Below are 226,875 nucleotides of genomic sequence, written 5' to 3'. Positions count from 1 at the left end.
GCCGCTCGGAGATGGTCCGCACCGGAAGGTCCTGCCCGTAGGCCATCCGGAGGATCTCATCCTGCGGCGGTCCCAATTCACTGATCGCCTGATGAACCGTCACCTGGTCCACCACGGTCTCGATCGGCTGGTCGGGTGCCGCGTGGAGAAAAGCGGCGCCGCTTACTTCGGCTGATCGCTGGTTCCGCTGGCGGGCGTGGAACGTGTCGGTGATGACTCGTCGGGCAATCCCTGTCAGCCACGCTCCCGGCGGCTTGGCCGGATCATAGGACTCCCGGAATCGCCAGGCGCGCACGAAGACCTGCTGCGCGGCGTCCTCTGCGTCCTGACGGTGACGCAGGGCGCTCAGGCACAGGGAGAAGATCAGCGACCCGTGCGCAGCAAAGAGCTCACGCATGGCGTCCTCGTCGCTTACTGCGAACCTGGCTCCCAGGCTTTCCCTGTCCAGAGTGCCTCCTCAGTCGCCCGTCGGCAGCTGTGCGGCGATGCGGTGCGCGCGGACCTCGATGCGCATCACCGCTGCACAGGCTCGGCGATCACTATGACGTTGTCAGCATAACTGCTCTCCTCCGCGATCCATTGGCCTCCGCAGGTGATCATCACCAATCGGTGATCGCCGGTGCGCTCGAAGAAGGGAGCGAAGTCCAGGCCGTCCTTGCCGAGCTGCTCGACCTCCGACACCTCATAGCGGTGCTCCTCGCCGTCCTCGTCGGTGACCGTGACCTCGTCACCGGGCCGTGCCTCCGTCAGTGCGTAGAGCGGACCGATCGGGGTCTCCTCGGAGCCTGCGTGGGCGGCGATCACGGTGGTGCCCACACCGTCGGTAGGCGTCTTGCCGAACTGGTACCAGGCGGCAACCGCCGCATCGTCGGGGACGTCCATCTGACCGTCTGCGGAGACGCCGTAGGGGCGCACCGGGATATCGGCATCGATGTCCGGGTAGTCCAGCAGAACAGGTGCGGCAGCAGCGGTCGTCGTGCCGTCGAGGGAAGCCGACTGCACGGGCACCTCTGCCGAAGGGTCCTCTCGCCCCTGCCCCGAAGAGCTCATGGGCTGCACCGAGCTCTCCGGGGCAGGGAGGAGGGGAGGCGCTCACCGTCGGCTTCGGCCGCACCGGCGGAGCAGCCCGCGAGCAGGCTGCCCCCAGCAGCGCAGCGGTGAGCGCTGCGGCTGCCCGCGGAGCCTCGGCGAATCGGCGAGCGCCCATATCAGGCGCGGGCTCGCCGGATGCCCAGCACGGCGGCGCTTACTCCCATGAGTCCGAGCAGGCCCACACCTGCGATCAGTGCGAGCTGCGACTGCTGGCCGGGCACCTGCACGTTGCCGGTCGGCACGCCGTCCGGAGCCGAGTGCATGCCGTCGACGACCTGGGTGGCCAGATCGAGGGTTCCGTCCTCGGCTGAGCCCCAGGCGTAGACGATGGTGTTGGAGCCCTCCGCCACGTCCAGGGCCTGCGGACCGAGGACCGGGTCGCTCTCACCGGCGAGTGAGACGGCTGCCTCAAGGCTTCCTGCGGGAAGGTCGAGGGTCGCCTCATCGGGGTTGGCGAGGGCCTCGACGGCGACCTCTCCGTCGGCCCAGATGTCCACTTCGGGGCGGCGGCGGTGTGGCGGACCGTCAGGCGGCCCTCGCCCGCTGCGATGTCGGAGGTGTCGTTGACGAAGGGAGTCACGGTCGGCTCGCCGTCAGCGTCCAGGTGTGCGGCGGCGGTGTAGTTCATGCCCTCATCCAAGGAGACGCTCACCGGGCCCAGGACGGGGTCGGAATCGTCCTCGGCGTCGGCCGCAGTGATGGCGACTTCATAGTCGCCTACCGGAAGCTCCAGAGGTCCGGCGAGGTCCCCGGGCATGAAGTCGTCGAGGGTCAGGTCACCGTCCACATAGACGTCGACCGGGAGGTCGGGGACGGCGTGCAGAACGGAGAGGTGTGCGGCAGAGTCTTCATGCTCGTCTGCGTGGGCAGGTGCGGCAGTTCCGACAATTGCCAGACCGAGAGCGGCAGTGGCGGCGAGGGGCAATGATTTACGCATGACCGTGTCCTTTGCTAGTGCCTGGTGGCAGTGATTGTGGTCACATTGTTGTGCTCACATCAGGACTACCGTCGCGGGACGAGAAAGGTTGCACGTCGTCCGAAAAAACTTCTGCAGGGTCATATCCGCATGATCCTTGAGTACCCTGTCGCTATGGCTCCGAGTCCCCGCAAGCCGCGACGATCTGCTCGATGACCCGCTGCGCCTGGGCCGAGCAGTCCCCTGAGCTGCGGGAGTACCACGACGCCGAATGGGGTTTCCCGTCGCAGACGACCGGAGACTCTTCGAGAAGCTCTGCCTGGAGAGCTTCCAGTCGGGCCTGAGCTGGCGAACCATCCTCAGCAAGCGCGAGAATTTTCGAGCAGCCTTCGCAGGTTTTCACGCCGAGACGGTCGCGCGGTTCGGGGAGGACGACGTCGGGCGCCTCCTCGCTGACGCGGGCATCGTCCGGAACAGGTCCAAGATCGAGGCGATCATCAACAATGCACGCCGCTGCGAGGAGCTCGTCGAAGACGAAGGGAGCCTCGCGGCCTTCATCTGGTCGTATGAACCCCGCTCGGACGAGCTGGGCGAGGCGCAGGCCATGACGACCTCGCCCGCGTCAGTCGCCATGGCCAAGGAGCTCAAAGCCCGGGGATGGACGTTCCTCGGCCCCACCACGATCTTCGCGTTCATGCAGTCCATGGGTCTGCTCAACGATCATCTCCGCGCCTGCGCGACCTGGCCCGCCGTGGACCGGGCCAGGGCAGAGTTCGCTCGGCCCTGAGCCGGGACGCCGCCGAGCCACTGGCGTCCGAGCGTGCCGCCTAGTAGTAGTGCGGGAAGGCAGACCAGTCGGCATCACGCTTCTGCAGGAACGAGTCACGGCCTTCCACTGCCTCATCGGTCATGTACGCCATGCGGGTCGCCTCACCGGCGAAGACCTGCTGGTAAGCCAGCCCGTCGTCGGCGGCGTTGAATGCGAACTTCAGCATCCGGACAGCCTGCGGAGACTGTTTGGCTATGTCACGCGCATAGGACAGGGCCGTCTCCTCAAGACGGTCATGATCCACCGCCTCATTCACAGCACCGGCTTCGACCATCTCCTGCGCAGAATGCTCCCGAGCGAGGAAGAAGATCTCGCGGGCCTTCTTCTGCCCCACCTGCCGGGCCAGGAGCATGGACCCGTAGCTAAGCGTCGAAGGAGCCCACGGTCGCGTCGGTCTGCTTGAACTTCCCATGCTCCCGGGAGGCAATGGTCAGGTCAGCCACCACATGCAGCGAGTGGCCCCTCCGGCCGCCCAGCCGTTGACCACCGCGATCACCACCTTCGGCATGGTGCGGATGAGCCGCTGAACCTCCAGGATGTGAAGGCGGTTACGCGCGCCGGATCCACGGTCTCCGCAGTGTCGCCCTCCGCGTACCGGTAGCCGTCGCGCCCGCGGATCCGCTGGTCGCCGCCGGAGCAGAACGAGTGCCCGCCGTCCTTCGCCGACGGGCCGTTGCCGGTCAGCAGCACCGCACCCACATCCGAGGTCATGCGCGCGTGGTCCAGCGCCCGGAACAGCTCGTCCACCGTGTGCGGCCGAAAGGCGTTGCGGACCTCAGGGCGGTCGAAGGCGATCCGCACCGCCGGGAGATCTCGGACCACGGCCCTCAGCATCCCGCCTCGACCTGCCGGTGGTAGGTGATGTCGGTGAACTCGATGCCTTCCACAGTCCGCCACCGGTGCGGATCGAAGACGTCGGAGACCTGGGCTGGAAGCTGAGAGTCTGTCACAGCAGACGAGTCTACTGACCGCGCAGTACTGTGGGTCCATGAGGACAACGCCGGACGTCGGGCAGCAGCCGGACATCACCCAGGACGAGGCCGCAGACCTGCTCATCAACTGGGACATCGCCGAGAAGACGGCCGCACGGCTCATCCCGGCTTAGCCCCAGAATGAAGCCCGCCCGCGCACGGGCAGAGGTGCAGGCCCTCCGGCAGGCCGCGTCCGATGCTGTGCCGCATGTGCACCGCATCACCGGCATCGCCGCAGCCGAAGGCCTCGGCGAAGACCTCAGCGACGTCCTGATCGTAGACAGGGCCGGGTGGGCCCGCGCGAACGCCGAAACCTTCCGTCAGCTGCTGGGACCCGCGCTGCACGCCGCGGTGAGGAACAAGCCGGAGCTGCTGAACGGGCAGGCGTCCACCGGCCAGATCCTCGGAGCCTCCGCCGCAGGCGCTGAGCTCGGCGCCATTCTGGGCTACCTCTCCGCGCAGGTGCTGGGACAGTTCGAGCCGTTCGAGCAGTCGCGCCTGCTGCTCACCGCTCCCAACGTGGCGGCCATCGCCCACGAGCTCAACGTGGACAGGGACGACTTCCGCCTATGGGTCTGTCTGCATGAGCAGACCCACCGCGTGCAGTTCGCGGCAGCCCCATGGATGGCCGACTACCTCCGCGGGCAGATCACCGAACTCTCCGTGTCCACCATGGAGGACGCCGACTCCCTGCCCCAGCGCTTCGCCGAGACGGTCAAGCAGCTGCGCTCCGAGCTGCGCAGAGGGGGCCGTCCGGGCCGCAATGAGCTGATCAGCGCCATCCAGACGCCCGAGCAGCAGCAGATTCTCAGCCGGCTGACCGCGGTGATGAGCCTCCTGGAAGGCCATGCCAATGTCGTCATGGACGCCGTCGACGCCGAGATCGTGCCCTCCGTGAAGACCATCCGGCGGCGGTTCAACGACCGCAGCAAGCACCGCAGTGCCCTGCAGAAGCTCATCCGACGGCTTCTGCAGCTGGACAAGAAGGCAGCCCAGTACAAGGACGGCCAGTCCTTCGTCTCCCGGGTCGTGGAGCTGGTCGGTATGGACCAGTTCAACACCGTGTGGCAGAGACCCGAGCATCTGCCCACCGAGGAGGAGATCCACCGGCCCGAGGAATGGGTCGAACGCCTTCGGCTGCCCAGGCTCTCCGACACCGGCACCATCACGTTCGGAGGCTGAGCGGTGGCAGCTCCCGCTGCGCTCCATGCCGCTCGCCGGGCCGTCGCCGAGTCCCTGGCCGAAGGGGAGCTGAACCTCGTCGGGTGCTCCGGAGGCGCTGACTCTCTGGCTCTGGCGGCCGCCGCAGCATGGCACCATCGCAAGGACGCCACCCGCACCGGAATACCCGAGTGGGCGCAGTCGTCGTCGACCACCACCTGCACCCCCGCAGTGTGGAGATCTCCGGCCAGGCGGTGCGTCAGCTCAAGGCCCTCGGTCTGGAGCCGGTGCGCATTGTGCCTGCAGCGGTTGACCAGCAGTCCCCAGGGGCCCGAAGCCGCTGCCCGGACCGGCCGATACGCTGCGTTCAGGTCAGCGATGAAGGAGCTCGGCGCAGTCCGGCTGCTCACCGCCCACACCAAGGATGACCAGGCGGAGCAGGTTCTTCTCGGGCTGGCACGAGGATCCGGCACCCGATCCCTGGCTTAAGCATTCCGGCAGTCCGCGGGCCCTACCGCCTACCTCTTCTGGGCCTTTCGCGGGCAGAGACGGAAGCCATATGCCTCCACCACGGTCTGAGCTGGTGGACCGATCCTGCGAACAGCGACCCGCGTTACCTGCGCTCCCGGCTGCGGACCGAGATCATGCCCCACCTGCAGGAGCGTCTGAGCCCTACGATCAAGGACGCCTTGGCCCGGACCGCGTCCATCGCCGCGGAGGATGCCGCCTATCTGGAGGAGCAGGCGAAGGAGATCTTTCCCACACTCCTGGAGGATCCCGACCCTCCGGTGCGCTTCGGCTGCGCCTCACCGGCCTGCGTGCCCAGCCCCCGGCGATCCGACGCAGAATCGTGGCACTTGCGGCTGTCGCTGCGGGTGCGCCGGCGCCCAGCTTCGAGCGGATCCAGGCCGTGGACCGGCTGGTCGACGGCGGGCGGTCCCGGGGACCCGTCCAGCTGGAGGGTGAGCTTGCGGTGTACCGGGGTGCGCGGGAACCTCGGAGTATGGAAAACTGATCCTCATTCCGCCGTCGCCCGGATGAGGCAGTCAGAAGGTGCACGCCTACCACCCGTTCCGCTGAGAAGGAGCATGCAACGCATGGACAGCCATGACGTGTCAGCTGATCTTGAAGAGGTTCTGCTCACCAAGGAGCAGATCGACGAACGCATCAGAGAGCTGGCGGCGGCGGTCGACGCCGACTATGCTTAAGCAAAGACGTGCTTCTGGTGGGAGTCCTCAAGGGCGCAGTGATGGTGGTGGCCGATCTGGCACGTGCCCTGACCTGCCACCTCTCCATGGACTGGATGGCCGTGAGCTCCTACGGCTCCGGCACCAAGTCCTCCGGGGTGGTCCGCATCCTCAAGGACCTCGACACGGACCTGACGGACAAGCATGTGCTCATCGTCGAGGACATCATCGACTCCGGCCTCACCCTGTCGTGGCTGAAGGCCAACCTGGAGTCGCGCGGACCCGCCAGCGTGGAGATCTGCACGCTGCTTCGCAAGCCTGAGGCGGTCAAGGTCGACATCGATGTGAAGTATGTGGGCGTCGACATCCCCAATAAGTTCGTCGTCGGCTACGGCCTCGACTTTGCGGAGAAGTATCGCAACCTCAGCTGCATCGGCATCCTTGCCCCCACGTGTATGAGTGATCTGCCTCACTAGGCCTGCTGTAGGCTCGAACGTGCCTACGACCCCTGGAGGCCCTGGTGGCAGAGTCCCCCTACCGCTGAGCAAGGCGGCTGCAGCGTACGCCTCACTTCGGAGGAAGATTCAGGCGGGCGAGCTCGCTCCCGGAGAGCGCGTCACCCTCAATAAGCTTGCCCAGATGGAGGGCATGAGCCTGACGCCCATCCGCGAGGCGCTGAAGCGCCTGGTGTCCGAGGGCTATGCGGTCCACGACGAGCATGTCGGCACCCGCATTGCAGACCTCACCCCTGCACGGGTTGAGCAGATCTACCGTCTGCGCCGCGTGCTCGAGCCGATGGCAGTGCGCCTGGCGGCTCAGCGGGCCGATGACGAGACGGAGCATATCCTCGAGGACCTGATCCGGCATGCTGAGGCGGCAGCCACTCCCAGCAGCGGGCTGAGACGAATGAGCAGTTTCACTTCGGGCTCTACCGGCTCAGCGGCGACGAGCTGCTGGTCGGATTCATCGAGCAGCTGTGGGCGGGCATGCCCTATCCGTCCCAGCTGATCTTCCGGGACCCTGACGGCGGGCGGGCCTCGCTGGGGAGCACCGGAGAATCGCGGATGCAGTGTCCGCTTACGATGCCGAGACGGCCTCCGCGGAGCTCGAGCGGCACATCGGCCACGGTTTCGCCTCTGCCATGTCCAGCTTTGATACTTTATAAAATCCAAGCTAATGTAGCGCCGGTCACACCACGTGACGTGGGTAACACTCCTGCATTAGACCTTGAAGGAGCGACGGTGAGCGTCGAATCGCATGACCGGGCAACGGTGCCCGGCAACCACACTTCCGACAGCCCCCAGGGGACGAGCGCCGACGTCAACGGCGCCGCGGCCGCAGCCTCAGCTGAGTTCGACAAGCCCGAGTCGTGGACCCGCATCATGGGCCTGCCGCTCCACTGGTTTGCGATCTTCTTCGTCGTGATCGCCGCGTGCGCGGTGCTGGATGTGCTCCCGAACACCATGCTGGTAAGCTTCGCCGTCGTCATCCTGGTGGGCGGGCTGCTGAACTGGATCGGCGGACGGGTTCCGGTGCTTCGCAACTACGGGCTTCCCACCGTCCTTGCGATCCTGACGCCTACCGTCCTGCTGCACTTCGGGCTGTTCCCGGAGTCATTTGCGGAGAACATGGAGATCTTCACCGACGGCAGTGAGATCGGCTTCATCGACTTCTATGTGGCCAGCCTCATCGCAGGCTCCATCCTCGGCATGCCCCGTGCCCTGCTGCTGAAGGTTTGCGCCCGCATCGCCGTGCCGCTGCTGGGAACCATCGCAGTGGTCTTCGTGCTCATCGGAACTCTGGGCGCTGTGCTGGGCTTCGGCATGCGCGAAGCGGTGCTGTTCGTCGCCGCCCCCGTCATGGGCGGAGGCGTCGGTGCGGGCATCGTGCCCATGTCCGGCATCTACGCCGACCAGCTGGGCGGCGACGCTTACTCGTTCGTCGCGCAGCTGATCCCGGCGGTGATCATCGCCAACATTCTGACCATCTTCTGCGCGGGCGTCTTCAACGGCATGACCTACAAGGGGCAGCAGTTCTTCCTCGGGTTCAACGGCAACGGCCAGATTGTCCGCGTGGAGGGCAGCGCTGACCAGTTCAAGGCGAAGCCCAAGCCCACCGGCGGAACGTTCAACGTCCTGGCCATCGGCCTCACCACCGCTGCGACCCTCTTCCTGGCGGGCACCCTCATCGCAGAATTCGTCCCCGGCCTGCACGCCTACGCGTGGACGATCCTGCTGGCCGCCACCATCAAGATCTTCGGCCTCATGCCCGCCGCGTTCGAGGATGCCGTGTCCACCTGGTTCGGATTCGTCTCAGGAACCCTGACCCCGGCGCTGCTGGTGGGCATCTCGATCACCTACTTCGAGTTCGACGAGCTCGGCGCGCTGCTGTCCGACTGGCGCTACCCCGTGCTGGTCCTGGCGGCAGTGCTGACCGCAGTGATCGTCTCCGGCGCCCTGGGCTGGCTGGTGAAGATGTACTACGCGGAAACCTCCATCGCCATCGGCATGGGCATGACGGATATGGGAGGCACCGGCGACGTCGCCGTGGTCTCCGCAGCGAACCGCCTCGAACTGATGCCGTTCCTGCAGGTGTCCTCCCGCATCGGCGGCGCCATCGTCCTGCTGGTCGTCAGCCTGCTCCTTCCCGTGATCGGCTGAGCCTCTCGCCCCGATCCGGTCGGCCGCGGGACGAGGGAGCTGATAGAACTGCGTGGTGAGTCGAGAAAAGTCTGGGCTGCCGCAGGTTCTGCTGGTGGCCACCGTGCTGGTGGTCGCCGCCAACCTTCGCCCCGCCATCAGCGCGGTCGGGCCCCTGCTGGAGCAGATACGGACGGACACCGGCCTCAGCCCCTCGCTGCTGGGCCTGCTCGGCGCCATCCCGGTGCTGAGCTTCGGCGTCATCTCCCCTTCGTTGCGGGCCTCGCCGCTCGGTGGGGACTCGAACGAAGCATCTTCGCCTCCCTGCTTCTCCTCGCCGCCATGGCACTGTCCTCAGGTCCCTGCCGCCAGGGGCGCTGCCCGGCGATGAGAGCACCAGCGCACAGCTCTCGCTGCTCAGCGGCACCGTCATCCTCTCGGCGGCCATAGGCGTCGGAAACGTCCTGGTGCCTAGCCGTCGTCAAACGCGACTTCCCCACCCGGGTGCCATTCATGACCGGCCTCTACACTGCCACGATGGCAGGCTTCGCCGCGCTCGCCTCCGGCACAGCGGTGCCCATCTCCAGGCTCGCCGGCTGGGAGCTCGCCCTCGGCGCCGGTGCGCTCATCGCGCTCATCGCCGCCGGCGTGTGGGCCGTCCGTCTTCGTGAGCCGGACCTCGCCACCGGGGCGCTGCCCTCTCGGCCGTCAGCGGCTCATCCCGTTCGTCCACGGTGTGGACCTCCGCCGTCGCGTGGCAGGTCACCGCCTACTTCGCGCTCCAGTCCACTCTGTTCTACCTGCTGCTGACCTGGTATCCCTCCATGCTCGCCTACCAGGGGATCGGGGAGGCCTACGCCGGATGGATGCTCTCGCTCTGGCAGGGCATCGGCATCGTGGCCAGCCTGACGGTGGGACCGGTCCTGCAGCGCTCCCGAGACCAGCGGCTCGTCGCCGCCCTCGTCTGCACGAGCCTGGCAGCCTCGCTCATCGGACTGGTTGCTGCGCCCGCGCTGGTTCCGCTGTGGTCCCTGCTGGGCGGATTCTCCACCGGCACCATGCTGCTGCTCGCGCTCACGATGATCACCCTGCGCGCCAGCACCACCCATGAGGCGGGGCAGCTCTCCGGGATGGCTCAGGGCGTGGGCTACCTGTGCGCGGGATCCGGACCCCTGCTGGCAGGGGCCGCCTTCGACCTCACCGGATCATGGATGCCGGTGATCGTCGGCATGCTCGTCGCCACGGCGCTGCTGGCAGGGGTGGGCATGCTGGTAACCGCGCCGTGACTCTTCGCTGACGGCCGCTACGCTCTCGGCGAGGACAGCGCCCTCCATTCCGCGGCAGGGGCGGACGCTAGTACCGTAGAGTCAATCTGAACCTGGCCCGACGACGGAGTGCAATTGAACTTCAAGAAGATCTTCACCGGACCGCTGTTCTGGATCGTGACTGCGGTGGTCCTTCTGCTCCTCGTCGTGCCTCTGCTCTTCGGGTCCTCCGGCTCCGGGAGCAGGTGGACACCAACGTCGGCATGGAGCTCCTCCAGGAGGACGAGGTCGAAGAGGCCCGGATCGACGACGGGGACTCCCGGGTCGACCTGACGCTGTCGGAGTCCTTCGAGCTCGACGGTGAGGACCTCGGCGACGCCGTCCACTTCCACTTCTCCCAGGCGCGCGCCGAGACAGTGGCTGAGACCGTCGCGGATGCTTACCTGGAGGGCTACACCGATGAGCCTGAGCAGTCGAACTGGCTGCTGAGCATGCTCGGGTTCATGATCCCGTTCCTTCTGATCGCCCTGCTGTTCATCTGGCTCATCACCCGGATGTCCGCGGGCGGCGGGCGCATGATGCAGTTCGGCAAGTCCAAGGCCAAGATGTTCGACAAGGACATGCCCCAGGTGACCTTCGCCGACGTGGTTAGCTCCGAAGAGGCCGTCGAGGAGCTCCACGAGATCAAGGAGTTCCTCTCCGAGCCGGAGAAGTTCCAGCGCCTCGGAGCCAAGATTCCCAAGGGCGTGCTGCTCTACGGCCCGCCCGGCACCGGCAAGACCCTGCTCGCCAAGGCCGTCGCCGGGGAAGCGCATGGCTCCTTCTACTCGATCTCCGGCTCCGACTTCGTGGAGATGTTCGTCGGCGTCGGCGCCTCCCGCGTCCGCGACCTCTTCAAGCAGGCCAAGGAGAATTCGCCCGCCATCATCTTCGTCGACGAGATCGACGCCGTGGGACGCCAGCGCGGCGCCGGCGTGGGCGGCGGCAACGATGAGCGCGAACAGACCCTGAACCAGCTGCTGGTGGAGATGGACGGGTTCGACGCCAGCACCAACATCATCGTCATCGCAGCCACCAACAGGCCCGACGTACTGGATCCCGCGCTGCTGAGGCCCGGACGCTTCGACCGGCAGATCCCCGTCGAGGCCCCAGACTTCTCCGGCCGCAGAGCCATCCTCGAAGTCCACTCCAAGGGCAAGCCCATGGTGGAGGGCCTGGACCTGGCCTCCGTGGCCCGCAAGACCCCGGGATTCACCGGTGCGGACCTCGCCAACGTCCTGAACGAGGCCGCTCTCCTCACCGCCCGCTCCAACGCGGACCTCATCGACGACCGCGCCGTGGACGAGGCCATCGACCGTGTGATGGCCGGTCCGCAGAAGCGCACCCGCCTCATGAAGGATCACGAGCGGCGAGTCACCGCCTACCACGAAGGCGGACACGCCCTCGTGGCCGCGGCGCTGAACTACTCAGCTCCCGTCACCAAGATCACCATCCTGCCGCGCGGCCGCGCCTCGGCTACACGATGGTCATCCCGGAGGACGACAAGTACTCCACCACCCGCAACGAGCTGCTGGACCAGATCGCCTACGCCATGGGCGGCCGCGTGGCCGAGGAGATCGTCTTCCATGACCCTCCACGGGCGCCGCCAATGACATCGAGAAGGCCACCGACACCGCCCGCAAGATGGTCACAGACTTCGGAATGTCCGCGAAGGTCGGCTCGGTCAAGCTGGGCTCGGGCGACAGCAGCCCCTTCCTGGGCAAAGAGATGACGACCGGCAAGGAGTACTCCGAGAATCTCGCCGCCACGGTCGACTCTGAGGTGCGCGGCATCATCGACGAAGCCCATGACGAGGCCTACTGGGCGCTGACCGAGAACCGGCACGTCCTCGACCGTCTGGCCGAAGAGCTCCTGCGCGTCGAAACGCTGGGAGCCAAGGAGGTCGCGGCGATCTTCCACGATGTGAAGAAGCGCCCCAGGCGCAGAATATGGGAGTCCAGCCCCGACCGGCCCATCGTGGTCGCCGGGGAGACCGTCAACGGCACCCCTCAGAGCACCGAGTCGGATGCCCGTCCCACGGAGAGCCGAGATGTCTGAAAGCACAGCCGAGATGTCCGAAGGCATCGACCTGCCTCGCATTGAGCGAGCCATCCGAGAGGTCCTGCTGGCCGTGGGGAGGACCCGGACCGTGAAGGCCTCCGGGAGACCCCGCGCCGCGTCGCCGCGGCCTACGCCGAGACCTTCAAGGGCCTCACGCAGGATCCGGCCGAGCTGCTGACCACCAGCTTCGACATCGGCCACGAGGAGCTCGTCCTCGTCAAGGACATCACCTTCTACTCCATGTGCGAGCACCACCTGCTTCCCTTCTACGGCGTGGTGCACATCGGCTACATCCCCTCCGAGCACGGCAAGGTCACCGGCCTGTCCAAACTGGGTAAGCTGGTGGAGATCTTCGCCAAGCGCCCCCAGCTGCAGGAGCAGCTCTCCGCGCAGATCGTCGACGCCCTGATGACCCATGTGGAGCCCTCCGGCGCGATCGTCGTCGTCGAAGGCGAGCACCTGTGCATGTCCATGCGGGGGTGGCGAAGCCCGGCTCGAAGACCATCACCTCAGCAGTCCGCGGCCAGCTGCGCGACGCCGCAACCCGAAGCGAAGCGATGAGTCTGATCGTCTCAGGCCGGTGAGCATGCGCACCCAGGTGATGGGGATCCTCAACCTCACCCCGACAGCTTCTCCGACGGCGGTAGGCACGACACGCTCGGCGAGGCGCTGGCCCAGGCGGAGCGGATGACCCGCCAGGGCGCGGACATCCTCGACCTCGGCGGGGAGTCGACCCGGCCCGGAGCTGCGCCCGTGGACCCGGCCGAGGAGCAGAGCCGCATCCTTCCCGTGCTCGAGCGGCTGCTGGAGCGCTTCCCTCGACAGCTGTCCGTGGACACCCGTCATCCGGAGACCGCCCGGGCCGTCCTCGAGTGCGCCGGATCACAGGCATCCGGCCTGATCATCAACGACGTCTCGGGCCTGCTCACACACCCCGAGATGCCCGCAGCCGTCGCCGAGAGCGGATGCGAGATCGTCATCACCCACAACCGGGGCGACTCCGTCACGATGCAGGACCGCACCCAGTACGACGATGTGGTCGCAGACGTGATCGACGAGCTGCATCAGGTGCGCAAGCGCTACCTCGATGCGGGGACACTGCCAGAGCGCATCATCCTGGACCCGGGAATCGGTTTCGCCAAGACCCATGAGCAGAACTGGCGCCTCACCAGGGACCTCAGCCGCCTGACCGGGCTGGGGCACCGGGTGCTCTACGGCGCCTCCCGCAAGGGGTTCCTCGGACAGCTGCTGAAGGACGAGGACGGCGAGCCTCGGCCCGCCTCCGAGCGCGACCATGCCACAGCTGCCCTCACGGCCCTGGCGGCCGCCGCCGGGGTCTGGGCGGTGAGGGTCCACGCTGTCGGCCCCAGCGCCGACGCGGTCAGAGCTGCCGAAGCCGTCACCGCACTTGAGGGTTGAGGTAGCGCAACCCTCAGCCCTGGGGAGAGTAGTGGCATGGGCGCAGACATCATTCGGCTGACGGGCCTGAGGGTCCGGGGCGGCACGGCGTCTTCCAGGCGGAGCGGGAGACGGCGCAGCTCTTCGTCATCGACGCCGAGGTGCAGATTCCGCTGGCCCGCCCCGGGCGCACCGACGACATGCGCGACAGCCTCTCCTACGCCGACGTCGCCGCAGATCTGGAGCGAGTCGTGACCGGCCAGTCCTACCAGCTCATCGAGCGGCTCGCTGCGGTCTGCGCCGAGCGTGTGCTGCTGCTGGACCCTCGCGCCGCCGCCGTCACGCTCACAGTGCACAAGCCTGAGGCCCCATGTCTCAGGACTTCGACGATGTCTCCGTCACCATCTCTCGGAACCGAGCAGACCTTCCTCTGGCACAGGGCGCTGAGTCCATGCGCTCCCCGGCGGAGGGGCCGAGGGCTGAGTCCCCGTACGAGCGCACATCACTGGCCGACCTCGCGGAGGAGGCCAGCACGCGGCACCTCCGCGACCCCGACCTGCCTGCCGCCTTCCCGGTGCGCAGCGTGATCGCCCTGGGCTCCAACGTCGGAGACTCGCCGCTGACGCTCGCCTCCGCCGTCGCCTCCCTGGAGAGGAGCGACGACGTGATGGTCCTCAGCCGCTCTCCGGTGGCCCAGACCAAGCCCGTCGGCGGGCCCGCCCGGCAGCGCGACTACCTGAACCAGGTGGTGGAGATCGAGACGCGTCTCTCACCGCATGCCCTGCTGGACCTGGCCCAGACCATCGAGGATGAGCACAACCGAATTCGTGAGCAGCGGTGGGGCCCTCGGACCCTGGACGTGGACATCGTCACCTATGCCGGGGCGGTGATCGACTCGCCGCGGCTGCAGGTGCCGCACCCGTCCGCCGCGGAGCGGGCGTTCGTTCTGCTGCCCTGGTCCTGGATGGACCCGGTTGCGCTGCTCGAAGGGCGGCCGGTGCGTGAGCTCGCCGCCGAGGCGCACGACCACGACGATGTGATCCGCCTGTCTGACGCCTCGGAGTCCGAGCCGGTGCCGGGTGCAGACATGGATCCCGCGCACCCATGAGGCCGATGCGCGCCCTGTGGCTGCTGGCGGCCCTCGGAGGCTCCGCGGTCGCCGGGTTCCTCGCTCTGCACCTCACCGCAGCGTGGGGCCTGCCCTCGCCGGTGCTTCCGATCATCTCCGTGGTCACCTTTGTGGGCCTCGGGCTGCTCCTCATCAGCCTTGGTCTGGTCGTGCGCGCTGATCAGCGTCGCATCGAGCGCGCGGCGGAGCAGGCCCGGCTGAAGAACGAGGCGCCCCGGCATCCCGAACGCTGGCTGCATCCGCTGCAGGCCATGCGGGTGGCGGTGGTAACCAGGCTGCCGCCTACGCCGGTGCGCTGGTCGTAAGCTGGCACGGCGGCGTGCTCCTTGACCTGGGTCCCGCAGCCGGGCTCGGGACCCCAACGTCAACGCCGCGGTGGTCATCGGGCTGGCGGGCGTAGGCTGGGTCCTCGTCGGATTCGTGGTGGAGCGGCTCTGCCGGATCCCCTGACGCAGGCGGGGGCCGGAGCGGTACGCTCGCAGACGAGAGGAACACCGAGGAGGGAAACGAGGGATATGCACTCTGAAGCCATCGACCCGGCAGGGGTCGAATGGACGCGGGTGGACGAGAAGCTCATCACGGTCCGCCTCATCACCGGGGTGGCCGGGTGGCTGATCTGGCTGGTGGTTCCGGCGGTCGCCCTGACGCTGACCCTTCTGGGCATCTGGGACATCTGGGCGTGGCTTCTCGGGCTCGTGCTCGCCGTGCTGCTGATCTGGGCGGTGATCGACCTTGCTCTGGTGCCCCGTCGAGTGCGAGCCATCGGATACTGCGAGCGGCAGGACGACCTGCTGATCCGCACCGGCATCCTCTGGCAGCGCGTCGTGGCGGTCCCATACGGTTACTCCAGTACGTCGACATTGAGGCCGGGCCGATCATGCGCAGATTCGCCATCTGCACGGTGCAGCTGAAGACAGCATCCGCCGACACCGATGCGTCCATACCGGGGCCACCCGAGCAGAGGGAGCACGTCTGCGCGATGAGCTCTCAGCCCGCGGGCAGGCCCGGCTGGCAGGGCTCTGATGACAGAGCAGCCCGAACCCGCCGCCGCAGAGGGCAGGGAGGCCTGGTTCGACGAGACCTGGACCAGGGTCCACCCGCTCAGCCCGGTGGTCCAGGGGTGGGCGATCTTCATCGGTCTGCCCGTGCTGGTTCTGGGCTATAACTGGCAGGCCTGGCAGGGACTCTGGGAGGCGATCCGCTCAGGCGAGCTCCAGGAGACGGTTCAGGAGAACCCCACCGCGACGCTGATCGGGGCAGCAGCTCTCGTCGGACTCTTCCTTCTCATCTTCGGGGTGCGTTCCTGGGCTGGTGGTTCACCCGATACAAGGTCACCGATGAGCATGTGATGGTGAAGTCCGGGGTCTTCGTCAGGCAGCACCGGCAGGCGCGGATCGACCGGGTTCAGTCCGTGGACCTGCGTCAGCCGCTGCTGGCCCGCTTCACCCGGCTCGCTGAGCTGAAGTTCGAGGTGGCTGAGGGGACGGCACAGCTGTGACGCTCTCGTTCCTGCGACGGGCGGAGGCGGAGCAGCTGCGCGGCGAGATCATGGACCGTGCCTCCGGACGCGAGGCGGAGCCCGCACATCAGCCTGACCCGGATGCCTATGGGGCCGAGCCTGAGGATCACGCCGTGCACGCCGACGGTCCCTACGCGCCGCAGCCGCAGCCGCAGCCGAGCAGGGCAGCCGAGGAACGGTTCATCACCAAGGTGCCCACCCGACGCCTCATCGGTTCGGTCCTGCTGGGGCCGGTGGTCGGGATCGTCGTCTTCATCACCGTGTTCGCGTCCCTTGCTGCCGCGTTCATCACCCTCATCCCGACCCTGTTCGGCGACACCGGGACCCCGGGCGGGCTCTGGGCGGTGATCGCCGGGGGCATCGGCGCGTTCCCGTTCCTGATCCCGATCGTCATCGGCTTCGCGTTCACCATCTGGAGCCAGGTCAACAGCGCCTACGGCTTCACCGCCACCATGACTGATGCCTACCTGAGGCTGCGCTACGGACTGACCACCACCAACACTCAGACGGTGCCCCCAGGACGCGTCCAGGGTCTGAGCATCCGCCAGCCGCTGCTGTGGCGCATGCCCGGCTGGTTCCAGATGAATGTGACCGTGGCCGGGTACGGCCTCGATGCGCGCAATCAGGTGCTGCCCGTCGGCACCAAGGACGATGTGATGGCGGTGGCGGCCGAGATCTTCCCGGATCTGCGGGTCGACAATCCCGAGGAGCTGTTCATGCACGGGATCACCGGCTCCGGGGAGGAGCTGGGCTTCACCGCCGTGCCCCGCCGCGCCCGTGTCTTCGACCCCTGGTCCATCGGCGCCGAGGCTTTGTGACGACCCCAGCGTGCTCATGCTCCGTGACGGCTGGGCCGCCCGCGTGCTGCGCATGATCCCCACGAGCGGGTCCAGTCGCTGGAGCTGAGCCAGGGTCCCTGGCCCGGCGACGACGCGTCGCCGACGTCAGGGTTCACCTTCCCTCGGGTCCGGTGCTCGGCCTGGCGAAGAATCAGGACCTGGCCGCCGCGCAGGACCTCTACGAGTTCGAAGCTTCGCAGGCAGCGGTGGCGCGCCGCATATCGGACCGCAACCAGTGGATGCAGTCCGAGGAGCTCGCGGAGTTCGAGCGGATGGTGGAGAAGATCGAGACGGAGAAGGAGGAGTCCCGTGTCGATTGATCCCTACGCCGCAGATCTGCCTGGTCCCTCCCGGCAGGGCCGCCTGGGCATCGGTGTGATCTCAGCGGGCAGGGTAGGGGCTGTGGCCGGGGCCGCGCTGCAGGCTGCGGGGCACCACGTCGTCGGAGTCCATGCCGTCTCGGCGGCGTCGCGAGAGCGGGCGGAGCGGATGCTCCCCGATGCTCCCATTCTGGATGTTCCGGAGATTCTGCGCCGCGCCGAGCTGATCCTCCTCGCTGTGCCCGACGATGCGCTCCCGTCAGTCGTCTCCGGCGCTGCCGAGGCCGGGCATTTCCAGCCCGGGCATCTGGTGGTCCACACCTCGGGACGCTTCGGCACAGGGGTGCTGATGCCTGCCCAGGAGGCGGGGGCGATCGGCTTGGCCATCCACCCCGCCATGACCTTCACGGGAACGCCTATGGACCTGCAGCGCCTGAGCGCTGCGGCGTGCGCCGTGACTGCGCCTGAGGATGTGCTTCCGGTCGCCCAGGCGCTCGTGGTGGAGATGGGTGCCGAGCCGGTCGTCGTCGCCGACGAGCACCGGGCGACGTATCACGCGGCTCTGGCCCATGCGTCGAATCATCTGAACACCATCACCGCGCAGGCCGCGCAGCTCCTCGAGGGCGTCGGCGTGGAGAGGCCCTCGAGGCTTCTGGGCCCGCTGATGCAGGCCTCGCTGGACAACGCGCTGGCCTCCGGGGAATCAGCCCTGACGGGCCCCGTGGCCCGCGGCGACGTCGGGACCGTCCGGCTCCACGTCGCACGGCTCAGCGCCGAGGGCATGCCCCGGACATCCTCGCCGCCTACACCCAGCTGGCCACGTCCACAGCCCAGCGAGCACTCGCGAGCGGGAGGATCACACACACGCAGGCCGCCGAGATTCTCGACGCCCTCAAGCACCCCTGAGCGGCCCCGCCGCCTGAGGGAACGTGCCCGGCGAGCTTGCGGAACGAGGCTGCCGCCCCGCCCTAGACTGGGATGCCGTGACCCAGATTCTCCGGACCATCCCCGAGCTCCAGGATGCGCTCGCCGCCGCCGTCGAGCACGCCGAAGCCTCGACGCCCACCGTCGGCTTCGTGCCCACGATGGGTGCCCTGCACTCCGGCCACGGAGAGCTGCTGAGGGCCGCACGCGAAAGCGCGGACATTGCCGTGGCCAGCGTCTTCGTCAACCCCTTGCAGTTCGACGATGCCTCGGACTACCTGCACTACCCCCGGCAGCTGGAAGCCGACGCCGTCCTGCTCGAGGAGCACGGCGTGGACCTCGTCTTCGCTCCCTCGCTCGACGAGATGTACCCGGGCGAGGTTGAGGGTCGGACGCCCCGGACCCGCAGGTGCGCGTCAGCGTCGGAGACATGGGACGCATGTGGGAGGGGGCCTCACGCCCCGGGCACTTCGACGGTGTCGCCACCGCAGTGGCCAAGCTCCTGAGCATCGTGGCCGCCCCTCTCGGCCGCCGGACCGTGCTGCAGGCCTGGTTCGGGGAGAAGGACGCCGAGCAGCTCGCCATCATCCGGCGGCTGGCCGCAGACCTCAACCTTCCCGCAGAGATCCGTGCTGTGCCGATCGTCCGCGACGAGAACAGGCTCGCCCTCTCCTCACGGAACCAACGGCTCACACCGGAGCACTACCAGTCTGCTCTGAGCCTGAGCGGAGCGCTGAGGGCCCTCGCCGAGGATGCTCGCCGAGGGCGGCCGCTGGACATCCCTCTCCAGAGCGCCCATGTGAGGTCCGCGGGAGCAGACCTGGACTACCTCGTCGTCGTCGACCCCGCCACGCTCAAGGAGCTGGATCTCAGCGAGACCGCCCCCTGCGGCACGAGGCTCTGGCCCTCATCGCCGCACGGGTGGGACCAGTCCGTCTCATCGACACCATGAGAATAGGACCCACGGTTTAGGCTGGCGGCATGACCTCCGCGCTGTTTCCGCACACTGATGAGTCCGTACGGCCGCAGGATGACCTGAACCGCCACGTCAATGGCGCGTGGCTGGCCACCGCGCAGATCCCCGAGGACCAGGACGCCTACGGCGCCTTCCATCACCTGCGGGACAAAGCCGAGGAGGACGTGCGAGCCATCCTGGAGGAATCGGCGCAGGCGGTGAACTCCCCCGACACCGCTCAGTCGCTGGACCCCGAGTTCAGCCGCATCCAGCACCGCATCGGAACGTTCTACGCCGCCTTCATGGACGCCGAGCGGGCGGAGGAGCTGAAGCTCGCTCCCATCGCCGAGAAGCTCATCGCCGTCGACGCAGCCGACAGCCCCGGGGAGCTGCTCCGCCTGTCCTGCGCCTGGCAGCGCGAGGGAGTCAGCGGGCTGATCGGTGCAGGCGCCGTCCGCGACGCCGGTGACCCGCAGCGCGTGCTCTGGCATGTCATGCAGGACGGACTGGGTCTGCCCGACGAGGCCTACTACCGCGAGGAGACTCACGCAGAGACCCTCGGCCAGTACGAGGAGCACCTGGTGCGGCTGCTCGCGCTGGGCGGCTATGGGCAGGAGGAGGCAGCATCCGCGGCTGCCGATGTCGTCTCCCTGGAGAAGCGGCTCGCCGGGCACCACTGGGACCGGGTGACCCTCCGCGACGCGCAGAAGAGGTACAACCTGAAGACCCGGGCCGAGGCCGAGGCGCTGATGCCGCTGCTCGCCGAGGCCATCGACGGCTGGCAGCTCACCGACGCGCAGGCGGCAGAGATCGTCGTCGGACAGCCGGACGTGCTCGAAGGGTTCCAGGCCGCGCTGACGCAGGAGCCGCTGGAGACGTGGAAGCACTGGCTGCGCGTCAATCTCCTGCGCAGCGCAGCACCCCTGCTGCACCAGGCCATGGTCGATGAGCACTTCGACTTCTACGGCCGCACGCTCAACGGCACTCCTCAGCTGAAGGAGAGGTGGAAGCGCGGAGTGGCCCTGACCAACGCACACCTGGGTGAGGATGTCGGCCAGATCTACGTGGACCGCCACTACCCGCCCGAAGCCCGCGCCGCGATGGACGAGCTCATCGACTCCCTGCTGCAGGCATACCGGCAGTCCATCTCGGAGCTTGACTGGATGGGCGAGGACACCCGCGTCCACGCCCTCGAGAAGCTCGGCTCCTTCACCCCCAAGATCGGCTTCCCCAACCGCTGGATCGACTACTCGGACGTCCCCGTCGGCCCCGACGCCGTAGAGAACTCGTCCCGGGCATCGATCGCCGCCTGGAACCGTGACGTCGCAAAGATCGACGAGGGCCCGGACGACGAGGAATGGCACATGACCCCCAGACGGTCAACGCTTACTACCACCCGCTGGAGAACGTCATCTGCTTTCCGGCAGCGATCCTTCAGCCGCCCTTCTTCTCCGCCGATCGGGACATGGCGCAGAACTTCGGAGGCATCGGAGCGGTCATCGGGCATGAGATCGGTCACGGCTTCGACGATCAGGGCTCCCGGTATGCGGCGGACGGCTCCTGACTGACTGGTGGACCGAAGCAGACCGGGAAGCGTTCGAGCAGCGCACCGGGAAGCTGGTGCACCAGTTCGGCGAGCTCTCCCCATCCGTGCTCGACGATCAGCACACCGTCAACGGCGAGCTGACCCTGGGGAGAACATCGGCGACCTGGGCGGCATCGGGATCGCTCACAAGGCCTACACGCTCTGGCTCGACGGCCGCGAGGACGAGGAGATCGACGGACTCACCGGTGACCAGCGGTTCTTCAGCGCATGGGCGTCGGGCTGGCGGCAGGTGATCAGGCCCGAGCGCGCCCTGACGCTGCTGAGCATCGATCCGCACAGTCCGGCCGAGTTCCGCGCCACTCAGCCGGTCAAGAACGTCGACGCGTTCCACGAGGCCTTCGGCACGGTCGAAGGCGACGGAATGTGGCTCGCGCCGCAGGAGCGCGTCACCATCTGGTGACTACTACACTATGCGCGTGACACCTGACGCCCCCGCCGCCGAGAACGCCGTGGACACCACTGACCAGCGCGCTGTCCGCATGGACAAGCGCACCCGCCTGATGGAGAAGGGCGTGGCCCCCTATCCCGTGACGGTCCCGCGCACCGCCTCTCTGGCAGCTGTGCGCGAGCAGTTCGACGGTCAGGTCGAAGCAGGGGACTCCACCGGCGAGAGGGTCTCGATCACCGGCCGGGTCATGTTCATCCGCAACACCGGCAAACTCTGCTTCGCGACCCTGCAGGAGAGCGGCCCCGGGGTGAGGCAGTGCGGCTGCAGGCCATGATCTCCATGGCCGAAGTGGGCGAGGACGCCCTCGCGGACTGGAAGGCTCTGGTGGACCTCGGAGACTACATCCAGGTCAGCGGCGAAGTGATTGCGTCCCGACGAGGCGAACTCTCCGTGATGGCTTCCTCATTCGCGGTCGCATCGAAGGCGCTGCGTCCCCTTCCCGTCCTCCACGCAGACCTGAACGAGGAGACCCGCGTCAGGCAGCGCTATGCCGACCTCATCGTCCGCGACGAGGCCCGCCAGATGGTGCACACCCGGTCAGCAGTGACCCGCGCGATCCGCGACACCCTCCACCAGCGCGACTACGTCGAGGTGGAGACGCCCATCCTGCAGCTGCTCCACGGAGGAGCTCAGGCGCGCCCCTTCCAGACGCACCTGCATGCCTTCGACCAGCCGATGACCCTGCGGATCGCCACTGAGCTCTACCTGAAGCGGGCCGTGGTCGGCGGCATCGACCGCGTCTTTGAGATCGGCAGGGTCTTCCGCAACGAAGGTGTGGACTCCACCCACTCGCCGGAGTTCACCACCTTGGAGTCCTACGAGTCCTGGGCGGACATGTACACCATGGCCGAGCGCATGCGGGAGATGATCCTGGCGGCAGCCGATGCGGCAGAGATCGGCCGTCAGATTCCCACCGAGGCCGGAACCGTGGATCTGGACGGCGAATGGGCATGGATGTCGGTCTACCCGGGCCTCTCGGAGGCGCTCGGCCAGGAGATCACGCCTGAGACCGACGAGCAGACTCTGCGGGCCGTCGCCGAGGAGCGCGGCGTGTCCGTCGCCGCCGATTGGGATGCCCAGAAGCTGGTGATGGAGCTCTTCGGCGAGATCGTCGAACCGACCCTGCTCCAGCCCACCTTCGTCTGCGACTACCCGCCCGCTGCTCAGCCGCTGGCACGTGAGCACCGCGACAAGCCCGGCGTCATTGAGGCGTGGGACCTCATCATCGCGGCAGCGAGCTCGGCACCGCGTTCTCGGAGCTCATCGATCCCGTCGTCCAGCGTGAGCGCTTCGTGGAGCAGTCCCGCAAGGCGGCTGCCGGTGACGAGGAAGCGATGCAGCTCGACGAGGACTTCCTCCGCGCACTGGAGTACGGGGCACCGCCGATGGGCGGGCTCGGCCTGGGCATCGACAGGCTGGTGATGCTTTTCACCGGAACAGGAATCCGTGAGACTATCCTGTTTCCGCTGCTCAAGCCTGAGGCTAAGGACTCCTAGGAGATCACCATGGGCGAAGATTTCTGGGACTATTTCTCAGCACTTGCACCTTCAGTGGGCGTCGGTCTGCTGTTCTGGTTGGCCATTCGGGCAATTTTCCGTGCAGATCGCAAGGAGCGCGCGGCTGAGGCTGAGGTTCGTGAGGATCATCCGGACCAGAATGACGCCGGTCACAGTTGATCAACTAAACGTCAACCTGAATTTTTGCCGAAAAAATACTAGGTTTCTGGTCGGGTTGACTGGCGCGTAATTTTCCTGAAACACTTATTAGACAGTCGCACTGCAACTTCGTAGTTCGACACCCATAATTCGTATGCCTGAATGAAGCACCCAGGGGTGGGTACCAGGCTTTCATTTCGCTGACCAGTAAGGAATTCAGCCCATGGCTAAGAAGGTTGAAGAAGTTCTCATCGATGATCTGGATGGAACTCCCGCCAAGGAAACCGTCAACTTCGGCGTCGACTCGCAGTTCTATGAGATCGACCTGAACGAGGAGCACGCCAAGGAGCTCCGCGACCTGCTGCGCAAGTACAAGCGCAAGGCTCGCACCATAGGGCCGCCCTCGCCGCAGAACGAGGCGAAGCAGATCCGGGAGTGGGCCGTGGAGAACGGCTACACCGTGGCCAAGCGCGGCCGCCTCCACCGCGACATCGTCGAGGCCTACCGCGCTGCGAAGAAGAAGTAGTCGCCGCACGGCAGGCGCTGAGGGCCCGGAGGCAGCCGCTTCCGGGCCCTCAGCTTTTCCCTGTGGCGAACAGGGGCGCATCCGCCCTCGCACTCCCTTACTGTTGAGTGCAGGAACGACAATGCAAGGAGTGTCTGTTGGCCATGTTTGAGAGATTTACTGACCGCGCCCGCCGCGTCGTCGTCCTGGCCCAAGAAGAGGCCCGGATGCTCAACCACAATTACATCGGCACCGAGCACATCCTGCTCGGGCTGATCCACGAGGGCGAGGGCGTGGCCGCGAAGGCGCTGGAGTCCTCGACATCTCCTCCAGGGGTGCGCGAGAAGGTCCAGGAGAAGATCGGCCCGGGCCAGAGCGCGCCATCGGGGCACATACCCTTCACCCCCGCGCCAAGAAGGTCCTGGAGCTGTCCCTGCGCGAGGCGCTGCAGCTGGGCCACAACTACATCGGCACGGAGCACATCCTGCTGGGCCTCATCCGAGAGGGCGAGGGCGTTGCGGCGCAGGTGCTCGTGGAGCTCAACGCCGACCTCAACAAGGTTCGCCAGCAGGTGATTCAGCTCCTCTCCGGGTACTCCGGGGTGAGCAGGGCGGCAAGGAGAAGGTAAGCGCAGGAGTGGGCAGCGGCAGCGAAGGCCAGCCCGCAGGCTCTGTCGTGCTCGATCAGTTCGGCCGCAACCTGACCACAGCAGCCCGTGAGGCCCAGCTGGACCCGGTCGTCGGACGCGACTATGAGCGCGAGCGCGTGATGCAGGTCCTCGCCCGCCGCACCAAGAACAACCCTGTCCTCATCGGTGAGCCGGGCGTCGGCAAGACCGCTGTGGTCGAAGGCCTTGCTCAGGACATCGTCAACGGCGACGTCCCAGAGATCCTCCAGAACAAGCAGCTGTACACCCTTGATCTCGGCTCTCTGGTGGCGGGCTCCGCTACCGCGGTGACTTCGAAGAGCGGCTGAAGAAGGTGCTCAAGGAGATCAAGACCCGCGGCGACATCATCCTCTTCATCGACGAGATCCACACCCTCGTCGGTGCAGGCGCTGCCGAAGGCGCGATCGATGCGGCCAACATCCTCAAGCCGATGCTGGCCCGCGGCGAGCTGCAGACCATCGGCGCCACCACCCTGGACGAGTACCGCAAGCACATCGAGAAGGACGCGGCCCTCGAGCGCCGCTTCCAGCCGATTCAGGTGGACGAGCCCACCGTCGAGGTCACCGTTCAGGTGCTTCGCGGTCTGCGCGACCGCTACGAGGCCCACCACAAGGTGTCCATCACCGAAGAGGCCCTGGAAGCCGCCGCGAACCTGGCTCACCGCTACATCAACGACCGGTTCCTCCCGGACAAGGCGATCGACCTCATCGATGAGGCGGGCGCTCGGCTGCGCATCCAGAAGATGACTCCGCCTCCCGAGCTCAAGGAGTTCGAGACCAAGATCGAGGATGTGCGGCGTGAGAAGGAAGCCGCCATCGACGCGCAGGACTTCGAGGGCGCCGCAAAGCTCCGTGATGATGAGCAGAAGCTCATCGAGGAGAAGGATGCCAAGGAGCAGGCCTGGAAGTCACGCTCCATGGACGAGATTGCCGAAGTCGACGGCGACCTGATCGCCGAGGTCCTCGCCTTCTCCACCGGAATCCCGGTCTTCAAGCTCACCGAGCAGGAGTCCGACCGCCTGAAGCGGATGGAGGAGGAGCTGCACAAGCGGGTCATCGGTCAGGACGAGGCCGTGAAGTCGCTCTCGCGTGCTATCCGCCGTACCCGTGCTTACCTCAAAGACCCGAACCGGCCCTCGGGCTCGTTCATCTTCGCCGGGCCCACGGGCGTCGGCAAGACGGAGCTGGCCAAGGCTCTGGCTGAGTTCCTCTTCGGCGACGAGGACTCGCTGATCACGTTGGACATGTCGGAGTTCAGCGAGAAGCACACCGTCTCCCGCCTGTTCGGTGCCCCTCCGGGCTACGTCGGCTACGAGGAGGGCGGTCAGCTGACCGAGAAGGTCCGGCGCAAGCCGTTCTCCGTGGTGCTCTTCGACGAGGTGGAGAAGGCTCACGCCGACCTGTTCAACTCGTTGCTGCAGATCCTTGAGGATGGCCGTCTGACGGACTCGCAGGGACGCGTGGTGGACTTCAAGAACACGGTGATCATCATGACCACCAACCTCGGCACCGGGGACATCTCCAAGGGCGTGATGACCGGCTTCACCTCGAACGCCGATACTTCCACGAACTATGAGCGGATGAAGGGCAAGGTCAACCAGGAGCTTCGCCAGCACTTCCGTCCCGAATTCCTGAACCGTGTGGATGACACCATCGTGTTCCCGCAGCTCGAGCAGTCCGAAATCGTGAAGATCGTGGACCTGTTCGTGAACCGCCTCCGCTCCCGGCTCGCCGAGCAGGCGATGACCCTCGAGGTCGCTCAGCCTACTCGGGAGTTCCTGGCGGAGAAGGGCTACGACCCCACGATGGGTGCCCGGCCGCTGCGTCGATCGATCCAGTCCATGGTCGAGGACCAGCTGTCCGAGAGGATCCTCTACGGAGAGATTCCCCACGGCGCACAGATCCTCGTCGGCCTGTCGGGAGAGGGCGCCAGCCGCGAGCTGACCTTCGACTGGCGGATGCCGTCGGAGGAGCTCGAAGCAGGACAGGAGCCCGCAGCGATCGAAAGCTGATCACCGCATGGGTCAGAAAGTGCCGGGAAGAGCGATCTTCCCGGCACTTTCTGTGCCAGTCCGTCCTGCAGCAGGGACTGCAGGCACCTTCGCCGCTGCTCAGAGGATGTCTCCGGGAGGGGAGCGCCTCGAGGAGTGCGTCCTCGCTCAGATGCTCCCCGAGGCCGATGCGTCGCGGAGAAGGGTCATCAGCGCTCCGCGGACTTGCCGGTCGGTGCCGTGCCAGGCCTGGCCGCGCGTCTTCTGCTCCTCTGTGGGTGCGGGCGACCCAGCAGCACGCCAGGCGCACATGTCCCGAACCGGGCAGATGCCGCACTTCGGGGACTTCGAGGTGCACACCAGCGATCCCAGCTCCATGGAGGCGATGTTCCAGGCGCAGGCCACCCCACCGTCGTCGAGATTGGGGTCAGGGAAAGCGTCATGGGCGAGCCGTCGCTGAGCCGCCGTGTATGTCTTGCCCGCCAGCGGCCGAGCATCGAAGACCCGCACGAGCACTCGGCGAATGTTCGTGTCCACCACCACTTCGGGCTGTTCGAAGGCGAAGCATGCCACGGCCGCGGCCGTGTACTCGCCCACCCCGGCAGGGCGCGCAGCTGATCCCGTGTCCCGGGACCTCGCCCCCGTGCTTCTCCACCATTGCGGCCGCAGCCTGCTGAAGACGCAGGGCCCGGCGTGGATAGCCCAGCCGGTCCCAGACCGTCAGGATCGCCGAGGTGGGAGCCTCGGCGCAGGCGGCGGGGTCGGCCATCGCCGCATCCACTCCTCCCAGCGGGGAGCAACTCTGTTCACAGGGGTCTGCTGGAGCATCACCTCAGAGACGAAGACTCCCCACGGCGTGCACTCCGGGCGACGCCACGGCAGGTCGCGCTTCTGGTCATGGAACCAGTCGATCACCGGGCCGTGCACCTGCTCCGGCTCAGGGGCGGAGGGAAGAGTGGGCACGGCGTCGGGCTCTCGGCCCGCAGGCACAGTCGGGACGCTGCTCATCAGGCACATCCTAGTCAGGGCGGTGTCGGTCACCTCCATCGATGTCTGCCTTCGCCGATACTGTGGGGAGCTATGGCCAAGAAGAAGTCCTCCGCTCCCACGTTTGAGTGCGCTGAGTGCGGCTGGCAGACCGTGAAATGGGTGGGCCGCTGCCCGGAGTGCCAGGCCTGGGGCAGCGTCCATGAGAAGGACGGGGCCGCGGCGGTCCGCACCGCGGCGGCGACCACTGTGGCCAGACCCGCGACGACGATCGGTGAGGTCGACTCCTCGCTCGCCGAGTTCCGTCCCACCGGGGTGGGGAGCTGGATCGGGTCCTCGGAGGCGGGCTGGTGCCCGGTGCGGTGATCCTCATGGCGGGTGAGCCCGGCGTCGGCAAATCCACCCTGCTGCTGCAGGCCGCCGCCGCCGTCGCGGAGCGCCACGGCCGCTCGCAGCCGGTGCTCTACCTCACCGGCGAGGAGTCCGCCGCGCAGGTGAAGAAGCGGGCCGAGCGCATCAACGGGCTCTCGGAGCACCTGTACCTTGCCGCCGAATCCGACCTCGGCCAGGCGCTCGGGCAGATCGAGAAGGCCGACCCGCAGCTGACCATCATGGACTCGGTCCAGACCCTCTCCTCCGCGGAGGTCGAAGGTTCGCCCGGCGGCGTCACCCAGATCCGCGAAGTCACCGCCGCGATGATCGAGGCGGCCAAACGTCGCGGCATGACCACCATCCTCGTCGGCCACGTCACCAAGGACGGGAACATCGCCCCCGGATGCTCGAGCATCTGGTGGACGTCGTCTGCCAGTTCGAGGGCGACCGGCACTCCAGGCTGCGTCTTCTGCGTGCGGTGAAGAACCGGTACGGCCCCACCGACGACGTCGGCTGCTTCGACCTCGGCGAGAACGGCCTCGAATCTCTCGCCGACCCGTCCGGGCTCTTCGTCTCCGCCATGGCGGAGCGTGTGCCCGGAACCTGCATCACCATCTCGCTGGAAGGGCGGCGGCCCTCACCGCAGAAGTCCAGGCGCTCGTCGCCGAATCCCAAGCCGCCCAGCCTCGCCGGGCCGTGTCGGACTCGACTCACCGCGAGTGTCCATGCTGCTGGCGGTGCTGCAGCGCCGCGCCAAGCTCGCCGCTCTCATGAAGTCCGAGACGTACGTGGCCACAGTGGGGGAGCAAAGATCACGGAGTAAGCTGCGGACCTGGCCGTCGCCCTGGCCGTGGCGTCGGCGGCCCTGGAGAGGTCGCTGCCCAACAGGTTCCTGGCACTGGGCGAAGTGGGACTGGTAAGCGAAGTCCGTCCCGTGACGGGGCTGCAGCGCTTACTCCAGGAGGCGGCCCGCCTCGGCTTCACCCACGCACTGGTTCCGCGCGGAGGCGGCGAGAACGCGCCCGAGAGCCTCACCGTCCGTGAGGTGGGATCCCTGCCGGAAGCGATGAATCTGCTCTTCGACTCCTCGTCATAGACTCGTCCCTGTGAGCAGCGCCGCCGATTCCTTCAAGCACGCGGGCCGCGGAGGCGGCCGCTTCCTCCTGACCCGAAGCCGGGCGGGCTTCACCCGGGCGAAGAACTCGCTGATCCCGGCGGCTCAGATGACGGCAGCAGGCGTCGGCGCCTACCTGATCGCCGAGCAGCTGCTCGGACACCACCAGCCGATCTTCGCCGCCGTGGCCGCCCTGGTCGCCATGGGGTTCACCAAGGAGCCCAGAGGCCGGAAGGTCCTGGAGGTCGCCATCGGCTGCACCCTGGGCGTGCTCATCGCAGACATCGTCGTCCACTTCTTCGGCCAAGGGTGGATGGTGGCCGTCGTGGTCGTCTTCCTGGCCGTCATGGTGGCCAGGTTCCTGGACTCAGGCGCCACCTTCGCCATGCAGATGGGCCTGCAGGCGCTGCTGGTCGTCATGCTTCCCGCACCGGAGGACACTGCCCTCGGCGTATTCAGCCGCAGCGCGGACGCCATGGTCGGCGGCATCACCGCCATGACCATCGCACTGCTGACCCCGCGCGACCCCGCTCCGAGCCCGTGCGTGAGCTCAAGGGCGTCACCGGTGACCTCACCCTGTCGCTGCGGGAGACCGCGGCGGCTGTCCGGGACGGCGATTCGCGCGAAGGCTGGCACGCCCTGATCCGTGCCCGCGGCACCCAGCCGAAGATCGATGAGTGCGTCAAATCCATCACGACCGCCGAAGAGCTCACCCGCTACTCGCCCCGCACCGCCGTCACCGGCACTACATACAGCGCATCAGCCGCGCCACCGACAAGCTGGACCTCGCCGTGCGGTCCCTGCGCGTGGTCATACGCCGATCCATCAGCAGCATCGACCACGCCGCTCTGGACACCGACGGGGCTGAGAACTTGGCGCGCGTCCTCGACGAGCTGGCTGACAGCTCAGCCCTCCTCACGCGTGCGGTCGCCGAGGCCCCGGGTTCGACCGCGGCATGCAGGCCGCCGAGAAGTCGCTCACAGCCGTAGCTGCGCAGCTTCACCCCAAGCGCATGGGTATCCATGACCTCGAGGGCGACACGATCGTCCTGCTGATCCGCACCATGGTCGTAGACCTCCTGGAGGCCACCGGCATGGAGCACGACGAGGCCGACGCCCACCTTCCCGTCCTCGGGTGAGCGCTAAGCCTCAGCAGGTCGAAGAGTCAGCTCCTGGTGAGGAGAGCTCGAACTCCAGGGTGATGCGGTCGCTGACCAGGACGCCTCCGGAGTCAGGGAGTGTTCCACCGGACGTCCCAGTCGCGGCGGTCGATCCTGCGCGACCCCTCAAAACCGGCCCGGAGCGTCCCTGCGGGGTCCCTGGTGATGCCGAGCAGCTCCAGCGGGATCGCCACGCTCTTCGTGGTGCCGCGGATGGTCAGGTCGCCGGTGATGATGAAGCTGCTCTCGCCCACCTCGTCCACCCCGGTGGAGACGAACGTGATCTCGGGGTAGCTCACCACGTCGAAGAAGTCCTCGGAGAGCAGATGCTGGTCACGGTCCGCGCTGCGGGTGTCGACGCTGGAGACCTGCACGGCGACGTTCACTGTGGAGGCGCTCCAGTCCTCCGGGTCGAAGACCGCCTCACCGGCGACGTCGGTGAACGCACCTGTCACGCGGGTCACCATTGCGTGCCGGGTGGAGAACCCGACCCGTGAGTGAGAGGGGTCGATGGTCCATGTGCCTGCAAGCTGATGATCATCAGACATGAGGGCTCCTCCGTTCCTGTTGAATGTTCCGTTCGGGAGCATCGTAGGCCACGGGCAGGAGCGCCTCGAGGCGCCTCAGACTCGGTAGAGGTGCGCGAAGTTCTCCGGGATCGGGTAGCGGATCGGTTCGGCCTGGGTGCTGGGGGCAGCGATGCCTCGCTGGCGGCGTCCTGCTTCTGCGGCGAAGAGACTGATCCCCGCGCCGCCGATCATGAACGCAGGCCCCGGAGAGCAGCGCCCCCGCCAGCCAGTGCCACAGGCTCGGGTCCTCCGCGCTGGCGAAGAGTCCCGACCAGCCGCCCCGAAGAGGAAGCAGAGCCCGGCGGCGACGACGGACACGATCCCGATGATCCAGCAGAGGACGGCTGCGGGAGCCGCGCTCGGAGGGTTGTCGAACAGCACCGTATTGTGCTGAGGCTCCGCCCGCATGATGGCCCATCCTGCGATCAGCCCCAGACGGCGACGACGAGGTAGGCCGCGATCATGTCCGAGGCTCTGTGCCAGTCCTCGATGAAGATGTAGGTGCCCCAGCCTCCTGCCCAGAGCGCGGCCACGAATCCCATGAAGGGACGCTGGCGCGGACCCGCGGCCAGGAACACGGCGACGGCGGCGGACGCGGCCAGGGTGGTGTGCCCGCTGGGCAGCGAGTTGGGAAGGTCGGCCTGGGTGAGGAAGAGGCCCACGCTGCGGTCGTCCTCGACCACCTCACGCTCGAGCCAGCTGTACTTCATGATCTGGGTGGTGACATTGGCGCCGACGACGCCCGCCAGAACGATGAGGCCCGTGACGAGCTTCTGACGCATCAGCACCAGCAGTCCGAACACGACTGCAGGCGGGATGACCATCCACAGCGCCGTCCAGAAGCTCTCGCCGTCCTCGCGCGGCAGGTAGGGCAGCGGGTGCTCGAAGTGCACCGCCGCGAGCCGCGGCACCGTATCGATGACCTGCCCGAGCGTGGTCCGCACGAAAATCTCATAGCTGCCGATGAGCAGTGCGCAGCAGACCAGTACTCCGGCGATCCACAGGCCTGTTCGGCGGGCAGGCGGGCGCAGCGTGCTTGACATGCACAGAAGTATCCCAGCTTCCGGACCCCACGGAGCAACATAGGGTGAGGACCATGCAGGACCGTGTCGCCGAGCTGCCCCCGTCTCCGATCTTCTGCGCGACGCCGTCGCCGTCGGACTGCCTATGCGCACCCGCTTCAGGGGTCAGACGGTCCGGGAAGCGCTGCTGATCCGGGGTCCGAAGGGATGGGCAGAGTTCGCGCCCTTCGCCGAGTACCAGCCGGAGGAGTCTGCGGCCTGGCTCGGGGCGGCCGTGGAGGCAGGCTGGCGCGGACTGGGGCGCCGCTGAGGAGTCCGTGCCGGTCAACGCCACGCTTCCGGCCGTGGAGCCTGAGGATGTCCCCGCGGTGCTCGCCCGCTACGGCGACGGGATCACTGCGGTCAAGATCAAAGTCGCCGAGCAGGGCCAGAGCCTCCAGGACGATGTGGCGCGGGTCTCGGCTGTGGTCAGGCAGCTTCCCGTGCGGCCGTCAGGGTCGACGCCAACGCGGGCTGGACGCTGGCGGAGGCGGCGGCGGCTCTGCCGCGGATCGCGGAGGCCGCCCAGGGCAGGCTCGAATACGCCGAGCAGCCCGTCCCGGGTGTGGAGGGGCTCGCTCGTCTGCGGGAGCTGCTCAGCGCAGACGGCGTCGCCGTGCGGCTCGCCGCTGACGAGGCTGTGCGCAAGGAGGAGGACCCGCTGCGGGTGGCACGCCTCGGCGCAGCTGACCTTCTGGTGCTGAAGGTCCCCGCTGGGCGGAGTCAGCCGGGTTCTCGACCTGGTGGAGCAGGCGGGCCTGGACGCTGTGGTCTCCTCCGCCCTGGACACCAGCGTCGGCCTGGCCGCCGGGCTGGCGCTTGCGGCGCGCCTGCCGCGGCTTCCTACGCGTGCGGCCTCGGGACCGCTGCTCTCTTCGCCCGCGATGCGGTCAGCGCGCCCCTGCTGCCGTCCGCGGGCCGACTGGCCGTTCCCGTACGCGACGGAGTCATCACCGCCCCGCCCCTGCCCCGGAGCTCATCGCTCAGGTGAGGCTCAGCCCTGCACGCCAGGCGTGGTGGTTCGACCGCGTCCACGCCGCGCACGCGGAACTCGCCAGTAGGATTGTGGGGTGACTTCACCCCGGCGTCCGTTCCGCGAGTTCGACGACTCCCACGACGCCGAGTCGATCCGACTGGCTCGCCGCGTCATCCGCGGACTGACCCCTGGCCTGCGTCACGTCGTCCTCGCCCCAGGCTCCCGCTCAGCGCCCCTGGCATACGCGCTGGCAGAGGCGGAGCAGCTCGGGGCCATCACCATTCATGTTCGCATCGACGAGCGCTCCGCAGCGTTCACGGCCCTGGGCCTGGCCATGGCCGCGGGGAGCCGGCGGCTGTCGTCACCACCTCCGGGACCGCGGCGGGAAACCTCACGCCGCGGTGATGGAAGCCGACCTCGCGGCGTCCCGCTCGTGGCGATCACCGCTGACCGCCCCGATGAGCTTCACGGCACGGGAGCCAACCAGACCACATGGCAGCAGGAGATGTTCGCTTACCGCGTCCGTGACGAGCTGCACCTCGAGCAGGGCCTCATCCGCCAGGGGCAGCTGCGTCTGGAGCCGGAGTCGCGCGACGACATCCTCTCTGCGGAGGCTCAGGTGGCGCTCCTGCTGCGTCAGGCCGGTGCCCGCAGCCGCCAGGAGGTGCCCGGTCCGGTGCACCTGAACATCGGGTTCGCGGATCCGCTGGTGCCCGTCGAGCCTCCCTCAGCGCGGGGACCCGGGCGCTGGGCACGTCGTGGCGTGATCCCGCCCAAGGAGCGGCAGCGACTCTATGATCAGGCGGATCAGCTCAGCCCTGCCGAGCACCTCCGCGTCCGGCGCAACGTGGACGACGCCTGGCTCCACGAGGGCGGGGAGGCGTCCGACAGCCCGTCACAGGCCATTCCGCGAGTCTCCGCTGCTCAGCGGACCGTCTTCGTCCTCGGCCACGATGCCCCCGCCGAAGCAGTCCGCGCGGCCCGCAGGCTGGGACAGCCCATTCTCGCCGAGCCGACCTCCGGCGCCCGGTGGGCCGAGCTGGGACCCGTCCAGGGCTACCGGCTCGTGCTGCAGGCGCCCTCCGGAACCGCCGCGGCCGACCTGGTGGATTCGGTCCAGCGCGTCGTCGTCGCGGGACGCCCCACCCTGTCCCGACCGGTCCAGCAGCTCATCAGCCGCACCGACGTGCGTGCCGCCCAGTACGCACCTGTCGCCGAGCCCTGGTTCAGCGACGGGCTTCCGAGGCCGGTGATCGGAGAGATCGGGGATCTCGCCGACTTCGCAGGAGGGGCGCCTGCAGGCTGGGCCGAGGCCTGGGAGGAGGCTGGGCTGAATGTGCAGCGCGCCGTCGACGCGGTCCTCAGCGAAGAGTCTGGGGCCTGTCCTCGGTGCGCGCAGCCCAGTTCGTCGCCGAGTCGGCGCCGGGCCCCATGCTGCTGGGGTCCTCATCAGTCATCCGGGATGTGGACCTCGGTGCTGTGCTGACCCGCAGAGATCGGGTCCGCCGGGTCCACGCGCTGCGGGGCCTGTCCGGCATCGACGGGAACGTATCGACGGCGGTAGGCATCGCCCTCGCCGCGGGGACACGAGTGACCGCAGTCGTCGGGGACCTCACGTTCCTCCACGACACCAACGCGCTGCTCTACCCCACGACTGAGCGCATCCCGACCATGGATGTCGTGGTGATCAACGACGGCGGCGGCGCCATCTTCGATCAGCTGGAGCACGGGACGGTGGGGCGCCGTCCGGGAAGGCCGATGCCGTCGAACGGCTCTTCGGCACGCCCCAGAGTGTCGATGTGGAGGCGCTCGCCGACGCCCATCATCACGAGTATCGCTTCGTCGAATCACTCGGCGAGCTTGAGGACGCGCTGGCTCACCCCGACGACAGGGTCGGCATCCGCATTGTGGAGATCGCCTCCGACAGGACGCTGCTGCGCGATCTTCACGCCCGGATCAGGGCGCTCGCCTACCCGGATGCCGTCTGACGAGCGCCTAGCGCGCTGAGCATCGGACGCAGCTTGGACTCGGTCTCGGCGAGCTCCGCCTCCGGGTCTGAGCTTACCACGATCCCCGCGCCGGCGTAGAGGCGCACCCGCTAAACCGTCCGACTCCAGCACTCCGCCGCGCAGAGCGATCCCGAATTCCGCGTTGCCGGCGGCGTCCAACCAGCCGACGGGCCCGGAGAACGGCCCGCGGTCCAGACCCTCCAGCTGTTCGATCAGCTGCCCCGCGGCCGCCGTAGGCGTGCCGCAGACCGCCGCAGTGGGGTGGGCCGCCTCTGCGACCTCCAGCGGGCTGGGGAGCGCCCCGTCGTCCTGGTGCGCCAGCACCCCGTCACGTCGCTGGCCAGGTGGTAGACGTTCGGGAGCTCAAGGAGCCGCGGATCCGCGGCGCCTGCAGCGACTCCGTCAGGGAGCGAGCTGATCCATCAGGGAGGCGACGGCGAGGTCATGCTCGCGGTGCTGCTTGTGGTCGGTCAGGAGCGACTCCGCAGGCGCATCGTGGTCCACGGTGCCTGCCAGCACGCGTGAGAAGAGCCGTTCGCCGCGCAGCTGCATGAGCATCTCCGGGGTGGCCCTGATCATCTGCCCCACCCGGTAGGTCCAGGTCTGCGGATAGTCGGCAGCCAGACGTGCCAGCAGCGGCCCGGCAGGCAGGGCCGCATCGGCCGAGACGACCACATCGCGAGCCAGGACGAGCTTCTCCACCGTTCCGGAGTCGATCGCGCTGAGCCCCGCGGCGACGGCGCTGAGGTACTGGGCAGGGGTCTGTGTGCCCGGTCCCAGGGCGGCGGGCGGCACCTGAGGGAGCTCCGGTGCGGCGAGACGGAGGGCCCCGTCCTCCAGCACCAGACCATGCTCTGCGAGCATGGTGCGCAGGTCCTTGCCGGTCTCCTCGACGACCTGGAGACGGGCGCCGCTCTCGTCGCTTCGGAGGAGGACGGCGGGCACCGTGAGCAGCGACTCGTACTCGGAGGCTGCGGAGAAGCTGACGGATACAAAGCCGGTGAGGTCGCTCTGCTCGGCGGTGATCTGCCGCCACGCTGCGTCCAGCTGCTGAAAGCGCCGAGGCCCCGATGCGCTGACCCTGAGCGCCTCGCCGAGCCCCAGAAGTCCGTGGCCCTGCCTGATCCAGGCGGCGGAAGGTCGAAGCCCGCCAGCGAGCCCTGCAAGCCCCGACGGCGGAAGATTCACGTCCGCCGTGCGCAGGGTCAGGGGCGGGGCGCGAAGGTCATGGCCCATCAATCCTACTCGTCGCTTTATCTGCAAGAATGCTGGGGTGAATCCTGCCTTCCGAGGACCCCGAGCCAGTCTGGACAAGAAGCCGCACGACGTGGTAAGCATGTTCGACCACGTGGCCGAGCGCTACGACATCACCAACGATGTCCTGTCACTGGGGCAGACCAAGGTGTGGCGTCGTCGCCTCGTCGAGGCCCTGGGCGTGGAGCCGGGGAGGACGTGCTGGACCTCGCAGCGGGCACAGGCTCATCCGCTGAGCCCTTCCACGACGCGGGCGCCCACGCCATCGCCTGCGACTTCTCCGAAGGCATGCTGGCCGTGGGCCGCAGGCGACGTCCGGACATGACCTTCATCCAGGGCGACGCCATGGATCTGCCGTTCGGCGACGGGCAGTTCGACGCGGTGACGATCAGCTTCGGCCTGCGCAACGTCGCCGACCCTCCAAGGCGCTGGCCGAGATGCTGCGTGTGACCAGGCCCGGAGGCAGGCTGGCCATCATGGAGTTCTCCGACCCCACCAACCGGCTCCTGCGCACCGTCTACCAGGAGTACCTGATGCGCGCTCTTCCCCTGCCGCTCGCGCCGTCTCCTCGAACCCGGATGCCTATGTCTATCTCGCGGAGTCCATCCGCGCATGGCCGGACCAGGACGCCCTGGGACGCATGGTCGAGGCGTCCGGATGGTCCGAGGTGCGCTACCGAAGCCTCACCGGCGGGATCGTTGCCATTCATCGCGCAGTGAAGTCCGCTGACGCCCGATAGAGTTGTGTGCGATGACTGATCCCTCTGTGCAGCCCGTGTCCCCGGAGGATGCACCCACCATCAAGCTTCCCGCAGGCTTCGACGTGCTCGCCTCCGACGAGACGCTGGCCGCCGACATCACCGAGGCCCTCGACGACGTGGAGCAGAGGCTCCTCGACGCGCTCACGGTAAGCGACGACCTCACCGACCCCTCGGCGCGGTACCTGGCAGACGCCAGCGGCAAGAGGGTGCGTCCGCTGCTGACAGTGCTCACGGCCGAGCTCTTCGGAGGCCTGAACGCCGACGTGCGGCAGGCGGCCGCGCTCATCGAGATGATCCACCTGGCCACCCTTTACCACGACGACGTGATGGACTCGGCGCCCCTGCGGCGGGGAACGCCGTCTGCTCATGAGGTGTGGGGAACTCGGTGGCTATCCTCACGGGAGACCTCATCCTGGCGCGAGCGTCGCTGCTCATGGCGGAGCTGTCCCAGGAGGGCTCACGCATTCAGTCCCGCACGTTCGAGCGCCTCGTCCTCGGGCAGCTGCACGAGACTCTGGGCCCGCAGGGCGACCAGGACGCCTATGACCACTATCTGAGCGTCATCGTGGACAAGACCGGCTCCCTCGTCGCCGCTGCCGCACGTCTGGGAGCGCACTTCGGCGGCGCCGACGACGCGCAGGCTCAGCTCCTCGAGGAGTACGGCGAAGCGGTCGGCATCGCCTTCCAGCTCGCCGACGACATCATCGACCTCACAGCTGACGGCGAAGCCTCAGGCAAGACCCCGGAACAGATCTTCGCGAAGGCGTTCCGACGCTTCCCGTCCTGCTGCTGCGTGAGGCGGCCGCGCAGGGCGACGCCGAGGCATCCCAGGCGGTGAGCCTGGTCGATGCCGACCTCAGCTCCGACGAGGCCCTGGCCGAGGCGGTCGCCTCAGTGGTGGCTCACCCTGTGACAGAGCAGGCGTGGGAGGTCGCCCGGTCCTGGTCGGCCCGCGCCAAGGAGGCCATCTCCGACCTGCCGGATTCGATCGTGAAGCAGGCGCTGGACAGCTTCGCCGACGCCGTCGTGGATCGCGAAGGCTGACACCCTCAGCGGGGCTCCTGCGTGCCGCAGTGCGGTCCTAAGTAAGCTTCTCCGCCAGCACCTGCTGCAGCGCGGGACGAAGCTCCGCGGCCTTCTGAGCCCGGAACTCAGGGCTGAGGGGCTCGCGCAGCTGCCGGTAGAGCCTGTCGTCGGCCCATCTGGGGAACACATGCAGATGGTAGTGCCAGACGTGCTGGTTTCCCGCCTACTCGTTGTGCTGCCGGGTGCTGGTTCCCTCCGGGTTCCAGGCCAGCTTCATCGCCAGCGCCACATCGCGCGACATGGAGCTGATCTTCGCCAGGATCGAGTCGTCGAGGTCATAGAGCGCCTCCAGGTGCTGCGCGGGAGACACCATGGCGTGCCCCGGGTAGGGACCGAAACCGTCGCACCCGATGAACACGATCACATCCTCGTCCTGGTGGACGAGATCCCCCAGTTCGCACCTGTTCGACGGATCGGACACATCCCCTCCACCAGTCCGCAGAAGGGGCAGGAGTAGTTCGGGGGCGCGTGCGAGGCCCATGCGACCGCCACGCTATGCCTCGCTGTCCTCGAAGGAGAACTCCAGCAGATCGAAGATGAACTCGCTGACGGTGGCGCCCTCGGAGGACCATTCGTGCGTCGCGTTCTTCCGCCGCCGGATCAGGGGATCGGGAACCCGCAGGTCTGCGACGTCCACGCCCCAGGCGAAGCGCTCCTCCTCGTCCTCGAGGAAGAGAAGATGACCCTCCTCGGTGACCAGCTCGTCCGGGTCGAAGAAGAAGTGGTAGGCCTCCATGAGCTCCTCGCACCGGCCCAGCGCACGGTAGAACTCCTCGAGAACCAGAGGAAGGCCTGAGGCGTCCGGGAGCTCAGAATCGGAGAGCATGCCCGCGAGATCCTCGGCGGACAGCCCCTCATCGGGAGTCCACGCGTCGTCGAGGTATCGGGGAACCAGCGCCTGGAACTTCTCGTAGAACATCTCTGCCACAGAGACAGCCTACTGCCCGGCCATGCTCTTCAGACGCTCGATGCGGTCGTCCATCGGAGGGTGTGTGGAGAACATCTGCTTGGCCCGCGCTCCGAAGGGGTTGGCGATCATCATGTGGGCGTGGGCGTCGTGCTTGGGGTCCTCGTTCAGGGGCACCTGGCGGATCCCGCCGTCCAGCTTGTTCAGGGCCGAGGCCAGGGCGAGCGGGTCCCCGAGAGCTCCGCGCCGTCCGCATCTGCGTCGTACTCTCTGGTCCGGCTGATGGCTGAGCGGATCATGCTCGCTGCGATGGGCATCAGGATGGCCGCCAGCAGCGCACCCACAATGGCGAGCGGGTTCTGGCCGCGGCCGCCGCGCCCGAAGAGGATGAAGAACTGCGTGATCGTGGTGAGGAACCCGGCAACGGCTGCGGCCACCGAAGAGATGAGGATGTCGCGGTTGTAGATGTGCATCAGCTCGTGGCCCGTCACGCCGCGCAGCTCCCGCTCGCTGAGCAGGTTGAGGATGCCCTCGGTGAAGCAGACCACGCCCTTCTCCGGGTTCCGTCCCGTGGCGAAGGCATTGGGAGTGGGCTGGGGCGAGATGTAGATCCTGGGCGCTTACTGCTGGGCCCGGGAGGCGAGCTCCTCGACCATGGCGTAGAGGGCAGGAGCCTGCTCCCTGGTGACCGGATAGGCCTGCATGGCCCGCAGTGCGATCTTGTCCGAGTTCCAGTACGAGTACGCCACAGAGATCAGGCCCAGAGCGCCGAAGACGAAGATGAATGCAGGAGTCTCCGTGGCAGCGGCCACGATGGCCCCCACCACCAGCACCATGGCAAAGAGGAATGCGAGCAGGCTTAGGCGGTTCTGAGGCGTCCGTGATGATGATGCATGCGGTCCCTTTCGCGCAGTGAATGATCCCCGTGATCAACATCATGGTATCCGGGGAGATTCCGCCCGATCCTTTGGACGGCGTTCGCACCGAGTTAACCTTTCGTTCACCTTCGGTTGGAACTGTTCACCCTATGGCCGTTACCCCCGCCGAGCGACAGGTCATCGCTCGCGCTCCAGGCATCCGTTCCTCCACCGCATCATCAGCCGAGACGGCGCTGCGCACGCAGCTGCAGGAGCCGCTGAGCCGCCGCCGCGCCGTGCTGAACTGGCTGACCGTCGCAGTAAGCGTCTACCTCCTCATCACAGCCGTGGGAGTCATCGGCTCAGGCTTCTCCCTCGCAGCCGGAGATCAGGCCGAAGCGCTGTTCGGCTTCGCTGCGAACCCTGTCATCGGTCTGATGATCGGCATCGCAGCCACTGCTCTGACGCAGTCCTCCTCCACCACCACCTCGGTCACCGTCGGCCTGGTCGCGGGCGGGCTCCCGCTGAGCATCGCCATCCCCATCATCCTCGGCGCCAACATCGGCACCACTCTGACCAACACGCTGGTCTCGCTGGCCATGGTCCGGGACAAGGAGCAGTTCCGCCGCGGCTTCTCCGCCGCCACCGTGCACGACTTCTTCAACCTGCTCGCCGTGGCCATCTTCCTGCCCCTCGAGATGGCCTTCGGCCTCCTTGAGCGTGCGGCCACCGCAGCTGCCGGGCTCATCGACGGCTCAGAGGCCGCTGACACGGGCCTCATCGAGACCATGCTGGGCGGAGTCGGCGCGCTCATCAAGGGCGCCACCGCTCCGGCCGGGGAGCTGATCGGCCTCGTGTTCTCCCCGCTGCCCGACGTGTGGGCAGGCATCGCCATGATCGTCTTCGCGATCGCCCTGATCCTGCTCGTCATCAACATGATCAGCCGCAAGCTGAAGGCAGTGCTGGTCGGCAGGGCTGAGCGCATTCTGCATGCATCCGTCGGCCGGAATCCTCTGGTCGCCATCGGCTCCGGCGCCGCTGTGACCGTCATGGTCCAGTCATCCTCAACGACCACCGCACTGATGGTTCCTCTGGCAGGCTCCGGGAAGCTCTCGCTCCGGCAGATCTACCCATTCACCCTCGGCGCCAACATCGGCACCACCATCACCGCGCTGATCGCCGCTATGGCCTTCGACGGTCAGCTCGGAACCATCGCCCTGACCGCCGCCCTGGTGCACCTGTTCTTCAACGTGTTCGCCACGCTGCTCATCTTCGGGATTCCGGGCCTGCGTGAGCTGCCTCTGATCGGAGCGCGCTGGCTCTCCGACCTGGCCGTCCGCCGTGCGCCCGCCGCCTTCGCATGGGTCGCCGTCGTGTTCATCGCGGTTCCCCTCGGGCTCATCGTCCTGCTCTGAGCGCCTCCGGCGGCGGGCGGACGGCCAGCATCACCGCATGTTGATGAACTGCAGCGCGGCGTCGTCGAAGTCCTTCAGCAGGGTGATGACATCCTGCAGGTCGTCGCGCGACTTCGAGGTCACACGCAGCTCATCTCCCTGGATCTGAGCCTTGACCGACTTCGGTCCTTCGTCCCGGATGATCTTTGAGATCTTCTTCGCCGTCGCCTGGTCGATGCCCTCCTTGATCTGACCCTCGATGCGGTACTCCTTGCCCGAGGCCTTGGGCTCCGAGGCCTCGAAGGACTTCAGGCTGATGCCGCGTTTGATCAGCTTGGATTCGAACACATCCTGCGCCGCCTTCGCGCGCTCCTCAGAGTTGGCGCGAATCAGGATCGCATCGCCGGAGAAGTCGATCTCCGTGCCGGTTCCTTTGAAGTCGTACCGCTGAGCAATCTCCTTCTGAGCTTGGTTCAGTGCATTGGAGACCTCCTGGCTGTCCACCTGGGAGACCACGTCGAAGCTTGACTCTTTAGCCACTGCCATACCTTTCGTCGTCGGATGCTGTGTGTAAGATAACGCCCATAACTTAATGATGAACATTTCTCGCAGCGAGAATGCGAAGCCTCGCGACTGTAGTGGTCACCGCTGCGAACCCTTCCCTCCACGCACCTGACATGAGTGCCTGGCCAGAAGAGGTTCGCACCGGTCGGGTCCTTGCCCGGCGCAGCGTCCTCCCGGCCGGGCAAGCCGATACGAAAGGACGCGGGCCCGCATGCCGCTCTCCCCAGATCCTAGCCAGCAGATACTGGTCTCCACCGCAGGCTCTCTGCCGCGCACCCCGGAGCTCATCGAAGCCAACGCCGCGCGCGAGATCGCCGAGGACGGCTTCACCCTCACCAAGACGCCCGAGTTCGACGGGCTGCTCACCGATGCTGTGGTCAACCTCGTCAAGCGTCAGGCTGAGCTGGGCGTCACCCTCCCCGGCGACGGCGAGTACGGCAAAGCCATGAGCTCAGCCGTGGACTACGGAGCGTGGTGGTCATACGTCTTCCAGCGCGTCGGCGGCCTCGAGGTGACCGGAGAGAACCTCTTCAACTGGCCCCACCAGGAATCGGCCCCCGGAGACCTCAGGCTGACCAACATGATGAACCGCCGCGACTGGGTGAAGTTCGTCGACTTCTACACCAACGGTGCGCCCACCGGCAGTCACGCTGTCCCCTTCCCGGCCACCACGGGCGAGCTGACCTGGCGCGGCCAGGAGGCCATCGAGGCCGACATCGCCAACCTGAAGAAGGGCCTCGAGGCGGCAGGGCTGGAGCAGGGGTTCCTCACCTCCATCGCACCGGGCTCCGGAGCGCGCGTTCCCAATTCGCACTACGCCAGCGAGGAGGAGCACCTCTACGCCTGGGCAGACGTGATGCGGCACGAGTACAGGGCCATCACCGACGCCTAGCCTCATCCTCCAGCTCGATGACCCCTGCCTCGCCGAGAACTGGGACCAGATCACCCCAGCGCCCTCCGTTGAGGACTACCGGGCGTTCACCCAGCTGCGCATCGACGCCCTGAACTACGCGCTGCGGGGCATCGACCCTGAGCTGGTCCGGCTGCACATCTGCTGGGGCTCCTGGCACGGGCCGCACACCACGGACATCGAGTTCAAGCACATCGCGGACCTGTGCCTGGGCGCCGATGCCAAGTACTTCACCTTCGAGGCAGGGAACGTCCGCCACGAGCACGAGTACACCGTGTGGGACGATCTCACGCTCCCGGAGGGCAAAGTCATCGTCCCCGGCGTCGTATCGCACGCCACCAATGTGGTGGAGCACCCCGAGCTGGTCGCTCAGCGCCTCGGCCGCTTCATCGAACGGGTGGGCCGTGAGAACGTCCAGGCTAAGCACCGACTGCGGGCTGGGCGGCCGCCTGCATCCGGACATCGCATTCGCCAAGCTGGAGTCTCTCGCCCAGGGGCGGCCATCGCGACGTCAAGGAGCTTCTGACCCGCCCTGAGACGACGGCGGCCCGCCACCAGCAGTGATGCGAGGTGGCGGGCCGCCGTCGTGGTCTGTGAGAGAGGCTCAGCTCTGCGGGGCCTCGCCCTCGCTCTGCTGCTCCTCCACCTGCTTGTGGATCTCGGCCATGTCGAGGTCCTTGACGGCCTTGACGACTCCGCCGAGCTGCTCGGCGTTCAGAGCGCCCGGCTGGGAGAACACGAGCACCTTCTCGCGGAAGACCATCAGCGTGGGAATGGAGGTGATGTTGGCTGCTGCAGCCAGCTCCTGCTCCGTCTCCGTGTCCACCTTGCCGAAGGCGGCATCCGGGTGCTCCTCGGAGACCTGCTCGTAGATGGGAGCGAACTGCTTGCAGGGACCGCACCAGTCTGCCCAGAAGTCGATCAGCAGAATGTCGTTGTCCTCGAGCGCCTGCTGGAAGGTGTCAGCGGTCAGGTCTGTAGTAGCCATACCCCCACGGTACGCAAGGTATCTCCGGATTCGAGAATTTTTCCGCTCTTGGGTAAAGTTGTGGGGTGCCTCGTTGGGGCGCAAGCAGTCGCGCGGCAGGTTACCCGAGCGGCCAAAGGGAGCTGACTGTAAATCAGCTTAAGCATTGCCTACGGGGTTCGAATCCCTCACCTGCCACCGCACGCGAGCAAGGGGACTCTGGATGATCCAGGGTCCCCTTCTCAATGTCTGCCCGGGCATGGAGCGTTACCCTGTGAGGCGAAGCTTCTCCTACTATCCGAACACTTCCGGAGGCCCTGATGGCAGAGATCGATGCCGCCGAGCTGGCGCGGCGGCTCGAATCCCGAACTCCTGCAGGGATCGCCTCCCAGGTCCAGGAGCTCATCGACGACGGGACGCTGGCTCCGGGCGCGCGGCTGCCCACTGTGCGCGACCTCGCCCAGGAGCTGGGCGTCTCCGTGGGCACCATCGCCCAGGCGTGGGGGCTGCTGCGTGAGGAGAACGCCGTCGAGACCCGCCGCAGAGGGGGCACCCGTGTGGTGGACGGTCAGAGCGATCCCGCGGCTTACTTCCGCGGCTTCGGCTCGGTGGATCTCCACGCCTGCAGCCCTGACCCGGCGCTGCTGCCCCCGCTCGAGGAGGCCGCTGCCGCTGCGCTGAAGCACCCCAGCATCAACGCGTGGTCCCGCGAATACCTCACCGAGGACCTGCGACGAGCCTCCGCCCAGGACCTGCCCTACATCCCTGACCGTGCGATAGCAGTCGCAGGCGGCGCGCGGGGCCTCTGGCTCGCAGCATCCGTCGCGGCGAGCCCGGGAGACGTCCTCGCCGTCGAAACGCCGTTCGACCCCGGCTTCCTGGAGACTGCGCGCAAGATGGACCTCACCCTGGTGGGCGTTGCCACCGATGCGCAGGGCCCTCTGCCGGACGCGCTGCAGGCGGCCCTCGACGCCGGAGCCTCGGCCTTCGTGCTCGCCCCGTCCGGACCGTTCGGATCCCAGCATGCGCTGAGTGAGGAGAGGGCGGACGCGCTGCAGGCCGTGGTGGAGCAGGCCGACGCGCTGATCATCGAGGACGACCCCTGGGCCCGCTGGTGGAGTCCCCGACGGCAAGCCTCGCCGCCCGCTGCCCGGACCGCAGCCTCCGTGTTCTCGACTACGCACGAGCTTTCGGCGCGGACATCCGAACGGCCATTCTCGCTGGCCCTGACCCGCTGATCGCCCGAGCGGTCCGGCTGCGCGCGGAGGGCCTGTCCTCGCACAGCCGCATACTCCAGCAGATGGTCGCAGAGCTGGCAGGATCGGCAGGCCAGCGGCGGCGGCTCAAGAGCGTCCGGCAGCACTACGCGCGGCGCCGGGACGTGGCACTCGGCGCCTTCGCCGATGCAGGCTTCGCAGCCTCGAGCGGTCCGAACAGCTGGAGCGTGTGGGTCGATGTGGCTGACGCGCACCGCACCGCCCTGGCCCTGTCGGCTCAGGGCGTCGTGGTCGACGTGGGCGCTTCAGCGTCGCTGGAGGAGCACCCGCCCTCTCGTCTGAGGATCAGCATCGCCCAGCTCCCGAGTCGCCCGAGCGGGCGGCGGAGCTGACGCAGATGATCAGCCATGCGGCGTCCGGCGACCTCCGCCCCACCTTCCTCTGAGCTGCTACCGGCTCCGGTGGTCCTCGGGCACGAGCTTGGGCCCCATCCGCTGATGGGCGAACCCTGAGAGCTTCAGCAGCCGAACCACCCTCTGCCGGTGGGGCCTGTACGGCTCCAGCAGCCTGAGCATCCCAGGGTCGTCGGTCCGGGCACCCGTCATGGCCTCGCCCACAAAGTGAGCCAAGTGATAGTCGCCCACTGCTTAAGCAGGTCGGCTGCGCCGTGGGAGCGCTGAAGCGCTTCTGCCGCACTCCATACTCCGACGCCCGGAATCGCAGCCAGGCTCTCGGCCAGCGCATTGACCGCGTCGGTGCTGGGCGGCGTCTGGGCGCCCAGGCGGTGCAGGGCGGCGGAGCGCTGGGCGATCCTCTGAATGGTCTTCGACAGCGGCGGCTGGACCCACAGCCGGTGCCACTCCCACGAGGGGACGCCCCGCAGCTGCTCCGCGGTCAGGGGCATGCGAAGCCATTCGGGCACAGGCATAGGCGCACGGCGGGCCCAGTCGAAGGCCGGGGCCGAGCCGTGGCGCCGCAGAAGGTTCCGCCACCCGTGGCGCGCCTGGCCGTGGGTGACCTTCTGCTCCAGGGCCACCGTCACCAGCTGGTCGAACAGGGCGCCCGTGGCAGGCAGCCGCACCCGGGGTGTCGACGCCGGACCGCCGCCATGGCCTGGTCGATGTGCTCGTCGGAGTCGGCCAGCAGATCGTCCAGCTCCGCCCATTCGTCGGCAGCGCCCAGGAGTGCGGGGGCTCGCTCGGCGGCGGCCTCTGCCGCAGCCTCCGAGGCGGCGACGATCCGGACTCGCACCTGGGAGGCGTCGAGCTGATCCAGCCGGAGAATCGCCTGATCGACGTCCTCCGTGGGGGCAGCGGCGTACCTGCGCCGCACGGAGGGCGACCCAGGCTCCAGCACCGGCGGTGCCGCGCGAGCCCCGTCGAACCCTCCGGGATCCACCCGAACGGCCGGGTCTGCGTGTCCCCGCTGCAGCGGACGCAGAGTCCGGGGAGGTCGAAGGGCGCCCCAGGTCCACCGTGCGCTCAGCCGAGAAAGTCACCCCACACTGTGCCACCCGAACGAGTCCTCAGCACTGTTTCCCTTTGAGTCCAGACCTTATTGAGGAGGGGAGCGCCCCGGTAGTCTGGGGGCAGGAAGGAGCGGCACGCTTACTCAGCACCCAAGCGACGGAAGCGAACCACCGTGAAATATGCCCAGTCCGTTGTGGAGCTCATCGGCTCCACGCCCTTGGTGAGGCTCAACAGTGTTGTCCAAGGCCTCTCCTGCACTGTGCTGGTCAAGCTCGAATATCTGAACCCGGGCGGATCCATCAAGGACCGAATCGCGCTGAAGATGATCGAGGCCGCCGAGGCCGAGGGCACGCTTGCCCCGGGGAGTGGTGGTCGAGCCGACCTCGGGCAACACCGGCGTGGGACTCGCGCTGGTGGCCCAGCAGAAGGGCTACCGGGCCGTCTTCGTCACGGTGCCGAAGGTGGCCCAGGAGAAGCGGGACGTGCTGCGGGCCTACGGCGCTGACGTCGTGGTCGGCCCCGCCGGTGTCGATGCTGAGTCCCCGCTGAGCTACTACGGCATCTCCGATCAGCTGGCGCGGGAGATCGAAGGCGGGCACAAGCCTGATCAGTTCTCCAACCCGAATGCGCCCCACTCGCACTATGAGACCACCGGTCCGGAGATCTGGGAGGACACCGAGGGAAGGTCACCCACCTGGTCGTCGGCGCCGGAACCGGCGGCACCGTCACCGGCACAGGGCGCTACCTCAAAGAGGTCTCAGCGGACAGAGACTCGGGGCCGGTGCGCGTGGTCGTCGCAGACCCGGACGGCTCCATCTACTCCGGCGGCGAGGGACGCCCCTACTTCGTCGAAGGCGTCGGTGAGGATGTCTGGGTCAAGAACTACGACCCGAGCGTCCCCGACGAGCACCACGCCATCACGGATGCGGAGTCGTTCGCGATGTGCCGCCGCCTCGCCACCGAGGAGGGTCTGCTGGTGGGCGGCTCCTCGGGCACCGCAGTCACCGCGGCGCTGAAGGTCGCCGAAGGCCTCGGGCCCGACGACGTGATCGTCGCAGTGCTGCCGGACTCCGGGCGCGGATACCTCGGCAAGATCTTCAACGACCAGTGGATGATCGACCACGGCTTCGGCGAAGTGGTCTCCACCTCCACCGGCACCGAGATTGCGGTCAGAACCTCCGAGGAGCTCTCCCAGGCAGTCCGCGACGGAGTGATCGGCACCGATACTCATCACCAGGCCCCCGGCACAGGGAGCAGGACCCTGCGACCACAACGGCCGGAGCCCTCCTGCAGGCCAAGCGGGGCATGTTCTCCGAGGCGCTGCCGGAGGTCATCTCCATCAGCCGGGAGACGACCCTGCGTGAGGCGGTCAGCGTGATGAACCGCTACGGCGTGGACATCGTCCCGGTCATCGACCATCCGGGCCCGGTGGCCCGCATCGGCGAGGTGTACGGGGTGGTTGACGTCGAGCACCTCTCCGAGGATGTCATCGAAGGCCAGGCCAGCCCGGACGAGCCGGTCGCCGACCACCTGCGCGACCATCTGCCTCTGCTGGGCATCACAGAGACCCTCCCGCAGATCCTGTCCAAGCTGCGCAGCCACCCCACCCTCCTGGTCGCCGACCGCGGAGACATCGTGGGCGTGCTGACCCGCAATGATCTGCTTGCCCACCTCTCCGGAGCCAAACGACAGGAGATCGACCTCAATGAGTGAGAACCAGCGCACCCCGGATTCTCCACCCACGCCATCCACACCGGCCAGGACATCGACGAGGTGTACGGGGCTGTCGTCCCGCCCCTGCACCTGTCCACCACATTCGCCCCCGACGGCATCGGCAATCTCCGCAACGGCTACGACTACGGACGCGTAAAGCAGCCCCACCCGCACCGCCCTGCAGCAGCAGCTGGCGGCATTGGAGGGCGGGCGGCACGCGTTCAGCTTCGGCTCCGGGCTGGCGGCCGAGGACGCGATCATCCGGGGCCTGATGAGGCCCGGCCAGCGCCTGGTGATGGGCAACGACGCCTACGGCGGAACGTACCGGCTCTTCGCCCGGGTCCATGGCGACTGGGAATCACCAACACCCCCATCGACCTGTCGGATCATGAGCGCGTCGCCGCGGAGCTTCAGCACAGCGACGCGACCCTGCTGTGGGTGGAGACGCCCTCCAACCCTGATGGGCGTCACAGACATTCGCGCCCTGGCTGACATCGCGCACGCCCACGACGCCCTGCTGGTGGTGGACAACACCTTCGCCACCCCGTACCTGCAGCAGCCGCTGAGCCTCGGTGCGGACGTCGTCGTGCACTCGACCACCAAGTACATCGGTGGCCACTCCGACGTGGTCGGAGGTGCTGTGGTGCTCGGTGAGGGGACGCCGCCGATGACCTGGCCCAGAAGGTCGCGTTCCAGCAGTTCGCTGTGGGTGCGGTCTCCGGGCCCCTGGACGCCTACCTGACCACTCGGGGCCTGAAGACCCTCGGCGTGCGTATGGATCGCCACTCGTCGAACGCGCTCGCGCTGGCCGAGCACTTCGAGGGCCACCCCGCTGTGGAGCGGGTCCTCTACCCCGGCCTGGAGTCGCACCCACAGCACCAGCTGGCGGCATCCCAGATGAGGGACTTCGGCGGCATGGTGTCCCTGCAGCTGGCGGGAGGCGAGCCACCGCACGCAAGGTGGCGGAGGGCACCAAGTGGTTCATTCTCGCCGAGTCGCTCGGGGAGTGGAGTCGCTGATGAACTATCCCCACGAGATGACCCACGCCTCGGTCCGGGGAACGGAGCTGGCCGTGCCGGAGAACCTCCTGCGCCTGTCGGTGGGCATCGAGGACGTCGAGGACCTCATCGACGACGTCGAGAAGGCCCTGGCCGGGCTGTGACGGGACGACGGGGTCTGCAGGGCACGGTGGACGCGGTATGCGTCGTCCATCAGCTGACCCCGGATCCTGGATCGGTCGGAACCACCGCGATCGACAAGCGGCCCGTGGAGGGTCCTGTGCGGGTGCGCGCCCTCGGCCTGCACGGGGACGTCCAGACTGACCGCGCGCATCACGGCGGCCCCGAGAAGGCCGTGTACGCGTACGCAGCCGCGGACGCCGCATGGTGGGCCGAGGCGCTCGGGCGCGATCTTCCGGCGGAAGCCTGGGCGAGAACCTGAGGGTCTCCGGCCTCGACGTGGATGCCGCGCAGAGCGGCGAACGGTGGCAGGTGGGCGACCGGGCCGTCCTGGAGGTCACCGGGCCCCGGATACCGTGCGCTACGTTCGGACGCTGGATGGGCGAGGCTCGGTGGGTGAAGCGGTTTCTGCAGGCCGGACGTCCGGGGACGTACCTGAGGGTTCTCACACCGGGAGAGATCCGGTCAGGCGACGCGGTCACGGTGCTTGAGGAGGGCGAGGGTCCCACCATGCGTGAGACGGCTCTGGCCCAAGGCCCGGCGAGCGCACGCCCCGACGACTGAGCGCGGTAAGCACGACGGCACGAAGAAAGCCCCAGGCCATGGCCTGGGGCTTTCTTCGGTCCTGCTCGCGTAGCGGTGGGGGGCTCGATCCCCGACCTCACGATTATGAGTCGTGCGCTCTAACCAGCTGAGCTACACCGCCCTGAGTGAGCAGATGACTGGAGTGGAGAAGCCCCACGCCGCGCAGTTCTGATGATGCGCTGCGCGGGGCCTTCACTCGAGCCCCAACCGGGAATCGATCCCGGGACCTCAGTCTTACCAAGACTGCGCTCTACCACTGAGCTATTGGGGCAACGACAGAACATCCTAGCATCGGATATTCATGCCGCCCAAATCCCCGTCAGCACGGGGATCCGGCTCAGTGGCGGGGCTTCTTGCGGCCGCCGAATCCGCCCTTGCGCGGCCCCTTCTTGAAGCCGCCCTGATCGCCGTCCCGGTCGTTGCCGCGACCGCCGCCGGTGCGCGGCGCGGGTCCCCGGCGTCCTTCTCGATGCGGATCAGCTCGCCGCCGATCCGCGTCTTGGTGAGGGCAGCCCACTGGTCGCCGGAGAGGTGCTCCGGAAGCTCGACGAGGGTGTGGGTGGGGCGGATGTCGATGCTGCCGATCTGTGCCCCGGTCAGCCCCGCCTCGCCGGTGATGGCTCCGACCACGTGGCCCGGGGTCACCCGGTTGTTGCGTCCGACAGCCAGCCGGTAGAGGGCGTTGCCCGGCGCTGCGCTGGGCGCTCCCTTGGGGCCGCGGTCTGTGCGGGGGCCGCGGTCCTCGTAGCGTCCGCCCCGGTCGTTGTCCTCGCGGAACTCCGGAAGGGCGCCGCGCATGCCGGAGTCGTCCTTCTCGTCCAGCAGGAGGGATCGGCCCTCGTGGACCATGGAGACCAGTGCGGCGGCCACATCTTCAGCGGGAGTGTTGTGGTTCTCCACGTAGCTGCTGACCAGCCCGCGGTACTCCTCCAGGTCCTCGCCTACCAGGGTGGCGGTGATCCGCTCGGAGAATCGGTCCAGACGCGACGCGTTCACGTCCTCGACGGAGGGCAGGCTCATCTGCTCGACCGTCTGGCGGGTCGCCTTCTCGATCGAGCGCAGCATGCGCTTCTCACGAGGAGTGACGAACAGGACGGCCTCACCGGAGCGTCCGGCGCGCCCGGTGCGTCCGATGCGGTGGACGTAGGACTCGGTGTCGAGTGGGATGTCGTAGTTGAAGACGTGGCTGATGCGCTCCACGTCCAGGCCTCGGGCGGCCACGTCGGTGGCGACCAGGACGTCGATGCGGCTCGACTTCAGCTGCTCAACGGTCTTCTCCCGCAGGTTCTGAGGAATGTCGCCGTTGATGGCGGAGGCGCGGAAGCCGCGGGCGTTGAGCATCCCGGCGACCTCTTCGGTGGCGGACCGGGTGCGAACGAAGACGATGGCGGCGTCGTGCGCCTCCGTCTCCATAATGCGGGTCAGCGCCTCGCCCTTGGCGTGGTGCTTGATGAACAGGAAGCGCTGCCGGGTGTTGGAGCTGGTCTGAGTCTTGGACTTGACCTTCACCTCGACCGGGTCGTTGAGGTACTGCTCGGAGATGCGACGGATGGCGGTCGGCATCGTCGCCGAGAAGAGCGCGACCTGCTTGTCGGTAAGCGTCTGCGCGAGGATCTTGTCCACCTCTTCGGCGAAGCCATGCGCAGCATCTCGTCAGCCTCGTCGAGGATCAGGTGCTCGACCTCGGAGAGGTCCAGGGACCCCTTCTCCATGTGGTCGATGACGCGGCCCGGGGTGCCGACCACGACGTTGGCGCCGCGCCGAAGACCCTGCAGCTGGGGGCCGTAGGGAGCGCCGCCGTAGATGGGCAGCACGGAGATGCCGTCGACCTTGGCCGCGTAGGTGGTGAAGGCTTCGGCCACCTGGATGGCCAGCTCACGCGTGGGGCCAGCACCAGAGTGTTGGGCCGGTTGCCGAGGGTGCCTTCGTCGTGGGCTGCTGCCATGTGAGTCAGCGCGGGCAGGGCGAAGGCGGCGGTCTTTCCGGTGCCGGTCTGGGCCAGGCCGACCACGTCGCGGCCAGCGATGAGCTGGGGATGGTCTCCGCCTGGATGGGGAGGGTCTCGTAGCCCATGGACTCGATGGCAGCCATGACGCGCGAGTCGAGGCCGAGGTCGCTGAAGGGGGAATAGTGGGGGCGTCTGTCTCAGACATGCGGGTGACTCCTTGTCACGTAGGCGGCCTGGACCGCCGCGGCCGCGCTCCAGCGCTCCGACAGTGTCTACCGCTCGTGCTCGAACGGCTTACTCCATCAGGAGCAGGCCGTGCATGGGCACGGCAGGACTTATCGGACGGTTTTCGCTGGAACGAGGATCACGGGGACTCAGGCCGGGGAAAGGCTCCGGAGTCGACCCGCACACAGAACAACAGAACTCCACCGGGCCTACCAGCTGATCGAAATGCAGCTGTGCCGGGAGTCAGCAACAGATAAACGGGATTATCCGGAGAATGCCCAGCAAGCATACGTGCCCGATCGCCAAAACCCCAAACGGAGGCCTCACAGGCTTCCCCTCTGCGCGTGAGACCCGTTTTTCACATCGGTAACACTGAGCCGCAGGCCTGAAACATGCCGCTGGGACGATCGAAGGCATGAGCGTCATCAACGAAACTCAGCACGCACCCCCACTGAGCGGATTGTGGAGGAGCGAGGCCGCTGGATCACCAACTGGCAGCCGGAGAACCAGGACTTCTGGGAAGGTCCGGGGCGCCCGGTGGCCCGTCGCAACCTCATCTGGTCGGTCTTCTGCGAGTTCCTCGGGTTCGCGGTGTGGCAGCTCTGGTCCGTCACCGTGGTGTTCCTGCCCGCCGCCGGCTTCGACCTCACCAGCGCGCAGCAGTTCCTGCTGGTCTCGCTCCCGCCCCTGGTGGGCGCCGCCATGCGGATCCCATACAGCTTCATGGTGGCCATGATCGGGGCCGCAACTGGACGGTGATCTCCGCGCTCCTGCTGCTCATCCCCACCGTCGCCATGGCCGTCGCGCTCGCCAACCCCGATACGCCGATCTGGGCCCTGTACCTGATCGCGGCCACAGCCGGCTTCGGCGGCGGAAACTTCGCCAGCTCCATGGCCAACATCACGTTCTTCTACCCGGCCAAGGAGAAGGGCGCAGCGCTGGCGTCAACGCCGCAAGCGGCAACCTCGGAGTGGCGGCCGCGCAGCTCGCGGTTCCGATCGTCGTCTCGCTCTTCGCCTTCGGCCACTTCGGCCCCAGCCTCCCCGTGGCAGGGCTCATGTGGATCCCGCTGATCCTGCTGGCCGCCTGGGGTGCGTGGAAGTACATGCACAACCTCACGAACGCCTCCAACGACGTCAAGGGCACCCTGGCGGCGCTGCGTGAGCGGCACCTGTGGATCATCGCGGTGATCTACATCGGAACCTTCGGCTCATTCATGGGCTTCGGCTCCGTCTTCCCCACGCTGATCAGCATCCAGTTCCCTGAGTTCTCCAGCTTCCAGGTGCTCGGCGCTGCCCTCTCCCTGGCGTTCCTCGGCCCGCTGGTCGGCTCCCTGGCGCGGCCCTACGGCGGACAGCTGGCGGACCGGGTCGGCGGGGCGCGCATCACCGCTGTGAGCTTCCTGGCGATGGCCGCCGTCACCGCGGTGGTCGTGGTCACCCTGGACTGGGGAGCTTCTGGCTCTACCTGGGACTGTTCCTGGCGCTGTTCACCCTGACCGGCGTGGCCAACGGCTCCAGCTACCGCATGATCCCGCTCGTCTTCCGCCTCTCAGTCCCTGAGGGGGACCGCGTAGGGCATGAGCGCAAGGCATCCGCCGCATTGGGCTTCATCGGTGCGATCGGGCCTTCGGCGGCTTCGCCATCCCACAGATCCTCAACGCGTCCAACGAAGCCACCGGCAGCTTCGACACAGCGTTCTGGTGCTTCGCCGGAGCCTACGTCGGCTTCGCCCTCCTGACCTGGGCGGTCTACATGCGGCCCGGCACCGTCTTCGCCTCCGCACGGGTATGAGGCTCCTCTGATGGTCGAGGCCCTGCCGACGCCCGGGACCGGGTCCGCCCGCAGCCGTACGGTGCAGACGCACTGTCCCTACTGCGCACTGCAGTGCGCGATGCGGCTGACAGTGTCCGAGCGTCCGGACGCCCCCGACAGCTTCGACGTGGAGGGGCCTCGTTCCCCACCAACAGGGGGCGCCTCTGCCGCAAGGGCAGCACCGCGCATGAGCTGCTCGGCCGTCGTGACGACCGCATCACCGCCCCGCTCATCCGCGAGGAGGACGGTCTCCGTGAGGCCACCTGGGACGAGGCCCTGAGCCTGATCGCAGGCAGGGTCCGCAGCCTTCAGTTAGCGCACGGGAAGGACGCTCTCGGCGTCTTCGGCTCCGGAGCGCTCACCAACGAGAAGACCTACGCGCTCGGCAAATTCGCTCGGATCGCGCTCGGCACCTCCCAGATCGACTACAACGGCCGTTGGTGCATGTCTTCGGCCTCCAAAGCCTCCACCATGGTCTTTGGGCTGGACCGCGGACTGCCCTTTCCCTGACTGACCTCAACGACGCGTGCGCCGTGCTGATGCTCGGCTCCAACGTGGCCGACACCATGCCGCCCTTCGTCCAGCACCTCGACGGCGTCCGCAGCAAAGGCGGGCTGATCGTGGTGGACCCGCGACGAACCGCCACCGCAGAGCTCACCGCAGACGGAGCAGGGGCTCACATCCAGCCCGCCCCGGGCGGCGACCTCGTCCTGCTGCTCTCAGTCGCCCAGGTGGTGCTCGAGGAGGGGTTCGCCGACTGGGACTACCTGGCGGCGCGCACGGCGGGGCTCGAGGAGCTCCGCCGCTCAGCTTCGCACTGGTGGCCCGAGCGGGCCCAGGCGGCCACCGGGGTCGGCGCCGACCAGATCCGGCTGCTGGCCCGGAAGCTCGGCCATGCGGCGCAGGGCGCCCGCGTAAGCGGCGACCCCGTGTTCATCCTCACCGGACGCGGAGTCGAGCAGCACCGTGACGGCACTGACACAGCCCGAGCCGCCATCAGCCTCGCGCTGCTGCTGGGACTGCCCGGGGCAGGTTCCGACGGCGGGCGGCGCGGCGGCTACGGCACCTGACCGGCCAGGGCAATGGGCAGGGCGGCCGTGAGATGGGCCAGAAGTCCGATCAGCTCCCCGGCATGCGCAGCATCGCCGACGACGGGGACCGTGAGCATATGGCCCAGGTCTGGGGAGTGGAGGCTCAGCAGATCCCCGGGCCGGGCACCCCAGCGACCCAGATGCTGCATCGGATCGGCACTGCCGACGGCGTGCGAGGACTCTTCGTGCATGCGTCGAACATCGCCGTCTCGGCACCGGACGCCGGGCGTGTGGCGGAGAGCCTCCGCAGCCTCGACCTGCTGGTCGTCGCCGACTTCTTCATGTCCGAGACCGCTCAGGAGGCGGACGTCGTGCTGCCGTCCTCCAGTGGGCTGAGGAGGAGGGCACGATGACCAGCCTCGAGGGCCGCGTGCTGAGGCGGCGCCGCGCCGTGGCGTCCCCTGCCTCCCAGGACTCCGACTCGGGCCCCGCTCCGAGCTGCGCATCTTCGCCGACCTGGCGGAGCGCCTCAGTGCGCCCTCCGTGTGGCCCACTGAGCCGTGCGAGGTCTTTGAAGAGATCCGTCGTGCCACGGCCGGAGCCGCCGCCGACTACTCAGGCCTGAACTACGCCGCGCTCGACGACGGGAACGCCGCCTACTGGCCCGTGCCCGCCGCGCAGCACTCAGCAGAGGCCTCCGCCACAGGCGAGCCGATGGTCGGCACCCCACGCATGTTCCAGGAGCGCTTCGCCCACCCGGACGGGCGCGCGAGGCTCTCGGCGATACGCCCCGCCGGCAGAATCAGCCGCGGGGCGCGGGAGAGATCACCTTCACCACCGGACGCGTCATGGAGCACTACCAGTCGGGAACCCAGACGCGGCGAGTGCCGGCACTGGCCGCTGCTCACCCCGAGGCCTTCGTCGAGGTCCATCCAGCCACCGCCCGCCAGTTCGGGCTCACCGAGGATGAGTGCGCGGTCGTCACCTCAGCGCACGGGCAGATGAGGGCCCGGGTCCGGATCACCGACGGCATTCGGGCCGACACCGTCTTCGCCCCTTCCACTTCCCAGGGGCGGGCACCGCCAACCTGCTCACCCGAAGCCTGACCGACCCGCTCAGCTCTATGCCGGAGTTCAAATCCACGCCGCCACGATCAGGCTAAGCAGAGGAGGCAGCCCCATGAGCCGGTCGCAGCGCATCGTCATCGTCGGGTTCGGGCCCGTCGCCTCCCGCCTCGCCGAGGAGCTCCTGCCGGAGATTCGCGAGGCCGCGCAGCCCTGACCATCATCGGAGCGGAGCAGCATGCGGCGTACAACCGCATCCGCATCGGGGACGTCAGCGTGGGACGCATTCTGCCCGAGGAGATCATGGTCGACTCCCCGAGGCGCTCGCGGCACAGGGCGTGGAGCTGATCCTGGGGGCCGAGGCCGCTCACCTGGACCGCGAAGCCCAGGAGCTGACACTCTCCGACGGGCGCAGAGTGAGCTACGACAGGCTGGTTCTGGCCACCGGGGCGGAGCCGCGCATGCCTCCCTGCACCGTGGAGGTCCGCCGCGGAGGAAAGCTCGACGGGGAGCGCTCTGGTGCGCAGATGCCCCGAGGCGTCGTGCCGCTGCGCACCATCGAAGATGCGCTCGCCGTCCGCGAAAGGTCGCGCACAGGCAGACCGGTGACGGTGCTCGGCGGCGGCGTGCTCGGCGTGGAGGCCGCTCTGGCACTGGCGGAGACAGGCGCTGAGGTGACGCTGCTGCATCGCGGCGGCACACCGATGAGCCGCGAGGCGGACCCCGACGCCGGCATGCTGCTGCGCCGTGAGCTGACGAGCATGGGCGTCGATGTCCGAGCGGCGACGGATGTGCGCGAGGCGGTGTCCGACGATGGGGAGCTCGTCGCCGTGCGGACCTCCTCGGGGAGCGGATCCCTGCCGCGCTGCTGGTGGTGTGCATCAGGGTCATCGCCCGCGACTCCCTCGCGAAGGACGCGGGGCTGCCGTGCTCCTGGGGCGTGACGGTGGGAGCCGATGGCCGCAGCCTGGGAGATCCTCATATCTTCGCCGCCGGGGACTGTGCTTCTGTGGAGGGCCGAGGCTCCTCCGGCCTCATCGCACCGGGGTGGATGCAGGCGGAGATGGTCGCTTCAGGTCTGCGTGATGACCTGGGACTCGCGTCCTCCCCGGACCGTGATGCGGCCGGTGAGCTGGTCGACTTTGCCCAGTGGCGCCGTCTGCTTAACCTGGACGTGATCCTGGTGAAGTCAAGAGTCTGAACATGGCCTGCGCCGGTGAGACGGACATCGACCCGTGGGATCCGCATGCTCCTGATGTCTCCACATGGGCGGATCCGCGGCGCGGCCAGTACCTGCGGATCGTCACCGAGGGCGAGCGGCTGACCGGCTTCGTCGTCATCGGCATGCCTCGGACCGCAGCGGAGCTGTCCATGCACGCGGCTCGAGGCACGCTGCCGACGGCGGACCGCACCGCACTGCTGGCTGCCGAGCATGCCACCAAGGAAGCGGAGCTGGGGCCTGAGGATGTTCTATGCCGCTGCGCCGGGACCACGGTCGGCATGGTTCAGGACGCTGCCCCCTGCTGCCGGAGCGTCGAGGACGTCGCCTCGCGGACCCGGGCAGGCACCGGATGCGGCACCTGCCATCGCACCATCGAGAAGATTCTCGAGGAGTCGGCGGCCCAGCCGGTCTGATCAGCCGTGGGCGAGCAGGTCTGCGGAGGCCTGGTCCAGGACCAGGTCAGTGACCAGCCCTGCGGCGAGTGCCCCGCAGGGCCGGAACCTTGTGCGCACCGTTGACCACGCAGACCCGACGAGGAACCCGGGAGAGCTCGTCGGGCCTGATGCCGGAGCAGCGGCTGTTGAGCTCGATGTTCCTCCAGGACCCGTCCCCCGGAGGAACACGGTGCAGATGTCGCCGACGACCTGCTCATCGGTGAGCTGGTTCAGGTCCTCACGGCTCAGATATCCCTCGGCGTAGACCTGCGAGGGACGGTAGGCGGCGAACGTGCCCACTCCGAAGACGGCCAGGGTGGCGCGGCGCTGCAGGTTGAGCACGCGCGAGGTGGAGCGCTCCCGCCAGAGCATCTGCTTGGTCTGCTCATAGTCGAAGATGGCGGGCACTGCGAAGAGATGCGGCCGTCCGCCGTAGACCTTGGCGAAGCGCTCGACGACCCCATGCCGATTCCGGTGCCGTCCGACTCCGCGCCCGCGGGCTGGGAGTTCACCGCTCCGTTGAGCTGGACGATCTGCAGCCCGGGGACGGCCCGCTCCGGGAGCCGGTCCACCACCGAGGTCATCGTGGCGCCCCAGGCGGCCCCGACGACCATGTCCGGCTCGATGAGGAGTCCACCACTGATGCCGCGAGCGCTGCGACCGCTTCGTGGCGGGCGTAGGCGTCCTCGCGGGCGAGGGTGTGGGCCACGTGCACGGTCACGCCGTAGATCTCGGCGATGCGATGCTCCAAGGCGTTGGGGCGGTCGGTGGGCGGGTGGAGGCTGATGCGCACAATGCCCTGCTCACGCGCCTCTGTCAGGAGTCGGGAGACGGTGGATCGTGACACGCCCAGCTCATGCGCGATGTGCTGCATCGTCCAGTTCTCGGCGTAGTACATCCGTGCAGCGACGTACTCGACCTTCTCCTGTATGAGGGCTTCATTTCCCCATTGTGGACCCTCTGTGCACGTATGTGCATAAGTATTGAGAAAAAGACCGCACCTCGGATGTTATGAGCATCACAGTCAACGTCGATCTACAGGATGTGCCATGAAGCCACGGCCCATGAATCCCTCGTCCCGCACGGACGCTCTCGAGGCATTCGACGGCACCACGCCCGAGCAGCCCCTGGATGTCCTGGTGGTCGGGAGGCGTTGTAGGAGCTGCGGCGGCCTTCGACGCGGCGTCCCGAGGCCTGAGCACCGGGCTCGTCGAGGCCCAGGACCTGGCCCAGGAACCTCGTCGCGCTCATCGAAGCTCATCCACGGCGGGCTGCGCTACCTGCAGATGCTGGACTTCAAGCTTGTCTCAGAGGCTCTCCGTGAGCGGAACCTGCTGATGACCCGCACCGCGCCGCACCTGGTCCGGGACTGCCCTTCGTGTTCCCGTTCCAGAAGCGAGGGCTCGACCGGGCGTTCATCGGCTCGGGCGTCATGCTGTACGACAGCCTGTCATTCGCCGCATCAGCGCGCGGAAACGGCCTGAAGTCCGTGCTCAGCGCCAAAGGCCGCGCACCGCTGCACCGCCACATGACGCGCCGGGGCCTCCGGAAGCGCTTCGACGGGCTGAACCACAGCAAGTTCATCGGCGCGCTCGAATACTTCGACGCCCAGGTGGACGACGCGCGCCTGGTGCTCACCCTCGCACGCTCCGCGGCGAGCCTCGGGGCCCACGTCGCAGTGCGGACCGAAGTGGTCGAGTACCTGCGCGAGACCCGCGCAGGGGAGGAGCAGGTCGTAGGCGTCGTCCTGCGGGACAGGAGACAGGCCGCACCATGAGCGTCTATGCGCGTGAGACCATCATGGCCGCAGGCGTGTGGACCGGTGAGCAGGAGCAGATGGCCCACGCCGAGGCCGAGGACGGATCCGGTCCAGCCCTGAAGGTGCTGGCCTCCAAGGGCATCCACATCACGGTCCCCAAAGATCGAATCCCGGCCCAGGAGCACGTGGGCGTCATCACGCAGACCGAGAAGTCGGTCCTGTTCATCATCCCCATGGACGACTACTGGTCCATCGGCACCACAGACACCTCATGGCGCGAGCCCGTGGACGTCCCGGCCCCCACCGCCGCTGACATCCGATACGTCCTCGACCACGCCAACGACGTCCTCGAGACGGACCTCAGCCCGGAGGACGTCATCGGCACCTGGGCCGGTCTTCGGCCGCTGCTGCAGCCGGTCGCCAGCGACGAGGAGTCCAGCTCCAAAGTGTCCCGCGAGCACACGGTGATGCGCATGGCCCCGGACTGACAGCCGTGGCGGGCGGGAAGCTCACCACCTACCGCTCGATGGCCGAGGACGCCGTGAACTTCGCGGTCGCTGAGCAGTTCGCCGACCGAGAGTCCCTCACCGACCGGCTGCCGCTGCTGGGAGGTCAGGGCTACGGCGAGTGGGCTAGCCGCACCGACGAGGTCGCCGCAGAGCACAACCTCCCGCCCAAGACGGTGAAGCGTCTCCTGGGACGCTACGGCTCCCTGATGGGAGAGCTTCTCTCCTGATCCGCGAGGAGCCCGCGCTCGCCGAGGAGGTGCCCGGCGGGGCCGGATACCTTGCGGCGGAGTACGTCTACGCCGCCCGGTACGAAGGCGCCGTCCACTTGGAGGACCTCCTGGAGCGCAGGACGCGGCTCTTCCACGAGGTCGCCGACCGAGGCCTCGAAGCGGCCGACCACGTCATCGCCCTGGTCGCGGACGATCTCGGCTGGGACGCGGAGCGCGCCGCCTACGAGAAGCGCGCCTATGCCAGCTACGTCGACGCGCAGCTGACCGCCGAGCGCTCATCCAGCGATGCCGAAGCCGCCCAGGCGATGAAGAGCGTGCTTCCCGTCCACCAGAGCCTCGACGCAGCATGACCCTCTGACCACCCGACCGAATCCGCTCCGACGAGCATCGTGACAAAGGAGTCATCCGGTGGAAACCATCTTCCTCTTCGAGATCATGGGCACAGCGACCCTGATCCTTCTCGGCACCGGCGTCGTCGCCAACGCCCTGCTCCCCGGCACCAAGGGGTACGGCGGCGGCCCGCTGATGATCCACTTCGGCTGGGGCTGGCGGTCTTCTCCGGCGTCTACGTGGCGTGGGCCTCCGGGGCGCACATCAACCCGGCGGTCACTCTGGGCATCTTCGTCTCCGGGAGAGCGAGTTCGCCGACGGCATCGCCGCGAATGTGCCCCACATGCTCGCCTACTTCGCCGCGCAGCTGATCGGCGCGTTCATAGGCGCCGTACTCGCCTGGATCGCCTACAAGAAGCACTACGACAAGGCTGAGGACGCAAGCGTCATCAAGGAGACCTTCTGCACCGCTCCGGCTGAGCGGCACTTCGGCTGGAACGTCGTGACCGAGGTCATCGCCACATACGTGCTGGTGCTCGTCGTCCTGCTCTTCGGGGCGACCCCTCGGAGCTGGGCCCGCTGGAGGTCGGCCTGCTGGTGGTGGTCATCGGCGCCGGGCTCGGCGGACCCACCGGCTACGCCATCAACCCCGCCCGTGACCTCGGCCCCCGCCTGGCGCACGCGCTCCTGCCGATCCGCAATAAGGGAGGCAACGATTGGGCGTACTCGTGGGTCCCCATCGTCGGCCCGCTCGCCGGCGCCGTGCTGGCCGGGCTGACCGCCCCCATCCTGCTGGTCGGCTGACCGCCGCCCCTCTCCGCTGAACGTCCCCGCTCCGAAAGGACAGCATCATGACTGAGACCGCTCCCACCACCAAGCGGCCCACCGAGGCCCAATACGTACTGGCCATCGACCAGGAACGACCTCCACCCGGGCCGTGGTCTTCGACCACTCCGGCAGCATCGTCTCCTCAGGCCAGCGCGAGCATGAGCAGATCTTCCCCAAGGTAGGCTGGGTCGAGCACAGCGGCACTGAGATCTGGCGCAACACCAGGGAGGTCATAGGACTCGCGCTCGCCGACGCCGACGTGAACCGGCACTCGCTGGCAGCCGTCGGGATCACGAACCAGCGGGAGACCACCCTGGTCTGGGACAGGAGCACCGGAGAGCCCGTCCACAACGCCATCGTCTGGCAGGACACCCGCACCCAGAAGATCTGCGACGAGCTCGAGGCCGCACACGGCAGCGAGAGGTTTCGGGAGCGCACCGGGCTGCCTCTGGCCACCTACTTCGCCGGTCCCAAGATCCGCTGGATCCTCGACAACGTGGAGGGTGCCCGGGACAGGGCGGAGGCCGGCGAGCTGCTGTTCGGCACCATGGATACGTGGCTGATCTGGAACCTGACCGGCGGGGTCAATGGGGGCGTCCACATCACCGACGTCACCAACGCTTCCCGGACGCTGATGATGAACATCGACACCCTCGATTGGAACGAGGAGCTGGCCGAAGCGATCGGCGTGCCTCTGAGCATGCTCCCCGAGATCCGCTCCTCCTCCGAGGTCTACGGCTACGGACGCAAGGAGTCCCTGCTGATCGACACCCCGATCACCGGCATCCTGGGTGACCAGCAGGCCGCCACGTTCGGGCAGGCATGCTTCACACCCGGTCAGGGGAAGAACACCTACGGCACCGGCAACTTCATGCTCATGAACACCGGCGAGGAGATGGTCCGCTCCGACCATGGGCTCCTGACCACGGTGGCCTACCGCCTCGGAGAGGAGAGGCCGGTGTATGCCCTCGAGGGCTCCATCGCCGTGACCGGATCACTCGTGCAGTGGCTGCGCGACAGCCTCGGCATGATCTCCTCCGCGCCTGAGGTCGAGACCAAGGCGAAGAGGGTCGAGGACAACGGCGGCGCCTACATCGTGCCTAAGCATTCTCCGGCCTCTTCGCTCCGCACTGGAAGCCCGATGCCCGGGGCGTCATCGTCGGACTGACTCGTTTCGTCAACCAGAACCACCTCTGCCGGGCTGCCCTGGAGTCCGTGGCCTATCAGTCAGCCGAGGTGGTCGACGCCATGGCCCATGACGCCTCGGACCCGCTGAAAGAGCTCAAGGTGGACGGCGGCATGGTCGTCAACGAGACCCTGATGCAGTTCCAGGCGGATGTTCTCGGAGTCGACGTGGTCCGCCCCGCCGTGATCGAGACGACCGCACTGGGCGCCGCCTATGCAGCCAACTTGGCAGTCGGGTTCTGGAACTCGATCGACGATGTGATCGCCAACTGGTCCGAGGACTCGCGCTGGAGCCCGCAGATCGAAGATGAGGAGCGGCAGCGCCTCATGCGCAACTGGTCCAAGGCCGTCACCCGCAGCTTCGACTGGGTGGACGAGGACAGCGAGCAGGGCTGAGAAGGACTCTCAGGTCTTGATGCGGTAGCCGCGCTTGACCACGGTCTGCACCAGCTCGGAGGAGGGCAGGGCTTTGCGGAGCCGGGAGACCCACATCTCCAGGGCATGCTCGGAGTCGCACCACTTCACCTGCTCGAGCAGGTGCTCCCTGGAGAGGGTGGCGCCTTCGGCCTCCATCAGCGTGCGGACCAGGCTCAGGGGCCCGGGCGCCAGGCGGACCGGATCGTCGGTCAGCTCGGGCGCCGGAACTCGGCCCCGGAGCTCTACGGGGCCCAGCTGGGTGTCCAGTCGGATGGTGTGATGGGTCTCGAGATGATCGATGACCTTCTTGATCATCGCACCGAGGCGCCAGCGATGGGGCGTGACCGCCTCCACTCCCGCCTCCTCCAGAGGCTGCGCGGTCACCCCGCCGACGGCCGCGGCGATCACGTCGGTCTGCAGGGCCTCGATGAGGCTCTCCCGTTTGCCGTACTGCTGAGCGACGCCCAGCATCGCATCCACCGCAGGGGCCGCGGTGAATGTCACGAGGTCCAGCTGCCGCTCGATGACGGCGTCGATCATCCTCAGCAGATCCGAATCCTCCGGCGGCTTCGTCCACGTGTAGGGCATCACGGTGATGACCCGCGCGCTAAACCGCCTCGAGTCGTGAGACCTGATCGTGGTTGAGGAGCCCGTGCAGCTGGAAGGCGACCGTCTTCCCGGAGATGTCGTTCTCCAGGAGCATGTCGAGCATGGTTTCGGTGCGCTCATCCTCGGCGGCGCCGTCGTCGTCGAGTCCCACGGCGCGGACGGCCCCTCGTGCCTTCGGACCGCGGACCAGGATCGAGGCCCTCTCAGGGCGTCGAAGAGCTGCGGCCACACACCGTACGCTTCGGCGGCCTCGGCCCAGCGGCGCATTCCGTAGGCCGTGGTGATGACGGCGTAGTCCGGCGCGGAGTCCACCACCTTGTTCGTATCGTGCTGCAGGCTGATGGACTCGGTGAGTGAGGCGATCCGCAGGGCGGGAGCGTGCATCACGTCCGCGCCGCGGCGCTCGAAGGCGCTGATCAGCTCATCGGAACGTCTGTCCGAGGTGACGCCGATGCGGAACCCGGACAGGGTCTGGGGCAGTGACCCAGCGGCGGGCGCCTCTGCGGGGCCGCCCGGAGCTGCGGACCGTTCCTGGGGCCGGGTTCAGGTTCCACAGCGTCAAGCCTAGTGCCCGTCTCGCTCACAGTCGCCCGTCTGCGGGCGCGCCCACCAGTTCCAGCTCAGGCTCCGCGAGCGGCTCCTCCTCAGCCTCCGGCTCGGCGGACCCATTCGAGCGGACGGGGATCTCCGGTCCCAGCAGGACCGGGCCTGTCCCGAGTCGGCTGCCTGCTTCTCCTCCTGCGTGGCAGGGCGGACCTGCTCCCTCTCGATGACGTACTTGAGGTCGGTGTCCGGCGCGTCCGGCGCGTTGATGAAGCTGCGGAACCGGCGGAGCTTCTCGGGTCGTTGAGGGTGGCGGTCCATTCGTCCTCGTACCGGTCCACGTGCCGCTGAATGGCCTCCTCGAGGTCCGACGCGATGCCTAAGGAATCGTCCACGACGACGTCGTAGATGTGGTCCACGCCGCCGGGGAGCTCTTCGATCCAGCGTGCGGTGCGCTGCATCCGGTCGGCCGTCCGGATGTAGTACATGATGTAGCGGTCCATGTACTTCAGCAGCGTCTCGTCGTCGAGGTCCTTGGCCAGCAGCTGCGCATGCACCGGTGTAGCGCCGCCGTTGCCTCCTACGTAGAGGTTCCATCCGTCGGGGTCGCGATGACGCCTGCGTCCTTGGCCCGCGCCTCCGCGCACTCCCGGGCGCATCCGGAGACCCCGAACTTCATCTTGTGCGGGGACCGGATGCCCTTGTACCGGTTCTCCAGGCGGATGCCCATCGCCACCGAGTCCTGCAGCCCGTACCGGCACCACGTGGTCCCCACGCAGGACTTCACGTTGCGCAGGGCCTTGCCGTAGGCCTGGCCGGATTCGAAGTAAGCGTCGACCAGCCGCATCCAGATCTTCGGAAGCTGCTCGAGGCGAGCGCCGAAGAGGTCGATGCGCTGGGCGGCCGAGATCTTCGTGTACAGCCCGAACTCCTTGGCCACCTGGGCGATGGCGGCCAGCTTGTCCGGGGTGATCTCACCGGCCGGGATCCGCGGCATCACCGAGTAGGTGCCGTTCTTCTGCATATTGGCCAGCGCGCGGTCGTTGGTGTCCTGCAGGGCCCCGCGTCCCTCGCCCAGAATGTACTCGTCGTGCAGCGCGGCGATCATGGATGCCATCGCGGGCTTGCAGATGTCGCAGCCGAGGTTGATGGTGCTGTCGGCGGGGAGCCGAAATGGTCGACCACTTCGGTGAAGCTGCGCAGCCCCGCGTCCTTGACCTTGGCGAAGAGGGCCTGGCGGGAGTCGTCGAAGTGCTCGCACATGGCTGCGGAGACCTCCATGCCCTGCACCGCCATCTCCTTCTCCATGATCTTCTTCGCCATGGGGATGCAGGAGCCGCACTGAGTGCCCACCTTGTTGCACTTCTTCATCCCGCCCATGTCGCTGACGGGCTCACCGGTGGTCTCGCCCCGAACAGCGCATCGCAGATGCCCGCTTCGACTCCTTGCAGGAGCAGACCTCGGCGTCGTCAGGCAGATCCATGTCCACCCCGCCCCGGTGGAGGAGAGGAAGGCGCCCGGCTCAGCAGGCAGCTCCCGACCCAGCAGCGGGCGAAGCGCGGTGTAGGGCGAGGCGTCGCCGACGAACACGCCGCCCAGAAGAGTCTTGGCGTCATCGGTGACCACCAGCTTCTGATAGATGCTTAGCGAACGCATCGGCGAAGGTGACCTCCAGTGCGTGGGGCGAGGTGCCGAGGGTGTCGCCGAAGCTCGCCACATCCATGCCCGCAAGCTTCAGCTTGGCGGCCGTGTCGAAGCCCTCGAAGCTGGCCTCGCCGCCGCACAGCCGGTCCGCGACGACCTCTGCCATCGCGTTGGCGGGAGCCACCAGGCCCATGCAGATGCCGTCGAAGCTGGCGACCTCGCCGATGGCCCACACGTTCTCGGCGGAGGCGGCGCAGGTCTCATCGATGACCACACCTCCGGCCGAGCTGCGCTCGAGCCCGGCGGCGACGGCCAGCTCGTCACGCGCGGTGATCCCGACCGCCGCGACCACCAGGTCAGAGGCGATCGCCTCCTTCTGCGGAAAGTTCAGCCAGAACCGCGTCTCCTGAGGGTCCTCGTAAGCAGCGACGGACGCCGGGCGCTCACCCAGACTGAGGGTGTACCCTCCTGGGAGAGCAAACGGTTCAGGGTCCGCCCCCGCCCTCATCCAGCTGCGCGTTCATGAGGTACTCACGGGAGTGCACGATCGTCACGTCCGCCCCGTGGCCCTTGAGCCCTCCGGCGGCCTCCAACCCCAGGAGCCCGCCGCCGATCACCGTGCAGCGAGGGGTCCGGCCGAGCTCCTCAGCCAGCCGCCTCACCTCGTCGACCAGCCAGTCGACGTCATCGAGGGTCCGGTAGACCGCAATGTGCTGGTCCCCGTCGATGGGCGGGCGGGTCGCTGAGGAGCCGGTGGCGAGAACGACGTCGTCGTAGTGGTGGACCGCGCCCGAGGAGTCCGTGATCGTCTTGGCCTCAGCGTCCATCGCGGCGATCGCAGTGGAGGTGTGCAGCTGCACCTGCGGGTTCTGCCACAGACTCTCATCGCCCAGCAGAAGATTGTTCTCGCGGTCCTCGAACCGCTTGGACAGCGCCACCCGGTCATAGGGCGCCAGCGCCTCCTCGGTGAAGAGGCTGATGCGCAGGCTGGCCTCATTCCTGTCAGTCAGGGCCTCCACCAGGCGGTGGGCGGCAGGGCCGCCGCCGACCACAGCGACATGGCGACGCCGGTCGGTGCTGGGTGCGGAGCGTGAGCAGACATGATGGCTATCACCTTCGTCGGGGCAGTCTGATTGCTCACCCACCGTGACAGGTGCGCATTAAAGGGCCGTGACCGCGGTGTGAGACCGATGTGACGCTCTCCTCACGAACGCAGGGGCCCCGTGTGAGATCTGTTTTACGCCCGACCTGTTCATCCGAAACGAACGCTGGCTACGATGAGTTCCGATGGCTGACACCGAAGAGATGACCTCCTGGCAGACGATCTGTCGCCTGGACGACTTGGACCCGATGTGGGGCGAAGCCGCCCTCGTGGGCTCCAAGCAGATCGCACTGGTCCGACTGCCCGATGACAGGGTCTTCGCCGTCGACCACTGGGACCCCGTGGCCGAAGCGAACGTGATCGCCCGAGGCATCGTGGGCTCCAAGGTAGGCACCCCGACGATCGCCTCGCCGATCCACAAGCAGGTCTACGCCCTCGAAACCGGCGAATGCCTCTCCGATCCCGAGGCAGCGTCCATCAGCACCTACGAAGTCCGCGTCGCCCAGGGGCAGATCGAGGTCAGAGCGTGAGCGTCTCCGCCTCCGGAGCAGACCTGCACAGCACTGCTCCGGAGGATTCAGGCCCGCACCGGGCTGCGGCGCTGGCCGCCATCTCGCACGGCACCTCGTCGGAGAAGGGCCGAGCTGCGGTGAAGGCTCTCGCCGAGCGGGTCGCGGCGCTCGTCGGCGGGGCCGCGTCGGTCAGCGAGACGAGGCTGGGCCACGTGGATGTGGAGCAGCCGGACATTGCGGCCACCCTGGAGTCTCTTCCCCGGGGCGCCTGCGGTGCTGGTTCCGCTTCTGCTGTCGGCGGGCTTCCATGTGAACGTCGACATGCAGGAGGCCCTCGAGGAGGCGAATCAGCCGGTGGCTGTGGCGCTAACCATGGGCCCCGACGAGCGGCTCGTCCGCGCGATGGCGCAGCGGCTCCGCGAAGCGGCGCCGACCTCAGCCGGGACACCATCATTCTGGGCGGGGCGGGCTCCTCCGACACCTCGGCCCAGCAGGATGTCCGCACCACGGCCGAGATGCTGGCAGATCATCTCGGCGTCCCTGTGACCGCCTCCTACCTCTCGTTTGCGGAGCCGACGGTCCACCAGGCTGTCGAGCAGGCGCGTGCGGACTCGCCTGGAGGGCGAGTCGCGATCGCCAGCTATCTGCTCGCCCCCGGCTACTTCCAGGGCCTGCTGCGCAGACAGGGCGCAGACGTCGTGGCGAAGCCTCTTCTGCTGGAGGGCAGCGTCCCCGACGGCATCCCAGAGTTGGTTCTGGACCGATTCCGCGTTTAGCCTCAGGGCGCTGCTTAAGCATGAGCGGCGGCTCCCCACGACGGTAGGATGAGGGGATGTCCCAGCAGCTCTCCAACGCCCAGATGGACCCGTGGTCAACCGGCACCACTGCCTATCGCGCCGCTCTGATCATCGGCATGGCTAAGAGCCTGATCGGGATCATCCTGATCGTCGCCTCCGGAATGACGGACACCCCGGCCCTGCAGAGCGTGGGGCTCGTGACGCTCGGCATCGGCATGGTCTCCCACCTGGTGGGCATCGGGCTGCGCAAAAGGCAGGCTGCCCACATGATTCGCGCCCGCGGCGCAGAGGAAGACGCTGAGAGGAACAGTGCATGAGCATCAGCACGGAACGAGAAGGGCACACCTACGAGGCGGCCCAGCCGTACCAGGTCTCCCGGGAGGCGATACGCGAGTTCGCGGCCTCTGTGAAGGCTCGGAGCTCGGCGCACACGGACCCCGAAGCGGCCGTCGCGCTCGGCCACGCCGACCTCGTGGCGCCGCCGACCTTTGCGGTGCTCGTGGCGCAGCGGGCTGAGGCCGCCGTCGTCAGCGACCCGGCCGCAGGCATCGACTTCTCGCGGGTGGTGCACGCCGAGGAGAGGTTCACCCATCATGCCCCGATCGCAGCGGGCGAGACCCTCACCGGCCAGACCACGCTGGAGCGCATCCGTGTGATGGGCGGAGGGGCGATGGTCACCACCGTCACCGAGATCACCAACCAGGACGGTGAGGCCAAGTCCACGGTGACGTCCTCGCTCCTGGTCCGCGCCGACGACGAGGAGGCTGCCTGATGGCCGCACCGCAGATCACCGAGCTGGAGAAGGGCCAGAGCATCGGCACCCGCCGCATCAGCCTCTCCCGTGCTGACCTCGTCGCCTACGCCGCAGCCTCCGGCGACCACAACCCGATCCATTGGAACGAACGCTTCGCCCAGGAGGTCGGCCTCGACGGGGTCATCGCCCACGGCATGCTGACCATGGGCGCTGCTTCGGACATCGTCAGCGAATGGGCGGGCGACCCGGGTGCGATCCTGGACTATCAGACACGCTTCACCAAGCCCGTCCCCGTGGCCGACGCAGACTCCGGCTCTCCCTCGGAGCCGACCGCCGAGCTGGAGGTCTCCGGCAAGGTCGGCAAGCTCGACGAAGAGGCAGGAACCGTTCGCATCGATCTGACGGTCGAACTGGTCGAGGGGAGTCCCGCACCAAGGTGCTGGCCAAGACGCAGGCTCTCGTCCGCCTCTGACGTTCGACGGGGCGGCGTTCACCCGCCGCCGGGACCAGCTGTGCCTATAATCGCCTGATATCACTGAGCACCATCGCACCTGTGAGGACCCCATGACTTTTGCTGAGACGCCCTGGATGAAGGCTGCGGCCTTCGCCGGAATCGCCGCCCTGACCCTGACCGCCTGCGGAGACGACGGCGGGGACGACGCTGAGGAGGCAGAGGCCGAGTCGGACGTCGACTTCGACATCCAAGTGGATGCAGAGGTCACCACGCTCGAGGAGGGCACCCTTCAGGTGTGCTCGGACGTGCCCTACCCGCCGTTCGAGTACTACGACGAGGACGGCGAAGTCGTCGGCTTCGACATCGACATCGCTCAGGCCATCGCCGACGCCATGGACAAGGACCTCGAGATCATCGAGTCCAGCTTCGACGGCATTCAGTCCGGCGTCTCCCTGAACGCCGAGCAGTGCGACCTCGCCATCTCCGGAATGACCATCACGGAGGAGCGCGAGGGCAACATGGCCTTCTCCGACCCCTACCTGGACGACAACCTGGGCCTGCTGGCCGCAGCGGACTCCGGCATTGCGTCCCTCGAGGACGCGGAAGACGTGCAGGTCGGTGTGCAGCAGGCCACCACCGGCGCCGATGAGGCCCAGGAGATGGGTCTCGACACCATCGAGTTCGAGGACTCCGGCCTGCTGATCCAGGGCCTGGAGGCCGGGCAGGTCGAAGCCGCAGTCGGCAACATCTCCATCCTGGGCTACCAGGTAGGCGACTCCGACGAGTTCGAGTTCGTCGAGGAGATCGACACGGGCGAGCAGCTCGGCATTGCCGCGCAGCTCGAGAACGAAGAGCTCATCGAAGCCGTCAACGACGTCCTTTCTCAGCTCGAGGAGAACGGCTACATGGACGAGCTCGAGCAGCGCTGGTTCGAGTCCGACGAGACCCCTGAAGAGGGCGACGTCGAGGACGCCGACGAGGAGTCTGACGACTGATCCGTATGGACCTCTCCAACCGGACCAGGCAGCGCATCAGCCTGGGCATCCAGGCTGGGCTCTTCGCCCTGGTCGTCGTCGTTCTGGCCCTCGTCGTCAACTGGACGGCGATCGGGCAGAGCTTCTTCAACGTCGAGCCTGTGCTCCCGATGTTCCCGGAGATCTTCACGGTCGGACTGGTCAACACCCTGCAGTACACGTTCTTCGGGTTCGTCTTCGGACTGCTCGGCGGAACCGTGCTGGCACTCATGCGGCTGGCCACATTCCCCGTGTACCGCTGGCTGGCCACCGCCTACATCGAGTTCTTCCGCGGAATCCCCGCCATCCTGGTGTTCATCGCCTTGGGCTTCGGCGCCTCCCTGGCATTCGGCTGGAACCTCTCGACCCTCCAGGTCGCCTCGTCAGCACTGGCCATCGTGGGGTCCGCGTATATCGCTGAGACGCTGCGCGCCGGGCTGCAGGCGGTGCCCAAGGGCCAGGTGGAGGCGGCCCGAGCTCTGGGCATGCCCGCATGGCGCGCCATGGTGACCATCCAGATTCCGCAGGCGTTCCGGATCGTCCTCCCGCCGCTGACCAACGAGGCCATCCTGCTCACCAAGGACTCCTCGCTCATCTTCGTGGTCGGTATGGCGGGCAGCGCGGCGGAGCTGACCAAGATGGGCCGCGACGGCATCAACATGTACCAGGCAGGTCTGACGCCCCTCGTCGTGGTAAGCTTCTGCTATCTGCTCATCACTATTCCGCTGAGCCTGCTGGCCCGACGTATGGAGACCCGCGGCTCCAGGCCGACACGGCGAAAGAAGGTCAAGGCATGAGCGCGAGCGCGAATCTCACGCCGGAGACGCCACTTACGTGACCATCGAGGATCTTCACAAGTCATTCGGCGACAACGAGGTGCTCAAGGGCATCAGCATGCGGGTGGAGCCGGGCGAGGTGGTGTGCCTCATCGGCGCCTCCGGATCCGGCAAGTCCACGCTCCTGCGCTGTGTGAACCGCCTCGAGGAGCCGAACGCCGGGCAGATCACGGTGGGGCAGCACACCGCCACGCACCCTGACGTCAACCTCGACGCGATGCGTCGCGAGATCGGCATGGTCTTCCAGCAGTTCAACCTCTTTCCTCATCTGAGCGTGCTGGACAACTGCACCATCACTCCGCGGAAGGTGCTCAGGGCCTCGAAGGCCCAGGCTGAGTCCGACGCGATGGAGCAGCTGGAGAAGGTCGGTCTGAAGCACCTGTCGGAGCGACGCCCTGATCAGCTCTCCGGCGGTCAGCAGCAGCGCGTAGCCATCGCTAGGGCGCTGACGATGAAACCCTCCCTGATGCTCTTCGATGAGCCCACCTCAGCTCTTGACCCAGAGACGGTGGGTGACGTGCTGGCCATCATGCGTCAGCTGGCGCAGGCCGGGATGACCATGATTGTGGTCACCCACGAGATGGGCTTCGCGCGCGAAGTGGCCGATCGCGTCGTCTTCATGGACCAGGGCGTCGTGGTGGAGGAGGGCTCGGCGGCCCAGGTCATCGGAGCGCCGGAGCAGCCTCGCACACAGGACTTCCTCCGACGGGTTCTGAACCCTCTCTCCGAGCAGTAGCCTCCGGTAGGGTCAGTGCCGATGAAGACATTCGCCCACCACACGACTGCCCGGGTCGGAGGCAGCGCGGGGAGTGGGTCACCGCGTACTCCGACCAGCTGGCGCTTGCCGTGCTCCGAGAGCACCACCTGCCCAGTGACGCTGATCGCGCCGCAGGACGTGACACCCTCCTGGTCCTCGGAGGCGGCTCCAACCTCCTCGTCTCCGATGAGGGATTCGACGGAACCGTGCTCCAGCTGGCGTTCTCGGGCATCAGCGCAGCCCCGGACAGCTCCGCCGAGGACGACGCCGTCATCGTCACAGTCGCCGCAGGGCACTCCTGGGAGGCGCTGGTGGCATGGACCGTGGACCGGGGTCTCCGCGGGCTTGAGGCGCTCTCGGGCATCCTGGGAACCGTCGGCGCATCGCCGGTTCAGAACGTGGGCGCATACGGCACCGACGTCTCGCAGACCATCCTCGACGTCACAGCCTGGGACCGTGTGGAGGATGAGCGCATCACCCTGACCAACGAGGACCTGAAGTTCGGCTACCGGGACTCGCTGCTCAAGAGGGAGACGATCCTCGGGTCGCCGCGCTATGTGGTGGTCGAAGTCCGCTTCCGCCTTCACCACGCGCCGGGACGCCCGCTGTCCGCCCCGTGCGCTATGCCGAGCTTGCCCGCCAGCTGGGCATGGACCCCAACCTTCCCCGAGGAGCGCCGCACCGGCCTGCGCGAGGTCCGGGAGAAGGTGCTGGAGCTGAGAGGCTCCAAGGGAATGGTCCTGGATCCGCAGGACCACGACACGTGGTCCACCGGCTCCTTCTTCACCAACCCCATTCTCCGTGCGTCGGACGCCGCCGGTGTGCCGGAGGAGGCCCCGAGGTTTCCGGCCGGGCACGACGAAGCCGACGAGCCGATGGTCAAACTGTCGGCGGCGTGGCTCATCGAGCATGCCGGCGCCGGTCGCGGATTCGGTGCGGAGCTGACGGACGGACGCGCCTCACTCTCCACGAAGCACACACTCGCGGTGACCAACCGGGGATCGGCCACCGCCGCAGATATGCTCACCGTCGCTCAGGCTGCCCGGGACCGGGTGCGGGACGCCTTCGGCATCGATCTGCACCCGGAGCCGGTGCTGGTCGGCTGCGACCTCTGACGCGGCCGCTCAGAGCTTCCCGACGCTGATCAGCAGCATACGGCGCAGCGGCTCAGCCGCGCCCCAGAGAAGCTGATCGCCCACCGTGAAGGCGCTGATGTACTCGGGCCCCATCTCCAGCTTGCGGATGCGCCCGACCGGGATCGTCAGCTCACCGGTGGCCGCCACGGGTGTCAGCCCGGCCACCGTGGCCTCCTTCTCATTCGGGATGACCCGGGAGTATTCTGTGCCCTTGTCGATGATCGACTCGATCTCCTCCACGGAGAGGTCCTCCCGGAGCTTGAGGGTCAGCGCCTGGGAGTGGGAGCGCAGGGCGCCGACGCGGACGCAGAGCGAGTCGAAGGGAACGGCGTCCCCGCGGCGCTCGACGCCCGGAGCGAGGCTGTCGCCGCGGCCGAGGATCTTGTTGGTCTCGACCCCGCCCTTCCACTCCTCCTTGGCGACGCCGTTGCCGAGGTCGGCGTCGATCCAGGGGATCAGCGACCCGGCCAGCGGGACGCCGAACTGGGATGCGTCCACGCCGGTGCGCTGGGCCTCCAGCACCTTGCGGTCGATGTCCAGGATGGCGGAGGCAGGGTCGTCGAGCTCCGCCCCCACGACGCTGCTCAGGGCGCCGAACTGGGTCAGCAGCTCCCGCATATGCTGGGCGCCGCCGCCGGAGGCCGCCTGGTAGGTCATCGCGGTGCCCCACTCCACGAGGTCCTCCTTGAACAGCCCGCCCAGTCCCATGAGCATGCAGGACACGGTGCAGTTGCCGCCGATGAACTCTTTGACCCCCGCGTCGAGGCTGGCGTCGATGACGTCACGGTTGATGGGGTCCAGCGTGATGATGCTGGAGTCCTCCATGCGGAGGGTGGAGGCGGCATCGATCCAGATGCCGTCCCAGCCCGCCTCACGCAGCTTGGGGTACACGGCTTTGGTGTAGTCCCCGCCCTGCGCGGTGACGATGATGGGAAGCTTCCGCAGGGTGTCGACGTCGTAGGCGTCCTGGAGCGTCGGCGTCTGCGGCTCGAGGTTTTCGAAGGCGGGTGCGGGCCCGCCCGCGTTGGACGTGGAGAAGAAGACCGGGTCGAAGTGCGCGAAGTCTCCCTCGTCCACGAACCGCTGGAGGAGCACGGAGCCGACCATTCCGCGCCAGCCGATCAGCCCCACGGAGGGGTCTCGGCGGCGACGGACGAGGTGGCTGCGGACGCAGCAGGCGCAGAAGTCATGCCACCCACCTTAGCGAATTCCCGAATGCCCGCGCAGGGCATCGGTCACACTCTGCGGTAGGTCTCGAATCGGTAGCGTACGCCGGACTCTGAGGTGTCCCAATTTCCCTCACCTTGGGCGCTGCTTACCATGACCCACTGGGAGGGTGCAGCTCCGGGGCGTAGGTATCACCGGGTGCGTCAGTGTCGATGATCGTCACACTGGCCATATCCGCCAGATCCCTCTCCACAGCTTCGGCGTAGACGCCGCCGCCGCCCATGATCCAGATGAGGCTGGAGGCATCATTGATGTGCTCGCGCGCCTCATCCAGGGCCTCCTCCAGCGAGTCCGCCGGGACCGCGCCCTCCCCGGCGAGGCGGCCTCGCTGCTCCGGGCTGCGAGTGACCACGATGTTGACCTGCCCCGGCAGAGGCCGGAAGCGCTCCGGCAGGGAATCCCAGGTCCGTCGGCCCATCACGACGGGACAGTAACGGTGATGCTCTTGAAGTAGGCCAGATCCTCGGGCACGTGCCACGGCATGGCGCCGTCGGCGCCGATGACCCTCTCCGGGGTCTGAGCCCAGATCATTCCCACGACGCCGCGCCTCATACGGCGACCTGTGCCCTGATGGCCGGGTGGGGTCGTAGCCGAGGACCTCGAAGTCCTCGTAGGCATAGTCGAAGATGGAGTCCGGCCTGCGGGCCAGTCTCACCTGCGGGTAGGGCCGCGGGCTGCGCTCCAGCTGCTCTTGGACCTGCTCGACGTGGTTCGAATAGATGTGGCAGTCCCCGCCGGACCAGATGAATTCGCCCGGCTTCAGCCCTGTCTGCTGGGCCACCATGAGCGTCAGGAGCGAATAGCTGGCGATGTTGAACGGCACACCCAGGAACATGTCCGCACTGCGCTGGTACAGCTGGCAGGAGAGCCGTCCGTCAGCCACGTAGAACTGGAACAGGATGTGGCAGGGGGCAGCGCCATCTCATCGATCTGCCCCGGATTCCATGCGCTCACCACGTGCCGACGCGAGTCGGACTGCTGCGGATCTGCTCGACGACCTGCGCGATCTGATCGATGCTGGTGCCGTCGGGAGCTTACCACGAGCGCCACTGGACACCGTAGATGGGGCCGAGCTCGCCGTCGTCGTCCGCCCATTCGTTCCAGATCCGGACGCCGCGCTCCTGCAGCCAGGTGCTGCTGGAGTCGCCGCGCAGGAACCACAGGAGCTCGAGGGCGACGCCCTTGAAGTAGACCCGCTTAGTGGTGATCAGCGGGAAAGACTCCGAGAGGTCGAACCGGATCTGCCGCCCGAACACGCTGCGGGTCCCCGTGCCGGTTCGGTCCTCTTTGAGGGCTCCGTGGTGGAGCACGTCGGCGAGCAGGTCCTCATAGGGCGTGGGTATGGCGTTCACGCAGACGAGTCTAGTCCTCGTAGGGCTCGTAGATCTCAAGGGAGACGATTCGTCCGCCGCAGTCGACCGCCTGCTGGGCGATGAGAACCGCGCCCGGCTGCAGGTAGGGGTCTGCCTTCGGGATCGCTTCCGCCAACGAGGGCGAATCCAGCCAGGATTCCAGGGCGTTCAGCACCAGAGGCAGCACAGGCCGGTGCGTGCACACCAGGCTGGGCACGACCAGCTCGAGCGAGCGGCGCACCCGGCGCGCCGTCTTGGCCGGATCCTGAGCGGCCCGCTTCTCGGTGAGCGACTTGCGGTACTTGATGCGGTGGCGGTGCTTCTTGACGTAGGGGCGACCGTCTCCGCGCAGCGCTTCCAGGGAGAGCAGTGCAGGGTACGAGGGCGCCACGCAGACAGCAGCTGCTCCACGGTCTTGGCCTGGCGCTTGCCCGTGGCGGCCAGCGGGCGCTCCGACTCCGGCTTGGACCAGGATGAGCGCGGCTTTGCCTTCGCATGCCGCAGCACCACGAACGGCACCGTGTGGAGCCGGGTCTCGTCGCAGAGGCGCTGCAGCTCGTCCAGGGGCTCGTGGTCCCCGGGCTGGCTGAGCATTCCGCGGGCCTGCTCGGGAGTGACCCAGCGGATCTCATCGGCCTCCTGGCCGTCCGGCGTGGGCCTGCCGTCGATGATCTGCGCGGCCCAATACCACACCTCCTTGGTGCGGGGGCCGCTCTGTCCCTGGATCTCATACCGCGTCACCGGCAGGGGAACGCCCAGTCGGATCTTGACGGATGCTTCCTCAGCACATTCCCGCACTGCGCATTCGGGCAGCGTCTCACCCTCGTCGAGCTTGCCCTTGGGGAACGACCAGTCGTCGTAGCGGGGGCGATGGATGAGCAGCACCTGGAGCTGTCCCTGATGCAGGCGCCAGATGAGCGCACCTGCCGCGAGGACCTCCGCCTGAGTGCCGTCGTCGGAGAGCGACGCACTGCGGCGTCGGGGAACGTATTGCATGAGCAGCGGCGATGGATCCAGGGCCTCCGGACGGTTCACCCTCAAAAGTACCAGCCGGGGCATACTGTGTGTCGGTTTTGAACACCTCGAAGCCCAGCCTGCGGTAGAGGCCGACGGCCGGAGCATTGGCCGCGTCCACGTAGAGGATGATCTCCGTCCGGCCCTGCGACGCCATGTGCTGCACACCTGCCAGCGTCAGCTGCTTGCCGAGCCCGCGTCCCTGGGCATCCGGTGATACGCCGACCACGTAGACCTCTCCGACCGGGCCGGGAGCGCCGTCGCGCAGGGGCACTTTGGTCCAGTGGAACCCCAGCAGCTCACCGTCCTCCCAGGCCATCAGCAGGCCCGCAGGGTCGAACCACTCCTCTGCCATCCGTGCGCGCAGATCGTTAAGGTCCAAGCGTCCCTGCTCCGGGTGATCGGCGAAGGCGGCCGCGTTGACGCGCAGCAGGGCGTCCTCGTCGTGGCCGGGCATGAAGCGTCTGATGCGCACGCCGTCGGGGAGCGCGGCGTCGGGGAGACTGCCGGGGTCGGTATGACGCATGACCCACAGCTCTCGGACAGGCTCCCAGTCCCACCGAGCGGCGAGCCGCGCAGCAGCGGGTGACCTCCATGGGCCCAGGCTCTCCGGGCGCGGCCTTCCGCCGGGGCGAGCGTGTCCGAGGAGAGACGCTCCATCAGCGCAGTCCCGAGTCCGCGGCCGCGCTGCTCCGGATGGACCACCAGTTCAAGCACGGACTCCGTGCCGACCTCCGCGCGGGAGTGGAGGACGACGCTACCCCGGTGAGCTCCATTCCTCCGGCGCCGTCTGCGGACCAGGCGCCGATCACTGTGGCCGAAGGGTGCTCGCCCTGTGCTCCGGCCCGGATCTGCGCCTTCGTCTCATCGTTGAACGGCTCTGCGCCGTCCGCCGCGTGCGCGGCGTCAGCGAGCGTCAGAAGCTGGTCGGCGAGTTCCGCATTGAGAAGAGCTGGGAGTATCTGCGGCGCATGTGAGCTCATGTCCCCAGGGTAGTGGGATTACCCGGCGTCGGCGTCACTGTCGACCAGCAGCCGGTATCCGACATTGCGCACAGTGCCGATCAGCGATTCGTGCTCAGGCCCCAGCTTGGAGCGCAGCCTACGAATATGGACGTCCACTGTGCGCGTGCCGCCGAAGTAGTCATAGCCCCAGACCTCATGGAGCAGGCGGTCACGGGTGAAGACCTGCCCCGGGTGCAGAGCCAGGTGCTTCAGCAGCTCGAACTCCTTGTACGTGAGGTTCAGGAGCTTGCCGTGGATGGTGGCCATGTAGGTCGTCTCATCGATGACGATGGCTCCGGCCCGAATCTCGCTTGCGGGCGCCTCCTCCTGCGTGACCACGGCGGCCATGCGGATGCGGGCATCGACTTCGCCGGGGCTGGCGCCGGTGAGGATGAAGTCGTCGGCCTGCCACGATTCGTTCAGCGTCGGCAGGGCGGCCTCATTGACGATCACGATGACCGGAGACAGCATCGAGGACCTGAGCAGCTGGCACAGCGACCGCGCGTGGCTGAGGTTGCTGCGTGCGTCCACCAGTGTGATGTCGACCGTGGGAGCACGGACGATGGAGGAGGCTTCAGCGGGAAACGGTCGAGCCCGGTGGTTCAGCAGTTCCAGCGACGGCAGTGCATCCTCAGGGGAGTCAGAGAGCAGAAGCACCTGCGCCATCGGCATTCCCTCCACTCATCGGAACAACTCACTCTGGCCAGCGACACTACACCGCAGCCACGGGTCCGGGCACAGCGATGTCCGCCATACGAAAAAGGCCCGGTCTGGTCCGAGCTTGAGTATAACCATGGCGTGACCTGAGTCTCTGGCAGGATGGAGCCGTGATGAAGACCCCTGCTTGTGGCCGCCTCCGCCGCGGTGCTTGCTGTCGCGGCCGCTGTGCTTCTCGGTGTTCAGCCTACCATGGCGACTGCAGGTGTCCTGGCGGTGGGCTTCATGGCTGCGGTCACTGCCCAGGTGCTGTGGGGAGCGGGGCCGCGCAGGCTGGAGCGGACCTTCACCATGGTGGGCGGCCTGGCCGCAGGTGCGCTGGGCGCCGGGGCTGCGGCCTACGTCATCGAGCGACTCTGGCTGGGCTAGTGCCGCGTGTGAGCCGGTACACTGACCGCTATGACTGACGCACAGATCATTGCACTTGAGGTGTTCTTCATCGGCCTGATCGCTCTGGCAGGCCTGGTGATCGGATACGTCGCCTACTTGGTGCTCTCACGCCTCTACAAGGGTCAGCGCTGATTCAGCAGTGGCTTCACCCTCACCCCTGCTGAACCGTCCCGGCGCGGTGGCCGCCTCCGGGCCCGACGAAGGCGTCGCGGCCCATTACGGCAGTCCAGTCGCCGAGCAGCGCGCACTGGCGGACGGACGGGCCGCTGTGGACATGTCTCACTGTGCGGTGGTGACAGTGTCTGGGCCGGACCGTCTGTCGTGGCTGACCACGCTGAGCTCTCAGCAGGTCGCCTACCTGAAGCCGGGGATTCCTCCGAGCTGCTGCTTCTGGACATCTCCGGCCGCATCGAACAGGCGCCCGCCATCACCGACGATGGTGAGACTGCCTGGCTCATCACTGAGGGCTCCCACGGTGCGGAGCTGGCCGAATGGCTGGACTCGATGAAGTTCATGCTTCGGGTCGAGATCACGGACCGCAGCGCTGATTTCGCCGTGCTGGGCTCCACCGCTCGTCTGCCCGAAAGCCTGGGTGCGCTTACTGTGTGGGCCGACCCGTGGCCGAACTTGGCCCCGGGCGCGGAGCCCTATACGGCCGTGGCCGAGGAGGAGCACCCCGGCCGAGACTGGTCCTGGCTGCTGACCGTCGTGCCCCGCGAGCAGCTTGAGCGCAGCGCAGATCTTCTCTCTGAGCACGGAACAGGCCTCGCGGGCGTGTGGGCGTATGAGGCGCTCCGCGTCGCTGCGTGGCGTCCGCGGCTTGCCTGGGACGTGGACGCGAAGGCGATTCCCCACGAGCTGGACCTCATCCGACGTCGGTGCACCTGACCAAGGGGTGCTACAAGGGTCAGGAGACCATCGCGCGGGTGCACAACCTGGGCCACCCCCACGGCGCCTGGTGTTCCTGCACCTTGACGGCTCCGAGCACACGATGCCGGCACCAGGAGCTGACGTCCTCGCGCCGAAGGATGCAGGCAGTCGCGAAAGCATGGCTCAGGAGCGTCCGGTCGGGCGAGTGACCTCGGTGGCCCGCCACCACGAGGCAGGTCCTATCGCCTTGGCCCTGGTCAAGCGGAAGGTCGACCCTGAGGCGCAGCTTGTGGTGCGCGATCAGCCTCCCGCCGAGGAGGGATCAGAAGAGGTGCCGGAGCCGGTGTTCTACGCCGCAGGGCAGGAGCTGATCGTTCGTCCGGACGCTGGGCAGGCGGTCGGACGTCCGCAGGAGACTTCCTGCGCGGCCGCCCCCGCTGACTCGGCCGCCGAGTCAGCGGCCGAAGAGGATCTTGGCCTCTTCGTATCGCGAGAGCGGCACCTCTTTGAGCCCGTCGAGCGCCTCCTCCAAGTTCACCTTCAGGATCTCTGTGCCTCGCAGTGAGGCCATGTGGCCCCAGGCGCCCTCGTGGACCAGATCCATGGCGCGCATGCCGAAGCGGGTCGCCAGCACCCGGTCGTAGCCCGTCGGGTTTCCGCCGCGCTGAATATGTCCGAGCGTGGTGTTGCGCGTCTCGATCCCGGTGCGCTCCTCGAGCTGAGCTGTCACCCACTCTCCGATTCCTCCGAGTCGGGGGCGGCCGGAGTCCTCGACGCCCTTGCTTACCAGAGCCTCTTCGGCGCCCTCCGGGATGAATCCTCGGCGACGACGATCAGCGGCGAGCGGCCGCGCGAGTGGACCTGCTCAGTCCACTCGCAGATCTGGTCCATGCTCACTCGCTGCTCGGGTATGAGGATGGCGTGAGCGCCTGCGGCCATGCCCGAGTGGAGGGCGATCCATCCGACGTGGCGCCCCATCACCTCCGCGACCATGGCGCGGTGGTGGGACTCTCCGGTGGTGCGCAGCCGGTCCATCGCGTCCGTCGCAATGCTGATCGCCGTGTCGAAGCCGAAGGTGTAGTCGGTGGCCTTGAGGTCGTTGTCGATGGTCTTGGGCACGCCCACCACGGGAACACCGTCGTCCGCCAGCCGCTTCGCACCGGCGAGGGTGCCTTCGCCTCCGATAGCGATGACCGCGTCGACGTCGTGTGCCTTCATGGTGGCGATGATGTTCTCAGGCCCGCCCTGGGGATGGTTGTAGGGGTGGGTCCGGGAGGTGCCGAGAATCGTGCCGCCGTTGCGCGAGATGCCTCGGACGTCGTGGCGGCTGAGGGGAAGTAGTCGGCCTCGATGAGACCGCGCCAGCCCCGGAAGCCCACGAACTCATCGGCGAAGCTCTTCTCTCCGTGCAGCACCGCTGCTCGGATCACGGCGTTCAGCCCGGGGCAGTCGCCCCCGGAGGTCAGCAGTCCTATGCGCATATGGTCAGGCCCCTCGATGAAGCGGTGGATGCGGTCGATGCCGTTCTTCAGGTCTTCGTCGCCGAGAGCGTAGGAGAGGCGGAAGTAGCCGCCGGGCCCGAAGGCTTCACCGGGCACCACAGCCACTTTCGCCCGCTCCAGGATGAGCTCGGCCAGTTCGGCGGATGTCTGCGGCACTGATCCGCCGAAGCTTCGGCCGAGGGCGCCGCGCACGTCGACATAGGCGTAGAACGCTCCCTTGGGTGTGGGGCACTCGAAGCCGGGGATGGCGCTGAGCGCCTCCACCATCGTCCGGCGGCGGCGGTCGAAGGCGGTGCGCATCTCCTCGACGGCGTCCATGGGCCCGGTGACGGCGGCCAGCGCGGCCGCCTGTGAGACGTTGGCGACGTTCGAGGTGGAGTGGGACTGAAGGTTCGTCGCGCCCTTGATGATGTCCTGGGGCCCACCATCCAACCCACGCGCCAGCCGGTCATGGCGTAGGTCTTGGCCACTCCGTTGACGATGACGGTCTGATCGGCAAGCTCGGGCAGTGAGGCGATCGACGTGAACGGGACGTCGTCGTAGGTCAGGTGCTCGTAGATCTCGTCGGTGATGACCCACAGGCCCTTCTCGGCGGCCCACCGTCCGATCTCAAGCGTCTCCTCGGGCGAGTACACGGCGCCCGTGGGGTTCGAGGGGGAGACGAAGATCAGGGCCTTGGTCCGCGGGGTCAGAGCGGACTCGAGCTGGTCGACAGTGACCTTGAAGCCTTGGTCCGGTCCGGCGAAGACGTCCACGGCACGGCCGCTTACGAGCTGGATCGCCTCCGGGTATGTCGTCCAGAAGGGCGCGGGGAGCAGAACCTCGTCGCCCGGGTTCACCAGTGAGGCGAGTGCCGCATAGACGGCCTGCTTGCCGCCGTTGGTGATGAGGACCTGGGACGATTCCGCCTCGTACGACGAATCGCGGGTCGTCTTCTCGGCCACAGCCTGCCGCAGGTCTGGCAGGCCTGCGGCAGGGGTGTAGCGGTGGAATCTCGGGTCCTTGGCCGCGGCGACTGCGGCGTCCACGATGTAGTCGGGGGTCGGGAAGTCGGGCTCTCCGGCACCGTAGCCGATGACGTCCTCTCCCGCGGCCTTCATGGCCTTGGCCTTCGCGTCGACCGCCATAGTGGCGGAGGGGGTGATCGAGCTGATGCGGTCCGACAGTCGTGAGGCTGGAGCAGGCATAGCAACAGCCTAACCCGCACTGTCCCAGTCGTCATGGGCTTCCACGTGTTGATGCCGACCGTATGTCGGATTGGCTTCCTGACCCAATAGCATGCACAATAGTGAACATGACAGTGGCGTATTTGGGGCTCACCGCTCCGATCTCAGGGGCCTTCCTGAGGTGCGGCGCACGGCGGTCCCCGCCCTGCCGTCGCGGTGGCGAACCGAACAGTGGCCCCTCGTCCAGGACGATGACGGGGATGACGGCTGCGTCACGGTCACGTTCCTGCGCCACGCTCCCGCGGCTCACACCGTGCTGCTCATCCTGGACGGCCTGACGGAGGTCGAGGATGCGCAGCGCTCTGAGATGGAGTTCCTCGGCGACGGGCTCTTCGCCATCGCCTGGCGCATGCCGCGCGGCACGGAGCTGGGCTACAGCTTCTACGACTGCTCCGGAGCGTGCGTGCCATGGCGTGACCAGGCCGACTGTCCGTTGGGCCGCCTCGTCGACCGCTCATCCTCGGACCAGCGCAATCCCCACCGGCGCACTGTCGACGGACGCGAGCTCTCGCTGCTCTCTGTGCCCCTGCGGACCAGCTCCGCGCTGGCAGCCTGAGCAGGCATCCTCGCTTACCAGTTGGCCTCAGCCCTCTCTGGTGCGTAGACTGGATCCCCGGTGTCTCAGATGCCCCTGTTCAGTGCGCCTTCCACCCGGCGGAGCAGGAGTCGGATGAGGCTCTTGAAGGGCAGTGGCGCAATTGGTAGCGCAACGGTCTCCAAAACCGTAGGTTGCAGGTTCGAGTCCTGTCTGCCCTGCACAGTGCTGGCGAGTCCGCCGCCCTCCCGGGCAGCGGGCCTCAGCCTGAAGAGTGGTCACCCAGTGATCCGCTTGATGAACTGACCACGGCAACGCACAGAAGATGGAGCCTGCGTGTCCCACACCCCGGTGACAGAAGTCGACGGTGCCTCCGGCGACGGCTCCAAGAACCCCTTCGTCAAAGTATGGCGGTTCCTCAAGCAGGTCATCGATGAGCTTCGCAAAGTCATTGTTCCGACCCGCTCGGAGCTGCTGAACTACACCCTGGTGGTGCTGGTCTTCGTGCTGATCGTCATCGGGATCGTCACCGGGCTGGATTGGATCTTCAGCCGCGGAGCGGACTTCATCTTCGGCGGCTGAGGCGACGCCGCAGTACGTACACATACCAAGGAGAATCGTGTCTGACCAGGAGCTTGAGCAGGAAGAGACGGCAGAAGCCGTCCCGGCCGACCAGGAGCAGCCCGACGCTGCCCAGGAGGAGGTCGCCCCTGCTGAGGAGGAGAAGACCTACGAGGAGCGGGCCGAAGAGCTCCGGGCCGAGCTCCGCCGAGGCCTCGGCGACTGGTACGTGGTGCACACCTACGCTTACTACGAGAAGCGCGTGAAGTCCAACCTGGAGACTCGCATCCAGACCCAGGACATGGAGGAGCACATCTTCGAGATCGATGTCCCCATGGAAGAGGTCGTCGAGATCAAGAACACCCAGCGCAAGATCGTCAACCGCGTGCGCATTCCCGGCTACGTCGTGGTCCGCATGGACCTTACCGATGAGTCATGGGGCGTCGTCCGTCACACGCCGGGCGTCACCGGATTCGTGGGCAACGCGCACGACCCGCAGCCGCTGTCCACGGACGAGGTGTTCCAGATGCTCAGGACCACCGCCTCGGCAAGCCCGGCGAGCAGAAGAAGGGCGAGGCCGGAGAAGGCCAGGGCGGCTCTGCTCAGGCGTCCTCCAGTGACGTCAAGGTGGACTTCGAGGTCGGCGAGTCTGTCACGGTCACGGACGGGCCGTTCGCGACCCTGCCTGCAACGATCAACGAGATTCATGCCGATTCGCGCCAGCTGGTGGTCCTCGTCTCCATCTTCGAGCGGGAGACTCCGGTCACGCTGAACTTCAACCAGGTCGAGAAGATCTACTGACCCCAGAATTCGTCGTCGCGCTTCAAGCTTTGGAAGCCCGGCGACGGTACGGGCGGCCCGGCCAGGTCCGCTCACCCCTGCTGCCTCGCTCCTGAGCAAGCAGGACGCACGAACAGTAAGGACAGATTATGGCTCCCAAGAAAAAGGTCGCCGGTCTGATCAAGCTGCAGATCGAAGCGGGCGCCGCCAACCCGGCGCCCCCATCGGTCCTGCTCGGTCAGCACGGCGTGAACATCATGGAGTTCTGCAAGGCGTACAACGCGGCGACTGAGACCCAGCGCGGCAATGTGATCCCTGTGGAGATTACGGTCTACGAGGACCGCTCCTTCACCTTCATCACCAAGACTCCGCCCGCTGCAGAGCTCATCAAGAAGGCCGCAGGCGTGAAGAAGGGCTCCGGCGTTCCGCACACCGAGAAGGTCGGCAAGCTCACGCAGGCCCAGGTTGCGGAGATCGCACAGACGAAGATGGAGGACCTCAACGCCAACGACATGGAGGCTGCCTCCAAGATCGTTGCAGGCACCGCCCGATCCATGGGCATCACCGTCGACAGCTGACTGTCGGCTTCAGAATCGAAGAACCGGCCCGGCAGGACTGCCGGGCGGCGTGGGAAGGGCCGAGCGCGGCCCGCGTACCACAACTGCTAAGGAGAGAACGCAGATGGCACAGCGCAGCAAAGCATTCCGGGCCGCGGCCGCCAAGATCGACGAGGACGCTCTGTACTCGCCGACTCAGGCTGTCGCCCTGGCCAAGGACACCAACCCGTCCAAGACGGACGCCACCGTGGAGGTCGCTATGCGGCTCTCGGTGGACCCCGCAAGGCGGACCAGATGGTCCGCGGCACGGTGAACCTGCCTCACGGCACGGGCAAGACGGCACGAGTGGTCGTTCACCCAGGGCGACAACGTCGCCAAGGCAGAGGAGGCCGGTGCTGACCACGTCGGCGGCGATGAGCTCATCGCCAAGGTGGCAGACGGCTGGACGGACTTCGACGCGGCCGTGGCCTCGCCGGACATGATGGGCAAGGTGGGGCGTCTCGGCAAGATCCTGGGCCCCGCAACCTGATGCCCAACCCGAAGACGGGCACCGTCACCCCTGATGTGGCCAAGGCCGTCAGCGAGATCAAGGGAGGCAAGATCGACTTCCGCGTCGACAAGCACTCCAACCTCCACTTCATCATCGGCAAGACGAGCTTCGACGCAAAGGCTCTCGCTGAGAACTACGCGGCCGCTCTTGAGGAGATTCTTCGTCTCAAGCCGTCGGCCTCCAAGGGCGCTACATCCAGCGCGCCACACTGGCGACGACATTCGGCCCCGGCATTCCGGTGGACCCGAACGTCACCAAGGTGATCGCCGACTCCTGATCCGCATGCCATAGGAGAGGCCCGCATCCCATTGAGGGTGCGGGCCTCCTATGCGCTTGGACTATGCGGAACCTGTGCCGTATAGTTGACCACTGACCAAAGACCGCCGGTCGTTCATGCTGTGAAGCACCAGTTGGCTCTGGAGCTTCGGTCACCGGGAATCACTTCTCGGAGTGCAGCAGAACTGTAAAGACCCATACGGGCGACCTGCGCAGGACACTTGAGCCGAACCAGATGGACAGCGGGCGTATGCCCCTGAACCTCTTTGGAAGCCCCGTGCACCTGTGCAGCGGGGCTTTTTAATGCCCCATTCGCCTGGGACTGTCTGACCGGCCCTGCAATTGGAAGGAGTGCCATGGCGAATCCTGAGAAGGCCGCCGCGGTTGAGGAGCTGAAGAACCTGCTCAGCAGCTCAGACGCGGCCGTCCTGACGGAGTACCGCGGGCTCAGCGTGGAGAAGCTTCAGAAGCTGCGCAACTCCGTGCGGGCCAACGCGAACTACGCCGTGGTGAAGAACACGCTGACCGAGATTGCGGCCAAGGAGCTCGGCATCGAAGCCTTTGAGGGCAAGATGCAGGGCCCATCCGCGATCGCCTTTGTGCACGGCGACGCTGTCGACGTGGCTAAGGCACTGCGTGACTTTGCCAAGGAGAACCCTCAGCTCATCCTCAAGGGCGGCTACATGGATGGCGCCGTCCTCGACGAGAGCGAGATCAAGAAGCTCGCGGATCTTGAATCCCGTGAGGTTCTGCTCGGCAAGCTGGCTGGCGCCCTCATCGGTGCCCAGTCCAAGGCTGCCGCCGTATTCCAGGCACCGCTGTCCAAGACCGTTCGCACGGTCGAGGCGCTGCGCGTGAAGGAAGAAGAGGCTGCCTGACGCTTGTCAGAGCGCCCACTGCACGTCAAGATCCGCAATCAGCAACAGAAGTTAAGGAGCCGCTGAAATGGCTAAGATGAGCAATGAAGAGCTGCTGGAGCAGTTCAAGGAAATGTCCCTGATCGAGCTCTCCGAGTTCGTGAAGCTGTTCGAAGAGACCTTCGACGTCACTGCTGCCGCACCTGCCGCAGCCGCTGCCGCGCCTGCCGCCATGCGGCGACGCTGGCGAGGCCGAAGAGGAGCAGACCGAGTTCGACGTCGTGCTCGAGAGCGCCGGCGACAAGAAGATCGGCGTCATCAAGGAGGTGCGCGGTCTCACCTCCCTCGGTCTGAAGGAGGCCAAGGAGCTCGTCGACGGCGCGCCCAAGGCAGTCCTGGAGGGCGTCGACAAGGACGCCGCCGAGAAGGCCAAGGAGACTCTTGAGGGCGCAGGCGCCACTGTCACTCTCAAGTGATTCCTGCCGCTGAGAAGCGGCAGCTGAATCGCAGAAAAGCCCCGGAGGTCCCCTCCGGGGCTTTTCTGCATCTCGACGGCTTATAGCCTGGCACCCGGCTTGGGCCTGAGGCCCGCTGCGACCAGCACCAGGCCAGCGACTGTGCACACCACCAGCCCCACCACGAGCGGGTCGATGGAGAGCCCGAACGCGGTGCTCGCCATGACCCACAGCGCCAGCATCAGGCAGGCTGTGCCCAGGATGACCGAGCCCAGTCGGATGCCCTCGTGGGAGCTTGGGCGAGCGCAGTCGTCTCGGACCGGCTCTGAGGCTGCTCAACGTCCTGCCGCTGCCACCAGCGCGGCCTGCGCTCCGGCTCCTTCCATGTGAAGTCATCGCCCGGCTGCGCGCGAAGCGACTCAGCCAGAATCGCATCCACATCGTCCGCGGCAGGGTGGGCCTGCTCCTTGGGAGCGGCGGGTCGGGTCCGATCGGCGTCTCTGCCCATGCTCAGTTCTCCTCGGCGAAGGTCGTGGCGTCAAAGATGGTCACGTTTCCGAATGCTTGATTGATGTGAACGTCGATCTCCCCAGCGGCCTCAGCGTCATCACCTTCATCGGCGGGGCCGAAGCGCTGCTCGTCGCTGCCGATCCCGGCTTGTGACTGGGTGAGCGTCTGGGTGCGGAAGTCCAAGTTGGAGAAGGCGTGGGCGGCCGTGACGGTGACCCGAGCGTCGTCGGGCACGACGACGTCGACGTTGCCGAACCTGCCGTTGATCTCCACCTCATGGGCGTAGCCCTGATCGGTTCCGGCGAAGGACTGGGGTCTGTGAGGTCGACTGTGGTGTTCGCGAAGGCTGTGTTGACCTCCTCCGAGGACGTCGCATAGCTGCCGAACACATGCGTCGCACTGCCCGCAGACTGCATCAGGGCCAGTACCAGCATGGCGCCCGTGAGGACAGTGAGGAGAGCTGTCGGTCCGCGTCGGCCCCTGAGCCCGGCGCCGATGTGCAGCAGTGCCGTGAGGGAGACGAAGGCGGCGAGCACAGTCAGCGCCGCGGCCGCGGCGGAGAGCCCGATCACGGAGGCGAACAGCATGGCCGCACCCACAGCTGGTGCCGTCAGCAGAAGCAGGCCGAATGTGACGAGACGACGGCGCCGCTTCTCCTCATATGGGATGCCTGACCCGGAGGCCGAGCGGGGCTCGCCATAGGAGGGGCGCGTCAGGGGCACCGTCTGCGACTGCGGCCCAGCTTTCGCCGAGGTCTGGTCCGCACGGTGTGCCTGCCCAGCGGCGGGAGTCGGCTCAGGCCCGTCCTTGGGGTACCACGCCTACTGTCGCTCTGGGGTGCCCAGCGGGCACGGGAGGAGGCCTGAGCTTCGCGCGGCCCTGCGGACCCGCCTCGGTCTGGATGATCCGCCTCCGGACCCTGCCGGTGTGAGATGCGTCGAACGGCTGCCAGTGCGATCCAGGCGACCGCACCCAGCACCGCGACGTTCAGCAGGAACTGGAGGGGCCTGCTGCGGCGGGGGTGAAGAGGTTCAGCAGTCCGACGACGGCCAGCAGCCCGCCTGCTGCAGCGCCGCTGGTGAAGTCTCCGCGCAGTGCACGCTCAGCATGTATCTGCCCCTTCCTGTCGGGGAGGAGGATCCATGCGAGCCCGTAGAGCAGGGCAGTGGGCGCCGTGGCGACGATGAAGGCGAGGACGCCGAGCCCGCGGACCAGTGCGGCGTCCCATCCGAGCCGGTCGCCGACCGCAGCGAGAACTCCGCCGACCCAGCTGCTGTGCGGCCTGTGCCAGCCGGTGGACCGCACCCATTCGAAGATTCCGCTTCCGACCGGGCGTGCATCGCGGTGTTCTTTGTCGCTCATGCACCCATCTTCGACAATGAGGACTGCTCGCCGATATGAGGTGCGACCCTGATTCGCACCCTGATTGCGCCTCCACGGCCCCGGATTCTATGGGGAAGCCCGGGTGCAGGCGCCCTGACGCGTGGCAGGATGGCTGTATGACAGCGCAGCTCAGCCACCCCCAGCGCTCGGCGCCGCGTCCTGCGCTGCGACGGGCATTGGGGGCTCCGGTCGCGGGCGTGGCTCTGGGCACAGCACGGCACTTGGGCGTCTCAGTGCTCACCGTGCGCTGCGGCTTCATCCTTCTTGCACTCCTGGGCGGCGCTGGGATCCTCCTCTACCTGTGGCTGTGGATCTTTGTGCCCGCAGAGAATGAGCCTGCCCCCACGGCTTACTTCTCGCGGCCTGTCAGGTCCAGCTGCTGAGTAAGCGCCCGCACCGGGCCGCGCCGCGGCGGATGCCAGGTCCGGGCGCGGGGTTCGCAGAGCGCTCGAATCGATGACCGGCTCACCGGAGGTGCTCGCCGGAGGAGTTCTGCTCGTCACAGCAGGCTTCCTGGCCGCGCAGCTGCTCGGCCTGGGACTCGATTGGCGCATCGTGCTCCCGCCTGCGGGGCTCCTTCTCGGCGTGCTGCTCGTGTGGCACCAGCTGGACAGAACCGGGGCTCACTCGACGTCGGACGACCAGGGCGCGGGGCTTCTCTGGCAGGCGGGCGGGGAGCGGTGCTGGTCCTGGCCGCCGTCCTCGTCATCGCATCCGGACTCGTTCCGGCGGCGGAGCTGCTGGTGGGGGTCATCGTGGCGGCGATGCTGCTGGCAGGCATGGGGCTGGTGGTCGCACCGTGGGTCATCCGCCTCTACCGAACCTCTCAGGCGGAGCGCGCCAGAGCCGCGGCGGAGGCGGAGCGCGCCGATATCGCCGCCCACCTTCATGATTCGGTCCTGCAGACGCTGGCGATGATCCAGAAGCAGAAGGCTGACCCGTCAGCGGTCGAGGGCCTCGCCAGGGGCCAGGAGAGGCAGCTGCGCTCGTGGCTCTATCGTCAGAATGCGCGGGCGACGGGAACCCTCAGAGATCAGATCCTCGCTGTGGCGGCCGAGCTCGAGGAGGCGCATGCCGTTCCTGTCGAGGTGGTGAGCGTCGGAGAGTCCTCGGCACCGACCATGCGGCGCTCGTTGCCGCGGCGCGGGAGGCGATCCTCAACGCCCTCACCCATGCCGGACCGGCCAGCGTCTACATCGAGTCCTCGCCCGAGAGCGATGCGGTGTTTGTGCGCGACCGCGGCACGGGCTTCGACCTCGACGCCCTGGCCCACGATCCGGCGAAGTCTGATCGGCTGGGCATTCGCGGCTCCATCATCGGCCGCATGAGCCGAGCCGGGGGCGGGCGGCGGTCCGTTCGAGCGAACGCGGAACCGAGATTCAGCTGTACATGCCCGTCGCGGCGCAGCGCGCCGACCTGCCGCCGCATGGGTCCTCCGATGAGGCGCAGAAAGGCTCTTCCGAATGACTCGCAGAGTAGTGATAGTCGATGATCACGGCATTTTTCGCTCCGGCCTGAGGGCGGAGCTGGGCGACGCCGTCGACGTCGTGGGCGAGGCGTCGGATGTGGACTCAGCTGTGCGTCTGATCACCGCCCATCGGCCGGAGGTCGTGCTCCTCGATGTGCACCTGCCGGGCGGCACGGGAGGCGGCGGGGCGGAGGTCGTGCGCCTGTGCCGTCCTGTGCACAGTGAAACGCGCTTCCTCGCCATCAGCGTCTCCGATGATGCCTCCGACGTAGTCTCCGTCATCCGAGCGGGCGCACGCGGCTACGTCACCAAGACCATCAGCACGCCTGATCTGATCGACGCCCTCGAGCAGGTGGCGCTGGGCGACGCCGTGTTCTCGCCGAGACTGGCCTACTTCGTCCTCGACGCGTTCGGGACGGCGGGGGTGCGGCGCATGGGGTCCGCGACGAGGAGCTGGACCGCCTTTCGGCGCGGGAGGTTGAGGTGATGCGCCTGATTGCACGCGGGTACACCTACCGGGAGCTTGCCGCTGAGCTGTTCATCTCCATCAAGACCGTTGAGACGCACGTCTCCGGTGCTCCGCAAGCTCCAGCTGAGCTCTCGGCATGAGCTGACGCGGTGGGCGGAGCAGCGCCGCATCGTCTGATGCGGACGGCAAACACGCCGCGGATGGGCGCCGCTATCGCGGGCTGGCGCGGTCTACTGCTAATGTGTGACCCAGCTCGTGATGTTGGCCGGGCTTCTTTCTGCGCGCACTTGCTCGCATGCCCAATCGGGTGTATTCTCAAAGTTCGCGTCGTCTCCATTTGTCATGCCTTCATATTGCGGTGGGCAGCTTAGATGGCGCCGCCCGGAGCGGCGGCGCGGACCTATAGACCATTGGACGCTGACATTCGGAAGCTACGAAGGTCTTCGGAAGGATCCTCTTGGTCGCCTCGAGCACCTCAATCAATACCGCTGCATCGGCCCGTACAGCTGAGTACGCTTACCGCATTTCATTCGCAAAGATCCACGAGCCCCTGGACGTTCCGGAGCTCCTCGCTCTTCAGATCGAGTCCTTCGACCGCCTCGTCGGCAACGACTCATGGGCAGCTCGCGTGGAGGAAGCTCGCGAGAAGGGCATCAAGGGCGTCTCAGACACGTCCGGCCTGGCAGACATCTTCGAGGAGATGTCCCCATCGAGGACTTCCAAGAGACGATGTCGCTCTCCTTCTCGGACCCGGAGTTCGCTGACCCCAAGATGACGGTGGAGGAGTGCAAGGACCACGACACCACCTACTCGGCCCCGCTGTACGTCAAGGCCGAGTTCATGAACCACAACACCGGTGAGATCAAGCAGCAGACGGTCTTCATGGGCGACTTCCCTGATGACCGACCGCGGCACCTTCATCATCAACGGCACCGAGCGTGTTGTCGTCTCGCAGCTGGTCCGCTCACCCGGCGCCTACTTCGAGCGCTCCGCCGACAAGACCAGCGACAAGGACATCTACACCGCCAAGGTGATTCCCTCCCGCGGTGCGTGGTTCGAGCTGGAGATCGACAAGCGCGATCAGGTCGGAGTCCGCCTCGACCGCAAGCGCAAGCAGCCGGTCACTGCTCTGCTCAAGGCCCTCGGCTGGACCGAGTCCCGCATCCTGGAGGAGTTCGGCGACTACGACTCCATCCGCGCCACTCTCGAGAAGGACACCTTCGCGGACCAGGACGAGGCGCTCCTCGACATCTACCGCAAGCTTCGGCCGGGCGAGCCCCCGACGGTGGAGGCTTACCGCTCCCTGCTGGAGTCGCTGTACTTCACCCGCAAGCGCTACGACCTGGCCAAGGTCGGCCGGTACAAGCTGAACCGCAAGCTCGGAGTGGACAAGAACTTCTCCGACGCGGACGCCGCTGTGCTGACGGAAGAGGACATCACTGCGATGGTCCACTACCTGTGCGCTCTGCACGCAGGCTTAAGCAGTCGGTCAAGGGCATCCGGGACGGCGAGCAGATCGACCTCCCCGTCACCGTCGACGACATCGACCACTTCGGCAACCGCCGCATCCGTGCGGTGGGCGAGCTCATCGAGAACCAGGTCCGCACCGGGCTGTCCCGGATGGAGCGCGTCGTCCGTGAGCGTATGACGACTCAGGACGTCGAGGCGATCACGCCGCAGACGCTGATCAACATTCGCCCCGTGGTGGCCAGCATCAAGGAGTTCTTCGGAACCTCCCAGCTGTCCCAGTTCATGGACCAGAACAACCCGCTCGCGGGTCTGACGCACAAGCGTCGCCTCTCGGCACTGGGCCCAGGCGGCCTCTCCCGTGACCGAGCTTAAGATGGAGGTCCGCGATGTCCACCCGTCGCACTACGGCCGCATGTGCCCCATCGAGACCCCTGAGGGTCCGAACATCGGTCTGATCGGCTCCCTGGCCACCTACGGCCGGATCAACAACTTCGGATTCATCGAGACTCCCTACCGCAAGGTCGTCGACGGGATGGTGACCGACAAGGTCGAGTACCTCACCGCCGACGACGAGCTGCTGGCGCAGATCGCCCAGGCGAACGCGCCCCTGGAGGAGGACGGCTCCTTCACTGAGGGCAAGGTTCTCTGCCGCGGCCGCGCTGACGCCGCAGCGGGGGAGCAGGGCGAGCCGATTCTCGTCGAGCCCTCAGACATCGACTACATGGATGTCTCCCGCGCCAGATGGTCTCTGTGGCGACGGCTCTGATCCCGTTCCTCGAGCACGACGACGCGAACCGTGCGCTCATGGGAGCAAACATGCAGCGTCAGGCGGTGCCGCTGCTCGAGGCGGAGTCGCCCTACGTCGGCACGGGTATGGAGAAGTACGCCGCAGTGGACGCCGACGACTCCGTCACGGCCCAGCGGGCTTGGCTGTGGTCACCAAGGTCGCCGCGGACCTGGTCACCGTCCTCAACGACGACGGTACCCAGACCCACTACCCGATCATGAAGTTCCAGCGCTCCAACCAGGGCAACGCCTACAACCAGCGCGTGCGGGTCTCTGAGGGCGACCGGGTGGAGCGCAGCTCCATCATCGCCGACGGCCCCTCCACTGAGTCCGGCGAGCTGGCCCTGGGCAAGAACCTGCTGGTGGCCTTCATGTCATGGGAGGGCCACAACTTCGAGGACGCGATCATCCTCTCCCAGCGGCTCGTGCAGGACGACGTGCTCACCTCAATCCACATCGAGGAGCACGAAGTCGACGCCCGAGACACCAAGCTCGGTGCCGAGGAGATCACCCGGGACATTCCCAACGTCTCCGAGGAGATGCTCTCCCAGCTCGATGAGCGGGGAATCATCCACGTGGGCGCTGAGGTCGAGTCCGGAGACATCCTCGTCGGCCGCGTGACGCCCAAGGGCGAAACGGAGCTGACCCCGAGGAGCGCCTGCTGCGCGCCATCTTCGGCGAGAAGTCCCGCGAAGTGCGCGACACCTCTCTGAAGGTGCCCCACGGCGAATCCGGAACTGTCATCGGGGTGCGCATCCTCGACGCCGAGGAGGGTCACGAGCTTCCTCCCGGAGTGAACCAGGTCGTCCGTGTGTACGTGGCGCAGAAGCGCAAGATCACCGACGGCGACAAGCTCGTTTACTTACATGGCAACAAGGGCGTCATCTCCAGGATCCTTCCTGTGGAGGACATGCCCTTCATGCCCGACGGCACCCCCGTCGACGTTGTGCTCAACCCCATGGGCGTGCCCGGCCGTATGAACATCGGCCAGGTCATGGAGCTCCACCTCGGATGGGCCGCCTCCCAGGGCTGGACCATCGAGGGAGACGCCGAATGGCTCAAGGATCTTCCTGGCCTGCCGCGTGAGACCGGCCCCACGAAGGTTGCGACTCCGGTGTTCGACGGTGCCAACCCCGAGGAGCTCACCGGAATCCTCGAGTCCATCAACCCCAACCGTGATGGGGAGAAGATGGTGGCGGCCTCGGGCAAGGCGCAGCTCTTCGACGGCCGTTCGGGCGAACCGTTCCCGAGCCGGTCGCAGTCGGCTACATGTACATCCTGAAGCTGCACCACCTCGTGGACGACAAGATTCACGCCCGCTCCACCGGACCGTACTCGATGATCACCCAGCAGCCGCTGGGCGGTAAGGCCCAGTTCGGCGGCCAGCGATTCGGCGAGATGGAGGTGTGGGCTCTCGAGGCATACGGCTCGGCGTACACGCTGCAGGAGCTGCTGACCATCAAGTCCGACGACATCCACGGCCGCGTCAAGGTCTACGAGGCCATCGTCAAGGGCGAAGACATCCCCGAGCCCGGGGTTCCGGAATCGTTCAAGGTCCTCATCAAGGAGATGCAGTCCCTGTGCCTGAACGTCGAAGTCCTCAACACCGAAGGCAAGGCCTTCGAGATGCGAGACGCGGACTCCGACGACTCCGGCTTCAGCGCAGCTGAAGAGCTCGGCATTGACCTCTCGCGCGCCGAGCCCAGCTCGGTCGAAGAGGTCTGAGGCCCCCTTCAGCATCGCCAGCACGTCTTACGAAGCTTTCAGACAGAAAAGAGAGATACGGACTATGTCCACTGAATCCTCATTCGGCACCATGCGCATCGGCCTTGCCACCACTGATGAGATCCTGAATTGGTCCCACGGCGAGGTGAAGAAGCCGGAGACCATCAACTACCGCACCCTGAAGCCTGAGAAGGACGGGCTCTTCTGCGAGAAGATCTTCGGCCCCTCGAGGGACTGGGAGTGCTACTGCGGCAAGTACAAGCGCGTTCGCTTCAAGGGCATCACGTGCGAACGCTGCGGCGTCGAGGTCACCCGCTCGAAGGTTCGCCGCGAACGCATGGGCCACATCGAGCTCGCCGCACCTGTGACGCACATCTGGTACTTCAAGGGAGTGCCGTCGCGGCTGGGCTACCTGCTCGACCTGGCGCCGAAGGACCTCGAGAAGGTCATCTACTTCGCCGCCTACATGATCACCACGGTCGACGAGGACAAGCGCCACAACGATCTGCCGAACCTTGAGGCAGAGGTGACGCAGGAGGTCAACCACCTGGCCTCCCAGCGCGACGCCGACCTGGCTGCGATCGCCAAGGAGCTCGAGGACGGCCTGGCCGAGCTCGAGGCCGAGGGTGCCAAGGCGCCCGAGAAGAAGAAGCTGCGCGAGGGCAGAGAGAAGCAGATGGCCCAGCTGCGCAAGCGCGCAGATGCTGAGATCGATCAGATCCAGAACACCTGGGACCGCTTCAAGGCCATCAAGGTCGGCGACCTGGAGGGCGACGAGACCCTGTTCCGCGAGATGCGCGCCAAGTACGGCGAGTACTTCGAAGGATTCATGGGCGCCGAAGCCATCAGGCGTCGCCTCGAGACCTTCGACATGGAGGCCGAGGCGGAGTCCCTGCGGGAGACCATCGCCACCGGCAAGGGCCAGCGCAAGACCCGCGCCCTCAAGCGCCTCAAGGTCCTGAACGCCTTCCTCGTCAACGGCAATGCGCCCACCGGAATGGTGCTCGAGGCCGTGCCGGTGATTCCGCCGGAGATCCGGCCCATGGTTCAGCTCGACGGCGGCCGCTTTGCGACCTCCGACCTCAACGACCTGTACCGGCGAGTGATCAACCGCAACAACCGCCTGAAGCGGCTGCTGGACCTCGGGGCCCCTGAGATCATCATCAACAACGAGAAGCGCATGCTCCAGGAGTCAGTGGACTCCTGTTCGACAACGGTCGCCGCGGCCGCCCGGTCACCGGGCCGGGCAACCGCCCGCTCAAGTCGCTCTCCGACATGCTCAAGGGCAAGCAGGGCCGGTTCCGCCAGAACCTGCTGGGCAAGCGCGTCGACTATTCAGGCCGTTCGGTCATCGTGGTCGGCCCGCAGCTGAAGCTGCACGAGTGCGGTCTGCCGAAGCAGATGGCGCTCGAGCTGTTCAAGCCGTTCGTCATGAAGCGTCTGGTGGATCTCAACCACGCTCAGAACATCAAGTCTGCCAAGCGGATGGTGGAGCGCCAGCGGTCCCAGGTCTGGGATGTTCTCGAAGAGGTCATCACCGAGCACCCGGTCCTTCTGAACCGTGCGCCCACTCTGCACCGCCTCGGCATTCAGGCATTCGAGCCGCAGCTCGTGGAGGGCAAGGCTCTGCAGCTGCACCCGCTGGCCTGCACCGCCTTCAACGCGGACTTCGACGGCGACCAGATGGCAGTGCACCTGCCGCTGGGCCCCGAGGCCCAGGCAGAGGCGCGCATCCTGATGCTCTCCTCCAACAACATCCTGAAGCCCTCGGACGGACGGCCCGTGGCCCTGCCTACGCAGGACATGATCATCGGCCTCCATCACCTCACGACTGTCCGTGAGGACGAGGCCGGAGCCGGTCGCGTCTTCTCCAGCGTCGGCGAGGCGTGGATGGCCTATGACCTCCACGACCTGCACCTGAACGCATCGGTGAGGATCGCGGTGGACGGCTTCGTTCCTCTGACGAGGTTCCGGCACCCGAAGGATGGACCGAGGGCTCACCTGCCCTGATCGAGACGACTCTCGGTCAGGTCATCTTCAACGAGCTCCTCCCGGCGGACTACCCCTACCAGGGCAAGGTCGCCGACAAGAAGCAGCTCGGCAACGTGGTCAACGACCTCTCCGAGCGCTACTCCACCGTTCAGGTCGCTCAGACCCTGGACAACCTCAAGGACGCTTAGCTTCTACTGGGCCACGCGCTCGGGAGTGACTGTGGCCATCTCTGACATCACCTCGGACTTCGACAAGGCCGCGATGATGGAGGAGTACGAGGCGCAGGTGGCGAAGGTCGAAGAGGACTTCGGCCTGGGTCTGATGGACCGGGATGAGCGCACCACTGAGCTTCAGGAGATCTGGAACAAGGCAACAGCCGAGATCCAGGACGCCATGATGGCCGGTATGGACAAGCTCAACAACATCAACCGGACCGTGACCTCCGGAGCCCGAGGAAACTGGCACCAGATTCGTCAGATCGCCGGCATCCGTGGCCTGGTGACGAACCCTAAGGGTGAGATCATCGCCCGGCCGATCAAGTCGTCCTACCGCGAAGGGCTAACCGTCCTCGAGTACTTCGTCGCGACCCACGGCGCTCGTAAGGGCCTGGCGGACACCGCTCTGAAGACCGCGAACTCGGGCTACCTGACGCGTCGTCTCGTCGACGTTTCGCAGGATGTCATCGTTCGCGACGAGGACTGCGGAACCTCGCGCGGCGTCACCGTTCCCATCGCTCAGCCGACGGGCCACCGCCACGATCGGCATGGCGCCCACGATGTGCTGGTCAAGTCCGGCCGCACCTACGTCACGGACACTGAGGGTGTGGAGTTCGAGCTGCACGACATGGTGGAGACCTCCGCCTATGCCCGCACGCTGGCCGAGACTGTGGCGGATGAGAACGGTGAGGTGCTGGCTGAGGCTTAGCGCCGAGCTCGGAGATGTGCTCATCGACAAGCTGTTCAAGGCAGGCACGAAGACGATCAAGGTGCGCTCCGTGCTCACCTGCGAGGCTCCCGTGGGAACCTGCGCAGCGTGCTACGGCCGGTCCATGGCGTCGGGCTCACGCGTCGACGTCGGCGAGGCGGTCGGCATCATCGCCGCCCAGTCCATCGGCGAGCCGGGAACGCAGCTCACCATGAGGACCTTCCACTCAGGCGGTGTCGCCTCCGCGGACGACATCACCCAGGGTCTGCCCCGTATCCAGGAGCTCTTCGAAGCACGCTCGCCGAAGGGTGTCGCTCCCATCGCGGAGTCTTCGGGTCGGGTGCGCTTCGAAGAGGATGAGAAGCAGGCTCGCCTGGTTCTCACCCCGGACGACGGCGGGGAGGAGCAGGTCTACCCGATCCTCCGCCGTGCCACCATGCTGATTGACTTGGGCGACAACATGGACCAGTCGGTCCACGTGGACGTGGGCACGCAGCTCACCCGCGGCTCCGTCGACCCCAAGCAGGTCCTTCGGGTGCTCGGCCCACGGGCGGCGCAGAAGTTCCTGGTCGCAGAGGTGCAGGAGGTGTACCAGTCGCAGGGCGTCGACATTCACGACAAGCACGTGGAAGTCATCGTGCGGCAGATGCTGCGTCGCATCACCGTCATCGAGTCCGGTGAGACGGACCTGCTCCCCGGTGAGCTGGCCGACCGGTTCCGCTTCCAGGCCGCCAACAAGGCTGCCTTCGAGGCGAGCAGGAAGCCGGCGTCCGGCCGTGACGAGCTCATGGGCATCACGAAGGCCTCGCTGGCCACCGATTCGTGGCTGTCGGCCGCGTCCTTCCAGGAGACCACCCGGGTCCTGACCCAGGCGGCGATGGAGGGCAAGTCTGACCCGCTGCTCGGGCTCAAGGAGAACGTCATCATCGGTAAGCTCATCCCGGTAAGCACTGGTCTGGACCGGTACGTGCACACCGAGGTGGAGCCCACAGAGGAGGCCAAGGAGAACCTGTTCACAGGCCCGTCCATGTACGGCTCCAGCTTCGACTACGCCGGCGCTGAGGGTGACGCGGAGTTCCACGCGATTCCGCTTGAGGAGTACAACACGGACGTCGACTTCCGCTGACGAGGCAGTCGTTCGATCCCCGCATCGGCGGGGCCGCTCACGCACCGAGTGCCGCGACGCTCAGGCTCCGAAGGAGCTGGGCGCCGCGGCCTCGGCGGGTAAACTTCGCCGTTCGCGTCTACCGACACGAACCTGCTATCGTTGACTCGATTGTTTCTGTGTGGCAAAGGACCCGGTCCGGGTTGCGGGAAAGTGCGCAACGAATGCCACATGTTTTTGTGTCTGCACGCAGACAGGGCAACAGCCCCACGCTGTTCCCCGCAGAGACCTGACCCGGTAAGCACGGCCACAAACCTCTGAACCAATGGAGATCACCTAGTGCCTACTATTCAGCAGCTGGTGCGCAAGGGCCGCGAGCCCAAGCCCACCAAGAACCCAACCCCTGCCCTGAAGGGCAGCCCGATGCGCCGCGGCGTGTGCACACGTGTGTACACGACCACGCCGAAGAAGCCGAACTCGGCACTCCGGAAGGTTGCCCGTGTGCGTCTCGGCGGCGGCGTCGAGGTCACCGCATACATCCCCGGCGAAGGCCACAATCTGCAGGAGCACTCCATCGTGCTCGTTCGCGGCGGCCGTGTGAAGGACCTTCCCGGTGTGCGCTACAAGATCGTCCGCGGCGCCCTCGACACCCAGGGTGTCAAGGGCCGCGGCCAGGCCCGCAGCCGCTACGGCGCGAAGAAGGAGAAGAAGTAATGCCTCGTAAGGGACCCGCGCCGAAGCGCCCTCGTCCAGGATCCTGTTCACGGATCCCCGCTGGTCACCCAGCTGATCAACAAGGTTCTCGTCGACGGCAAGAAGTCCACCGCCGAGCGGATCGTCTACGGAGCCCTCGACGGCGTCGCCTCCAAGAACGGCGAGAACGCTGTGGAGACCCTCAAGACCGCGATGGACAACATCCGCCCGGCGCTCGAGGTTCGCTCCCGCCGCGTCGGCGGCGCCACCTACCAGGTGCCCGTCGAGGTCAAGCCCGGACGCGCCACGGCTCTGGCCCTGCGCTGGCTGGTCGGCTACGCCAAGGACCGCCGCGAGAAGACGATGACCGACCGTCTCATGAACGAGATTCTTGACGCGTCCAATGGGCTCGGGGCAGCAGTCAAGCGCCGCGAGGACACCCATAAGATGGCAGAGGCCAACAAGGCCTTCGCCCACTACCGCTGGTAAGCACTACTTCCAGAAGCAACCACCAAAAGGGGAAAACCGTGGCACAACAAGAGGTGCTCACTGACCTGAAGAAGGTCCGCAACATCGGCATCATGGCACACATCGATGCGGGTAAGACCACCACCACCGAGCGCGTCCTGTTCTACACCGGTCTGAACCACAAGATCGGTGAGACTCACGATGGTGCGTCCACCACGGACTGGATGGATCAGGAGAAGGAGCGCGGCATCACCATCACCTCCGCCGCGGTCACCTGCTTCTGGGAGGACAACCAGATCAACATCATCGACACCCCCGGGCACGTCGACTTCACCGTCGAGGTGGAGCGCGCGCTCCGAGTGCTCGATGGTGCCGTCGCAGTGTTCGACGGCAAAGAGGGTGTGGAGCCGCAGTCTGAGACCGTCTGGCGCCAGGCCGACAAGTACAACGTTCCCCGCATCTGCTTCGTCAACAAGATGGACAAGCTGGGCGCGGACTTCTACTTCACGGTTGACACCATCAAGCAGCGCCTCGGCGCCAAGCCGCTGGTGATGCAGCTGCCGATCGGCTCGGAGTCCGACTTCGTCGGCGTCATCGATGTGCTCCACCAGAAGGCCCTGGTGTGGCCCGGCGACGCCAAGGGCGACGTCACCATGGGTGCCGAGTACGAGACTCGCGAGATCCCTGAGGACCTCAAGGAGCAGGCCGAGGACTACCGCAATGAGCTCATCGAAAGCGTCGCTGAGGCAGACGACGAGCTCATGGACAAGTACCTCAACGGTGAGGAGCTCACCATCGATGAGCTCAAGACCGGAATCCGCAAGCTGACCATCGCAGGCGACGCCTACCCGGTGTTCTGCGGGTCCGCGTTCAAGAACCGTGGGGTCCAGCCGATGCTCGATGCAGTCGTCGACTACCTGCCCTCACCAGCGGACGTCGACTCTATGGAGGGCCACAAGCCTGGCGACGAGGAAGTCGTCCTGACCCGTAAGCCGGGCAAGGACGAGCCGTTCTCGGCGCTGGCGTTCAAGATCGCTGCCCACCCGTTCTTCGGCCAGCTGACCTTCATCCGCGTGTACTCCGGCAAGCTCTCCTCCGGTGCCCAGATCGTCAATTCGACGAAGGGCAAGAAGGAGCGCATCGGCAAGCTCTTCCAGATGCACGCCAACAAGGAGAACCCGGTCGAGGAGATCCAGGCGGGTCACATCTACGCCGTGATCGGGCTCAAGGACACCACCACGGGCGACACTCTGTGCGACCCCAACGAGCAGATCGTTCTGGAGTCCATGAGCTTCCCGGAGCCGGTCATCTCGGTGGCCATCGAGCCGAAGTCCAAGGGTGACCAGGAGAAGCTCTCCACGGCCATCCAGAAGCTCGCGGCCGAGGACCCCACGTTCACCGTGAACCAGAACGAGGAGACCGGCCAGACTGAGATCGGAGGCATGGGCGAGCTGCACCTCGACATCCTCGTCGACCGCATGAAGCGGGAGTTCAAGGTTGAGGCGAACGTCGGCAAGCCGCAGGTCGCCTACCGCGAGACCATCAAGAAGGCTGTTCAGAAGGTCGAGTACACGCACAAGAAGCAGACCGGCGGCTCCGGTCAGTTCGCCAAGGTGATCGTGGACTTCGAGCCGCTCGACACCTCGGGCGAGGAGCTCTACGAGTTCGAGAACGCCGTCACAGGCGGTCGCATCCCTCGCGAATACATCCCTTCGGTCGACTCGGGCATCCACGATGCGATGCAGCTCGGCGTGCTTGCCGGGTACCCGATGGTCGGCGTCAAGGCGCGCCTCACCGACGGCCAGTACCACGACGTCGACTCCTCGGAGATGGCGTTCAAGCTGGCTTAGCTCACAGGTCTTCAAGGAGGGTGCGAAGCGCGCGAACCCCGTGCTCCTCGAGCCCATGATGGCCGTCGAAGTCCGTACCCCGAGGAGTACATGGGGACGTCATCGGCGACCTGAACTCCCGCCGAGGCCAGATCCAGTCCATGGACGACGCTGCTTAAGCGTCAAGGTCATCAAGGCCGGCGTCCCGCTGTCCGAGATGTTCGGCTACATCGGCGAGCTGCGCTCCCGCACCCAGGGCCGCGCGGTCTTCACGATGACCTTCGAGTCCTACGCCGAGGTTCCCAAGGCTGTGGCGGAGGAGATCATCGAAAAGTCACGCGGCGAGTGATAGCTCACTGGTCGGTTTACGTCAATTTCAAGAAACACACCTTCATTTAGTAGACTTTCTGGAGTTTCAGCATGGGACAACCCTGTGCCTGAAAGAAGTCTTCTTCACCAACACGTTCTATAGGAGGAACCTGTGGCCAAGGCAAAGTTCGAGCGGAGCAAGCCGCACCTCAACATCGGCACCATCGGTCACGTCGACCATGGCAAGACCACCCTGACCGCTGCGATCTCGAAGGTTCTGGGCGACAAGTACCCGGACCTGAACGACCAGCGCGACTTCGCCTCGATCGACAACGCTCCTGAGGAGCGCGAGCGCGGCATCACGATCAACGTCTCCCACGTGGAGTACCAGACCGAGAAGCGTCACTACGCACACGTCGACGCTCCCGGCCACGCGGACTACGTGAAGAACATGATCACTGGTGCGGCTCAGATGGACGGCGCGATCCTCGTGGTCGCCGCCACTGACGGCCCGATGGCGCAGACCCGCGAGCACGTGCTGCTCGCCAAGCAGGTCGGCGTCCCCGCTCTGCTGGTCGCCCTGAACAAGGCCGACATGGTGGAGGACGAGGAGCTGCTTGACCTGGTCGAGATGGAGGTCCGTGAGCTGCTCTCGGACCAGGACTACGACGGCGACAACGCACCCGTGATCCGCACCTCAGGGCTGAAGGCTCTTGAGGGCGACGCTGAGTGGGTCAAGACCGTCGAGGACCTGATGGACCAGGTCGACGAGTTCATTCCGGAGCCGGAGCGGGACAAGGACAAGCCGTTCCTCATGCCTATCGAGGACGTCTTCACCATTACCGGCCGCGGCACCGTGGTGACGGGTCGCGCCGAGCGCGGCACGCTGAAGATCAACTCCGAGATCGAGATCCTCGGCATCCGTGACAAGCAGAAGACCACCGTCACCGGCATCGAGATGTTCCACAAGCAGCTCGACGAGGCATGGGCCGGCGAGAACTGCGGTCTGCTGCTTCGCGGTCTGAAGCGCGACGATGTGGAGCGCGGTCAGGTGGTGGCAGCCCCGGCTCCATCACCCCGCACACCAAGTTCGAGGCCAACGTCTACATCCTGTCCAAGGACGAGGGTGGACGCCACAACCCGTTCTACACGAACTACCGTCCGCAGTTCTACTTCCGGACCACTGACGTCACCGGCGTCATCCACCTTCCTGAGGGCACCGAAATGGTGATGCCCGGTGACAACACCGAGATGTCGGTTGAGCTCATCCAGCCCATCGCCATGGAAGAGGGCCTCGGCTTCGCCATCCGTGAGGGCGGCCGCACCGTCGGCTCCGGCAAGGTCACCAAGATCACTCAGTGATTGTGCCTTCCGGGCTGCTCAGGCTGGCCCCGGTGCGGTGAGCATCGGATAACGACCTGAGAGCTGCAAGAGGCCCCGAGCGCCATCAGGTGCTCGGGGCCTCTTGCGTGCCCGGGCTGCGGACGAGGTGCGGCGCACCGAGAGACCCTGACGCGTTCGGAGTTGCGGCGCACCCTCCGGGCGTGGCACTATAGACAAGTTGCTCACCGCCGGGTGCTTGTGTGCCCAGCAGTGCAGCAGAACAGTTCGACAATCCACCCGGCCGCTACCGCGGGTGTTGCTGTGCACTGAGAAGTGCATCGTAAGCGACACGCCCGACCGCGGGGGCCGGAAGCCTTCAGGGAGAGCATCCCGCTGAATCAGCGGATTCGCCCTGTCAGGCCAGGCAAAAACTGCAGAAGGTGTTCACAGCTCTTTGACGGTCGCTCTGCGACCGCCTCTCTGGCGCTGGAGTCCGCATCGTATCTGCAGCCGCGCCCGGCCGCATCGAGGACGTATTGCAAGGACCACAGAGAGGCTCAACGCCATGGCGGGACAGAAAATCCGCATCCGGCTGAAGTCGTACGACCACGAGGTGATCGACACCTCCGCTCGCAAGATCGTCGACACAGTCACGCGCGCAGGCGCCACGGTCGTCGGCCCCGTGCCGCTGCCGACTGAGAAGAACGTCTACGCCGTTATTCGTTCACCTCACAAGTACAAGGACTCACGCGAGCACTTCGAGATGCGCACTCACAAGCGACTCATCGACATCGTCGACCCCACGCCCAAGGCCGTGGACTCGCTGATGCGTCTCGACCTGCCCGCCGATGTCAACATCGAGATCAAGCTCTAAGAGGGAGGTGCCTGAACAATGAGCAACATTTCTCGCGTTGAGCTGCCCGTCAAAGGTCTGCTGGGCACCAAGCTCGGCATGACCCAGGTCTGGGACGAGAACAACAACCTCGTACCCGTGACTGTCATCAAGGCTGACTCCAACGTCATCACACAGGTCCGAACCGCTGAGACGGACGGCTACAGCGCCGTACAGATCGGCTTCGGAGCCATCGACCCCGTCAGGTGACGAAGCCCTTGCGGGCCACTTCGCCAAGGCCGGGGTGACGCCGCGGCGTCACGTCGTCGAGATCCGCACCGCCGACGCATCCGACTACGAGCTCGGCCAGGACCTGAGCGTCGAAGCCTTTGAGGTAAGCCAGAAGGTCGACGTCATCGGCAAGACCAAGGGCAAAGGCTTCGCCGGCGTTATGAAGCGTCACGGCTTCGCTAAACGTCGGGGCATCGCACGGTCAGCACAAGAACCACCGCAAGCCGGGCGCCATCGGTATGGCCGCAACCCCCGGCCGCGTGTTCAAGGGTCTGCGGATGGCCGGAAAAATGGGCAACGCCCGCCACACCACCCACAACCTCACCGTCCACGCCGTGGACGCCGAGAAGGGCCTGCTGTTGCTCAAAGGCGCCGTGCCCGGCGCTCGCGGCGGCACCATCCTCGTCCGCACGGCCGTGAAGGGAGCCTGATCCACATGGCTAAGAAAGTTGCTGTCGATCTCCCCGGCGAGATCTTCGACACTGAGACCAAGCCCGCGCTGATCCACCAGGTTGTGGTGGCCCAGCAGGCGGCGGCCCGCCAGGGCACGAGCAAGGTCAAGACACGTTCAGAGGTCTCTGCGACCACCGCCAAGCCCTTCCGCCAGAAGGGGACCGGCCGTGCCCGTCAGGGCTCAATGATCGCCCCGCACATGATCGGAGGCGGCGTCGCTCACGGACCGACCCCTCGCTCCTATGCACAGCGGACTCCTAAGAAGATGAAGGCAGCGGCCCTGCGCGGTGCGCTGTCTGACCGGGCGCGCAACGGCCGCGTCCACGTCATCGACGCCATCGCTGCTGACGGGCCTTCGACGAAGGTAAGCAAAGATGCGCTTCAGGCAGTCGGAAGTGCCCGGAACTGGCTCGTGGTCATCGGCCGCGGGGAGGACAACGCCGCACTCAGCCTGCGCAATCTGCCCGAGGTGCACACCCTCTACGCGGACCAGCTGAACACCTACGACGTCGTCGTCTCCGACGAGGTCGTGTTCACTCAGGCTTAGCTACGACGCCTTCCTCTCCCACGCTGAAGGCGGACAGAAGGACAAGGAGGAGGCCAAGTGAGCGCCACCATCAATAAGGATCCCCGCGATGTCATCCTCGCGCCGGTGATCTCCGAGAAGTCCTACAACAACATCGACGAGGGCAAGTACACCTTCCTGGTGGCTCCCGGATCGAACAAGACCGAGATCAAATACGCCGTTGAGAAGATCTTCAGCGTCAAGGTCGACAGGGTCAACACGATCAATCGCGAGGGCAAGCGCCGCCGCACCCGCTTCGGCTGGGGCAAGCGCAACGACACCAAGCGCGCGATCATCACCCTCAAAGAGGGATATGCAATCGACATCTTCGGAGGAGCCGCAGCCTGACGGCTGCCGGCACCACTTGATCGAAGGAAGAGCACATGGCAATTCGTAACCTCAAGCCGACCACACCGGGCCAGCGCGGCGCGTCAGTGGCCGACTTCGCAGAGATCACCCGGGACACCCCGGAGAAGTCCCTGCTTCGGCCGCTGACCAAGACGGGCGGCCGCAATGGTCAGGGCAAGATCACCACGCGTCACAAGGGCGGTGGACACAAGCGCCAGTACCGCGTGATCGACTTCCGTCGGTCCGACAAGGACGGCGTTCCCGCCAAGGTCGCTCACATCGAGTACGACCCCAACCGGACCGCACGCATCGCGCTGCTGCACTTCGCAGACGGCACCAAGCGGTACATCCTCGCCCCGGCCAAGCTGAACCAGGGCGACGCTATTGAGTCCGGCCCCAACGCTGACATCAAGCCCGGCAACAACCTGCCCCTGCGGAACATCCCACTGGGCACCGTGATCCACTCGGTGGAGCTCCGTCCCGGAGGCGGAGCAAAGCTGGGACGGTCAGCAGGTGTGGCCATTCAGCTCGTCGCTCGTGAGGGCAAGTACGCGCAGCTGCGCCTGCCCTCGGGCGAAGTGCGGAACGTGGATGTTCGCTGCCGCGCCACTGTCGGCCAGGTCGGCAACGCCGAGCAGTCGAACATCAACTGGGGCAAGGCTTACCGCAACCGCTGGAAGGGCATTCGCCCGACCGTCCGCGGTGTGGTCATGAACCCCGTCGACCACCCGCACGGCGGTGGCGAGGGCAAGACCTCCGGCGGTCGTCACCCTGTCAACCCCAACGGCAAGCCCGAGGGCCGCACTCGTCGTCCCAACAAGGAAAGCGACAAGCTCATCGTGCGTCGCCGTCGTACTAAGAACAAGCGATAGGAGCCTGGAAACATGCCACGCAGCTTGAAGAAGGGCCCTTCGTTGATCAGCACCTGTTCCTCAAGGTTCAGGCTGAGAACGAAAAGGGCACCAAGAATGTCATCAAGACCTGGTCCCGCCGTTCCATGATCATCCCGGACATGCTCGGCCACACCATTGCCGTGCACGATGGGCGTAAGCACATTCCGGTGTTCATCACGGAGTCGATGGTCGGGCACAAGCTCGGCGAGTTCGCTCTGACCCGCACGTTCCGCGGACATGTGAAAGACGACAAGAAGGGCAAGCGCCGCTGAGCGGGGCTGCACTTCAGGAAAGAAGGAGAGCAATGGAAGCCAAGGCAATTGCGCGCTACCTGCGTGTGACGCCTATGAAGGCCCGGCGCGTCGTCGACCTTGTCCGCGGCAAGCAGGCCAACGAGGCGCTGGCTATTCTTCAGTTCGCCCCAGGGGCTTCTGAGCCGGTGTACAAGGTGGTTGCGTCAGCGCTGGCCAACGCACGTCAGCACGCTGACCGTGCGGGCACGGCGTTCAACGAAGACGACTACGTCATCACTGAGGCGCGCGTGGACGAGGGGCCGACCATGAAGCGGTTCCGCCCCCGTGCCCAGGGACGCGCCTTCCGCATCAACAAGCGCACCAGCCACGTGACCATCGTGGTCGGCACAGAAGAGAAAGGTGGGGATCAGTAGTGGGACAGAAGATCAACCCCAATGGTTTCCGTCTGGGCATCACCACTGACCACGTCACTCGCTGGTACGCCGACTCCAACAAAGCGGGTCAGCGGTACAAGGACTACGTCAAGGAAGATGCTCAGATTCGGGAGCTGCTCGAGAAGAGCGTCGAACGAGCAGGCATCTCCCGCGTGGAGATTGAGCGCACTCGCGACCGGGTTCGTGTGGACATCCACACCGCTCGGCCGGGCATCGTCATCGGTCGCCGCGGCGCCGAGGCGGACCGCATCCGCGGTCAGCTCGAGAAGCTCACGAACAAGCAGATCCAGCTGAACATCCTCGAGGTGAAGAACCCCGAAACAGATGCTCAGCTCGTCGCCCAGGGCGTCGCCGAGCAGCTTGCTGCCCGTGTCGCCTTCCGCCGCGCTATGAAGAAGGCGATTCAGTCCGCCATGCGCTCCGGCGCAAAGGGCATCCGGATCCAGTGTGCCGGACGGCTCGGCGGTGCTGAGATGTCCCGCTCCGAGTTCTACCGCGAGGGCCGCGTTCCTCTGCACACACTCCGGGCGAACATCGACTTCGGCAAGCACGAGGCGAAGACGACCTTCGGCCGCATCGGTGTGAAGGTCTGGGTCTACAAGGGTGACCTCACCGCCAAGGAACTCGCTGCGCAGCAGGCCTCGCAGCCGTCCGGCCGCGGCGGTGCCCGCGGCGGCCGCAACGAGCGCGGCGGTGAGCGCCGTCGTCGTGGCGGCGGACGTCGCGACGAGGCCTCCGCAGCACCTGCCGCAGAAGGAGGGCAGAACTGATGCTGATGCCAAAGCGCGTCAAGTTCCGCAAGCCGCACAAGCCTAAGCGCAGCGGCATGGCCAAGGGCGGCACTGAGCTGGCCTTCGGCGAGTACGGCATCCAGGCGATGGCCCCGGCCTACGTGACGAACCGTCAGATCGAGTCGGCCCGTATCGCTATGACCCGTTACATCAAGCGTGGCGGAAAGGTCTGGATCAACATCTATCCGGACCACCCCTCACCAAGAAGCCTGCCGAAGTCCGCATGGGCTCCGGCAAGGGTTCGCCCGAGTGGTGGGTCGCCAACGTCAAGCCCGGACGCGTCATGTTCGAGCTTTCCGGTGTCAGCGAAGAGGTGGCCAAGGAGGCCCTCCGTCTGGCAATCCACAAGCTGCCTATGAAGGCACGCGTCATCAGCCGAGAGAGTGGTGAGTGAAATGGCAGTCGGATCTAAGGACCTGACCGTGGAGAAGCTTGCCAACATGGAGGCTTCAGAGCTTGCCGAGCACCTTCGTGGTGCTAAGGAGGAGCTGTTCAACCTCCGTTTCCAGCACGCCACCGGGCAGCTGGAGAACTCGGCTCGCCTCAAGGCCGTCAAGCGAGACATTGCGCGCATCTACACGGTGCTGCGCGAGCGTGAGCTTGGTATCCGTGAAGGTGCAGCTGAGGCCGAGAAGGAGACTGAGGACTGAGCATGAGCAAGCAGAACACTACGGCCGCAGCGCCCGCCAACAAGGCGCAGAGCGATGCAGCCTCCGAGCGCAACTACCGCAAGAACCTTCGCGGTGTCGTCGTCTCCGACAAGATGGAGAAGACGATCGTCGTTGAGGTCGAGGACCGCAAGAAGCACTCCCTCTACGGGAAAGTGATGAAGCGGCACACCAAGTTCAAGGCCCACGACGAGAACGGCGAGGCTGGGATCGGGGACACTGTCCAGATCTCCGAGACTCGCCCCCTCTCCGCCACCAAGCGGTGGCGCCTGGTGAAGGTCGTCGAAAAGGCGAAGTAGCAGCATCCAAGAAAAAGGGACCAGCCCCGCGTTTTGGGGTTTGGTCCCTTTTTCTGTATGATAATGAAGTTGTGCGCCCGTGTGCGTTGGTTTCGATTCGATTCCGCCGCGGACAGCGCACGTCTCCCAGCGCCGCCTCGGCCAGTGACAGGACCTGGAGCTCACTCTCCAGATCCAAAGATCGACTCACGTCGTTCTGGCTCACTGGGAAAGCGGCGGGAGAGAACGCCCGTATTTCTATATGTTCCACCAGGCTCGCGCTCGCGTGAGGACCAGTAGGACGGCAGGAGAAACCACGTGATTCAGCAGGAATCGCGGCTCAAGATCGCTGACAACACCGGTGCCAAGGAAATCCTTGTCATTCGCGTGCTCGGCGGTTCAGGACGCCGCTATGCAGGTATTGGCGACACATTCGTCGCCACCGTAAAAGACGCCATTCCAGGCGGAAATGTCAAGAAGGGCGACGTCATCAAAGCGGTCGTCGTCCGTTCGAAGAAGAAGACCCGTCGCAATGACGGCTCGTACATCTCCTTCGACGAGAACGCCGCCGTCATTCTCAAGGGTGACAGTCAGGACCCACGCGGAACCCGTATCTTCGGTCCCGTCGGTCGTGAGCTTCGCGACAACAAGTTCATGAAGATCGTCTCCCTGGCTCCGGAGGTGCTGTAGACCATGGCAGCAAAGATCAAGAAGGACGACCTCGTCCAGGTGCTCGCTAAGCAAGGACAAGGGCAAGCAGGGCAAGGTGCTCGAGGTTCTTCCCAAGCGCGACCGCGTGGTCGTCGAAGGGGTCAACCGCATGAAGCGGCACCTCCGCGCCTACCAGTTCGGCAGCACTGAGGGGGCATCGTCGAGTCCGAGGCGGCCATCCACGTCTCGAACGTGGCTGTGGTCGACCCTGAGACCGGCAAGCCGACCCGCGTCGGGTTCCGCATGGAAGACGCGGACGGCGAGACCACGAAGGTCCGCTACGCCAAGGCCTCCGGGAAGGAGCTGTCATGACTGAGACCGTCAACGAGTCCGCCATCGTCCCTCGCCTGAAGGGCAAATACCGCGATGAGATTCGCGGATCCCTCCAGGAGGAGTTCAAGTACTCCAACGTGATGCAGGTTCCCGGCCTGGTCAAGGTGGTCGTGAACATGGGTGTCGGCGAGGCTGCTCGCGACTCCAAGCTCATCGACGGCGCCGTGACCGACCTGACCAGCATCACCGGTCAGAAGCCCAAGGTCACGCGGGCACGCAAGTCCATCGCGCAGTTCAAGCTGCGCGAGGGCCAGCCCATCGGGACTCACACGACTCTCCGCGGAGACCGCATGTGGGAGTTCGTAGACCGTCTGGTGACATTCGCGCTGCCGCGCATCCGCGACTTCCGCGGCCTGAGCCCCAAGCAGTTCGACGGCAACGGCAACTACACCTTCGGTCTGAACGACCAGTCGGTCTTCCACGAGATCGACCAGGACAAGATCGACCGTCCGCGCGGTATGGACATCACACTGGTGACCACTGCAGCGACTGACGAGGAAGGCCGCGCACTGCTTCGCGCACTCGGCTTCCCTTCAAGCAGGACTGACTACCTTACGAAGAACGACGTCGTAGGTCCCTCACTAGAGCTCGACTCCGGAGAGGGAGAAACCGCGGCGAGGAAGGGCACAAGCCCAATATGACGATGACCGATCCTGTCGCAGACATGCTGACGCGTCTGCGCAACGCCAACTCGGCCTTCCACGATCAGGTGTCCATGCCCAGCTCCAAGCTGAAGGTGCGGATCGCCGACATTCTGAAGGCTGAGGGCTACATCACCGACTGGCGCGAGGACGAGGCCGAAGTCGGCAAGACCCTCGTAATCGACCTGAAGTTCGGTCCGAACCGTGAGCGTTCGATTGCTTACCTGCGCCGGATCTCGAAGCCCGGCCTCCGGGTCTACGCGAAGTCCACCAACCTCCCGCACGTGCTGGGCGGCCTGGGCATCGCGATCCTGTCCACATCCTCCGGTCTTCTGACTGACCGGCAGGCTTACAAGAAGGGCGTGGGCGGAGAAGTCCTCGCCTACGTCTGGTAACCGGAAGGAGCGCACCAGAAATGTCACGTATTGGTCGACTTCCGATCACCATTCCATCAGGCGTCGAGGTCACGATGAACGGCCGCGAGGTCGCAGTCAAAGGACCCAAGGGAGAGCTCTCCCGTACGCTCGCTCAGGGCATCATCGTGGAGATCGAGGACAGCACCGTCACGGTGAGCCGTCCCGACGACTCCCGCGAGGCCCGCTCGCTGCACGGCCTCACCCGCACCCTGATCAACAACATGATCATCGGTGTGACCGACAGCTTCACCAAGAAGCTTGAGATCGTCGGCACCGGCTACCGGGTGCAGGCCAAGGGCAACGACCTTGAGTTTGCCCTGGCTACTCCCACCCCGTCCCGATCAAGGCCCCTGAGGGGATCACCTTCACGGTCGAGGGTGCCAACAAGCTGGCCGTCACAGGCATCGACAAGCAGCAGGTCGGCGAGGTCGCCGCAAACATCCGCAAGCTGCGCCGCCCTGACCCGTACAAGGGCAAGGGCGTGCGCTACGAGGGCGAGCAGCTTCGCCGCAAGGCCGGAAAGGCAGGTAAGTAATCATGGCTATCGGTATCAAGGGCAAGTCAAAGTCCGCTGCCCGCGGTTTACGCCACCTGCGCCTGCGCAAGAAGGTATCCGGCACCGCCGAGCGTCCGCGCCTGGTGGTCAACCGCTCCTCGCGCCACATGGTCGCCCAGGTCGTCAACGACGTGGAGTCCCACACCGTGGTCTCCGCCAACACCATGGAGGCGGACCTTCGGAGCTTCGACGGCGACAAGACCGCCAAGGCCAAGCGCGTTGGTGAGCTGATCGCTGAGCGAGCCAAGGCTGCTTAAGATCGAAGCCGTGGTCTTCGACCGCGGCGGCAACAAGTACCACGGACGTGTCGCAGCAGTTGCTGACGGTGCACGGGAAGGTGGGCTGGAGCTGTGAGCGAGAACACCAACGAGAAGGACGCACAGGTGACTGAGGCCAACGAGACCACGGAGGCCGCTGTCCAGCAGCAGCCCCAGTCCGAGAACACCCAGAACCAGAGCCGAGGCGAACGTTCAGGCGGCCGCGACGGCGGTCGGGGCGGACGCGGCGGTGGACGTGACGGAGGTCGCGGAGGACGCGGCGGCCGTGACGACGACCGGGACAAGTTCCTCGAGCGCGTCGTCACCATCAACCGAGTCTCCAAAGTGGTCAAGGGCGGTCGTCGCTTCAGCTTCACTGCACTTGTCGTTGTCGGAGACGGCGAAGGCATGGTCGGCGTCGGCTACGGGAAGGCGAAAGAGGTCCCCGCAGCCATCCAGAAGGGCGTTGAGGAGGCCAAGAAGAGCTTCTTCCGCGTGCCGCGCGTCGGCTCGACCATTCCTCACCTGGTCAAGGGTGAGGACGCTGCGGGCGTCGTGCTGCTCCGTCCTGCTTCCGCCGGTACCGGTGTGATTGCAGGCGGTCCGGTTCGTGCAGTGCTCGAGTGCGCCGGCATCCACGACGTTCTGACCAAGTCCATGGGCTCGGTGAACGCGATCAACATCGTCCACGGAACCATTGACGCTCTGAAGCAGCTCGAAGAGCCTGAGGCAGTGGCAGCGCGCCGCGGCAAGTCCTCGACGAAGTTGCTCCTGCGCGGATGGTCAAGACCATGCAGGCGGACCGCGAGGCCCGCGCGCAGAAGGCAGGTGCATAGAGATGGCACAGAAGGTCCAGCACAGCACAGCACCGGACTTCAAACCCTCCGATGCGCAGCTGAAGGTCACTCAGATCAAGTCCACCATCGGTGCCAAGTTTACCACCGCGAGACCGTCCGGTCCCTCGGCCTGAAGCGGATCCACCACACGGTGGTTCGACAGGCCGACCCGGCCACCGTGGGCATGCTCAACGCGGTCAAGCACCTCGTCAAGGTTGAGGAGACCAACTAATGGCAGAGAACACCCCTGCAGAGGGCGATGTGCTCAAGCTGCACGACCTGAAGCCAGCCCCGGATCCCGCAAGGCGCGCACGCGCGTCGGCCGCGGTGAAGCATCGAAGGGCAAGACTGCTGGTCGAGGCACTAAGGGCACCAAGGCCCGGTATCAAGTACGCCCCGGCTTCGAGGGTGGGCAGCTCCCGCTGCACATGCGCCTCCCGAAGCTGCGTGGGTTCAAGAACCCCTTCCGCGTGGAGTACTCCCCGGTCAACGTGGGCAAGCTTGCAGAAGCTTTCCCCGAGGGCGGCAGCGTCACCGCCGCCGACCTCATCAGCAAAGGCCTTGCACGCAAGGGCCAGCCGGTGAAGGTTCTCGGCTCCGGAGAGATCTCATCGGCTCTCACAGTGAAGGCCCACGCCTTCTCTGCGTCCGCCGAGCAGAAGATCACCGCAGCTGGAGGGTCCGTCGAGACCTCGCGGTGAAGGGCTCTCCGAAGCCCGAGTGAAGATCGACTTGACGTGAGACGAGCCCCTGGGGCCTCAGCAGAGGCCGCAGGGGGCCGTTCGCGTTAGGATGGCAGACTGTGTGGTCGCCTGACCATTAGAGGAGGACGCTTGTTCAGCGCAATAGCCAGGGTGTTCCAATCGCCCGACCTGCGCACGAAGATCCTGTTTACGCTCGGGATCATCGTGATCTACCGCATCGGCGCATTCATCCCGGCCCCGGGGTTGACTACGCCGGGGTGCAGCGGTGCCTCGCGCTGGGCAACGCCGAGGGCGGCCTTTACAACTTCGTGAACATGTTCTCGGGCGGGGCCATGCTCCAGCTCTCCGTCTTCGCGCTGGGAGTCATGCCGTACATCACGGCAGCCATCATCGTGCAGCTGCTCCGCGTGGTCATACCGCGCTTCGAGTCCCTCCAGCGTGAGGGTGCCCAGGGGCAGGCCAAGCTGACTCAGTACACGCGATACCTCACTCTCGCCCTCGCACTGATGAACGCGACCGTCCTCGTGACCATGGCCCGCACCGGAAGCCTGCTGGGGTGCGAAGGCGAATGGATCATGCCCGACCAGTCCATGTTCATCATCCTGCTGATGATCCTCACGCTTGTCACAGGCGTCGCCCTGATTATGTGGCTCGGCGAGCAGATCACCGAGCGAGGTGTCGGCAACGGCATGTCCATCCTCATCTTTGTGGCCATCGCAGCTAAGCTTCCCCGGCTCAATGCAGGAGATCTGGGCAGTTCAGGGCTGGCGAGTGTTCACCGTCGTCTGTGTGATCGGACTTCTCCTGGTGGCAGCCATCGTCTTCGTCGAGCAGTCCCAACGCCGAGTTCCCGTCCAGTACGCAAAGAAGCAGATGGGGCGCCGGACCGTCGGAGGCTCGTCCACCTACATCCCCATCAAGGTCAACATGGCGGGCGTCATCCCCGTGATCTTCTCCTCCTCGGTGCTGATGCTCCCCAGCGTGTGGATGCAGTTCAACCAGTAGGCGGCGGGCGAAGACGTCGGCCCCGTGTACGAGCTGGTGGCTCAGTACTTCGGAAGCGGTGACCACCCGCTGTACATGGCCGCATTCTTCTTGGCCACCGTCGGCTTCACATACTTCTACGTGTCGATCACGTTCAACCCCAACGAGGTGGCCGAGAACATGCGCAAGTACGGCGGCTTCATCCCCGGCGTGCGCGCTAAGCAAAGCCACCGAGTCGTACCTCGCATACGTCATCAGCCGAATCACGTTCCCCGGCGCGCTCTATCTCGGGTTCATCGCTCTGATCCCGCTGATCGCATTCGTGCTGATCGGGGCCGACCAGAACTTCCCGTTCGGCGGCACGTCCATTCTGATTATGGTCGGCGTCGGTCTGAACACCGTGAAGCAGATCAATGCACAGCTTGAGCAGCACAACTACGAAGGGCTTCTGCGATGACACGCATGCTGATCGTCGGACCACCCGGTGCTTAAGCAAGGGACTCAGTCCAAGAAGATCTCTGAGGAGCTCGGCATCGTCGCCATCTCCACAGGCGACATCTTCCGCGAGAACATCAAGGGAGGCACTGCGCTGGGCCAGGAGGCGCAGCGCTATGTCGAGGCCGGGAATCTCGTGCCCGACTCGCTGACCAACCGGCTGGTCGAAGACAGGCTTGCGTGGGAGGACGCGGCTGATGGCTTCCTGCTGGACGGCTACCCCGCAACCTCACTCAGGTCGAAGCGTTCGACGGGATCCTCGCCCGCCTCGGAGCCCGTCTCGACGTGGTCCTAGAGCTGGTGGCGGACAAGGAGGAGCTCGTCTCGCGACTGTCCAACCGCGCAGAGATGGAGGGGCGTCGGGACGACACCGAAGACGTCATCCGGCATCGTCTGGAGGTCTTCGAGTCGGAGACTGCCCCCATGATCGCGGAGTACTCCACGCGGGGCGTGCTGAGGCAGGTCGACGGCCTCGGAGGCGTCGACGAGGTCAACGCCCGCATCATGAAAGAGCTCCCTGAGCATGTTCAACCGGTCGCGCGTAGAGCTCAAGACGCCGGAGCAGCTCCGGCATATGGATGCTGCGGGCACCATCCTCTGCGAGGCACTCGATGCCACGATCGAGCACGCCGCGCCAGGGGTCACCACCGGAGAGCTCAACCGCGTCTTCGCCGACGTGGTCGCGTCTCACGGAGCGAAGCCGAACTTTCTCAACTACCACGGGTTCCCAGGCTGGATCTGCACCTCCGTCAACGAAGAGGTGGTGCACGGGATCCCTGGCGATCGTCTGCTCGAACAGGGTGACGTTCTCAAGGTGGACGGCGGGTGCATCGTCGAAGGCTGGCATTCGGACTCCGCCCGCACTGTCATTCTCGGCTCCGCCTCCCAAGGAACGGCAGACCCCGAGGACGAACGGCTCTCCCGGATCACCAGGGGCGCCCTCTGGGCTTAAGCATCGCGGCCTTCGCCGAGGCCAAGCACGTCGGCGAGGTGGGAGAGGCCGTCGAAGACTACGTCAGGTCGAACGGCGGCTCCGACCTGGGAATCCTGGAGGACTACGTAGGACACGGAATCGGCTCGGCCATGCATATGGCGCCCGACGTGTTCAACTACTCGACCGGCATGAAGGGCGCCCGGATCAGGCCGGGCATGGCTGTGGCCATCGAGCCCATGCTGGTCCGCGGAAGCATCGACACGAAGGTGCTGGACGACGACTGGACAGTCGTGACGACCGATCGGTCCCGCTCGAGCCAGTGGGAGCACTCCGTGTGCCGTCACGAGGACGGCGTATGGGTCCTCACCGCCCCGACGGCGGAGCCGCAGATCTGGCCCCGTACGGGGTCTCTCCAGCAGCCATCCGGTGACGCGCGCGGCCGAACTGGCGCGGCGGCCTTGACTCCGGTACGATCGTCTGTTGGTTGTCTCTGCGGTCATTCGCGCCCAGAGGCTCTGAAGCAGAAATCCAGATCCTTCCTTCCAATCACCTGTCGGGCCAGCGTGGCCGACAGGCCGGGCGGAGAAGGATCGCGACCGGTGTGGAGCGTATGGGGAAAAAGAAGGCGTCATCGAAGTAGAGGGCTCAGTCGTTGAGGCTCTGCCCAATGCCATGTTCCGAGTGAGACTGGAGAACGAGCACGTGGTGCTTGCGACCATCTCGGGCAAGATGCGCCAGCACTACATCCGTATCCTCCCTGAGGACAGGGTCGTCGTAGAGATGAGTCCCTATGACCTCAACCGCGGCCGCATCGTCTACCGCTACAAGTAAACCAAGACAGAGGTATAGCCATGAAGGTGAAGCCGAGCGTCAAGCCGATCTGCTCCGAATGCAAGCTGATCCGCCGCAAGGGCGTGGTCCGCGTGATCTGCAAGAACGCACGCCACAAGCAGCGCCAGGGCTGAGGCCCAGCGCACCACAGCTCAATACACAGAACAGCAGTGCGGCTCGCGAATGAGCTGGCGAGCACACCTCCGGTTGCCGAAGGCCGGAGACCCGCTGAGAGCCTCACCTCCGAGGCCGGGCCCCTGGGCCCCTGCGGGGAGCGCTGCTGAAGACCTTCGGACGAACTAAGGAGGACTGACCAGATGGCACGTCTGGCAGGAGTCGACATCCCCGATGCGAAGCGCTCGGTGATCGGACTCACCTACATCTACGGCGTGGGCCGAACCCGCGCCGCCGAGGCTCTCGAGGCCACCGGCATTGACCCCAACTCTCGCGTGAAGGACCTGACGGACGACCAGCTCGTCCAGCTGCGCGACTACATCGAAGCCAACTTCACCGTCGAAGGCGATCTGCGCCGTGAGGTCTCAGCAGACATCCGCCGCAAGGTTGAGATCGGCTCCTACGCGGGCATTCGCCACCGTCGCGGCCTGCCCGTCCGTGGTCAGAAGACAAAGACCAACGCGCGTACCCGCAAGGGCGCGAAGAAGACCGTCGCAGGCAAGAAGAAGTAGTTCAGCAGGAGAATCATGCCCCCAAGACTCGAGCCGCCGCGCGCGCCGCGCCGCCGCGCATCAAAGAACATCACCCAGGGTCAGGCTCACATCAAGTCGACCTTCAACAACACCATCGTCTCCATCACCGACTCCACCGGTGCTGTGGTCTCCTGGGCCTCGTCGGGCGAGGTGGGCTTCAAAGGCTCACGCAAGTCCACGCCCTTCGCCGCGCAGATGGCCGCCGAGCAGGCTGCCAAGCGGGCGCAGGAGCACGGAATGAAGAAGGTTGACGTCTTCGTCAAGGGCCCGGGATCCGGTCGCGAGACTGCGATCCGGTCGCTTCAGGCTGCAGGCCTTGAGGTCGGATCGATCTCCGACGTCACGCCTTCGGCCCACAACGGCTGCCGCCCCGAAGCGCCGTCGCGTCTGACGCTTCTTCGCTCCGCCACAGCATCGACGCGCCCAGCGACGTCGTGCGCAATACATGAAGTTCCCCGACGAAAACAGTGTGCGTCAAATAGCGGACGCACGCGGATAAGGAACCGCAAGTGCTCATTGCACAGCGCCCCACGCTGACAGAAGAAGTCGTCAACGAAACCCGCGCCCGCTTCACCATCGAGCCCCTCGAGCCCGGCTTCGGCTACACCCTCGGCAACTCGCTGCGCAGGACCCTCCTCTCCTCCATTCCGGGCGCCGCAGTCACCAGCGTCCGGATCGACGGCGTGCTGCACGAGTTCAGCACGATCTCGGGCGCGAAGGAGGACGTCACCGAGATGGTCCTCAACGTGAAGAAGCTCTCGGTGTCCTCGGAGCACGACGAGCCGGTCGTCGCCTACCTGCGCAAAGAGGGACCTGGTGCGGTCACCGCGGCAGACATCACCCCCGGCAGGAGTGGAGTTCCACAACCCAGATCTCCAGCTGCTGACGCTCAACGAGCACGGCAAGCTGGACCTGGAGCTGACCATCGAGCGTGGACGCGGCTACGTCTCCGCTGCGATGAACAAGCTCGAGGACTCAGAGATCGGCCGGATCCCCGTGGACTCCATCTACTCGCCCGTCGTGAAGGTCAGCTACAAGGTCGAAGCCACCCGTGTGGAGCAGCGCACCGACTTCGACAAGCTGACGATCGACGTCGAGACCAAGCCGTCGATGGACCCGCGCGACGCGCTGGCCTCGGCTTACTCCACACTCGTGGAGCTGTTCGGCCTGGCCAAGGAGCTGAACTTCTCGGCTGAGGGCATCGAGATCGGGCCTTCGCCCACCGACGCTGCCCTGGCTGCGGATATGGCTCTGCCGATTGAGGACCTGGAGCTCACCGTGCGCTCCTACAACTGCCTCAAGCGTGAGGGCATCCACACCATCGGTGAGCTCACGGCACGCTCCGAGGCCGACCTCATGGACATCCGCAACTTCGGTGCGAAGTCCATCGATGAGGTCAAGGAGAAGCTCGTGGAGTACAACCTCCAGCTGAAGGACTCGCCTGAGGGCTTCGATCCCACGGCCGCGCGTTTCGCCGCTGAAGAGGAAGAGTACGACGACGAGGATCCTCAGTTCTCCAACTGAGGCTCCGCACAGATTCGGCTCGCCTCGCAGGGTGAGCGTGTAACCAAGGAGTAGGACAATGCCAACCCCCACTAAGGGACCTCGTCTGGGCGGAGGCCCAGCGCACGAGAAGATCATGCTGGCCAACCTCTCGGCCCAGCTGTTCGAGAATCGCTCGATCACCACGACGGTGACCAAGGCCAAGCGCCTGCGCCCGTACGCTGAGCGTCTGATCACCCTCGCCAAGAAGGGCGACCTTGCTGCACGCCGCAAGGTGGTCGGCCAGATCAGCGCGAAGAACGCCACCAACCAGGGCATCGTGCACGAGCTGTTCACCGTCATTGCGCCGGCGATGGCTGAGCGCGAAGGCGGCTACACCCGCATCACCAAGATCGGCAACCGCAAGGGCGACAACGCCCCCATGGCTGTCATCGAGCTTGTGATGGAGCCCGTGAGCCCCAAGCAGCAGGTCGTCCGCGACGCAGAGGCCGCTGCGGCGTCCGCTGCTCCCGCTGAGGAAGAGGCTCCGCAGGAGCAGGCTGCTGACGAGGCAGTCCAGACGGAGGCGTCCGACGCCGCCGTTGCTGAGGCGCCCGCCGACACCGAGTCTGACGAAGCAGCAGCTGAGGCTGCCGCCGAGGAGACTCCGGAGGAGGACAAGTAAGTCCCCGTCCCTCATCAGAAATGCCCCGAGCCCTTAGGGCCGGGGGCATTTCTGTATCGTTCTCAGTATGCCCCGACTGCGCCTGGACCTCGCCTACGACGGCAACGCGTACCACGGGTGGGCCGCCCAACCCGGCCTTCCCACCGTCGAAGGAGCACTGCGGGAGGCGCTTGCCACCGTCGTCCGACGGCCAGTCCCAGTGACCGTCGCAGGACGGACGGATGCCGGGGTGCACGCCCGCGGACAGGTGGTGCACCTGGATCTGAGCGAGGAGGAGTTCGAGGCGCTCGGCCGCGGACGGGACATCAGCCCCGTCGACGCTATGCACCGACGACTGTCGGGGGTTCTGGGCCGTGAGGATGGGGCACTGGTGCTCCATGCGGTGCGTGAGGCGCCGGCAGACTTCGACGCGCGCTTCTCCGCTCTCAGCCGCACCTACTCCTACCGCATGGCAGACCAGCAGATCCGATGGGACCCCTCAGCCGCCGGAGCACGGCCTGGGTGCGCAGCGCACTCGATGAGACGCTGATGGACCTCGAGGCGATGAGCGTCCTGGGACTCCACAACTTCGGCAGCTTCTGCAAGCCGAGGGACCGCAGCACCACAGTCCGGGAGCTTCAGGAATTTAGGATCCGAAGGGGAGAGGACGGGGTGCTGAGCGTGCGCATCACAGCCGATGCCTTCTGCCACCACATGGTCCGGGCACTCGTCGGCGCCTGCATCGAGGTGGGGAGGGTCGACGAGAGCCTGGGTGGCTGACAGCCAGGCTGGGCCGGGCGTCCTGGGATCAGGACGTGCGCCTCGCCCCGCCTCACGGGCTCGTGCTCGACTCGGTTCAGTATCCCCAGGACGCTCACCTGAGGGCGCGGGCTCGTCAGACGCGGGCCCTGCGAGAGGCCTCGTGAGACCTGCATCACCACGTGCGGGGAATGCGAGGACCTGGGCCGATGAGCCTGCAGGCAAATATGTTGCATAGCGCGATATATGTGGGCAGAATCGACGCGGTTTTGCCCGACACGACGGAAATGAGTCAACGATGACCACCAACACAGATGGCCCTGAGGCGTCGCTCGGCGGCGCCGTCGCATGGGTTGTCTTAGTCGCTGCATTCGGCGGCTTCCTCTTCGGATTCGACACCGCTGTCATCAACGGCGCCGTAGGGCCGATCGCTGAGGAGTTCGACCTCAACCCGTTCATGCAGGGCTTCAGCGTCTCCAGCGCGCTGCTCGGCTGTGTGCTCGGCGCCTTCGCCGGAGGGACGATCTCCGACCGTGTGGGACGCCAGAAGGCGATGCTCATCGCCGCCTCGCTGTTCTTCGTCTCAGCGATCGGAACCGCCCTGGTCTTCAGCGTCTACGACCTCATTCTGTGGCGCGTGGTCGGCGGCATCGGCGTCGGCATGGCGTCCGTCATCGCCCCGGCCTACATCGCCGAAGTCTCACCCGCCAACTGGCGCGGCCGACTCGGCTCGCTCTTCCAGCTGGCCATCGTGACCGGCATCTTCATGGCCGCCTTCTCCAACTGGATCTTCGCCGAGGCTGCCGGAGGGGCCTCGAGCGAGCTCTGGTTCGGACTGGATGCGTGGCGATGGATGTTCCTGTCGGAGGCTGCCCCCGCCCTCATCTACGGGCTTCTTGCCCTCTCCGTTCCGGAGTCGCCTCGGTACTTGGTCTCTCGCGGCCGCGACAAGGAGGCTGCGAAGGTCCTGGAGGACGTCGTCGGCATCCGAGGGCAGAGCTACGTGGCCAACAAGATCACCGAAATCCGCGAGACGATCAACCTCGAAGCTCGCCAGAAGCTCAAGGACCTCTTCGTCGGCGGTAAGCTGATGCCCATTGTCTGGGTCGGCATCGGGCTGGCAGTCTTCCAGCAGTTCGTCGGCATCAATGTCATCTTCTACTACTCCACGACGCTCTGGCAGGCCGTGGGCATCGAAGAGGACCAGGCGATGCTGGTGCAGGTGATCACCACCAGCCTCAACATCCTTGCCACGATCATCGGCATCCTCATCGTCGACAAGGTGGGCCGCCGCATTCCGCTGGCCATCGGCTCCGCCGTCATGGCCGTCGGCTTGGGCATGATGGCCATCTCCTTCTCCTTCGCAGAGGTCGTCGGAGACGCGGGTGAGGACGGCGGCGTCATGCTGCCAGAGCCGTGGAATATCATCGCGCTGATCTCGGCGAATGTCTTCGTCGTAGGCTTCGGTGCGACGTGGGGCCCGTTCATGTGGCTGATGCTGGGCGAGATGTTCCCCAACCGAGTGCGAGCGGTGGCGCTCGGTGTGGCGTCCGCCTTCAACTGGGGCTCCAACTTCCTGGTGTCCTCGCTCTTCCCTCCATGGCCGAGCTCTCGCTGGTCTTCGCCTACGGCTTCTACGCGATCAGTGCGCTCGTCTCGCTGTTCTTCGTGCTGAAGTTCGTCCCCGAGACCAAGAACCGGGAGATCGAAGACATGCGCGAGGGCGCCTACTCCAAGGCCTGAGCCAGAGCGTCGACGAACCCGGGAAGTCCCTGCCGCGCTGAAGGATGCGCTGCAGGGACTTCCTGTCTCCGAAGACCTCCACCAGCTGCTCGAAGATGGTCTGAAACGCATCCCGCTCGGCTTCGCTGAATGCCACCAGGGCCACGGCCTGAATCCGCTGGTCGCCCCACGGCAGCCCGCCCTCCGCGATCCCGAAGGAGATCGCCGTCCTCGTGGAGGTCATATCCATGGCATGAGGAACGGCGAATGAGTCGGTGAACGCTGTTGAGGACATCTGTTCGCGAGCAACGGAGGCATCGACGTAGGAGGCGTCGATGATGCCGCGCTCCACCAGAGGCTCGCCGAGCATTCGGATGGCCTCCTCCTCGGTGGAGGCCTCCAACGGTCGGAAGAACGCGTCGGGGCTGAAATACCGCCGCAGCTTGGTGCGCAGCTCGGCCAGACGCCGCGTGCGCCGAACACGGGCCACCGCCGCCGCCACCCGCTCCACATCGTTCTGCGTGAGGAACGGCGCCAGCGTGACAGTTCTCTCATTCGGCGACGGAGGCGGGACGGTGCTCAGGATGAGGTCCGTGTCGAAGGAGCTCCAGTCCGGATCGATGCCAGTCTCCACACTGACCACATCGACGGAGGAGCCCAGCGTCTCGTCGATTCTGGATCGGAGCAGCTCGTTCAGGTCGTAGTATCCGGGGCTGACGATCGTTGCGGTGATCGTCGTCTCGGCACGGCGCTCAGCCTCCAGCCGTCCTCCCACATGCATGGCGAGGTAGCCGATCTCGTCATCAGGCAGGTGAAAGTCGAGACTCTCTGAGATGTCCGACGCGAGGGCGACGGCAATCTCGAAGACCATGGGGTACGAAGCCTTCAGAGACTGGGTCATCGGATTCCGGGACCAGGCCTGCTGCTGCGCCCGCAGCCGCAGATTCTGCACGTGCAGGGAGAGCCGCCGGGTGAATGCCGGATCTTCGAGGTCGACCATGTAGCAGCGGGACACGCGGCCCACCGCGGCGGAGACGACCTCCTCCACGTGCGGATCTGCGCGGACCGTCTCCGATCCTGCCGGCGCCACGACGCGCGTCAGCGTCAGCGAGGCCAGATGTTCGAGGTCGCTGGGGCCGAGGTCGCTCGAGAGATGCTCAGAGCACAGGTCACGCAGGAGGTCCACCACCCGGCTCATGTCTTCTCGCCCCTCGAAGGAGTCCCCGGGCTCCGCATCTGCTGGTGCTGACGGCTCGAGCGGGCGTCCCTGGGCCGCGCGGTCTGAGGCGATCGCCGCGTGGAGGGCTGCGTCGGCGCAGGCGAACTCGTTGACGTAGTAGCCCATGTCTCTGAGCCGCGCACCGAGGGCGCGGCTCAGCGGGCCCAAGGCAGTGGCGTCGATGCTCCGCAGCGCTGCCGCTCGCCGCATCGAGCTCACATCGAAGCCTTCCTGGTCCATCTCTTCATGGACCAGTGACGAGATCAGCCGCCGCTGGGCCGCCTCGCTCCCGGAGAGGACGGCGCGGGGTCCTACCCGCTCCAGGCGCAGATCCCGGCCGAGCACCAGAGCGCGTACTCGCTGCAGGTCTGCCTCGATGGTCGCTTCGCTCAGATGCAGGCGCGCAGCGGTGCGCGTCAGGTCGACGCCGGAGGGCGCATCCAGCAGTGCGCTGATGAGGGCGCGAGCCCGAGCGTCGGGCGACGCCTCAGACCGTTCAGGACGCAGGCGGCTGAGGGTGGGGGCGTCAGCTCGGTAGCCGTCGGGCCCGGATTCCACCGCGGGAGCCGCAGACTCATCCTCCGGGACCGTCTCGGAGGAGATGTGCGCTGCGGAGGCGCGTGAGTTGATCTGGGAGATGTAGCTGCGGACGCTGCGCGGAGTGACCCCGAGCGCGTCGGCGAGGTATGCGGCGGTGAGCCATCCCTCCTCCTTCAGAAGCAGAGAGATCAGCTGATCCTGCCGGCGGGTGCTCACGCCTGCATCTTCCCACAGACGTTTCAGCGGACTTTCCGCATGGGCGGAAAAAGCATGCCCCGTCACCCTATAGAGATGTGTGCTGCATCACGGGAGAATGGAGGCTCAGAGCAATGGACGAAGCGAGCAGGACGAGCAGCAGAAGGCAGATCAATGAAGATCCTGGTGGTGTGCGGCGCAGGCGCGTCCAGCACGTTCATCGCGCAGCGCCTCAATCGTGCCCTGGAGCACGAAGGGCTGGCGCACACGGCGAAGCCAGGAGCCCAGTCTTCACTGCTGTTCGAGCTGGAGCTCGCCGACGCCGTGCTCCTCGGACCGCATCTGGCAGACCTCGCAGAGGATGTCCGCGGTCTCTCCGAGCCTCGGAGCGTGCCTGTGGGCGTGCTGCCGGACAGCATCGGCTCAGACCTCGACGGCAGTGCGGCCCTGTCCGTGCTGCGTGAGCTCATCAGCGGGGCGGACGATCCCTCCGCTCGACCCAGATGAGATCCCACCTCCTACGAAAGGCCCTTCAGATGTCCGCATCGCGCACCGTCACCGTCGCCTCCTCCAACGGCCTCCACGCCCGGTAAGCGAAGATGTTCGTCTCCGCAGCGCAGGAGACCGGCATCCCTGTGACCATCACCAAAGGTGAGAAGACCGTCAACGCGGCGAGCATTCTCACCGTCCTCTCCCTCGGAGTGGAGAAGGGCGACGAGGTGGTCCTCACCGCTGAGGGCGAGGGTGCCGAAGAGGCACTGGACACCCTCGAGCAGCTGCTCGTCACCGACCACGACGAGGCCTGATCATGACCCCCGCGGGATCCAGCGCCGGACTTCTGATCGGCACGGGCATCGGGCAGGGCATCGCCCGGGGCCCGGTGGCACGCATGTCCCTCCGCCTAGCCGCCCCTGTGGCCGAGAGGTCCTCCTCGCCCCCGAGGAGGAGACGGCCAGAGTCGCTGAGGCCATCAGGGTCGTCGCCGCCGACTTGGCCGCCCGCGGCGAGCAGGCCGGAGGAGAGGCGCAGGAGGTCCTCGAAGCCCAGGCCATGATGGCCCAGGACCCGTCCTCGCCGAGGCCGTGGAGGCCAAGGCGGCCGAAGGGTACCGCGCCGAGTGGGCCGTCCACAGCGCGTTCGAGGAGTTCGCCGAGATGCTCAAGGGCCTCGGCGGCTACCTGGGGAGCGAGCAGCGGATCTCAACGACGTCTCACAGCGGGTCATCGCCCACCTGCGCGGGCTTCCCGCACCGGGGTCCCGGATCCTGGGCATCCCTTCGTGCTGGTGGCCCGAGACCTTGCGCTAAGCCGACACTGCGCTGCTGGATCTCGACAAGGTCCTTGCGCTCGTCACAGTGGAGGGCGGCCCCACATCTCACACCGCCATCCTCGCTCGCAGCGCCGGCATCACCGCCGTGGTCGGCGCGCGCGGCGCCGCGGCTCTCGCGGAGGGACAGGAGGTCATCGTCGACGCCGCCTCCTCGCAGGTCATCGCGGACCCCGGCCCCGAGCAGCTGGCCGAGGCGGAGCGCCGCATCGAACAGCGCTCTGCGGTGCAGGCTGCGCCCGTCACTCCCGGAACGCTCGCCGACGGCACACCGGTGCCGCTGCTGGCCAACCTCGGAAGCCCCGACGGCGCACAGCACGCGGTGGAGCTGGGAGCCGAAGGCGTGGGCCTGTTCCGCACCGAGTTCCTCTTCCTCTCCTCCGATCGGGCGCCCTCCGTCGAGGACCAGACTGCGGCGTACACCGAGCTGCTGAAGGCGTTCCCCGGCAAGAAGGTGGTCGTCCGCGTGCTCGACGCCAGCGCCGATAAGCCCCTGCCGTTCCTCACCAACGACGAGGAGGAGAACCCGGCTCTCGGCCTGCGCGGCATTCGTGCCCTGCTGGCGAAGCAGGAGATCCTGGAGGATCAGCTGACTGCCCTCGCTCGTGCTGAGGCAGCCGCTGAGGCCGACGTCTGGGTGATGGCACCGATGGTCTCCACCGTGGAGGAGGCGGAGCAGTTCACCGAGCTGGCGTCCGCCCACGGCCTGAAGACCTCCGGCGTGATGGTGGAGGTGCCCTCCTCAGCCCTGCTGGCTGAGCCGATTCTGCAGCGCACGGGCTTCGCCTCCATCGGCACCAATGACCTCACCCAGTACGCCATGGCTGCGGACCGTCTCCTGGGGTCTGTGGCGTCCCTGCAGGACCCGTGGCACCCGGCTGTGCTGCGTCTGATCCGTGAGGTCGGCGCGGCCGGGCAGGTCACCTCAAAGCCCGTGGGCGTCTGCGGCGAGGCCGCCGCGGACCCGCTGCTCGCCGTCGTCCTGGTGGGACTGGGCGCCACCACTCTCTCCATGGCGCCTGCGGCTCTGGCCGAGGTGCGCTACGAACTGTCCCAGCACACTGCTGACTCCGCCCGCGCAGCCGCTGCGGCTGCGCTGGGCGCCACCAGCGCCGCTGCGGCCCGCGAGGCCGCACGCGAGGCGCTGGCCACACAGCACGCTCAATAACCGCACACGCAGAACAACACGAGAGGGCACGCGATGTCGACGACGTCAGCTGCCGCAGAGCAAGAGACCCAGAAGCAGCCCGGCGCGCTCCGGGTCGGCGTCCAGAAGGTCGGCTCCTTCATGTCCGGGATGATCATGCCTATCATTCCGGCACTCATCGCCTGGGGTTTGGTGACTGCCTTCTTCATCGACGTGGGATGGACGCCGAACGAGGCTCTTGCATCCATCGTCGGGCCGATGATCCATTACCTGCTCCCGATTCTGATTGCCGTCCAGGGCGGGAAGATGGTGTACGACATGCGAGGGCGGTCGTCGGCGCTGTTGCTACCTTCGGTGTCATCGCTGGCTCGGATTGGCTCATACACCTGCTCAACGAAGAGTTGGCTGCTGGTCAGGACCCCTTGGATGAGATCCACATGTTTATCGGCGCCATGATCATGGGGCCGCTTGCCGCCTGGGTGATGAAGCAGCTCGACAGGCTCTGGGAAGGCAAGGTCAGGGTAGCTTCGAGATGTTGGTCAACATGTTCTCGGCCTAAGCATCACCGGATTCGGCATGGCAATCGCCGGGTTCTACCTCCTGGCACCTGTCATCAACGGTCTGATGAGCGTGCTGGAATCCATGGTGAGCTGGCTGATCGACAACGGCCTTCTTCCGGTGGCTTCGTTGGTCATCGAGCCCGCCAAAGTCTTCTTCCTGAACAACGCGATCAACCATGGTGTGCTGACGCCCTTAGGCAGCGCCGAGGCGGCACGTGAGGGCAGCTCGGTTCTCTTCCTGCTGGAAGCAAACCCGGGTCCGGGTCTCGGTGTGCTCCTGGCGTTCACTGTCTTCGGGGTCGGTGCGGCGCGGGCAACTGCCCCCGGCGCGCTCATCATTCACTTCTTCGGCGGCATCCACGAGGTCTACTTCCCTACGTGCTGATGAAGCCTGCTCTTCTGCTGGCGGTGGTTGCTGGCGGAGCGACAGGAGTGGGCACAAATGTGCTGTTCGACACGGGTCTTGTCGGCCCTGCGGCGCCAGGGTCCATCTTTGCTGTCCTCGGGATGACGGCGCAGGGCAGTCATATCGGCGTCGTTCTTTCCGTAGTGCTCTCCGCTTCCGTGTCGTTTGCAGTTGCTGCAATGATTCTGCTGGCAAGCCGTCGGCGGGACCTCGAAGGAGACGATGAGTTCACCTCTGCCATCGCCAGAACGGAGACGGCTAAGGGCAAGAAGTCTGAGCACCTGAGCGGCCTCGCCGCTTACTCAGGAAGTGTCCCCGCGGCTGCCTCCGCGAAGATACAGACCATCTACTTCGCCTGCGACGCCGGTATGGGCTCCTCCGCGATGGGTGCTTCCGTCCTCCGAAAGAAGATCAAAGAGGCCAGCATCGTCGGTGTGTCCGTCTCCAATAAGGCGGTGGCGAACCTTCCGGGCGATGCCGACCTCGTCATCACCCAGCAGCAGCTGACCGACCGTGCCCGAGGCCAGGAGCCCGAGGCCATCCACGTGTCCGTAGACAACTTCATGAACGCTCCTGAGTACGACGAAGTGGTGGAGCTGGTGAGGAGCAGCCGCGAGGGCGAAGCAACCACCACTGCAGGAGCGGCAGCACCCGGAGCCGCTGAGGAGGGTGACGGCGGCGTGGTGACCGAGTCAGCAGTCCTGACACCGGCACGCGTCACCATCGTCTCCGGCTCGGCAACTCAGGAGCAGGCCCTCGAGCAGGCCAGCGAGATCCTCGTCTCCGCAGGCGCGGTGACCGGCGACTACCTGCAGGCCATGCGCGACCGCGAAGCCACCGTCTCCACCTTCATGGGCAACGAGCTTGCCATTCCGCACGGAACCAACGATGCCAAGGATGCGGTCAAAGCATCCGCCCTGTCCGTCACCCGGTATGACGGCGGTGTGGACTGGTTCGGAGACCACGTCACCTTCGTCATCGGCATCGCCGGGGTGGGTGACGAGCACCTGCAGATCCTCTCCCGGATCGCAGAGCTCTTCTCCGATGAGTCACAGGTTCAGGCGCTGAAGGCGGCAGCCACTGAAGAGGAGATCTTCCGGATGCTGCAGGCCGTCAACCAGTGATGCCCCGCACCCGAGGAGAGGACCGCAGCATGAAGGCAGTTCATTTCGGCGCTGGCAACATCGGCCGAGGATTCGTGGGGCTCCTGCTCCACGAGGGCGGCTACGAGGTTGTCTTCTCCGACGTCGCGGCCGCTCTGGTCGAGACCTTGGCCGACTCCGACTCCTACACGGTGCGTGAGGTCGGCGTCGGCGGCCAGGACAGGACGGTCACCGGCTTCCGGGCCATCAGCTCCGCGGAGGACCCCGACGCGGTGGCCGCTGAGATCGCCGAGGCGGACGTCGTCACCACCGCAGTGGGCCCAAGCATCCTGAAGTTCATTGCGCCGCACATTCTCGCCGGACTGCGGGTGCGTGCGGCCGATGCCGACCCGCTGCAGGTCATGGCCTGCGAGAACGCGATCGGCGGCACCGACACGCTCCGCGGACACCTCGTGGAGCTCGCGGCGATGAATGGGACGGGCTGGGCGCGAAGGCAGTCTTCGCGAACACAGCAGTGGATCGCATCGTCCCCGGACAGCCCGCCGACGGAGGCATCGACGTCACCGTCGAGCCGTTCTACGAATGGGCCATCGAAAGTGCACCCTTCGGCGACCGGCTGCCCACCATCCCGGGCGCGCATTTCGTGGAGGATCTGGGCCCATACATCGAGCGGAAGCTCTTTACGGTCAACACCGGGCACGCGACGGCCGCGTACCTGGGCCGACGGGCAGGCCACAGCATGATCGCGGAGGCCCTCGCGGACACGGACGTCGCCTCAGGGGTCGCTGCGGCTCTGGAGGAGACCTCCGCGCTGCTGAGCGCCAAGCACGGCTTCACCGCCGAGGAGATGACCGAATACCGGACCACCATTCTGGAGCGCTTCCGCAATCCTGCACTGCCGGACACCGTCGATCGTGTCGGCCGCCAGCCGCTCCGCAAACTGTCGCGCCACGAGCGCCTCATCGGCCCTGCTGGGAGGCCGCCGAACGCGGCCTCAGTGTGGACGGCCTGCTGAACGCCGTGGGGCTGCCCTGGAATTCACCGGAGATGAGGAAGCGGCCCGGCTGCACCAGCTGCTGGAGCGCATGCGCGCAGGAGATGTCTCCGCGGAGGCCGTCACCGCAGAGATCACCGGGCTGGACCCCTGCACCCCCTGTTCGACCGGGTCCGGGACGTCGTCGCCTCCCGCGTCTGAGCTCGGTCCGCCCAAGACACGTGGCGCCCCGCTCTCTGTCAGAGCGGGGCGCCACGTGTCCTTCGCCGGCAGATCAGGCTGCAGCCAGCTGCATCTCCGGCGTCTCAGCCTCGGCCGGTGCGCGGCGGGCCCACCGCTTCAGGGCGATCACACTGAGTGCGGTGACCGCGGCGCCGCAGACCACGGCAATGAGGAACAGCGGGAAGCTCTCCACGGCGAAGGGCACGAAGACACCGCCGTGGGGAGCGAACGAGGTGACTCCGAAGGCCATCGTCAGTGCACCGGTGGTCGCTCCGCCCAGCATCGAGGCAGGAAGCACGCGCAGCGGGTCCGCTGCGGCGAAGGGGATAGCGCCCTCGGAGATGAACGCGGCGCCCAGGAGCACGGCCGTCTTGCCGTTCTCCTGCTCCGCTCGAGTGAACAGTCTGCGGTCCAGGAACGTCGCGAGGGCCATGCCCAGCGGCGGCACCATTCCGGCAGCCATCACAGTCGCCATAATCATCAGCGGAGCATCGGCACCGGCGGCGACCGCCCCGACAGGCTTGGCGACGGCGAAGGAGTAGGCAACCTTGTTGACCGGTCCGCCGAGATCCACACACATCATCAGCCCGAGGATCAGTCCCAGCACGACGGCGGCGGAGCCGGTCATGCCTTCCAACCACGCCTCGAGTGCCCCGGTCAGCTCCGCAATGGGGCCGCCGAGGAAGAGAACCATGGAGCCTGCGGCCACAATGGTGGCCAGCAGCGGGATGATCACGACGGGCATGAGGTAGGCAAGCCAGCGGGGAACGTCCAGCTGCCGGAACCCTGCGGCGACCGCGTAACGAGCACACCGCCGACGATGCCGCCGATGAAGTAAGCGTCCATGCTCAGTGCGACTGCGCCTACCGTGAAGCCGGGAGCGATGCCGGGCCTGTCGGCCATGCCGTAGGCGATGTAGCTTACCAGTGCAGGCACCAGGAAGTTCATGGCGGCCCCTCCGATGACGAAGAACACGGCTCCCAGGTACCCGCCCAGGGCGCCGAAGCCGTGGAAGGGATCAGGCAGCTCAGCCTCAGAGGGAGGTTCCAGAGGGTGCTGCCGAAGGCAATGTCCTCTGCCGTGTCGGTGATGTTGTATCCGCCCAGCAGGAATCCCAGAGCAATGAGCAGTCCGTAAGCGGCGACGAAGGGGATCATGTAGCTCACGCCGGTCATGAGGACGCGCTGAGTCTTTCGCCCGAAGCTCTCCGGCTTCTCGTCCGCGGCGTGCGGGGCGGCGGCGTCGTCCGGGTCGACCGTCTGGGCCTGCGGGTCGTCGGCGGCAGCAAGGGCTTCGCGCAGCAGCGACTCCGGTTCGTTGATGCCGCGCCGCACGCGAGCGGCCACCACCGGCTTGCCTGCGAACCGCTGCTTGTCGCGGATGTCGACGTCGGCTGCGAAGATCACGGCCGAGGCTTCGGCGATGGCGCTGCGCTCCAGGGAGTGGAGCCCGAGGAGCCCTGCGTCTCCACCTGCAGCGCGATGCCGAGCCGTTCGGCGGCCTGCTTGAGCGCATCGGCGGCCATGTACGTGTGGGCAATCCCGGTGGGGCATGCCGTCACAGCAACCACGCTCTGCGAAGCGCCGGCGGAATGGGCAGGAGCTGGTGTAGGCTGCTCTGCCTGCTGGCGGGTGCGGCCTCCCAGAGCCGAATCGAGCAGCTCGACCGCGTGGTCGGGACTCTGCGCTGAGCGCAGCGAGGCGACGAAGGCGTCGTCCATCAGCGACGTGGCGAGAGTCGAGAGGATCTTCAGGTGCTCCTGGCCCGCGCTCTCAGGGACGGTGATGAAGAAGACGAGGTCCGACGGCTCGTCCGGATCGAACGCGACAGGCTGCGGCAGGCGGGCGAAGGCTACCGTGGGCTCGCTGACCGCAGCTGTCCGGCAGTGGGGTATGGCAAAGCCGCCGGGCATTCCCGTGGAGGACTGCTCCTCCCGTGCCCAGGCGGCGTCGAAGACCGCATCGGCGCTTTCGGCGCGGTTACCGCAGCGAGCCGTTCGGCCAGGGCTCGGATGACGGCGCGCGGCTCGTCCTCCGTGAGCTCATCCAGGCTGACCAGGTCAGAGGCAGTGATGGACATGGCGATTTCCTTACTTCGTGGGAGTGATGTGTTCGACGACGATGTCGAGGATTCTGAGGTCATGGGGGCGAGGCATCGTGGACCCGGGAAGGAGGCGGCCGCCCGGCCCTGCGCGGCGGCGCGCAGGAGGCGCTCCTCTGCCGTCCCGCCCCGATGGGCGGCCAGCAGGTATCCGGCCAGGGAGGCGTCGTTTACTCCGACGGTGCTGCGCACCACCAGGGGAGGACCTGACGCGGCGAGGACCGGGGCACTCGAACCCTCCTCCGGGATGAGGACGGCGCCGTGCGGACCGAGGGTCACCAGCGCAGACCGGACGCCGCGCGTCTGGAGGCGGCGAACCAGCTCGACGGCCAAGCCTCGGTCACCCTCCAGCTCGGACGCGTGCACGGCGGGTGTGGCTTCGGGGCCGATCAGGGCGCGGTGGAGCTCGAGGAGCTCCTCAGCGTTGGGCTTGATGAGGTCCGGTAAGCGGCGGCGGCGTGCGCCAGCGCGGGGCCCGAGGCGTCGACGGCGATGGCGTGCGGTGCCTCATGCGCTGCGCTGCGGAGCCGGGAGATGACATCTGCATAGAAGGTCTCAGGCACGCCTGGCGGCAGTGAGCCTGCCAGGGCTGTCCAGGAGGCGGTCCCTGCACGCCGGATCACCGCCTGGGCCAGCGCCTCCACCTGATCCTGGACGAGCGCGGGGCCGGGTTCGTTGATCTTGGTGGTGGTGCCTAGCCGGGTCGGTGATGGTGATGTTGGTGCGCAGAGCCGCGCCGATGGGCAGCGCCTCGTGGCGAACTTCGAGCTCTTCGAGGGCAAGAAGAACGGGATCGCCGGGATCCCCGGGCAGCAGCGCGAGGGAAGACTCATGCGGCTGCGGCAAGGGCACGAGTGATGTTGACGCCCTTGCCCCGGGTTCGGAGTGCTGCGCGGCGGCGCGCTGGACCTGTCCGACGGCCAGAGGGGCGGGCAGCTCCACTGTCCTGTCCAGGCTGGGATTAGGAGTGACGGTGAGGATCACGGGGCCACCACCACAGACACTTCTGCCTCGCTGAGCGCCTCAGCGAGAAGGGTAACGGAGGGGCGTCGGTGATCAGCACATCGATGTCGTCCAGCTGCGCGAACTGCACCAGGGAGCTCCGGCCGAGCTTCGAGGAGTCGGCGAGCACCACCCGCTGACGCCCAGCGGCGAGCAGCTCAGTCTTCACCGCGGCTTCCTGGGTGTCGGGCGTGCTGAGGCCGAATCCGGCGTCCACGCCGTTGGTGCCGAGGAAGACGACGTCGGCACGCCGCCTGCGCAGGGCCGCAGTGGTCTGCACACCGACTGCGGCTCCGGTGATGCCGCGCACGCTGCCGCCGAGCATCTCGACGTCGACGTCCGCGGATGAGCTGAGCATGAGTGCGATCGGGACGGCGTTGGTGATCAGGCAGCGACGCTGCTCGGAGTCCGATGCGCTCTTCTCCAGCGGATCTGTCAGAAGGGCCGCCAGGGCCTCGGTGGTGGTGCCGGCATCGATGAGCATGGAGCCTCCGTCCGACGGGGAAGATAGGACATTGCCGCACGGGCGATGCGGCGCTTCTGCTCGGCGTCGTCCGGCCTGCCGGGCCTGGAGCGGCTCTTCGGTGCGGGATGCGGAGGCCGCAGGCACGGCGCCTCCATGAATACGACGCAGCGCTCCCTCCTGCTCCAGCTGGTCGAGGTCGCGGCGGATCGTCTCTCTCGTCACGGCGAAGGTGTCGGCCAGCTGCTGGACGCTGACGCTTCCGTCCTGGAGCAGAAGCGTGCGAACGCGGCTGTGGCGCTCGGCGGCGAGCAGCGGCATACGGTCTCCTTCAGAAGCAGCAGATGTGATGTGCGCCATATTAATGTGCGTTATGCCACACGATATCTGCGTAAATCTTTGTTTGCAACGGGGTCGTCTGCATGTGCCCACTGGACCGCCCCGCGGTGCAGGCCGGGCGGGGATCCGGTACAGTAGAGAGCTGTTGTGCGTGTCCACCCTGCCTGGATTCGTGTCGAGGCGGCTCAGTTGCATGGCCATCCAGCCTCCGCGAGACGGGACGGGGACCTACGGGCCCGGCATAATTCCAGCCCTCACCTGGAAAGCCGGAACTGCACCGACACATCAGGGGCGCTTCGGCGCCCCGGACCTGAAGAGTGAACAGGCGCCTGCCCTGCTGTGTATCTCACACACGGGCGGAAGCGGGAGCCTGACCGTAGAACAACCGACCGTAAAGGCATGAACATCGTGCGTACGTACACCCCCAAGCAAGGCGACGCGGACCCTCAGTGGCACGTCATCGACGCCACCGACGTCGTCCTGGGACGGCTGGCCACTCACGCCGCCGGCCTGCTGCGCGGCAAGCACAAGCCGACTTTCGCGCCGCACCAGGACATGGGCGACTTCGTCATCATCATCAACGCTGACAAGGTCGCCGTCACCGGCGACAAGGCGGCCAAGAAGCGCTACTGGCGCCACTCCGGCTTCCCCGGCGGCATTCGGTCGATGACCTTCCAGGAAATGATCGACCGCTTCCCCACCCGGGCCGTGGAGATTGCCGTCAAAGGCATGCTTCCCCACAACAAGCTCGGCAGCGCACAGCTGAAGAAGCTGCGCGTCTATGCAGGCAGTGAGCACCCGCACACTGCACAGCAGCCCAAGCCATTTGAAATCACCCAGGTCGCTCAGTAGTCCTGGCCACCAGAAACTTAGAATTTTAGGAGAAACGTGGCTCAGAACACTGAAGAGCTCACCACCGAAACCGAGGAGCTCTCAAGCTTCACCTCGGAGTCGACGCAGACAGAGACCTCAGAGCCCGCCGCCGAGCGAGCACCCCTGACCGTCTCCGGCGCCGCTATCGGTCGCCGCAAACAGGCTCGCGCACGCGTCCGCATCGTCCCCGGCTCAGGCAAATGGTCCATCAACGGCCGCAGCCTGGAGGACTACTTCCCCAACAAGCTGCACCAGCAGGAAGTGAATGACCCCTTCACATTGCTGGGCCTGAGCAGCGCCTACGACGTGGTCGCCCTGATCGACGGAGGCGGCCCCTCCGGCCAGGCCGGTGCGCTGCGCCTGGGCATTTCCCGTGCCCTCAACGGCATCGACCGCGACCACAATCGCCCTGCCCTGAAGAAGGTGGCTTCCTCACACGGGACGCCCGTGCCGTGGAGCGCAAGAAGGCCTCAAGAAGGCCCGCAAGGCACCGCAGTACTCGAAGCGCTGACCCCAGCGCTCTGAAGAAAACCCCATGGCTCTGCCTGCGGGGTTTTCTGGTGCTCGGCCTATTAGACTCATCATCGATATGACAAGACTCTTTGGAACCGATGGGGTTCGCGGGGTGGCTAATGAGCTGCTGACCGCGGATCTGGCTTTGCGTTTGTCTCAGTCGGCTGCGGTGGTCCTCGGCGGTGAGGGCCGTGGTGATGGGCGCCGTCCGGTGGGGGTGGTGGCTCGTGATCCTCGGGTTTCGGGAGTTCCTCTCGGCTGCGGTGCAGGCGGGTCTGGCCTCCACGGGGTCGATGTCTTTGATGCGGGGGTGCTGCCGACTCCTGCGGCGGCGTTTTTGGTCGGAGATATTGACGCTGATTTCGGGGTGATGATCAGCGCGTCGCATAACCCGGCGGCGGATAACGGGATCAAGTTCCTCGGCGCGGGCGGCCATAAGCTTGATGATGCGTTGGAGGACGCGATCGAGGCTCAGATGGGTGTGGATGCTCCTGCCCCGGTGGGCGCTGATGTGGGCAGGGTTCAGCGCTTCGCTGACGCGGAGGACCGGTATGTGGTCCACCTGCTGGCCTCCCTGGGCGGGATCTCGCTGGAAGGGGTGAAGGTGGTGCTGGACTGTGCCCATGGTGCCGCGTCCGGGTGCTCTCCGGAGGCCTTCGCTGCTGCGGGGGCTGAGGTGATCGTCATCGGCGCTGACCCGGATGGGCTGAACATCAATGCTGGCTATGGGTCCACGCATCTGCAGAACCTGCAGCAGGCGGTGCTGGCCCACGGCGCGGATTTGGGGTGGCCCATGATGGGGACGCGGACCGGTGCCTGGCGGTGGATCACTGCGGCGATGTCATCGATGGTGATCAGATCATGGGGTTCTGGCTCGGGGGCTGAAAGAGGCTGGGGCCTGGTTGATGACACCCTGGTGGTCACGGTGATGAGCAATCTGGGGCTGAAGCTGGGCTTGGCTGAGGCGGGGATCAGTGTGGTCGAGACCGCAGTGGGGGACCGCTACGTGCTCGAGGGCATGCGCGCGGGCGGCTATTCGCTCGGTGGTGAGCAGTCAGGGCATCTGATCTTCGCTGATTACGCGACCACTGGTGATGGGGTGCTCACGGGTCTGCAGCTGGCGGCCCGGGTCGCTGCCACGGGTAAGAGTCTGAAGGAGCTGGCGGGGAGGCGATGACACGTCTTCCCCAGGTGCTGCTCAACGTCAAGGGTGTGGACAGGGCCCGGGCGAAGACTCATGGCCCGGTCCAGGACGCGGTGGCCGCTGCTCAGCAGCGGTTGGGTGAGCATGGGCGTGTGCTGCTGCGCCTCAGGCACCGAACCGGTGGTTCGGGTCATGGTCGAAGCCGCCCACCCCGAGATCGCTGAGGCCGAATGCCAGACCCTGGCCGACATCGTCAAAGAAGAACTCACCCTCTGACCAGCCGCGGCTGAGACCGAGGCATGACGGACGGCGCCCATCAGAAGCGCATCGGCCGTGTCCGATTCACGACCGCTTCCACGACGCTGAGCGCAGCAAGCCACGACGTTCGAGGGTTCTCCGGGAGCGGGCCGTTGGCCAGGGTGATGACAAAGCGTCCGAACCTGCCCTCGACGCTGAGGGTATGGGAATTCTCCTCGGCCTCAGGGTCGGCCGTCAGCTGCACTTCGGTCGACTCGAACCCCACGCCAGCCAGCGCCACGGCAGCGGTGACGTTCGCATTCTTGGGATACTCGGACGCAGCCTCAGCTGCCGATCCGCGGAAGAACGTCACCTCCTCGGTGAGGCTCTCGAGGCTGCACACACGTTCCGCGGCTGAGTCCTTCCATGCCCCGGCGGCTTGCGCCCCTCGTAGATCACCGAGTCCACCCCGGCGAGCATCGCGCCCCGCAGGGCATCCAAGCCGCCCACCGCTCCCGGCACCAGCTGGAGCAGCGCGCCCGCCGAGGATGCACGGTGCTCCAGCGACTCACGCAGGCCCCGATCGCCCAACGCCCCCACCGAGGCCACCACCACGTCGATCCCCGCATCCAGCACCTCGGGCACCAGATCGGAGACTGCGCTGTGGCCCGCGCATTCCACGACGAGATGCGGCTCCTCCGAAGCAGCTCTGTCATGCTGCCGAAGCCTGAGATGCCCAGGTCCTGAGCCAGGGCATCCACACGGTGCTCACGTTCGTAGAACAGCAGCTCTGCCTCGGGGACGCGCTGGCGAAGAGCACCGATCACCGCCCGTCCCATCGCCCCGACGCCGAGCACAGCAATGCGCGAAGGTGCGTCCATGGTCAGGCCTTTCCTCGAACAAGCTTCTTCGCGCGGCCCAGAAGCCCTCCCTGCGCCAGGGACTGGTGCTCGTCGATCTGACTCTCGCGCTCGGCCCGACGCTCAGCCTCCACGAGCTGCTGGACGAACGCCGGGTTCATGACCTCGGTCTGGGCCTTGAGATGGTCCCGAATCTCCTTGAGCAGGACGACGTTCTCCTCCTCGGGCTCAGGAGTGCTCTGTGCGGCGCGCGCTGCGATCATCCGGTTCATCGGCATCACAATGACGAAGTAGACGGCTGCAGCGATGAGCAAGAAGTTCACCACGGTGGTGACAAGGACGCCGAACTCCATATCCGGGCCTTGGAGGCCGGGGATGGTGTAGGCCCACAGCTGGTCGAACTCAGGCTCCGAACCTCCGATGAGCTGGGCGATGAAAGGCATCAGGACGCTCTCCACGAACGCGTTCACCACAGCGCCGAATGCTGTTCCCAGGACCACCGCCACCGCGAGGTCCACCACATTGCCCTGCTTGATGAAGTCGAAGAATCCCTTGAGCATGCCGCCATCCTAAATTCCCGTCGGCCGAGCCCCTAGACTTGCGGTCCCATGAGGAGAAGTATTCGCGCTGCGCTGCTGATGACGCTGATCGCCGGTGCGGCGACGGCATGCCAGGCGCAGGATTCCCAGGGTCCGGACGAGGGAGCGAACCGGGCGGCCCCTCCGAATCGCTCGAGGGGGCGACGGACGAGCCCGACGAAGCGCCGGGCGCCGATGAGCAGCCGAACGAGGGCGACCCCGAGACCTTCACCATCCTCTCCTCCGGAGATGTGCTGCCGCACGACGCGGTCATCGCCGCCGCAGCGCAGGAGGACGGCGGACACGACTTCGTCGAGCAGCTCAGCGGGGTCCAGCACTGGATCGAAGGGGCTGATCTGGCACTGTGCGGTCTCGAGGTGCCGATCGCGCCTCCGGGCACAGAGCCCGTGGGATACCCCGTTTTCGGTGCGCCCGAAGGCCTCGCCGAATCCCTGGCGGAGGTCGGCTTCGACGGCTGCGCCACGGCTACCAACCACTCCCTCGATATGGGAATGGAAGGGCTGGAGCACACGCTGGTGACCCTCGATTCGGCGGGGCTGGGCCACGCCACACTGCCCGCACCGAGGAGGAGGCTGCCGAGCCCCAGCTCTACACCCTGGAGCGCGGCGGGCGGGAGATCGTGGTGGCTCACGTGGCGAACACTCAGATCCACAACGATCCGTTCTATCCGCCTCAGGACGCACCCTGGGCGGTCTCCGACGGCAGCCCGGATGAGCTGAGCGCCCTGGCCGAGCAGGCCCGCTCAGACGGCGCGGACCTCGTCATCGCATCCGTGCACTGGGGCGAGGAGTACGCGCACTCGCCCAACGATCAGCAGCGGGACTACGCGGCGCAGCTGGCTGACGGCGGCCAGATCGACCTGGTCTTCGGCAACCACACGCATACCCCTCAGCCGATGGAGGAGCTCCAGGGAGGGCCTGAGGACGAGGGCATGTGGGTGACATGGTCTCTGGGGAACTTCTTCGCCAATCAGGACGAGGAGTGCTGCATCCCCGAGACTGCAGTGGGCGTCATGGCTTTGCGGAGGCGCAGGCGGATGAGGAGGGTGCCCGCATCACAGGGATGAGCTGGTCCCCGTCACCGTCGACCGTGAGGGCGCCAGCCGCGACGACGAGGTCTTCCGGGGCATCTATCCCCTGGCTGAGCTGATGGACGGTGAGCACAGCCATGACATTCCCAGGACGCTCTGGAGTCGCGCTGGGAGCGGGTCCTCGAGGTCGTGGGGAGGAGCAGCTCATCAGCGAAGCACCTGAGGCTGCCGGGGAGAGCCCCGAGGTCCACCGGCGCTCCGCACGGTGACGCTCTGCGCCGCCGGGGTCAGGGCGCGGCCGGGTCCTCGCCGTAGTCGTACTCGTAGTCGGGTGCGGGAGGCTGATCCCAGTACTCCTCGAGAGTGACGTCCTCCTCGAAGACCGAGGCGGCCGTCTCGGTGCCCACGTAGCGCAGGTGCCACGGCTCATAGCGGTATCCGGTGATGTCCTCCGCCCCCTCGGGATAGCGGATGAGGAAGCCGAACTCATGGGCGTTCTCGGCCGCCCATCGGCCTTCCGGCATGCCGCCGAACGAGTCAAGCAGCTCGTCGGGATGCGAGTCCTCCGTCAGGATGTCCACGGCAAGGCCGGTCTGGTGCTCGGAGTATCCCGGCCGCGCAGACACGGCATCGGTCCATTCCTGCCCGTGCTCCCTGTACCAGCTGTCGTAGAGGGCGAACTGGTGATCGTAGTCCCGGTAGGCGGTGGTGACGGCCAGCCTGTGCCCGGCCTCCTCTGCCGCGGCGAACAGCTCCTCCAGCGCACCTGCGGCCTCGTCGCGCATCCGCTGGCCGGGGTAGTGCTGAAGGACGTCGACCTCGCGAAGGTCTGCGGGAACATGGTCGGGGGCTCGAGCGGATTGCGCTTGTTCACCAGCACATACGTGGATTCAGGGTCCCAGCTGGGGTCAGAGGTGCGCTGGTCCTCCTCTTCCTCGGCCGCCTCGTCGTCCTCCTCCGTGGGCTCCGGTGAGGGCGGTGAGCTCTGTGCGCTCCTGGTGGGTTCGGGCACAGGGACGGTCTCCGTCGGCGTGCTCGGGCTGGCTGACTCGTCTGCGTTCGGCGCGCAGGCGCTGAGCGCTGCGGCCCCGCTGAGGGCAAGCAGCGCGCGACGGGTGATGAACGGGGTGGGACGGTCAGTGCACACGAGGCTCAGATCTTCCGCAGCAGCACCCGGGATACGGCGTGGTCCTCACCTTTGACCATCACCAGCTTGGCGCGGGAGCGGGTCGGAGCAATGTTCTCGCGCAGGTTGGGACCGTTGATCCGGTTCCAGATGTCGGTGGCCCAGGCGGTCGCCGCACTGTCGCTCAGAGAGGCGTAGCGATGGAAGTAGGCGCCGGGCTTGGCGAACGCGGAGTCGCGCCATCGCATGAACCGGTCCACGTACCACTTCTTGATGTGGTCGGCGCGTGCGTCGACGTAGATGCTGAAGTCGAAGAAGTCGCTCAGAGCCAGCCCCGTCGTCCCGTCGAACCGCGGACGAGTAAGCTGCAGCACATTCAGTCCCTCCACGATGAGCACATCCGGGCGGCGCACCACGACGCGCTCCTCGGGGACGATGTCGTACTTCACGTGCGAGTACTTGGGCGCCGTCACCTCGGGGCGGCCGGACTTCACCTCAGAGACGAATCTCAGCAGGGCACGGCGGTCATACGCTTCGGGAAGCCCTTGCGGTCCATGAGGCCCCGGCGCTCCAGCTCAGCGTTGGAGTGCAGGAATCCGTCGGTGGTCACCAGCTCCACCCTCGGGGTCGATGACCAGCGCGAGAGCATCTCCTGCAGCACGCGGGCCGTGGTGGACTTGCCGACCGCGACGGAACCGGCCACGCCGATCACGAACGGGGTGCGACGGGTGTCCTCGCCGAGGAATTCGTTGGTGCGCTGCCGCAGCTCCGTGTTGGACTCCACGTAGATGGACAGCAGCCTGCTCAGCGGAAGGTAGATCTGCTCCACCTCGTTGAGGCTGAGATGCTCGCCGATGCCGCGCAGCCGGTCGACATCGTCCTGGTTGAGGGGCTGCTCAATGGTGTCGGCCAGATGAGCCCATGTGTCGCGCTCGAGCTCCACGAAGGGCGAACTGCTGCGGGTCTGCAGCGCCGGAGGGGACTGTGCCCACGGGGCGGCGTCGCTCAGCCGCGGCAGGGGCGCGGTGTGCAGGGCGGGCCGCAGAGGCGGGAGCCGGTGGTCGGCGTGGGCCTCGGGCCGCTCGCGGGCGGAGTGATCAGGTGCGGACACCCTGACACGATAGCGGCTCGGCCTCCGGTACGCGGCACCGGTACTCTTGCCTGCATGTGTGGAATTGTGGGTTATGTTGCTTCGGCTGATCGGGTTGGTGCGCCTCGGGCGTTGGATGTGCTTCTGGAGGGTCTGCGCCGGTTGGAGTATCGGGGCTATGACTCTGCTGGTGTGGCCACGATCGCCGGTGGGCAGGTCGCTGCTCGGAAGAAGGCGGGAAGCTGGTGAATCTCTTGGATGAGATCGACCAGGCTCCGATGGCCCCGGCCCGGGTGGGTATTGGGCATACCCGGTGGGCGACTCATGGGGCCCCACGGATGAGAACGCTCACCCGCATCTTGGTGATGGGTCCCGGTTGGCGGTGATCCATAACGGGATCATTGAGAATTTCACGGTCCTGAAGGCCCGGCTTGTGGAGGCGGGTGAGGTCTTTGAGTCTCAGACGGATACTGAGGTCGCGGCGAAGCTGATCGGGCAGTTCTACCGTGGTGAGGCTGTGGGGATCTCACCGAGGCGATGCGTTTGGCGGTCAATGAGCTTCAGGGGGCGTTCACCTTGTTGGCGGTCCATGCGGATGCCCCGGAGCAGGTGGTCGCGGCCCGGCGCAACAGCCCGCTGGTGGTGGGCCTGGGTGAGGGAGAACTTCCTGGGCAGCGATGTCTCGGGGTTCATTGACTTCACTCGTGAGGCGGTGGAGCTGGAGCAGGATCAGATCGTGACCATCACTGCCGATGAGGTCTCCATCATCGGTTTCGACGGTGTCCCGGCCACGGGGCGGCGGTTCTATGTGGATTGGGATGCTGCTGCGGCTGAGAAGGGCGGGTTCGACACGTTCATGGAGAAGGAGATCCATGATCAGCCCAAGGCGGTGGAGGACACCCTGCTGGGCCGGACTGATGCTGCGGGTCGGCTGAGTCTGGATGAGCTGCGCATCGATCCCGCCCAGCTCAAAGAGGTCTCGAAGATCATGGTGATCGCCTGCGGCACGGCGGCTTATGCCGGGCATGTGGCGAAGTATGCGATTGAGCATTGGTGCCGGATTCCGGTGGAGGTGGAGCTGGCTCATGAGTTCCGGTATCGGGACCCGATCATCGACTCCAACACTCTGGTGGTCTCGATCTCCCAGTCCGGGAGACGATGGATACGCTGATGGCGGTCCGCTACGCCAAAGAGCAGGGCGCGAAGACCCTGGCGATCTGCAACACCAATGGGTCCACGATCCCGCGGGAGTCGGATGCGGTGCTGTATCTGCATGCTTAGGCCCGGAGATCGCGGTGGCTTCGACGAAGGCGTTCTTGGCGATGATCGCTGCCTCCTATGTGCTGGGCCTGTACTTGGCGCAGCTGCGGGGCAGATGTTCGCTGAGGAGATCGGGGATGTGATGGCGGATCTGGGCCAGATCCCCGAGAAGATTGCCCAGATCCTGGATCAGGCTGATCCGATCCGTGAGCTGGCCCGGGCGATGAAGGACACCCCCAGTGTGCTGTTCTTGGGCCGTCATGTGGGCTACCCGGTGGCGTTGGAGGGCTTTGAAGCTCAAAGAGCTGGCCTATATCCATGCTGAGGGCTTCGCTGCCGGTGAGCTGAAGCATGGGCCGATCGCTCTGATCGAGCCGGGCCAGCCGGTGTTCGTGGTGGTGCCCTCACCGCACGGTCGCCACAGTGTGCACTCCAAGGTGGTCTCGAACATCCAAGAGGTCCGGGCCCGGGGTGCTAAGACGATCACGGTGGCTGAAGAGGGTGATGAGGCAGTCACTGAGTTCTCCGAGGAGGTCTTCTTCGTGCCTGAGACTCAGCCGCTGCTGATGCCGCTGCTGACCACCGTGCCCTTACAGATCTTCGCCTGCGCCCTGGCCGCGGAGAAGGGTTACGACGTCGACCAGCCCCGCAACCTCGCCAAATCCGTCACCGTCGAATGATCCGTCGGTGATTCTGGGCATCGGTGTTGACGTTGTGCAGGTCTCCCGGTTCCGGGAGCAGCTGCGGCGCACTCCTGCTCTCCGGGAGCGGCTCTTCACCCCGGCGGAGCAGGGACTGAGCGACCGTTCGCTGGCGGCGCGCTTCGCGGCGAAGGAGGCCGTGGCCAAAGCGCTCGGCGCCCCGGCCGGGATGAACTGGCAGCACTGCCAGGTCGTGCCGGCCGCCTCCGGCGCTCCGCGCGTGGAGATCACCGAGAGCGTGGCCGCCGTCGCTCAGGCCCGGGGAGTGGCCCGCTGGCACCTGAGCCTCTCGCACGACGGCGATATCGCCACCGCCATGGTGGTGGCCGAAGGAGACAGCTGATGCCTTCGATCCGCGGGCCTCGTACGGAGGACCACAAATACAGCAGGGGCACCGTTCACCTGGTGGTGGCTCTGAGCAGTACCCCGGGCGGCGGTGCTCTGCGCAGGCGCATCGGTCAGCACCGGCGTCGGCATGGTGACTCTCCAGACGCCGCGGCGCTCCGCGGACCTCGTCCTCGCCGCCTACCCCGAAGTGGTCGCCGTCGAGGCGCAGGCCGCCCGGGACAGGATGAATTCTGCCCAGGCCGCCGTGATCGGCCCAGGCCTCGACCAGAGCAGGACCGGAGAGGCCGCACAGGCTCTCAGCGCGGGAGCCCGCGCAGGCACACGGTGCGTCGTCGACGCCACCGGACTCGATCTCATCCCCGAGCAGGTTCCGGCCGCTGAGCTCGGGGAGCACATCGTGCTCACCCCGCACGCCGGTGAGGCCGCCCGCCTGGCTCAGCGGCTGGGCAGCGAGAAGGCGCAGGCTCGCCTGAAGGGAAGGACCCCGCCGCCGCGGCTGCGGCCCTGGCGGAGGCCGCTTACTGTGTGGTGGTGCTCAAAGGTCCTCAGACCGCTGTCGCCCGTCCCGACGGCACTGTTCGCACGCATCGCGCTCATGCACCGGGCTCGCCTCCATAAGCACAGGGGACGTGCTCGCAGGAATTCTGGGTGCCCTGCTGGCCACCCAGCCCGAGCAGCCCACGTGGTCGCCATGCTGGCCGTCAGGCTGCACGGGGCGGCAGCGCAGCGGCTCGATCCGCGCAGACGGGGCCGCTTCGGAGCCTCCCATCTTGTGGATGCGATCCGACACGCAGGGTGAGCTCCCGTTAGGGTTTATGCCATGAATATCTCCGGCAGCGCCGGGCGCGAGCGTGCCGCACGCATCGATGCCGATGCCCTCAGGCACAACGTGCGCACCCTGGCCGACTACGTCCGTCCCGCCAAAGTGCTGGTGGCGGTGAAGGCCGACGGCTACGGCCACGGGGCCCTCACCGCTGCGCGGGCTGCCGTCGAGGCAGGCGCGGACTGGCTCGGCACCGCACATGTGACCGAGGCTGCGGCTCTGCGCGCGGCAGGGATTGAGGCGCCGATCCTCGCCTGGCTGCACACCCGCACCACCGACTTCTCGCAAGGCATCCGCCAGCAGATCGATCTCGGCGTCTCCGGGTGGGAGCTCGACCTCATCGCTGAGGCCGCCGAGCAGCTGCACATGCCCGCCCGTGTCCACCTGAAGATCGACACCGGTCTGGGCCGCAACGGCTGCCCCGCAGACCAATGGCCGTCCCTGGTGGCCCAAGCCGCGGAGTACGCGGAGCAGGGCCTCATCAGCGTCGAGGGCATCTTCACGCACCTTGCGGTGGCCGACGAGCCCGACCGCAGGGAGACCGACGAGCAGCTCGACGCGTTCCGCGCTGCGGTGGACATCGCTGAGGCGCAGGGTGTGGTGCCGGATCTGCGGCACGCGGCGAACACTCCTGCGGCCCTGTCCCGCCCCGATGCGCACTTCGACATGGTCAGGGTCGGAGTGGGGGTCTACAGGCAGAGCCCCTTCGCCGACCGGACACCGGATGACCTCGGCCTTCGTCCTGCGATGGAGCTGCGCACGAGCGTCGCCAATATCAAGAGGGTCCCGGTAAGCCAGGGAATCAGCTACGGGCTGACCCACCGCACCTCGAGCCCCACCACCCTGGCTCTCATCCCGCTGGGCTATGCCGACGGGATCCCGCGCATCGCCGTCGACGCCCCGGTGTGGATCAACGGCACGGTGTACCGCTCCGCCGGGCGCGTCGCGATGGACCAGTTCGTCGTCGACCTCGGCGCCGACGAGACGGACGTGGCCGTGGGCGCCGACGTCGTCATCTTCGGCGGAGAGTCCGGCATCACCGCCGCGGACTGGGGCACTGCGGCCCAGACCATCAACTACGAGATCATCACTCGCATCGGCCCGCGCGTTCCCCGCGAGGTCGTCGACAGCGCCGAGGACGGGCACGACCCCTCCGCTCAGGGCGCGCTGTGATGGTGAGCTCCGAGCTGCCGCAGGCGCCGGAGGAGCGCGATGGACTCAGGAGGCGGTCCTCGCCGATCTCGAGGACACGTCCGCGTTCGCCCATCGGTTGGCTGAGCGCCTCGCACCAGGAGACCTCATCGTGCTCTCCGGAGGCCTGGGCGCTGGGAAGACGACTTTCACCCAGGCGCTGGCCGCCGCGCTGGGCGTCGAGGGCCCGGTCACCTCACCGACCTTCGTTCTCTCCGCGTCCACCGCAATGAGGGCGAGGGCCTGACCTCGTCCATGTGGACGCATACAGGACGGATGCAGACGGGGTGGAGTCACTGGACCTGGGAGCCACGCTGCCCCATTCCGTGACCGTGGTGGAGTGGGGACGCGGCCGCATTGAGGAACCGCTGCTGGGCCCCGCGGGCTCCTGGCTCGATATCGAGCTGCGCCCCACAGAGGTTGAGGGGCCCCGCCCAGCATGCCGGGCCCGGAGGGCGCTGCTGAAGCTGCGGCTGCACCCGGTCTGCGGACAGACTTCACCGAGACTTCGGACGACCTCATGGGCACGCCCCGCGCGTCCACGGTGCGCGCCTACGGCGACCGGTGGGGCGACCTGCCCGGCTTCTGAGCCCCGCACCGACGCTCAGAGCAGTGTGCAGGGGAGGGGCTCGGCCCCCTTTAGAATTGGTGGGTGCTTCTGCTTGCCCTGGACACCTCCGTGGCGCCTCCGCCGCCATCACCTGCGACGGCGAGACGCTCGCCGCGTGGAGCACCGATGCGGCCAACGCTCACGCTGAGGTCCTCGCACCTGCCGTGCAGCAGCTGCTCAAGCAGGAGCACCTCTCAGGTGCAGATGTGGACGGCATCGTCGTCGGGGTGGGCCCCGGCCCGTTCACCGGTCTGCGGGTCGGCCTCGCGCTCGCGCAGTCTCTGGCCATCGGATGGCGAAGGCCCCTCCATGGGGTCTGCAGCCTGGACTCTCTGGCTCTGCGCGCAGTGGAGAGCGACACTGTCGAGGAGAGTTCCTCGTGGCCACCGATGCGCGGCGCCGCGAGGTCTACTGGGGCCGCTACGAGAACGATGACGAGGATCAAGGCTCCTGGAGGGGCCCTTCGTCGGACCGGCGGCTGACCTGCCGGACCTTCCCGCAGTCGGAGCAGGAGTCAGCCTCTACCCGCAGCATCTCCGCGCCTCGGGTGAGGGCTCGGACGTGTGGGTGCCGCACGCCGCAGAGCTGGCCGCGCTGGCAGAGGCCGCGCTCGCCGGTGAGCTGATGGGGGTCTTGTGCGCCCCGCGTCCGCTCTATCTGCGCGATTCCGACGCTAAGGTCCCCGCCCAGCTTCAGCGGGATTCGGCATGAGCGCACCTCCTCAGGGGCCGCTGAGGACCGTCCCATCACGCTGCGTCGTATGACCGCCGCCGACGTGCCTGCCGTCCTGGCGCTGGAGCACCAGCTCTTCCTTCTGACCCCTGGCCGGAGGCCTTCTTCTACGACGAGCTCGCGCAGGCTTCGCCGACCCTCCCCGTCGAGCGGGCGACGCGGAAGTACTGGGTCGCCGAGCAGCAGGACCGGATCATCGGGTACGCCGGGATGATGTGCGTTCTGCCTCTGGCTGACGTGCAGACGCTCGCCGTCGCCGCCGAGGCGCAGGGCCAGGGACTCGGGGTGAGCTGCTGGGACTGATCGAGGCTGAGTCGCGCACCTGGGGCGCAGAGGATCTGCTCCTGGAAGTCCGGGCGGACAACCCCGGTGCGCAGCGGCTCTACCTGCGGAACGGCTTCGAACAGATTCACCTGCGTCGCACCTACTACGCCGACGGAGGCGATGCCCTCATCATGCGCAAACGACTCGCAGAGCGTCCAGCGCCGCTGGGCCCCGTAGGAGGCACATCATGACCGAGCCGCTGGTGCTGGGGATCGAGACCTCCTGCGACGAGACAGGGATAGGGATCGTGCGGGGCCGGACGCTGCTTGCTCACGAGGTCGCCTCGTCGATGCAGGAGCATGTCCGGTTCGGCGGAGTGATCCCGGAGATCGCCGCCCGAGCCCACGTGGAGGCGTTCGGCCCCACTCTCCGCGCAGCCCTGGACGCGGCAGGCGTGGAGCTTGAGGACATCGACGCGGTTGCGGTCACCGCAGGGCCGGGCCTGGCCGGGGCGCTCATGGTGGGGGTCTCCGCGGCCAAAGGGCTGGCCCTGGCCCTGGGCGCGCCGCTCTACGGCGTCAATCACCTGGTCGCCCACGTGGCTGCAGGCACGCTGAGCAGTGACGAGAGCGGCTTCACCCTTCCGCCTCACACGGGGGCTCTGCTGGTCTCGGGCGGCCATACGGAGCTGCTGCGGGTCGGCTCGCTCAGCAGCGACGTCGAGCTGCTGGGCTCGACCATCGATGACGCCGCCGGAGAGGCCTACGACAAGACAGCCCGTCTGCTGGGACTGGGGTACCCGGGCGGGCCCAAGATCGACGCTGCGGCCGCCGACGGCGACCCGAAGGCATTCACCTTCCCGCGCGGGCTGACCGCCCCGAAGTTCGTGGGATCGGCTGCCGCTCCGGGAAGCACCGGCACGACTGGTCCTTCTCAGGGCTGAAGACGGCCGTCGCGCGGGCTGTGGAGCAGTTCCACCGGGCCGGGCTCCCGGTTCCTGTCGCGGACATCGCCGCGAGCTTCCAGGAGGCGGTGGTGGACGTCATCACCGCGAAAGCAGTCCGGGCGTGCAGGGAGCACGGCATCGAGCACCTGCTGCTCGGCGGAGGCGTGGCGGCCAACCGGCGGCTGCGCGCGCTGCTGGCCGAACGCTGCGACGCTGCCGGGATCAGTCTGACCATCCCACCGGTGAATCTCTGCACGGACAATGGCGCAATGGTCGCTGCCCTGGGTGCGGAGCTGGTGGCCGCAGGCGCCGCACCGTCGGATCTGGACATTCCCGCGCTCTCCACCCTCCCGGCTCGGCGCATCACGGTCTGAAGCGCCCGCCCGTTCGCTGCTGGATTCGCGCAGCAATTCGGGCGGATCCGGCGTCAGACGGCGCGGAAGTCCAGCACCGAACGAGGGAGGGGGCCGCCGCGAAGCTGCGGTCCGCGTACGGGGCCTTCGGCGTCGTGCGGGGCCCTGTGCCGCCTCCTGCGTCGATTCCCCACGTCCCGCAGACGGCGTCAAGAGGCTTGTCAGGCGGCTTTCAGCTGGATGAATAGGGTGGGAGCCTGCTGCATCGACGGTGAGGAGAACTGTGGAACTGACGTTTGCCCAGTCCGAGCGGGCCACGCTCGGCATCGAGTGGGAGCTGGCCCTGGTCGATCGCCAGACCGGCGACCTGCGCAGTGTGGCGCAGCGGATCCTCGAGGCTGTTCGCACGGATATGCCCCACCTGACGGACGAGGATGAGCACCCCTACGTCAAGCAGGAGCTGCTGCTGAACACCGTGGAGCTGATCACAGATGTGTGCGGCACGGTGGGCGAGGGCGTCGAGCAGCTGCGTGAGACCGCACGGAACGTCATGCGCCACTGCGAGCCGTTGGATGTGGAGCTCTACTGCCAGGGCTCGCATCCCTTCGCGCCCCCACCAAGCAGCCGGTGACGGACAAGGAGCGGTACAACGAGGCTGATCGAGCGCACGCAGTGGTGGGGACGCCAGATGGTCATCTACGGCGTCCATGTGCACGTGGGGCTTCCCGATGTGAAGTACGCGATGCCCGCCGTCAATGCGCTGTGCAACTACAACGCCCACTTCCAGGCCCTGTCCGCGTCCTCGCCCTTCTGGTCCGGGGAGAACACCGGGTATGCCTCCAACCGTGCCCTGATGTTCCAGCAGCTGCCCACCGCCGGTCAGTCGTACATGTTCGAGGAGTGGTCAGGGTACGAGCGTGCGGTCAGCGACCTCATGCACACCGGGGTGGTCGACGGTGTGGCGGAGGTCCGCTGGGACGTTCGCGCGGTGCCGCGGCTTGGCACTGTGGAGCTCCGCGTGTGCGACGGCGTGGCCACTCTGGAGGAGATAGCAGGTCTTGCGGCGCTCACACAGTGCCTGGTGGAGGAGACGCTTCGCACTCTGGAGTAGGCGGTTCAGTGACGCCTATGCCCGCCTGGTTCATCAAGGAGAACAAGTGGAGGGCCGCGCGGTATGGGATGGACGCCATCATCATCCTCAACGAGGCGGGGATGAGGAGCTCGTCGGCGATCATCTGGCGAAGGAGCTGGACCGCCTGGAGCCGATCGCGAAGCAGCTGGGCTGCGCGGAGGAGCTGCGCTACGTGGACCAGATGGCCAAGCAGGCTGGCTATCAGCGGCAGAAGAAGGTGGCGGAGCTCCACGACGGCGATCTCCGTCAGGTGGTCCTGGACTCTGCGGCCCGCACCCGCACCAGCATCAACGGCCTCTCGCCTCTCTGAGCCGCTCCCCGCACCGCGGCTCCGCATTCGGCCGTATCCTGGCCCGGATGACTCTGAGACACCGTGTGACGGAACCGCGCTGGTCGCTGCCCTCTTTCTCTCCGCCTGCGGGGATGACCAGACGCAGGAGGCGGGGACAGACGACGAAGGGCCTTCCCAGGAGGAGCGTGCGGAGCAGGAGGCCGCCGAGGAGGAGGCCAGAGAGCGGGAGGCTGCGGAGCAGGCCCTGGAGGAGCGGGCATCAGCCCTGTCCGGGCCGGGCGAGGAGCACGCCGAGCAGGCGGCCGAACTGGTGGCCGAGATGTCTCTGCCCCAGCTGGCTGGGCAGGTTCTGATGGGTGAGTACTCGGGTGTCGACGGCGCGGAAGCCGCCGAGCTCATCGAGGAGCACCATCTGGTAAGCGTGATCGTGATGGGCCACAACGTGCCCGCCGAAGCCGGAGAGGTCGACGTGGAGCGGCTCGCCGTCGAGCTGGAGCGGATCCGCTCTGCAGGCGATGGGGAGAGAGCCGTCGCCCCGATGGTCTCGGTCGACCAGGAGGGCGGACTGGTGACGAGGGTGGGCGGTCCGCTCACTGAGTGGCCCGCGCCGATGGCATACGGGGCGATCCCCTCGGACGAGGCGGAGCAGGATGCCGAGAGAGCCGTCGAAGCCGATGCGGCGGAGGTCCACCATGGTCACCGGCAGATGGCCGCGGAGCTGGAGGGCATCGGGTTCCAGATCAGCTTCGCGCCGAACGCCGACGTCACGATGGGAGTCGAGGACCCGACGATCGGCTCGCGCTCATTCGGCAGCGATCCGGAGGCGGTCGGGCACCTGGCGATCAGCGGCATCCGCGGTCTGGCGGAGGGCGGACTCGCAGGATCGGTGAAGCACTTCCCCGGTCACGGGTCCGTCTCTGAGGATTCCCACGACACGCTGCCTGTGCAGGATCAGAGCGTGGATGAGCTGCGCAGCCGAGACTGGGTCCCCTTCGCCGAAGCGGCGGAGGCGGGAGTGCCCATGGTGATGATGGGCCACCTGGATGTTCCCGACCTGGACCCTGGGGTGCCGTCGTCGCTGTCCTCAGCGGCGTACGACGAGATCAGGCAGATGGGCCATGAGGGGTGATCGTCACCGATGCGATGAACATGGGGGCTATCGCCCAGGGCTACGGGGTGACCAAGCCGTGGTCGATGCGCTCGCCATGCGCCGACCTGCTGCTGATGCTTAGGCCAGCGCCGCGGGTGCTCACGCAGCCGTTGTGGAGGCGGTGGAGTCGGAGGAGGTTCCCGAGGAGAGGCTCGTCGAGGCGGCTGAGCGCGTGGTCGCTCTGGCGCTGTGGCAGCAGGAGCTGGCAGTAGCGCGCTGGCGGCCGGTCCCGGGGCTGAGCTGCCTGAGGAGATCGTCCCGGAGGGTGAGAGCCTCTGGGATCTTGACGGGCCAGGCGTGGCCGAGAGGGTGGCCGCTGAGGCCGTCACTCTGGTGGAGGGCGAGTGCGGTGTCCCGGCGGTGGAGGACGCCGTGCAGGTCGTCGGCGGCACCGAACAGGATCGCGCACGCTTCTCGCAGGCTGCGGAGGGCGCCGGACTGGAAATCGGGTGGGGCACCGTGGTGACTCTGCTCGGGGCACGACCGCGGGCAGTGGGGATGTCGTCGTCGCCGTGGACCGCCCGGAGGCGCTCGCCGATTCCGCTGCGGCGACGAAGGTGGGACTCTTCGGACGGTCGAAGAGAGCTTCGATGCTCTGATCGAGATTCTCCAGGGGCGGAGGCTCCCGGGCAGCTTCCCGTGCAGGTGGGGAGTTCGAGCTGGGACACTCCGCGTGCTGAGCGTGGGCCCGTGCGTACATTGGGCGCATAATGCGACTGCGTTGCAATAAATATATTGCAATCTCTTTATATGTCTGGGAGGGTAGGACTGTGCGCGATGAGCCGGGTCTGGCTGAAGCGGCTGAGCTGTTCAAAGTTCTCGGCAACGAGTCGAGGCTCTGGCTGGTGAGGCTGATCGGACAGAGGGCGCGGACTGTGGGAGCGCTGGTGGAGGCGACAGGAATGTCGCAGCCCCTCGTCTCACAGCACCTGCGGACTCTGAAGCAGGCCGGACTCGTCACCGCGGGCCGCCATGGTCGTGGTGGAGTACCACCTCGCCGACCAGCATGTGGCTCACGTGGTCGACGATGCCGTGGCTCACGCGCAGGAAGAGAAATAGTTCCGTCGCGGCCCCGCCGCAGAAGGAGGCCATCATGGCTGCATGCACCACCGCCGAGCACACTGTGACCGAGCACCAGCACGGTCCTTCCTGCGGTCACGAGTCCGTTGTGCACGACGGACACACTGACTACATCCACGACGGTCACCGTCACCACGAGCACGGTGACCACTACGACGAGCACTGAGCGCCGTCGCTGAGCAGCACTGTGCCCGAGCCCGCTTCTTGAAGGGCTCGGGCACAGTCATGCCCAGGAGCTCAGCCCTGGCGCGCCTTCAGGCGTGGATTTCGCTTGTTGATGACGTACGTCTTGCCGCGCCGTCGCACCACCTGTGAGCCCGGCTGATTCTTCAGGGAGCGCAGTGAATTCCGGACCTTCATGTCGACCTCCTGTTGAGAATGAGATGCAATAGCATGTAATCTACGACGGATGGATGACGCAATCAACCCCGCGCGCAGTGCAAGGCCGATGTGACCGTGGTCGCTGGAGCATGCGGTCCGGAGCGCCATCAGTACGCCCGCAGCCTGGCCAGGCGCGAGGGCCGCGTGCTCTTCGACGCCAGCCGCATCGCCAGAGACCCCGATGCGGTCGTCCGATGGCTGCACGGGCGAGCCCTGTCCGCCGACCCGCGCGACGCGGTCGTGGAGGCGCCGCTGCACGCCGATATGACCCATCTCATCGGTGAGTATGCAGACCCGGGCGGGGGCACTCAGCTCAGCGGAATCATCGCGGTCGTCGACGCCCTGCACCTGATTGCAGACCTGCGCGGGGAGGACTACGTGGTCACCGACCTGACGCGCCGGGGCGTCAGGGAGGAGGCGCGCTTCACAGCGCGTGCCCAGCTGATGGTGCAGCAGGTCGAATACGCCTCCGCTGTGGTTCTCGTCAGCAGCGACGGGCTGAGCGCTCAGCAGGTCGGCCTGCTGCAGGGGCTGATCAGCCACCTCAGCCCGCACGCCGCCATCGTGACAGCCCGGGAGGAGCCCGCCGGGCGCAGCGGCCAGCTCTACACTCAGGACCAGACCCGCCCAGGGTGGGTCTGCCTGCTCAACAGCGACTTCAGAGTGGCGCACGATCACCCGCGTGTGCTGTCGCTGAGGTACGAGACTCCGCGGGCGTTCCACCCGGAGCGCCTGAAGGCGCTTCTGGACGGGCCTGTGGAGCACGAAGAGTTTGGGAAGCTCATTCGCTCCTCGGGCTTCTGTAGGCTGGCGACGCGCCCGCACATCACAGCGCACTGGGAGCATGTGGGCACGCTCTTCTCCATGAGTCCCCTCACGTTCGACCACCAGATGACCGACCCTGAGGAGATTCTGGCCTTCAGGCAGGACCTTGCCCTGACAGGGATCGACCTTGACCACGAGGGTCTGACATCGGCCCTCGACGAGGCGCTCCTGACGGATGAGGAGCTCGCCGCAGGGCCGAGCAGGTGGTCCTCCTTCGCCGACCCCTTTCCGGGGTGGGCGACGAGCTCTGAGGCCGACGGGTGAGGGCGACACCAAACATTACAAACGTACGGTTCCTCTGCTAGGGTGAGCTCCGGCGGGAATTCCCGCAAGGACGACCACCTCACGTAAGCGATCCGCCCCAGTAAACTCGCAGCCTGATCTCGCGCCGCCGCATCTGTCGTCCCATGCGGCCGTCGCAACGGTGCATATGACTGTGCAGACTTCTGCCCACCCGCAGCCCCAGAGCATGCCCGCCCAACGTGCCGGACTGCGCGCCTGGCTGGGCCTGGCGACACTGGTGCTCCCCGTCATCCTCATCGCGGTGGACATGACGGTGCTCAGCTTCGCAGTCCCCATCTCTCCGCAGACCTGGCCCCGACCAGCGAGCAGCTGCTGTGGATAGTGGACATCTACGGGTTCCTCATCGCCTAGGCTTTCTGATCACTATGGGATCCATCGGTGACCGCATCGGTCGTGGCGCCTGCTGCTCATCGGCTCCGCCGCGTTCGGGATCGCCTCAGCGCTGGCCGCCTTCAGCACCACCGTAAGCATGCTCATCGCAGCCCGGGCCCTTCTCGGTGTGGCCGGAGCGACCCTGATGCCCTCCACCCTCTCGCTGATCCGCAGCCTGTTCCCCACGAGCGTCAGCGCATGGTCGCCATCGCGGTCTGGGCCTCGGCCTTCTCGGCAGGTGCTGCCTTCGGCCCCATCCTCGGGGAGTGCTGCTCGAGCACTTCTTCTGGGGCTCGGTATTTCTGATCAACCTGCCCGTCGTCGCCCTGATCCTCATCGCCGTGCCGCTGCTGGTCGTCGAGTCCAGGACCCCAACCCGGGGCGCATCGATGCGGCCTCGGTCCTGCTCTCCCTGACGGGAATGCTCATGGCGGTCTACGGGCTCAAGCGGCTTGCCGCCGCGAGTGACCGTCATCAGCGTCGCCGCGCTGCTGATGGGCGCGGCGGCGGTCGGCGTCTTCATCCGCAGGCAGCGCAGGCTGGACCACCCGCTGCTGGGCCTTTCGCTCTTCGCGGTGCCGAGGTTCCGCGCTTAAGCATCGTCACCAACTTCATGCTGATCTTCTCGCTGGTAGGAACTCTGTTCTTCCTCACGCAGCTGCTGCAGTCCGGCTACGAGATGAGCCCTCTGCGAGCAAGCCTCGTGCTTGTGCCCGGCCTGGCCATCTCGGTGCTGGCCAGCTTCATCGTGATCCCCATCGCCCGCCGCTTCTCCCTGCGATCGGTGATCGCCGGAGGCCTCACCGTGTCGGCCTCGGGGCTGGCCCTGATCTCGCAGCTGCCGGCCCAGGACGGCGTGCTGCTGGCCCTGCTGGCCTTCGCCGCCGTCGGCCTCGGCAGCGGAATGGCCGAAACAGTGACCAACAGCGCCGTGCTCAGCGCGGCCCCGCCCCACCGTCGCCGGCGCCGCGTCCGCCATCTCGGAGACAGCCTACGAACTCGGAGGCGCACTCGGGATCGCAGTGCTGGGCAGTGTGCTCAGCACCGGCTACCGGGCGCAGCTGACGAGCGCTGCGCCTGAGGAGGCCGCTGCGGGAGACGTCTCCGCAGCCTCGGAGACCATCAGCGGAGCTTCGGTGGTGGCCGAGCGCATCGGAGGCCCAGTGGGGACGGAGCTGTGGGCCAGCGCCCAGAGCGCGTTCGCCGATGCTGTGAGCCTCACCGGATTCCTCACTGCTGCCCTGGTGCTGATCACCGCAATCCTGGTATGGATCATTCTCCGCCGAGACCGCAGCCCGCAGGGCACTGAGGAGTGACGCCTGACCCTTGGGGTCGCCGCTAGAATGCAGCTGATGAGTGCGCCCGAGAGGCCCCGCCGCGCGACTTCTGCGCGGGCTGCTCATCGCCTCCAGCGCAGTAGGTGCCTACGCCCTGGCTCATGTGCTCGGAGGCCATCACGGGCCCCACCCCGTGGTGATTCTTCTGGCCGTGGCGGTCGCGGCTCCCATCAGCACCGCGCTGACCGCCGCGAGACTGTCTCGGCTTCGTCTGGCGCTCGCCGTGCTGGCCAGTCAGGCGGCGCTGCACGGGCTGTTCGTGCTTCTGCCGGCGGCAGGGCGAGCAGCCTCCAGCACGGATCGGCCGAGGTCCCCACGCTCATCATGCAGCTTTCGTGACGGTCTCCGGCGGGCTCGGTAAGCGTCGCATCCGTCCGACGCGTGGATGGCTGCGTCCCATGCTGCGGCAGCGCTGGTCACGTACCTGCTGCTGCGCCGAGGCGAAGCGTTCTGGCCGCCTTGAGCCGGATGTTCGGCATAGCCCCGACCGCTTTGGATCTCTGGGGTGTGGGCCCGCTGCTTAAGCACAGGCGCGGCTGCCTCAGATGCCGCGATCTCCTCGGCTGCCCCGACCCAGCTCTGTCAACCAGGGCCCATGCCCCACGCGTGGCCCACCCTCTCCCATCAGCACTGACGAACCGTGACCTTAAGCTGCCTGCGCCCGTCCGGGGCGCAGTCGCAGCGCCTGCTGAAGAAGGACATGACATGAACACCTATGAGCATCGCTCTGCCCACCTGCCCGCCGTCGTCGCCCTGTCCGCCGCCGGTGCGCTGACCCTCGCCGGCCTGACGGTGGTCCCCGCCCACGCCCATGACTCGCTGATCGGATCGAACCCCGAAGCGGGCGAGGTCCTTGACGCCCCTCCGTCGGAGGTTGTGCTCGAGTTCTCCGGCGACGGGCTGACCACGGGTGATGCGGTGACCAACGACATCTGGGTGCTGGACGAGGAGGATGAGAACTGGGCCTCCGCAGAGTAGGCTGAGGTCGAGGGCTCCACGATGCGCACCGACCTTGCCGAGGAGCTGCCCAGCGGGAGTACGAAGTTCTCTATCGCGTGGCCTATTCGGACGGTCACGATGAGGAGCTCAGCTTTGAGTTCGAGGTCGACGCCCAGGAGTCGGAGGGTGAAGCGGCCGCCGAGGAGGACAGTCAGAACGAGTAAGCAGAGGAGGATCAGGAGGCGGATCCCGACGCGCCCGCTGCGGGGACGACGATGACGATGCGGACCTCACGGCGGACGACGCTGATGAGGGCGGCCAGTGGTGGCCCATCCTGATCGGTCTGGGAGCGCTCGCAGCGGTCGCTGCGGCAGCTGTGCTTCTGCGCCGCAGGCTCGCGCGACGACCGCAGCTGACCCGCGGCGTCGAGGCGGCCGGCGGGTGCTGCACTCTCAGCGCCGTGGCTCCTCGGCCGAGGGTTCGACGATCGCGACGAGCCGCTCGTTCCCGACGCGCGTGATCACGAGCACCCGATGCACGGGGATGCGGAGCAGCGCCGCCCGGCCAGAAGCTGGGAGCGAAGCTGCTCAGGCACCACGTCGACCCCGCGCTTCTTGATCTCCAGCGACGTGACACCCTCATCGGCCGCCCACCGGCGCAGCGCCTTGGGCTTGAACGGACGCACCTCAAGGACTCGGTAGCCGTGGGCCATCGGTGCGAGGTTCGAAGGAGCGTGATCCTCCGGTCCGCAGAGGTAGGCGATGTGCTCATCCAGCAGGACCGCCCCGAGCGATTCGGCGAGCTCGGCCACCAGGCCTGCGCGGATCACGGCAGGGTCCGGCTCCCACAGAATTCCCATGAGCCCGTCTCTGCCGGCAGCCTCAGGGTGCACTCCCTGGCCGAAGTCGCTCGAGGACGTCAGCTCGGTGACCGAACGCTCCGCGTCCCTGTCCGAGAGGGCGGTCGCAGCTCGTCGCACCCCCGTGCGAGCGAGGCCGTTGAACCACAGGACCAGCTCGACCAGCTCGCCGTCGACGCTGACCCATTCGGCCTCGCAGTCAGCTGGGATCAGGTCGTGGGGCATGCCGGGACCCAGTTTGACGCCCATCGGCACCCCGGTGGCGGCCAGTTCGGCGACGAAGCTCAGGGGTGGGGAGAAGTCTTCGGGGTCCCACAGCCGAGATCGAGCATCACGGCGAGCAGGGTCCAACCACAGCGCGGCCGCGGGATCGGCCTCGCGGAGGGCGTCCTGTGCCTGCGCATGCAGCACGCTGGCTTCCGGAAAGGGCAGCAGGTTCATCGTGGCGGCCGCCGCCGTGGTCTCATCGGCGTCCACTGCGGTCACCTTCAGCCCTGCGCCGGCAAAGGCCATGGCATCGCCTCCGAGCCCGCACCCGAGGTCAATGACGTGCTCCGCCCTTTCGCGCATCCGAGCCGCGTGGCGGGCTGCGGCAGAACGCCTGGTGGACTGCTGAAGCCCTTCTCGGGTGAGCAGCATGCGGGCCGCAGCATCCCCGAACTTGGGCCGGGCTTCGGCCCTCAGCTGCGACTGCGTCAGCGCTGCGGCCACGGTGCTGGGGTCCCACCCCTCTTTGCGCAGGCGCGCGTTCAGCGCTGCGGAGCTGGCGGCGTCGTAGGGCGGCAGGGAGTTCAGCAGCTCCCACCCCTCGGGGCTGAGGACCGGCTTGAGTTCGGTGTCGGACACGGGGCCACGCTATAGGAGGTCGGCGCCGAAGCACCCTGAGCCATTTCGCAACATTTGTGTAACGTAATGGTCGCCTTGTTGCCGAAGGTGCCACCTAAGTTTATGCTCTTTTGAGCTTAGGACAGGCTAAGTAAATTCGACGATGAGGACGGTATGCCTTCGATGATCACTCCACCCGCTGCGATTTCCGGCGAGACGACGACACTGGCCAAACTGCTCTCCGCAGGGGCGGTGGCTCTCCTGGCGCTCACCGCCTGCGGCGACAATGGTGAGCAGGAAGCCGAAGAGGCTGAGTAAGCGCGGACACCGCGGCAGAGGACGCAGGCGACTCCGACGGTGCGGAGGAGGCCGAGGGGAGGATGGTGCCCAGGAGGGCGGCGGCACCGTCGAGATCGAGGACGATCACGGAACCCACGACATCAGTCTCGATGAGATCGACTCCGTCGGGCGTTCGACAACCGCACCTTCCGCCTCCTGGAGGATCTGGGCGTGGAGCTGGACGTCGCCGCCCGAGGGCTCATGCAGCCCCACATCCACGAGGTCTATGCCGACGACGAGGACATCCTCGACACCGGAAACCACCAGGAGCCCGACTTCGAAGTCTTCGCCGCTGCGGAGCCGGACCTGGTCATCACCGGTCAGCGGTATTCCCAGTACTACGACGACATGGCCGCCCTGATGCCCGAGGGCGGCGTCATCCTGGAATGGAGCGAGGCGCTCGAAGACCCCGAGACCCTCTTCGACGGTCTGCGCGAGCAGGCACAGAGCATCGGGACGATCTTCGCCGCCGAGGATGAGGCTCAGGCGCTGATCGACGACCTCGACGCCGCCATCGAGCGTGCATCCGAGGCGTACAACGGTGAGGACACCGTGATGGGTCTGCTGACCTCCGGCGGCGACATCAACTATGCAGGCCCCAACGAAGGCCGCGCCGTTGCCGAGATCTTCCAGGAGCTCGACCTGGAGCCCGCCCTTGAGGTGGAGGACGAATCCAGCGACCACGAGGGGATGACATCTCGGTGGAGGCCATTGCCGACGCGGATCCGGACTGGATCATCGTGCTGGATCGCGACGGCATGAACCCCGAGGACCCGGAGTACACCCCGGCCGAGGACCTCATCGCGGACTCGCCTGCCCTGCAGGAGACCTCTGCGATCGAGCAGGACCAGATCGTCTACATGCCGCAGGGCATGTACCTCACCGAGGACGTCCAGGCATACACCGACTTCCTCAACGACTTCGCTGACGCCCTCGAGGGCGCCCATTAGCGGTCGGAAGCTCTCTGATGACCACCACTCTGCGCCAAGACGTCTCGCAGACCAGCCGGGAGATCCTGGTGGAGGATGTGCGGACCCGGCGGCACAAGCGGCTGTGGACCCCGACGTTCTTGGCGGCGATCCTGGTGACCGTCGCACTGCTCGTTCTCTCCCTCCTGACCGGGCAGTTCGACGTCTTCGGCGGAGACGAGTGGGAGAACCTCTGGATGTTCGGCATCACGCGCGTGCCCCGCACGGCCGCGCTGGTGCTCGCCGGTGCGGCCATGGCGATGTGCGGGGTCATCATGCAGCTGCTGACGCAGAACCGCTTCGTCGAGCCGTCCACGATGGGCATCACCGAGTGGGCAGGCCTGGGCTTGGTGCTGATGATGTGGCTGGTGCCCAGTGCGACCCTCTTCGAGCGGATGATCGGCGCCGTCGTCATGTCCTTCATCGGGACGATGGTGTTCTTCGCGTTCCTGCGTCGAGTCTCCCTGAAGTCCAGTCTCATCGTGCCCATCATCGGCATCATGCTCCGGAGCAGTCGTCTCCTCGGCGACGACCTACCTCGCCCTGATGACCGACCGGCTGCAGACACTGGCCATCTGGTTCCAAGGATCCTTCACCGGGGTGATCAAGGCCGGTACGAGCTGCTGTGGATCGTCCTCGGCGTCACGGTCCTGGTCTTCATCGTCGCTGATCAGTTCACCGTTGCCGGACTGGGGAGGGACATGGCGACCAACGTCGGGCTGAACTACGGAATGGTCCTCTTCATGGGCACGTCCATGGTCGCGGTCGCAACGGGTGTGACCGCGACCGTGGTCGGCGTGCTGCCGTTCCTCGGCCTGGTGGTGCCCAACATGGTGGCCCTCTTCCGCGGCGATGACCTCCGCACCAACCTGCCGTGGGTCGTGCTGGTGGGAATCTGCACCGTCACCGTCTGCGATCTCATCGGTCGAGTCATCATCGCCCCTTCGAGATCCCTGCCGGCATGGTGCTCGGGCTGGTGGGCGGAGCCGTGTTCCTCGGACTGCTGCTGCGCCAGCGGCGAAAGGGCAGTCTGGCCGCGTGATGCTCAAGACAGCCGACATCCGAGCGCGCGCCGAGGCGAGAACCGGAGCCGCAGGTCCGCAGCGGCGTTCGGGTCCGGTCGCCGATCGGCGGCACATGCGCCGCTATGGGGTGACGATGACTGCGCTGGTGGTGCTCGCCGTCGGCCTCACATTCGGCATCATGACCTGGAACAACCCTGCTGAAGTGGCTCACGGCCGTGGTGGCTCATCGTGGACATGAGGCGGGACTCCTGATCACCATCGCCGTGGTGGCCATCTGCCATTCCGTGGCGACGGTCGCCTTCAAACGGCTGTGAACAACCGGATCCTGACGCCGGGCATCATGGGATTCGGCTCCCTGTACACGGTGATTCAGACCTCGGCCGTCTTCCTGCTCGGCGTCAGCGGGGCGAGTGCGCTGGTGGGTGTCGTGCCGTTTCTTCTTCAGATGGCCGCCATGGTGCTGCTCGCCACGGTCCTCTACACCTGGCTGCTGGGCGGGAAGTTCTCGAACGTCCACATCATGCTGCTCGTCGGAGTCGTCCTGGGAGGCGTCCTCGGCTCGTTGTCCGGCTTCATGCAGCGGATGCTCACCCCGAGCGAGTTCGACGTTCTTCAGGCACGCCTCTTCGGCAACATCTCCAACGCGCGATCGGACTACCTGCCGTACGCCATCCCCATCGTCCTCGCCGTGGCGGCTCTGCTGTGGATCCGAGCCAACACGCTCAACGTCATGGCCCTGGGCAGGACCAGTGCGCTGAATCTCGGCATCAGCTACAAGCGGGAGCTGATCGTCATCATGGCGCTGGTCTCCCTGCTGGTGGCCACGGCCACAGCCCTCACCGGGCCCATGATGTTCCTTGGATTCCTCGGAGCGATCCTCGCCTATCAGTTCAGGGACACCTATTCGCACCGCATGCTGTTCCCGATGGCGGTGCTCTTCGCGTACACGATTCTGGCGGGGAGCTACTTCGTCCTACGTCACATCTGGGACAGCCGCGGAGCCGTCACCATCATTGTTGAGCTGATCGGCGGCGCGGTCTTCCTCGTCGTCCTCATGAGAAAGGGGCGCCTGTGAGCATCACCTGACCGACGTCGCCAAGAGCTACTCCGACACCGTGAGGATCGGCCCGGTCTCCGCGGAGATCGAAGCCGGGAGTGACCGCCCTGGTGGGCCCGAACGGTGCAGGCAAGTCCACGATCCTCACGATGATCAGTGGCTCCTGGACATCGACGCTGGCCGGATCACGGTCGGCGGGCAGGACGTGGCGAGCACCCCGTCAAGACGATCGCCACGATCCTCTCCGTCCTGCGGCAGGAGAACCACTTCGTCACCCGCCTGACCGTGCGCCAGCTTGTCGGGTTCGGCCGATTCCCGCACTCCCGGGGCTCACGCTCGGCGATGAGCGTTACATCTCGAAGCGATCGACTTCCTCGACCTCACGGAGCTGGAGAACCGGTACTTGGATCAGCTCTCAGGCGGCCAGCGCCAGAGGGCCTACGTAGCGATGGTTCTGGCGCAGAACACCGACTACGTGCTTCTGGACGAGCCCTGAACAACCTCGACATGCAGCACGCGGCCGCGATGATGAAGCAGCTGCGCCGGGCTGCCGACGAGCTCGGCAGGACCATCGTCATCGTGCTGCACGACATCAACTTCGCCGCGCACTACTCGGACAGGATCCTCGCCATGAAGGACGGCCAGGTGGTCCGGCACGGGACTCCCGCCGAGATCATGCAGGATGAGGTGCTCTCGGACATCTTCAACACGGAGGTGAGCGTCATCGAAGGCCCCCATGGTCCGCTGGCGGTCTACTACTGAGCCGGGCTCAAAGGATGCCGCGCAGCTGGAGGAGGCGAGCTCCACGGCGCGCACCGCCTGCGGGCGCTGCTGCCACTCCTCAGCTGTCAGGAGTTCGCAGTGCTCGGCGTCGGCCTCGAACACCTTCTCCACCTCGGCCGCGAAGCCCTCATCGATGACCTCGAGGTTGGTCTCGTAGTTCAGGCCCAGTGAGAGCCGGTCAATGTTCGCGGTGCCGATGGTGGACCAGACGCCGTCGATGGTCGCGGTCTTGGAGTGGATCATGGTAAGCGTGTAGAGGAGCACCTTCACCCCCGCCTCCAGCATGTCTGTGTAGAAGCCGCGCGTGACCCAGTCGACGACCACGTGGTTGGACTCCTTCGGGAGCATGATCCGGACATCGACCCCGCGACGGGCCGCTCGCATGAGCGGTTTGAGCACCTGCTGGTCTGGGACGAAGTAAGGCGTCGTGAGCCAGATCCTGTCCTCTGCACGCTCGATGGCCTTCAGGTACATATGGCGGATCGGATAGACCAGCTGCACCGGCAGGTTCGATGCGACGCGAACCCTGGGGTTCCAGGACTGGGGAGGAATCCAACCGATGCGCGTGCTTCCGCTTCGGCCCTCGTTCCAGACATTCGCGAAAGCCTGCCGAAGGTCCCAGACAGCCGGGCCGACCTCCCGAACGTGGGTGTCTCGCCATTCGCGGGCGAATTCGTCGCCGATGTTGAACCCGCCGACGAAGCCGGTCTCGTCGTCCACTACGAGGATCTTTGAGTGGCTGAGGCCCGTGTAGCGGATCGGGCCGCGCCAGATCTGGGACTGCAGCGGCGGCATCCGGTGGGAAGAGATCCGAGGATCGAGCTGCCCGAAGAAGGAGCAGGGCACCGTGTGATTCCCGTAGAGGTCGTAGATGACGTACACCTGCACACCGCGTGCGGCGGCGGCATTCAGCGCATCCATGATCCGTTGGCCGACGGAGTCGCTCTCCCAGATGTAGGTCTGCAGCATCACCGACGTCTGGGCGCTGTCGATCGCAGCGACCATGTCGTCGAACAGTAAACCGCCTGCGGTGTAGATCGTCATCTGAGACTCTTCGACCTCGGTTCCGAAGAGCCCGGGCTGCGGCGGGCGGCGCGATCCGCGCTCCTTCTGCCGGTGCCTGTCCCAGAGCAGAAGGCCCCGACAGCGGCAGCCTGAGCTCCCGCGAGCGTCGCCGCTCCCGCCGCGCCTGCCTTCATCAGCTTCCCTGCCATACGTTCCAGCCTACCGAGTGTCACGAGTCAGGAAGTCCAGCAGTCGGACTTCTGAGCAGAGCCCTGTCGCACGCGTGCGACGAGAGCTACGATCGGTCAGTTTTCCCATTCCCGAAACGAACGAGTCACCACAGCTATGCCCAACACTGCCGAAACCGCCCTCAGCGCAGAATCTGAGGCGAACCCCAACCAGCACGACCTGATCGCCGACGAGAACCTGAGGACGCCTCGGCGACGCATCATCGCCGCCTCTCTCATCGGCACGACGATTGAGTTCTACGACTTCTACATCTTCGCGACCGCCGCAGCATCGATCTTCCCGCTGCTGTTCTTCTACGGCGAGGACGAGGGCACTGCTGTGCTGCTGTCGCTGACCACCTTCGGCGTGGCCTTCCTGGCGCGTCCGCTGGGCGCAGTGATCTTCGGCCACTACGGCGACAAGATCGGCCGCAAGGTCACCCTGGTCGGTGCCCTGCTGATCATGGGCATCGCGACCTTCCTGATCGGCCTGCTGCCCACCGTCCACCAGGTGGGGCTGTGGGCTCCGGCGATGCTGACGGTGCTGCGCTTCTGCCAGGGCCTCGGCCTGGGCGGCGAATGGTCCGGCGCGGCACTTCTGGCCTCGGAGACCGCCCGCCCGGGGAAGCGTGCCCAGGCTGCCATGTGGCCCCAGCTCGGCGCGCCCTTCGGCTTCATCCTCGCCAACGGACTGTTCCTGGCCTGGCCGTCGGCTTCGACTTCAATCTGGCCGATGCTGCCGCGGCAGGCACCAGTGCCCTGGATGACCCGTTCCTGGTGTGGGGATGGCGTGTGCCGTTCATCCTCTCCCTGATCATGGTCGCCGTGGGGCTCTACATCCGGCTGCGGATCGAGGAGACCCCGTCTTCGCCAAGGCGCTGAAGAACAACGAGAAGGTCAAAGCGCCCATCGGCGAAGTGTTCAGCAGAACTGGCGGGAGATCATCCTCGGCACCTTCATCATGCTGGCCACCTATGGGCTCTTCTACATCATGACCACATGGATCGTGACCTACGCGGTCCAGCCTGAGACCGTGGGCTCTCTGGGGTACGACTACCAGTCGTTCCTGGGGCTGCAGATCGTCTCCATCGTGCTCTTCGCGATCTTCATCCCCATCGTAAGTAAGCTCGCGGACCGCTTCGGCCGACGCCGGATGCTGATCACGACCACGTCCGGAATCATCGTCTTCGGCCTCAGCTTCGGCCTGTTCATCGGACCGGAGGTCCTGGGCACCGGCGCGGACATGAACGTCTGGCAGATGTTCGCCTTCCTCAGCGTCGGCATGGCGCTCATGGGGCTCACCTTCGGGCCGATGTCGGCATATCTTCCGGAGCTGTTCCCGACGAACACCCGGTACACCGGCTCGGGGTGGCCTACAACCTGTCGTCCATCCTCGGTGCAGCGGCGACCCGCCGGTGGCCAGCTACCTGGTCCAGAGCTACAGGGTGCACGCTGTGGGCTTCTATCTGGTGTTCCTGGCGAGGCCTGACGATGATCAGCCTGCTCTTCTCGCCGGAGACGAACCACCGTTCGCTCTACACCGAGGAGAAGCTCTCGGCCTGATCGGCGAGCGGCGCTCCTGCGATGAGGAAGGCCTCCACCCCAGCGGGGCGGGGCCTTCCTCATGCCTGAACTCCCGAGTAGCCTGGCAGGCATGTTAGCTGCATTCTCCGTTGCCCCAGATTCCGCCTCGGCCTCCGACGACGGCTCAGTCAGCGACGCCGTCTCGGCAGCAGTGAAGGTGGTGAAGCAGTCAGGCCTGCCCTACGAGCTGACGTCCATGTTCACCACGATCGAGGGCGAGTGGGACGAGGTGTTCTCCGTGATCAGGCAGGCCACCGACGCCGTAGTGGCTGTCTCGCCCAGGGTGAGCCTGGTCGTGAAGGCAGACATCCGTCCCGGCTACACCAACCAGCTCAGGGACAAGGTCGAGGCGTGTGGAGCAGAAGCTGGGCGAATAGCCCCGGCTGGCCTCAGTCCTCGATGGTGGCGATGGTGTCGCCGCCCTTGACGCCAGTTCCCGGCTTGATCTTGAGGCCTTTGAGCTTTCCGGACTTGTGGGCGCAGATCGGCTGCTCCATCTTCATGGCCTCGAGCACCACGACGAGGTCGCCCTCGGCGACCATGTCGCCGTCTGATGCGGCCACTTTCACCACAGTGCCCTGCATGGGCGAGGTGAGGGCGTCTCCGCTTGCCGCCGTCGTCGCGGCTGTGCGCTTGCGGCGCGCCTTCTTGGAGCTCACGGACGCGCCGCCCCGAGTCTGCCGTTGGCGAGGCTGCTGGGGACTGAGACGCTGACTCGTTTGCCGTTGACCTCGACGACCACGTCCTCGCGGGACTCGGACTCCGACCCTCCGGCGTGGGCGGCCAGGGCGTTGAACGGCGTGATCTCACCGTCGAACTCAGTCTCGATCCAGCGGGTGTGCACACTGAAGGAGGCAGGGGACTCCTCGCTCAGCTCAGGAGCGAAGGCTTCGTCCCTGACTACCAGGCGATGGAAGGAAGCACCGTGGGCATGCCTTCCACCTGCATCTCCTGCAGCGCGCGCGACGCCCTCTGCAGGGCCTGCCTGCGGTCAGGCCGGTGACGATCAGCTTGGCCACCATGGAGTCGAAGCTCCCGGAGATCGTCTCTCCGGCCCGCACCCCCGAGTCCACGCGCACGCCAGGTCGGACGGGACGTCGAAGCGGTCCAGGCTTCCGGGGCGGGCATGAAGTTTCGTCCAGCATCCTCGCCGTTGATGCGGAACTCGATGCTGTGGCCCCGTGCCGCGGGGTCGTCGTAGCCGAGCCTCTCTCCGCGTGCGATGCGGAACTGCTCGCGGACCAGGTCGATTCCGGTGACCTCTTCGGTCACGGGGTGCTCCACCTGCAGCCGGGTGTTCACCTCGAGGAAGCTCAGAGTGCCGTCCTGGCCGATGAGGAACTCGCAGGTCCCGGCGCCGGTGTATCCAGCCTCCTTGAGGATGGATTTCGAGGCTCGGTAGAGCTGCCTGGTCTGCTGCCGCGACAGGTACGGAGCAGGCGCCTCCTCGACCAGCTTCTGGTTGCGCCGCTGCAGCGAGCAGTCGCGGGTGGAGACGACCACGACATCTCCGTGGGCGTCGGCCAGGCACTGGGTCTCCACGTGGCGGGGCCGGTCGAGGAACTTCTCGATGAAGCAGTCGCCCCGGCCGAAGGCGGCGGTGGCCTCGCGGACCGCGGACTCGTAGAGCTCCACGATCTCGTCGCGCTCCCGGACCACCTTGATGCCCCGGCCGCCGCCGCCGTGGGCTGCCTTGATGGCGATCGGCAGGCCCTGCTTGTCGGCGAACTTCAGCACTTCTTGGACGTCCTTGACAGGCTGCTTGGTGCCGGGCGCGAGGGGCGCCGACCTTCTCGGCGATCTGGCGGGCGGTGACCTTGTCGCCGAGCTTGCTGATCGCCGCAGGGAGGGCCCGATCCACACCAGCCCGGCGTCGATGACGGCCTGGGCGAAGTCGGCGTTCTCGGAGAGGAATCCGTAGCCGGGGTGCACGGCGTCGGCGCCGGTGGCACGGGCGGCGTCGATGATCTTCTCGATGCTGAGGTATGACTCCGCAGCAGACTCTCCGCCGAGTGCGTAGGCCTCGTCGGCCAGGTGCACGTGCACCGCGTCGCGGTCGGGCTCTGCGTAGACCGCCGCGGCCAGGAGGCCTTCGTCGTGGGCGGCGCGGATGATGCGCACCGCGATCTCCCCGCGGTTGGCGATCAGTACTTTGGAGAACTCGGTCATCTCAGGCGTCCTTCGTCGTGTCGTTGCGGAAGTCTTGAACGGTGCGGCCCATCCGTTCCAGCAGTCGTGCCAGAGCCGCGGGGAGACCCCGATGACGGCGTCCCGATCGCCGTCGACGTGGTCGATGAATGCGGCCGCTCCGCCTTCGAGGGTGAAGGCTCCTGCGCAGTGCAGCGGCTCTCCGGAGGAGCAGTAGGCGCGGACCTGCTCGTCGCTGGGGCGGCCGAAGGTGATGTCTGAGGAGACGGTCTCCGCCGCCGCCTCGAGCTGGCCGGTGTCGCCCGGGGTCGATCCCAGCAGGACCTCCATCCCGGCCCCGGCCCAGTGGCGGGCCTTGGAGCTGTGGGGCGTCGCCTCCACCAGCCAGTGGCCGGTGTGCAGGGTGCCGGTGGTTCCGCGCATCCTGTGCCAGCGAGCCACTGCGGTCTCCACGTCGTAGGGCTTGCCGTAGGCGACGCCCTCCAGCTCGAAGACCGAGTCGCAGCCCAGGACGAAGGCTCCGCGAGCCTCGGGCCGGGAGGCGACGTCCTCGGCCTTGGCCTGGGCGAGCATCAGGGCCTCTTCGGTAAGCGAGACCGGGCCGCCCGCCTCCACCGCCTGCTCGACCAGGATGCGTTCGTCGATGTCTGAGACCACCACGTCGAAGTCGATGCCAGCATCGGACAGGATCTGCCGTCGGCTGGGGACGCGGAGGCGAGGATGAGCCGCGGGCGGTTCGCTCGGGCGCTCATCGGGGACCCCTGCGCTTCTCCAGGACTCTGGGCCCGGGCGCCCCACAGTCCGATGCGGCTGAAGGTCAGGCTGCGACGACGCTGCAGACGGCGGTCCCGGGGTCCGGTCTGGTAAGCATCTCCGTTCTCGTCGCTGTCCGCCCCGGCGAGTGAGGCGATCACGCTGACGACGGCGGCCGTCTCCTCGTACGACAGCTGCGCCCCGGTGATGCTCAGCTGGGGCTCGTCGGGACCCGCGCTTACCTCCTCGGGTAGCGTCAGCCGCTGCCTCGCCGGTGAGAGTCTCTGCGGCAAGCCCGCTTCCGGAATCCAGGGCGCTCACAGCGGAATGTTCCCGTGCTTCTTGGCGGGGAGGGTCTCACGCTTGTGGAAGGTGGCTCGCAGCGCCTTGGCCACCTGCCAGCGGGTCTCCGCAGGTTCGATGACCGCATCGATGTAGCCCAGCTCGGCGGCCTGGTAGGGGTTGAGCAGCTCGGCCTCGTAGTCGTCGATCAGCTCGGTGCGCCGCGCCTCGACGTCGCCGCCGCTCTTCTCGGTCTGCGCCAGGTCGCGGCGGTGGAGAATGTTGACCGCTCCTGGGCTCCCATCACGCCGATCTGGGCGGTGGGCCACGCCAGGTTCACGTCGGCGCCCAGCTTCTTGGAGCCCATGACGATGTATGCGCCGCCGAATGCCTTGCGCGTGATGACGGTGATCTTGGGAACGGTCGCCTCAGCGTAGGCGTAGAGCAGCTTCGCGCCGCGACGGATGATCCCGTTCCACTCCTGGTCGGTGCCGGGCAGGAAGCCGGGGACGTCCACGAGGTCAGCACGGGGATGTTGAAGGCGTCGCAGAAGCGGACGAAGCGGGCAGCCTTCTCCGAGGCGGAGATGTCCAGGGTGCCGGCGAACTGGGACGGCTGATTGGCGACCACGCCGACGCTGCGTCCTTCGACGCGGCCGAACCCGATCATCACATTGGGCGCGTACATCGGCTGCAGCTGCAGGAAGTGGCCGTCGTCGAGTATCTGCTCGACCAGCTCCGTCATGTCATAGGGGCAGACGCTGAGTCGGGGACGAGTTCGTTGAGGGCCTCATCCTCAGGCTCCACCTTGGGGCGGGTCTCATAGGCGTCCAGAGCCTCCTGGTCCACGGGGGCCTCTGCCAGGTTGTTCAGCGGAAGGAACTCGAGGAGCTCCTTGGCGAACTCGATGGCGTCCTCTTCGTCCTGGGCCATGTAGCTGGCCGTGCCGGTGGTGGTGCTGTGCGAGCGGGCACCGCCGAGGACTCCATGTCGACGTCCTCACCGGTGACGGACTTGATCACGTCTGGGCCGGTGATGAACATGTGGCTGGTCTTGTCGACCATGATGATGAAGTCGTTCAGCGTAAGCGAGTAGGCCGCACCCCCGGCCGAGGGTCCCATGATCAGGGTGATCTGCGGGACGACGCCGGAGGAGTGCACGTTGTTGCGGAAGATGTCGGCGAACATCGCCAGGAGGCCACGCCCTCCTGAATGCGCGCTCCGCCGCCGTCGTTGATGCCGATGACGGGGCAGCCGTTGCGGGCTGCGAACTCCTGAACCTTGACGATCTTCTCGCCGTTGACCTTCGAGAGAGATCCGCCGAAGACGGTGAAGTCCTGCGAGTAGACCGCCGTCAGGCTCCGTCGACGGTTCCGTACCCGGAGACCAGGCCGTCGCCGATGGGGTGCTTGGCGTCCATGCCGAACGATGTTGAGCGGTGCACAGCGAGCGCATCGAACTCCACGAAGCTGCCCTCGTCGAGGAGCATCTCCACCCGTTCCCGGGCGGTGTGCTTGCCGCGGTTGTGCTGCTTCTCCACGGCGGCCTGACCCGCGGGGGCCAGGGACTCGTCGCGACGACGGCGGAACTCGGCCAGCTTGCTTACGGTCGTCTTCAAGTCGGGCTCAGGGGTCATATCAGCACGCGCTTTCGTCGGAAATCCACAAAACTGACGTCAGTCTATGCACCGCATCACAGTGCTCCGTTGTGGACCCCTACAAATCTTGCGGACCGTCTAATGTGATCGTCATGGAGAGCAGGGAGTCGGTGCGGGCGTGGGCGCCGCTTGATGAGGGGCGGCTGCAGCGAGAGCTGGTCGGCTCCGGGGTCTGCAGCCGCGTGGTGCGGGTGGACTCGACGGGCTCCACCACCGCGGACCTTGTTGAGGCGGCTCGTCGGGAGGACTTCGCCCAGCAGTGGCCTCACGCGTCGGTGCTGACCTCGGAGGAGCAGACGGCGGGAACCGGCCGCACAGGACGGGCCTGGGCATCCCCGCGGGGCTCAAGCCTCTCCACCTCTGTGGTGCTTCGGCCCTCTCTTCCTGCGTCGCAGCGGCATTGGCTGAGCCTGGTCTCGGGACTCGCGCTCGTGCAGACCCTCGAGGAGGACTACGGTCTCGATGCGTCGCTCAAATGGCCCAATGATGTGCTGATAGGGGCGGCACGCGATGAGCCGGGCCGCAAGATCGCGGGGAGTGCGGCGGTTGCTCCCCGGTGCGCGGGACGCTGTCATCGTCGGCTGCGGCATCAACGTCCTGCTGGGCGAGGAGGACCTGCCCACCGAGACCGCCGCATCCCTGCTGCTCGAGAGTCGGGCTCCTCTGTCCGACGACGTGAGGACCGACCTCCTCATTGCGTGGCTTAGCCGTTTCCAGCGCCTCAGCGCTCTGTCGGAGCGCGCCGGTGACATCGCGCCGGTACGGCCGATGATCGTGGAGAGGGTCAGCACGATCGGCCAGCAGGTGAGAGTCCATCTCCCCGGCGAGGAGCGGGTGATGGGCACAGCCGCGCGCGTGGAGGAGGACGGGGCCCTGACCGTGGAGACGGCGCAGGGGCCCCGGAGCTTCTACGCCGGAGACGTCGTGCATCTCAGACGCGACACGTAGACTGCTCTCAGACCCAAAGACCCGTGAAGGAGGTGCCTTCGGTGCTGCTGAAGCTTGTTGATGACGAGCAGGTGGTGGTCCGCGCGCGCGCCCACTTCCGGGCCCTGATCCCGCCGCTGGTGAGCATGCTGGCGACCATCGCGGTCATGATGTTCCTCATCGGCTACTTGGGGCGGCCGTCGCAGCCTGCCTTCGTGCAGCACTACAGCCACATCGGGATCTTCATCGTGTGGGCGGTGGGGGACTCCTTCTTCTCTTCGGCGCGATCAAGCCGGTGCTCAGCTGGCTCAATCGCTTCACATACCTGACCACCCATCGGGTGGTGCAGAAGAACATCGTCGGCGGGGCCAACGCCGTCGTGGTTCCCCTGGGGCTGGTGACCGGCGCTGACTGGCGGCAGTCGAAGGCCCAGGAGATGTTCGACGCGGGCGACATCGTCCTCACTCACGGTGCGTACGACCAGTACCAGCGCACCAAGCTGAAGGACATGCCCGACGCCGCCCGCCTCCACGGGCTGGTGGCTCAGCAGCTTCAGGACTACCGCCGCCAGGCGGCCCGCCAGCACATGGGTGCCCACCAGCCGTTCGGCGGCTACGGGGCCCTCCGCCGGGCCGCCCCAGCCCGAACAGCTCTCGCCTGCTCAGATGCGGGCGCACCCCTACGCGGCCGGTCATGGCTACTGAGCCCGGCCCGGACTACATGGCCGGGGAGACCGGTGTCATGGATGCAGTGGTAAGCGCTCCTTCACCGACAAGGAGCTCGAGGCGGCTCGGGCCGACTGGTCGGACTTTCCGCCCCCAAGCAGAGGGGACGGCCGAGATTGCGGCCGCAGCAGCCTCCGCGAATCCGGGGCTGTCCCAGACGTCGGAGGCTGGAGCCTTCTCCGGCGCAGGACTCGCTGACGAGCCCGAGGATGACTACGCGCGCCATCCGGAGACCGCCGCCATCCCGGTGCCCACTCCTATGCAGGTCGAGGCCGACACCGTGAGTCGGACATGGCATCGGCGCATCCGGGATCTCGAGACCCGCCTCCTCGGCGCCGAGCGCACCCTGACGTACCGCGAGATGGCGGAGCACATGGGTGTCTCCACCCGGTCGGCACGCAAGCTGTGGCGGGCCCTGGGATTCCCAACCTCGAGGACGAGGTGCGAGCCTTCACCGCGGCGGACGCAGAGGCGCTGACCACCATGGTCGATCTCGTCCGACGGGGGCTGCTCAACGAGGAGACGGCCATCAGCCTCACCCGATCGGTGGGGCAGACCACTGACCGCATGGTGGTCTGGCAGATCGAAGCGCTGGTCGAGGACAAGATCGCCAACGAGGACTACGACGACGCCGAAGCGCGCACGCACGTGGTCGAGACGCTGCCCGAGCTGATCGAGCCGCTGCAGCGGCTGATGTCCTACGCCTGGCGCCGCCAGCTCTCAGCAGGCCTCCAGCGTCTGACGGTCCGCGTGGAGTCCGGGCTGGCAGCCGTTCAGCGGGGTCGGGGGCGCAGCAGGCCACCGACGCATCCCTCCCTCTGGCCCGCGCCGTGGGCTTCGCCGACCTGGTCTCCTACACCTCGCTGTCGCGGCAGATGAGCGAGCGCACGTTGGCCCAGATGGTCCAGCGGTTCGAGTCCAAGTGCGCCGAGATCATCAGCATCGGCGGCGGACGGCTGGTCAAGACCGTGGGGACGAGGTCTTCTACAACGCCGAGACTCCCGAGGCGGGGGCGGAGATTGCCCTGGCCCTGGCGGAGGCGATCGCAGCCGACGACGTTCTGCCCCAGGCCCGGGTCTCGGTGGTGTGGGGCCGGGTGCTCTCCCGCATGGGCGATATCTATGGTAGGCCGTGAACCTGGCGGCACGGCTCACCGCGCTCGCCGATCCAGGCACGGTGCTGGTGGACACCGCCACTGCCGATGCCCTGGAGGAGAATGATTCATACCTGCTGGTGCCGCAGCACCCACGAGTGGTGCGCGGCTTCGGAGAGGTCGTGCCATCGATGCTGCTCCGCTCCGAAGGCGGCGGAATCATGCTCGACGAGGCGGACATCACAGCCTGGTAACAGGAGGTGCCGGAGCATCACAGACCGGCAACGATCCGTGACAAGATGGGAGAGTGACTCTGAGCGACGACAGCACCGAAGCCCTCCAGGGGCCGTACGTCGACTACGGTTACGGCTCGCACGTAGGGCTGCGCCGTGAGCTCAACGAAGACTCGTACGTGGTGACCGACGGCCTCTTCGCCGTCGCCGACGGCATGGGCGGCCATGAGGTAGGCGAAGTCGCCTCCTCCTCGCCGTCAGGCGCTGGCCGAAGGCTGGGAGCGTGCGCGCGGCGAGGTGAGCGAGTCGGAGATCCAGGAGTTCCTCGACGAGGCAGACCGCCGGATCCGGCAGGCGACCGACTCCAAGGCAGGCACCACCCTCTCCGGGGCTGCCGTGGTGGAGGCCCCACCGGAGGAAGCTCCTCCCAGTGGCAGTGGCTGGTCTTCAACATCGGGGACTCCCGCACCTACCTGCTCAACGACGGGGCGCTCATCCGCCTGACCAGGGACCACTCGCAGGTCCAGGACCTCGTAGACTCCGGGATGATCACCGCGGAGGAGATGCACAGCCACCCGCAGCGCAACGTCATCACTCGTGCCCTGGGGCGGCGACGTCTGGGGCGCCGACTTCTCCACCGCCACCGTGACTCCGGGCCAGCGGCTCCTGATCTGCTCCGACGGGCTCACCGGCGAGCTGACGGATCAGCAGATCGCAGCGATCCTCAACGCCGATCACAGCGCCCAGGAGACCGTGGACTGGCTCATACACCGATCCCTGCGCTCGGGCGGCAGGGATAATGTCACGGTCGTACTCGTAGACGTCAAAGAAGGGAACTGAATGTCAGAGGAGATCTCGCGCGCCGACGTCGAGCATCTTGCCAAGCTTGCCCACATCGCGATGACTGAGGGTGAGCTTGACCGCACGGTCGCTGAGCTGGCTGAGATTGTGGATGCGGTGAAGACGGTCCAGGAGGCCGCTGGTGAGGACATCCCGCCACCAGCCACCCCATTCCGCTCACCAACGTCTTCCGCGACGACGTCATCGGGCACACGTTCACCCCGGAGCAGTCTCTGGCCAACGCCCCCGACGCCGAAGACGGCCGCTTCAAGGTTCCTGCCATTCTCGATCAGGAGTGATCCTCTACACATGACCGTTCAAGCACACCCGCTCGTCAGGCTCACCGCCGTCGAGATGGCTTCGAAGCTCCTCTCCCGCGAGATCACGTCGGTGGAGCTCACGCAGTCCCACCTGGACCGCATCGCAGAGGTGGAGCCCACTGTGAATGCGTTCCTGCACGTCAACTCCGAGGAGGCCCTCGAGGTCGCGGCAGAGGTGGACCGCATCCGTGAGGCCGGAGGCCCGGAGGCCGAGGCGCTGCACCCGCTGGTAAGCGTGCCGATCGCGGTGAAGGACCTCATCGTGACCAAGGGCCAGCCCACCACCGCGGCGTCCAAGATGCTCGAAGGATGGATGAGCCCCTACGACGCCACCGTCATCGAGAAGATCCGTGAGGCGAAGCTTCCCATCCTGGGAAAGACCAACCTTGACGAGTTCGCCATGGGATCCTCCACCGAGCACTCGGCCTACGGAATCACGCGCAACCCGTGGGACGTCAGCCGAATCCCGGAGGCTCGGGAGGCGGTTCGGCCGCAGCGGTCGCCGCCTTCGAGGCTCCTCTGGCGCTGGGCACCGACACCGGCGGCTCCATCAGGGAGTAAGCCGCGTTCACCGGAACCGTGGGGACCAAGCCCACATACGGTGGCGTGTCGCGGTACGGGGCCATCGCCATGGCCTCCTCGCTGGACCAGATCGGTCCGTGCGCACGCACCGTGCAGGACGCCGCTCTGCTCCACGAACTGATCGGGGACACGACCCGAAGGACTCCACCTCACTGCCGGATGACGTCCCGGAGTTCGCGAAGGCCGCAAGCACCCACGACATCACCGGAATGCGCATCGGGGTCATCAAGCAGCTGTCCCACGGCGAGGGCTACGAGCAGGGCGTGCTCGACGCGTTCCAGTCGTCCTTGGACTCGCTGCGCGAAGCCGGAGCGGAGATCGTCGAGGTGGACTGCCCGAGCTTCGACTACGCCCTGGGCGCGTACTACCTGATCATGCCGTCGGAGGCATCCTCCAACCTGGCCCGGTACGACGGCGTCCGGTACGGCAGCCGTGCGCTGCCCGAGGAGGGCCGATCACCATCGAGCGCGTGATGGCTGCCAGCCGTGCGGTAAGCTTCGGCGAAGAGGTCAAGCGCCGGATCGTGCTCGGAACCTATGCCCTCTCGGCGGGCTACTACGACGCCTACTACGGTTCGGCTCAGAAGATCAGGACGCTCATCCAGAGGGACTTCGACCGTTCCTTCGAGGAGGCCGACGTGCTGATCTGCCCCACGGCGCCCACGGTGCCGTTCAAGCTGGGCGAGAAGATGGACGACCCGCTGGCGATGTACCTCAACGACGTCGCGACGATCCCAGCGAACCTCGCCGGCATCCCCGGCATCTCCATTCCCGCCGGACTGGCCGAGGGTCTGCCCGTCGGAATCCAGTTCCTCGCCCCCGCGCGCCAGGACATTCGTGCCTATCACGCAGCGGGCGCCCTGGAGCACCTGCTGGGCGAGAAGGGCGAAGCCATCTGGCAGCAGATCCCCGACCTCGAGGAGGTCAAGTGATGACCGAGACACCCACGGCGCAGGCCGACGCCGCAGCGCGCGTCGACGCCGCTCCTGAGCTTCGATGAGGCGCTCGAGAAGTACGAGCCGGTGCTCGGCTTCGAAGTGCACGTCGAGCTGAACACCAAGTCCAAGATGTTCTCCTCGGCTCCGAACGCATTCGGCGACGAGGCCAACACCAACGTCAATGAGGTCGACCTCGGCCTCCCCGGCACCCTGCCGGTGGTCAACGGCAAGGCCGTCGAGTCGGCCATCCGGCTGGGGCTCGCCCTGAACTGCTCCATCGCCGAATACTGCCGCTTCGCACGGAAGCAGTACTTCTACCCGGACCTGCCCAAGAACTGGCAGACCTCCCAGTACGACGAGGCCCATCGCCTACGAGGGATGGCTCGACGTCGAGCTCGACGACGGTGAGATCTTCCGCGTGGAGATCGAGCGTGCGCACATGGAGGAGGACGCCGGCAAGCTGACCCACGCGGGCACCTCGGGCCGCATCCAGGGGGCCGACTACTCGCTCGTCGACTACAACCGCACCGGCGTTCCCCTGATCGAGATCGTCACCAAGCCGATCGCCGGAGTAAACAGGAGGGCCCCGAGATCGCACGCGCCTACGTGGCCGCCGTCCGCGACATCGTCAGGTCGCTGAATATCTCCGACGCCAAGATGGAGCACGGAAACGTGCGCTGCGACGCCAACGTCTCCTGATGCCCCGGGGGCGGAGACGTTCGGCACACGTTCTGAGACCAAGAACGTGAATTCCATGCGCGCCGTCGAGCACACGGTCCACTATGAGATCCGGCGCCACATGCCTGATCCTTGGTAAGCGGCAGCATCGTCCAGGAGACGCGCCACTGGCTGGAGACGTCCCGGACCACGTCGTCCGGGCGGCCCAAGTCTGATGCGGATGACTACCGGTACTTCCCGGAGCCTGACCTGGTTCCGATCGTGACCACCTCAGCATGGGTCGAGGAGCTTCGCGCGCAGCTCCTGAGCCGCCCGCAGCCCGCCGGAGGCGCTGCGCGAGGCATGGGGCTATGCCGACAAGGAGTTCCGCGACGTCGTCGCCGCCGACCTCCTCGACGAGATTGAGGAGACGGTGGCCCACGGGGCGAGCCCGGCCACGGCCCGCAAGTGGTGGATGGGCGAGATCTCCCGCCTGGCGAACGCTCGAGGCGTGGAGCCCGTCGAGCTGGGCGTCACGCCTGCCACGATCGTGGAGCTTCACCAGCTCATCGACGAGGGCGGATCAACGACAAGCTTGCCCGGCAGGTGCTCGAGCATCACGTGGACGGTGAGGGCACTCCGGCAGAGATCGTCTCGGACCGTGGTTTGGAGGTGGTCTCAGACGATGGCGCCCTGACAGCCGCTGTGGAGAAGGCCATGGACGAGAATCCTGACGTCGTGGAGAAGGTCAGGGGCGGGAAGCTCAAGGCCGTCGGCGCGCTCATCGGCCCCGTCATGAAGGAGACGAAGGGCCAGGCCGACGCGGGGAAGGTGCGTGCCATCGTGCTGGAGAGGCTCGGCATAGAAGGCTGAACGGTGCTCGGCACTGCCGCTCGGAGGATCCAGGACCGCCTGTAGGGTGTGACCTGGATCTCTTTCATTTAGTAACGCATTTGAAACAGCTCATTCGGTACTCTTTGGCGCAATGCTGTGAAAACCCTCTCAGCTGCATCACTCGACCACCACATCCGAGGGGATGAGAACGATATGAGCACAGGGACTCTCCTGGCTGAAGGAGCCGACGCCGACACCGGCGCAGGCTTCGACCCCGAGACTGACCCGGCGTCCTGCGACCCGGCCGTCAGAGAAACTTTCCTCGATGACGTCGCATGTCAGATTGACAGCAACTTCGGCGTCGTCGCCGACTGGTTCGGCAGCATCATCTTCTGGGGACCTGAGTACGACGGCCAGGGCATTCTGCTGGTGGTCGTATGGTCCGTCCTGGCGGCCATCGGATTCACCATCTACTTCAAGGGTGTCCAGTTCACCGGGTTCAAGACCGCGCTTGAAGTGGTCCGCGGCAAGTACTCGCGTGCTGACGACCCCGGCGAGGTCCCCACTTCCAGGCCCTGACCTCCGCCCTCTCGGCCACGGTCGGACTCGGAAACATCGCCGGTGTGGCCGCAGCCATCTCATTGGGCGGCCCCGGCGCCACCTTCTGGATGATTCTGATCGGCCTGTGCGGCATGGCCACCAAATTCGTCGAAGCCACGCTGGGTGTGAAGTACCGCTACATCGATGAGGACGGAATCGTCCACGGCGGTCCCTTCCAGTATCTGAAGGTCGCATTCGGCAAGCTGCCGCAGCCGGTGGTCGCGGTCATCACGGGCATCTTCGCCTTCGCCATCATCGCCTTCGGCATCGGCGGCGGCGGCATGTACCAGACCAACCAGACCATGACGCAGGCTCAGGCGGTCTCGACCCAGTACTTCAGCGGCACCGCCCTGGAGGACTTCTTCACCTCCACCGCAGGCGCACTGATCTTCGGCATCATCTTCGCCTTCCTGGTCGGCCTGGTCATCATCGGCGGCATCAGGTCCATCGGCAAGGTCACCTCCCGGCTGGTCCCCGCCATGGCCATCATCTACGTCGTCGGCGCCCTCATCGTCATTCTGGTGAACATCACCGAAGTGCCGAACGCTATCGGCATCATCATCACCGGAGCGTTCAACCCTGAGGGCATCGCAGGCGGCATCCTCGGCGTCATCATCATGGGTGCGCAGCGCGCTGCGTTCTCCAACGAGGTAAGCATCGGCTCGGCGCCGATCGCCCACTCTGCGGCCAAGACGCGTCGGCCCGCTTCAGAGGGCTTCGTCGCGTCGCTGGAGCCGTTCATCGACACTGTGGTGGTCTGCACCATGACCGCCCTGGTCATCATCATCGGCATGCAGAACCCCGCCTTCAACGAGATGCACGCAGAGGGCGAGCAGGTCGGCTCTGTGGCTGACACCTCGGCTGCGTTCGCCACTGTGATGGGCTGGTTCCCGATCGTGCTTCTGCTGTGTGTGGCACTGTTCGCGTTCTCCTCCATCGTGACCTGGGCCTACTACGGCGCAGGCGTGGCGCCACGTGTTCGGCAAGTCGCCGGTGAAGGACAACATCTTCCGGGCGCTCGTCCTGGTGTTCGTGGTGCTCGGCTGTTTGACCAGCTTCGGCTCCATCCTGGAGTTCGCCGACGCGGCACTGTTCCTCTGCATCTTCATCAACGTCGTCGGCCTGGTGGTGCTGGCGCCGAAGGTCAAGGCAGAGGTCAAGCAGTACGTGGCCGACCGCAAGGCAGGCCGCCTGCTCGAGGACCCGGCTCCGCTGGAGGACAGCACGCGCGTCTGATCCTCAGCACTGCCGCACAAGGGGCGGTGAGCTCCCCACGTCTTCCTCTCTGCGAGGAGACGAAAGGGGCTCGCCGCCCCTTTGCGTGCCGCCGCATGGGGGCGTAGCAGCGCGGAGCCTGAGGTCTTCCTCAGCGGGCAGAGCGTGTGCCAAGCTGAGCCTATGAGTGCGATTGAGAACTCGACCCTGGCGATCGTCGGGTAAGCAGCGTCAGGACCGCCACGGCCTATGCCGCCATGATCCGAGGTGCCGCCCGTCATGTGCGGCTCTACGACATCGACGCGGCCAAGGTGGAGGCTGAGGTGCTGGACCTGGCTCACGGCAGCCAGTTCACCGGCGCCACCGACATCGCCGGAGGGGCTGACCTGGCCCACATCGAGGAGCCGACATCGTAGTCGTGACCGCAGGCGCGAAGCAGCACGCCTAAGCCAGACCCGGCTGGACCTGGCGGGCACGAATGTGGAGATTCTGCGGCAGATGATGCCGCAGCTGCTGGAGCGGGCCCCGGATGCGATCTACCTGCTCGTGACCAATCCCTGTGATGTGCTCACCGTGGCAGCTCAGTCTCTGTCCGGACTGCCTCCCAGAGGGTCTTCTCCTCCGGAACGGTCCTCGATACGGCACGTCTGCGATGGAAGCTGGCGCAGAGGGCAGGAGTCGCGCAGTCCAGCGTGCACGCGCACATCGTCGGCGAGCATGGGGACACGGAGTTTCCCCTCTGGTCAGCGGCGAGCATCGGGGCCACCCCGCTGCTGGACTGGGAGCGTGACGGTGCGCCCGTGTTCAGCCGCGACGAGCTCGATGGGCTCACCGACCAGGTGCGCAGCGCCGCCTACCAGGTGATCGTAAACAAGGGCGCGACGAACTACGCGATCGGGCTCTCCGCCGTGCGGATCGTGGAGGCCATCCTCCAGGACCAGCATGCGATCCTGCCGGTCAGCAGCGTGCTCGACGGGTTCCTGGGCATTGAAGGCACAGCCCTGTCGATACCCTCCGTGGTGTCCGCCGGGGCGCAGAGCCGGTCCGCAGCACCCCGTTCTCCTCGGAGGAGGCGGAGCAGCTGCAGGCCTCCGCTGCGGCGCTGAAGTCAGTGCAGGCGTCCCTGGGCGTCTGAGACGGCTCAGGGCTCCTGGCGCACGGCCTCCGTGGCCTGCTGAAGAGTGTCGAAGTGCTGGGGAGCACGCTGCTCCACGCGTCCTTCAGCTCGTCGAGGGCGATGCCGAAGCTGCCGCCTTCGAAGGGCCCGGAGATCTCCAGGCCGCCTGACTCCGCATCGACCACTCCCATGCGCAGCGCGGGAACCCGCGGGCGCTGGTCATATCGGTGAAGCGCAGCTCCTCCGAGCGCGGCAGGGCGACGAGCGCACGGCCCTGCGATTCGCTGAACAGCGCCGTGAAGGCGTCTACGCCGTCGCGTTCGCAGAGGTCGTCGATGGCCACTCGGGCGCCGACGCCGAAGCGCAGGCTCATCTCCGCAAGCGCGGCCGCCAAGCCTCCTTCGGAGAGGTCGTGGGCCGCGTCGACCATGCCGTCGCGGGACGCGTTGATGAGGAGCTCGCCCAGGGTCTTCTCCGCTGCGAGGTCCACCCGCGGGGAGTGCCGCCCAGGTGTCCGCGCATCCGTGCGAACTCTGAGCCGTCGAGCTCGTCCCGGGTCACGCCCAGCAGGTAGACGGCCTGGCCGTCGGCCCAGCGTTGGTGCCCTGAGGGGTGCGACGGCTGACGTCGTCGAACCTGCCCATCACGCCCACCACGGGAGTCGGGTGAATGGCACGCCCTGCGGTCTGGTTGTACAGGCTGACGTTTCCTCCGGTGACAGGGATGCCCAGCTCCATGCAGCCGTCCGCCAGGCCGCGGACAGCTTCGGCGAACTGCCACATGATCGCCGGGTCCTCCGGGAGCCGAAGTTCAGGCAGTCCGAGACGGCCATCGGCACGGCCCCGATGTGGCCACGTTCCGGTAGGCCTCGGCCAAGGCGGCGCGCGCACCCTCGTAGGGGTCCAGGTAGGCGTAGCGGCCGTTGCAGTCGGTGGCCAGGGCGACGCCCAGCCCCGTCTCATCATCGACGCGGATGACACCGGCGTCGTCGGGCTGCGAGTGCGGTGTTTCCGCGCACGAAGCGGTCGAACTGGTCGGTGATCCACGAGACGTCAGCCATGTTCGGCTGGGACATCAGCTCCACCACCGTCTCGCCCAGCTGCTCCGCGGAGGCGGGCAGGTCGGCGGAGGCCTCGGAGGACCGGAAGGTGTCGGCCTGCAGCTCGTCCTGCCGCACGGGACGGTGGTATGGCCGCTCGTAGACGGGTCCGTCGTGAGCCACCGTGCGGGGGTCCACGTCAACGATGGTCTCCCCGTTCCAGTCGATGACGAGCCGACCGGTGTCCGTGACTTCGCCCAGCCACGAGTACTCCACGCCCCAGGTGCCCAGGACCGACTCGAACGCTTCGGCGTTCTCGGGAGTGACGACGGCCATCATCCGCTCCTGGGACTCCGACATGAGGATCTCCCGGGCGTGAGCGTGGGGTCCCGCAGGAGCACGTTGGTGAGCTCCACGTGCATGCCGCCGTCGCCGTTGGAGGCCAGCTCGCTGGTGGCGCAGGAGATGCCTGCCGCGCCCAGATCCTGGATGCCTTCCACGAGCTCGCCCTTGAAGAGCTCAAGCAGCATTCGATGAGGACCTTCTCAGCGAAGGGTCGCCCACCTGCACAGCCGGGCGCTTGGAGGGCTTGGAGTCGTCGAAGGACTCGGAGGCGAGCACGGAGGCGCCGCCGATGCCGTCGCCGCCGGTGCGCGCGCCGAAGAGCACGACGCGGTTGCCGACGCCGGAAGCATTCGCCAGACGCAGGTCCTCGTGCCGCATGACGCCCACGGCCAAAGCGTTCACCAGCGGGTTCTGCTGGTAGATCTCGTCGAAGACGACCTCGCCGCCGATGTTGGGCAGGCCCAGCGAGTTGCCGTAGCCGCCGATCCCGGAGACCACGCCGGGCAGCACCCGCTGGGTGTCGGGGTGATCGATCGCTCCGAACCGGAGGGTCCATGACTCCTACGGGTCTGGCGCCCATGGAGATGATGTCGCGGACGATGCCGCCGATGCCGGTCGCGGCGCCCTGGTAGGGCTCCACGTAGCTGGGGTGGTTGTGCGACTCGATCTTGAAGGTCACGGCCCAGCCGTCGCCGAGGTCGGTGACAGCCGGCGTTCTCGCCGATGCCGACCATCAGGTCGCGCTTCATCTCCTCGGTGACCTTCTCGCCGAACTGGCGCAGGTGCACCTTGGACGACTTGTAGCTGCAGTGCTCCGACCACATGACGGAGTACATGGCCAGCTCTGCCGCGGTGGGGCGTAAGCCGAGGATGTCGACGATGCGTGTGTACTCGTTGTCCTTCAGGCCCAGATCGGCCCACGGGAGCTCGTCGTCCGGGGTGGATGCGGCGTGGTCGACCGTGTCGATGTTGAAGGTCTGCTCGCTCACGCTCTGCTCAGTCACTGGGATCCTCCTGCAAGGGACGAGAGCACGGAGGTGAACAGGGTCAGCCCGTCCGTTCCGCTGCGCATCCCTGTGGCGTCGTCGGGGCCGTAGCCTAAGCCTCAATGGCGTGCTCGGGGTGGGGCATCAGCCCCACCACATTTCCGGCTGCGTTGCTGATGCCCGCGATGTCGTTGCGCGAGCCGTTGGGGTTTCCGCCCACGTAGCGGAAGGTGACGAGCCCCTCGCCCTCGAGCCGCTCGAGCTCCTCGGATGAGGCGACGTACTGGCCGTCCTGGTTCTTCAGCGGGATCGCGATGATCTCATCCTGGGTGAACTGGCTGGTCCACGCCGTCCGGGTGCTCTCCACGCGCAGGGCCTGCTCGGAGCAGATGAACTTCAGGTGGTCGTTCTTGATCATGGATCCCGGCAGCAGGTGCGCCTCGGTGAGGATCTGGAACCCGTTGCAGATGCCGAGCACCGGGAGGGGGCAGAGGACGTCGAGGCAGCGCCCGCCTCCTTCACCAGGGTCTCCATGACGGGTGCGAAGCGGGCGATGGCTCCGGCGCGCAGGTAGTCGCCGTAGGAGAACCCTCCGGGCAGGACGACCGCGTCCACGCCGTGCAGGGACTGGTCCGCGTGCCACAGCGGGACCGCACTGCCGCCTCCCAGGCGGACGGCGCGAGCGGCATCTCCGTCGTCCAGGGTGCCGGGGAACGTGACGACCCCGATGCGGGCTCCGTCCAGCGCCTCCGCAGGCTGGGCGCTGACGCTGCCGATCAGCGGGGCGGCCGAGCTCAAGAGGCATCCTCCTCGACCTGCACGGAGACGACGTCTTCGATGACCGGGTTCGACAGCATGTCTGCTGCGGCGCTTCGGGCTGACTCGAGGATCTCTTCGGTCACCTCGCCCTCCACCGTCAGTTCGAACCGCTTTCCCTGGCGCACCGAGCTGAAGCTGGTGAAGCCCAGGTGGGGCATGGCGCTGACGATGGCTTTGCCCTGCGGATCCAGGATCTCAGGCTTGGGCATGACCTCGACGACGATTCTCGGCACTGGTGTCTCCTGCGGTAGCTCAAGGATTACCGCACAAGTCTAGCGGTGATCCAGGCTCGCTTCGGGAGTCGCGGAGACCCGACGGTCCAGCAGCGCCGCCATCTGGTCCTGAGTGTGCCTGCCGTTGAAGATCTCGGTGCCGTTCTCGAAGGCTCTGCCGGCTGCCAGCGGTCCAGCGTCGATGGCGTCGTAGCCGAGCGAGTCGATGAACTCGGTGACCAGGCTCTTGGCCTGGTGGTCGTCGCCCGCGAGGGCCAGGGCCCTGCGGTTCGGGTCCCCTGCGGCGTGGGAGTCGACTTCGAGGTCCCCGTATCCGATGTGATTGAGCGTCTTGACCAGGCGAACGTCCCCGAGGAACTCGGCGATGACCTCAGAGGTCGATGTCTCTCCTCGAACTCGTCCATCACCCCGTCCACCGGCGCCCAGTAGTTCATGGTGTCGATGACGATGTGGCCCTGGAGCACGTCGGCGGCGATGCTGCGGTACTTGTGCAGCGGCACGGCGGCAACGATGATGTCGGACCCGCGCAGCGCCTCTCTGTCGACGGCCTGGGCGCCGGGGACGATGACCTCGGTCAGCAGCCGGATCTCGTCCGCAGGCTTGGATGTTGCGATCCTCACGCTGTGGCCGCCTCGAATGGCCTGCCGCGCCACCGCGGTGCCGACGCGCCCTGCGCCCAGGATGCCGATGCTCAGTCCTTCTCCCATGTGATCCCCTCGACGGTGATTATTCAAAATTTGAAATGGTCTGTCGCAGCACAACGCGGAGGCGACGCATCCTGTTCCCGCAAGCGGTCGATGGGCAGAAGAATACGCGTCGAGGAGGATTCAGGCACTGCTCAGGGCGGAGGCGGCGGCTGACAGGAGGCTGAGCGGCAGCTAAGATGGAGCTGAATCGCATCGCGCTGAGCACGAAGGGCCGGGAGGACATCCTCCCGGCCCTTCGTCGTCGTGAGCTGAGGGTCTCAGCGCCCGGTGCCGGCGTAGACGGTCGCTTCCTCATCGGAGTCGAGCCCGAAGGCGGTGTGGATCGCGGCGACCGCCTTGTCGAGCAGCTCAATGTCGGTGATCACTGAGACGCGGATCTCTGAGGTAGAGATCAGGCCGATGTTGATGCCGGCATCGCGCAGCGCGGTGAAGAACCGCGCCGAGACGCCGGGGTGGTTGCGCATGCCGCCGCCCACCAGGGACACCTTGCCGACCTGCGGCACGAAGCTCAGCTCCTTGAAGCCGATGACGTCCTTGTGCTCCAGAAGGATCCGCTGAGCCTTGTCGCCGTCGGAGCCCGGGAGGGTGAAGGAGATGTTGGTGGTCTGCTGCTCCACCGAGACGTCCTGGACGATCATGTCGATGTTGATGCCCGCACCGGCGATGTGGTTGAAGATCTCGGCAGCCTTTCCGGGCACGTCCGGGACGCCGGTGATGGTGAGCTTGCCTTCGGTTGCGTCGTGGGAGACGCCGGTGATGATGGGCTGTTCCAAGGGATCGCCTTCCTTGAGGGTGACTTTGTCTTTCTCATCCGGGATGACCCAGGTGCCCTCCTTGTCGGAGAAGGAGGAGCGGACGTGCAGCTTCACGCCGAAGCGGCGTGCGTACTCGACGCTGCGCAGGTGAAGCACCTTGGTCCCGGCCGCGGCCATTTCGAGCATGTCCTCGCTGGTGACCACATCGAGCTTGCGGGCGGACTTCACCACTCGCGGGTCGGCGGTGAAGACGCCGTCGACGTCCGAGTAGATCTCGCACACGTCGGCGTCCAGGGCTGCCGCAAGAGCCACCGCTGTGGTGTCGGAGCCGCCGCGTCCCATGGTGGTGATGTCCTTGGACTCGCGGGACATCCCTGAAAGCCCGCCACGATGCTGACGTGGCCGGAGTCCACAGACTCCTTGACGCGGGCGGGGAGACCTCGATGATCCTCGCCTTGCCATGGTGGGGCTCGGTGATCATTCCGGCCTGCGAGCCGGTGAAGGACTGCGCCGCTCGCCGAGCTCGTGGATGGCCATGGCGAGCAGCGCCATAGACATGCGCTCGCCCGAGGAGAGGAGGATGTCCATCTCACGCAGCGGAGGCTGTTCGGAGATGTCTGCGGCCAGGTCGAGCAGGTCGTCGGTGGTGTCGCCCATGGCTGACACCACCACCACGACGCGGTTGCCCGCGTTCTTGGTGTCTACGATCCGCCGGGCCACCCGCTTGATGGACTCGGCGTCCTGGACTGAGGAGCCGCCGTACTTCTGAACGATAAGACTCATGGAACCGCAGTGTACTGACTCTGCGGGAAAGCTGACTGGGAGCTGTGCGTCGTGACGCCGAACGTGATAATGGGCGTGCTCATCTGTCCCCGAGCACTGCGGAGAGGAACCGCTGAGTGCGCTCGTGCTCCGGGCTGGTGAAGATCTTCTCCGGGTGCCCCTCCTCCACGACGCGCCCTCCGTCGAACATCATCACTTTGTGGGAGACGTCGCGGGCGAAGCTCATCTCGTGGGTGACGATCAGCATGGTCACGTCCGTGGCGTCGGCGACGCCGCGAAGGATGTTGAGCACATCGCCGACCACTTCGGGGTCCAGGGCGGAGGTGACCTCGTCCAGCAGGAGGATCTCCGGGTCCATTGCCAGGGCCCGTGCAATGGCCACGCGCTGCTGCTGCCCTCCGGAGAGCGAGGTGGGGTGGGCGTCGGCCTTGTCGGGCAGTCCGACCTGCTCGAGCAGGCTGTGGGCCTTCTCCGTGGCTTCCTTCTTGGAGCGGCCGAGGACGTGGACCGGCGCCTCAATGATGTTCTCCATCACCGTCATGTTCGGGAACAGGTTGAACTGCTGGAACACCATGCCGATGCGGGTGCGGAGCCTCTTCTGCTGCTTCTTCGTCACCGGCACCCGCTTGCCGCCGCGGCTCTCGTGGGTGAGCGGATCGCCGTCGATGTAGATGTAGCCGCCGGTGAGCTCCTCCAGCGTCATCACCAGACGCAGAATGGTGGTCTTGCCGGAGCCGGAGGGACCGATGAGGGTCACCCGCTCCCCGCGGGCCACCGAGAAGTTCAGGTCCTTGAGGACGATGTTGTCGCCGAATCGCTTCTCGACGTCTACGAACTCGATCACCGGATTCGTGCTGAGGCTCCCGGAGTGGGGATGGGGTCTCAGTGGGCGTAGGCAAGACGCTTCTCCAATCGGTTGACCAGGACGGCGGTCGGATAGCTGGCGGCCAGGAAGATGATCCCGGCAATGGTGATCACTTCGGTGTAGCGGAAAGTCTGGGCGCCGATCGTCTGTGCCACCCGCACCATTTCCATGACCTGGATGGCGAAGAGGAACGGTGTGTCCTTGAACATCGAGATCGCATAGTTGCCCAAGGAGGAACAGTGGAGCGCAGCGCCTGCAGGATGACCACCCTGCGCCAGGTCCGCGCTGCCGACATCGACAGGGCCGTCGTGGCTTCCCACTGACCCTTGGGAACGGATTCGATCCCGGCGCGGTACACCTCGGACATATAGGTCGCGTAGTGGACGCCGAAGACGATGATTCCCATCGTCATAGGCTCGAGCCACTGGAAGGTGCTCCAGAAGACGAAGATCAGCTGTACGACGATCGGGGTCATGCGGATGAAATTGGCGACCCATCGCACGATCCAGGCCAGGGGCCGCGGAAGGACCATGAGCAGGATCGCGATGATGAGGCCGAGCACCGCTGCGATGACCGTGCTGACCACCGTCACGACGAGCGTCACCTGGAGGAAAGCCATGAGCATGTCTGGCAGAACCTCCCAGGCGAACTCAGGGTCGAAGATCGGGCCTGATTCGTCGATGAGGAGGGTCGCTGACTTCTTCTGCCTGCAGGCTTGTTTGATGGGGGTTCATGATGCTCCTCCCGCGGCAGGCTGCTTCGGCGAAGCCGACGCTTCGTACGGTGCCGTCTTGGGCTTCGGCGAGAGAATCTCACGCAGTGACGGTCCGCGCCCCAGCCTGTGCTTCGCGCGGGCCTCCAGCATCTGCATGAAAAGGGTGAGGACGAGGGCCAGGATGAAGTAGACCACCAGGCCGATGAACGCGTGGGAGAACCAAATATCGGTGGGGCGACGGAGATTGTTGAGCTCAGCGGTGAAATCATTGACGCCTGGCACCAGGTACACGATCGCACTGCCCTTCAGCAGATGGACCCATAAGTTGGTCAGGGACGGCAGCATCAGTGCCCACGCCTGCGGGAAGATGATGCGGCGCATCTTGTGGGGCCAGGACATCGACAGTGCCGTGGTGGCCTCCCACTGGGCCTTGGGCACTGTGGTCAGAGATGCGCGCACTGCCTCGGCGGCGTAGGCGCCGTAATTGATTCCCAGCGCCGCCACGCCCAGGGCGAAGGTATGCTCCTGCGGCGCGGGCAGAGGGACGTCGTAGTGCATCCAGAACAGGGGCAGGACGAACATCAGCCAGAAGAGAAGGACCAGCAGCGAGATGCCTCGGAAGAATTCGATGAGCACTCGGGCTGGCAGACGCAGCCAGATGCTCAGGCTCCCAGCGGCCAGGCCCAGAACCAGCGACACCACCAAGGCCGCCGCGCCGCCGAGCAGCGTCAATTGGACCGTAGTCCAGATTCCCTCAAGGAGGCGCTCGGACCAGTTGCCTACGACTTGGAAGTACTGAGGCCAGTCCTCGAAGAAGTCCACTAGTGCCCTCTCGGCTCAGGAGTCTGTTGACGGGTTCTGCGGCCTAGGCCTCGAGCAGAGGGGCTTACCGCAGAACCAGGTTCAGCTGGTGAGCTGATCAGCTGTCGTCGCCGTACTGCTCCTCGATGGCGTCAGTGTCGCCTTCGCAGAACTCTTCTGTGGTCATCTCCGGATCGGGAGCTCCTGCTCGGTGAACCCGTATTCTTCGATGATCTCCAGGAACTCTCCGGAGTCCATGAGCTCCTCCAGGTGCTCGTTGTACTCCTCGAGCAGCTCGGTGTCGTCGGGGCGGAAGGTGTGGGCACCGGCCGAGACTTCGTAGGCGAACTCTTCTGTGACCTCGACGCCCTCCATGTCTTCGCTCATCGCATTCAGGAAGCTGCGGTGAGCACCATGACGTCTGAGGCCCCGCCGTCGACGAAGTCCACACCGTCCTCAGCTGAGCCGACGCCCTCGAACTCGACGCCCTCCTCTTCGAGCCAGCCGGATTCGATCCCGGCAGAGAGGGCGACGACGTCAAGGTCGCCGTCCGCCTGGGCTTCGGCGAGGTCCTCGAAGCTTTCCACGTCATGGGGTTGCCCTCTTCGACGAGGAAGGCGGTGGTGTACATAATCTCAGGCTCCGAGAACGCGGCCTCTTCGCAGCGTTCCGGGGTGATGGACATCCCCGCAGACACAACATCCCAGTTTCCGGCGGTCAGGCCTGGGATCAGGCTGTCCCAGTCGGTGTACTCCGCCTCAACCTCGTAGCCCATACGTTCGCCGAGGATCTCTTCGGCAATGGCCACAGTGGCGCCGGTGGGCTCGCCGCCCTCATCGAGCCAGGAATACGGCTCCTCGTAAGCGATGGCGATCGTCATCGCCTCGCCGTCACCACCGGCCTCGGCATCGTCCTCTGTCTCGTCTGTCTCAACGTCGGCGCCGTTGCCCTCGTCGACGTCTGTGTCATCGTCACCGTTGTCGCCGCATGCGGTCAGGACGAGGAGCGCCGCAGCGCTGAAGGCGGTGACGCGCAGCAGGGGTGTATTGGAGTCCATCGGTAGTACCTCAGTTCTCTTCTGTTGGTGCCGGTGCAAGTGTCCGTGCCGAGCGCGGCATCCGCGGCTCGGCTTGGGATGCAGATCACACTACGTCCAAAGAATGCGCGAAAAAACTGTGATGGCCTGGTGAGAGCCTCAGTTTGTGTTCGCCGTAACCTCTTGGAAAAAGAGGGAGAATATCGACGCTGATCTCCGCTGCCTTAGTCAGAAGCGCGATCCGCCGCAGAAGAAAATGAAGAAGCTTTTTCAGGCCGAATATGACAATTACATTTGAATTAATTCTTCTGAACGGCCCCGTGCGGGTGACGAACGGACGCTGGGACGGCCGCTCAGGTGACGCTTCGGCGGCCTTCGAAAGCCCGTCCCAGGGTGACGTCGTCGGCATATTCGAGATCCCCGCCGACCGGCAGCCCGGAGGCCAGACGGGTGATCCTGATGCCCACTGCCCCCAGCATGCGCACCACATAGGTGGCGGTGGCCTCACCCTCAAGGTTGGGGTCTGTGGCGATGATGACTTCCTGGACCCTCTCGTCCGACAGTCGAGTGAGAAGCTCGCGGATATGCAGCTGATCAGGGCCTACGCCGGCGATCGGGTTAATCGAGCCGCCGAGCACGTGATAGAGCCCTCGGAAGCTGCGGGTGCGCTCGATCGCCATGACGTCTTTGGACTCCTCGACCACGCAGAGCACGGAGCCGTCGCGCCGTTCGTCCTGGCAGATTCGGCATCTCGTCTCCTCGGAGACGTTGAAGCAGAACCTCGCAGAACTTGACCTTGTCCTTGACGGTGCTGATCGCGGCCGCCAGGCGCTTCATGTCCTCGGCGTCGGCCTCGAGAATGTGGAATGCCACCCGCTGGGCGGACTTGGGGCCGATGCCGGGCAGCTTACCGAGCTCATCGATCAGGTCCTGGACCGCGCCTTCATACACAGCTAGTCACCTTAGTGCCCCTCGGCGCCGAGGCGCCGCTCCTCGATGAGCGTGCCGCCGAGGAGCCGCTCGATGGCACGCCGGCCGAAGACGCCCGAATGCATGATCTCTTCATCATCCTCGCTGGGGACGTCCTCCTCAGGGTCCTCAGGACCGGCCCACCGTGACGCGTGCTGCGGCGACACAGGCCGGGAGGTCTGTGCGACCGGCTCGAGGGGAGGGTGCGGCCTCTGCCCAGTCCGGCGGGGTGCGGCGGGATCCTCAGGCTCCTCCGGATGGGGGCAGGGTAAGCGGCTCCGGGGCGGCGTATCGTCGACGTCCTCCAGTCCGTCCGTCCGCGGCTGGGAGGCCGGTGCGGCCTGGGATCGCCGGGCGAAGGCCGGTATCACGGGCTTCTCCGGAACGCGGGGTCGTGCGGCCTCCTGCGGCGCGTGCTCAGGCTGCGTCTGCCAGCTCTGGTCCTCGGGCCCCGGCTGCCAGGCATCATGGGGCGGTTCCTCATCAGGCGCCGGCTCCTGGGGCGGAGCCCACTGCGGGGACTCATCAGAGGGTGCAGGGCTGGGCGGATGCGTCGCGCTGGAAGCGGGAGCGTGATCGTCGTCGCTGGCCTGCGGTGCGGGATCGGTAGGCTGCTGAGGGCGCGCCCTCAGCTTTTGGGGCGTCCCACCGCCTGTGGCGAGATCCAGCGTGACCTGCATGCCCAGGACCTGATGGATGGCCTCGGTGAGTGTGTCCTTGCCGCCTCGGTTGGCGAACGTATTGCGGGCTCCGTCGTTGGCGAAGCTGAGCGTGAGGGTCTGGCCGTCGAATCCGCCGACGGTCACATTGCCCTTGACCAGCATCCACAGCATCCGGGATCTCGACTTCATGGCCTCGACGATGTCCGGCCAGGCGCGCTGCATCATCTGGCTGGAATTCGTCCCCGACTGGCTCTCGGGGCGGGACGGGGTCTGCTCCGGGGCGGAGGCCGGAGCGGGTGTCGGGGGCGCAGGTGCCGCAGGCTCCGGTGAGGGTGCCGACGCAAGCGGACCGGGCTGCGCTGGCCCGGACTGTGCTCGCTCGGGCTTCTCAGGGGCGGGCTCAGGCTGCGCTGAGGCGGGCTCCGGTTCGGAGGAGCGCCCCACGTGACGCCGGGCGCGGCCCAGCCGTCGTCTGCGCGCGGGGTCGGTGCGGGTGCCACTCTGCGGGGCGGACGGCGCCTACTCGGGGAGTCTGCGATTCGACGGCCGCAGTAAGCGACGCCTCGGCGTCTGCGGGCGGCGCTTCGGTAAGCGGCGTGGAGCCTGCCCCCGAGGTGAAGTCCATGCGGCGCTCCAGGCGCTCCAGCCGTGCTGCCAGGGAGGCATGGCCGGACTCGGCGTGAGGAAGGAGCAGCCGAGCCATCAGCAGCTCCAGGTGCAGGCGCGGAGACGTGGCGCCCACCATCTCCGTCAGGGCCGCGGCAGTGGTGTCGGCGGCCCGTGAGAGCTCACCGGGTCCGACCTTCGCCGCCTGTGCCACCATCACACGAATCTGATCCTCCGGTGTGCCCCGAAGGATCGCCCCGGGGCTCTCCGGCATGGACTTCACCACGATGAGATCGCGGATGCGCTCCAGGAGGTCTTCGACGAACCGTCGAGGGTCCTGCCCGGACTGCACCACCTGGTCCACGACCTCGAAGGCGCGGGCGCCGTTGAGATCGGCCACGGAGTCGATCACCTGGTCCAGCAGCGCAGCATGGGTGAAGCCCAGCAGTGCGGCGGCCCGGTCGTAGGCGATGCCCTCTGGGCCGGAGTTACGATGAGCTGGTCCAGGACGGACAGGGTGTCCCGCACTGAGCCGCCTCCAGCGCGCAGCACCAGCTGCAGCACACCCGGCGCTGCGGCGACGCCCTCCGAGGAGCACAGGCGCTCCAGGTAGGTCAGCAGCGGCTCCGGCGGGACGAGGCGGAAAGGGTAGTGGTGGGTGCGCGAACGGATCGTGCCGATGACCTTGTCAGGCTCGGTGGTCGCGAAGATGAACTTGATGTGCTCGGGAGGCTCTTCGACGATCTTCAGCAGCGCGTTGAACCCTGCTGCGGTGACCATGTGCGCCTCGTCGATGATGAAGATCTTGTAGCGGTCGCGCACCGGGGCGAAGGTGGCCCGCTCGCGCAGGTCCCGGGCGTCGTCGACGCCGCCGTGCGAGGCCGCGTCGATCTCGATGACGTCGAGGGCCCCTGCACCGCCGGTGGCCAGCTCGCGGCACGAGTCGCATTCGCCGCACGGTGTCCCGGTGGGGCCCTGGGCGCAGTTCAGGCACCGTGCCAGGATGCGGGCCGAGGTGGTCTTTCGCAGCCGCGCGGCCCTGAGAAGAGGTAGGCGTGAGAGACGGAGTCTTTGTCCAATGCGGTGACCAGCGGAGCGGTGACGTGCTCCTGCCCGATGACGTCGGCGAAGGTGTCGGGCCGGTAGCGGCGGTACAGGGCAGTGGTCACGACGAAGACCTTACCTGCGCGGGAACATATAGAGCCATCCCGTCCACGGGCGCAGCCGCGCTGCCAGCAGAGAGATTCCCAAGCCTGCCGCCGTGACCAGCCCGACGTGGGCGAAGGGCTCCAGATCAGAGGCGCTCAGCAGGCGGTGGGTGAGGACCACCGCAGGCATGTGCACCACGTAGATGACGATGGAGTTCCGCCCCGACCACTCCAGCAGCCTCAGCAGCGGCTGGGGAGGAGGCGATAGCGGTAGAGCCGGGGTGCGGCCCAGAGCAGCACGGCCAGGCCCAGGACGGCCGTGGCGGCCGAGTACAACGTGCCGAACCTCAGCTGCACCTCGGAGACCCCCAGATGGGAGAGTGCGGCCGCCGGTGCGGCGAGCAGGAGGATCACAGGCCACGGCGCCCGAGCCCATCTGATGACGAGATGAGTCAGGGCCGCGCCCAGGAAGAAGAAGGCTCCGTAGTAGAGGAATCGGTTGATGAGGGTGATGTCCCAGTCAGTGACGTGACGCAGCGTCAGCATCGTCACCCCCAGCATCGGCGCGCCGATGAGCAGCACGTGAGGGTGGGAGACGCCCCGCTTGAAGAGGAGGCCCACGGCGTAGCACATGGTCAGCACGCCCAAGAACCACAGGTAGCTGCCCCGGTGAGCCAGTAGTCGGGATTGCCGGGCCCCGCGTGGTGCACCAGGACCCCGTACCCGACCATCCACAGGGCCCAGGGCCACACGACTGCCGCGAGCTTCCCCGTCGCGTAGTGGGAGACGGGCTTGGACAGCGCCCGGGAAGCAGCATGCCGGAGAGCAGCATCAGCAGCGGCATGCGGAACGGTTCGAAGTACCGGTTGATGTGCGACCATTCCCGGCTCCCGCTGTCGTTGGACATCGGAATGTCTGCGGCGTGCAGGACGACCACCAGAAGGACGGCGAGCCCGCGCAGCATGTCCATCCAGCGCATCCGGGTGTCGGTGCCCTGAGCGGCCTGCGCGTCGGCTGCCGGACGCGTCATCGAGTGGGGAGCGTGGGCGCGGGGTCTCGGAGGCCCGCGCCGCGGAGCGTGCGGAGAGCCGTGCGCTGACGACCGCGGCGCGGGGAAGACGTAGAGCCACGGGGTCCACGGCCTGGCGGCGGCGATGAGCAGAGTGATGATGAGTCCGCCGACGGTGCATGCGGTCACGTAGGCGAGAGGGGAGGCGCCCAGCTCGCGCATGAGCCGGTGGATCAGAATGATGACGGGAAAGTGGGCCACGTAGATGACGATCGAATTCCGTCCGCACCACGTGAGGAAGTCAAGGATCGCGTCAGGCATCATCCGAAGGCGGCAGATGCGCGGGGCGGCCCACAGGGCAACGGCGATCCCGGCCAGGGCGGTGGGGGCAGCGTAGAGGGAGCCGAGTCTGAGGGTGCGGTCGTCGACGGCCAGGTGCGACATGATTCCCGCGTAGGCCGCCAGCACCATCACGACGGCGACGGGAGCCCCCACCCATCGCTGCACCAGGCGCGCGGCCGCCGCGCCGAGGAAGAAGAACGCCCCGTAGTACAGCGTGCGGTTGAGCAGGAGGAGATCGGTCAGCTCAGCATGCCGCACGACGAGCATGAGGCCCCGAGGAGGGCCGCGCAGGCAGGCAGCATCCATGCGGCGGATGCCGTGGTGCCTGGTCTCAGCGCCAGCGCGGCTGCGTAGCAGAGCATCAGGGCCATCAGGAACCAGAGGTAGTCGCCGTTCAGCCAGTAGCTGAGATCGCCGGGGCCCCGTGGTAGATCAGCACGCCGAAGCTGACCAGCCACAGCGCCAGGGGCCACACGATGGCCGCGAATTTGCCCCACAGGTAGTGGGATACGGGTTTCGACAGCGAGCGGGGCAGCAGCATGCCGGAGAGGAACATCAGCAGAGGCATCCGGAACGGCTCGAGGTACATGTTGAGCTCGGTCCAGGCCTCGATGCCTGCACCGTTGGCCCGCGGAATCCCCGCGGCATGGAGAACAACGACGAGCAGCACTGCGACGCCGCGCAGCGCATCCATCCAGTCCATCCGGGGCTTACGGCGCGTCCGTGCCTGCGCGCGCCGTCGCGGCGGAAGCTCCCTCTCGCATCAGGCCAAGCTTAGCGCGACCTGGAAGGAGCGCCTCACGGGAACATCGCCCGGACGATCGACCCGGCGGCGTCCCGCGACTGCCCCTCGGCGGGAAAGTGGTGCATCGAAATCATGGGAAACGGGTTCACCTCGAGGATCGCTTACTCCCCGTCGTCCTCGCCTCGGGAAGGAGCACGTCGAAGCTTACCACCCGCAGACCCGGTATGGCTCGTGCTGCTTTCTCGATGAACTCGCGCTCGCCGTCGTGGAGCTCATCGGTGGCGTCGATCGCGTCTCCGCCCGTGTGAAGGTTGCTCGTCCTGCGAAGATGAGCAGTCTGGCCCTCGGAGGGACTGATGCCGGACTGAGACCATCCTGCTGAAGATTCGCGCGGGCGGAGTCATCCGTCCTGAGGGGCTTGTGGATGAGGCCTCGGCGGCGGTTCTTCGCAGCGATCAGCTCCTCGACGGTGGATGCGCCGTCTCCGACCACGTGGGCGGGCACGCGGCGTGTCACGGCCACCAGCGAATTGTCGACCACCAGGGCGCGATGCTCGGTGCCGGGCAGGAAGTTCTCCACGAGAACCTCGCCGTACTGCTCGCCGACCGAGGTGAACGCCTCGATGAACCTCTCCCGCGTCTCTATCCCTATGTGGACACCGCGTCCCTGGGAGGCGTTGAAGGGCTTGACGACCAAGGGGAGGCGAAGCGGGCCCACGCCCACGCGCGCTCCGCATCCGAGGGGCTGAACACTGCGTTCTCGCTAAGCGTTGACGCCGGATGCGCGCAGAATGCGGCTGACCACCTCCTTCTGCGGAACGATCTGCCGGGCCAGCCGATGGTTGATGTTCGAGACGCCGTTGCGCCAGTGGAATGAGGCGCCCGCACCCTCCGAGATGACAGCTCTGCCCCGTGGTGATCCCGTCACCCTCAGCCCCCTGCTCAGGGCCTCATGGACGATGAGCGCGTTGCCCGTTCCCGGCTTGATCCCTTCTGCGCGCAGAAAGCCTTTGACCTGGTCGAGGTCTTCCTGAGTCTTCAGAGGGGCACAGGGCTCCAGTCGTACGAGGTGATCGGGGTGGGGTTCTCGGGAGGACCATCACTGGAGACGGTCCATGATGAAAACCCCGCCTGGCTGGGCGCTTGCCGCAGACAGACGGGGTGAAGAGCGGAGGCGGGGGATTTGAACCCCCGATCCCCGGTTAAGGGATCCTTCATTAGCAGTGAAGTCCGTTCGGCCGCTCCGGCACGCCTCCTTCGCATCAGGCGCCGGTCTCCCGGCATCCGTGCCTATCCAGGGTAGCGGTCGTGACCCCATGGAGCAAAGCACGCCCCTTCCCGCACTAAGGTGGTGCCCTGTGACTGAGTACGCGATCGCCGTCGTCGGGGCAGGACCCCGCGGGACCTCCTTCCTGGAGCGTCTCCTCGCCCGCGTCGAGAGCACGGGGCTGCCCGCCCGCGGCCTGCGCGTCGTCGTGGCGGATCCTGCGCCCCACGGGGCAGGCAGAGTGTGGGATCCCGCTCAGTCCCCCTCTACCTCATGAACACCCCGGCAGCCTTTCCCACCGCGGCGCCCGTCGCAGGAACCCAGGAGAGGCTGGCCGCCTCCTCATGCTCGGCCAGCTTTCTGCAGTGGTGGACCCAGCACGGGGCAGACCACGACGTCAGAGACGCAGCGGCACATGGTTTCCTCCCGCAGCGAATACGGGCAGTACCTGACGTGGCTGCACCACCGCGTCGTCGAAGCTCTCGAAGGAGCTTAAGCGTCACCGTCGACCGCGTGCACCAGCGCATCCTCAGCCTCGCCTGCGAAGCCCCAGCACGCGCCGTCACCCTCCAGCTGCAGGACCGCCTCGACACGGTGGACGCAGCCGTTCTCAGCCTCGGCCACGTGCCCGCCGACCTCAGCGCAGACCCGATGCGGGCCGCGCTCGCCGATGCCGCGTCCGGCCATGGGCTCCACTATCAGCCGTTAAGCGATCCCCACCGACGTGGATCTGGACGCGCTCCCAGCCGCCGCCCCCATTCTGGTGCGAGGCATGGGGCTGAACTTCTTCGACCTCATGATCGCCGTCACCGTCGGGCGGGGAGGCCGGTTCCGCACCCGCCCGGGCGCCGCTCCGGGCCAGCAGCTGGAGTACATCGCCTCCGGGAGGAGCCGCGCCTCATCGCCGGTGCGCGGCGAGGAACCCCATACCGGTCCAAGACCACGGCCCCGGGATTTCTGCCTGAGGGCACGGCGCTGACCCATTTCAGCCCAGAGGCCGTGCGCGGACTGGCCCAGCAGCACGGACCACTCGACTTCGAAGAGCACCTGCTTCCGCTGATCATGGCCGACGTCCAGGCCACCTACAGCTCCTTCGGCGGGGCGGGCACCTTCGACCCCAGGGCCTACGCAGCCCCTTCCACGGTCGTCGATTCTCCGACCGGGACGAGCACCGCGCCGCCGTGCTCGACTGGCTGGAGCAGGACGCCGCCTCCTCGGCGGCCGCCGAGGGATCCCCGAGAAGCTTGCTGTGAAGACGCTCCACGCTGCGCGGTTCGCGCTCAAGGCGGTGCTCACGGAGGGCCTCGTCGACGAAGCCAGCCGGACCGCGCAGATCGAGCCGTGGTTCGAGCCCCTCTCCGAAGGCCTCGCGTCCGGCGCCCCCGTCCAGCGGACCGAGGAGATGGCGGCCCTGGTACGGGCAGGCCTCATCGAGGTGCTCGGTCCCAGCCCGATCTTCGCCGTGGACTCCTCCGCCGGGCTGTTCGCAGCCCGATCCCCGCAGGTGCCCGACGTGCAGCACACCGCCTCGCACCTGATCGAAGCGATGATGCCGCCCAACCGTGTGGGACAGGCGGATGAGCCCTTGATCCGGACGCTGCTGCGCAGCGGAGAAGCGCGGCCCGCCGTGCTGGCAGGTGCCGAGCACAAGGGCTTCGACGTCAGCCCCAGCCCCCATCGCCTTCTGAGCACCGTGGCGAGGTCCAGCCGATCCACGTCCTCGGCCTGCAGCTGTCCTCCGCCCAGTGGGGCACGGCCATCGCTGCCGAGGCCGGAGGCGACCCGCGCACCACGGCGAGCACTCTGGCCGACGCAGAGGCTGCGGCTGCTCACGTGATGGACCTCGCGCACCGCACTTGAATGTCGCCGCCTGGTTCCGGCACACTTGGGACAAGGTCAAGAGTGCCAGCGTCAAACCCCGGTTTGCTGGTAAGCAACCCTCCAGTTCGCGGTGGGGTGCCCCGGGTGATGACCTGGCCGACCCCTAGGCCGGGGTAAGCAAGCGCGGACCTTTCCAGCGCGCTCTGCCTCGATCGGCAGACTGCGCAGGAGCAGGTCTAAAGGACACACGAGGAACCTTCATGACCGAATTCGAAACACGGCTGCTGCAGGCTGCCGCTGACACCGACGCCCCCACTCCCGCACTCGAGCAGACGCTCGCCGCGCTGGAATCCGGCCACCAGGCGCGCGCCGTCGCGCACGGGCCCGACGCCCTGGCACTTGCCGTGCTGCACGTCGCCGAGCCCGGCACCAGCGTCCTGGTGACCCCATCGATGTTCGCCGGGAACCGGAGACCTTCGTCGAGCTCCTGCCCCGCTACGGCGTCGACGCCGAGGTGGTCGAAGATCCCGACGACGCCGCCTCCTGGGCCGCCCACCTGAGTCCCAGCACAGCTGCGCTGCTTGGAGAGACCATCGCCGACCCGCGGGGCGACGTTTTCGCCTTCGCCGAGATCTCGGAGCTCGCCCGTCAGGCCGACGCGGCACTGATCATCGACAACACCCTCGCCACCCCCCCTTCCTGGCCAGACCGGTGGAGCAGGGCGCGGATCTTGTGGTGCACACCAGCCTCGATCTGCTCGCCGGACGCGGCGGCCAGGCCGGAGGCGTGATCGTCGACGCTTAAGCACAGTGGAGCCCGCTGCGCGGAGCAGCTCACACGCGCACCGGTAGGCTACCCGCAGCAGGTGCGGCTGCCCGACGTGGTCGCCGAGCAGGTGATCCGAGGGCTCGAATCCCTGGCAGCGCGCGTCCGCCAGCAGAATGAGACCGCCCAGCGGATCGCCGAGCACCTTCAGGGCCGTCCGGGTGCACCGTGCCTACTACGCCGGACTGGAGACCAGCCCCTGCGCGGAGCGCGCCGGGACTACCTGCCTGCCGGCGTCGGCGCGGCGCTGGCCTTCGAGGTCAGGGCAGGCCGAAGCGCGCAGGCGCAGCACGAGGCCGCTCAAGAGCTTGTGCGAGCGCTGCGGGTGTTCTCCCGGCGCGGGAGCACCGGCGGCATCCGTGCCCTGGCCGACCATCCTGCAGGCTCCACCCACGCTCGCCTCGCCGACCATGAGCGGGATGCCGCTGGGATTCGGCCGGGCATGGTGCGGCTGTTCGTGGGCCTGGAGCATGCTGATGACCTGATCGCGGACCTCGACGCATCGCTGGAAGCGTGTGCAGTCGCCGATGACGCGTACGCCGCGTCGGGAGCCCTGGCCTAAGGTGTTGATGTGCTGACCCAGAACTCTGCCGGCGCTGCGCCCGGCCGCGGCGCAGGATCGCCGGCTGCCCCTCTGGCCAACGACTACGGCCACCACCGGCCCGGCGCGCTGAGCGCCGCCGAGGTCGGCGCCTACGACTTCGAGACCGGCGGGCACCTGCCCGAGGTGACCCTGGCCTACGAGACCTGGGGACCCTCAACGCGGCAGGCGACAATGCTGTGCTCGTCGCTCACGCCCTCACGGGGACTCCCACGTGGCGTCGACGCGCCAGGACCCGGAAGCAGGCTGGTGGCAGTCGCTCGTGGGACCCGGTCGGCCGATCGATACGCGCACATGGTTCGTGGTCGCCCCGGCGATGGTCGGCGGGTGCTACGGCTCGACCGGCCCCGGCTCACCGGACAGCACCGGGGTGCCGTGGGGCTCCAGATTTCCCTTTGTGACGATCCGCGACTCTGTGCATCTCGAGCGCCGCCTGCTGGAGCAGCTCGGAGTGTCGCGGCTGCATGCGGTCATCGGGGGCTCAATGGGAGGCGCCCGGGCGCTCGAATGGGCTGCGACCTGCCCCGACCTGGTCGACGGGGTGGGGGTCTTCGCGTGCGGCGCAGCCTCGACGGCGGAGCAGATCGCCTTCGGGCAGACGCAGGTCCTTGCCATCCGCAACGACCGGCACTTCCACGGAGGCGACTACTACGCCGGGCCCCGTCCGGAGGCAGGGCTGCAGCTGGCACGCCGCATCGCGCACATCACCTACCGCACCGGCCCTGACCTGCATGAACGCTTCGGGCGCACCCGCCAGGGCGCGGAGGACCCGTTCGGCTCCCCGCGGAGCCTCTCGCGGGCGGGCCGCTACCAGGTGGAGTCCTATATGGACTATCACGGTCGGAAGCTCTCCGACCGCTTCGACCCCAACGCCTACCTGACGCTGGCCGAGGCGCTCATCAGCCACGACGTGGGCCGTGGCAGGAGGCGCCAGAGCCGCACTGGCGGGCGTCCGGGCCCGCGCCTTCGTCGTCGCCGTCGACTCTGACCGGCTCTACTACCCCAGCGAGTCCCACGAGCTGGCCGATATGCTGCCCGGCGCAGACGGGGCCCACGTCATCTCATCGCCCATCGGCCACGACGGCTTCCTCACCAGCCCCGAGCAGCTGGGCGCAGAGCTGCGTGAGGCTCTCGCCCTCTGACCCGGAGACCATCCGGAGCACGGTCTGAGACCCTCGTCCCTGTGAAGTAAGGTGGCCCACATGACTGACAAGAGCTCGAAGCCCGAGCGCGGCAAGGCATCAGCCCCGTCGCGATGGGCGGCATGGCAACCGGCGCGATTCCGGTGGTGCCCCGAAAGAAGAGCAGCGCCGCACACCCGATTCCGCTGACGACAAGCAGGACTGAACCGGCCTTGCGGCCGCAGGAGGTGGCGTGAGGCTCAGCGAATTCAACGACGCGTCGGCCGATCAGGCGGCGAGGTGCTGAGCACGTGCGCGCCTGTCGCATCGTGGAGAGCGGGCCTGCTGGCCCGCCTACTCTACGCATCGTTCGACGAGCTGAGCCGCACCGCCGCCGACCTGGCAGAAGATTGGACGGACCAGGAGGTGGACGCCGCCCTGGCGCACCACCCCGCATCGGCGAGAAGGTCTCAGGAGATGACGCCGAGGCTGCCGCCTCACGTCGGGAGCAGGGCGAGCTCACGGCGGATGAGCAGGCCCGCATCGACTGGATCGAAGCCAACCGGCAGTACGAAGCACGGTTCGACCGCATCTTCCTGATCCGCGCCAAGGGCCGCAGCTCAGAGGAGATGCTCGAACATCTGCAGCGTCGGCTCTCGCACGACGCCGAGACGGAGAACGAGGTCAGGCGTCAGCAGCTCGCCGAGATCGCGCTGCTGCGGCTCGAAGAGTCGCTCCGCAGCTAGAGAGCCCACCCGGCAGCGCACGTGCCGCCCAGCGGCACGCTGAGCGCCTGCGTTGCATAGCTGAAACACACGTTTCATAGAGTGAGCCCATGAGCCTCATCACGACTCACGTATTGGACAGCTCCACCGGATCCCCGGCCCGCGGAATCGCCGTGTCCCTGACGGATGCGACAGGCGAACAGCTCGGCGCGGGCGTCACCGACGCCGACGGACGCGTCAGCCAGCTGGGGCCGGAGGCACTCGACCCAGGCACGTACCGGCTGCGCTTCATCACAGGGGAGTACTTCGCGTCCCGGAATCAGGAGACCTTCTTTCCCGAAGTTCTCATCGCCTTCGAAGTCAGCGATGCCGCGCACTATCACGTGCCCCTGCTGCTGAGCCCCTTCGCCTATTCGACGTATCGCGGCAGCTGACCCCGCCCGTCCACCTCCCTCCCAGCCACCAGGAGCCTCGATGTCAGATTTCGTCAGCCGCAGCGACATAGTGCTGGGCCCCAACCAGTACGGCAAAGCCGAGGTGCGGGTGGTCCGGGTCAGCCGAGAGGCCGACACCCACACCCTCCAGGACCTCAACGTCACCAGCTTCCTCCGCGGCGACTACCAGCGCTGCTACACCGAGGGCGACAACACCAGCGTCATCGCCACCGATACGCAGAAGAACACGGTGTACGCCTTCGCAAAGAAGTACGGCATCGTCACGCCGGAGCAGTTCCTCCACACTCTGGGCCAGCACTTCGTGGACGCACCGCAGGTGGAAGGGGGCCGCTGGACGGCGGACTCCTACCCGTGGGAGCGGATCAGCGTTCGGGGCGAGCCCCATCCGCACAGCTTCGTACGCTCCAAGCAGGAGGTGCGCACCGCGGCCGTCACCATCCAGGACGGCGACGCCCACATTCTGACCGGGTTCAAGGACCTCACCGTGCTGAAGTCCACAGGCAGTGAGTTCCACGGGTTCCCCGCGACGAGTACACCACCCTGCCGGAGGTCACCGATCGGATCATGGCCACCGACATCACCGCCCGGTGGCTCTACGCATCCGACATCAGCCTCAGCAGCTTCGACTTCGACGACGCATATGAGAGGGCCAAGCAGCAGGTGCTCGAGCAGTTCGCCCTGGTTCACTCCCTGTCTCTTCAGCAGACGCTCTACGCGGCGGGAAGGCGGTGCTCGAGGCAGTTCCGGAGATCGAGGACATTCGGTTCGAGATGCCCAACAACCACCACTACGCCGTGAACCTCGAACCTTTCGGCCTCGAGAATCCCAATGAGGTGTTCGAGGCCGGTGTTCTCCCTACGGGCTGATGAACGCCTCGGTGACGCGGGCCTCAGCGCCTCACCGGCCCGCGGCCTGGGAGTGGATCGGCGGGTTCTGCTGACATGGGACGTGAACACGCCGTCAACATGTCCGAAACCTATTCTCATTAGGCTCCGCTCATGACTGTCCGCCACCTGGTCGCCGAACAGGTCCTCCTCGACGGAGAGCTGGTCCCGGCCCACATTGAGATCGCACCCGACGGCACCGCTGCCCGGATCACCCGTCTGCAGCCCGGCGACGCCGCCTCACGCGCGGCGCGCGTTCGCGAAGGCGGCCCTGAGGCTGCCGGGGCTGATCAGCCTCAGGGAGCGGGTGCAGGTGCTCCCCGGCAACGTGGACACCCACGTCCACATCAACGAGCCCGGACGCACCCACTGGGAAGGCTTCGCCACAGGAACCATGGCAGCCGCTCTGGGCGGAGTCACAGCACTCGTGGACATGCCGCTCAACGCGATCCCGCCCACGGTCGACGTCGAATCCCTGAGGATCAAGCAGGAGGCGGCGGCCTCGCAGATCTACGTGGACACCGGGTTCTGGGGCGGCATCGTCCCCGGAAACACTGCCGAGCTGAAGCCGCTGCATGAGGCGGGGCCTTCGGGTTCAAGTGCTTCCTGCTGGATTCCGGCGTCGAAGAGTTCCCTCCTGTATCTCCGGGGCAGCTGCGCGAGGCGATGACGGAGGTCCGCTCGTTCGGCGGGCTGGTGATCGTCCACGCGGAGGATGCCAGGACGATCAAGACCGCGACCGAAGCCGTCATGAGTTAGCGTCCTTCGCCGGTCCGCAGGATGACCGGGTACGCCGACTGGGCCAGCACCCGCCCCCACGAGGCAGAGACCACCGCCGTCGAGGGGCTGATCGATGCGGTCCGCGAGACCGGCTGCCGCACGCACATCCTCCACCTGGCCTCGGCAGCGGCTCGATGTGATCAAGGCCGCCCGGGACGAAGGTCTGCCCCTGACGGTGGAGACGTGCCCCACTACCTCTGCTTCGAGGCCGAGGCGATTCCTGACGGTGCTGCTGAATTCAAGTGCTGCCCGCCGATCCGCGATGCGGGCAACCGGGACGCCCTGTGGCAGGGGCTGCAGGAGGGCCTGATCGACATGGTCGTCTCCGACCACTCGCCCGCCACCCGTGAGGAGAAGTATCGCGGAGCCCCTGACCTCACACAGGCCTGGGGAGGGATCTCGGGCCTGCAGGTCGGCTTCGCGGCGGTGGCCGATGAGGCGCGTCGTCGCGGCATCGGGATCGAGCAGGTCAGCCGGTGGATGTCCTCCAGCACCGCAGAGCTGGTGGGTCTGGACCGCAAGGGCAGCATCGCGGTGGGCAAGGATGCTGACTTCCTGATCTATGACCCCGAGCAGACCCACGTGGTCGCAGCGTCCGAGCTGGCGCACAAGAACCCGATCACCGCGTACGCCGGCCGAGAGATCCGAGGAGCCGTGGTGGGCACCATCCTCCGCGGCCGGGAAGTCCTCAGCCCCCAGAACACCTCCACGGCCCTGGCTCGTGCGGGCCAGTTCCTCCTCAGCGCAGGGGCAGCCGATGGGATCGGCGCGGCGGCGCTCAGCGTGCGAGCGGCGGAGGTCTCGTGAGCGCCGAGCCCGTGCCGCGCCGCTCCTCGGTGCAGTCCGTGGACAGGGCCCTGCAGATCCTGGAGGTCATCGCGTCGCAGGGCGGCTCGGCGACGCTCTCGGAGCTGGCGAGCAGAACCTCGCTGTTTAGCCGCCACGACGCATCGGCTGCTGAAGACGATGACGGCGAAGGGCTATGCGGTCCAGCTGCGCAACCGAAGCTACGGCCTGGGTGAGAAGCTGGTGCCGCTCGGAGAGGCGGCGGCCCGGCGCAGGGGCCGCTAGAAGGAGATCACACTGATGTCACGCGAAGGGCTCCGCGTCATGTCAGTCGGCTGAAACCCTCCGTCTTCTTGGCGGAGCACGACCAGCACAACATCATCGGGCTCCAGGACTGTGCTGCCTGTTGCGGTGGACCACGCTCCAGATTTTCGAACCGCGGTGATGGTCACCCCATGCTTCGCACTGGTGTTCAGCGTCTCCAGCGGTCTGCCCACCAGGGCAGCAGGAGGGTGAGTCTTGGCCAGGGCAAAGTCGTCGTCGACCAGCACGTAGTCCTCGAGGCTTCCCTGACCATGTGCGCCACTCGCCGCCCCATGTCCTGCTCCGGAAATACGATGTGTCGGACGTGCAGCTGCTTGAGGATGTCTCGGTGGGCGTCGCTTGTGGCTTTGGCCCAGACTTCGCGCACGCCGAACCGCAGCAGCAGTGAGGTGATGAGGATGCTCGCTTCGAGGCGTCCGGACACCGCTACCACTGCGTGGTCGAATTCATGGACTGAGAGCTGACGCAGGACAGCCTCCTGCGTTCCGTCTGCGGTCACCACGTGGGTGAGTCGGCCATTGAGCGACTGGACGATCTCTTCACGATTGTCGATGCCGAGCACCTGCGTGCCGTGCTCCATCAGTTCTAGGGATAGGGCTCGGCCGAAACGCCCCAGGCCGATCACGGCCACCGCATCGGGAGCGGCAACATCGGCCGGGTTGGTGCCGCCGAAGAGTTTGAAGCTAGCCAATGATGGGCCTTTCCTTAGGAAGTTCGTAGTTCAGGTGACGCTCTCGGAGGGCCAGTATGGAAGCGAACGTGATGGGGCCGATTCTGCTTACCAGCATCAGCAGGACCAGGAGGATCTGGCCCAGAGCGGGAAGATCCGCAGTGATGCCGGTGGACAGTCCAACCGTCGAGAAGGCGGAGAACACCTCAAAGAGCACCTGGTCCAGGGGCAGCTGAGATGCGTGCATGATGATCCCCGTGCACCCCGTGATCAGCATCAGGGCGAGCATGACGACGGTGATTGCTTGGCGATGCACCGCTCGGGAGAGGCGTTTGCCGAAGACGTTCACCGCCGCATCTCCGCGGACTTCGGAGATGATGATGAAGATGAGGACCCCGATGGTGGTGATCTTGATCCCTCCTGCTGTGCCCGCGGGTCCGCCGCCGATGAACATCAGAAGGTCGATGCCGAGCCAGGTCGTGCTTCCCATCTCGCCGATATCGACGCTGTTGAATCCAGCTGTCCTGGTCTGCACAGATTGGAAGAATCCGGCAAGCAGCCTGTCGGGCCAGCTGAGAGGTCCCAAAGTCTGAGGGTTGGACCACTCCAGCACGGTGATGAGGGCTGTGCCCAGAACGAGCAGCACCGCGGTTCCCACGACAACGAGGCGCGTGTGCATGGTCCAGAGGCGCGGAGTGCGGAAGTGCTTGCGCAGCTGCACGAGGACCGGAAAGCCGAGGCCCCGAGTATGATCGCTGCCGCCATAGGGAGGCAGATTGCGGGATCCGAGACGAAGCCCATCATGGAGTCGCTGAAGAGCGCGAACCCTGCATTGTTGAAAGCTGACACAGCGTGGAACACACCGAGCCAGAGGGCTTCGCCGAAGGCTTCCTCATACGTGAGCCAGAAGCGCAGGGTGAGAATGATCGCCAGGACTGCTTCGATCGTCAGCGAGACCTTCACAATGCCCGTCACCACTGAGCGGATGTCTTCAAGGCCGGGACTTTTGGACTCGGCGGCTGCGACGAGCTTCGTCCGCAGCGACAGCTTCCTCAGCACCGCCAGCCCCACGAGGGTTGCGAACGTCATTACTCGAGTCCGCCCAGTTGGATCAGCACGAGGATCACTGCCTGGCCGAAGCCGGACCAGTACGTCGGTGTGTCCTCAACAATGAGTCCGGTGACGCAGACTGCTGAAGCGGAGGTGAACAGAGCGGTGACGAAGCCCGCACTCGGTCCGCCCGCGGTGGCTGCGGGGAGCATGAGCAGGCCAGCTCCGCCGCCGATGACGGCAAGGAATCCCAGAAGGATGGTGTGAGCTACCGCAGCTTCCAGCTCCTTGGTGGCACCCCGCGCGAGGGGGCGTGTGTTGGCACGTCCTAGAGCGTAGACCTCCGTTGAGAGGTCGGCAACAGCAGCGGGCGCCACCGGCGATGCTGCCTTGAGCACCGCCGGTGAGAGTCAGCGAGTCCCGTCGCTCAGCGCCAGGGCGATCCGGTCCTTCGAGAACGGCGTCTCGGTCAGCCGGATGCCGACCGCGTCGCGGATTGCGTTGCCCAGCGCCGGGGCCACGGGGTTGAAGGGAGACTCCGACATGGACTTCGCGCCCAGGGGCCCCACCGCATCCTCGGAGACGGCGAAGTGCACCTCGGTGGCCGGCAGGTCCGCCATCTGGGGCACGTGGTAGCTGCGCAGGATGTCCGTCTCGATGCGGCCGGTGCTGTCCACACGGACCTCCTCGAAGAGGGCTGCCCTGATGGCCTGCGCCGCGCCTCCTTCGACCTGGCCGCGCGCCTGAGCTTCGTTGAGGACCACGCCGGCGTCAGCGGCCTGCACCGACTGCAGGATGACCAGGGTCCCGGAGCGCCGGTCGACGGCCACGCGGAAGCCGTGCACATTGAACGCTGCGGTCCGGGGCGTCCCGTCCCAGGACCCCGTTCCGACGGCTGAGGACGGGTCCTCGCCGGAGTCGAGCTTCGCGCGCAGATCCAGGGCTGCGGCGTGGGCCGCTTTGACCCCGACGGTGATGCCGGTCGAGGCGAAGGCGCCGGTGTCATGGCCGAGCAGGTCGGTGTCCGACTGTCGCAGCCGCACACGATCAGCGGAGGTGCCCAGGGCCTGGGCCACCACCTGCCGGTGCACGGTCGAGGTGCCGTTCCCAAACTCCGCGGTCCCGACGTGCAGCTCGTAGGCGTCAGGGCCGGTCGCGCGCACCTGGGCGGAGGAGTGGTGCCTGTTGGGGGCGCGGTGTCGATCATCGACACCGCTGTGCCGGTTCCCAGGGCCCAGTCGCCCCACGGTTCGCCGACGGTCAAGGCGTGCCTCTCCTCGGTGAGGCACTGTTCGCACTGTGCGATCTCCGCCTCGGTCAGCGTCCCTGTGCGCAGGCGGTCGGAGAGGATCTCCACGCACTGGTGCAGGCCGCGGGCGTCGACCTCCACGTCGTCCTCGAGCTCTCCCTCTCCCGAGCCGAAGAGCTTCTCCCGTGCTGAATGATGTTGGCGGCCTTGAAGCTCAGCGGGTCGATCCCGGCCCGGCGGGCCAGCTCATCCATGGTGCAGTCCACCGCGAACAGCGTCTGGCTCAGCCCGTACCCGCGGAATGCGCCGGAGGGCGGGTTGTTGGTGTAGACGACCTGCGCGCTGACGTGCTTGTTCGCGGTCGAGTAGATCTGCATCGACTCGTGCACGGAGTGGAACATGACTCCCGGCCCGTGGTTGCCGTATGCGCCGGTGTCGGAGAGCACCTGCAGCGTCTGGGCGGTCAGCCTACCTGAGGAGTCTGCGGCTGCGGCTGAGGTCATCCGGTAGGGGTGGCGGGTGGTGGTGGCCGTCAGCGCCTCCGTGCGAGTGAGCTCGAGCGACACCGGCTTGCGGATGCCTCGCGCGGCCAGCCGCTGGAGGATGAGCACGACGATGTCTTCGGTGAGCACCTCCTGCTTGGAGCCGAACCCGCCTCCCACGCGCGGCGCGAAGACCCTCAGCTGGTCCGGCTGCAGCCCGAAGATCCGGCAGAGGGAACGACGTGCCAGGAAGGGCACCTGCGTCGATGAGCGAAGCAGGAGTCGGCCGTCCTCGTCGATCCACCCCAGGGTTCCGTGCGTCTCGAGGGCCACGTGGCTGGTGCGGTGGGTGCGAAAGTCCAAGCTGACCGCATGCGCCGCGGATGCCAGCGCACCCTCGGCGTTGCCCTCCGCAGCCTCCATCTCGGCGATGAGATTGCGATCAGGGTAATTGATGGGGAAATAGCCGCTGCCGACGGCATCGGTGCGCTCCGAGCCCGGATCAGGATGAAGCGTCGGCGCGTCCGGCGTGAGCGCGTCGGCCGGGTCGAACACTGCTGGAAGCGGCTCATAGTCCACGTCGATCAGCCGTGCGGCTCGCTCCGCCTCGGCGCGCGATTCCGCCACCACGGCGGCCACTCGCTGGCCGATATGACGAACCGTCCGATCCAGCACTCGTGTGTCCGCCGGGTCGTCCGAGACCAGCTCGTGCTGCGCGGATGAGTAGAAGGAGTCCGGGGCGTCCTCATGGGTCAGCACAGCGACGACCCCGGGCTGGGCGAGTGCCTGCTCAGCGTCGATCCCGCGGATTCGAGCATGGGCGTGGGGCGACCGGACCAGAACCGCGTGGAGCGGCGGCTCCGTGGGGAAGTCTTCGGCACCGTCGTCCGACGCTGGTGCGTCCATCGAATAGTCCTGGGTCCCTGTCACCACCCGAGGTCCGGCCGGTGGGATGGGGCTCTGACCGGGGCTCTGGTCCTCGGTGGCGCGAGGCCTGCCCGCGAGGGCGTCCTTGATGGAGCAGTAGCCGGTGCACCGGCACAGGTTGCCTTTGAACCTGCGGTCCTGCTGCTCCTGGCTGTCATCTCCGTAGGGGAGTCCTCGGCGGCGGCGGTCATCACGAACCCTGCTGTGCAGTAGCCGCACTGGAAGCCGTGCGATTCCAGAAAATCGCGCTGGGTGGGGTGCAGCTTTTCGCGCAGCGCCGCGAACTCCGCCGTTCCGTGGTGGGCGGCGGCATGATGGGAGGCCTCGGGGCGAGGCCGCGCAGGGTGGTCACGGTGCGGTAGGCTGCGCGCTGGGCGGCGTGATGCAGGAGTGAACCGCCCTGCCGTCCAGGTGCACGGTGCATGCTCCGCAGTCGCCGCGTCGCAGCCGCGCTTCACCGCGTGGGCGCCGACATCGCGCAGCCAGGTGCGCAGGCACTGGCTTGCGGAGGGGTCGAAGCTGTGCTCGTGCCCATCCACGGTGATGCTGTCGGAGGGTGCCGCGGCAGCAGCCGCACGCGATGGGGCGGGCAGCGCTCCCGGGTGCGGCTCGTCAGCGGGCTCGCGCGTGGCGAGCACATCCGCGACGAGGTCCGCTGCCAGCCGGTGGGTGGTCTGACGGCGCCACCGGGGATCCCCGTGCACGTCGTCGAGCCACATGCGGTCTGGGACGGCGGCCTCGATCGCGCTGGAGACGCTCGCGGGATCGGAGAGCATCAGAATCACCGGTCGGAGAGTGGACGCGGTGATCGTCAGCCGCACGCCCTGCGCGGTCCGGGAGGCGATCAGCAGAGCCGCGGAGCGTCCGTAGCGGGTCAGGGACTCCCGGGCCATCGCACTGGGCCGGGCGAGTGCATGCTCGTGGATGAAGAACGCCCGGATCAGGTCGGCGTCGGCAAGATCCGTTCGGCCGTCCCCGGTGACGAGATCCGCGACCTTCACGGTCCGCTGTGCGCCCCGGGGAGAGGATCAGCGCGTCGGCATCCATACCGGCCAACCAGGAGGTCATGCGGCCCTGCGGGCAGGGCGGAGGCGACGTTGCCGCCGACGGTCGAGAGCGTCCACACCTTCCAGGAGGCCACGAAGGCCTCCGCTGCGGGACGCATGAGGTCCAGACCGGGCAGAGAGTCGACGTGCGCCCCTGACGGGCCGCCGCGTCGCGGCCGGAGAAGAACTCGGCGACAGTGCAGGTCGCCCTGATCTCGAGGCCGCGGAATGCGTGCTCGTCGTCTCCGGCATGCCACCGCAGCGCGTCCCACCCGCACCCGTGCAGATCCAGAAGGCGCTGGGGCCGTGGGCGTATTGGGGCCGGTCCTCCCGTCGTATCCGTACGAGTAGAGGTTCGTGCCGCTTACCAGCCATGCGTCTCCGGGGCGAAGAGGTCCGGCTCTGAGGTGCGCAGCAGCTCTCTCACACTGGTCATATCCACAGCGGCGGCCTCCTCAGGACGGGGGAGCAGGGGCGAATGAAACGTTCGTATCGTTGCGGATTCAGCATAGGGGCCTGCCGTTACGGCGCGGTTACACGCGCTTACTGCGGCGGGGGCGGAATCTCAGGCTTAACGCGGATGTAACAGCGAGGAGAGTGTTCTGAAACAAGCGTTTCATAGCGTGGCCGTCATGTTCGCCGTTGAAACACTGATCACCAACGCCTACCTGGTGCTTGAAGCATCGAGCGAGGTGCCCCCAGACGCAGGCCTCGAGATGACGCAGGTCCAGGCTGCCCACGATGCTGGCCGTGAGATCGACGGCGGTGGATCGCGCTCGACCAGGACGCGTGCACAGCGTCGGTGCCGCTGCGGACCCGCAGCCGCAGGCGCAGCGCACAGTCGATGCGCAGGGCAGGCTGATCACCCAGGCCTGATCAACACCCATCACCACATGTACCAGAACCTCACCCGGGCCTATGCGCCTGCGGTCAACGGCAGCCTTTTCCAGTGGCTCACCACGCTGTACCCCAAATGGGCTGCTCTGGACCAGGAATCGGTGTACTTCTCCACCTACATCGCTGCCGCTGAGCTGATCCGGGGCGGATGCACCACCAGCTCCGACCACATGTATGTGCACCCGCAGCCGCGGCTCATCGACGCGCAGATCAGGGCCGTCGAAGAGATCGGATTCCGGTTCATGGCCAACCGGGGCTCCATGACCCGCTCCGTGGAGGACGGCGGCCTGCCCCCGGCCTCTGTGGTCCAGGACGAGGAGACCATCCTCGAGGACTCGGAGCGGCTGATTGCGGCGTGGCACGACCCTCCCCGGGAGCGATGACGCGGGTGGCGCTGGCGCCCTGCTCGATGTTCTCCGTGACAGAGGACATCATGCGCGAGACCGCCCTGCTGGCCGAGAAGCACGACGTGAGGCTGCACACCCACCTGGCCGAGGACCGGGATGAGGACACCTACGCCCTCGAGGTCTACGGCCGCCGCCCCGTGGAGTACCTGGAGGACGTCGGATGGGCCACCGACCGCACCTGGGTGGCCCACTACGTGTACGGCTCCCAGGAGGAGTCGCGCCGTCTGGCCGCCGCAGGCGTGAGCGCGACCCAGTGCCCCAGCTCGAACATGATCCTGTGCGGCGACGCCGCGGATGCCAAGACGCTGCGCAGCATGGGCATGAGCATCGGCATCGGCTGCGACGGGTCCGCCTCGGCCGACTCCGCAGACCTGTGGCAGGAGACCCGCGGCGCGATGCTGCTGGGCGGCTCAAGCACGGCCCGGCGCTCTTCTCAGCACGGGATGCGTTGAACATGGCGACCCGCGGCAGCGCTGCCAACCTCGGCTGGGACGACGAGCTGGGCTTAGCTGCGGCCCGGCGACTGCGCCGACCTGGTCGTGTGGGAGTCCGCGCCGCTCACACAGCTGGGCTCCTTCACCGATCCCGTCGAAGGCTGGCTGCGCTCAGGCCCCGCCAGAGCCTGGCACACGTTCATCGGCGGGCGGCACGTCCTCGACTCCGGAGAGCTGCAGCTGGCAGCGCTGGAGGAGAACATCGTCGGCCACACCCGCGCAGCTCGAGCCATGCAGGGCCTCTCCTGAGACCGTCACCCCACCCCATTCACCCGCATTGAAGGAGCACATGATGAGCACCCTCGCCTGACCCTGAAGACCCAGCTGAGCGCCGCCGCACTCGCCTACCTGCTCGCCCTGACCGCCTGCGGCGACGGCGGAGACGACGCCGCAGCCGAGGAGAACGGAGACGGCGGCGAGCAGGACTTCGGCTCCGCAGAGGTGCCGCTGTCCTGGATCATGACCGCTGAGTTCGCCACATGTACTTCGCCGTGGATGAGGGCTACTACCAGGAGGAGGGCTTCGAAGAGGTCACCCTGGTCACCGGAGGCCCCTCCGCCACACCGTCAGCCACCCAGATCGCGACCGGCACCGGACTCGCCGGGCTCTCCAACCCCATCGACACCGGCAGCTTCATCGACCAGGAGGGCGAGGACGCGCCGCTGAAGATCATCGGCAGCGTGTTCCAGCAGAACGCCTTCGCCATCTTCAGCCTCGCCGACGAGAACCCCATGGAGGACCCTGAGGACCTCACCGAGATGAGCGTGGGTGTGGCGCCCAACAACGAGGGCGTCTTCTACGCGTTCCTCGACGCCAACGACATCGACCACGACGACGTCGATGTGGTCTCGACCGGCGGGGACGCCCAGCCGCTCATCAACGGCGAGGTCGACGCCTACATCGGCTACGCCACCAACCAGGCGCTCTCCGTCGAGCTGGAGGACTACGAGGTCGACTACCTGTGGTTCCACGAGCACAACCTGCCGTTCGCCGCCGGATCGATCATCGCCAGCGAAGAGATGATCGAAGAGGAGCGGGAGGCGCTGAAGGCCCTGCTCGCCGGAACCATCCGCGGGTGGCAGGACGCGCTCGCCGACGACGATGCCGCTGCCGAGACCACGGTGGAGGAGTGGGGCGAGGACCAGGGCCTCGACTACGAGCACCAGCTCCTGACCGCCGAGCGCCAGTCGTCCCTCATCGCCGACGAGTGGACCGAGGAGAATGGCCTGCTGACGATGTCCGACGAGCTCATCGAGGACACCCACACCGCCATCGAGATGGTCGGCTACGAGGTCCCCGACGACCTCTTCGACCTCTCCCTGCTGGAGGAGGTCTACGAGGAGAACCCTGACCTGGTGGGGCAGCCGTGATCGCAGCGACCGCTGAGACAAGCCCGCATCTGACCGGGGACGGCGTCAGCCTCAAGGGGCTGAACAAGATCTTCGGCTCCGGAAAGAAGCAGGTCCAGGCGCTGAAGGACGTGGACCTTGCCACCGGACGAGGCACGTTCCTCTCCCTCCTGGGGCCCTCCGGGTGCGGCAAGTCCACCATCCTGCGGATGCTCGCAGGACTGGAGGAGCCCACCAGCGGTGAGCTCCTGGTGGACGGCCACACCCCGGAGGAGCTGCGCTCCTCCAATCACCTGGGGATCGCGTTCCAGGACTCGGCCCTGCTGCCCTGGCGGTCGGTGCACTCCAACATCCGGCTGCCCCTGGAGGTGGCCGGGATCAGGCCCGAGCCGGGGCTGATCGAGGACCTCATTGAGCTGGTGGGGCTCAAAGGGTTCGAGAAGTCCCGCCCCGCGGAGCTCTCCGGCGGCATGCGTCAGCGCGTCTCCATCGCCCGGGCGCTGGTCGTCAAACCATCGGTGCTGCTGCTCGACGAGCCGTTCGGCGCGTTGGACGACATGACGCGTCAGCGCTCAACCTGGAGCTGCTGCGCATCTGGACGGAGAAGCTTACCACCACGCTGATGGTCACCCACGGAATCTCCGAGGCGATATTCCTCTCAGACGTGGTCGCCGTGATGAGTGCCCGGCCCGGTGAGATCAAAGAGGTCTTCGAAGTGAACCTGCCGCGACCCCGCACCCCGGAGATGCAGCGCACCCCGAGTTCCACGCTCTGGTCGACCACGCGTCGGACCTGCTCTTCGGCGACTCCGCGGACGGCGAGCACTGAGGGGCGCTGATGAGCACACTGGTCTCTGCAGACGATAAGGCGGTTTAGCAAGGGCGGCGCTCGCCGGACCGTGAGCCTGCCGCGCTGGGCTCCCGGTCTGATCGGTCTCGGCGTCGTGCTGGCGCTGTGGTGGACCCTCGGCGCAAGCGGCGCCGTCGGCGCTTACCGCGACCGCTCGGCGATCCCCTCCCCGCCTGAGGTGATCGGCCAGCTGGCCGAGGACGGCTTCGCCTTCTACTGGAGGAACTCCTCAGTGACGCTCACCGAGGCCGCGATCGGATTCGGCGTCGGCAACCTGCTGGCGGTCATGACCGCGGCGCTGGTGCTGATCGCGCCGTGGATGGAGCGGATCGCCACGCAGCTCGCAGTGATCACCTACTGCCTGCCGCTGGTGGCGATCGGCCCTGTGGTCTTCGCGGTGGCCGGGCCGCCCTCGCCGGGCGATCCGTCGATGACGGCCAACGTGCTGGCTTACCTGTCGGTCTATTTCGTCACGGTGGTCACGACCATCCAAGGGCTGAAGGCTGCGGACAAGGCGGGCCTGGACGTCGTCCGTGTGGCTTATGGAAACCGAGTGCACCAGCTGCTCAAAGTGCAGCTCATCACGGCCATCCCGTACATCTTCACCGCCCTGAAGATCGCTGCCCCGGCCGCGGTGCTGGGAGCGATCCTCGGCGAGTACGTCGGCGGCGTCACCACGGGTCTGGGTCCGGCGATGGTGTCGGCCCAGGAGACGCTGAATGTGGAGCGGCTGTGGGCGCTGGCCCTGGTCGGAGTTCTGGTGGCGGGTGCGGCGTACGCGGTGATCGCGCTGGTGTCCTGATTCGCCGCCCCTGGGCCAGGAAGGTGTGAGGCCATGAGCAACGTGCTGCGCGCAGCGATGCGCCCGATTCTGAACCTGGCCCTCTCCCTGACGGTGATCACCGTGGTGTGGGTGGCCCTGCTGGAGATCTTCGACGTCTCGGGGATCATCGGCAAAGGACCCTGGACGTCTATGAGTATCTCTTCGCCGAGGAGGGCTCTGCCGCGAACCGTGATGTGGTCTTCGGCGACTTCCGGGTGACGATGGCGGACACCTTCATCGGATTCACCGCCGGGCTGGTGGTGGCCGCGACCACCGCGATGATGTTCCAGCTGTTCAAAGGCTTCGAGGCGGCGGTCATGCCGCTGGCGATGATCTGCCGCTCGGTGCCGCTGGTGGCGATGGCCCCCATCATCGTGCTGATCTTCGGCCGCGACTGGGTCTCCGTGGCGGCTATGGGCACCATCGTGGTGATCTTCCCGGCGCTGGTCACCATCGTCGAGGGCCTGCGATCGTCCTCCGGGGCGATGACTGAGGTCGTCCAGGTGTTTGGGGGCTCCAACGCCACCATCCTGAGGAAGGTCGCCATACCGGCCTCCCTGCCCAGCTTCTTCACCGCCACGCGGGTCTCCATCCCCGGTGCGCTGACCGGGGCGCTGCTCGCGGAGTGGCTGGCCACCGGAGACGGCGTCGGATACGGAGTCTTCCAGGCGATCGCGCACACCGACTACGACCGTCTCTGGGCGTCAGTGGTGGTGGTGACGCTGGCGAGCCTGCTGATCTACTCGTTCGTCGGCGTCGTGGAGCGGCTCGTCGCCCGCAGGACCGGCATCGGGCTCAACGCCGCCTGAGGCCGCCGAGCGACGACCTCCGCAGGCGCACATGTATGGTCCAGCAGAGCAACGTAGGTTGCACTCAGCTGCACGCAGAGAAACCTATGTTCCACAGGTCGATGAAGGAGGAGCCGCATGGTGGGATCGCCGGTACTCGGTGAGGAGACGCTCTCGGCCGCCGACCGGCGTCTCAGCGCCACTGATCAGCTGCTGGCCCGCAGCTACCCGGGGAGGCGGCAGGACGTCAGCCGGTGCACACCGCCTACGTGCCCGCAGACCAGTTCCTTCCCGGTCTGGCTGACCAGTGGGGACGTCAGGCGCTGGACGCCGCAGAGGCTGCCGGGGCCTCGGCGCGCTCCTGCGTCACGCTCTTCCGGAGCTGAACGACGAGGAGGCTGAGTGCGAGGCGCTGGTCTCCGCCGTCCGGCACAAGCTCACCGCGGAGCCGCTGGAGGATCTGCGGATCGATTTCGAGGACGGCTTCGGAATCCGGGGTGACGCCGAGGAGGACCACTGGGCGACCATGGCGGCTCATCACGTCGCCGAAGGGATGAGCGGCGGGACGCTGCCTCCGTTCATCGGACTTCGTTTCAAGAGCATGGAAGCCCCGTGCGTCGGCGCGGCCTGCGCACTCTGGACCTCTTCCTCGCGACGATCCTGACGAGGCCGGGCAGCTGCCCGAGGGGCTGCGGCTGACCCTGCCCAAAGTCACCACCGTGGATCAGGTGAGGGTGATGGTCGATGTGGCCGCACAGCTGGAGCGCGCGCACTCTCTGCCGGAGGGGCAGCTGCAGTTCGAAGTGCAGGTCGAAACGCCCCAGATCATCCTCGGGCCGGACGGCCGCATCCCCGTCGCGGAGGCGATCCACGCTGCGGAGGGTCGAATGACCGGCCTCCACTACGGCACCTACGACTACTCCGCAGCCCTCGGCGTCGCCGCCACTTCCAGTCCATGGAGCACCCGGTGGCCGAATTCGCCAAAGCCCACATGCAGGCCGCCGCCGCACAGACCGGCGTGCAGATCTCAGAGGGGTCCACCAACATCCTGCCCCTCGGCACCGACGACGAGGCCCTCCGCGGCTGGCGCCTGCACGCACGGCTCGTCGCCCGGCACCTCGGCAACGGCATATACCAGGGCTGGGACCTCCATCCCCACCAGCTCATCACCCGGTACGCCGCCACATTCCGCTTCTACCGGCAGGAGTTCGCCCCCTGCGCGGCGCGTCTGCGCACCTATGCGCACGGAACCAGCGGCACAGTCCTCGACGAGCTTACCACCGCCAAGGCGCTCGTTTACTACCTGCAGCGCGGCGTCGCCTGCGGCGCGCTCAGCCGCCAGGACGTCACCGAAGCCACCGGGCTCACAGCCGCGCAGATTTCGAGCCTGACACGTACGGGGCTCATGCCCGCCGATGAGGAAGGAACCCCATGATCACCCCCACCTACTTCGCTCCCCACGGCGGCATGCCCGGGCAGAAGGAGCTCATGACCAGCCGCGCTGTGGTCACCGAGGCGTACACGGTGATCCCCAGGGGCGTCCTGCGGGACATCGTCACCACGGTGCTCCCGGAATGGCAGGGGACCCGCAGCTGGGTTCTCAGCAGGCCGGTCGCCGGAGGAGCGGTGACGTTTTCCCAGACCATCCTCGAAGTCTCGCCCGGCGGGGGTCCGAGGCGCCCGAGCCCCAGGCCGAGGTCGAAGGCTTCCTCTTCGTCATGGAGGGCGAGGTCAGCCTCACTGCTGCTGGCCAGACCCACACGCTGACGCCCGGGGATACGCATTCCTGCCGCCCGGCACCGAATGGTCCCTGACAGGACAGGGAGCGGGCCCATCGCGGCTTCACTGGTTCCGCAAGCGCTACCAGGACGTGCCCGGGCTGACTCCGCGCATCGTCGTCGGCCGCGAGCAGGACGTGGAGCCCAGCCCGATGCCCGACACGGACGGCCGGTGGGCGACCACCCGCCTTCTCGACCCCTCCGACCTGGCCTTCGACATGCACGTCAACATCGTGACCTTCCAGCCTGGAGCCTCTATCCCCTTCATGGAGACCCACGAGATGGAGCACGGCCTCTACGTGCTCCAGGGCAAGGGCGTGTACCGCCTGAACCAGGACTGGGTGGAGGTCGAGGCGGGCGACTATATGTCTCTGCGGGCGTTCTGCCCCCAGGCCTGCTACGCCGGCGGAGACGAGCCGTTCCGCTACCTGCTCTACAAGGACGTCAACCGTCAGGTGATGCTCTGAGGGGTGCTCAGGCCGCTAGGGTGGGGGCCATGCCTTCCCCTATGACGTCCTGTGGTCGCGTGACGAGTCCGAGCGGCAGGGCACGCCGCTGGTGGTGCTGCTGCACGGCTACGGCGCCAACGCGCAGGACCTTGCCGGGCTCGTTCCGCACCTCCCCGCAGACTTCACCTATGCCTCTGTGCAGGCACCCGTGAGCTTGGGAGGCGGGGCGTACACCTGGTTCGAGCTCGACGTGCAGCGACTGGCCTACTCGTCGATGGCTGCCCACGATGCGGTGGAGGACCTCTGGAGCTGGGTGGCCTCGGTGAAGCCGAACCACTCCTCGGTGACCCTGCTGGGCTTCTCGATGGGTATGGCGATGGCGACGTCGCTGCTGCGCTCCAGGCCGGATGAGTTCGCCGCCGTGGTCGGCCTCTCCGGGTTCGCCGTCGACCCCGAACGCGGCGAGGGCATCCCGGAGGGGTACTTCAAGGACGACGAGGTCGCCTCCAGCGGCGTTCCGCTCTTCTGGGGCGCGACCAGGAGGACCCGATCATTCCGGCTGACCATGTGGAGTACACCCATCGGTGGGCCACCTCCACGGTGAAGCTGACGAAGGTGCTCTACGCGGGCGCTTACCACGGCATCGTGCCTCAGGAGCTGGCGCATGTGGGCGAGTTCCTGACCCATGCGGTGCTGAAGCCCCGCTGAGCATCAGCCCTGGGGAGGATGGATCTTCCTGTGCGGCTGCGATAGAACAGAGGGGTGAGCGGATCAGAGCCAGCATCGAACAGCCGCGAGGAGAGCATCGGCCCGGAACCTGTCCCCGGTGCCCAGGAGGGCCGGTCAGCTGCGCCTGAGGCCGTGGAAGCGGCCGGGGGCGATCTGAAGGTATCGGAGGGCGGCCCTTCTGCTGCGCGTGCCAAGCACCCGTGGCAGCGATTTGTGGCCCTCGGAGATTCGTTCACTGAGGGCATCGGCGACCCCGACGAGTCACGGCCCGGCTACCACCGGGGATGGGCTGATCGGGTCGCCGAGGAGCTCGCCCGGGGAACAGCCCGCTTCTCGTATGCGAACCTCGCGGTGCGCGGGAAGCTCATCGAACAGATCCGGGACGACCAGCTCGCACCCGCCCTGGAGCTCAAACCTGACCTGATCACGCTGTGCGCCGCGGCAATGACGTCATTCGGCCGGGCTCCGATCCGGACGAAACGGCCCGCATCCTCGACACCATGGTGCAGATCCTTGCGACCACGGGCGCCACCATCGTGCTCTTCACCGGGCCGGACCTTCGCGAGACTCCCGTCGTGGGCTCCATCCGAGGCAGGGTGGCCATCTACAACGAGAACATCCGCACTGTGGCCTTCCGCCACGACGCCGTCGTCGCGGACATGTGGAGCCTGCGGGAGCTGACGGCCAAGGAGACCTGGGATGAGGACCGTCTGCACTTCTCGCCCCTGGGCCACCACATCATTGCTCGCCGGGTGCTCGACACCCTCAACGTGCCGCATGACCTCAGCCCAGCGGAGGCCCGTCCGGTGGGGAGCGCACCTGGAGGGAGGCCCGGGTCGACGACGCCGTGTGGGCGCGCCATCATCTCTTCCCGTGGGTGATCCGCCGCTTCGCGGCCAGTCATCCGGAGACAACATCACCGCCAAGCGCCCCAACATCGAGCCCCTGTTCGGCGGGTCGATGCCCCAGGAACCGGCGCCGCCTCCGACGCCTGACGGGCTAGTCCTCGCGCACGGGAGTCAGCGTCACCGTGGGCAGACCGAAGTCCTCACCGCGGAAGTGCACCGTCTGGCCCGCCCGGATCTGCGCTCCCCGGCGGTCCTCCGCCGCACCGTCGACGGTGACCGCGCCCTCAGCGATCAGCTCCCGGGCGACCGCCCCGTTCTCCACCACGTAAGCAAGCTTCAGCAGCTGTCCCAGACGGATCGACTCATCGCGGATCGGCACCTGCTCCACATCACTCATGCCTACGAGTATGTCAGCGCGTCCGGGCTGCCGCGTCCGGCACGTACGTGTGGTTAGAGTGAGCCGATGAGCGAGGACCCCGAGGAGCGCGCACGGCCGCATGGTGAAGTGGCTGTGGCTCCTCGGAGTGATGCTCGCGGCAGGGGCGGCCATCCCGGCCCAGGGCCGTGTGAATGCGGAGCTCGCTGCGGCGGCGAATGACCCTCTCATCTCCACGCTCTTCACCTATCTCGTGGGGCTGGCAATCATCGCCCCGGTCACGCTCCTCACCCGCCGCGGCAGGTGGGGGCTCGCTGCGGTCGGACCGGCGCTGCGCAGCGGCGAGGTGTCGTGGTGGCATCTTCTCGCAGGCTGTCTGGGCACCTACTTCATCTTTACCCAAGGCGTGGCCATGGCCGTCGTCGGGGTCGCGGTGTTCTCCGTGGCGGTGGTGACCGGACAGACGATCGGAGGCCTGCTGTGGGACAAGATCGGGCTGGGCTCCGGAGGGCCCAAGCAGCTCAACGGCTTTCGGCTGATCGGTGCGGCGCTGACCATCGTCTCGGTGCTCTGGGCCGTCTCCCGCAGCTGGGCTCCAACGGCGGGCTCGCTTGGGCCCTGATGGTGGTGCTTCCCTTCACCGGAGGGTTCGTGCAGTCGGCCCAGCAGGCCATCAATGGTCGGCAGACGGCTGCCTACGGGACCCTGCTTCCGGCCACTCTCTTCAACTTCCTCACCGGAGCGCTGCTCATGGCTGCGGTGTACGGGGGCAAGGTGCTCATCGCCGGGACGGGGAGGCGCTGCCGACGGTGTGGTGGAACTATCTGGGCGGCGCCCTCGGGCTGATCTTTGTGGGGCTGGGCGCCTACCTCATCACCCAAGTGGGGGTGCTGGTCACCGCCATGGGGATGATCGCCGGGCAGCTGGTGGGCTCCTGGTGCTGGACATCATCTTCCCTGCGCCCGGATCCGTGATCGCCTTCGCCACGGTGGCCGGAACGGTGCTGACCCTCGTCGCTGTGCTGGTGGCGTCGCTGCCGGACATCCGTCGCTCTCGTCCCCGCTGAGACGCACCCAGCTCATCTGCTGAAACATTCGTTTCGGTATCCTGACGCCATGGAGGTCAGCACTCCCGCCAGCAGGCGGATCGACGCACGCATCGACGCCGCATACGGGGAGCTTCCGCCCCAGGAGCGACGGGTGGCGGACTTCCTGCTGGAGCATCTCGGGGACCTCGCCATCTTCTCCGCCGCCGACATCAGCCGCGAAGCGGGCGTGTCGAAGGCGACCGTCTCCCGCATCTTCCGCAAGCTGGGGTTCGAATCGTTCAGCGAGGTCCGCGACCACGTGCGGGAGCTGCGGCACCGGGGCATCCCCACGACTGCTCCGGCCAGCTCCGAGGACACCGAGGGGCTCACCGTCCTGGAGCGGCACGAGGCGCAGGAGCGGGAGAACCTCAGCAGGGTCATGGCCGCCTTGGAGGGCGGACGCCTGCAGCAGGCCGTGCAGCTGATCTCGGACGCGCGGCGCGTGGTGGTGGTGGGGCTGCGCAACGGGTTCCCGCTCGCGCTTCATCTGCGCCAGCAGCTCACCCAGATCCGCGGCGATGTGACGCTGGCGCCTCTGCCCGGACAGTCCCTGGGGAGGAGCTGGCCGCTCTGGGGCTGAGGATCTCGTGATCGTTCTGGGGTTCCGCCGCAGGTGGCTCTCTTCGGGCGCGTGGTGGAGAGAGTCGATGCGGCCGAGGCTGGGCTGCTCCTCATCGGGGATTCCACGGCGCGTCCCTATGCTTACCGAGCGGATGCGTGGATCGAGTGCTCACACCATGCTGACGGCGCCTTCGACTCCTATGCGGCGGCAATGTCGCTGATCAGCATCCTCTCCAGCGGCGTCCTCGACGCCCGCCGCACCAGCGGCCACCGGCGCATCTCGCACATCTCCGCGGCGTACGAGGAGATGGGCGAGCTCGAGGATCTCTGATCGCCGCCCCTGTGGCAGGCTGATCGGCGTGAAGAAGCTGCTCCTCGTCCTCCTGGCGCTGCTGGCGGGAGTGGTCTTTCCGGTCCAGGGGCGCATCAATGCCGCACTGAGCGCGGAAGCAGGCGACCCGATTCTGGCCGCTGCGGCCTCCTTCGCCGGAGGACTGCTCCTTATGATTCTCATCTGCGCGCTGCACCCCGGAAGCCGCAGGGCGACCGCGCGGGTGCCGGCAGCCCTGCGGTCGGGGCAGGTGCGCTGGTGGCACCTCGGAGCGGGCGCCGTCGGAGGACTGGTCGTCTTCACGCAGGCGCTGACGATCGGGCTGGTGGGCGCAGCCGTCTTCATCGTGGCTCTCATCGTGGGGCAGCTCCTGGGAACATCACTCTTGACGCTGTGGGCCTGAGCCCCGCCGGGCGCAAGCCGCTGACGCTCATGCGCGGCACTGCGGCGGCCCTGACAGTGGTTGCCATTATGCTCATCCTGGTCCCGGGAATCTCCGGCGACGGCTTCGGCGCAGCGTGGATCCTCAGCGCCGGGCTTGCTCTTCTGGCGGGCATGCTCAACGCCTACCAGCAGGTGATCAACGCCCGGCAGTCGGCGGCCTACGTCAGTCCTGCGCCGGTGACGCTCATCAACTTCACCGCTGGGCTCCTCGCACTGGTCGTGGCTTACCTGGTGCGCGGCACCGAATCTGCCCTCGGATCCCTGCCGGAGCTGACTGAGCCCACGAACTGGTGGTACTACGCCGGAGGTCCCCTCGGCTGCCTGCTGATCGCCGTCTCGGCAGTGCTGATCGGGCGAGTGGGCGCATTGGCGGCCGGCATCGGAATCACAGCGGGCCATCTTCTGGGAGCCGTGGCGGTGGACCTGGTCGCACCGGCCGAAGGCGTCGTCGTCACCGGGTGGACTCTGGGCGGAATCGTGATCGCACTGGGAGCGTCCTGCCTGATCGGCCTGTCCGGTCCTCGACGTCCGGTGCGGCAGAGGTAAGCTGGCCTGCGACCTGCGGGGCTGCCGCCCTCGGGCACCCCGCACCTCAGCTTTTCAGGAGAGTTCACGCCATATGGCCACCGAAACCACGCTGGACAAAGTCATCAACCTGGCCAAGCGCCGCGGCTTCGTCTATCAGGCCGGTGAGATCTACGGCGGCTCCAGGTCGGCCTGGGACTACGGACCCTTGGGCACCGAGCTGAAGGAGAACATCAAGGCCGAGTGGTGGCAGACCTTCGTCCGCGGGCGCGGTGACATGGTCGGCCTGGACTCCAGCATCATCCTTCCCAGTGCGGTCTGGAAGGCGTCGGGGCACGTCGACACCTTCACCGACCCCTGGTGGAGTGCCTGCAGTGCCACAAGCGGCACCGCGAGGACAAGCTCATCGAAGCGTTCCAGGAGAAGAAGGGCCGCGATCCTCAGGACGGCCTGTTCGAGATCCCCTGCCCCGACTGCGGCACCAAGGGCAGGTTCACCGAGCCCCGCGCGTTCTCGGGCCTGGTGAAGTCCTACCTGGGCGTCGTCGACGACGAGTCCGGCCTGCACTACCTGCGGCCCGAGACGGCCCAGGGCATCTTCGTGAACTTCGCCAACGTGGTCACCACCGCCCGGAAGAAGCCGCCCTTCGGCATCGGCCAGATCGGCAAGGCCTTCCGCAACGAGATCACGCCGGGCAACTTCATCTTCCGCACCCGCGAGTTCGAACAGATGGAGATCGAGTACTTCATCCACCCGGAGCAGGCCGTCTCCTCCTTCGACCAGTGGGTCGAGGACTGCGTCGGCTGGTTCACAGACCTTGGGCTGAACCCGCAGAACCTGCGCCAGTTCGACGTTCCCGACGGCGAGCGCGCCCACTACTCGGACCGCACCATCGACCTGGAGTACAAGTTCGGCTTCCCCGGCTCGGAGTGGGGCGAGCTCATGGGCATCGCCAACCGCACCGACTACGACCTCTCCCAGCACATCGAGCACTCCGGCAAGGAGCTGTCCTACTACGACCAGGGCACGGAGGAGCGCTACGTCCCGTACGTCATCGAGCCGAGCTTCGGACTGACGCGCTCCATGATGGCGTTCCTGGTGGACTCGTATGTGGAGGATGAGGCCCCAACACCAAAGGCGGCGTCGACGTCCGCACGGTGCTGAAGCTCCACCCCAAGCTCGCTCCGGTCAAGGCGGCTGTGCTGCCCCTGTCCAAGAAGCCCGAGCTCGCCGGACCCTCGGCGGAGCTTGCCGCCCAGCTGCGCCGGCACTGGAACATCGACTACGACGATGCCGGGGCCATCGGGCGCCGCTACCGCCGACAGGACGAGATCGGCACGCCCTTCTGCATCACCGTCGACTTCGACACTCTCGAGGACCAGGCGGTCACCATCCGTGACCGTGACGAGATGACGCAGGAGCGCGTGTCGCTCGACCAGGTGCAGAGCTATCTGGCCTCCCGGCTCATGGGAGCCTGAGCCTCGGGTTTTATAGGGACGAGAACAGGCGTAGAATCCCGCGGTGTGTCCGAGACCCCTGTGGAACCTCGCCTGACCCTGGAGAACGGCTTCACCGTCCGCCCCTGGCGCGACGGAGATGACCTAGCGCTCCTGGAGGTCTGGGGCGACCCCGAAAACCCGATGCACCATGCCGACCGTGCGCTGCTGCGGCCCAGCTCCAACTCGCCGTGGGCGCGCTGCGTGGTCGCCGAATTCGGCGGCCTTCCCGTGGCGGCGGCGACGCTCTTCAAATCAACGCTGCACCCCGATCGGCTCTCCTTCTATGCGGAGGTGGCGCCCGAGCACCGCCGGTCCGGCGCGGCAGCCCAGCTGCTCGAGCTGCTGCAGGCCGAGGCGCCCTCCTGCGGCGTGAAGTCGCTGAAGGCCCGCTGCGCCAAAGGCTCCGCCGCCCAGTGCTTCCTCAAGGACAGCGGGTTCACCAAGATCCAGTGCTCCCAGAGCGTGGTCGTCACGCCGGGCTCCCTCGCCCTGCCGGATCTCGAATCCTCACCCCTGGAGATCGAGGACCTCGCCACAGGCTCCGTCGAGCTGAGCGAACTGGTCGCCGAGTTCTACAACGCTGTCCACGAATGGGACCGGGCGGAGATGACCATTGGGAAGGCGCAGCAGATGCTGCTTTCCCCGGAGACCGGCGCATCCGGTGCGGTCGTCCTGCGCGACACCGAGCAGAGCCGCATCCTCGCCTTCGCCGTCAGCTACACCGCTGAGCAGAGCGAGGACCCCGCCGATGTGCTGCTTGGCTGGAACCCGTCCCTGAGCGACGAAGAGATCGAGGCCGCCGTCCGCGACCTGCTCGCCATGGTCGCCGCCCGCTTCCCGGTGCGTCTGGAGGTGGACAGCTCCATGGTCCCCTCAAGCGTCTCACCGACGCCCTGGTGGACCGCAGCGATGCACAGGTCGACTTCGAAGCCCTGATCTACGCCCGCGATGCAGACGCTGAATAAGCTCCTCCCGCCCCTGAAGCTCGGGCCCATCACGGTCGACACACCCGTGGTCCTGGCGCCGATGGTAGGCATCACCAACACCGCCTTCCGTCGTCTCTGCCGCGAGCACGGCGGGGCCTCTACGTCAACGAGATGGTCACAGCACGGGCGCTGGTCGAACGCCGTCCCGAGTCTCTGCGGATCATCAGGCATGAGCCCGACGAAGTCCCGCGATCGGTCCAGCTGTACTCCGTGGACCCTGTCACCACCGGCCACGCCGTCCGGATGCTGGTGGAGGAGGACCACGCCGACCATATCGACCTGAACTTCGGCTGCCCGGTGCCCAAGGTCACTCGCAAGGGCGGCGGCTCCGCGCTGCCGTGGAAGATCCGCCTGTTCGAATCCATCATCAGCACTGCGGTGCGCGAGGCCTCCCGGGCGAACATCCCCGTCACGGTGAAGATGCGCAAGGGCATCGACGAAGACCACCTCACCTTCCTCGAGGCAGGCCGTGCGGCCCGCGATGCAGGAGTGGCCGCGGTCGCGCTGCACGGACGCACCGCCCGCCAGCACTACTCAGGCCAGGCCGACTGGGACGCCATCAAGCGCCTTCGAGACGCGCTGACCGACATTCCGGTGCTCGGCAACGGAGACATCTGGTCCGCTGAGGATGCGGTGCGGATGGTCGAGCAGACCGGTGTCGACGGGGTCGTCGTCGGCCGCGGCTGCCAGGGACGCCCGTGGCTGTTCGGAGACCTGCAGGCCGCCTTCGAGGGCAGGGAGGACCGGCACCGACCGGGACTGCCCATGGTCATCGACACCCTCCTGAGGCACGCCCAGATGCTGATCCCCTACTTCGACGGGGACGAGCGCAAAGCCATGCAGGACATCCGCAAGCACGTGGCCTGGTACTTCAAGGGCTATCCGATCGGCGGCGAGCTGCGCTCGCAGCTGGTCACCGTCGAGACGCTCGCCCAGCTGGAGGACCTGCTCGGCAGGCTCGACCAGTCCATCGGCTACCCGGGGAGCCTGCCGAAGGGCCCCGGGGCCGTGCAGGCTCGGCCAAGAAGGTTCACCTACCGGAGGACTGGCTGAGCTCCCAGGAGCTCAACGAGGATCAGCAGCGCATGATCCAGGCCGCCGAAGTGGACATCTCGGGCGGCTAGCGGCCCCAGCCCTGCGGCCCGAGCAGCGCCCCGGTAGGCTGAAGCCCGTGAATGTCAGGAATGTGGAGCGCATCGAGGGTGACTACTCGGCCCTGCCCCCGGGCTACGCGGAATCCGACGAGGATCGGTGGGTTCCCGAGCACGGCAAGTCCGTCTACCGCTCCAGCTTCGAACGGGACCGTGCCAGGCTCCTGCACTCTTCGAGCCTTCGCCGCCTGGGCGCCAAGACGCAGGTGGTCTCCCGGATGTCGACGATTTCTCCCGCACTCGCCTGACGCACACTCTGGAAGTGGCGCAGGTCGGCAGGGAGCTCGGCCGTCAGCTGGGCTGCGACCCGGACGTGGTGGACGGCGCCTGCCTCAGCCATGACCTGGGGCACCCGCCGTTCGGGCACAACGGCGAGAAGGTCCTCAACGAGCTCGCCGCAGGCATCGGAGGATTCGAAGGCAATGCGCAGACGCTGCGCATCCTCACGCGTCTCGAGACCAAGCGCTTCCACCCTGATGGGCGCTCTGCTTACCTGAATCTCACCCGTGCGTCCATTGATGCGGCGGTGAAGTACCCGTGGCAGGCGCACCAGGCGCCGCTGAGGCATGACGGGGCCAGAAGCCCCAAGTTCGGCGCCTACGCGGACGACCTCGGCGTCTTCGACTGGATGCGCGAGGGGACCGGCGGAGTCCGCACCCCCATGGAGGGGCAGGTGATGGACGCCGCCGACGACATCGCCTACTCGGTGCACGATGTGGAGGACGGATCGTCTCAGGCCGATTCCAGCTCGGCTTCCTGGACAACGATCTGCAGCGGGCCCGAGTCATCCAGACCACCCAGGAGTGGTACCTCCCGCACACCTCGGAGGGACGTCTGGACGAGGCGATCGCACGGCTGTCCGCGGCGGAGTCCTGGGTTCGCGAGTCGGACGGCTCCCGACGATCCCTCGCGGCGCTGAAGAACATGACCTCCGACCTGATCGGCCGGTTCTGCGGCGCCATCTACGACGCCACACGCAGGGCCCACGGCGGACAGCCGCTGGTCCGCCACGAGGCGGACCTGGTGGTGCCCACCGAGACCCTGGAGGAGATCCAGGTGATGAAGGGGATCGCGGCGAACTACATCATGGCCTCCCGGGAGCAGATGCCCGTCTACACCAGGCAGAAGGACGTGCTCACGGACCTGCACAGCCTCCTGATGGACACCAAGGATCGGTTCCTGGACCCTCAGTTCCAGGCGGACTACCGGGCTGCGGACGACGATGCTGCGCGGCACCGGGCCGTGATCGATCAGATCGCTTCGCTCACCGACGGCGCCGCCCTGGAGTGGTACGCCACCCTGGTCCACGGCAAGCCTGTGGTGAACCGGCTCTTCGCCTGACCCGCATGGCGCTGTCCAGAGAGCGGATCGTCGAGGCGGCCTATGAGCTGCTTCGCGACTACGGCCTTCAGGACGTCTCGATGCGTCGCATCTCCTCAGCCCTGGAGGTGCGGCCGGGGCCCTGTACTACCACGTGCCGAACAAGCAGGAGCTGCTGCGGCTGGTCGCCCGTTACGCACTCGTGCCCCTGGATGATGCTCAGGAGGCCCCGTTCGATCTGCTGCTGCGCCTGCGCCGGACGCTGCTCTCACTGCGCGACGGCGCTGATCTGGTCCTGATCGCCTACGCCCTGGATGCGGAGCTTCCGCCTGTGCCAGGCCTGACGGC

Annotated in this window: 190 protein-coding genes, 5 tRNA genes, 109 pseudogenes and 1 riboswitch (2 of these 305 cut by a window edge); of the genes and pseudogenes, 217 read left to right on the top strand and 87 right to left on the bottom strand. The window is 66.8% G+C overall.

The window, feature by feature from the left end; genetic code table 11:
- The 3 genes and pseudogenes from K0H76_RS18850 to K0H76_RS18840 form a co-directional block, all read right to left on the bottom strand.
- Window positions 1-397: the 5' portion of a sigma-70 family RNA polymerase sigma factor gene (locus tag K0H76_RS18850; protein WP_258933964.1), read on the bottom strand. Its footprint begins 86 nt before the window's first position; the window shows 397 of its 483 coding nt (coding positions 1-397); its start codon is at window positions 395-397; the stop codon falls past the left edge of the window.
- 116 nt (window positions 398-513) lie between these two features.
- Window positions 514-1,002, bottom strand: a complete 489-nt coding sequence (locus K0H76_RS18845; RefSeq protein WP_258933963.1) for a class F sortase — start codon at window positions 1,000-1,002, stop codon at window positions 514-516.
- Window positions 1,003-1,208: 206 nt separating this feature from the next.
- A pseudogene (locus K0H76_RS18840) lies at window positions 1,209-2,029 on the bottom strand (DUF4397 domain-containing protein).
- Window positions 2,030-2,279: 250 nt separating this feature from the next.
- On the opposite strand from K0H76_RS18840, the gene K0H76_RS18835 reads away from it, so the two are divergent.
- Complete coding sequence (locus K0H76_RS18835; protein ID WP_258933962.1) at window positions 2,280-2,795, top strand: DNA-3-methyladenine glycosylase I; 516 nt, start codon at window positions 2,280-2,282, stop codon at window positions 2,793-2,795.
- A gap of 40 nt (window positions 2,796-2,835) precedes the next feature.
- On the opposite strand, the pseudogene K0H76_RS18830 reads toward K0H76_RS18835, so the two are convergent.
- Window positions 2,836-3,787, bottom strand: a pseudogene (locus K0H76_RS18830) (1,4-dihydroxy-2-naphthoyl-CoA synthase).
- A gap of 38 nt (window positions 3,788-3,825) precedes the next feature.
- Between K0H76_RS18830 and K0H76_RS18825 the strand changes: the two are divergent.
- From K0H76_RS18825 to K0H76_RS18695, 27 genes and pseudogenes are all read left to right on the top strand, one after another.
- A pseudogene (locus K0H76_RS18825) lies at window positions 3,826-4,990 on the top strand (zinc-dependent metalloprotease).
- 3 nt (window positions 4,991-4,993) lie between these two features.
- Window positions 4,994-5,458: a hypothetical protein gene (locus K0H76_RS18820; protein WP_258933961.1), complete on the top strand. Its 465-nt coding sequence runs from the start codon at window positions 4,994-4,996 to the stop codon at window positions 5,456-5,458.
- A gap of 608 nt (window positions 5,459-6,066) precedes the next feature.
- Window positions 6,067-6,632: pseudogene (gene hpt, locus K0H76_RS18815) on the top strand (hypoxanthine phosphoribosyltransferase).
- A gap of 19 nt (window positions 6,633-6,651) precedes the next feature.
- Window positions 6,652-7,164 carry a GntR family transcriptional regulator gene (locus K0H76_RS18810; RefSeq protein WP_258933960.1) on the top strand — a complete coding sequence of 171 codons (513 nt, stop codon included), beginning with the start codon at window positions 6,652-6,654 and terminating at the stop codon, window positions 7,162-7,164.
- A 233-nt stretch (window positions 7,165-7,397) separates the two neighbouring features.
- Complete coding sequence (locus tag K0H76_RS18805) at window positions 7,398-8,816, top strand: 2-hydroxycarboxylate transporter family protein (protein WP_258933959.1); 1,419 nt, start codon at window positions 7,398-7,400, stop codon at window positions 8,814-8,816.
- A 55-nt stretch (window positions 8,817-8,871) separates the two neighbouring features.
- The gene (locus K0H76_RS18800; protein WP_258933958.1) at window positions 8,872-9,186 is read left to right on the top strand and encodes a hypothetical protein; all 315 of its coding nucleotides are present in this window, start codon (window positions 8,872-8,874) and stop codon (window positions 9,184-9,186) included.
- Window positions 9,187-9,299: 113 nt separating this feature from the next.
- A complete protein-coding gene (locus tag K0H76_RS18795) occupies window positions 9,300-9,605 on the top strand; it encodes a hypothetical protein (protein ID WP_258933957.1) in 306 nt (101 codons plus the stop codon).
- Window positions 9,530-10,081, top strand: coding sequence for a hypothetical protein (locus K0H76_RS18790; protein ID WP_258933956.1), 552 nt, complete (start codon window positions 9,530-9,532; stop codon window positions 10,079-10,081). The genes K0H76_RS18795 and K0H76_RS18790 overlap by 76 nt, the downstream gene beginning before the upstream one ends.
- A 114-nt stretch (window positions 10,082-10,195) precedes the next feature.
- A pseudogene (gene ftsH / locus K0H76_RS18785) lies at window positions 10,196-12,157 on the top strand (ATP-dependent zinc metalloprotease FtsH).
- Window positions 12,126-12,744 (top strand): annotated as a pseudogene (gene folE / locus K0H76_RS18780) (GTP cyclohydrolase I FolE). Before ftsH ends, folE begins: the two co-directional pseudogenes overlap by 32 nt.
- Before the next feature lie 85 nt (window positions 12,745-12,829).
- Window positions 12,830-13,579 carry a dihydropteroate synthase gene (folP, locus tag K0H76_RS18775; RefSeq protein WP_258935479.1) on the top strand — a complete coding sequence of 250 codons (750 nt, stop codon included), beginning with the start codon at window positions 12,830-12,832 and terminating at the stop codon, window positions 13,577-13,579.
- Window positions 13,580-13,707: 128 nt separating this feature from the next.
- Window positions 13,708-14,145, top strand: coding sequence for a dihydroneopterin aldolase (locus K0H76_RS18770; RefSeq protein WP_258935478.1), 438 nt, complete (start codon window positions 13,708-13,710; stop codon window positions 14,143-14,145).
- Window positions 14,133-14,666 (top strand): 2-amino-4-hydroxy-6-hydroxymethyldihydropteridine diphosphokinase, encoded by a 534-nt coding sequence (gene folK, locus K0H76_RS18765; RefSeq protein ID WP_258933955.1) that lies wholly within the window; start codon window positions 14,133-14,135, stop codon window positions 14,664-14,666. Before K0H76_RS18770 ends, folK begins: the two co-directional genes overlap by 13 nt.
- Window positions 14,667-14,671: 5 nt before the next feature.
- Window positions 14,672-14,992, top strand: coding sequence for a hypothetical protein (locus tag K0H76_RS18760; protein WP_258933954.1), 321 nt, complete (start codon window positions 14,672-14,674; stop codon window positions 14,990-14,992).
- Window positions 14,993-15,202: 210 nt separating this feature from the next.
- A pseudogene (locus K0H76_RS18755) lies at window positions 15,203-15,710 on the top strand (PH domain-containing protein).
- Window positions 15,710-16,036 (top strand): hypothetical protein, encoded by a 327-nt coding sequence (locus K0H76_RS18750; protein ID WP_258933953.1) that lies wholly within the window; start codon window positions 15,710-15,712, stop codon window positions 16,034-16,036. Before K0H76_RS18755 ends, K0H76_RS18750 begins: the two are co-directional and overlap by 1 nt.
- Window positions 16,036-16,185, top strand: a complete 150-nt coding sequence (locus K0H76_RS18745; RefSeq protein WP_258933952.1) for a PH domain-containing protein — start codon at window positions 16,036-16,038, stop codon at window positions 16,183-16,185. The genes K0H76_RS18750 and K0H76_RS18745 overlap by 1 nt, the downstream gene beginning before the upstream one ends.
- Window positions 16,182-17,024 (top strand): PH domain-containing protein, encoded by an 843-nt coding sequence (locus tag K0H76_RS18740; RefSeq protein ID WP_258933951.1) that lies wholly within the window; start codon window positions 16,182-16,184, stop codon window positions 17,022-17,024. The genes K0H76_RS18745 and K0H76_RS18740 overlap by 4 nt, the downstream gene beginning before the upstream one ends.
- Window positions 17,025-17,176: 152 nt before the next feature.
- Window positions 17,177-17,365 (top strand): hypothetical protein, encoded by a 189-nt coding sequence (locus K0H76_RS18735; RefSeq protein WP_258933950.1) that lies wholly within the window; start codon window positions 17,177-17,179, stop codon window positions 17,363-17,365.
- 16 nt (window positions 17,366-17,381) lie between these two features.
- Window positions 17,382-18,271 (top strand): annotated as a pseudogene (locus K0H76_RS18730) (DUF2520 domain-containing protein).
- Between the two features lie 77 nt (window positions 18,272-18,348).
- Entirely contained in the window at window positions 18,349-18,795 is a 447-nt protein-coding gene (locus tag K0H76_RS18725) for a pantoate--beta-alanine ligase (protein WP_258933949.1), read from the top strand.
- Window positions 18,729-19,241: a pantoate--beta-alanine ligase gene (locus K0H76_RS18720; protein ID WP_258933948.1), complete on the top strand. Its 513-nt coding sequence runs from the start codon at window positions 18,729-18,731 to the stop codon at window positions 19,239-19,241. Before K0H76_RS18725 ends, K0H76_RS18720 begins: the two co-directional genes overlap by 67 nt.
- A 29-nt stretch (window positions 19,242-19,270) precedes the next feature.
- Window positions 19,271-21,250, top strand: a pseudogene (locus tag K0H76_RS18715) (peptidase M13).
- A 10-nt stretch (window positions 21,251-21,260) separates the two neighbouring features.
- A pseudogene (gene lysS / locus K0H76_RS18710) lies at window positions 21,261-22,794 on the top strand (lysine--tRNA ligase).
- A gap of 9 nt (window positions 22,795-22,803) precedes the next feature.
- Entirely contained in the window at window positions 22,804-22,974 is a 171-nt protein-coding gene (locus K0H76_RS18705; RefSeq protein WP_168198655.1) for a hypothetical protein, read from the top strand.
- Window positions 22,975-23,176: 202 nt separating this feature from the next.
- Window positions 23,177-23,479 carry an Lsr2 family protein gene (locus K0H76_RS18700; protein ID WP_146340899.1) on the top strand — a complete coding sequence of 101 codons (303 nt, stop codon included), beginning with the start codon at window positions 23,177-23,179 and terminating at the stop codon, window positions 23,477-23,479.
- Between the two features lie 143 nt (window positions 23,480-23,622).
- Window positions 23,623-26,136: pseudogene (locus tag K0H76_RS18695) on the top strand (ATP-dependent Clp protease ATP-binding subunit).
- A 147-nt stretch (window positions 26,137-26,283) separates the two neighbouring features.
- Here the strand turns inward: K0H76_RS18695 and K0H76_RS18690 are convergent.
- A complete protein-coding gene (locus K0H76_RS18690) occupies window positions 26,284-26,712 on the bottom strand; it encodes a hypothetical protein (protein WP_258933947.1) in 429 nt (142 codons plus the stop codon).
- A gap of 123 nt (window positions 26,713-26,835) precedes the next feature.
- On the bottom strand, window positions 26,836-27,123 hold the full coding sequence (locus tag K0H76_RS18685; RefSeq protein WP_258933946.1) for a hypothetical protein: 288 nt from the start codon (window positions 27,121-27,123) through the stop codon (window positions 26,836-26,838).
- Window positions 27,124-27,195: 72 nt separating this feature from the next.
- Here K0H76_RS18685 and radA point away from each other — a divergent pair.
- From radA to K0H76_RS18665, 4 genes and pseudogenes are all read left to right on the top strand, one after another.
- A pseudogene (gene radA, locus K0H76_RS18680) lies at window positions 27,196-28,570 on the top strand (DNA repair protein RadA).
- Window positions 28,571-28,580: 10 nt separating this feature from the next.
- The gene (locus tag K0H76_RS18675) at window positions 28,581-29,231 is read left to right on the top strand and encodes an FUSC family protein (protein WP_258933945.1); all 651 of its coding nucleotides are present in this window, start codon (window positions 28,581-28,583) and stop codon (window positions 29,229-29,231) included.
- 34 nt (window positions 29,232-29,265) lie between these two features.
- Window positions 29,266-29,577, top strand: coding sequence for a hypothetical protein (locus K0H76_RS18670; protein ID WP_258933944.1), 312 nt, complete (start codon window positions 29,266-29,268; stop codon window positions 29,575-29,577).
- Between the two features lie 23 nt (window positions 29,578-29,600).
- Complete coding sequence (locus tag K0H76_RS18665; protein WP_258933943.1) at window positions 29,601-29,726, top strand: hypothetical protein; 126 nt, start codon at window positions 29,601-29,603, stop codon at window positions 29,724-29,726.
- Window positions 29,727-29,736: 10 nt separating this feature from the next.
- Here the strand turns inward: K0H76_RS18665 and K0H76_RS18660 are convergent.
- The 3 genes and pseudogenes from K0H76_RS18660 to K0H76_RS18650 form a co-directional block, all read right to left on the bottom strand.
- Window positions 29,737-30,295 (bottom strand): annotated as a pseudogene (locus tag K0H76_RS18660) (YceI family protein).
- A gap of 75 nt (window positions 30,296-30,370) precedes the next feature.
- Window positions 30,371-30,724: a hypothetical protein gene (locus K0H76_RS18655; protein ID WP_258933942.1), complete on the bottom strand. Its 354-nt coding sequence runs from the start codon at window positions 30,722-30,724 to the stop codon at window positions 30,371-30,373.
- 17 nt (window positions 30,725-30,741) lie between these two features.
- A complete protein-coding gene (locus tag K0H76_RS18650; RefSeq protein ID WP_258933941.1) occupies window positions 30,742-31,359 on the bottom strand; it encodes a phosphatase PAP2 family protein in 618 nt (205 codons plus the stop codon).
- 124 nt (window positions 31,360-31,483) lie between these two features.
- On the opposite strand from K0H76_RS18650, the pseudogene K0H76_RS18645 reads away from it, so the two are divergent.
- Window positions 31,484-32,451 (top strand): annotated as a pseudogene (locus K0H76_RS18645) (o-succinylbenzoate synthase).
- Complete coding sequence (locus K0H76_RS18640; RefSeq protein WP_258933940.1) at window positions 32,448-33,839, top strand: hypothetical protein; 1,392 nt, start codon at window positions 32,448-32,450, stop codon at window positions 33,837-33,839. The pseudogene K0H76_RS18645 and the gene K0H76_RS18640 overlap by 4 nt, the downstream one beginning before the upstream one ends.
- On the opposite strand, the gene K0H76_RS18635 is transcribed toward K0H76_RS18640, so the two are convergent.
- Together K0H76_RS18635 and K0H76_RS18630 are read right to left on the bottom strand one after the other, a co-directional pair.
- Window positions 33,803-33,979, bottom strand: a complete 177-nt coding sequence (locus K0H76_RS18635) for a hypothetical protein (protein ID WP_258933939.1) — start codon at window positions 33,977-33,979, stop codon at window positions 33,803-33,805. The two genes, K0H76_RS18640 and K0H76_RS18635, sit on opposite strands and share 37 nt — an antisense overlap.
- Window positions 33,980-34,200: 221 nt before the next feature.
- A pseudogene (locus K0H76_RS18630) lies at window positions 34,201-35,226 on the bottom strand (chorismate-binding protein).
- 472 nt (window positions 35,227-35,698) lie between these two features.
- On the opposite strand from K0H76_RS18630, the pseudogene K0H76_RS18625 reads away from it, so the two are divergent.
- Window positions 35,699-36,355, top strand: a pseudogene (locus K0H76_RS18625) (demethylmenaquinone methyltransferase).
- Between the two features lie 11 nt (window positions 36,356-36,366).
- Window positions 36,367-37,420: pseudogene (locus tag K0H76_RS18620) on the top strand (polyprenyl synthetase family protein).
- Window positions 37,421-37,457: 37 nt separating this feature from the next.
- Here the strand turns inward: K0H76_RS18620 and K0H76_RS18615 are convergent.
- The 3 genes and pseudogenes from K0H76_RS18615 to K0H76_RS18605 form a co-directional block, all read right to left on the bottom strand.
- Window positions 37,458-37,954: pseudogene (locus K0H76_RS18615) on the bottom strand (HIT family protein).
- 1 nt (window position 37,955) lies between these two features.
- The gene (locus K0H76_RS18610) at window positions 37,956-38,390 is read right to left on the bottom strand and encodes a hypothetical protein (RefSeq protein ID WP_258933938.1); all 435 of its coding nucleotides are present in this window, start codon (window positions 38,388-38,390) and stop codon (window positions 37,956-37,958) included.
- Window positions 38,391-38,399: 9 nt separating this feature from the next.
- Window positions 38,400-39,264, bottom strand: a pseudogene (locus tag K0H76_RS18605) (M48 family metalloprotease).
- Window positions 39,265-39,396: 132 nt separating this feature from the next.
- On the opposite strand from K0H76_RS18605, the gene K0H76_RS18600 reads away from it, so the two are divergent.
- On the top strand, window positions 39,397-40,641 hold the full coding sequence (locus K0H76_RS18600; RefSeq protein ID WP_258933937.1) for a Na/Pi symporter: 1,245 nt from the start codon (window positions 39,397-39,399) through the stop codon (window positions 40,639-40,641).
- Window positions 40,642-40,671: 30 nt separating this feature from the next.
- Here the strand turns inward: K0H76_RS18600 and K0H76_RS18595 are convergent, their stop codons facing one another.
- A complete protein-coding gene (locus tag K0H76_RS18595; RefSeq protein WP_258933936.1) occupies window positions 40,672-41,160 on the bottom strand; it encodes a YajQ family cyclic di-GMP-binding protein in 489 nt (162 codons plus the stop codon).
- 235 nt (window positions 41,161-41,395) lie between these two features.
- On the opposite strand from K0H76_RS18595, the pseudogene K0H76_RS18590 reads away from it, so the two are divergent.
- Window positions 41,396-42,630, top strand: a pseudogene (locus tag K0H76_RS18590) (cobalamin-independent methionine synthase II family protein).
- 68 nt (window positions 42,631-42,698) lie between these two features.
- On the opposite strand, the gene K0H76_RS18585 reads toward K0H76_RS18590, so the two are convergent.
- Window positions 42,699-43,082 carry a thioredoxin family protein gene (locus K0H76_RS18585; protein ID WP_168198657.1) on the bottom strand — a complete coding sequence of 128 codons (384 nt, stop codon included), beginning with the start codon at window positions 43,080-43,082 and terminating at the stop codon, window positions 42,699-42,701.
- A gap of 94 nt (window positions 43,083-43,176) precedes the next feature.
- Here K0H76_RS18585 and K0H76_RS18580 point away from each other — a divergent pair.
- The 3 genes from K0H76_RS18580 to K0H76_RS18570 all read left to right on the top strand — a co-directional run bounded on the left by K0H76_RS18580 (window position 43,177) and on the right by K0H76_RS18570 (window position 44,670).
- A tRNA-Tyr gene (locus K0H76_RS18580) sits at window positions 43,177-43,259 on the top strand.
- Between the two features lie 122 nt (window positions 43,260-43,381).
- Entirely contained in the window at window positions 43,382-44,299 is a 918-nt protein-coding gene (locus K0H76_RS18575) for a GntR family transcriptional regulator (RefSeq protein ID WP_258933935.1), read from the top strand.
- Window positions 44,263-44,670 (top strand): aminotransferase class I/II-fold pyridoxal phosphate-dependent enzyme, encoded by a 408-nt coding sequence (locus K0H76_RS18570; RefSeq protein WP_258935477.1) that lies wholly within the window; start codon window positions 44,263-44,265, stop codon window positions 44,668-44,670. The genes K0H76_RS18575 and K0H76_RS18570 overlap by 37 nt, the downstream gene beginning before the upstream one ends.
- 57 nt (window positions 44,671-44,727) lie before the next feature.
- Here the strand turns inward: K0H76_RS18570 and K0H76_RS18565 are convergent, their stop codons facing one another.
- The 3 genes from K0H76_RS18565 to K0H76_RS18555 are packed head-to-tail and all read right to left on the bottom strand — an operon-like array spanning window position 44,728 to window position 45,676.
- The gene (locus tag K0H76_RS18565; protein WP_258933934.1) at window positions 44,728-44,883 is read right to left on the bottom strand and encodes a hypothetical protein; all 156 of its coding nucleotides are present in this window, start codon (window positions 44,881-44,883) and stop codon (window positions 44,728-44,730) included.
- Window positions 44,880-45,359: a hypothetical protein gene (locus K0H76_RS18560; protein ID WP_258933933.1), complete on the bottom strand. Its 480-nt coding sequence runs from the start codon at window positions 45,357-45,359 to the stop codon at window positions 44,880-44,882. The genes K0H76_RS18565 and K0H76_RS18560 overlap by 4 nt, the downstream gene beginning before the upstream one ends.
- Window positions 45,317-45,676: a hypothetical protein gene (locus K0H76_RS18555; RefSeq protein ID WP_258933932.1), complete on the bottom strand. Its 360-nt coding sequence runs from the start codon at window positions 45,674-45,676 to the stop codon at window positions 45,317-45,319. Before K0H76_RS18555 ends, K0H76_RS18560 begins: the two co-directional genes overlap by 43 nt.
- A 243-nt stretch (window positions 45,677-45,919) precedes the next feature.
- On the opposite strand from K0H76_RS18555, the pseudogene K0H76_RS18550 reads away from it, so the two are divergent.
- The 7 genes and pseudogenes from K0H76_RS18550 to K0H76_RS18520 all read left to right on the top strand — a co-directional run.
- A pseudogene (locus K0H76_RS18550) lies at window positions 45,920-46,876 on the top strand (pyridoxal-phosphate dependent enzyme); the annotation flags it as partial.
- A gap of 248 nt (window positions 46,877-47,124) precedes the next feature.
- Window positions 47,125-47,460 carry a hypothetical protein gene (locus K0H76_RS18545; RefSeq protein ID WP_258935476.1) on the top strand — a complete coding sequence of 112 codons (336 nt, stop codon included), beginning with the start codon at window positions 47,125-47,127 and terminating at the stop codon, window positions 47,458-47,460.
- A 60-nt stretch (window positions 47,461-47,520) separates the two neighbouring features.
- Window positions 47,521-47,568, top strand: a pseudogene (locus tag K0H76_RS18540) (hypothetical protein); the annotation flags it as partial.
- Window positions 47,569-47,659: 91 nt separating this feature from the next.
- The gene (locus tag K0H76_RS18535) at window positions 47,660-48,202 is read left to right on the top strand and encodes a PLP-dependent transferase (RefSeq protein WP_258933931.1); all 543 of its coding nucleotides are present in this window, start codon (window positions 47,660-47,662) and stop codon (window positions 48,200-48,202) included.
- Window positions 48,166-48,345 (top strand): annotated as a pseudogene (locus K0H76_RS18530) (PLP-dependent transferase); the annotation flags it as partial. The gene K0H76_RS18535 and the pseudogene K0H76_RS18530, both read left to right, overlap by 37 nt.
- Before the next feature lie 133 nt (window positions 48,346-48,478).
- A complete protein-coding gene (locus K0H76_RS18525; RefSeq protein ID WP_258935475.1) occupies window positions 48,479-48,622 on the top strand; it encodes a PLP-dependent transferase in 144 nt (47 codons plus the stop codon).
- A gap of 14 nt (window positions 48,623-48,636) precedes the next feature.
- A pseudogene (locus K0H76_RS18520) lies at window positions 48,637-49,202 on the top strand (MOSC domain-containing protein).
- A gap of 70 nt (window positions 49,203-49,272) precedes the next feature.
- Here the strand turns inward: K0H76_RS18520 and K0H76_RS18515 are convergent.
- The 3 genes and pseudogenes from K0H76_RS18515 to K0H76_RS18505 all read right to left on the bottom strand — a co-directional run.
- Window positions 49,273-49,344, bottom strand: a tRNA-Met gene (locus tag K0H76_RS18515).
- 78 nt (window positions 49,345-49,422) lie between these two features.
- A tRNA-Thr gene (locus tag K0H76_RS18510) sits at window positions 49,423-49,494 on the bottom strand.
- Between the two features lie 66 nt (window positions 49,495-49,560).
- Window positions 49,561-51,344: pseudogene (locus tag K0H76_RS18505) on the bottom strand (DEAD/DEAH box helicase); the annotation flags it as partial.
- Between the two features lie 511 nt (window positions 51,345-51,855).
- On the opposite strand from K0H76_RS18505, the pseudogene K0H76_RS18500 reads away from it, so the two are divergent.
- From K0H76_RS18500 to K0H76_RS18460, 9 genes and pseudogenes are all read left to right on the top strand, one after another.
- Window positions 51,856-53,189 (top strand): annotated as a pseudogene (locus K0H76_RS18500) (MFS transporter).
- 10 nt (window positions 53,190-53,199) lie between these two features.
- Window positions 53,200-53,280: pseudogene (locus K0H76_RS18495) on the top strand (hypothetical protein); the annotation flags it as partial.
- Window positions 53,281-53,282: 2 nt separating this feature from the next.
- A complete protein-coding gene (locus K0H76_RS18490) occupies window positions 53,283-53,720 on the top strand; it encodes a molybdopterin-dependent oxidoreductase (protein WP_258933930.1) in 438 nt (145 codons plus the stop codon).
- A 29-nt stretch (window positions 53,721-53,749) separates the two neighbouring features.
- On the top strand, window positions 53,750-54,280 hold the full coding sequence (locus K0H76_RS18485; protein WP_258933929.1) for a molybdopterin-dependent oxidoreductase: 531 nt from the start codon (window positions 53,750-53,752) through the stop codon (window positions 54,278-54,280).
- Between the two features lie 32 nt (window positions 54,281-54,312).
- On the top strand, window positions 54,313-54,654 hold the full coding sequence (locus K0H76_RS18480; protein ID WP_258933928.1) for a molybdopterin-dependent oxidoreductase: 342 nt from the start codon (window positions 54,313-54,315) through the stop codon (window positions 54,652-54,654).
- Window positions 54,655-55,089: 435 nt separating this feature from the next.
- A complete protein-coding gene (locus K0H76_RS18475) occupies window positions 55,090-55,347 on the top strand; it encodes a hypothetical protein (RefSeq protein ID WP_258933927.1) in 258 nt (85 codons plus the stop codon).
- Window positions 55,348-55,643: 296 nt separating this feature from the next.
- On the top strand, window positions 55,644-56,249 hold the full coding sequence (locus tag K0H76_RS18470; RefSeq protein ID WP_258933926.1) for an FAD-dependent oxidoreductase: 606 nt from the start codon (window positions 55,644-55,646) through the stop codon (window positions 56,247-56,249).
- On the top strand, window positions 56,180-56,506 hold the full coding sequence (locus K0H76_RS18465; protein WP_258935474.1) for a hypothetical protein: 327 nt from the start codon (window positions 56,180-56,182) through the stop codon (window positions 56,504-56,506). Before K0H76_RS18470 ends, K0H76_RS18465 begins: the two co-directional genes overlap by 70 nt.
- A gap of 2 nt (window positions 56,507-56,508) precedes the next feature.
- Window positions 56,509-56,940 (top strand): (2Fe-2S)-binding protein, encoded by a 432-nt coding sequence (locus tag K0H76_RS18460; RefSeq protein WP_258933925.1) that lies wholly within the window; start codon window positions 56,509-56,511, stop codon window positions 56,938-56,940.
- Between the two features lie 46 nt (window positions 56,941-56,986).
- Here K0H76_RS18460 and K0H76_RS18455 read toward each other — a convergent pair.
- Both K0H76_RS18455 and K0H76_RS18450 read right to left on the bottom strand, forming a co-directional pair.
- Window positions 56,987-57,372, bottom strand: a pseudogene (locus K0H76_RS18455) (sugar-binding domain-containing protein); the annotation flags it as partial.
- Window positions 57,373-57,541: 169 nt separating this feature from the next.
- Entirely contained in the window at window positions 57,542-57,859 is a 318-nt protein-coding gene (locus tag K0H76_RS18450; RefSeq protein ID WP_258933924.1) for a helix-turn-helix domain-containing protein, read from the bottom strand.
- 151 nt (window positions 57,860-58,010) lie between these two features.
- Between K0H76_RS18450 and K0H76_RS18445 the strand changes: the two are divergent.
- From K0H76_RS18445 to glpK, 3 pseudogenes are all read left to right on the top strand, one after another.
- Window positions 58,011-59,809: pseudogene (locus K0H76_RS18445) on the top strand (glycerol-3-phosphate dehydrogenase/oxidase).
- An 85-nt stretch (window positions 59,810-59,894) separates the two neighbouring features.
- Window positions 59,895-60,593: pseudogene (locus K0H76_RS18440) on the top strand (aquaporin family protein).
- A gap of 47 nt (window positions 60,594-60,640) precedes the next feature.
- Window positions 60,641-62,198 (top strand): annotated as a pseudogene (gene glpK / locus K0H76_RS18435) (glycerol kinase GlpK).
- Window positions 62,199-62,207: 9 nt separating this feature from the next.
- On the opposite strand, the gene K0H76_RS18430 reads toward glpK, so the two are convergent.
- Both K0H76_RS18430 and nirB read right to left on the bottom strand, forming a co-directional pair.
- A complete protein-coding gene (locus K0H76_RS18430) occupies window positions 62,208-63,212 on the bottom strand; it encodes a uroporphyrinogen-III synthase (RefSeq protein ID WP_258933923.1) in 1,005 nt (334 codons plus the stop codon).
- Window positions 63,213-63,408: 196 nt separating this feature from the next.
- A pseudogene (nirB, locus tag K0H76_RS18425) lies at window positions 63,409-66,067 on the bottom strand (nitrite reductase large subunit NirB).
- Window positions 66,068-66,302: 235 nt separating this feature from the next.
- Between nirB and nirD the strand changes: the two are divergent.
- Window positions 66,303-66,647, top strand: coding sequence for a nitrite reductase small subunit NirD (gene nirD / locus K0H76_RS18420; RefSeq protein ID WP_258933922.1), 345 nt, complete (start codon window positions 66,303-66,305; stop codon window positions 66,645-66,647).
- Here the strand turns inward: nirD and K0H76_RS18415 are convergent.
- Window positions 66,637-66,864: a hypothetical protein gene (locus K0H76_RS18415; RefSeq protein WP_258933921.1), complete on the bottom strand. Its 228-nt coding sequence runs from the start codon at window positions 66,862-66,864 to the stop codon at window positions 66,637-66,639. The genes nirD and K0H76_RS18415 overlap by 11 nt on opposite strands.
- An 86-nt stretch (window positions 66,865-66,950) precedes the next feature.
- Here K0H76_RS18415 and K0H76_RS18410 point away from each other — a divergent pair, with 86 nt between their 5' ends.
- The 9 genes from K0H76_RS18410 (at window position 66,951) to K0H76_RS18370 (ending at window position 72,355) form a co-directional block, all read left to right on the top strand.
- Window positions 66,951-67,175 (top strand): hypothetical protein, encoded by a 225-nt coding sequence (locus K0H76_RS18410; RefSeq protein ID WP_258935473.1) that lies wholly within the window; start codon window positions 66,951-66,953, stop codon window positions 67,173-67,175.
- Window positions 67,145-67,405 (top strand): hypothetical protein, encoded by a 261-nt coding sequence (locus K0H76_RS18405; protein WP_258933920.1) that lies wholly within the window; start codon window positions 67,145-67,147, stop codon window positions 67,403-67,405. Before K0H76_RS18410 ends, K0H76_RS18405 begins: the two co-directional genes overlap by 31 nt.
- 56 nt (window positions 67,406-67,461) lie before the next feature.
- A complete protein-coding gene (locus K0H76_RS18400; protein ID WP_258933919.1) occupies window positions 67,462-67,743 on the top strand; it encodes a hypothetical protein in 282 nt (93 codons plus the stop codon).
- A complete protein-coding gene (locus tag K0H76_RS18395; RefSeq protein WP_258933918.1) occupies window positions 67,740-68,198 on the top strand; it encodes a MaoC family dehydratase N-terminal domain-containing protein in 459 nt (152 codons plus the stop codon). The genes K0H76_RS18400 and K0H76_RS18395 overlap by 4 nt, the downstream gene beginning before the upstream one ends.
- On the top strand, window positions 68,198-68,710 hold the full coding sequence (locus tag K0H76_RS18390; protein ID WP_258933917.1) for a MaoC/PaaZ C-terminal domain-containing protein: 513 nt from the start codon (window positions 68,198-68,200) through the stop codon (window positions 68,708-68,710). The genes K0H76_RS18395 and K0H76_RS18390 overlap by 1 nt, the downstream gene beginning before the upstream one ends.
- 34 nt (window positions 68,711-68,744) lie before the next feature.
- Window positions 68,745-69,629, top strand: coding sequence for an ABC transporter substrate-binding protein (locus tag K0H76_RS18385; protein ID WP_258933916.1), 885 nt, complete (start codon window positions 68,745-68,747; stop codon window positions 69,627-69,629).
- A 5-nt stretch (window positions 69,630-69,634) separates the two neighbouring features.
- Window positions 69,635-70,444 carry an amino acid ABC transporter permease gene (locus tag K0H76_RS18380; protein ID WP_258933915.1) on the top strand — a complete coding sequence of 270 codons (810 nt, stop codon included), beginning with the start codon at window positions 69,635-69,637 and terminating at the stop codon, window positions 70,442-70,444.
- Between the two features lie 37 nt (window positions 70,445-70,481).
- The gene (locus K0H76_RS18375; protein WP_258933914.1) at window positions 70,482-71,219 is read left to right on the top strand and encodes an amino acid ABC transporter ATP-binding protein; all 738 of its coding nucleotides are present in this window, start codon (window positions 70,482-70,484) and stop codon (window positions 71,217-71,219) included.
- 110 nt (window positions 71,220-71,329) lie between these two features.
- Window positions 71,330-72,355, top strand: coding sequence for a UDP-N-acetylmuramate dehydrogenase (locus K0H76_RS18370; RefSeq protein ID WP_258933913.1), 1,026 nt, complete (start codon window positions 71,330-71,332; stop codon window positions 72,353-72,355).
- 9 nt (window positions 72,356-72,364) lie between these two features.
- Here the strand turns inward: K0H76_RS18370 and asd are convergent, their stop codons facing one another.
- From asd to K0H76_RS18335, 7 genes and pseudogenes are all read right to left on the bottom strand, one after another.
- Window positions 72,365-73,483, bottom strand: a complete 1,119-nt coding sequence (asd, locus tag K0H76_RS18365; protein WP_258935472.1) for an aspartate-semialdehyde dehydrogenase — start codon at window positions 73,481-73,483, stop codon at window positions 72,365-72,367.
- A 208-nt stretch (window positions 73,484-73,691) separates the two neighbouring features.
- A complete protein-coding gene (locus K0H76_RS18360; RefSeq protein ID WP_258933912.1) occupies window positions 73,692-74,021 on the bottom strand; it encodes a dihydrofolate reductase in 330 nt (109 codons plus the stop codon).
- On the bottom strand, window positions 74,021-74,134 hold the full coding sequence (locus K0H76_RS18355; protein WP_258935471.1) for a dihydrofolate reductase: 114 nt from the start codon (window positions 74,132-74,134) through the stop codon (window positions 74,021-74,023). The genes K0H76_RS18360 and K0H76_RS18355 overlap by 1 nt, the downstream gene beginning before the upstream one ends.
- A gap of 17 nt (window positions 74,135-74,151) precedes the next feature.
- Window positions 74,152-74,955: pseudogene (locus tag K0H76_RS18350) on the bottom strand (thymidylate synthase).
- A 10-nt stretch (window positions 74,956-74,965) separates the two neighbouring features.
- Window positions 74,966-75,861, bottom strand: a pseudogene (locus K0H76_RS18345) (NUDIX hydrolase).
- A complete protein-coding gene (gene mshD, locus K0H76_RS18340; protein ID WP_258935470.1) occupies window positions 75,773-76,504 on the bottom strand; it encodes a mycothiol synthase in 732 nt (243 codons plus the stop codon). Before mshD ends, K0H76_RS18345 begins: the two are co-directional and overlap by 89 nt.
- A gap of 466 nt (window positions 76,505-76,970) precedes the next feature.
- Window positions 76,971-77,639: a response regulator transcription factor gene (locus K0H76_RS18335; protein ID WP_258933911.1), complete on the bottom strand. Its 669-nt coding sequence runs from the start codon at window positions 77,637-77,639 to the stop codon at window positions 76,971-76,973.
- Between the two features lie 180 nt (window positions 77,640-77,819).
- Between K0H76_RS18335 and K0H76_RS18330 the strand changes: the two genes are divergently transcribed.
- The 3 genes and pseudogenes from K0H76_RS18330 to K0H76_RS18320 all read left to right on the top strand — a co-directional run.
- Window positions 77,820-78,059: a hypothetical protein gene (locus K0H76_RS18330; RefSeq protein WP_258933910.1), complete on the top strand. Its 240-nt coding sequence runs from the start codon at window positions 77,820-77,822 to the stop codon at window positions 78,057-78,059.
- A gap of 30 nt (window positions 78,060-78,089) precedes the next feature.
- Complete coding sequence (locus K0H76_RS18325; RefSeq protein ID WP_256369548.1) at window positions 78,090-78,212, top strand: hypothetical protein; 123 nt, start codon at window positions 78,090-78,092, stop codon at window positions 78,210-78,212.
- A 7-nt stretch (window positions 78,213-78,219) separates the two neighbouring features.
- A pseudogene (locus K0H76_RS18320) lies at window positions 78,220-79,356 on the top strand (folate-binding protein); the annotation flags it as partial.
- Between the two features lie 48 nt (window positions 79,357-79,404).
- Here K0H76_RS18320 and K0H76_RS18315 read toward each other — a convergent pair.
- The 3 genes and pseudogenes from K0H76_RS18315 to K0H76_RS18305 all read right to left on the bottom strand — a co-directional run.
- A complete protein-coding gene (locus K0H76_RS18315; protein ID WP_258933909.1) occupies window positions 79,405-79,680 on the bottom strand; it encodes a 6-phosphofructokinase in 276 nt (91 codons plus the stop codon).
- A gap of 53 nt (window positions 79,681-79,733) precedes the next feature.
- Window positions 79,734-80,431: pseudogene (locus tag K0H76_RS18310) on the bottom strand (ATP-dependent 6-phosphofructokinase).
- A gap of 15 nt (window positions 80,432-80,446) precedes the next feature.
- Window positions 80,447-81,639: pseudogene (locus tag K0H76_RS18305) on the bottom strand (pyridoxal phosphate-dependent aminotransferase); the annotation flags it as partial.
- Between the two features lie 160 nt (window positions 81,640-81,799).
- Here K0H76_RS18305 and K0H76_RS18300 point away from each other — a divergent pair.
- The 8 genes and pseudogenes from K0H76_RS18300 to rplL all read left to right on the top strand — a co-directional run bounded on the left by K0H76_RS18300 (window position 81,800) and on the right by rplL (window position 86,270).
- The gene (locus tag K0H76_RS18300; protein WP_258933908.1) at window positions 81,800-82,234 is read left to right on the top strand and encodes a hypothetical protein; all 435 of its coding nucleotides are present in this window, start codon (window positions 81,800-81,802) and stop codon (window positions 82,232-82,234) included.
- A gap of 127 nt (window positions 82,235-82,361) precedes the next feature.
- Window positions 82,362-82,434, top strand: a tRNA-Trp gene (locus K0H76_RS18295).
- Between the two features lie 115 nt (window positions 82,435-82,549).
- Complete coding sequence (gene secE / locus K0H76_RS18290) at window positions 82,550-82,795, top strand: preprotein translocase subunit SecE (RefSeq protein ID WP_210410169.1); 246 nt, start codon at window positions 82,550-82,552, stop codon at window positions 82,793-82,795.
- Between the two features lie 37 nt (window positions 82,796-82,832).
- A pseudogene (gene nusG / locus K0H76_RS18285) lies at window positions 82,833-83,575 on the top strand (transcription termination/antitermination protein NusG).
- Between the two features lie 128 nt (window positions 83,576-83,703).
- Complete coding sequence (gene rplK, locus K0H76_RS18280; RefSeq protein ID WP_258933907.1) at window positions 83,704-84,132, top strand: 50S ribosomal protein L11; 429 nt, start codon at window positions 83,704-83,706, stop codon at window positions 84,130-84,132.
- Window positions 84,133-84,235: 103 nt separating this feature from the next.
- A pseudogene (rplA, locus tag K0H76_RS18275) lies at window positions 84,236-84,938 on the top strand (50S ribosomal protein L1).
- A 355-nt stretch (window positions 84,939-85,293) separates the two neighbouring features.
- Window positions 85,294-85,815: a 50S ribosomal protein L10 gene (gene rplJ / locus K0H76_RS18270; protein WP_146340953.1), complete on the top strand. Its 522-nt coding sequence runs from the start codon at window positions 85,294-85,296 to the stop codon at window positions 85,813-85,815.
- A 67-nt stretch (window positions 85,816-85,882) separates the two neighbouring features.
- Window positions 85,883-86,270 (top strand): annotated as a pseudogene (gene rplL, locus K0H76_RS18265) (50S ribosomal protein L7/L12).
- An 80-nt stretch (window positions 86,271-86,350) separates the two neighbouring features.
- Here the strand turns inward: rplL and K0H76_RS18260 are convergent.
- Genes K0H76_RS18260 through K0H76_RS18250 form a run of 3 tightly spaced genes read right to left on the bottom strand, consistent with a single transcriptional unit; the run spans window position 86,351 to window position 87,032 of the window.
- Window positions 86,351-86,491, bottom strand: a complete 141-nt coding sequence (locus tag K0H76_RS18260; protein WP_258933906.1) for a hypothetical protein — start codon at window positions 86,489-86,491, stop codon at window positions 86,351-86,353.
- On the bottom strand, window positions 86,491-86,757 hold the full coding sequence (locus tag K0H76_RS18255) for a hypothetical protein (RefSeq protein WP_258933905.1): 267 nt from the start codon (window positions 86,755-86,757) through the stop codon (window positions 86,491-86,493). The genes K0H76_RS18260 and K0H76_RS18255 overlap by 1 nt, the downstream gene beginning before the upstream one ends.
- 2 nt (window positions 86,758-86,759) lie before the next feature.
- The gene (locus tag K0H76_RS18250) at window positions 86,760-87,032 is read right to left on the bottom strand and encodes a hypothetical protein (protein WP_258933904.1); all 273 of its coding nucleotides are present in this window, start codon (window positions 87,030-87,032) and stop codon (window positions 86,760-86,762) included.
- A gap of 116 nt (window positions 87,033-87,148) precedes the next feature.
- On the opposite strand from K0H76_RS18250, the gene K0H76_RS18245 reads away from it, so the two are divergent.
- A complete protein-coding gene (locus K0H76_RS18245; RefSeq protein ID WP_258933903.1) occupies window positions 87,149-87,433 on the top strand; it encodes a hypothetical protein in 285 nt (94 codons plus the stop codon).
- 313 nt (window positions 87,434-87,746) lie between these two features.
- Here the strand turns inward: K0H76_RS18245 and K0H76_RS18240 are convergent, their stop codons facing one another.
- On the bottom strand, window positions 87,747-88,121 hold the full coding sequence (locus K0H76_RS18240) for a PspC domain-containing protein (RefSeq protein WP_258933902.1): 375 nt from the start codon (window positions 88,119-88,121) through the stop codon (window positions 87,747-87,749).
- Window positions 88,122-88,258: 137 nt separating this feature from the next.
- Between K0H76_RS18240 and K0H76_RS18235 the strand changes: the two genes are divergently transcribed.
- The gene (locus tag K0H76_RS18235) at window positions 88,259-88,525 is read left to right on the top strand and encodes a PspC domain-containing protein (protein WP_258933901.1); all 267 of its coding nucleotides are present in this window, start codon (window positions 88,259-88,261) and stop codon (window positions 88,523-88,525) included.
- 82 nt (window positions 88,526-88,607) lie between these two features.
- On the opposite strand, the gene K0H76_RS18230 is transcribed toward K0H76_RS18235, so the two are convergent.
- Window positions 88,608-88,745 (bottom strand): hypothetical protein, encoded by a 138-nt coding sequence (locus K0H76_RS18230; RefSeq protein ID WP_258933900.1) that lies wholly within the window; start codon window positions 88,743-88,745, stop codon window positions 88,608-88,610.
- Window positions 88,746-88,822: 77 nt separating this feature from the next.
- On the opposite strand from K0H76_RS18230, the gene K0H76_RS18225 reads away from it, so the two are divergent.
- The 39 genes and pseudogenes from K0H76_RS18225 (at window position 88,823) to K0H76_RS18035 (ending at window position 121,563) form a co-directional block, all read left to right on the top strand.
- Window positions 88,823-89,470: a hypothetical protein gene (locus K0H76_RS18225; protein WP_258933899.1), complete on the top strand. Its 648-nt coding sequence runs from the start codon at window positions 88,823-88,825 to the stop codon at window positions 89,468-89,470.
- A 135-nt stretch (window positions 89,471-89,605) separates the two neighbouring features.
- A pseudogene (locus K0H76_RS18220) lies at window positions 89,606-90,256 on the top strand (response regulator transcription factor).
- A 280-nt stretch (window positions 90,257-90,536) separates the two neighbouring features.
- A pseudogene (locus K0H76_RS18215) lies at window positions 90,537-94,060 on the top strand (DNA-directed RNA polymerase subunit beta).
- Between the two features lie 64 nt (window positions 94,061-94,124).
- Window positions 94,125-98,102, top strand: a pseudogene (gene rpoC / locus K0H76_RS18210) (DNA-directed RNA polymerase subunit beta').
- A gap of 318 nt (window positions 98,103-98,420) precedes the next feature.
- Window positions 98,421-98,795 (top strand): 30S ribosomal protein S12, encoded by a 375-nt coding sequence (rpsL, locus tag K0H76_RS18205; protein ID WP_146340961.1) that lies wholly within the window; start codon window positions 98,421-98,423, stop codon window positions 98,793-98,795.
- Window positions 98,795-99,263: pseudogene (gene rpsG / locus K0H76_RS18200) on the top strand (30S ribosomal protein S7). Before rpsL ends, rpsG begins: the two are co-directional and overlap by 1 nt.
- 92 nt (window positions 99,264-99,355) lie before the next feature.
- Window positions 99,356-101,420: pseudogene (fusA, locus tag K0H76_RS18195) on the top strand (elongation factor G).
- A 132-nt stretch (window positions 101,421-101,552) separates the two neighbouring features.
- Window positions 101,553-102,742 (top strand): annotated as a pseudogene (gene tuf / locus K0H76_RS18190) (elongation factor Tu).
- A gap of 526 nt (window positions 102,743-103,268) precedes the next feature.
- Window positions 103,269-103,577: a 30S ribosomal protein S10 gene (gene rpsJ / locus K0H76_RS18185; protein ID WP_022871716.1), complete on the top strand. Its 309-nt coding sequence runs from the start codon at window positions 103,269-103,271 to the stop codon at window positions 103,575-103,577.
- A gap of 18 nt (window positions 103,578-103,595) precedes the next feature.
- Window positions 103,596-104,257: pseudogene (gene rplC, locus K0H76_RS18180) on the top strand (50S ribosomal protein L3).
- A 5-nt stretch (window positions 104,258-104,262) separates the two neighbouring features.
- Window positions 104,263-104,887, top strand: a pseudogene (gene rplD / locus K0H76_RS18175) (50S ribosomal protein L4).
- Window positions 104,884-105,192: a 50S ribosomal protein L23 gene (gene rplW, locus K0H76_RS18170; RefSeq protein WP_146340967.1), complete on the top strand. Its 309-nt coding sequence runs from the start codon at window positions 104,884-104,886 to the stop codon at window positions 105,190-105,192. Before rplD ends, rplW begins: the two are co-directional and overlap by 4 nt.
- Window positions 105,193-105,227: 35 nt before the next feature.
- Entirely contained in the window at window positions 105,228-106,064 is an 837-nt protein-coding gene (rplB, locus tag K0H76_RS18165) for a 50S ribosomal protein L2 (RefSeq protein WP_258933898.1), read from the top strand.
- Window positions 106,061-106,357, top strand: a complete 297-nt coding sequence (gene rpsS / locus K0H76_RS18160; RefSeq protein WP_258935469.1) for a 30S ribosomal protein S19 — start codon at window positions 106,061-106,063, stop codon at window positions 106,355-106,357. Before rplB ends, rpsS begins: the two co-directional genes overlap by 4 nt.
- A gap of 32 nt (window positions 106,358-106,389) precedes the next feature.
- Window positions 106,390-106,752 (top strand): 50S ribosomal protein L22, encoded by a 363-nt coding sequence (gene rplV, locus K0H76_RS18155; RefSeq protein ID WP_258933897.1) that lies wholly within the window; start codon window positions 106,390-106,392, stop codon window positions 106,750-106,752.
- Window positions 106,752-107,543, top strand: coding sequence for a 30S ribosomal protein S3 (rpsC, locus tag K0H76_RS18150; protein WP_146340971.1), 792 nt, complete (start codon window positions 106,752-106,754; stop codon window positions 107,541-107,543). The genes rplV and rpsC overlap by 1 nt, the downstream gene beginning before the upstream one ends.
- A pseudogene (gene rplP, locus K0H76_RS18145) lies at window positions 107,543-107,958 on the top strand (50S ribosomal protein L16). Before rpsC ends, rplP begins: the two are co-directional and overlap by 1 nt.
- Before the next feature lie 46 nt (window positions 107,959-108,004).
- The gene (gene rpmC, locus K0H76_RS18140; protein ID WP_246836355.1) at window positions 108,005-108,214 is read left to right on the top strand and encodes a 50S ribosomal protein L29; all 210 of its coding nucleotides are present in this window, start codon (window positions 108,005-108,007) and stop codon (window positions 108,212-108,214) included.
- A 2-nt stretch (window positions 108,215-108,216) separates the two neighbouring features.
- Window positions 108,217-108,531: a 30S ribosomal protein S17 gene (gene rpsQ / locus K0H76_RS18135; RefSeq protein ID WP_146340974.1), complete on the top strand. Its 315-nt coding sequence runs from the start codon at window positions 108,217-108,219 to the stop codon at window positions 108,529-108,531.
- Between the two features lie 297 nt (window positions 108,532-108,828).
- Window positions 108,829-109,200 (top strand): 50S ribosomal protein L14, encoded by a 372-nt coding sequence (rplN, locus tag K0H76_RS18130; RefSeq protein ID WP_146340975.1) that lies wholly within the window; start codon window positions 108,829-108,831, stop codon window positions 109,198-109,200.
- A gap of 3 nt (window positions 109,201-109,203) precedes the next feature.
- Window positions 109,204-109,533: pseudogene (rplX, locus tag K0H76_RS18125) on the top strand (50S ribosomal protein L24).
- Window positions 109,530-110,102 (top strand): annotated as a pseudogene (rplE, locus tag K0H76_RS18120) (50S ribosomal protein L5); the annotation flags it as partial. The pseudogenes rplX and rplE, both read left to right, overlap by 4 nt.
- Window positions 110,103-110,191: 89 nt before the next feature.
- Window positions 110,192-110,590 (top strand): 30S ribosomal protein S8, encoded by a 399-nt coding sequence (gene rpsH / locus K0H76_RS18115; protein ID WP_258933896.1) that lies wholly within the window; start codon window positions 110,192-110,194, stop codon window positions 110,588-110,590.
- Window positions 110,591-110,610: 20 nt separating this feature from the next.
- Window positions 110,611-111,146: pseudogene (rplF, locus tag K0H76_RS18110) on the top strand (50S ribosomal protein L6).
- Window positions 111,147-111,148: 2 nt separating this feature from the next.
- A pseudogene (gene rplR / locus K0H76_RS18105) lies at window positions 111,149-111,521 on the top strand (50S ribosomal protein L18).
- Window positions 111,518-112,260 (top strand): annotated as a pseudogene (gene rpsE, locus K0H76_RS18100) (30S ribosomal protein S5). Before rplR ends, rpsE begins: the two co-directional pseudogenes overlap by 4 nt.
- Window positions 112,253-112,492 (top strand): 50S ribosomal protein L30, encoded by a 240-nt coding sequence (rpmD, locus tag K0H76_RS18095; protein ID WP_258933895.1) that lies wholly within the window; start codon window positions 112,253-112,255, stop codon window positions 112,490-112,492. The pseudogene rpsE and the gene rpmD overlap by 8 nt, the downstream one beginning before the upstream one ends.
- A pseudogene (gene rplO, locus K0H76_RS18090) lies at window positions 112,492-112,961 on the top strand (50S ribosomal protein L15). Before rpmD ends, rplO begins: the two are co-directional and overlap by 1 nt.
- 132 nt (window positions 112,962-113,093) lie before the next feature.
- Window positions 113,094-114,405: pseudogene (gene secY, locus K0H76_RS18085) on the top strand (preprotein translocase subunit SecY).
- Window positions 114,402-114,950, top strand: a pseudogene (locus tag K0H76_RS18080) (adenylate kinase); the annotation flags it as partial. The pseudogenes secY and K0H76_RS18080, both read left to right, overlap by 4 nt.
- A gap of 16 nt (window positions 114,951-114,966) precedes the next feature.
- Window positions 114,967-115,807: pseudogene (gene map / locus K0H76_RS18075) on the top strand (type I methionyl aminopeptidase).
- Window positions 115,808-116,007: 200 nt separating this feature from the next.
- A complete protein-coding gene (infA, locus tag K0H76_RS18070) occupies window positions 116,008-116,208 on the top strand; it encodes a translation initiation factor IF-1 (protein ID WP_258935468.1) in 201 nt (66 codons plus the stop codon).
- A gap of 20 nt (window positions 116,209-116,228) precedes the next feature.
- Window positions 116,229-116,342 carry a 50S ribosomal protein L36 gene (gene rpmJ / locus K0H76_RS18065; protein WP_146340988.1) on the top strand — a complete coding sequence of 38 codons (114 nt, stop codon included), beginning with the start codon at window positions 116,229-116,231 and terminating at the stop codon, window positions 116,340-116,342.
- A gap of 183 nt (window positions 116,343-116,525) precedes the next feature.
- The gene (rpsM, locus tag K0H76_RS18060) at window positions 116,526-116,894 is read left to right on the top strand and encodes a 30S ribosomal protein S13 (RefSeq protein WP_146340989.1); all 369 of its coding nucleotides are present in this window, start codon (window positions 116,526-116,528) and stop codon (window positions 116,892-116,894) included.
- A gap of 15 nt (window positions 116,895-116,909) precedes the next feature.
- Window positions 116,910-117,287 (top strand): annotated as a pseudogene (rpsK, locus tag K0H76_RS18055) (30S ribosomal protein S11); the annotation flags it as partial.
- A gap of 137 nt (window positions 117,288-117,424) precedes the next feature.
- Window positions 117,425-118,439: pseudogene (locus K0H76_RS18050) on the top strand (DNA-directed RNA polymerase subunit alpha).
- 58 nt (window positions 118,440-118,497) lie between these two features.
- On the top strand, window positions 118,498-119,082 hold the full coding sequence (gene rplQ / locus K0H76_RS18045) for a 50S ribosomal protein L17 (RefSeq protein ID WP_258933894.1): 585 nt from the start codon (window positions 118,498-118,500) through the stop codon (window positions 119,080-119,082).
- A 67-nt stretch (window positions 119,083-119,149) separates the two neighbouring features.
- Window positions 119,150-119,987 (top strand): annotated as a pseudogene (truA, locus tag K0H76_RS18040) (tRNA pseudouridine(38-40) synthase TruA).
- A 131-nt stretch (window positions 119,988-120,118) separates the two neighbouring features.
- Window positions 120,119-121,563 (top strand): annotated as a pseudogene (locus K0H76_RS18035) (sugar porter family MFS transporter).
- On the opposite strand, the gene K0H76_RS18030 reads toward K0H76_RS18035, so the two are convergent.
- Window positions 121,463-123,517 carry a PTS sugar transporter subunit IIA gene (locus K0H76_RS18030; protein ID WP_258933893.1) on the bottom strand — a complete coding sequence of 685 codons (2,055 nt, stop codon included), beginning with the start codon at window positions 123,515-123,517 and terminating at the stop codon, window positions 121,463-121,465. The pseudogene K0H76_RS18035 and the gene K0H76_RS18030 sit on opposite strands and share 101 nt — an antisense overlap.
- A gap of 153 nt (window positions 123,518-123,670) precedes the next feature.
- Between K0H76_RS18030 and K0H76_RS18025 the strand changes: the two genes are divergently transcribed.
- From K0H76_RS18025 to K0H76_RS18005, 5 genes and pseudogenes are all read left to right on the top strand, one after another.
- Entirely contained in the window at window positions 123,671-124,003 is a 333-nt protein-coding gene (locus K0H76_RS18025) for a PTS sugar transporter (RefSeq protein WP_168198660.1), read from the top strand.
- Between the two features lie 92 nt (window positions 124,004-124,095).
- Window positions 124,096-124,302, top strand: a complete 207-nt coding sequence (locus tag K0H76_RS18020; RefSeq protein ID WP_258933892.1) for an HPr family phosphocarrier protein — start codon at window positions 124,096-124,098, stop codon at window positions 124,300-124,302.
- An 83-nt stretch (window positions 124,303-124,385) separates the two neighbouring features.
- Window positions 124,386-125,990 (top strand): annotated as a pseudogene (ptsP, locus tag K0H76_RS18015) (phosphoenolpyruvate--protein phosphotransferase).
- 33 nt (window positions 125,991-126,023) lie between these two features.
- Window positions 126,024-128,059: pseudogene (locus tag K0H76_RS18010) on the top strand (PTS mannitol transporter subunit IICBA).
- A gap of 29 nt (window positions 128,060-128,088) precedes the next feature.
- Window positions 128,089-129,096 (top strand): annotated as a pseudogene (locus tag K0H76_RS18005) (mannitol-1-phosphate 5-dehydrogenase); the annotation flags it as partial.
- A gap of 210 nt (window positions 129,097-129,306) precedes the next feature.
- Here the strand turns inward: K0H76_RS18005 and K0H76_RS18000 are convergent.
- The 4 genes and pseudogenes from K0H76_RS18000 to K0H76_RS17985 all read right to left on the bottom strand — a co-directional run bounded on the left by K0H76_RS18000 (window position 129,307) and on the right by K0H76_RS17985 (window position 133,140).
- Window positions 129,307-131,333, bottom strand: a pseudogene (locus tag K0H76_RS18000) (fructose-specific PTS transporter subunit EIIC).
- Window positions 131,334-131,480: 147 nt separating this feature from the next.
- Window positions 131,481-131,747, bottom strand: a pseudogene (locus K0H76_RS17995) (1-phosphofructokinase); the annotation flags it as partial.
- A complete protein-coding gene (locus K0H76_RS17990) occupies window positions 131,744-132,136 on the bottom strand; it encodes a hypothetical protein (protein ID WP_258933891.1) in 393 nt (130 codons plus the stop codon). The gene K0H76_RS17990 and the pseudogene K0H76_RS17995, both read right to left, overlap by 4 nt.
- A 179-nt stretch (window positions 132,137-132,315) precedes the next feature.
- Complete coding sequence (locus K0H76_RS17985) at window positions 132,316-133,140, bottom strand: DeoR/GlpR family DNA-binding transcription regulator (protein ID WP_258933890.1); 825 nt, start codon at window positions 133,138-133,140, stop codon at window positions 132,316-132,318.
- Window positions 133,141-133,566: 426 nt separating this feature from the next.
- Between K0H76_RS17985 and rplM the strand changes: the two genes are divergently transcribed.
- The 3 genes and pseudogenes from rplM (at window position 133,567) to glmM (ending at window position 135,964) form a co-directional block, all read left to right on the top strand.
- A complete protein-coding gene (gene rplM, locus K0H76_RS17980; protein ID WP_146341935.1) occupies window positions 133,567-134,010 on the top strand; it encodes a 50S ribosomal protein L13 in 444 nt (147 codons plus the stop codon).
- 36 nt (window positions 134,011-134,046) lie between these two features.
- Window positions 134,047-134,542: pseudogene (rpsI, locus tag K0H76_RS17975) on the top strand (30S ribosomal protein S9).
- 78 nt (window positions 134,543-134,620) lie between these two features.
- Window positions 134,621-135,964, top strand: a pseudogene (gene glmM / locus K0H76_RS17970) (phosphoglucosamine mutase).
- A 40-nt stretch (window positions 135,965-136,004) separates the two neighbouring features.
- Here glmM and K0H76_RS17965 read toward each other — a convergent pair.
- The 3 genes and pseudogenes from K0H76_RS17965 to mscL form a co-directional block, all read right to left on the bottom strand.
- A complete protein-coding gene (locus tag K0H76_RS17965; protein ID WP_258933889.1) occupies window positions 136,005-136,298 on the bottom strand; it encodes a DUF108 domain-containing protein in 294 nt (97 codons plus the stop codon).
- Window positions 136,295-136,606: a hypothetical protein gene (locus tag K0H76_RS17960; RefSeq protein WP_258933888.1), complete on the bottom strand. Its 312-nt coding sequence runs from the start codon at window positions 136,604-136,606 to the stop codon at window positions 136,295-136,297. The genes K0H76_RS17965 and K0H76_RS17960 overlap by 4 nt, the downstream gene beginning before the upstream one ends.
- Window positions 136,607-136,955: 349 nt before the next feature.
- A pseudogene (mscL, locus tag K0H76_RS17955) lies at window positions 136,956-137,345 on the bottom strand (large conductance mechanosensitive channel protein MscL); the annotation flags it as partial.
- 107 nt (window positions 137,346-137,452) lie between these two features.
- Between mscL and K0H76_RS17950 the strand changes: the two are divergent.
- Together K0H76_RS17950 and K0H76_RS17945 are read left to right on the top strand one after the other, a co-directional pair.
- A pseudogene (locus K0H76_RS17950) lies at window positions 137,453-137,872 on the top strand (CapA family protein); the annotation flags it as partial.
- Window positions 137,776-138,450, top strand: a complete 675-nt coding sequence (locus K0H76_RS17945; RefSeq protein WP_258935467.1) for a CapA family protein — start codon at window positions 137,776-137,778, stop codon at window positions 138,448-138,450. The pseudogene K0H76_RS17950 and the gene K0H76_RS17945, both read left to right, overlap by 97 nt.
- 251 nt (window positions 138,451-138,701) lie before the next feature.
- On the opposite strand, the gene K0H76_RS17940 is transcribed toward K0H76_RS17945, so the two are convergent.
- Window positions 138,702-139,199, bottom strand: a complete 498-nt coding sequence (locus K0H76_RS17940) for a M15 family metallopeptidase (RefSeq protein ID WP_258933887.1) — start codon at window positions 139,197-139,199, stop codon at window positions 138,702-138,704.
- 367 nt (window positions 139,200-139,566) lie between these two features.
- Window positions 139,567-140,510, bottom strand: a pseudogene (gene coaA, locus K0H76_RS17935) (type I pantothenate kinase).
- Window positions 140,511-140,705: 195 nt separating this feature from the next.
- On the opposite strand from coaA, the pseudogene glmS reads away from it, so the two are divergent.
- From glmS to K0H76_RS17855, 16 genes and pseudogenes are all read left to right on the top strand, one after another.
- A pseudogene (gene glmS / locus K0H76_RS17930) lies at window positions 140,706-142,570 on the top strand (glutamine--fructose-6-phosphate transaminase (isomerizing)).
- Between the two features lie 7 nt (window positions 142,571-142,577).
- Complete coding sequence (locus tag K0H76_RS17925; protein WP_146341010.1) at window positions 142,578-142,934, top strand: holo-ACP synthase; 357 nt, start codon at window positions 142,578-142,580, stop codon at window positions 142,932-142,934.
- Window positions 142,935-143,027: 93 nt separating this feature from the next.
- The gene (locus K0H76_RS17920) at window positions 143,028-143,738 is read left to right on the top strand and encodes a hypothetical protein (protein ID WP_258933886.1); all 711 of its coding nucleotides are present in this window, start codon (window positions 143,028-143,030) and stop codon (window positions 143,736-143,738) included.
- 21 nt (window positions 143,739-143,759) lie between these two features.
- On the top strand, window positions 143,760-144,935 hold the full coding sequence (gene alr, locus K0H76_RS17915) for an alanine racemase (RefSeq protein WP_258933885.1): 1,176 nt from the start codon (window positions 143,760-143,762) through the stop codon (window positions 144,933-144,935).
- A 97-nt stretch (window positions 144,936-145,032) separates the two neighbouring features.
- Window positions 145,033-145,315 (top strand): annotated as a pseudogene (tsaE, locus tag K0H76_RS17910) (tRNA (adenosine(37)-N6)-threonylcarbamoyltransferase complex ATPase subunit type 1 TsaE); the annotation flags it as partial.
- A 77-nt stretch (window positions 145,316-145,392) separates the two neighbouring features.
- Window positions 145,393-145,542, top strand: coding sequence for a hypothetical protein (locus K0H76_RS17905; protein WP_258935509.1), 150 nt, complete (start codon window positions 145,393-145,395; stop codon window positions 145,540-145,542).
- A 59-nt stretch (window positions 145,543-145,601) separates the two neighbouring features.
- Complete coding sequence (tsaB, locus tag K0H76_RS17900) at window positions 145,602-146,045, top strand: tRNA (adenosine(37)-N6)-threonylcarbamoyltransferase complex dimerization subunit type 1 TsaB (protein WP_258933884.1); 444 nt, start codon at window positions 145,602-145,604, stop codon at window positions 146,043-146,045.
- 85 nt (window positions 146,046-146,130) lie between these two features.
- On the top strand, window positions 146,131-146,274 hold the full coding sequence (locus K0H76_RS17895) for a hypothetical protein (RefSeq protein ID WP_258933883.1): 144 nt from the start codon (window positions 146,131-146,133) through the stop codon (window positions 146,272-146,274).
- Between the two features lie 49 nt (window positions 146,275-146,323).
- Window positions 146,324-146,810 (top strand): annotated as a pseudogene (rimI, locus tag K0H76_RS17890) (ribosomal protein S18-alanine N-acetyltransferase).
- Window positions 146,807-147,879: pseudogene (gene tsaD / locus K0H76_RS17885) on the top strand (tRNA (adenosine(37)-N6)-threonylcarbamoyltransferase complex transferase subunit TsaD). Before rimI ends, tsaD begins: the two co-directional pseudogenes overlap by 4 nt.
- Window positions 147,880-148,141: 262 nt before the next feature.
- Window positions 148,142-149,300 (top strand): annotated as a pseudogene (locus K0H76_RS17880) (glutamate--cysteine ligase).
- A 334-nt stretch (window positions 149,301-149,634) separates the two neighbouring features.
- Window positions 149,635-150,411, top strand: coding sequence for a hypothetical protein (locus K0H76_RS17875; RefSeq protein ID WP_258935466.1), 777 nt, complete (start codon window positions 149,635-149,637; stop codon window positions 150,409-150,411).
- Window positions 150,408-150,644 (top strand): hypothetical protein, encoded by a 237-nt coding sequence (locus tag K0H76_RS17870; protein ID WP_258933882.1) that lies wholly within the window; start codon window positions 150,408-150,410, stop codon window positions 150,642-150,644. The genes K0H76_RS17875 and K0H76_RS17870 overlap by 4 nt, the downstream gene beginning before the upstream one ends.
- Window positions 150,622-151,143, top strand: coding sequence for a hypothetical protein (locus tag K0H76_RS17865; protein ID WP_258933881.1), 522 nt, complete (start codon window positions 150,622-150,624; stop codon window positions 151,141-151,143). Before K0H76_RS17870 ends, K0H76_RS17865 begins: the two co-directional genes overlap by 23 nt.
- A gap of 59 nt (window positions 151,144-151,202) precedes the next feature.
- Window positions 151,203-151,491, top strand: a pseudogene (locus K0H76_RS17860) (metalloregulator ArsR/SmtB family transcription factor).
- Window positions 151,492-151,525: 34 nt separating this feature from the next.
- The gene (locus K0H76_RS17855) at window positions 151,526-151,678 is read left to right on the top strand and encodes a zinc transporter permease (protein ID WP_258933880.1); all 153 of its coding nucleotides are present in this window, start codon (window positions 151,526-151,528) and stop codon (window positions 151,676-151,678) included.
- A gap of 71 nt (window positions 151,679-151,749) precedes the next feature.
- On the opposite strand, the gene ykgO is transcribed toward K0H76_RS17855, so the two are convergent.
- Window positions 151,750-151,872 (bottom strand): type B 50S ribosomal protein L36, encoded by a 123-nt coding sequence (ykgO, locus tag K0H76_RS17850; RefSeq protein WP_258933879.1) that lies wholly within the window; start codon window positions 151,870-151,872, stop codon window positions 151,750-151,752.
- Window positions 151,873-151,968: 96 nt separating this feature from the next.
- Between ykgO and K0H76_RS17845 the strand changes: the two genes are divergently transcribed.
- From K0H76_RS17845 to K0H76_RS17820, 6 genes are all read left to right on the top strand, one after another.
- On the top strand, window positions 151,969-152,982 hold the full coding sequence (locus tag K0H76_RS17845) for a GTP-binding protein (protein WP_258933878.1): 1,014 nt from the start codon (window positions 151,969-151,971) through the stop codon (window positions 152,980-152,982).
- Between the two features lie 166 nt (window positions 152,983-153,148).
- Entirely contained in the window at window positions 153,149-153,343 is a 195-nt protein-coding gene (locus K0H76_RS17840; RefSeq protein ID WP_258933877.1) for a hypothetical protein, read from the top strand.
- A 147-nt stretch (window positions 153,344-153,490) separates the two neighbouring features.
- Window positions 153,491-154,474, top strand: a complete 984-nt coding sequence (locus K0H76_RS17835; RefSeq protein ID WP_258933876.1) for an MFS transporter — start codon at window positions 153,491-153,493, stop codon at window positions 154,472-154,474.
- The gene (locus tag K0H76_RS17830) at window positions 154,428-154,709 is read left to right on the top strand and encodes a hypothetical protein (protein ID WP_258933875.1); all 282 of its coding nucleotides are present in this window, start codon (window positions 154,428-154,430) and stop codon (window positions 154,707-154,709) included. The genes K0H76_RS17835 and K0H76_RS17830 overlap by 47 nt, the downstream gene beginning before the upstream one ends.
- A gap of 40 nt (window positions 154,710-154,749) precedes the next feature.
- On the top strand, window positions 154,750-155,091 hold the full coding sequence (locus K0H76_RS17825; protein ID WP_258933874.1) for a hypothetical protein: 342 nt from the start codon (window positions 154,750-154,752) through the stop codon (window positions 155,089-155,091).
- 344 nt (window positions 155,092-155,435) lie between these two features.
- Window positions 155,436-155,708, top strand: coding sequence for a copper resistance protein CopC (locus K0H76_RS17820; RefSeq protein ID WP_258933873.1), 273 nt, complete (start codon window positions 155,436-155,438; stop codon window positions 155,706-155,708).
- A gap of 413 nt (window positions 155,709-156,121) precedes the next feature.
- Here the strand turns inward: K0H76_RS17820 and K0H76_RS17815 are convergent.
- A pseudogene (locus K0H76_RS17815) lies at window positions 156,122-157,374 on the bottom strand (SAM-dependent methyltransferase).
- Between the two features lie 162 nt (window positions 157,375-157,536).
- On the opposite strand from K0H76_RS17815, the gene K0H76_RS17810 reads away from it, so the two are divergent.
- From K0H76_RS17810 to K0H76_RS17780, 7 genes and pseudogenes are all read left to right on the top strand, one after another.
- Window positions 157,537-157,671 (top strand): hypothetical protein, encoded by a 135-nt coding sequence (locus K0H76_RS17810; protein ID WP_258933872.1) that lies wholly within the window; start codon window positions 157,537-157,539, stop codon window positions 157,669-157,671.
- Between the two features lie 192 nt (window positions 157,672-157,863).
- Entirely contained in the window at window positions 157,864-158,454 is a 591-nt protein-coding gene (locus K0H76_RS17805) for an ABC transporter substrate-binding protein (RefSeq protein ID WP_258933871.1), read from the top strand.
- Window positions 158,433-158,642, top strand: a complete 210-nt coding sequence (locus K0H76_RS17800; RefSeq protein WP_258933870.1) for a hypothetical protein — start codon at window positions 158,433-158,435, stop codon at window positions 158,640-158,642. Before K0H76_RS17805 ends, K0H76_RS17800 begins: the two co-directional genes overlap by 22 nt.
- A 101-nt stretch (window positions 158,643-158,743) precedes the next feature.
- Window positions 158,744-159,702, top strand: a pseudogene (locus K0H76_RS17795) (iron chelate uptake ABC transporter family permease subunit).
- Complete coding sequence (locus K0H76_RS17790) at window positions 159,699-159,923, top strand: hypothetical protein (RefSeq protein WP_258933869.1); 225 nt, start codon at window positions 159,699-159,701, stop codon at window positions 159,921-159,923. The pseudogene K0H76_RS17795 and the gene K0H76_RS17790 overlap by 4 nt, the downstream one beginning before the upstream one ends.
- A gap of 72 nt (window positions 159,924-159,995) precedes the next feature.
- On the top strand, window positions 159,996-160,760 hold the full coding sequence (locus K0H76_RS17785; protein WP_258933868.1) for an iron chelate uptake ABC transporter family permease subunit: 765 nt from the start codon (window positions 159,996-159,998) through the stop codon (window positions 160,758-160,760).
- Window positions 160,761-160,767: 7 nt separating this feature from the next.
- A pseudogene (locus K0H76_RS17780) lies at window positions 160,768-161,504 on the top strand (ATP-binding cassette domain-containing protein).
- Window positions 161,505-161,672: 168 nt separating this feature from the next.
- Here the strand turns inward: K0H76_RS17780 and K0H76_RS17775 are convergent.
- Window positions 161,673-162,494: pseudogene (locus tag K0H76_RS17775) on the bottom strand (phospholipase D-like domain-containing protein); the annotation flags it as partial.
- A gap of 381 nt (window positions 162,495-162,875) precedes the next feature.
- Here K0H76_RS17775 and K0H76_RS17770 point away from each other — a divergent pair.
- Window positions 162,876-164,226: pseudogene (locus K0H76_RS17770) on the top strand (MHS family MFS transporter); the annotation flags it as partial.
- Between the two features lie 185 nt (window positions 164,227-164,411).
- On the top strand, window positions 164,412-164,768 hold the full coding sequence (locus tag K0H76_RS17765) for an MTH1187 family thiamine-binding protein (protein WP_258933867.1): 357 nt from the start codon (window positions 164,412-164,414) through the stop codon (window positions 164,766-164,768).
- On the opposite strand, the pseudogene K0H76_RS17760 reads toward K0H76_RS17765, so the two are convergent.
- The 4 genes and pseudogenes from K0H76_RS17760 to K0H76_RS17745 form a co-directional block, all read right to left on the bottom strand.
- Window positions 164,731-166,510: pseudogene (locus K0H76_RS17760) on the bottom strand (ATP-grasp domain-containing protein). The gene K0H76_RS17765 and the pseudogene K0H76_RS17760 sit on opposite strands and share 38 nt — an antisense overlap.
- A gap of 141 nt (window positions 166,511-166,651) precedes the next feature.
- A pseudogene (locus tag K0H76_RS17755) lies at window positions 166,652-167,146 on the bottom strand (Maf family protein); the annotation flags it as partial.
- A complete protein-coding gene (locus K0H76_RS17750) occupies window positions 167,062-167,535 on the bottom strand; it encodes a hypothetical protein (protein ID WP_258933866.1) in 474 nt (157 codons plus the stop codon). The gene K0H76_RS17750 and the pseudogene K0H76_RS17755, both read right to left, overlap by 85 nt.
- Before the next feature lie 24 nt (window positions 167,536-167,559).
- Window positions 167,560-169,158, bottom strand: a pseudogene (locus K0H76_RS17745) (acyl-CoA carboxylase subunit beta).
- Window positions 169,159-169,271: 113 nt separating this feature from the next.
- Between K0H76_RS17745 and K0H76_RS17740 the strand changes: the two are divergent.
- The 5 genes and pseudogenes from K0H76_RS17740 (at window position 169,272) to K0H76_RS17720 (ending at window position 172,178) form a co-directional block, all read left to right on the top strand.
- The gene (locus K0H76_RS17740; RefSeq protein ID WP_258933865.1) at window positions 169,272-169,886 is read left to right on the top strand and encodes a biotin--[acetyl-CoA-carboxylase] ligase family protein; all 615 of its coding nucleotides are present in this window, start codon (window positions 169,272-169,274) and stop codon (window positions 169,884-169,886) included.
- Window positions 169,855-170,127: a hypothetical protein gene (locus K0H76_RS17735; protein ID WP_258933864.1), complete on the top strand. Its 273-nt coding sequence runs from the start codon at window positions 169,855-169,857 to the stop codon at window positions 170,125-170,127. Before K0H76_RS17740 ends, K0H76_RS17735 begins: the two co-directional genes overlap by 32 nt.
- A 32-nt stretch (window positions 170,128-170,159) precedes the next feature.
- Window positions 170,160-170,435 (top strand): hypothetical protein, encoded by a 276-nt coding sequence (locus tag K0H76_RS17730; protein ID WP_258933863.1) that lies wholly within the window; start codon window positions 170,160-170,162, stop codon window positions 170,433-170,435.
- On the top strand, window positions 170,402-170,863 hold the full coding sequence (locus tag K0H76_RS17725) for a PH domain-containing protein (RefSeq protein WP_258933862.1): 462 nt from the start codon (window positions 170,402-170,404) through the stop codon (window positions 170,861-170,863). The genes K0H76_RS17730 and K0H76_RS17725 overlap by 34 nt, the downstream gene beginning before the upstream one ends.
- Window positions 170,864-171,090: 227 nt before the next feature.
- Window positions 171,091-172,178, top strand: a pseudogene (locus K0H76_RS17720) (adenylate/guanylate cyclase domain-containing protein).
- A gap of 17 nt (window positions 172,179-172,195) precedes the next feature.
- On the opposite strand, the gene K0H76_RS17715 reads toward K0H76_RS17720, so the two are convergent.
- Window positions 172,196-172,384 carry a hypothetical protein gene (locus K0H76_RS17715; protein ID WP_258933861.1) on the bottom strand — a complete coding sequence of 63 codons (189 nt, stop codon included), beginning with the start codon at window positions 172,382-172,384 and terminating at the stop codon, window positions 172,196-172,198.
- A 70-nt stretch (window positions 172,385-172,454) separates the two neighbouring features.
- On the opposite strand from K0H76_RS17715, the gene K0H76_RS17710 reads away from it, so the two are divergent.
- The 12 genes and pseudogenes from K0H76_RS17710 to K0H76_RS17655 all read left to right on the top strand — a co-directional run bounded on the left by K0H76_RS17710 (window position 172,455) and on the right by K0H76_RS17655 (window position 179,277).
- Window positions 172,455-172,661, top strand: a complete 207-nt coding sequence (locus K0H76_RS17710) for a hypothetical protein (RefSeq protein WP_258933860.1) — start codon at window positions 172,455-172,457, stop codon at window positions 172,659-172,661.
- A 93-nt stretch (window positions 172,662-172,754) separates the two neighbouring features.
- Window positions 172,755-172,997, top strand: a complete 243-nt coding sequence (locus K0H76_RS17705) for a SpoIIE family protein phosphatase (RefSeq protein WP_258933859.1) — start codon at window positions 172,755-172,757, stop codon at window positions 172,995-172,997.
- Window positions 172,998-173,296 (top strand): annotated as a pseudogene (gatC, locus tag K0H76_RS17700) (Asp-tRNA(Asn)/Glu-tRNA(Gln) amidotransferase subunit GatC).
- Window positions 173,297-173,306: 10 nt separating this feature from the next.
- Window positions 173,307-174,830 (top strand): annotated as a pseudogene (gatA, locus tag K0H76_RS17695) (Asp-tRNA(Asn)/Glu-tRNA(Gln) amidotransferase subunit GatA).
- A 90-nt stretch (window positions 174,831-174,920) separates the two neighbouring features.
- Window positions 174,921-175,244, top strand: coding sequence for a hypothetical protein (locus K0H76_RS17690; RefSeq protein ID WP_258933858.1), 324 nt, complete (start codon window positions 174,921-174,923; stop codon window positions 175,242-175,244).
- Window position 175,245: 1 nt separating this feature from the next.
- Complete coding sequence (locus K0H76_RS17685; protein WP_258935465.1) at window positions 175,246-175,476, top strand: hypothetical protein; 231 nt, start codon at window positions 175,246-175,248, stop codon at window positions 175,474-175,476.
- A pseudogene (locus K0H76_RS17680) lies at window positions 175,443-175,919 on the top strand (hypothetical protein). Before K0H76_RS17685 ends, K0H76_RS17680 begins: the two are co-directional and overlap by 34 nt.
- 7 nt (window positions 175,920-175,926) lie before the next feature.
- The gene (locus K0H76_RS17675; RefSeq protein WP_258933857.1) at window positions 175,927-176,190 is read left to right on the top strand and encodes a hypothetical protein; all 264 of its coding nucleotides are present in this window, start codon (window positions 175,927-175,929) and stop codon (window positions 176,188-176,190) included.
- A complete protein-coding gene (locus tag K0H76_RS17670) occupies window positions 176,115-176,366 on the top strand; it encodes a hypothetical protein (RefSeq protein ID WP_258935464.1) in 252 nt (83 codons plus the stop codon). Before K0H76_RS17675 ends, K0H76_RS17670 begins: the two co-directional genes overlap by 76 nt.
- A 174-nt stretch (window positions 176,367-176,540) precedes the next feature.
- Complete coding sequence (locus tag K0H76_RS17665; protein ID WP_258933856.1) at window positions 176,541-176,906, top strand: hypothetical protein; 366 nt, start codon at window positions 176,541-176,543, stop codon at window positions 176,904-176,906.
- Between the two features lie 44 nt (window positions 176,907-176,950).
- Window positions 176,951-178,163, top strand: a pseudogene (locus tag K0H76_RS17660) (alanine:cation symporter family protein).
- Window positions 178,164-178,325: 162 nt separating this feature from the next.
- Window positions 178,326-179,277: pseudogene (locus K0H76_RS17655) on the top strand (L-lactate dehydrogenase).
- Between the two features lie 134 nt (window positions 179,278-179,411).
- Here the strand turns inward: K0H76_RS17655 and purL are convergent.
- The 19 genes and pseudogenes from purL to K0H76_RS17560 all read right to left on the bottom strand — a co-directional run.
- A pseudogene (purL, locus tag K0H76_RS17650) lies at window positions 179,412-181,632 on the bottom strand (phosphoribosylformylglycinamidine synthase subunit PurL); the annotation flags it as partial.
- Between the two features lie 11 nt (window positions 181,633-181,643).
- A pseudogene (purQ, locus tag K0H76_RS17645) lies at window positions 181,644-182,406 on the bottom strand (phosphoribosylformylglycinamidine synthase subunit PurQ).
- A gap of 17 nt (window positions 182,407-182,423) precedes the next feature.
- Complete coding sequence (gene purS / locus K0H76_RS17640; RefSeq protein ID WP_258933855.1) at window positions 182,424-182,681, bottom strand: phosphoribosylformylglycinamidine synthase subunit PurS; 258 nt, start codon at window positions 182,679-182,681, stop codon at window positions 182,424-182,426.
- A 26-nt stretch (window positions 182,682-182,707) separates the two neighbouring features.
- A complete protein-coding gene (locus tag K0H76_RS17635; protein WP_258933854.1) occupies window positions 182,708-183,388 on the bottom strand; it encodes an NAD(P)-binding domain-containing protein in 681 nt (226 codons plus the stop codon).
- Window positions 183,389-183,645: 257 nt separating this feature from the next.
- Window positions 183,646-184,926: pseudogene (locus K0H76_RS17630) on the bottom strand (aspartate kinase).
- A gap of 79 nt (window positions 184,927-185,005) precedes the next feature.
- On the bottom strand, window positions 185,006-185,770 hold the full coding sequence (gene ehuA / locus K0H76_RS17625) for an ectoine/hydroxyectoine ABC transporter ATP-binding protein EhuA (protein WP_258933853.1): 765 nt from the start codon (window positions 185,768-185,770) through the stop codon (window positions 185,006-185,008).
- Window positions 185,771-185,808: 38 nt separating this feature from the next.
- Window positions 185,809-186,416 (bottom strand): annotated as a pseudogene (locus K0H76_RS17620) (amino acid ABC transporter permease).
- A 105-nt stretch (window positions 186,417-186,521) separates the two neighbouring features.
- On the bottom strand, window positions 186,522-187,328 hold the full coding sequence (locus K0H76_RS17615) for an amino acid ABC transporter permease (protein ID WP_258933852.1): 807 nt from the start codon (window positions 187,326-187,328) through the stop codon (window positions 186,522-186,524).
- Window positions 187,329-187,490: 162 nt separating this feature from the next.
- Entirely contained in the window at window positions 187,491-187,694 is a 204-nt protein-coding gene (locus K0H76_RS17610; RefSeq protein WP_258933851.1) for a hypothetical protein, read from the bottom strand.
- A gap of 5 nt (window positions 187,695-187,699) precedes the next feature.
- Entirely contained in the window at window positions 187,700-187,894 is a 195-nt protein-coding gene (locus tag K0H76_RS17605; protein WP_258933850.1) for a hypothetical protein, read from the bottom strand.
- Between the two features lie 802 nt (window positions 187,895-188,696).
- Window positions 188,697-189,294: pseudogene (gene recR, locus K0H76_RS17600) on the bottom strand (recombination mediator RecR).
- 11 nt (window positions 189,295-189,305) lie between these two features.
- Window positions 189,306-191,698, bottom strand: a pseudogene (locus K0H76_RS17595) (DNA polymerase III subunit gamma and tau).
- Between the two features lie 61 nt (window positions 191,699-191,759).
- Window positions 191,760-191,918, bottom strand: a complete 159-nt coding sequence (locus K0H76_RS17590; RefSeq protein WP_258933849.1) for a hypothetical protein — start codon at window positions 191,916-191,918, stop codon at window positions 191,760-191,762.
- A 50-nt stretch (window positions 191,919-191,968) separates the two neighbouring features.
- Window positions 191,969-192,289, bottom strand: a complete 321-nt coding sequence (locus tag K0H76_RS17585) for a hypothetical protein (protein ID WP_258933848.1) — start codon at window positions 192,287-192,289, stop codon at window positions 191,969-191,971.
- Entirely contained in the window at window positions 192,249-193,385 is a 1,137-nt protein-coding gene (locus K0H76_RS17580) for an acyltransferase (protein ID WP_258933847.1), read from the bottom strand. Before K0H76_RS17580 ends, K0H76_RS17585 begins: the two co-directional genes overlap by 41 nt.
- Before the next feature lie 88 nt (window positions 193,386-193,473).
- On the bottom strand, window positions 193,474-193,773 hold the full coding sequence (locus tag K0H76_RS17575) for an acyltransferase family protein (protein WP_258933846.1): 300 nt from the start codon (window positions 193,771-193,773) through the stop codon (window positions 193,474-193,476).
- Window positions 193,774-194,028: 255 nt separating this feature from the next.
- Window positions 194,029-194,547, bottom strand: a complete 519-nt coding sequence (locus K0H76_RS17570; RefSeq protein WP_258933845.1) for a hypothetical protein — start codon at window positions 194,545-194,547, stop codon at window positions 194,029-194,031.
- Window positions 194,548-194,586: 39 nt separating this feature from the next.
- Window positions 194,587-194,751 (bottom strand): hypothetical protein, encoded by a 165-nt coding sequence (locus tag K0H76_RS17565; protein WP_258933844.1) that lies wholly within the window; start codon window positions 194,749-194,751, stop codon window positions 194,587-194,589.
- A 241-nt stretch (window positions 194,752-194,992) separates the two neighbouring features.
- A tRNA-Ser gene (locus K0H76_RS17560) sits at window positions 194,993-195,079 on the bottom strand.
- Between the two features lie 102 nt (window positions 195,080-195,181).
- Between K0H76_RS17560 and K0H76_RS17555 the strand changes: the two genes are divergently transcribed.
- Window positions 195,182-195,367 (top strand): FAD/NAD(P)-binding protein, encoded by a 186-nt coding sequence (locus K0H76_RS17555; protein ID WP_258933843.1) that lies wholly within the window; start codon window positions 195,182-195,184, stop codon window positions 195,365-195,367.
- A gap of 215 nt (window positions 195,368-195,582) precedes the next feature.
- On the opposite strand, the gene K0H76_RS17550 is transcribed toward K0H76_RS17555, so the two are convergent.
- Entirely contained in the window at window positions 195,583-195,777 is a 195-nt protein-coding gene (locus K0H76_RS17550) for a hypothetical protein (RefSeq protein ID WP_258933842.1), read from the bottom strand.
- 37 nt (window positions 195,778-195,814) lie between these two features.
- On the opposite strand from K0H76_RS17550, the gene K0H76_RS17545 reads away from it, so the two are divergent.
- The 11 genes and pseudogenes from K0H76_RS17545 to K0H76_RS17495 all read left to right on the top strand — a co-directional run bounded on the left by K0H76_RS17545 (window position 195,815) and on the right by K0H76_RS17495 (window position 203,109).
- Window positions 195,815-196,069 carry a hypothetical protein gene (locus K0H76_RS17545; RefSeq protein ID WP_258933841.1) on the top strand — a complete coding sequence of 85 codons (255 nt, stop codon included), beginning with the start codon at window positions 195,815-195,817 and terminating at the stop codon, window positions 196,067-196,069.
- Between the two features lie 270 nt (window positions 196,070-196,339).
- Window positions 196,340-196,927 (top strand): hypothetical protein, encoded by a 588-nt coding sequence (locus K0H76_RS17540; protein WP_258933840.1) that lies wholly within the window; start codon window positions 196,340-196,342, stop codon window positions 196,925-196,927.
- A 57-nt stretch (window positions 196,928-196,984) separates the two neighbouring features.
- Window positions 196,985-197,101: riboswitch (SAM riboswitch) on the top strand.
- 70 nt (window positions 197,102-197,171) lie between these two features.
- Window positions 197,172-197,471 carry a PLP-dependent transferase gene (locus tag K0H76_RS17535; RefSeq protein WP_258933839.1) on the top strand — a complete coding sequence of 100 codons (300 nt, stop codon included), beginning with the start codon at window positions 197,172-197,174 and terminating at the stop codon, window positions 197,469-197,471.
- A gap of 305 nt (window positions 197,472-197,776) precedes the next feature.
- Complete coding sequence (locus K0H76_RS17530) at window positions 197,777-198,298, top strand: PLP-dependent transferase (RefSeq protein WP_258933838.1); 522 nt, start codon at window positions 197,777-197,779, stop codon at window positions 198,296-198,298.
- 108 nt (window positions 198,299-198,406) lie between these two features.
- Window positions 198,407-199,479: pseudogene (locus K0H76_RS17525) on the top strand (homoserine O-acetyltransferase).
- 60 nt (window positions 199,480-199,539) lie between these two features.
- A complete protein-coding gene (locus K0H76_RS17520; protein ID WP_258933837.1) occupies window positions 199,540-199,668 on the top strand; it encodes a hypothetical protein in 129 nt (42 codons plus the stop codon).
- Window positions 199,669-199,769: 101 nt separating this feature from the next.
- Window positions 199,770-200,204, top strand: a complete 435-nt coding sequence (locus K0H76_RS17515) for a hypothetical protein (protein WP_258933836.1) — start codon at window positions 199,770-199,772, stop codon at window positions 200,202-200,204.
- An 89-nt stretch (window positions 200,205-200,293) separates the two neighbouring features.
- The gene (gene uraH / locus K0H76_RS17510) at window positions 200,294-200,617 is read left to right on the top strand and encodes a hydroxyisourate hydrolase (RefSeq protein WP_258933835.1); all 324 of its coding nucleotides are present in this window, start codon (window positions 200,294-200,296) and stop codon (window positions 200,615-200,617) included.
- Window positions 200,618-200,657: 40 nt separating this feature from the next.
- Window positions 200,658-201,578 (top strand): annotated as a pseudogene (gene pucL, locus K0H76_RS17505) (urate oxidase).
- A 257-nt stretch (window positions 201,579-201,835) separates the two neighbouring features.
- Entirely contained in the window at window positions 201,836-202,192 is a 357-nt protein-coding gene (locus tag K0H76_RS17500) for an amidohydrolase family protein (RefSeq protein ID WP_258933834.1), read from the top strand.
- A 110-nt stretch (window positions 202,193-202,302) separates the two neighbouring features.
- Window positions 202,303-203,109 (top strand): amidohydrolase family protein, encoded by an 807-nt coding sequence (locus tag K0H76_RS17495; protein ID WP_258933833.1) that lies wholly within the window; start codon window positions 202,303-202,305, stop codon window positions 203,107-203,109.
- A 260-nt stretch (window positions 203,110-203,369) separates the two neighbouring features.
- On the opposite strand, the pseudogene K0H76_RS17490 reads toward K0H76_RS17495, so the two are convergent.
- From K0H76_RS17490 to K0H76_RS17465, 6 genes and pseudogenes are all read right to left on the bottom strand, one after another.
- Window positions 203,370-204,103: pseudogene (locus K0H76_RS17490) on the bottom strand (TrkA family potassium uptake protein).
- A pseudogene (locus K0H76_RS17485) lies at window positions 204,096-205,344 on the bottom strand (TrkH family potassium uptake protein). The pseudogenes K0H76_RS17490 and K0H76_RS17485 overlap by 8 nt, the downstream one beginning before the upstream one ends.
- A gap of 198 nt (window positions 205,345-205,542) precedes the next feature.
- Complete coding sequence (locus K0H76_RS17480; RefSeq protein ID WP_258933832.1) at window positions 205,543-206,295, bottom strand: molybdopterin-dependent oxidoreductase; 753 nt, start codon at window positions 206,293-206,295, stop codon at window positions 205,543-205,545.
- A gap of 154 nt (window positions 206,296-206,449) precedes the next feature.
- Entirely contained in the window at window positions 206,450-207,769 is a 1,320-nt protein-coding gene (locus tag K0H76_RS17475) for a molybdopterin-dependent oxidoreductase (RefSeq protein ID WP_258933831.1), read from the bottom strand.
- A gap of 20 nt (window positions 207,770-207,789) precedes the next feature.
- Window positions 207,790-208,791 carry a 2Fe-2S iron-sulfur cluster-binding protein gene (locus K0H76_RS17470; RefSeq protein ID WP_258933830.1) on the bottom strand — a complete coding sequence of 334 codons (1,002 nt, stop codon included), beginning with the start codon at window positions 208,789-208,791 and terminating at the stop codon, window positions 207,790-207,792.
- Window positions 208,788-209,108 (bottom strand): hypothetical protein, encoded by a 321-nt coding sequence (locus tag K0H76_RS17465; RefSeq protein ID WP_258933829.1) that lies wholly within the window; start codon window positions 209,106-209,108, stop codon window positions 208,788-208,790. Before K0H76_RS17465 ends, K0H76_RS17470 begins: the two co-directional genes overlap by 4 nt.
- 360 nt (window positions 209,109-209,468) lie before the next feature.
- Here K0H76_RS17465 and K0H76_RS17460 point away from each other — a divergent pair, with 360 nt between their 5' ends.
- From K0H76_RS17460 to K0H76_RS17400, 13 genes and pseudogenes are all read left to right on the top strand, one after another.
- The gene (locus K0H76_RS17460) at window positions 209,469-210,116 is read left to right on the top strand and encodes an amidohydrolase family protein (protein ID WP_258933828.1); all 648 of its coding nucleotides are present in this window, start codon (window positions 209,469-209,471) and stop codon (window positions 210,114-210,116) included.
- A complete protein-coding gene (locus tag K0H76_RS17455) occupies window positions 210,113-210,592 on the top strand; it encodes an amidohydrolase family protein (protein ID WP_258933827.1) in 480 nt (159 codons plus the stop codon). Before K0H76_RS17460 ends, K0H76_RS17455 begins: the two co-directional genes overlap by 4 nt.
- 87 nt (window positions 210,593-210,679) lie before the next feature.
- Window positions 210,680-210,883 carry a hypothetical protein gene (locus K0H76_RS17450; RefSeq protein WP_258933826.1) on the top strand — a complete coding sequence of 68 codons (204 nt, stop codon included), beginning with the start codon at window positions 210,680-210,682 and terminating at the stop codon, window positions 210,881-210,883.
- Window positions 210,884-211,113: 230 nt separating this feature from the next.
- A complete protein-coding gene (locus K0H76_RS17445) occupies window positions 211,114-212,004 on the top strand; it encodes an ABC transporter substrate-binding protein (protein ID WP_258933825.1) in 891 nt (296 codons plus the stop codon).
- On the top strand, window positions 212,001-212,606 hold the full coding sequence (locus tag K0H76_RS17440; protein WP_258933824.1) for an ATP-binding cassette domain-containing protein: 606 nt from the start codon (window positions 212,001-212,003) through the stop codon (window positions 212,604-212,606). Before K0H76_RS17445 ends, K0H76_RS17440 begins: the two co-directional genes overlap by 4 nt.
- The gene (locus K0H76_RS17435) at window positions 212,606-212,821 is read left to right on the top strand and encodes a hypothetical protein (protein ID WP_258933823.1); all 216 of its coding nucleotides are present in this window, start codon (window positions 212,606-212,608) and stop codon (window positions 212,819-212,821) included. The genes K0H76_RS17440 and K0H76_RS17435 overlap by 1 nt, the downstream gene beginning before the upstream one ends.
- Before the next feature lie 60 nt (window positions 212,822-212,881).
- On the top strand, window positions 212,882-213,634 hold the full coding sequence (locus tag K0H76_RS17430; protein ID WP_258933822.1) for an ABC transporter permease subunit: 753 nt from the start codon (window positions 212,882-212,884) through the stop codon (window positions 213,632-213,634).
- Window positions 213,635-213,667: 33 nt separating this feature from the next.
- Window positions 213,668-213,874, top strand: a complete 207-nt coding sequence (locus tag K0H76_RS17425) for a hypothetical protein (RefSeq protein ID WP_258933821.1) — start codon at window positions 213,668-213,670, stop codon at window positions 213,872-213,874.
- A 2-nt stretch (window positions 213,875-213,876) separates the two neighbouring features.
- Window positions 213,877-214,464, top strand: a complete 588-nt coding sequence (locus K0H76_RS17420; protein ID WP_258933820.1) for an ABC transporter permease subunit — start codon at window positions 213,877-213,879, stop codon at window positions 214,462-214,464.
- A 117-nt stretch (window positions 214,465-214,581) separates the two neighbouring features.
- A pseudogene (locus tag K0H76_RS17415) lies at window positions 214,582-215,878 on the top strand (HpcH/HpaI aldolase/citrate lyase family protein).
- Window positions 215,875-216,688, top strand: a pseudogene (locus K0H76_RS17410) (bifunctional allantoicase/(S)-ureidoglycine aminohydrolase). Before K0H76_RS17415 ends, K0H76_RS17410 begins: the two co-directional pseudogenes overlap by 4 nt.
- 49 nt (window positions 216,689-216,737) lie before the next feature.
- A pseudogene (locus K0H76_RS17405) lies at window positions 216,738-217,378 on the top strand (dienelactone hydrolase family protein).
- Window positions 217,379-217,552: 174 nt separating this feature from the next.
- A pseudogene (locus K0H76_RS17400) lies at window positions 217,553-218,365 on the top strand (SGNH/GDSL hydrolase family protein); the annotation flags it as partial.
- Between the two features lie 33 nt (window positions 218,366-218,398).
- On the opposite strand, the gene K0H76_RS17395 reads toward K0H76_RS17400, so the two are convergent.
- A complete protein-coding gene (locus K0H76_RS17395; RefSeq protein WP_258935463.1) occupies window positions 218,399-218,644 on the bottom strand; it encodes an RNA-binding S4 domain-containing protein in 246 nt (81 codons plus the stop codon).
- A gap of 100 nt (window positions 218,645-218,744) precedes the next feature.
- Between K0H76_RS17395 and K0H76_RS17390 the strand changes: the two genes are divergently transcribed.
- The 12 genes and pseudogenes from K0H76_RS17390 to K0H76_RS17335 form a co-directional block, all read left to right on the top strand.
- Window positions 218,745-219,245, top strand: a complete 501-nt coding sequence (locus K0H76_RS17390) for a DMT family transporter (protein ID WP_258933819.1) — start codon at window positions 218,745-218,747, stop codon at window positions 219,243-219,245.
- Window positions 219,245-219,469 (top strand): DMT family transporter, encoded by a 225-nt coding sequence (locus tag K0H76_RS17385; protein ID WP_258933818.1) that lies wholly within the window; start codon window positions 219,245-219,247, stop codon window positions 219,467-219,469. The genes K0H76_RS17390 and K0H76_RS17385 overlap by 1 nt, the downstream gene beginning before the upstream one ends.
- On the top strand, window positions 219,433-219,597 hold the full coding sequence (locus K0H76_RS17380; RefSeq protein WP_258933817.1) for a DMT family transporter: 165 nt from the start codon (window positions 219,433-219,435) through the stop codon (window positions 219,595-219,597). Before K0H76_RS17385 ends, K0H76_RS17380 begins: the two co-directional genes overlap by 37 nt.
- A 141-nt stretch (window positions 219,598-219,738) precedes the next feature.
- Entirely contained in the window at window positions 219,739-220,290 is a 552-nt protein-coding gene (locus tag K0H76_RS17375) for a MurR/RpiR family transcriptional regulator (RefSeq protein WP_258933816.1), read from the top strand.
- Between the two features lie 33 nt (window positions 220,291-220,323).
- Window positions 220,324-220,602, top strand: coding sequence for a hypothetical protein (locus K0H76_RS17370; RefSeq protein WP_258933815.1), 279 nt, complete (start codon window positions 220,324-220,326; stop codon window positions 220,600-220,602).
- A gap of 28 nt (window positions 220,603-220,630) precedes the next feature.
- Entirely contained in the window at window positions 220,631-221,005 is a 375-nt protein-coding gene (locus K0H76_RS17365) for a DMT family transporter (RefSeq protein WP_258933814.1), read from the top strand.
- Entirely contained in the window at window positions 220,996-221,592 is a 597-nt protein-coding gene (locus K0H76_RS17360; RefSeq protein WP_258933813.1) for a DMT family transporter, read from the top strand. Before K0H76_RS17365 ends, K0H76_RS17360 begins: the two co-directional genes overlap by 10 nt.
- 73 nt (window positions 221,593-221,665) lie before the next feature.
- Window positions 221,666-223,049, top strand: a pseudogene (locus K0H76_RS17355) (glycine--tRNA ligase).
- Between the two features lie 45 nt (window positions 223,050-223,094).
- On the top strand, window positions 223,095-224,006 hold the full coding sequence (locus K0H76_RS17350; RefSeq protein WP_258933812.1) for a GNAT family N-acetyltransferase: 912 nt from the start codon (window positions 223,095-223,097) through the stop codon (window positions 224,004-224,006).
- 12 nt (window positions 224,007-224,018) lie between these two features.
- Window positions 224,019-225,180 (top strand): annotated as a pseudogene (gene dusB / locus K0H76_RS17345) (tRNA dihydrouridine synthase DusB).
- Window positions 225,181-225,251: 71 nt separating this feature from the next.
- Window positions 225,252-226,548: pseudogene (locus tag K0H76_RS17340) on the top strand (deoxyguanosinetriphosphate triphosphohydrolase).
- Between the two features lie 133 nt (window positions 226,549-226,681).
- A protein-coding gene (locus K0H76_RS17335; RefSeq protein ID WP_258933811.1) for a hypothetical protein crosses the window boundary here: on the top strand, window positions 226,682-226,875 show its 5' portion. It continues 181 nt past the right edge of the window; only the first 194 of its 375 coding nucleotides appear in the window; its start codon is at window positions 226,682-226,684; its stop codon lies beyond the right edge, outside the window.

It is taken from the genome of Nesterenkonia pannonica, assembly GCF_019575955.1.
Classification (GTDB): domain Bacteria; phylum Actinomycetota; class Actinomycetes; order Actinomycetales; family Micrococcaceae; genus Nesterenkonia; species Nesterenkonia pannonica.
Note: the sequence above shows the minus strand (reverse complement) of the source record. Positions and strands in the feature narration are given on the sequence as shown.

Bases quoted from the DNA above. Each gene is read 5' to 3' on its own strand.
- K0H76_RS17435 (WP_258933823.1), top strand. From the start codon at position 212,606: ATGGTCACCCACGGAATCTCCGAGGCGATATTCCTCTCAGACGTGGTC.
- K0H76_RS17840 (WP_258933877.1), top strand. From the start codon at position 153,149: ATGACTGTGCAGACTTCTGCCCACCCGCAGCCCCAGAGCATGCCCGCC.
- K0H76_RS17940 (WP_258933887.1), bottom strand. From the start codon at position 139,199: ATGCGCGACGAGGCCGCAGGTGCGCTGGAGGAGCTGTTCGCCGCGGCA.
- K0H76_RS18430 (WP_258933923.1), bottom strand. From the start codon at position 63,212: ATGCACGCTCCCGCCCTGCGGATCGCCTCACTCACCGAGTCCATCAGC.
- K0H76_RS18025 (WP_168198660.1), top strand. From the start codon at position 123,671: ATGAAGATCCTGGTGGTGTGCGGCGCAGGCGCGTCCAGCACGTTCATC.
- K0H76_RS18485 (WP_258933929.1), top strand. From the start codon at position 53,750: ATGCTCGGCTCCAACGTGGCCGACACCATGCCGCCCTTCGTCCAGCAC.
- K0H76_RS18255 (WP_258933905.1), bottom strand. From the start codon at position 86,757: ATGGGCAGAGACGCCGATCGGACCCGACCCGCCGCTCCCAAGGAGCAG.
- K0H76_RS18335 (WP_258933911.1), bottom strand. From the start codon at position 77,639: ATGGCGCAGGTGCTTCTGCTCTCTGACTCCCCTGAGGATGCACTGCCG.
- K0H76_RS18565 (WP_258933934.1), bottom strand. From the start codon at position 44,883: ATGACGGGTGCCCGGACCGACGACCCTGGGATGCTCAGGCTGCTGGAG.
- rpsJ (WP_022871716.1), top strand. From the start codon at position 103,269: ATGGCGGGACAGAAAATCCGCATCCGGCTGAAGTCGTACGACCACGAG.
- K0H76_RS17905 (WP_258935509.1), top strand. From the start codon at position 145,393: ATGCCGGGCCCGGAGGGCGCTGCTGAAGCTGCGGCTGCACCCGGTCTG.
- K0H76_RS18475 (WP_258933927.1), top strand. From the start codon at position 55,090: ATGGAGCACTACCAGTCGGGAACCCAGACGCGGCGAGTGCCGGCACTG.
- K0H76_RS17820 (WP_258933873.1), top strand. From the start codon at position 155,436: ATGAACACCTATGAGCATCGCTCTGCCCACCTGCCCGCCGTCGTCGCC.
- K0H76_RS17810 (WP_258933872.1), top strand. From the start codon at position 157,537: ATGATCACTCCACCCGCTGCGATTTCCGGCGAGACGACGACACTGGCC.
- ykgO (WP_258933879.1), bottom strand. From the start codon at position 151,872: ATGAAGGTCCGGAATTCACTGCGCTCCCTGAAGAATCAGCCGGGCTCA.
- K0H76_RS18665 (WP_258933943.1), top strand. From the start codon at position 29,601: ATGGGTATCCATGACCTCGAGGGCGACACGATCGTCCTGCTGATCCGC.
- K0H76_RS17390 (WP_258933819.1), top strand. From the start codon at position 218,745: ATGGTGAAGTGGCTGTGGCTCCTCGGAGTGATGCTCGCGGCAGGGGCG.
- rplB (WP_258933898.1), top strand. From the start codon at position 105,228: ATGGCAATTCGTAACCTCAAGCCGACCACACCGGGCCAGCGCGGCGCG.
- rplV (WP_258933897.1), top strand. From the start codon at position 106,390: ATGGAAGCCAAGGCAATTGCGCGCTACCTGCGTGTGACGCCTATGAAG.
- rplQ (WP_258933894.1), top strand. From the start codon at position 118,498: ATGCCAACCCCCACTAAGGGACCTCGTCTGGGCGGAGGCCCAGCGCAC.
- K0H76_RS17495 (WP_258933833.1), top strand. From the start codon at position 202,303: ATGACCGGGTACGCCGACTGGGCCAGCACCCGCCCCCACGAGGCAGAG.
- K0H76_RS18600 (WP_258933937.1), top strand. From the start codon at position 39,397: ATGGCCGTTACCCCCGCCGAGCGACAGGTCATCGCTCGCGCTCCAGGC.
- K0H76_RS18750 (WP_258933953.1), top strand. From the start codon at position 15,710: ATGACAGAGCAGCCCGAACCCGCCGCCGCAGAGGGCAGGGAGGCCTGG.
- K0H76_RS18390 (WP_258933917.1), top strand. From the start codon at position 68,198: ATGGCCGCACCGCAGATCACCGAGCTGGAGAAGGGCCAGAGCATCGGC.
- K0H76_RS18545 (WP_258935476.1), top strand. From the start codon at position 47,125: ATGAACCGCTACGGCGTGGACATCGTCCCGGTCATCGACCATCCGGGC.
- K0H76_RS17715 (WP_258933861.1), bottom strand. From the start codon at position 172,384: ATGGCCGCCCATGCCGTCGGCGACGGCGAAGAGGCCGTCGGTCACCAC.
- K0H76_RS17985 (WP_258933890.1), bottom strand. From the start codon at position 133,140: ATGCCGCTGCTCGCCGCCGAGCGCCACAGCCGCGTTCGCACGCTTCTG.
- K0H76_RS18385 (WP_258933916.1), top strand. From the start codon at position 68,745: ATGACTTTTGCTGAGACGCCCTGGATGAAGGCTGCGGCCTTCGCCGGA.
- K0H76_RS17520 (WP_258933837.1), top strand. From the start codon at position 199,540: ATGACTGACAAGAGCTCGAAGCCCGAGCGCGGCAAGGCATCAGCCCCG.
- K0H76_RS18700 (WP_146340899.1), top strand. From the start codon at position 23,177: ATGGCTAAGAAGGTTGAAGAAGTTCTCATCGATGATCTGGATGGAACT.
- K0H76_RS18380 (WP_258933915.1), top strand. From the start codon at position 69,635: ATGGACCTCTCCAACCGGACCAGGCAGCGCATCAGCCTGGGCATCCAG.
- rpmC (WP_246836355.1), top strand. From the start codon at position 108,005: ATGGAGGCTTCAGAGCTTGCCGAGCACCTTCGTGGTGCTAAGGAGGAG.
- K0H76_RS17575 (WP_258933846.1), bottom strand. From the start codon at position 193,773: ATGGATGCGCTGCGCGGCGTCGCAGTGCTGCTCGTCGTTGTTCTCCAT.
- K0H76_RS17475 (WP_258933831.1), bottom strand. From the start codon at position 207,769: ATGGACGCACCAGCGTCGGACGACGGTGCCGAAGACTTCCCCACGGAG.
- K0H76_RS17740 (WP_258933865.1), top strand. From the start codon at position 169,272: ATGGAGAGCAGGGAGTCGGTGCGGGCGTGGGCGCCGCTTGATGAGGGG.
- K0H76_RS18245 (WP_258933903.1), top strand. From the start codon at position 87,149: ATGCGTCGCACTGCCCGCAGACTGCATCAGGGCCAGTACCAGCATGGC.
- K0H76_RS18650 (WP_258933941.1), bottom strand. From the start codon at position 31,359: ATGTCAAGCACGCTGCGCCCGCCTGCCCGCCGAACAGGCCTGTGGATC.
- K0H76_RS17460 (WP_258933828.1), top strand. From the start codon at position 209,469: ATGTTCGCCGTTGAAACACTGATCACCAACGCCTACCTGGTGCTTGAA.
- K0H76_RS18260 (WP_258933906.1), bottom strand. From the start codon at position 86,491: ATGCTGGCGCTGTGGGTCATGGCGAGCACCGCGTTCGGGCTCTCCATC.
- K0H76_RS18685 (WP_258933946.1), bottom strand. From the start codon at position 27,123: ATGAGCAGCGTCCCGACTGTGCCTGCGGGCCGAGAGCCCGACGCCGTG.
- K0H76_RS18745 (WP_258933952.1), top strand. From the start codon at position 16,036: ATGGTGAAGTCCGGGGTCTTCGTCAGGCAGCACCGGCAGGCGCGGATC.
- nirD (WP_258933922.1), top strand. From the start codon at position 66,303: ATGGCTGACACCGAAGAGATGACCTCCTGGCAGACGATCTGTCGCCTG.
- K0H76_RS18325 (WP_256369548.1), top strand. From the start codon at position 78,090: ATGACTGACGCACAGATCATTGCACTTGAGGTGTTCTTCATCGGCCTG.
- K0H76_RS18835 (WP_258933962.1), top strand. From the start codon at position 2,280: ATGGGGTTTCCCGTCGCAGACGACCGGAGACTCTTCGAGAAGCTCTGC.
- K0H76_RS18460 (WP_258933925.1), top strand. From the start codon at position 56,509: ATGGCCTGCGCCGGTGAGACGGACATCGACCCGTGGGATCCGCATGCT.
- K0H76_RS17375 (WP_258933816.1), top strand. From the start codon at position 219,739: ATGGAGGTCAGCACTCCCGCCAGCAGGCGGATCGACGCACGCATCGAC.
- rplK (WP_258933907.1), top strand. From the start codon at position 83,704: ATGGCTCCCAAGAAAAAGGTCGCCGGTCTGATCAAGCTGCAGATCGAA.
- K0H76_RS18525 (WP_258935475.1), top strand. From the start codon at position 48,479: ATGAACTATCCCCACGAGATGACCCACGCCTCGGTCCGGGGAACGGAG.
- K0H76_RS18760 (WP_258933954.1), top strand. From the start codon at position 14,672: ATGCGCGCCCTGTGGCTGCTGGCGGCCCTCGGAGGCTCCGCGGTCGCC.
- K0H76_RS18585 (WP_168198657.1), bottom strand. From the start codon at position 43,082: ATGGCTACTACAGACCTGACCGCTGACACCTTCCAGCAGGCGCTCGAG.
- K0H76_RS17425 (WP_258933821.1), top strand. From the start codon at position 213,668: ATGAGCAACGTGCTGCGCGCAGCGATGCGCCCGATTCTGAACCTGGCC.
- K0H76_RS17445 (WP_258933825.1), top strand. From the start codon at position 211,114: ATGTACTTCGCCGTGGATGAGGGCTACTACCAGGAGGAGGGCTTCGAA.
- rpmJ (WP_146340988.1), top strand. From the start codon at position 116,229: ATGAAGGTGAAGCCGAGCGTCAAGCCGATCTGCTCCGAATGCAAGCTG.
- K0H76_RS17590 (WP_258933849.1), bottom strand. From the start codon at position 191,918: ATGCCTGCGGTGGTCCTCACCCACCGCCTGCTGAGCGCCTCTGATCTG.
- K0H76_RS17765 (WP_258933867.1), top strand. From the start codon at position 164,412: ATGTTAGCTGCATTCTCCGTTGCCCCAGATTCCGCCTCGGCCTCCGAC.
- K0H76_RS17455 (WP_258933827.1), top strand. From the start codon at position 210,113: ATGACGCGGGTGGCGCTGGCGCCCTGCTCGATGTTCTCCGTGACAGAG.
- K0H76_RS17610 (WP_258933851.1), bottom strand. From the start codon at position 187,694: ATGAGCGAAGACATGGAGGGCGTCGAGGTCACAGAAGAGTTCGCCTAC.
- K0H76_RS18360 (WP_258933912.1), bottom strand. From the start codon at position 74,021: ATGGGCCGACGGACCTGGGATTCCCTGCCGGAGCGCTTCCGGCCTCTG.
- K0H76_RS17635 (WP_258933854.1), bottom strand. From the start codon at position 183,388: ATGGGAGAAGGACTGAGCATCGGCATCCTGGGCGCAGGGCGCGTCGGC.
- K0H76_RS17550 (WP_258933842.1), bottom strand. From the start codon at position 195,777: ATGGCCGGACGCGGCATCGGCGAGCGCGGCCCGCATCGGGTCTGCGCT.
- K0H76_RS18450 (WP_258933924.1), bottom strand. From the start codon at position 57,859: ATGTACTACGCCGAGAACTGGACGATGCAGCACATCGCGCATGAGCTG.
- K0H76_RS18405 (WP_258933920.1), top strand. From the start codon at position 67,145: ATGCTGGCAGATCATCTCGGCGTCCCTGTGACCGCCTCCTACCTCTCG.
- rpsH (WP_258933896.1), top strand. From the start codon at position 110,192: ATGACGATGACCGATCCTGTCGCAGACATGCTGACGCGTCTGCGCAAC.
- uraH (WP_258933835.1), top strand. From the start codon at position 200,294: ATGAGCCTCATCACGACTCACGTATTGGACAGCTCCACCGGATCCCCG.
- K0H76_RS17855 (WP_258933880.1), top strand. From the start codon at position 151,526: ATGGCTGCATGCACCACCGCCGAGCACACTGTGACCGAGCACCAGCAC.
- K0H76_RS17385 (WP_258933818.1), top strand. From the start codon at position 219,245: ATGGTGGTGCTTCCCTTCACCGGAGGGTTCGTGCAGTCGGCCCAGCAG.
- K0H76_RS18480 (WP_258933928.1), top strand. From the start codon at position 54,313: ATGGGCCAGAAGTCCGATCAGCTCCCCGGCATGCGCAGCATCGCCGAC.
- K0H76_RS17875 (WP_258935466.1), top strand. From the start codon at position 149,635: ATGGGTGAGTACTCGGGTGTCGACGGCGCGGAAGCCGCCGAGCTCATC.
- K0H76_RS17535 (WP_258933839.1), top strand. From the start codon at position 197,172: ATGACCGAATTCGAAACACGGCTGCTGCAGGCTGCCGCTGACACCGAC.
- K0H76_RS18400 (WP_258933919.1), top strand. From the start codon at position 67,462: ATGTCCCAGCAGCTCTCCAACGCCCAGATGGACCCGTGGTCAACCGGC.
- K0H76_RS18235 (WP_258933901.1), top strand. From the start codon at position 88,259: ATGACAGCGCAGCTCAGCCACCCCCAGCGCTCGGCGCCGCGTCCTGCG.
- K0H76_RS18240 (WP_258933902.1), bottom strand. From the start codon at position 88,121: ATGAGCGACAAAGAACACCGCGATGCACGCCCGGTCGGAAGCGGAATC.
- K0H76_RS17580 (WP_258933847.1), bottom strand. From the start codon at position 193,385: ATGGATGCTGCCTGCCTGCGCGGCCCTCCTCGGGGCCTCATGCTCGTC.
- K0H76_RS18020 (WP_258933892.1), top strand. From the start codon at position 124,096: ATGTTCGTCTCCGCAGCGCAGGAGACCGGCATCCCTGTGACCATCACC.
- K0H76_RS18575 (WP_258933935.1), top strand. From the start codon at position 43,382: ATGGCAGAGATCGATGCCGCCGAGCTGGCGCGGCGGCTCGAATCCCGA.
- K0H76_RS17420 (WP_258933820.1), top strand. From the start codon at position 213,877: ATGGCGGACACCTTCATCGGATTCACCGCCGGGCTGGTGGTGGCCGCG.
- K0H76_RS17835 (WP_258933876.1), top strand. From the start codon at position 153,491: ATGCTCATCGCAGCCCGGGCCCTTCTCGGTGTGGCCGGAGCGACCCTG.
- K0H76_RS17395 (WP_258935463.1), bottom strand. From the start codon at position 218,644: ATGAGTGATGTGGAGCAGGTGCCGATCCGCGATGAGTCGATCCGTCTG.
- K0H76_RS18410 (WP_258935473.1), top strand. From the start codon at position 66,951: ATGCAGGAGGCCCTCGAGGAGGCGAATCAGCCGGTGGCTGTGGCGCTA.
- K0H76_RS18720 (WP_258933948.1), top strand. From the start codon at position 18,729: ATGTGGGAGGGGGCCTCACGCCCCGGGCACTTCGACGGTGTCGCCACC.
- rpsM (WP_146340989.1), top strand. From the start codon at position 116,526: ATGGCACGTCTGGCAGGAGTCGACATCCCCGATGCGAAGCGCTCGGTG.
- K0H76_RS18705 (WP_168198655.1), top strand. From the start codon at position 22,804: ATGGGCGAAGATTTCTGGGACTATTTCTCAGCACTTGCACCTTCAGTG.
- K0H76_RS18655 (WP_258933942.1), bottom strand. From the start codon at position 30,724: ATGCGGGCGGAGCCTCAGCACAATACGGTGCTGTTCGACAACCCTCCG.
- K0H76_RS18395 (WP_258933918.1), top strand. From the start codon at position 67,740: ATGAGCATCAGCACGGAACGAGAAGGGCACACCTACGAGGCGGCCCAG.
- asd (WP_258935472.1), bottom strand. From the start codon at position 73,483: ATGGTCGGCTCCGTGCTCCTCCAGCGGTTCGTGGACGAGGGAGACTTC.
- K0H76_RS18415 (WP_258933921.1), bottom strand. From the start codon at position 66,864: ATGTCCGGCTGCTCCACATCCACGTGGCCCAGCCTCGTCTCGCTGACC.
- K0H76_RS17585 (WP_258933848.1), bottom strand. From the start codon at position 192,289: ATGCTGGGGGTGACGATGCTGACGCTGCGTCACGTCACTGACTGGGAC.
- rplJ (WP_146340953.1), top strand. From the start codon at position 85,294: ATGGCGAATCCTGAGAAGGCCGCCGCGGTTGAGGAGCTGAAGAACCTG.
- K0H76_RS17665 (WP_258933856.1), top strand. From the start codon at position 176,541: ATGAGCACAGGGACTCTCCTGGCTGAAGGAGCCGACGCCGACACCGGC.
- K0H76_RS18355 (WP_258935471.1), bottom strand. From the start codon at position 74,134: ATGATCTGGGCTCAGACCCCGGAGAGGGTCATCGGCGCCGACGGCGCC.
- alr (WP_258933885.1), top strand. From the start codon at position 143,760: ATGAATATCTCCGGCAGCGCCGGGCGCGAGCGTGCCGCACGCATCGAT.
- rpsQ (WP_146340974.1), top strand. From the start codon at position 108,217: ATGAGCAAGCAGAACACTACGGCCGCAGCGCCCGCCAACAAGGCGCAG.